This window comes from Bradyrhizobium sp. AZCC 2176 (assembly GCF_036924645.1).
In the GTDB taxonomy this organism is placed as follows: domain Bacteria; phylum Pseudomonadota; class Alphaproteobacteria; order Rhizobiales; family Xanthobacteraceae; genus Bradyrhizobium.
Map to the genome: position 1 here is coordinate 519,045 of NZ_JAZHRX010000001.1, position 227,904 is coordinate 746,948.

The 227,904-nt window shown below is 63.2% G+C and carries 209 protein-coding genes, 2 tRNA genes and 3 pseudogenes; 116 read left to right on the plus strand and 98 right to left on the minus strand.

All coding sequences use genetic code 11. The features are described 5' to 3' along the window. Window positions 1-25 precede the first annotated feature (25 nt). Window positions 26-628 (minus strand): TetR/AcrR family transcriptional regulator, encoded by a 603-nt coding sequence (locus V1288_RS02275; RefSeq protein ID WP_334361170.1) that lies wholly within the window; start codon window positions 626-628, stop codon window positions 26-28. A 203-nt stretch (window positions 629-831) separates the two neighbouring features. Here V1288_RS02275 and V1288_RS02280 point away from each other — a divergent pair, with 203 nt between their 5' ends. Beyond that, complete coding sequence (locus tag V1288_RS02280; RefSeq protein WP_334355535.1) at window positions 832-2,073, plus strand: efflux RND transporter periplasmic adaptor subunit; 1,242 nt, start codon at window positions 832-834, stop codon at window positions 2,071-2,073. 26 nt (window positions 2,074-2,099) lie between these two features. Beyond that, window positions 2,100-5,288 carry an efflux RND transporter permease subunit gene (locus tag V1288_RS02285; RefSeq protein ID WP_334355536.1) on the plus strand — a complete coding sequence of 1,063 codons (3,189 nt, stop codon included), beginning with the start codon at window positions 2,100-2,102 and terminating at the stop codon, window positions 5,286-5,288. 168 nt (window positions 5,289-5,456) lie between these two features. Here V1288_RS02285 and V1288_RS02290 read toward each other — a convergent pair whose 3' ends face one another. The 4 genes from V1288_RS02290 to V1288_RS02305 form a co-directional block, all read right to left on the minus strand. Beyond that, a complete protein-coding gene (locus V1288_RS02290) occupies window positions 5,457-6,071 on the minus strand; it encodes a TetR/AcrR family transcriptional regulator (RefSeq protein WP_334355537.1) in 615 nt (204 codons plus the stop codon). A 15-nt stretch (window positions 6,072-6,086) separates the two neighbouring features. Further along, window positions 6,087-9,197, minus strand: coding sequence for an efflux RND transporter permease subunit (locus V1288_RS02295; RefSeq protein ID WP_334361171.1), 3,111 nt, complete (start codon window positions 9,195-9,197; stop codon window positions 6,087-6,089). A gap of 85 nt (window positions 9,198-9,282) precedes the next feature. Next, window positions 9,283-9,771, minus strand: coding sequence for a nuclear transport factor 2 family protein (locus tag V1288_RS02300; RefSeq protein WP_334355538.1), 489 nt, complete (start codon window positions 9,769-9,771; stop codon window positions 9,283-9,285). A 41-nt stretch (window positions 9,772-9,812) separates the two neighbouring features. Further along, entirely contained in the window at window positions 9,813-10,925 is a 1,113-nt protein-coding gene (locus tag V1288_RS02305; RefSeq protein ID WP_334361172.1) for an efflux RND transporter periplasmic adaptor subunit, read from the minus strand. Window positions 10,926-11,140: 215 nt separating this feature from the next. Between V1288_RS02305 and V1288_RS02310 the strand changes: the two genes are divergently transcribed. From V1288_RS02310 to V1288_RS02330, 5 genes are all read left to right on the plus strand, one after another. Continuing rightward, a complete protein-coding gene (locus tag V1288_RS02310; RefSeq protein WP_334355539.1) occupies window positions 11,141-11,719 on the plus strand; it encodes a TetR/AcrR family transcriptional regulator in 579 nt (192 codons plus the stop codon). A 30-nt stretch (window positions 11,720-11,749) separates the two neighbouring features. Continuing rightward, window positions 11,750-12,610: an alpha/beta fold hydrolase gene (locus V1288_RS02315; protein ID WP_334355540.1), complete on the plus strand. Its 861-nt coding sequence runs from the start codon at window positions 11,750-11,752 to the stop codon at window positions 12,608-12,610. Window positions 12,611-13,176: 566 nt separating this feature from the next. After that, window positions 13,177-13,779, plus strand: coding sequence for a hypothetical protein (locus V1288_RS02320; RefSeq protein ID WP_334355541.1), 603 nt, complete (start codon window positions 13,177-13,179; stop codon window positions 13,777-13,779). Continuing rightward, the gene (locus V1288_RS02325) at window positions 13,760-14,359 is read left to right on the plus strand and encodes a hypothetical protein (RefSeq protein ID WP_334355542.1); all 600 of its coding nucleotides are present in this window, start codon (window positions 13,760-13,762) and stop codon (window positions 14,357-14,359) included. Before V1288_RS02320 ends, V1288_RS02325 begins: the two co-directional genes overlap by 20 nt. A gap of 465 nt (window positions 14,360-14,824) precedes the next feature. Then, complete coding sequence (locus V1288_RS02330; RefSeq protein ID WP_334355543.1) at window positions 14,825-17,908, plus strand: ATP-binding protein; 3,084 nt, start codon at window positions 14,825-14,827, stop codon at window positions 17,906-17,908. A 314-nt stretch (window positions 17,909-18,222) separates the two neighbouring features. Here the strand turns inward: V1288_RS02330 and V1288_RS02335 are convergent. Next, window positions 18,223-18,297: transfer RNA gene (locus V1288_RS02335), tRNA-Gln, on the minus strand. 279 nt (window positions 18,298-18,576) lie between these two features. Here V1288_RS02335 and V1288_RS02340 point away from each other — a divergent pair. Next, window positions 18,577-20,358, plus strand: coding sequence for an acyl-CoA dehydrogenase (locus V1288_RS02340; RefSeq protein ID WP_334355544.1), 1,782 nt, complete (start codon window positions 18,577-18,579; stop codon window positions 20,356-20,358). A gap of 769 nt (window positions 20,359-21,127) precedes the next feature. After that, entirely contained in the window at window positions 21,128-22,483 is a 1,356-nt protein-coding gene (locus tag V1288_RS02345; protein ID WP_334355545.1) for a hypothetical protein, read from the plus strand. Window positions 22,484-22,559: 76 nt separating this feature from the next. On the opposite strand, the gene V1288_RS02350 is transcribed toward V1288_RS02345, so the two are convergent. The 3 genes from V1288_RS02350 to V1288_RS02360 form a co-directional block, all read right to left on the minus strand. Beyond that, window positions 22,560-22,889: a GcrA family cell cycle regulator gene (locus V1288_RS02350; protein ID WP_334355546.1), complete on the minus strand. Its 330-nt coding sequence runs from the start codon at window positions 22,887-22,889 to the stop codon at window positions 22,560-22,562. A gap of 125 nt (window positions 22,890-23,014) precedes the next feature. Next, window positions 23,015-24,157 carry a hypothetical protein gene (locus V1288_RS02355; protein ID WP_334355547.1) on the minus strand — a complete coding sequence of 381 codons (1,143 nt, stop codon included), beginning with the start codon at window positions 24,155-24,157 and terminating at the stop codon, window positions 23,015-23,017. Then, window positions 24,154-24,345 (minus strand): hypothetical protein, encoded by a 192-nt coding sequence (locus V1288_RS02360; RefSeq protein WP_334355548.1) that lies wholly within the window; start codon window positions 24,343-24,345, stop codon window positions 24,154-24,156. The genes V1288_RS02355 and V1288_RS02360 overlap by 4 nt, the downstream gene beginning before the upstream one ends. A 483-nt stretch (window positions 24,346-24,828) precedes the next feature. Here V1288_RS02360 and V1288_RS02365 point away from each other — a divergent pair, with 483 nt between their 5' ends. The 3 genes from V1288_RS02365 (at window position 24,829) to V1288_RS02375 (ending at window position 27,362) form a co-directional block, all read left to right on the plus strand. After that, a complete protein-coding gene (locus V1288_RS02365; RefSeq protein WP_213289303.1) occupies window positions 24,829-25,044 on the plus strand; it encodes a hypothetical protein in 216 nt (71 codons plus the stop codon). A gap of 811 nt (window positions 25,045-25,855) precedes the next feature. Next, on the plus strand, window positions 25,856-26,659 hold the full coding sequence (locus V1288_RS02370; protein WP_334355549.1) for a hypothetical protein: 804 nt from the start codon (window positions 25,856-25,858) through the stop codon (window positions 26,657-26,659). A 265-nt stretch (window positions 26,660-26,924) separates the two neighbouring features. Next, window positions 26,925-27,362 (plus strand): hypothetical protein, encoded by a 438-nt coding sequence (locus V1288_RS02375; RefSeq protein ID WP_334355550.1) that lies wholly within the window; start codon window positions 26,925-26,927, stop codon window positions 27,360-27,362. 227 nt (window positions 27,363-27,589) lie between these two features. Here V1288_RS02375 and vapC read toward each other — a convergent pair whose 3' ends face one another. From vapC to V1288_RS02390, 3 genes are all read right to left on the minus strand, one after another. Further along, complete coding sequence (vapC, locus tag V1288_RS02380) at window positions 27,590-27,868, minus strand: type II toxin-antitoxin system VapC family toxin (protein ID WP_442893904.1); 279 nt, start codon at window positions 27,866-27,868, stop codon at window positions 27,590-27,592. Window positions 27,869-27,977: 109 nt separating this feature from the next. Then, window positions 27,978-28,181, minus strand: coding sequence for a type II toxin-antitoxin system VapB family antitoxin (locus V1288_RS02385; protein ID WP_334355552.1), 204 nt, complete (start codon window positions 28,179-28,181; stop codon window positions 27,978-27,980). Between the two features lie 198 nt (window positions 28,182-28,379). Further along, a complete protein-coding gene (locus V1288_RS02390) occupies window positions 28,380-29,333 on the minus strand; it encodes a ring-cleaving dioxygenase (protein ID WP_334355553.1) in 954 nt (317 codons plus the stop codon). Between the two features lie 128 nt (window positions 29,334-29,461). Between V1288_RS02390 and V1288_RS02395 the strand changes: the two genes are divergently transcribed. The 9 genes from V1288_RS02395 (at window position 29,462) to V1288_RS02435 (ending at window position 39,876) form a co-directional block, all read left to right on the plus strand. Next, a complete protein-coding gene (locus tag V1288_RS02395) occupies window positions 29,462-30,226 on the plus strand; it encodes a crotonase/enoyl-CoA hydratase family protein (protein WP_334355554.1) in 765 nt (254 codons plus the stop codon). A 131-nt stretch (window positions 30,227-30,357) separates the two neighbouring features. Then, window positions 30,358-32,025 (plus strand): bifunctional metallophosphatase/5'-nucleotidase, encoded by a 1,668-nt coding sequence (locus V1288_RS02400; RefSeq protein ID WP_334355555.1) that lies wholly within the window; start codon window positions 30,358-30,360, stop codon window positions 32,023-32,025. Between the two features lie 90 nt (window positions 32,026-32,115). Further along, window positions 32,116-33,042, plus strand: a complete 927-nt coding sequence (locus V1288_RS02405; RefSeq protein WP_334355556.1) for a histone deacetylase family protein — start codon at window positions 32,116-32,118, stop codon at window positions 33,040-33,042. A gap of 128 nt (window positions 33,043-33,170) precedes the next feature. Next, window positions 33,171-33,422 (plus strand): exodeoxyribonuclease VII small subunit, encoded by a 252-nt coding sequence (locus tag V1288_RS02410; RefSeq protein WP_334355557.1) that lies wholly within the window; start codon window positions 33,171-33,173, stop codon window positions 33,420-33,422. Window positions 33,423-33,571: 149 nt separating this feature from the next. Then, window positions 33,572-34,870 carry a hypothetical protein gene (locus tag V1288_RS02415; protein WP_334355558.1) on the plus strand — a complete coding sequence of 433 codons (1,299 nt, stop codon included), beginning with the start codon at window positions 33,572-33,574 and terminating at the stop codon, window positions 34,868-34,870. Between the two features lie 330 nt (window positions 34,871-35,200). Beyond that, window positions 35,201-37,147, plus strand: a complete 1,947-nt coding sequence (gene dxs / locus V1288_RS02420) for a 1-deoxy-D-xylulose-5-phosphate synthase (RefSeq protein WP_334355559.1) — start codon at window positions 35,201-35,203, stop codon at window positions 37,145-37,147. 149 nt (window positions 37,148-37,296) lie between these two features. Further along, the gene (locus V1288_RS02425) at window positions 37,297-37,863 is read left to right on the plus strand and encodes a nucleoside 2-deoxyribosyltransferase (RefSeq protein WP_334355560.1); all 567 of its coding nucleotides are present in this window, start codon (window positions 37,297-37,299) and stop codon (window positions 37,861-37,863) included. Window positions 37,864-37,904: 41 nt separating this feature from the next. After that, window positions 37,905-38,636, plus strand: a complete 732-nt coding sequence (locus V1288_RS02430; RefSeq protein ID WP_334361173.1) for a TlyA family RNA methyltransferase — start codon at window positions 37,905-37,907, stop codon at window positions 38,634-38,636. Further along, window positions 38,629-39,876 carry a class I SAM-dependent RNA methyltransferase gene (locus V1288_RS02435; protein ID WP_334355561.1) on the plus strand — a complete coding sequence of 416 codons (1,248 nt, stop codon included), beginning with the start codon at window positions 38,629-38,631 and terminating at the stop codon, window positions 39,874-39,876. The genes V1288_RS02430 and V1288_RS02435 overlap by 8 nt, the downstream gene beginning before the upstream one ends. Window positions 39,877-40,012: 136 nt before the next feature. Here V1288_RS02435 and V1288_RS02440 read toward each other — a convergent pair whose 3' ends face one another. After that, the gene (locus V1288_RS02440; RefSeq protein ID WP_334355562.1) at window positions 40,013-40,876 is read right to left on the minus strand and encodes a DUF1194 domain-containing protein; all 864 of its coding nucleotides are present in this window, start codon (window positions 40,874-40,876) and stop codon (window positions 40,013-40,015) included. A gap of 116 nt (window positions 40,877-40,992) precedes the next feature. On the opposite strand from V1288_RS02440, the gene V1288_RS02445 reads away from it, so the two are divergent. Together V1288_RS02445 and clpS are read left to right on the plus strand one after the other, a co-directional pair. Then, window positions 40,993-41,133: a hypothetical protein gene (locus V1288_RS02445; protein ID WP_334355563.1), complete on the plus strand. Its 141-nt coding sequence runs from the start codon at window positions 40,993-40,995 to the stop codon at window positions 41,131-41,133. A 47-nt stretch (window positions 41,134-41,180) separates the two neighbouring features. Continuing rightward, a complete protein-coding gene (gene clpS / locus V1288_RS02450; protein WP_057855122.1) occupies window positions 41,181-41,486 on the plus strand; it encodes an ATP-dependent Clp protease adapter ClpS in 306 nt (101 codons plus the stop codon). Window positions 41,487-41,540: 54 nt separating this feature from the next. Here the strand turns inward: clpS and V1288_RS02455 are convergent, their stop codons facing one another. Continuing rightward, window positions 41,541-42,725 carry an adenylate/guanylate cyclase domain-containing protein gene (locus tag V1288_RS02455; RefSeq protein WP_334355564.1) on the minus strand — a complete coding sequence of 395 codons (1,185 nt, stop codon included), beginning with the start codon at window positions 42,723-42,725 and terminating at the stop codon, window positions 41,541-41,543. 108 nt (window positions 42,726-42,833) lie between these two features. On the opposite strand from V1288_RS02455, the gene V1288_RS02460 reads away from it, so the two are divergent. Then, window positions 42,834-44,528: a GMC family oxidoreductase gene (locus tag V1288_RS02460; protein WP_334355565.1), complete on the plus strand. Its 1,695-nt coding sequence runs from the start codon at window positions 42,834-42,836 to the stop codon at window positions 44,526-44,528. Between the two features lie 13 nt (window positions 44,529-44,541). Here the strand turns inward: V1288_RS02460 and aroC are convergent, their stop codons facing one another. Then, the gene (aroC, locus tag V1288_RS02465) at window positions 44,542-45,630 is read right to left on the minus strand and encodes a chorismate synthase (RefSeq protein ID WP_334355566.1); all 1,089 of its coding nucleotides are present in this window, start codon (window positions 45,628-45,630) and stop codon (window positions 44,542-44,544) included. A gap of 147 nt (window positions 45,631-45,777) precedes the next feature. Next, window positions 45,778-46,377 carry a histidine phosphatase family protein gene (locus tag V1288_RS02470; RefSeq protein ID WP_334355567.1) on the minus strand — a complete coding sequence of 200 codons (600 nt, stop codon included), beginning with the start codon at window positions 46,375-46,377 and terminating at the stop codon, window positions 45,778-45,780. A gap of 286 nt (window positions 46,378-46,663) precedes the next feature. Here V1288_RS02470 and V1288_RS02475 point away from each other — a divergent pair, with 286 nt between their 5' ends. Together V1288_RS02475 and V1288_RS02480 are read left to right on the plus strand one after the other, a co-directional pair. Next, complete coding sequence (locus V1288_RS02475) at window positions 46,664-47,152, plus strand: RNA polymerase sigma factor (RefSeq protein ID WP_171577673.1); 489 nt, start codon at window positions 46,664-46,666, stop codon at window positions 47,150-47,152. Window positions 47,153-47,218: 66 nt separating this feature from the next. Next, the gene (locus V1288_RS02480; RefSeq protein WP_334355568.1) at window positions 47,219-47,989 is read left to right on the plus strand and encodes an anti-sigma factor family protein; all 771 of its coding nucleotides are present in this window, start codon (window positions 47,219-47,221) and stop codon (window positions 47,987-47,989) included. Window positions 47,990-48,339: 350 nt separating this feature from the next. On the opposite strand, the gene V1288_RS02485 is transcribed toward V1288_RS02480, so the two are convergent. Further along, window positions 48,340-49,302 (minus strand): J domain-containing protein, encoded by a 963-nt coding sequence (locus V1288_RS02485; RefSeq protein WP_334355569.1) that lies wholly within the window; start codon window positions 49,300-49,302, stop codon window positions 48,340-48,342. A gap of 131 nt (window positions 49,303-49,433) precedes the next feature. Beyond that, window positions 49,434-49,841, minus strand: coding sequence for an RT0821/Lpp0805 family surface protein (locus tag V1288_RS02490; protein ID WP_334355570.1), 408 nt, complete (start codon window positions 49,839-49,841; stop codon window positions 49,434-49,436). Window positions 49,842-49,963: 122 nt separating this feature from the next. Between V1288_RS02490 and pdxH the strand changes: the two genes are divergently transcribed. Continuing rightward, complete coding sequence (pdxH, locus tag V1288_RS02495; protein WP_334355571.1) at window positions 49,964-50,605, plus strand: pyridoxamine 5'-phosphate oxidase; 642 nt, start codon at window positions 49,964-49,966, stop codon at window positions 50,603-50,605. A gap of 113 nt (window positions 50,606-50,718) precedes the next feature. Further along, window positions 50,719-51,471: an SDR family NAD(P)-dependent oxidoreductase gene (locus tag V1288_RS02500; protein WP_334355572.1), complete on the plus strand. Its 753-nt coding sequence runs from the start codon at window positions 50,719-50,721 to the stop codon at window positions 51,469-51,471. Between the two features lie 123 nt (window positions 51,472-51,594). On the opposite strand, the gene V1288_RS02505 is transcribed toward V1288_RS02500, so the two are convergent. Both V1288_RS02505 and V1288_RS02510 read right to left on the minus strand, forming a co-directional pair. Further along, the gene (locus V1288_RS02505; protein ID WP_334355573.1) at window positions 51,595-51,813 is read right to left on the minus strand and encodes a hypothetical protein; all 219 of its coding nucleotides are present in this window, start codon (window positions 51,811-51,813) and stop codon (window positions 51,595-51,597) included. 128 nt (window positions 51,814-51,941) lie between these two features. Then, entirely contained in the window at window positions 51,942-52,919 is a 978-nt protein-coding gene (locus V1288_RS02510; RefSeq protein WP_334355574.1) for a magnesium transporter CorA family protein, read from the minus strand. A gap of 396 nt (window positions 52,920-53,315) precedes the next feature. Between V1288_RS02510 and V1288_RS02515 the strand changes: the two genes are divergently transcribed. Continuing rightward, a complete protein-coding gene (locus V1288_RS02515; RefSeq protein WP_334355575.1) occupies window positions 53,316-54,002 on the plus strand; it encodes a L,D-transpeptidase in 687 nt (228 codons plus the stop codon). A gap of 28 nt (window positions 54,003-54,030) precedes the next feature. Here V1288_RS02515 and V1288_RS02520 read toward each other — a convergent pair whose 3' ends face one another. Continuing rightward, window positions 54,031-55,170, minus strand: a complete 1,140-nt coding sequence (locus V1288_RS02520) for an extensin family protein (protein WP_334355576.1) — start codon at window positions 55,168-55,170, stop codon at window positions 54,031-54,033. Window positions 55,171-55,252: 82 nt separating this feature from the next. Here V1288_RS02520 and V1288_RS02525 point away from each other — a divergent pair, with 82 nt between their 5' ends. Beyond that, window positions 55,253-56,881, plus strand: a complete 1,629-nt coding sequence (locus V1288_RS02525; RefSeq protein WP_334355577.1) for a fatty-acid--CoA ligase — start codon at window positions 55,253-55,255, stop codon at window positions 56,879-56,881. A 518-nt stretch (window positions 56,882-57,399) separates the two neighbouring features. Beyond that, entirely contained in the window at window positions 57,400-58,263 is an 864-nt protein-coding gene (locus tag V1288_RS02530) for a LysR family transcriptional regulator (RefSeq protein ID WP_334355578.1), read from the plus strand. Window positions 58,264-58,514: 251 nt separating this feature from the next. Here the strand turns inward: V1288_RS02530 and V1288_RS02535 are convergent, their stop codons facing one another. Beyond that, entirely contained in the window at window positions 58,515-59,741 is a 1,227-nt protein-coding gene (locus tag V1288_RS02535; protein WP_334355579.1) for a hypothetical protein, read from the minus strand. A gap of 476 nt (window positions 59,742-60,217) precedes the next feature. On the opposite strand from V1288_RS02535, the gene V1288_RS02540 reads away from it, so the two are divergent. Next, window positions 60,218-61,066, plus strand: coding sequence for a DUF1499 domain-containing protein (locus V1288_RS02540; RefSeq protein WP_334355580.1), 849 nt, complete (start codon window positions 60,218-60,220; stop codon window positions 61,064-61,066). Window positions 61,067-61,157: 91 nt separating this feature from the next. Here V1288_RS02540 and V1288_RS02545 read toward each other — a convergent pair whose 3' ends face one another. The 3 genes from V1288_RS02545 to ribB all read right to left on the minus strand — a co-directional run bounded on the left by V1288_RS02545 (window position 61,158) and on the right by ribB (window position 64,711). Further along, complete coding sequence (locus V1288_RS02545; RefSeq protein WP_334355581.1) at window positions 61,158-62,078, minus strand: MBL fold metallo-hydrolase; 921 nt, start codon at window positions 62,076-62,078, stop codon at window positions 61,158-61,160. 131 nt (window positions 62,079-62,209) lie between these two features. Then, complete coding sequence (locus V1288_RS02550; protein ID WP_334355582.1) at window positions 62,210-63,424, minus strand: acyl-CoA dehydrogenase; 1,215 nt, start codon at window positions 63,422-63,424, stop codon at window positions 62,210-62,212. Window positions 63,425-63,634: 210 nt separating this feature from the next. Further along, window positions 63,635-64,711: a 3,4-dihydroxy-2-butanone-4-phosphate synthase gene (gene ribB / locus V1288_RS02555; protein WP_334355583.1), complete on the minus strand. Its 1,077-nt coding sequence runs from the start codon at window positions 64,709-64,711 to the stop codon at window positions 63,635-63,637. A 176-nt stretch (window positions 64,712-64,887) separates the two neighbouring features. On the opposite strand from ribB, the gene V1288_RS02560 reads away from it, so the two are divergent. Next, the gene (locus V1288_RS02560; RefSeq protein ID WP_334355584.1) at window positions 64,888-66,474 is read left to right on the plus strand and encodes an IS110 family transposase; all 1,587 of its coding nucleotides are present in this window, start codon (window positions 64,888-64,890) and stop codon (window positions 66,472-66,474) included. A gap of 89 nt (window positions 66,475-66,563) precedes the next feature. Here the strand turns inward: V1288_RS02560 and V1288_RS02565 are convergent, their stop codons facing one another. Beyond that, entirely contained in the window at window positions 66,564-68,291 is a 1,728-nt protein-coding gene (locus tag V1288_RS02565) for a cation:proton antiporter (protein ID WP_334355585.1), read from the minus strand. Window positions 68,292-68,349: 58 nt separating this feature from the next. Between V1288_RS02565 and V1288_RS02570 the strand changes: the two genes are divergently transcribed. Together V1288_RS02570 and V1288_RS02575 are read left to right on the plus strand one after the other, a co-directional pair. Continuing rightward, a complete protein-coding gene (locus tag V1288_RS02570) occupies window positions 68,350-68,886 on the plus strand; it encodes a DUF3124 domain-containing protein (RefSeq protein ID WP_334355586.1) in 537 nt (178 codons plus the stop codon). Window positions 68,887-68,943: 57 nt separating this feature from the next. Beyond that, on the plus strand, window positions 68,944-70,188 hold the full coding sequence (locus V1288_RS02575; RefSeq protein ID WP_334355587.1) for an aminotransferase-like domain-containing protein: 1,245 nt from the start codon (window positions 68,944-68,946) through the stop codon (window positions 70,186-70,188). A 118-nt stretch (window positions 70,189-70,306) separates the two neighbouring features. Here the strand turns inward: V1288_RS02575 and V1288_RS02580 are convergent, their stop codons facing one another. Continuing rightward, window positions 70,307-71,293: a Bug family tripartite tricarboxylate transporter substrate binding protein gene (locus V1288_RS02580; protein ID WP_334355588.1), complete on the minus strand. Its 987-nt coding sequence runs from the start codon at window positions 71,291-71,293 to the stop codon at window positions 70,307-70,309. A 36-nt stretch (window positions 71,294-71,329) separates the two neighbouring features. On the opposite strand from V1288_RS02580, the gene V1288_RS02585 reads away from it, so the two are divergent. From V1288_RS02585 to V1288_RS02595, 3 genes are read left to right on the plus strand one after another with little or no spacing between them, the layout of a single operon-like run. Continuing rightward, on the plus strand, window positions 71,330-73,015 hold the full coding sequence (locus tag V1288_RS02585) for an FAD-dependent oxidoreductase (RefSeq protein WP_334355589.1): 1,686 nt from the start codon (window positions 71,330-71,332) through the stop codon (window positions 73,013-73,015). A 7-nt stretch (window positions 73,016-73,022) separates the two neighbouring features. Continuing rightward, window positions 73,023-73,634: a DMT family transporter gene (locus V1288_RS02590; protein WP_334355590.1), complete on the plus strand. Its 612-nt coding sequence runs from the start codon at window positions 73,023-73,025 to the stop codon at window positions 73,632-73,634. A 26-nt stretch (window positions 73,635-73,660) separates the two neighbouring features. Further along, window positions 73,661-73,885: a hypothetical protein gene (locus V1288_RS02595; RefSeq protein ID WP_334355591.1), complete on the plus strand. Its 225-nt coding sequence runs from the start codon at window positions 73,661-73,663 to the stop codon at window positions 73,883-73,885. Window positions 73,886-74,044: 159 nt separating this feature from the next. Here the strand turns inward: V1288_RS02595 and V1288_RS02600 are convergent, their stop codons facing one another. Continuing rightward, entirely contained in the window at window positions 74,045-75,190 is a 1,146-nt protein-coding gene (locus tag V1288_RS02600; protein ID WP_334355592.1) for an FAD-dependent oxidoreductase, read from the minus strand. A gap of 78 nt (window positions 75,191-75,268) precedes the next feature. Next, a complete protein-coding gene (locus V1288_RS02605; RefSeq protein WP_334355593.1) occupies window positions 75,269-76,549 on the minus strand; it encodes an amidohydrolase/deacetylase family metallohydrolase in 1,281 nt (426 codons plus the stop codon). Window positions 76,550-76,814: 265 nt separating this feature from the next. On the opposite strand from V1288_RS02605, the gene V1288_RS02610 reads away from it, so the two are divergent. Continuing rightward, a complete protein-coding gene (locus V1288_RS02610) occupies window positions 76,815-77,042 on the plus strand; it encodes a hypothetical protein (RefSeq protein WP_334355594.1) in 228 nt (75 codons plus the stop codon). 131 nt (window positions 77,043-77,173) lie between these two features. On the opposite strand, the gene V1288_RS02615 is transcribed toward V1288_RS02610, so the two are convergent. Then, window positions 77,174-78,346 (minus strand): acetyl-CoA C-acyltransferase, encoded by a 1,173-nt coding sequence (locus V1288_RS02615; RefSeq protein ID WP_334355595.1) that lies wholly within the window; start codon window positions 78,344-78,346, stop codon window positions 77,174-77,176. A gap of 254 nt (window positions 78,347-78,600) precedes the next feature. Here V1288_RS02615 and V1288_RS02620 point away from each other — a divergent pair, with 254 nt between their 5' ends. Then, complete coding sequence (locus V1288_RS02620) at window positions 78,601-78,768, plus strand: hypothetical protein (RefSeq protein WP_334355596.1); 168 nt, start codon at window positions 78,601-78,603, stop codon at window positions 78,766-78,768. Window positions 78,769-78,778: 10 nt separating this feature from the next. On the opposite strand, the gene V1288_RS02625 is transcribed toward V1288_RS02620, so the two are convergent. The 3 genes from V1288_RS02625 to V1288_RS02635 all read right to left on the minus strand — a co-directional run bounded on the left by V1288_RS02625 (window position 78,779) and on the right by V1288_RS02635 (window position 84,615). Continuing rightward, window positions 78,779-80,368, minus strand: coding sequence for an alkaline phosphatase D family protein (locus tag V1288_RS02625; protein WP_334355597.1), 1,590 nt, complete (start codon window positions 80,366-80,368; stop codon window positions 78,779-78,781). 183 nt (window positions 80,369-80,551) lie between these two features. Continuing rightward, complete coding sequence (locus V1288_RS02630) at window positions 80,552-80,995, minus strand: hypothetical protein (RefSeq protein WP_442893905.1); 444 nt, start codon at window positions 80,993-80,995, stop codon at window positions 80,552-80,554. 146 nt (window positions 80,996-81,141) lie between these two features. Then, entirely contained in the window at window positions 81,142-84,615 is a 3,474-nt protein-coding gene (locus V1288_RS02635) for an indolepyruvate ferredoxin oxidoreductase family protein (RefSeq protein ID WP_334355598.1), read from the minus strand. Between the two features lie 194 nt (window positions 84,616-84,809). On the opposite strand from V1288_RS02635, the gene V1288_RS02640 reads away from it, so the two are divergent. The 3 genes from V1288_RS02640 to V1288_RS02650 are packed head-to-tail and all read left to right on the plus strand — an operon-like array spanning window position 84,810 to window position 87,148. Continuing rightward, window positions 84,810-85,751 (plus strand): hypothetical protein, encoded by a 942-nt coding sequence (locus tag V1288_RS02640; RefSeq protein ID WP_334355599.1) that lies wholly within the window; start codon window positions 84,810-84,812, stop codon window positions 85,749-85,751. Between the two features lie 40 nt (window positions 85,752-85,791). Next, window positions 85,792-86,346: a carboxymuconolactone decarboxylase family protein gene (locus tag V1288_RS02645; RefSeq protein ID WP_334355600.1), complete on the plus strand. Its 555-nt coding sequence runs from the start codon at window positions 85,792-85,794 to the stop codon at window positions 86,344-86,346. Window position 86,347: 1 nt separating this feature from the next. Beyond that, window positions 86,348-87,148, plus strand: coding sequence for an SDR family NAD(P)-dependent oxidoreductase (locus V1288_RS02650; protein ID WP_334355601.1), 801 nt, complete (start codon window positions 86,348-86,350; stop codon window positions 87,146-87,148). Between the two features lie 253 nt (window positions 87,149-87,401). Here the strand turns inward: V1288_RS02650 and V1288_RS02655 are convergent, their stop codons facing one another. Further along, window positions 87,402-87,944 carry a DUF2380 domain-containing protein gene (locus tag V1288_RS02655; protein ID WP_334355602.1) on the minus strand — a complete coding sequence of 181 codons (543 nt, stop codon included), beginning with the start codon at window positions 87,942-87,944 and terminating at the stop codon, window positions 87,402-87,404. Between the two features lie 669 nt (window positions 87,945-88,613). Between V1288_RS02655 and V1288_RS02660 the strand changes: the two genes are divergently transcribed. Together V1288_RS02660 and V1288_RS02665 are read left to right on the plus strand one after the other, a co-directional pair. Further along, on the plus strand, window positions 88,614-88,838 hold the full coding sequence (locus tag V1288_RS02660) for a hypothetical protein (RefSeq protein ID WP_334355603.1): 225 nt from the start codon (window positions 88,614-88,616) through the stop codon (window positions 88,836-88,838). 75 nt (window positions 88,839-88,913) lie between these two features. After that, on the plus strand, window positions 88,914-89,390 hold the full coding sequence (locus V1288_RS02665) for a Crp/Fnr family transcriptional regulator (RefSeq protein ID WP_334355604.1): 477 nt from the start codon (window positions 88,914-88,916) through the stop codon (window positions 89,388-89,390). On the opposite strand, the gene hemC is transcribed toward V1288_RS02665, so the two are convergent. The 4 genes from hemC to V1288_RS02685 all read right to left on the minus strand — a co-directional run bounded on the left by hemC (window position 89,375) and on the right by V1288_RS02685 (window position 94,590). Continuing rightward, complete coding sequence (gene hemC / locus V1288_RS02670) at window positions 89,375-90,367, minus strand: hydroxymethylbilane synthase (RefSeq protein ID WP_334361175.1); 993 nt, start codon at window positions 90,365-90,367, stop codon at window positions 89,375-89,377. The genes V1288_RS02665 and hemC overlap by 16 nt on opposite strands. Window positions 90,368-90,584: 217 nt before the next feature. Continuing rightward, window positions 90,585-92,690: an acetate--CoA ligase family protein gene (locus V1288_RS02675; protein ID WP_334355605.1), complete on the minus strand. Its 2,106-nt coding sequence runs from the start codon at window positions 92,688-92,690 to the stop codon at window positions 90,585-90,587. 10 nt (window positions 92,691-92,700) lie between these two features. Beyond that, a complete protein-coding gene (locus V1288_RS02680) occupies window positions 92,701-93,483 on the minus strand; it encodes an enoyl-CoA hydratase/isomerase family protein (protein WP_334355606.1) in 783 nt (260 codons plus the stop codon). Window positions 93,484-93,579: 96 nt separating this feature from the next. After that, on the minus strand, window positions 93,580-94,590 hold the full coding sequence (locus V1288_RS02685; protein ID WP_334355607.1) for a tripartite tricarboxylate transporter substrate binding protein: 1,011 nt from the start codon (window positions 94,588-94,590) through the stop codon (window positions 93,580-93,582). A gap of 238 nt (window positions 94,591-94,828) precedes the next feature. Between V1288_RS02685 and V1288_RS02690 the strand changes: the two are divergent. Beyond that, window positions 94,829-94,984 (plus strand): annotated as a pseudogene (locus V1288_RS02690) (helix-turn-helix domain-containing protein); the annotation flags it as partial. Between the two features lie 6 nt (window positions 94,985-94,990). Continuing rightward, window positions 94,991-95,584 carry an IclR family transcriptional regulator domain-containing protein gene (locus V1288_RS02695; protein WP_334361176.1) on the plus strand — a complete coding sequence of 198 codons (594 nt, stop codon included), beginning with the start codon at window positions 94,991-94,993 and terminating at the stop codon, window positions 95,582-95,584. Between the two features lie 146 nt (window positions 95,585-95,730). Here the strand turns inward: V1288_RS02695 and V1288_RS02700 are convergent, their stop codons facing one another. Next, complete coding sequence (locus V1288_RS02700; RefSeq protein WP_334361473.1) at window positions 95,731-95,928, minus strand: hypothetical protein; 198 nt, start codon at window positions 95,926-95,928, stop codon at window positions 95,731-95,733. Between V1288_RS02700 and V1288_RS02705 the strand changes: the two are divergent. The 7 genes and pseudogenes from V1288_RS02705 (at window position 95,843) to V1288_RS02735 (ending at window position 104,494) form a co-directional block, all read left to right on the plus strand. Further along, window positions 95,843-97,019, plus strand: a pseudogene (locus V1288_RS02705) (multidrug effflux MFS transporter). The gene V1288_RS02700 and the pseudogene V1288_RS02705 overlap by 86 nt on opposite strands. Before the next feature lie 149 nt (window positions 97,020-97,168). Beyond that, window positions 97,169-98,587: a M20 family metallopeptidase gene (locus V1288_RS02710; RefSeq protein WP_334355608.1), complete on the plus strand. Its 1,419-nt coding sequence runs from the start codon at window positions 97,169-97,171 to the stop codon at window positions 98,585-98,587. A 287-nt stretch (window positions 98,588-98,874) separates the two neighbouring features. After that, window positions 98,875-100,665, plus strand: a complete 1,791-nt coding sequence (locus V1288_RS02715) for a peptide ABC transporter substrate-binding protein (RefSeq protein WP_334355609.1) — start codon at window positions 98,875-98,877, stop codon at window positions 100,663-100,665. A gap of 26 nt (window positions 100,666-100,691) precedes the next feature. Next, on the plus strand, window positions 100,692-101,651 hold the full coding sequence (locus V1288_RS02720) for an ABC transporter permease (protein ID WP_334355610.1): 960 nt from the start codon (window positions 100,692-100,694) through the stop codon (window positions 101,649-101,651). After that, window positions 101,617-102,537: an ABC transporter permease gene (locus tag V1288_RS02725; RefSeq protein WP_334355611.1), complete on the plus strand. Its 921-nt coding sequence runs from the start codon at window positions 101,617-101,619 to the stop codon at window positions 102,535-102,537. Before V1288_RS02720 ends, V1288_RS02725 begins: the two co-directional genes overlap by 35 nt. Further along, window positions 102,537-103,529 carry an ABC transporter ATP-binding protein gene (locus tag V1288_RS02730; protein WP_334355612.1) on the plus strand — a complete coding sequence of 331 codons (993 nt, stop codon included), beginning with the start codon at window positions 102,537-102,539 and terminating at the stop codon, window positions 103,527-103,529. Before V1288_RS02725 ends, V1288_RS02730 begins: the two co-directional genes overlap by 1 nt. Then, on the plus strand, window positions 103,526-104,494 hold the full coding sequence (locus V1288_RS02735) for an ABC transporter ATP-binding protein (protein ID WP_334355613.1): 969 nt from the start codon (window positions 103,526-103,528) through the stop codon (window positions 104,492-104,494). Before V1288_RS02730 ends, V1288_RS02735 begins: the two co-directional genes overlap by 4 nt. Window positions 104,495-104,846: 352 nt before the next feature. Here the strand turns inward: V1288_RS02735 and V1288_RS02740 are convergent, their stop codons facing one another. Together V1288_RS02740 and V1288_RS02745 are read right to left on the minus strand one after the other, a co-directional pair. Next, entirely contained in the window at window positions 104,847-105,092 is a 246-nt protein-coding gene (locus V1288_RS02740; RefSeq protein WP_334355614.1) for a hypothetical protein, read from the minus strand. Window positions 105,093-106,026: 934 nt separating this feature from the next. Further along, window positions 106,027-106,227: a hypothetical protein gene (locus tag V1288_RS02745; protein WP_334355615.1), complete on the minus strand. Its 201-nt coding sequence runs from the start codon at window positions 106,225-106,227 to the stop codon at window positions 106,027-106,029. Window positions 106,228-106,456: 229 nt separating this feature from the next. On the opposite strand from V1288_RS02745, the gene V1288_RS02750 reads away from it, so the two are divergent. Then, entirely contained in the window at window positions 106,457-106,771 is a 315-nt protein-coding gene (locus V1288_RS02750) for a hypothetical protein (RefSeq protein WP_334355616.1), read from the plus strand. A gap of 93 nt (window positions 106,772-106,864) precedes the next feature. Here V1288_RS02750 and V1288_RS02755 read toward each other — a convergent pair whose 3' ends face one another. Beyond that, window positions 106,865-108,166: a hypothetical protein gene (locus tag V1288_RS02755; RefSeq protein WP_334355617.1), complete on the minus strand. Its 1,302-nt coding sequence runs from the start codon at window positions 108,164-108,166 to the stop codon at window positions 106,865-106,867. A gap of 187 nt (window positions 108,167-108,353) precedes the next feature. On the opposite strand from V1288_RS02755, the gene V1288_RS02760 reads away from it, so the two are divergent. From V1288_RS02760 to V1288_RS02780, 5 genes are all read left to right on the plus strand, one after another. After that, the gene (locus V1288_RS02760; protein WP_334355618.1) at window positions 108,354-109,442 is read left to right on the plus strand and encodes a mandelate racemase/muconate lactonizing enzyme family protein; all 1,089 of its coding nucleotides are present in this window, start codon (window positions 108,354-108,356) and stop codon (window positions 109,440-109,442) included. Window positions 109,443-109,603: 161 nt separating this feature from the next. Continuing rightward, window positions 109,604-109,906 (plus strand): hypothetical protein, encoded by a 303-nt coding sequence (locus V1288_RS02765; protein WP_334355619.1) that lies wholly within the window; start codon window positions 109,604-109,606, stop codon window positions 109,904-109,906. Window positions 109,907-110,344: 438 nt separating this feature from the next. Further along, window positions 110,345-110,698 (plus strand): DUF2200 domain-containing protein, encoded by a 354-nt coding sequence (locus tag V1288_RS02770; protein ID WP_334355620.1) that lies wholly within the window; start codon window positions 110,345-110,347, stop codon window positions 110,696-110,698. A 455-nt stretch (window positions 110,699-111,153) separates the two neighbouring features. Continuing rightward, window positions 111,154-112,263 carry an MBL fold metallo-hydrolase gene (locus V1288_RS02775; RefSeq protein WP_334355621.1) on the plus strand — a complete coding sequence of 370 codons (1,110 nt, stop codon included), beginning with the start codon at window positions 111,154-111,156 and terminating at the stop codon, window positions 112,261-112,263. After that, window positions 112,260-112,877, plus strand: a complete 618-nt coding sequence (locus V1288_RS02780) for an SCO family protein (protein WP_334355622.1) — start codon at window positions 112,260-112,262, stop codon at window positions 112,875-112,877. The genes V1288_RS02775 and V1288_RS02780 overlap by 4 nt, the downstream gene beginning before the upstream one ends. Before the next feature lie 231 nt (window positions 112,878-113,108). Here the strand turns inward: V1288_RS02780 and V1288_RS02785 are convergent. Next, a tRNA-Pro gene (locus tag V1288_RS02785) sits at window positions 113,109-113,185 on the minus strand. Between the two features lie 69 nt (window positions 113,186-113,254). On the opposite strand from V1288_RS02785, the gene V1288_RS02790 reads away from it, so the two are divergent. Genes V1288_RS02790 through V1288_RS02805 form a run of 4 tightly spaced genes read left to right on the plus strand, consistent with a single transcriptional unit; the run spans window position 113,255 to window position 116,769 of the window. After that, a complete protein-coding gene (locus V1288_RS02790; protein ID WP_334355623.1) occupies window positions 113,255-114,247 on the plus strand; it encodes an L-threonylcarbamoyladenylate synthase in 993 nt (330 codons plus the stop codon). Window positions 114,248-114,275: 28 nt separating this feature from the next. Beyond that, window positions 114,276-115,715: an FAD-binding oxidoreductase gene (locus V1288_RS02795; protein ID WP_334355624.1), complete on the plus strand. Its 1,440-nt coding sequence runs from the start codon at window positions 114,276-114,278 to the stop codon at window positions 115,713-115,715. Between the two features lie 20 nt (window positions 115,716-115,735). After that, a complete protein-coding gene (locus V1288_RS02800) occupies window positions 115,736-116,173 on the plus strand; it encodes a GNAT family acetyltransferase (RefSeq protein ID WP_334361177.1) in 438 nt (145 codons plus the stop codon). A gap of 14 nt (window positions 116,174-116,187) precedes the next feature. Beyond that, window positions 116,188-116,769 (plus strand): NUDIX domain-containing protein, encoded by a 582-nt coding sequence (locus V1288_RS02805; protein WP_334355625.1) that lies wholly within the window; start codon window positions 116,188-116,190, stop codon window positions 116,767-116,769. Between the two features lie 138 nt (window positions 116,770-116,907). On the opposite strand, the gene V1288_RS02810 is transcribed toward V1288_RS02805, so the two are convergent. After that, the gene (locus tag V1288_RS02810) at window positions 116,908-117,672 is read right to left on the minus strand and encodes an SOS response-associated peptidase (protein ID WP_334355626.1); all 765 of its coding nucleotides are present in this window, start codon (window positions 117,670-117,672) and stop codon (window positions 116,908-116,910) included. Between the two features lie 62 nt (window positions 117,673-117,734). On the opposite strand from V1288_RS02810, the gene V1288_RS02815 reads away from it, so the two are divergent. From V1288_RS02815 to V1288_RS02835, 5 genes are all read left to right on the plus strand, one after another. Further along, window positions 117,735-118,250 carry a hypothetical protein gene (locus tag V1288_RS02815; RefSeq protein WP_442893906.1) on the plus strand — a complete coding sequence of 172 codons (516 nt, stop codon included), beginning with the start codon at window positions 117,735-117,737 and terminating at the stop codon, window positions 118,248-118,250. Between the two features lie 99 nt (window positions 118,251-118,349). Further along, entirely contained in the window at window positions 118,350-118,769 is a 420-nt protein-coding gene (locus V1288_RS02820) for an NUDIX hydrolase (RefSeq protein WP_334355627.1), read from the plus strand. Window positions 118,770-118,832: 63 nt separating this feature from the next. After that, entirely contained in the window at window positions 118,833-119,210 is a 378-nt protein-coding gene (locus V1288_RS02825; protein ID WP_334355628.1) for a TIGR02301 family protein, read from the plus strand. A gap of 6 nt (window positions 119,211-119,216) precedes the next feature. Continuing rightward, entirely contained in the window at window positions 119,217-119,855 is a 639-nt protein-coding gene (locus tag V1288_RS02830) for an HAD family hydrolase (protein WP_334355629.1), read from the plus strand. A gap of 152 nt (window positions 119,856-120,007) precedes the next feature. Next, on the plus strand, window positions 120,008-120,274 hold the full coding sequence (locus tag V1288_RS02835) for a hypothetical protein (RefSeq protein ID WP_334355630.1): 267 nt from the start codon (window positions 120,008-120,010) through the stop codon (window positions 120,272-120,274). Between the two features lie 99 nt (window positions 120,275-120,373). On the opposite strand, the gene V1288_RS02840 is transcribed toward V1288_RS02835, so the two are convergent. Next, entirely contained in the window at window positions 120,374-121,708 is a 1,335-nt protein-coding gene (locus V1288_RS02840; protein WP_334355631.1) for a dihydroorotase, read from the minus strand. Between the two features lie 138 nt (window positions 121,709-121,846). Between V1288_RS02840 and ygfZ the strand changes: the two genes are divergently transcribed. The 5 genes from ygfZ (at window position 121,847) to V1288_RS02865 (ending at window position 127,362) form a co-directional block, all read left to right on the plus strand. Beyond that, window positions 121,847-122,728 (plus strand): CAF17-like 4Fe-4S cluster assembly/insertion protein YgfZ, encoded by an 882-nt coding sequence (gene ygfZ, locus V1288_RS02845; protein ID WP_334355632.1) that lies wholly within the window; start codon window positions 121,847-121,849, stop codon window positions 122,726-122,728. Next, window positions 122,725-123,351: a DNA-3-methyladenine glycosylase I gene (locus V1288_RS02850; protein ID WP_334355633.1), complete on the plus strand. Its 627-nt coding sequence runs from the start codon at window positions 122,725-122,727 to the stop codon at window positions 123,349-123,351. Before ygfZ ends, V1288_RS02850 begins: the two co-directional genes overlap by 4 nt. Then, a complete protein-coding gene (locus tag V1288_RS02855; protein WP_334355634.1) occupies window positions 123,348-123,959 on the plus strand; it encodes an HD family hydrolase in 612 nt (203 codons plus the stop codon). Before V1288_RS02850 ends, V1288_RS02855 begins: the two co-directional genes overlap by 4 nt. A gap of 91 nt (window positions 123,960-124,050) precedes the next feature. Then, entirely contained in the window at window positions 124,051-124,557 is a 507-nt protein-coding gene (locus V1288_RS02860; RefSeq protein WP_334355635.1) for a tyrosine phosphatase family protein, read from the plus strand. Between the two features lie 102 nt (window positions 124,558-124,659). Then, on the plus strand, window positions 124,660-127,362 hold the full coding sequence (locus tag V1288_RS02865; RefSeq protein WP_334355636.1) for a DUF2339 domain-containing protein: 2,703 nt from the start codon (window positions 124,660-124,662) through the stop codon (window positions 127,360-127,362). Between the two features lie 4 nt (window positions 127,363-127,366). Here the strand turns inward: V1288_RS02865 and V1288_RS02870 are convergent, their stop codons facing one another. The 8 genes and pseudogenes from V1288_RS02870 to V1288_RS02905 form a co-directional block, all read right to left on the minus strand. Next, on the minus strand, window positions 127,367-129,055 hold the full coding sequence (locus V1288_RS02870) for a methyl-accepting chemotaxis protein (protein ID WP_334355637.1): 1,689 nt from the start codon (window positions 129,053-129,055) through the stop codon (window positions 127,367-127,369). Between the two features lie 270 nt (window positions 129,056-129,325). Then, on the minus strand, window positions 129,326-129,559 hold the full coding sequence (locus V1288_RS02875) for a DUF6894 family protein (RefSeq protein ID WP_334355638.1): 234 nt from the start codon (window positions 129,557-129,559) through the stop codon (window positions 129,326-129,328). A 229-nt stretch (window positions 129,560-129,788) separates the two neighbouring features. Then, window positions 129,789-130,418, minus strand: coding sequence for a hypothetical protein (locus V1288_RS02880; protein WP_334355639.1), 630 nt, complete (start codon window positions 130,416-130,418; stop codon window positions 129,789-129,791). Window positions 130,419-130,525: 107 nt separating this feature from the next. Further along, window positions 130,526-131,512: an acrylyl-CoA reductase (NADPH) gene (gene acuI, locus V1288_RS02885; RefSeq protein WP_334355640.1), complete on the minus strand. Its 987-nt coding sequence runs from the start codon at window positions 131,510-131,512 to the stop codon at window positions 130,526-130,528. A gap of 44 nt (window positions 131,513-131,556) precedes the next feature. Beyond that, window positions 131,557-132,807 (minus strand): MFS transporter, encoded by a 1,251-nt coding sequence (locus V1288_RS02890; protein WP_334355641.1) that lies wholly within the window; start codon window positions 132,805-132,807, stop codon window positions 131,557-131,559. 192 nt (window positions 132,808-132,999) lie between these two features. After that, a complete protein-coding gene (locus V1288_RS02895; protein WP_334355642.1) occupies window positions 133,000-134,451 on the minus strand; it encodes a cell wall hydrolase in 1,452 nt (483 codons plus the stop codon). A 313-nt stretch (window positions 134,452-134,764) separates the two neighbouring features. Further along, a pseudogene (gene ppdK / locus V1288_RS02900) lies at window positions 134,765-137,636 on the minus strand (pyruvate, phosphate dikinase). Window positions 137,637-137,728: 92 nt separating this feature from the next. Continuing rightward, on the minus strand, window positions 137,729-137,884 hold the full coding sequence (locus V1288_RS02905; RefSeq protein ID WP_083519361.1) for a DUF3096 domain-containing protein: 156 nt from the start codon (window positions 137,882-137,884) through the stop codon (window positions 137,729-137,731). 235 nt (window positions 137,885-138,119) lie between these two features. Between V1288_RS02905 and V1288_RS02910 the strand changes: the two genes are divergently transcribed. Continuing rightward, entirely contained in the window at window positions 138,120-138,479 is a 360-nt protein-coding gene (locus tag V1288_RS02910; RefSeq protein WP_334355643.1) for a DUF1236 domain-containing protein, read from the plus strand. A 237-nt stretch (window positions 138,480-138,716) separates the two neighbouring features. Here the strand turns inward: V1288_RS02910 and V1288_RS02915 are convergent, their stop codons facing one another. The 7 genes from V1288_RS02915 to V1288_RS02945 form a co-directional block, all read right to left on the minus strand. After that, a complete protein-coding gene (locus V1288_RS02915) occupies window positions 138,717-139,319 on the minus strand; it encodes a class I SAM-dependent methyltransferase (protein ID WP_334355644.1) in 603 nt (200 codons plus the stop codon). A 3-nt stretch (window positions 139,320-139,322) separates the two neighbouring features. Continuing rightward, on the minus strand, window positions 139,323-141,422 hold the full coding sequence (glyS, locus tag V1288_RS02920) for a glycine--tRNA ligase subunit beta (RefSeq protein WP_334355645.1): 2,100 nt from the start codon (window positions 141,420-141,422) through the stop codon (window positions 139,323-139,325). After that, window positions 141,422-142,357, minus strand: a complete 936-nt coding sequence (locus tag V1288_RS02925; RefSeq protein ID WP_334355646.1) for a glycine--tRNA ligase subunit alpha — start codon at window positions 142,355-142,357, stop codon at window positions 141,422-141,424. Before V1288_RS02925 ends, glyS begins: the two co-directional genes overlap by 1 nt. 125 nt (window positions 142,358-142,482) lie before the next feature. Beyond that, window positions 142,483-142,674 (minus strand): hypothetical protein, encoded by a 192-nt coding sequence (locus V1288_RS02930; RefSeq protein ID WP_212420240.1) that lies wholly within the window; start codon window positions 142,672-142,674, stop codon window positions 142,483-142,485. Between the two features lie 120 nt (window positions 142,675-142,794). Next, window positions 142,795-143,706, minus strand: coding sequence for a S49 family peptidase (locus V1288_RS02935; protein ID WP_334355647.1), 912 nt, complete (start codon window positions 143,704-143,706; stop codon window positions 142,795-142,797). Between the two features lie 259 nt (window positions 143,707-143,965). Beyond that, on the minus strand, window positions 143,966-144,733 hold the full coding sequence (locus V1288_RS02940; protein WP_334355648.1) for a tRNA1(Val) (adenine(37)-N6)-methyltransferase: 768 nt from the start codon (window positions 144,731-144,733) through the stop codon (window positions 143,966-143,968). Beyond that, window positions 144,726-144,953 carry a putative signal transducing protein gene (locus V1288_RS02945; RefSeq protein ID WP_334355649.1) on the minus strand — a complete coding sequence of 76 codons (228 nt, stop codon included), beginning with the start codon at window positions 144,951-144,953 and terminating at the stop codon, window positions 144,726-144,728. The genes V1288_RS02940 and V1288_RS02945 overlap by 8 nt, the downstream gene beginning before the upstream one ends. 132 nt (window positions 144,954-145,085) lie before the next feature. On the opposite strand from V1288_RS02945, the gene V1288_RS02950 reads away from it, so the two are divergent. Beyond that, window positions 145,086-146,096, plus strand: a complete 1,011-nt coding sequence (locus tag V1288_RS02950) for a polyprenyl synthetase family protein (protein WP_247830764.1) — start codon at window positions 145,086-145,088, stop codon at window positions 146,094-146,096. Window positions 146,097-146,209: 113 nt separating this feature from the next. Next, the gene (locus tag V1288_RS02955) at window positions 146,210-146,839 is read left to right on the plus strand and encodes a LysE family translocator (protein WP_334355650.1); all 630 of its coding nucleotides are present in this window, start codon (window positions 146,210-146,212) and stop codon (window positions 146,837-146,839) included. A gap of 1 nt (window position 146,840) precedes the next feature. Here V1288_RS02955 and V1288_RS02960 read toward each other — a convergent pair whose 3' ends face one another. The 3 genes from V1288_RS02960 to V1288_RS02970 form a co-directional block, all read right to left on the minus strand. Continuing rightward, entirely contained in the window at window positions 146,841-147,725 is an 885-nt protein-coding gene (locus V1288_RS02960) for a 4-(cytidine 5'-diphospho)-2-C-methyl-D-erythritol kinase (RefSeq protein ID WP_334355651.1), read from the minus strand. Between the two features lie 27 nt (window positions 147,726-147,752). Continuing rightward, entirely contained in the window at window positions 147,753-149,534 is a 1,782-nt protein-coding gene (locus tag V1288_RS02965) for a tetratricopeptide repeat protein (protein ID WP_334355652.1), read from the minus strand. Window positions 149,535-149,799: 265 nt separating this feature from the next. Further along, window positions 149,800-151,458, minus strand: coding sequence for an electron transfer flavoprotein-ubiquinone oxidoreductase (locus tag V1288_RS02970; protein ID WP_334355653.1), 1,659 nt, complete (start codon window positions 151,456-151,458; stop codon window positions 149,800-149,802). A gap of 133 nt (window positions 151,459-151,591) precedes the next feature. Here V1288_RS02970 and V1288_RS02975 point away from each other — a divergent pair, with 133 nt between their 5' ends. Next, a complete protein-coding gene (locus tag V1288_RS02975; protein WP_334361179.1) occupies window positions 151,592-152,422 on the plus strand; it encodes a uracil-DNA glycosylase in 831 nt (276 codons plus the stop codon). A 3-nt stretch (window positions 152,423-152,425) separates the two neighbouring features. Here the strand turns inward: V1288_RS02975 and V1288_RS02980 are convergent, their stop codons facing one another. The 5 genes from V1288_RS02980 to V1288_RS03000 form a co-directional block, all read right to left on the minus strand. After that, complete coding sequence (locus V1288_RS02980) at window positions 152,426-153,934, minus strand: glycosyltransferase family 39 protein (protein ID WP_334355654.1); 1,509 nt, start codon at window positions 153,932-153,934, stop codon at window positions 152,426-152,428. Between the two features lie 81 nt (window positions 153,935-154,015). After that, a complete protein-coding gene (locus V1288_RS02985; RefSeq protein WP_334355655.1) occupies window positions 154,016-154,810 on the minus strand; it encodes a ribonuclease HII in 795 nt (264 codons plus the stop codon). Window positions 154,811-154,868: 58 nt separating this feature from the next. Then, window positions 154,869-155,444 (minus strand): GNAT family N-acetyltransferase, encoded by a 576-nt coding sequence (locus V1288_RS02990; RefSeq protein ID WP_334355656.1) that lies wholly within the window; start codon window positions 155,442-155,444, stop codon window positions 154,869-154,871. A 61-nt stretch (window positions 155,445-155,505) separates the two neighbouring features. Continuing rightward, entirely contained in the window at window positions 155,506-155,961 is a 456-nt protein-coding gene (locus V1288_RS02995) for a VOC family protein (protein ID WP_334355657.1), read from the minus strand. Window positions 155,962-156,152: 191 nt separating this feature from the next. Beyond that, a complete protein-coding gene (locus V1288_RS03000) occupies window positions 156,153-157,313 on the minus strand; it encodes a PA0069 family radical SAM protein (protein ID WP_334355658.1) in 1,161 nt (386 codons plus the stop codon). Window positions 157,314-157,501: 188 nt separating this feature from the next. Here V1288_RS03000 and V1288_RS03005 point away from each other — a divergent pair, with 188 nt between their 5' ends. The 3 genes from V1288_RS03005 (at window position 157,502) to V1288_RS03015 (ending at window position 159,319) form a co-directional block, all read left to right on the plus strand. Next, complete coding sequence (locus V1288_RS03005; protein WP_334355659.1) at window positions 157,502-158,074, plus strand: glycosyl transferase; 573 nt, start codon at window positions 157,502-157,504, stop codon at window positions 158,072-158,074. Window positions 158,075-158,237: 163 nt separating this feature from the next. Continuing rightward, window positions 158,238-159,167: a bifunctional helix-turn-helix transcriptional regulator/GNAT family N-acetyltransferase gene (locus V1288_RS03010; protein WP_334355660.1), complete on the plus strand. Its 930-nt coding sequence runs from the start codon at window positions 158,238-158,240 to the stop codon at window positions 159,165-159,167. Beyond that, a complete protein-coding gene (locus V1288_RS03015) occupies window positions 159,164-159,319 on the plus strand; it encodes a hypothetical protein (RefSeq protein ID WP_334355661.1) in 156 nt (51 codons plus the stop codon). The genes V1288_RS03010 and V1288_RS03015 overlap by 4 nt, the downstream gene beginning before the upstream one ends. Here V1288_RS03015 and moaB read toward each other — a convergent pair. Together moaB and ypfJ are read right to left on the minus strand one after the other, a co-directional pair. Continuing rightward, window positions 159,294-159,857 (minus strand): molybdenum cofactor biosynthesis protein B, encoded by a 564-nt coding sequence (gene moaB / locus V1288_RS03020; RefSeq protein ID WP_334355662.1) that lies wholly within the window; start codon window positions 159,855-159,857, stop codon window positions 159,294-159,296. The two genes, V1288_RS03015 and moaB, sit on opposite strands and share 26 nt — an antisense overlap. Before the next feature lie 169 nt (window positions 159,858-160,026). Further along, a complete protein-coding gene (gene ypfJ / locus V1288_RS03025) occupies window positions 160,027-160,965 on the minus strand; it encodes a KPN_02809 family neutral zinc metallopeptidase (protein ID WP_334355663.1) in 939 nt (312 codons plus the stop codon). 279 nt (window positions 160,966-161,244) lie between these two features. On the opposite strand from ypfJ, the gene V1288_RS03030 reads away from it, so the two are divergent. The 3 genes from V1288_RS03030 (at window position 161,245) to V1288_RS03040 (ending at window position 163,774) form a co-directional block, all read left to right on the plus strand. After that, entirely contained in the window at window positions 161,245-162,378 is a 1,134-nt protein-coding gene (locus V1288_RS03030) for a site-specific DNA-methyltransferase (RefSeq protein WP_334355664.1), read from the plus strand. A 247-nt stretch (window positions 162,379-162,625) separates the two neighbouring features. After that, window positions 162,626-162,952: a hypothetical protein gene (locus tag V1288_RS03035; RefSeq protein WP_334355665.1), complete on the plus strand. Its 327-nt coding sequence runs from the start codon at window positions 162,626-162,628 to the stop codon at window positions 162,950-162,952. Between the two features lie 135 nt (window positions 162,953-163,087). Then, a complete protein-coding gene (locus tag V1288_RS03040) occupies window positions 163,088-163,774 on the plus strand; it encodes a glutathione S-transferase family protein (RefSeq protein WP_334355666.1) in 687 nt (228 codons plus the stop codon). Between the two features lie 184 nt (window positions 163,775-163,958). Here the strand turns inward: V1288_RS03040 and V1288_RS03045 are convergent, their stop codons facing one another. Beyond that, window positions 163,959-164,393, minus strand: coding sequence for a nuclear transport factor 2 family protein (locus tag V1288_RS03045; RefSeq protein WP_334355667.1), 435 nt, complete (start codon window positions 164,391-164,393; stop codon window positions 163,959-163,961). Between the two features lie 89 nt (window positions 164,394-164,482). Here V1288_RS03045 and V1288_RS03050 point away from each other — a divergent pair, with 89 nt between their 5' ends. Next, on the plus strand, window positions 164,483-165,409 hold the full coding sequence (locus tag V1288_RS03050; RefSeq protein WP_334355668.1) for a LysR family transcriptional regulator: 927 nt from the start codon (window positions 164,483-164,485) through the stop codon (window positions 165,407-165,409). Between the two features lie 120 nt (window positions 165,410-165,529). On the opposite strand, the gene V1288_RS03055 is transcribed toward V1288_RS03050, so the two are convergent. Continuing rightward, complete coding sequence (locus tag V1288_RS03055; protein ID WP_334355669.1) at window positions 165,530-166,147, minus strand: glutathione S-transferase family protein; 618 nt, start codon at window positions 166,145-166,147, stop codon at window positions 165,530-165,532. Between the two features lie 152 nt (window positions 166,148-166,299). Here V1288_RS03055 and V1288_RS03060 point away from each other — a divergent pair, with 152 nt between their 5' ends. Beyond that, window positions 166,300-167,586: a flavin-dependent oxidoreductase gene (locus V1288_RS03060; RefSeq protein ID WP_334355670.1), complete on the plus strand. Its 1,287-nt coding sequence runs from the start codon at window positions 166,300-166,302 to the stop codon at window positions 167,584-167,586. Here V1288_RS03060 and V1288_RS03065 read toward each other — a convergent pair. Further along, the gene (locus V1288_RS03065) at window positions 167,555-168,010 is read right to left on the minus strand and encodes a PaaI family thioesterase (RefSeq protein WP_334355671.1); all 456 of its coding nucleotides are present in this window, start codon (window positions 168,008-168,010) and stop codon (window positions 167,555-167,557) included. The genes V1288_RS03060 and V1288_RS03065 overlap by 32 nt on opposite strands. Window positions 168,011-168,286: 276 nt before the next feature. Here V1288_RS03065 and V1288_RS03070 point away from each other — a divergent pair, with 276 nt between their 5' ends. Continuing rightward, complete coding sequence (locus V1288_RS03070) at window positions 168,287-168,556, plus strand: DUF2798 domain-containing protein (RefSeq protein ID WP_334355672.1); 270 nt, start codon at window positions 168,287-168,289, stop codon at window positions 168,554-168,556. Here V1288_RS03070 and V1288_RS03075 read toward each other — a convergent pair. Continuing rightward, window positions 168,553-169,713: an A/G-specific adenine glycosylase gene (locus V1288_RS03075; protein WP_334355673.1), complete on the minus strand. Its 1,161-nt coding sequence runs from the start codon at window positions 169,711-169,713 to the stop codon at window positions 168,553-168,555. The two genes, V1288_RS03070 and V1288_RS03075, sit on opposite strands and share 4 nt — an antisense overlap. 157 nt (window positions 169,714-169,870) lie before the next feature. Here V1288_RS03075 and V1288_RS03080 point away from each other — a divergent pair, with 157 nt between their 5' ends. The 9 genes from V1288_RS03080 to V1288_RS03120 all read left to right on the plus strand — a co-directional run bounded on the left by V1288_RS03080 (window position 169,871) and on the right by V1288_RS03120 (window position 180,204). Further along, window positions 169,871-170,350: a DUF721 domain-containing protein gene (locus V1288_RS03080; protein WP_334355674.1), complete on the plus strand. Its 480-nt coding sequence runs from the start codon at window positions 169,871-169,873 to the stop codon at window positions 170,348-170,350. A gap of 119 nt (window positions 170,351-170,469) precedes the next feature. Next, complete coding sequence (locus V1288_RS03085) at window positions 170,470-171,123, plus strand: DsbA family protein (RefSeq protein ID WP_334355675.1); 654 nt, start codon at window positions 170,470-170,472, stop codon at window positions 171,121-171,123. Window positions 171,124-171,361: 238 nt separating this feature from the next. Continuing rightward, window positions 171,362-174,826: a chromosome segregation protein SMC gene (gene smc, locus V1288_RS03090; protein ID WP_334355676.1), complete on the plus strand. Its 3,465-nt coding sequence runs from the start codon at window positions 171,362-171,364 to the stop codon at window positions 174,824-174,826. A 203-nt stretch (window positions 174,827-175,029) separates the two neighbouring features. Continuing rightward, window positions 175,030-175,998, plus strand: coding sequence for a small ribosomal subunit Rsm22 family protein (locus V1288_RS03095; RefSeq protein WP_334355677.1), 969 nt, complete (start codon window positions 175,030-175,032; stop codon window positions 175,996-175,998). Between the two features lie 230 nt (window positions 175,999-176,228). Then, window positions 176,229-176,789 (plus strand): LemA family protein, encoded by a 561-nt coding sequence (locus tag V1288_RS03100; RefSeq protein ID WP_334355678.1) that lies wholly within the window; start codon window positions 176,229-176,231, stop codon window positions 176,787-176,789. Window positions 176,790-176,929: 140 nt separating this feature from the next. Next, on the plus strand, window positions 176,930-178,123 hold the full coding sequence (locus V1288_RS03105) for a M48 family metallopeptidase (protein ID WP_334355679.1): 1,194 nt from the start codon (window positions 176,930-176,932) through the stop codon (window positions 178,121-178,123). Window positions 178,124-178,279: 156 nt separating this feature from the next. Further along, complete coding sequence (locus V1288_RS03110) at window positions 178,280-179,032, plus strand: hypothetical protein (RefSeq protein WP_334355680.1); 753 nt, start codon at window positions 178,280-178,282, stop codon at window positions 179,030-179,032. 59 nt (window positions 179,033-179,091) lie between these two features. Beyond that, on the plus strand, window positions 179,092-179,760 hold the full coding sequence (locus V1288_RS03115; RefSeq protein ID WP_334355681.1) for a hypothetical protein: 669 nt from the start codon (window positions 179,092-179,094) through the stop codon (window positions 179,758-179,760). Between the two features lie 111 nt (window positions 179,761-179,871). Further along, entirely contained in the window at window positions 179,872-180,204 is a 333-nt protein-coding gene (locus V1288_RS03120) for a GIY-YIG nuclease family protein (RefSeq protein ID WP_334355682.1), read from the plus strand. 65 nt (window positions 180,205-180,269) lie between these two features. Here V1288_RS03120 and V1288_RS03125 read toward each other — a convergent pair whose 3' ends face one another. Next, complete coding sequence (locus V1288_RS03125) at window positions 180,270-180,809, minus strand: adenine phosphoribosyltransferase (RefSeq protein ID WP_057841738.1); 540 nt, start codon at window positions 180,807-180,809, stop codon at window positions 180,270-180,272. Window positions 180,810-180,825: 16 nt separating this feature from the next. After that, entirely contained in the window at window positions 180,826-182,988 is a 2,163-nt protein-coding gene (locus V1288_RS03130; RefSeq protein WP_334355683.1) for an anthranilate synthase component I, read from the minus strand. A 330-nt stretch (window positions 182,989-183,318) separates the two neighbouring features. Here V1288_RS03130 and V1288_RS03135 point away from each other — a divergent pair, with 330 nt between their 5' ends. Beyond that, entirely contained in the window at window positions 183,319-184,314 is a 996-nt protein-coding gene (locus V1288_RS03135; RefSeq protein WP_334355684.1) for a VOC family protein, read from the plus strand. Window positions 184,315-184,390: 76 nt separating this feature from the next. On the opposite strand, the gene V1288_RS03140 is transcribed toward V1288_RS03135, so the two are convergent. The 4 genes from V1288_RS03140 to petA form a co-directional block, all read right to left on the minus strand. Further along, complete coding sequence (locus V1288_RS03140; protein ID WP_334355685.1) at window positions 184,391-185,290, minus strand: NAD-dependent epimerase/dehydratase family protein; 900 nt, start codon at window positions 185,288-185,290, stop codon at window positions 184,391-184,393. A gap of 58 nt (window positions 185,291-185,348) precedes the next feature. Beyond that, entirely contained in the window at window positions 185,349-186,023 is a 675-nt protein-coding gene (locus V1288_RS03145) for a dienelactone hydrolase family protein (RefSeq protein ID WP_334355686.1), read from the minus strand. Window positions 186,024-186,275: 252 nt separating this feature from the next. Beyond that, window positions 186,276-188,348 (minus strand): cytochrome c1, encoded by a 2,073-nt coding sequence (locus V1288_RS03150; RefSeq protein ID WP_334355687.1) that lies wholly within the window; start codon window positions 188,346-188,348, stop codon window positions 186,276-186,278. A 66-nt stretch (window positions 188,349-188,414) separates the two neighbouring features. Further along, window positions 188,415-188,945, minus strand: coding sequence for a ubiquinol-cytochrome c reductase iron-sulfur subunit (gene petA / locus V1288_RS03155; protein ID WP_334355688.1), 531 nt, complete (start codon window positions 188,943-188,945; stop codon window positions 188,415-188,417). 280 nt (window positions 188,946-189,225) lie between these two features. On the opposite strand from petA, the gene V1288_RS03160 reads away from it, so the two are divergent. The 6 genes from V1288_RS03160 to V1288_RS03185 all read left to right on the plus strand — a co-directional run bounded on the left by V1288_RS03160 (window position 189,226) and on the right by V1288_RS03185 (window position 192,845). Continuing rightward, window positions 189,226-189,696, plus strand: a complete 471-nt coding sequence (locus V1288_RS03160; RefSeq protein WP_334355689.1) for a tRNA (cytidine(34)-2'-O)-methyltransferase — start codon at window positions 189,226-189,228, stop codon at window positions 189,694-189,696. Window positions 189,697-189,715: 19 nt separating this feature from the next. Next, complete coding sequence (queE, locus tag V1288_RS03165) at window positions 189,716-190,348, plus strand: 7-carboxy-7-deazaguanine synthase (RefSeq protein ID WP_334355690.1); 633 nt, start codon at window positions 189,716-189,718, stop codon at window positions 190,346-190,348. 31 nt (window positions 190,349-190,379) lie between these two features. Further along, window positions 190,380-190,745 (plus strand): 6-carboxytetrahydropterin synthase, encoded by a 366-nt coding sequence (locus tag V1288_RS03170; protein WP_334361180.1) that lies wholly within the window; start codon window positions 190,380-190,382, stop codon window positions 190,743-190,745. A gap of 21 nt (window positions 190,746-190,766) precedes the next feature. Beyond that, the gene (hemF, locus tag V1288_RS03175; protein WP_334355691.1) at window positions 190,767-191,654 is read left to right on the plus strand and encodes an oxygen-dependent coproporphyrinogen oxidase; all 888 of its coding nucleotides are present in this window, start codon (window positions 190,767-190,769) and stop codon (window positions 191,652-191,654) included. 69 nt (window positions 191,655-191,723) lie between these two features. Next, window positions 191,724-191,972, plus strand: a complete 249-nt coding sequence (locus V1288_RS03180; protein WP_334355692.1) for a YodC family protein — start codon at window positions 191,724-191,726, stop codon at window positions 191,970-191,972. A gap of 144 nt (window positions 191,973-192,116) precedes the next feature. Further along, entirely contained in the window at window positions 192,117-192,845 is a 729-nt protein-coding gene (locus tag V1288_RS03185; RefSeq protein ID WP_334355693.1) for an HAD family hydrolase, read from the plus strand. A gap of 6 nt (window positions 192,846-192,851) precedes the next feature. Here V1288_RS03185 and V1288_RS03190 read toward each other — a convergent pair whose 3' ends face one another. The 5 genes from V1288_RS03190 to V1288_RS03210 are packed head-to-tail and all read right to left on the minus strand — an operon-like array spanning window position 192,852 to window position 196,420. Next, window positions 192,852-193,613, minus strand: a complete 762-nt coding sequence (locus V1288_RS03190; RefSeq protein WP_334355694.1) for a TSUP family transporter — start codon at window positions 193,611-193,613, stop codon at window positions 192,852-192,854. Then, on the minus strand, window positions 193,610-194,869 hold the full coding sequence (locus tag V1288_RS03195) for a CCA tRNA nucleotidyltransferase (RefSeq protein ID WP_334355695.1): 1,260 nt from the start codon (window positions 194,867-194,869) through the stop codon (window positions 193,610-193,612). The genes V1288_RS03190 and V1288_RS03195 overlap by 4 nt, the downstream gene beginning before the upstream one ends. Beyond that, window positions 194,866-195,129: a DUF6111 family protein gene (locus V1288_RS03200; protein ID WP_334355696.1), complete on the minus strand. Its 264-nt coding sequence runs from the start codon at window positions 195,127-195,129 to the stop codon at window positions 194,866-194,868. The genes V1288_RS03195 and V1288_RS03200 overlap by 4 nt, the downstream gene beginning before the upstream one ends. After that, entirely contained in the window at window positions 195,126-195,776 is a 651-nt protein-coding gene (locus V1288_RS03205) for a CoA pyrophosphatase (RefSeq protein WP_442894007.1), read from the minus strand. Before V1288_RS03205 ends, V1288_RS03200 begins: the two co-directional genes overlap by 4 nt. A 20-nt stretch (window positions 195,777-195,796) precedes the next feature. After that, the gene (locus V1288_RS03210) at window positions 195,797-196,420 is read right to left on the minus strand and encodes a DUF1285 domain-containing protein (RefSeq protein WP_334355698.1); all 624 of its coding nucleotides are present in this window, start codon (window positions 196,418-196,420) and stop codon (window positions 195,797-195,799) included. 260 nt (window positions 196,421-196,680) lie between these two features. On the opposite strand from V1288_RS03210, the gene V1288_RS03215 reads away from it, so the two are divergent. The 4 genes from V1288_RS03215 to V1288_RS03230 are packed head-to-tail and all read left to right on the plus strand — an operon-like array spanning window position 196,681 to window position 203,503. After that, window positions 196,681-197,682 (plus strand): AAA family ATPase, encoded by a 1,002-nt coding sequence (locus V1288_RS03215; RefSeq protein WP_334355699.1) that lies wholly within the window; start codon window positions 196,681-196,683, stop codon window positions 197,680-197,682. After that, entirely contained in the window at window positions 197,682-198,626 is a 945-nt protein-coding gene (locus tag V1288_RS03220) for a DUF58 domain-containing protein (protein WP_334355700.1), read from the plus strand. Before V1288_RS03215 ends, V1288_RS03220 begins: the two co-directional genes overlap by 1 nt. Then, complete coding sequence (locus V1288_RS03225; protein ID WP_334361181.1) at window positions 198,626-201,436, plus strand: DUF4159 domain-containing protein; 2,811 nt, start codon at window positions 198,626-198,628, stop codon at window positions 201,434-201,436. Before V1288_RS03220 ends, V1288_RS03225 begins: the two co-directional genes overlap by 1 nt. Before the next feature lie 3 nt (window positions 201,437-201,439). After that, on the plus strand, window positions 201,440-203,503 hold the full coding sequence (locus V1288_RS03230) for a hypothetical protein (protein ID WP_334355701.1): 2,064 nt from the start codon (window positions 201,440-201,442) through the stop codon (window positions 203,501-203,503). Window positions 203,504-203,539: 36 nt separating this feature from the next. Here V1288_RS03230 and zigA read toward each other — a convergent pair whose 3' ends face one another. After that, a complete protein-coding gene (zigA, locus tag V1288_RS03235; RefSeq protein WP_334355702.1) occupies window positions 203,540-204,748 on the minus strand; it encodes a zinc metallochaperone GTPase ZigA in 1,209 nt (402 codons plus the stop codon). A 355-nt stretch (window positions 204,749-205,103) separates the two neighbouring features. On the opposite strand from zigA, the gene V1288_RS03240 reads away from it, so the two are divergent. The 3 genes from V1288_RS03240 to V1288_RS03250 all read left to right on the plus strand — a co-directional run bounded on the left by V1288_RS03240 (window position 205,104) and on the right by V1288_RS03250 (window position 209,932). Further along, window positions 205,104-205,511 (plus strand): DUF2946 family protein, encoded by a 408-nt coding sequence (locus V1288_RS03240; protein WP_334355703.1) that lies wholly within the window; start codon window positions 205,104-205,106, stop codon window positions 205,509-205,511. A gap of 108 nt (window positions 205,512-205,619) precedes the next feature. Beyond that, the gene (locus V1288_RS03245; protein ID WP_334355704.1) at window positions 205,620-208,007 is read left to right on the plus strand and encodes a TonB-dependent receptor; all 2,388 of its coding nucleotides are present in this window, start codon (window positions 205,620-205,622) and stop codon (window positions 208,005-208,007) included. A gap of 131 nt (window positions 208,008-208,138) precedes the next feature. Further along, entirely contained in the window at window positions 208,139-209,932 is a 1,794-nt protein-coding gene (locus tag V1288_RS03250; RefSeq protein ID WP_334355705.1) for a cation:proton antiporter domain-containing protein, read from the plus strand. A gap of 48 nt (window positions 209,933-209,980) precedes the next feature. Here the strand turns inward: V1288_RS03250 and V1288_RS03255 are convergent, their stop codons facing one another. The 3 genes from V1288_RS03255 to V1288_RS03265 all read right to left on the minus strand — a co-directional run bounded on the left by V1288_RS03255 (window position 209,981) and on the right by V1288_RS03265 (window position 212,320). Next, window positions 209,981-210,493 carry a GNAT family N-acetyltransferase gene (locus V1288_RS03255; RefSeq protein ID WP_334355706.1) on the minus strand — a complete coding sequence of 171 codons (513 nt, stop codon included), beginning with the start codon at window positions 210,491-210,493 and terminating at the stop codon, window positions 209,981-209,983. Window positions 210,494-210,561: 68 nt separating this feature from the next. Beyond that, window positions 210,562-211,497: a glycosyltransferase family 2 protein gene (locus tag V1288_RS03260; RefSeq protein WP_334355707.1), complete on the minus strand. Its 936-nt coding sequence runs from the start codon at window positions 211,495-211,497 to the stop codon at window positions 210,562-210,564. 334 nt (window positions 211,498-211,831) lie between these two features. Then, window positions 211,832-212,320: an NUDIX domain-containing protein gene (locus V1288_RS03265; protein ID WP_334355708.1), complete on the minus strand. Its 489-nt coding sequence runs from the start codon at window positions 212,318-212,320 to the stop codon at window positions 211,832-211,834. Between the two features lie 95 nt (window positions 212,321-212,415). Here V1288_RS03265 and V1288_RS03270 point away from each other — a divergent pair, with 95 nt between their 5' ends. Beyond that, window positions 212,416-213,306: a metallophosphoesterase family protein gene (locus V1288_RS03270; protein ID WP_334355709.1), complete on the plus strand. Its 891-nt coding sequence runs from the start codon at window positions 212,416-212,418 to the stop codon at window positions 213,304-213,306. On the opposite strand, the gene V1288_RS03275 is transcribed toward V1288_RS03270, so the two are convergent. From V1288_RS03275 to V1288_RS03285, 3 genes are all read right to left on the minus strand, one after another. After that, entirely contained in the window at window positions 213,303-213,857 is a 555-nt protein-coding gene (locus tag V1288_RS03275; RefSeq protein ID WP_334355710.1) for a hypothetical protein, read from the minus strand. The genes V1288_RS03270 and V1288_RS03275 overlap by 4 nt on opposite strands. Before the next feature lie 264 nt (window positions 213,858-214,121). Beyond that, window positions 214,122-214,331 (minus strand): DUF4170 domain-containing protein, encoded by a 210-nt coding sequence (locus tag V1288_RS03280; RefSeq protein WP_108522535.1) that lies wholly within the window; start codon window positions 214,329-214,331, stop codon window positions 214,122-214,124. 19 nt (window positions 214,332-214,350) lie between these two features. Then, the gene (locus V1288_RS03285) at window positions 214,351-215,988 is read right to left on the minus strand and encodes an isocitrate lyase (RefSeq protein ID WP_334355711.1); all 1,638 of its coding nucleotides are present in this window, start codon (window positions 215,986-215,988) and stop codon (window positions 214,351-214,353) included. Window positions 215,989-216,202: 214 nt separating this feature from the next. On the opposite strand from V1288_RS03285, the gene V1288_RS03290 reads away from it, so the two are divergent. From V1288_RS03290 to V1288_RS03300, 3 genes are all read left to right on the plus strand, one after another. Next, window positions 216,203-217,648 carry a helix-turn-helix domain-containing protein gene (locus V1288_RS03290; protein WP_334355712.1) on the plus strand — a complete coding sequence of 482 codons (1,446 nt, stop codon included), beginning with the start codon at window positions 216,203-216,205 and terminating at the stop codon, window positions 217,646-217,648. A gap of 972 nt (window positions 217,649-218,620) precedes the next feature. Further along, complete coding sequence (locus V1288_RS03295; protein ID WP_334355713.1) at window positions 218,621-218,869, plus strand: hypothetical protein; 249 nt, start codon at window positions 218,621-218,623, stop codon at window positions 218,867-218,869. 263 nt (window positions 218,870-219,132) lie between these two features. Next, window positions 219,133-219,408, plus strand: coding sequence for a hypothetical protein (locus tag V1288_RS03300; RefSeq protein ID WP_334355714.1), 276 nt, complete (start codon window positions 219,133-219,135; stop codon window positions 219,406-219,408). 177 nt (window positions 219,409-219,585) lie between these two features. Here V1288_RS03300 and V1288_RS03305 read toward each other — a convergent pair whose 3' ends face one another. The 5 genes from V1288_RS03305 to V1288_RS03325 form a co-directional block, all read right to left on the minus strand. Then, window positions 219,586-219,999, minus strand: coding sequence for a VOC family protein (locus V1288_RS03305; protein ID WP_334355715.1), 414 nt, complete (start codon window positions 219,997-219,999; stop codon window positions 219,586-219,588). Between the two features lie 389 nt (window positions 220,000-220,388). After that, window positions 220,389-220,958: a DinB family protein gene (locus tag V1288_RS03310; protein WP_334355716.1), complete on the minus strand. Its 570-nt coding sequence runs from the start codon at window positions 220,956-220,958 to the stop codon at window positions 220,389-220,391. A 161-nt stretch (window positions 220,959-221,119) separates the two neighbouring features. After that, window positions 221,120-223,393 (minus strand): xanthine dehydrogenase family protein molybdopterin-binding subunit, encoded by a 2,274-nt coding sequence (locus V1288_RS03315; RefSeq protein ID WP_334355717.1) that lies wholly within the window; start codon window positions 223,391-223,393, stop codon window positions 221,120-221,122. A 17-nt stretch (window positions 223,394-223,410) separates the two neighbouring features. Continuing rightward, window positions 223,411-223,887 carry a (2Fe-2S)-binding protein gene (locus V1288_RS03320; protein ID WP_334355718.1) on the minus strand — a complete coding sequence of 159 codons (477 nt, stop codon included), beginning with the start codon at window positions 223,885-223,887 and terminating at the stop codon, window positions 223,411-223,413. Window positions 223,888-223,892: 5 nt separating this feature from the next. Beyond that, window positions 223,893-224,762 carry an FAD binding domain-containing protein gene (locus V1288_RS03325; protein WP_334355719.1) on the minus strand — a complete coding sequence of 290 codons (870 nt, stop codon included), beginning with the start codon at window positions 224,760-224,762 and terminating at the stop codon, window positions 223,893-223,895. A 333-nt stretch (window positions 224,763-225,095) separates the two neighbouring features. Between V1288_RS03325 and V1288_RS03330 the strand changes: the two genes are divergently transcribed. Next, window positions 225,096-226,448, plus strand: a complete 1,353-nt coding sequence (locus tag V1288_RS03330; protein ID WP_334355720.1) for a lytic murein transglycosylase — start codon at window positions 225,096-225,098, stop codon at window positions 226,446-226,448. Window positions 226,449-226,704: 256 nt separating this feature from the next. Next, entirely contained in the window at window positions 226,705-227,208 is a 504-nt protein-coding gene (locus V1288_RS03335; protein ID WP_334355721.1) for a DUF1993 domain-containing protein, read from the plus strand. Window positions 227,209-227,320: 112 nt separating this feature from the next. Here V1288_RS03335 and V1288_RS03340 read toward each other — a convergent pair whose 3' ends face one another. After that, window positions 227,321-227,761: a hypothetical protein gene (locus V1288_RS03340; RefSeq protein ID WP_334355722.1), complete on the minus strand. Its 441-nt coding sequence runs from the start codon at window positions 227,759-227,761 to the stop codon at window positions 227,321-227,323. Window positions 227,762-227,904: the final 143 nt, after the last annotated feature.

Genomic DNA, 227,904 nt, shown 5'->3' on the forward strand with positions numbered 1-227,904 from the left:
CCCAGAAGGCTGAACTGCGCCATCGTCAACGTTTCGTCGACTGTTCCTCGAAAACTTTGACGGATACGCTCGCCACTTGGCGCAGTGCTTCGCGATCGGCGCCCGACGATGCCATCACGCCCATGCCGGCGGATACCGCCGAGAGATAGCGCGCCAGCGCGGCAGCGTCGGCGGTCCGTTTCAGATCGCCCTCCTTCTTCGCTCTGGCGAAGCGTTCGCGGAGCTGATCTTCGGTCAATGCACGGCGCGCTGCGAGCTCGAAGGGAACGTTCTCCGAACCGGTACCGCAGGCAAGGCCGCCTTGCACGAGCAGGCAACCGGGCGGATTGTCGGGATCGGTTTGGATGTCCGCGGTCTCCATGAGCATCCGCTCCGCGACGTCGCGGGCGGTCGGCGCGCTCAAGACCCCCTCCATCCAGGCCGCACGTTTGGCGGTGTACCGGTCGAGGGCAGCCTTCAGGAGACCTTCCTTGTTTCCAAATGCCGCATAGAGACTGGGCGGGTTAATGCCCATCACCTCGGTCAACTGCGCAATGGTTGCGCCCTCATAGCCATGTCTCCAGAAGACTTCCATCGCCTGATCCAACGCGGCATCGGCGTCGAATTCTCTCGGGCGTCCCATGGCCATTCGCGTTACTCCCTTGAGGCGGACGCCGTTGTGCGTTTGGCGTTTCAAGCCTCTAACCTTCTGATTTATTGTGGTTCTTTTATTTGATTTCCAGTCTTGCGGCTTGCGACATAATATTTTCGTAGTGGATGGTACATAAGTATCTTGCAGACTGCCGTCCAGCTCCACATCTGTAGCGAACACTACATTTATGGAGCGCGCAAATGCCCCCATCTGCCAATACCTCCCGTTCCGGCCGATTCCGACGCGTTGTCGGCGGCGTTGCCGTGATCGGCGTCCTCGCGGCGGCCGGTTCGATCGCGAGCGGCCGCTATTTTCATGCGGCCCAGGCGACCACAGGCACCGCACCCGAGCAGGCCATCTCCGTCACGATCGCGGTGATCGAGCCGCGTCGGACCGCGCTGTGGGATGACTTCTCTGGACGTCTCGAAGCCGTCAACCGCGTCGAGCTTCGCCCACGCGTCGCTGGCGCGATCCTGTCGGCCAACTTTGCCGAGGGCGCGTTGGTGAAAGCTGGCGATGTCCTGTTCAAGATTGATCCCGCGCCCTACGCCGCCGAAGTGGATAAGGCGAGCGCGCAGCTCGAGGCAGCAAGAGCGCGTGCGATCTTCACTGCGGGCGAAGTCGAGCGTGGCGCACAGCTCGTCGGCAACGCCGTCGTCACGCGGCGAGATTTCGATCAGCGCGAGAACGCCAATCGCGAAGCGATCGCCAATGTGAAGGCGGCCGAGGCGACGCTGCAGACTGCAAAGCTCAATCTGGACTACACCGAGGTCCGCGCACCCGTCGATGGCCGCGTCGGCAAGGTCGAGGTGACCGTCGGAAATCTCGTGGCCGCAGGGACTGCCTCCCCGGTCCTGACCTCTCTGGTCTCTGTCAACCCGATCTATGTAAGTTTCGATGCGGACGAAGAGATCGTGCTGCGGGCGCTGAATTCCATTGCAGATAGTTCGGGCAAGCGCGGCAATCTTGATCAAATACCCGTCGAGATGACCACCTCTGGCGGCACATCGGCCAAAGGTCATATCCAGTTGATCGACAACCAGGTCAATGGCCAGAGCGGCACGATACGCGTCCGCGCGGTATTCCAGAACGAGGATGGACGCCTCATCCCCGGCCAGTTCGCGCGGGTGCGGATGGGCCAGCCTCAGCAACAGACACTGGTGATGATCGACGAGCGAGCCATCGGCACCGATCAGGATAAGAAGTTCGTTATGGTGGTCAGCGACGACAACCGCGCGGTCTATCGCGGAATAACGCTCGGCGGCGCCGTCGACGGGCTCCGCATCGTGACGGGTGGCCTAAAATCCGGTGACCGCATCGTCGTGAACGGCCTACAGCGGGTACGCCCGGGCGCGCTCCTGAAGACCGAAATTGCGGAGATGGGCTCGCGCGGACCGCAGCAAGCATCGAACGCCGGCAGCCGGCAAATCGTGCAGCGCTAACGACCGTCAGCGCTTGGGGCATAGCAATGAATCTCTCAAAGTTCTTCATCGATCGGCCGATTTTTGCCGGTGTGCTTTCGATCGTGATCTTCCTGGCCGGCCTGATCTCGCTCTTTGCCATGCCGATCTCGGAGTATCCGGACGTCGTGCCGCCCTCCGTAGTGGTACGGGCGACCTACCCCGGCGCCAATCCGAAGGTGATCGCGGAGACAGTGGCAACGCCGATCGAGGAGCAGATCAACGGCGTCGAGAACATGCTCTATATGAGCAGCCAGGCAACCACCGACGGGGCGATGACGCTGACAGTGACGTTCCGCCTCGGCACCGATCCCGACAAGGCGACGCAGCTTGTGCAGAACCGCGTGCAGCAGGCCGAGCCGCGCCTGCCGGCGGTAGTTCGCCAGCTCGGCATTATCACCAAGAAGAGTTCGCCCGACCTCACCATGGTCGTGCACCTGCTGTCGCCAAACAACCGCTATGACATGACGTATCTCCGCAACTACGCGGTGCTGAACGTCAAGGACCGCCTTGCGCGGATCGACGGCGTTGGTGATGTCCAGCTCTACGGTGCCGGCGACTACTCGATGCGCGTCTGGGTCGACCCGCAGAAGGCCGCCGAGCACGGCCTGACCGCAAGCGACATCGTGAGGGCGATCCAGGCGCAGAACGTCGAGGCGGCCGCCGGCGTGGTCGGCTCCTCGCCGAGCGTCAAGGGCATCGACCTTCAGATGTCGGTCAACGCCGAAGGTCGGCTCGCGAGTGAGGAACAGTTCGGCGACATCGTGGTCAAGACCGGTTCGCGCGGCGAGGTGGTGCGGCTGCGCGACGTCGCGCGCATCGAATTAGGTGCGTCCGCGTACGGCCTGCGCTCGCTGCTCGACAACAAACAGGCGGTGGCGATCCCGATCTTCCAGGCGCCGGGCTCCAACGCGCTCGAGATATCCGACCACGTCCGCGCCACCATGGCCGAGATCAGGAAGAACATGCCCGAGGGCGTATCCTACCAGATCGTCTACGACCCCACACAGTTCGTGCGCTCGTCGATCGAGGCGGTGATCCACACGTTGCTGGAAGCGATCGCGCTGGTGGTGCTGGTGGTCATCCTGTTCCTCCAAACCTGGCGGGCTTCCATCATTCCGCTCCTGGCCGTGCCGGTGTCGATCGTCGGCACATTCGCCGTGATGCACGTGTTCGGCTTCTCCATCAATGCGCTCAGCCTGTTCGGCCTGGTGCTCGCGATCGGCATCGTCGTCGACGACGCTATCGTCGTGGTCGAGAACGTCGAGCGCAACATCGAGGCCGGACTGTCGCCGCGAGACGCCACCTACCAGGCAATGCGGGAAGTTTCCGGCCCCATCATCGCGATCGCACTGGTCTTGATTGCGGTATTCGTTCCCCTCGCCTTCATCTCCGGCCTCACCGGGCAATTCTACAAGCAGTTCGCGCTAACGATCGCGATCTCGACCGTGATCTCCGCAGTCAACTCCCTCACGCTGTCACCGGCATTGTCGGCGTTGCTGCTCAAGGGCCACAATGAACCCAAGGACAGGCTGACCCTCATTCTGGAAAAAGGTTTCGGCTGGTTCTTCCGCGGCTTCAACCGAGCCTTCGCGCGCTCCTCGGAGAATTATAGCGGCAGCGTCTCCAAAGTGATCTCCGGCAAGGCGGCGGTAATGGGTCTCTATGTGCTCCTGGTCGGACTGACCGCCCTGCTGTTCCAGCAGGTGCCGAGCGGCTTCGTCCCCGGCCAGGACAAGCAGTACCTCGTCGGCTTCGCACGCCTGCCCGACGGCGCCACGCTCGACCGCACCGAAGAGGTCATCCGCAAGATGAGCGAAATTGCGCTGACGCAACCCGGCGTCGAGAGTTCGGTGGCGTTTCCCGGCCTGTCGATCTCCGGTTTCACCAATTCCTCGAGCGCCGGCATCGTGTTCTCTACGTTGAAGCCGTTCGACGATCGCAAGGATCCGGTGCTGAGCGGCTCTGCGATCGCGGCCGAGCTGAACAAGAAATATGCCGGGATTCAGGAAGCCTTCATCGCCATGTTTCCGCCGCCGCCCGTCAACGGACTAGGAACCATCGGCGGCTTCAAGCTCCAGATCGAGGATCGCGCCGGCCTTGGCTACGACGCGTTGAACGAGGCGACCAAGGCGTTCATGGCCGCGATGCAGAAGGCACCGGAAATCGCCGGCGTCTTCTCGAGCTTCCAGGTCAACGTGCCACAACTGTTCGCGGACATCGATCGCACCAAGGCCCTCCAGCTTGGCGTTCCGGTAACGGAGGTATTCAACACGCTGCAAATCTATCTGGGCTCATACTACGTCAACGACTTCAACAAGTTCGGGCGCACCTATTCGGTCTATGTCCAGGCTGACGCGCCGTTCCGTGCGCGGGCCGACGATATCAGGCAGTTGAAGGTGCGCTCTGCGTCCGGCGACATGATCCCGCTCTCGGCGCTCTTGAAGATTCGCCAGAGCGCCGGGCCCGAACGCGCGATCCGTTACAACGGTTTCTTGTCCTCCGACATCAACGCCGCGGCAGCGCCCGGCTACTCCTCCGGCCAGGCCCAGGAAGCGGCCACGCGCATCGCCGCCGAAGTGCTACCGCCTGGCTTCGCCTTTGAATGGACCGACCTGACCTATCAGGAGTTCATCGCCGGCAACTCCGGCATCTGGGTTTTTCCACTCGCGATCCTCCTCGTGTTCCTGGTGCTGGCTGCGCTCTATGAGAGCCTGACCCTGCCTCTGTCGATCATCATGATCGTGCCAATGGGGTTGCTTGCCGCGATGTTCGGCGTCTGGATCTCGAAGGGCGACAATAACGTCTTCACCCAGATCGGGTTGATCGTGCTGGTGGGATTATCTGCCAAGAACGCGATCCTTATCGTCGAATTCGCGCGCGAACTGGAGTTCGCAGGTCGTTCGCCGATTCGTGCCGCGATCGAGGCGAGCCGCCTGCGGCTGCGCCCGATCCTGATGACTTCGATGGCATTCATCATGGGGGTCTTGCCCCTGGTGCTCTCGACCGGTGCCGGTTCGGAGATGCGCCGAGCCATGGGTGTCGCTGTCTTCTCTGGCATGATCGGCGTCACGGTGTTTGGCCTGTTCCTGACACCCGTGTTCTACGTTCTATTGCGCACCGTCACGGGACTGAAGCCACTGACCAACCATTCCGCCAGTGTAGCGACCGGTCGCGCGCCGGAGCCGGGGCGCTAATGCTCGGCACGCTGATCGAACGACGTACAGTGGTTGGCCGCGGCCAAACCTCGAGCAGACCCGCCGTGTGTGCTCGCAGTAGACTTGCGACTGCGGCGAACTGCTTGCATCGACATTTCGGGGGCGCCAGCGGGCTGCAACCGTGACCGTCTGAATGCGGCAGACGACTTAGCCAGACTTGCCGAGAGCCTTCAGGATAAAGCGAATCTGGTCGCGCAAGTCTGCCTCCATATCTTCGCCTTGTTGAACGCAGTGCTCGATCAGAATCGGATGGAAGAATGGCATGAATGCGGACTTGACCGCTCGCGCGGCTTCCGCGGCATCTTCGACTTCGAACTCGTCCGCTTCGATGCCCTCGCGTATGATCGCCTCGAAGATCGTCACCATCCGCTCGACGTGCGCCTTGATGATCGCCCAGTTCTCCTGCATGGCGGCGACAATCAGGTCGTGCATGTGCTTTTCCTCGACCAGCCTCACCTTCTTGTGGTGGTAAACGGCGGTCAGCAACTGGTCGAGTTTCTCCATGGCCGGCGCGTTCGTGCGTGCGATCACAAACGCGATGTCAGCAACCTCGTTCAAAACCCGCCCGCAGATGGACTCGTTGATCGCATCCCTGGAGGGAAAGAAACGGTAGACATTCGCCGGGCTCATCCCGAGTTCGGAGGCGATGTCGGCCACCCGCGTCTTATGGTAACCGATGCGGCGAAAGTGCTCCTCCGCCACCTCGAGGATGCGCGCGCGCGTCTCATCTGGATCAGTTCCCGATCGAACCGGACGATTCATGGGTACAACAGAGCCCTACTCGGCAGCCATCGCTGTTCGCCATTCCGGCTCCTCCTTCGAATCCTCATGGATCTCATCTGTCGTCGGCTTGATCCGAAACCACGCGGCGTAAAGCGCGGGCAGGAACAGCAGTATCAGCACCGTGCCGACTGCCGTGCCGCCGATCAGCGTGTAGGCCATCGATCCCCAGAACACGGAATGCGTGAGCGGGATGAAAGCCAGCACGGCGGCAAGTGCGGTCAGGATCACCGGCCTCGTGCGCTGCACGGTTGCCTCGATGACGGCGTGATAGTCATCAAGGCCGGCAGCTCGGTTCTCCTTGATTTGTTCGGTCAGGATCAGCGTGTTGCGCATCAGGATGCCCGCCAGTCCTATCAGGCCCAGAATGGCGTTGAATCCGAAGGGCTGGTTAAAGGTGAGCAACATCGGCACGACGCCGACGAGGCCAAGCGGTCCCGTCAGCACGACCATGGCCATCGTCGAGAAGGATCGCACCTGCAGCATGATGACGATCAGCATGGCGGCGATCATGGCAGGAAAGACCGTCGCCAACGCGTCGTTGGCCTTGGTTGCCTCCTCGATCGATCCGCCCAGTTCGATGCGATAGCCGGCCGGAAGGGATGCGATCAGCGGCTGAAGGGCGGTCTTGATCTCCTTGGAGACCTCCGGAGGCTGGGTCGCCTCATTGATATCAGAGCGAACCGTGACGACAGGCGTGCGATCACGGCGCTTCAGAATCGGCTCTTCCAGACGGATTTCCGAATGGCCGACCTGATCGAGCGGGATCGGGCGGCCGTCCCGGCTCATCAGTGAGAAATCCGCCAGACGCGTCGGATCCAGCCGCTCGCCGCCGGCGCTGCGTGCGACGATGGGGACATTGCGGATGTCCTCGCGGACCTGCGTAACGGCGACGCCCGTAAGGAGGAACTGCAACTGCCGGCCCACCTCCGCTGGCGAGAGGCCGATGAGGTTCAGTCGATCCTGATCCGGGACGAAGCGAAGCACGGGTGTGCGATTACCCCAATCACGGTTCGCTTGCCGCACATCGGAAACGCCACGCATGATATCGAGCGCTTTTTCAGAGATAGCGTACAATTGCGCGGGGTCAGGCCCCATGACCCGGAACTCGACCGGAAACGGCGTGTAGGGTCCGAACACAAGCTGAGTGACGCGCACATTGGCCTCAGGTGCAAGCCCATCTGACACGGCCTGTCGGAGCCGGTGCTTCAAAGTTTCGCGCGCCTCCTCATCCGGCGTAAGCACGACGATCTTGGCGAAGGCCGGATCAGGCAGCTCCGGCGCCATCGCGAAGAAGAATCGGGGAGCGCCCTGACCGACATAGCTCGTGACGATCTTGGCCTCCGACTGCTGGTCCAGCCAGTGTTCGAGCTTCTCGACTGTGGCGGTCGTCGTCTCAATGCTGGTGCCTTCCGGCAGGCGAACCTCCACCAGCACTTCCGGGCGGTCGGACGTCGGGAAGAACTGCTGTTTGAGGGCGCCCATGCCGACGACGGAAAGCGCGAAGGCGATGGCGACGATGCTGCTGGTTACGAACTTGTGGCGCACGGCGAAGGTGATGAGCCCTCTCAGGCGCCGATAGTTCGGCGTGCCGTAAATCGCGTGGTGACCGCCTTCGATCGGCTTGATCGCCGGCAGCATCTTGACGCCAAGATAGGGCGTGAAGACCACCGCGACGATCCAGGAGACGATGAGGGCGAACCCCACGACCCAGAAAATGTTGCCGGCGTATTCACCGGCCGTCGAGCGCGCGAAGCCCACCGGCAGGAATCCGGCGACCGTCACGAGCGTGCCCGATAACATTGGCGCCGCCGTGTGGCTCCACGCGTAGGCCGCCGCCTTGATGCGGTCCATGCCCTCTTCCATTTTCACTACCATCACCTCGATGGCGATAATGGCGTCGTCCACGAGAAGACCAAGCGCCAGGATGAGGGCGCCGAGCGTGATGCGGTCGAAGAACCGACCGGTTTCCAGCATGATGAGGAACACGACGGCAAGCGTCAGAGGGACGGCAGCCGCCACGACGATGCCGACGCGCCAGCCGAGGCTGAGCAGGCTCACCAGCAGCACCACGCCGAGCGCCATCGCAAACTTCATCATGAATTCGTCAACCGCCGAGGTGATGTTGACGGCCTGGTCGCTGACCTTGGCCAGAGTCATCCCGAGTGGCAGCGTCCGAGCGATAGCGGCGGACCTCTCCTCCAGCGCCTTGCCGAGCGCGAGGCCATCCCAGCCCTCTTGCATAACCGCCGCGAGCATGACGGCGGGCTCACCCTGGTGTCGAATGAGGTAAGTGGGAGGGTCCTCGTAGCCGCGGCGGACTTCGGCGATGTCGGAGAGTTTCAGCGTCCGCCCCGCAGCGACGATCGGCGTGTCGGCGATCGCCTGGACGCTGTCATAAGCGCCGTCGACCCGGATGAAGACCTGCGGCCCCTTGGTGTCGATCGAGCCTGCCGGTGTGACCGTGTTCTGCCGCTGCAAGGCGGCAACGATATCCTGTGCCGACACGCCAAGCGTTGACAGTTTGGCATAGGAAAACTCGATGAATATCTGTTCGGGACGTTCACCGAGGATGTTGATCTTCTTGACGCCGGGCACGTGCAGGAGGTCCTGGCGAATGGTCTCGGCTTGCCTGGCGAGTTCCCGCATCGGCATGCCCTTCGCCTTGAGGGCATAAAGGGCAAAGCTCACGTCGGAGTATTCGTCGTTGACGAACGGGCCGAGCACACCAGAGGGCAGCTTGCGCGCTTCATCCCCAAGCTTCTTGCGGGCCTGGTAGAACTCCTCCTGCACGCTCGATGGCGGTGTGCTGTCCTTCAGCGTAACCGTCATGTACGCATAACCTGGCCGTGTGGTCGTCTCCACCCGGTCGTACCAGGTCAGCTCCTGAATCCGCTTCTCCAACGGTTCGGCGACCTGGTCCTGCATCTCGCGCGCCGTCGCGCCTGGCCATACGGTCGTGACCGTCAGGGTCTTGATGGTGAAGGAGGGGTCCTCCGCACGCCCGAGCATGAGGAAGGCGTAGGCGCCTGCGGCCGCCAGCAGGATGATGAAGAACAGGGTTACGGCCCGTTCGCGAACGGCGATCGCGGAAAGATTGAAATTCATCATTTGGCCACTCCTATTTCCTCGACGTTCGTCCTGACGCTCGCGCCGTCCTGCAGCAGGTGGGCGCCGAGTGAACCGCGCTTATCTAAAAAGCGCGGCCTCTGACTGCGCTTCTGCTACTTACAATTGGTTCGGCGACAGCTTCTTTGAGGCCAGCTGCCGCTTGGGCGGCAAGCCCACGGGCCGCTTCCTGCGAATCTTGAAATTCCTCGAGTGCATAGACTCTACCCCACCGCAGGGTGAACACGTGGAGACCACGGTTGACGTACGACGCGTCGCCGTTGAGCAGCGTTGCGGTGGCGTCCCATTGAGCAAACACGGTGGTGTTCCACGGCCAGCCCTTCACCCAGATGTTGTTGACCGTGAGATGGAGAGTGGGCAGGACGCGGCCGAGGCGCTCAAACCAGCGGCGCAGGGCTTCTTTGTCGTGGCGCTCACCACCAAGCGCGTGGGCGCCGGAAACGCGGTGGTGGACATTGGGCGCGACCGCTTTTACCGCGTCATCCCAGCGATGGTTGTTGACGTGGTCGAAGGTCTTTCGGATTTCTTTCTTGACGATGTAGCTGTATAGCATTTGCCGTCCTCCGACGGTGATCGCGGAAAGATTGAAGCTCGTTAGTTTCCGTTGTTTTCAGATGCAGTCCTGACGCGCGCACCCTCGTGCAGGAGGTGAGCGCCGAGGGAAACAATCGGATCACCGGAGCTCAACCCAGAGATCACGGCGGTTTCGCTGCTCACCCGAACAAGCTTGACCGGCTGAAAGCGAACGGTTGAGTTGGCGCTATCCAGGACCCACACACCGGTCTTCCGGCCGTCATCGAGCACGGCTCCCAGCGGCACCTGAACTTCCGGCTGACTCGCTTGGCTTGCCAGCCGAATGGTTACCGTGGCGCCAAGCGGTGCCGCCGCGGCCTCACCGTCGAGCACATAACGCGCCTCATAGGTACGGGTCTGAGCATCGGCGGAATCCGACAACTGCCGCAGATGCGCCGTGTAGCGCCGTCCATCGGCCGCCCCATACACGCTGGCCTCGGCCACGGAGCCGATCGCTGGCCGGATCGTTTCGGGAAGCGCGACCACCGCTTCGCGGGGGCCGGCCTTTGCGATCCGAATGACTGTCTGGCCGGCAGAGACGACCTGCCCGGGCTCGCCAAGCGTTTCGACCACCGTTCCGTCCGCATCCGCTAACAGGACCGAGTAGGTCGCCTCATTCTCGGCGACCCGCGCATCTGCTTCGGCGGTGGCGAGTTGCGCCTCGGCCGTATCCAACGCGGCCTTCGCTTGCTCGTAGCGCTGTCGGGAAGCCCATCCGTTGCTCACCAACTTTGCGTATCGCTGTTCATCCGCGTCGGTCTGCACGACAGATGCACGCGCTGCGGCAACGGCGTTGCGCTTTGCCGTGACCGCAAGGCGAAGGTCGGTTTCGTCGATCCGCATCAGCGGTTCACCGGCTTTGACCTGCTGACCGGTATTCACCAGCCGTTCCACGATCTTGCCGGCGACGCGAAAGCCGAGGTTGCTCTGCACCCTCGCCCCGATGACGCCCGTGAAGCCGCGTTCGGATCCGTTCACCCGCGCTGCCGTCGCCAGTCTGACCATCGGCGGTTCCTGCCTCGGGTCACGCGCCGCGGAAGCTTCTTGGGCGGGAATAGCAAGAGTAGCGAAGACGGCCGCTCCGGACGCCACGATCAGGACACCTGCCAAGACCAAAAGTCTGCTCTTTCTCATTGCCATCTCCAAGCCACTTAGATTTCATTCGAACTCTATAATCACATTAGAGTTCGATCGCAATCTAAATTGGAGCGTTGACGAAAACGTGATCCCGCGAAATAGGCCACTTCGACCCCCGGGAGCCTCAGATTCCGCCATACCCCACTTGATAGATTGCGTTCGCACTCTATCTGAGCTATAGAGTTCGACCGAAATCCAAATGGAGGTCCACGATGCGGGTGAGTCGCATTCAAGCCGCGGAGAACCGCCAAACCGTGATCAATGTGGCGAGTCGCCTCTTCAGGAAGCGCGGCTTTGACGGTATCGGGCTCAAGGATCTGATGGAGGGGGCCGGGCTAACCCAGGGCGCCTTCTACAAGCAATTCGCCTCAAAAGAGGATTTGGCGGTAGAGGCGTCCAGGCGGGCATTGGAGAGCGCCTCCGGCCGATGGTCGGACGCGGCCGCTCAGAATCCTGATGATCCGCTTGGCGCGGTGATCGCGTTTTACCTCAGCGGCGACCATCGTGAAGAAAAGATGGACGGCTGCCCGATCGTGGCACTCGGCTCAGATGCCGCCCGACAGGGCGCCGACGTGAAGGCGGAATTCGAAGCGGGAATCAAAGCGCATCTCGACGTGCTCGGCCGCTTCATCGCCGGGACCGGCGATGAGGCCTCCCGCGGCAAGGCTATGGCCATTCTCGCGACGATGGTCGGCGCGGTGACGCTATCGCGCGTCGTCAACGACCCTGATCTGGCTCAGGCGCTTTTGGATGCCGCGACCGAACAGGTCCGCGACGCCGCTGCCGCTTGAAAGCGCCCCCTCAAAACACGGAGAGACCGAATGCTCAGCATGACTGAAGCCAAACCAAGTTTGCTGAAGATATCGGATAAGCTAAGCGTACGTTTTCAAAAGATCGGCAGCGGGCCTCCGTTACTCCTCATACATACGATCCGGACGCAGCTCGAATATTTCCGCAGCCTGGCGCCCCTCCTCGCGACATCGCACACGGTGTACACCATTGACCTCCCAGGCCATGGACACTCACCAATAGATCCAAGCGCGAGCTTCGACGAACCCTACTTCAGGCAGGCCGTCATTCGCTTCATCGAGGAGCTCAATCTCTCGGACGTCACGATCGTCGGCGAGTCGATCGGCGGCGCATTGGCCCTCACCGTGGCGGCGGCGCTTCCGCAGCGGGTGGAGCGGGTCTATGCGATCAACCCCTACGACTACGAGACCCGCTACGGGGACGGTATTCGACGCGGCAACTGGTTCGCGAATTTTATCATCGGAAGTTTGCAGATCCCGGTACTCGGCGCGATGAATGCATCGCTCGAAAACAAGATGGTTCTCGGCAAGATCATGGGCGGCGGATATCACGACCCGCGCAAACTGCCGGCCGATTTGCTTGCTGAGTTCGATGAAGTAGCCCACCGCCCGGGATACAAGCGGATCGCACGCAAGGTGCTGGCAGGCTGGCGATCCTGGAGCAAGGCACGCGATTACTATCGGCAGATCTCGGCGCCTGTGACGCTCATTTATGGCGATAGCGATTGGTCTCGGCCAAATGAACGCGAACGCACACGGTCGCTGATTCCTGCCTCGCAGATGGTGACGCTCAAAAATACCGGCCACTTCTCAGCTGTTGAGAATCCGTCGGAGCTGGCTCGCGTGATAATGGGGACGGAATGGCCGCAATGATTAAACACAGGAGTGTGCAACTATGTTCAAGCGCTTCTGGCAGAGCTTGAATTACTGGGTTGGGTGCTAGGCGCGGCGAGTACATCTTTAGGCGGAAGAATCGCGCCGTTCAGAATGAAGCCCCGAGAAGGCGATTTAGGTAAGTAATATCAACTGGCTGACCACGAAGGGATCGAACTCCGACATTCCCGATTGGAAATGGGCCTTTGAAATGCCTTGAGAATTTCGCCTCATCCGCCCCGTTTCCAGCCCGGGAGACTTTTCGCGGTTCAAGCCGCGAATTTGGAGGCCGGGAGACGCTACAATTTCGAGAGCCGACATTCGAGACCAGTGGGAGCCACGCCACGCAGTCTGCTTCGCTCACCGGATTTGGCCGATCTAGATCGTGTAAAGTCCGCTACGGGTGCCATAACCGCCCTTAATGCGTCGGCCCTGGGAAGCCTGCCCTTCGAAGATCTGCCACCACCAAATGCACAACTACAAGGCGATGGTCGCGATATCTTGAAAGATTGAAATATCGGAGATTCTCCTTAAGCTGCCGATTCTGGTTCAGGAATTGGTTATCGATGATTTTCGATCAAGCGCAGTGCGTCGTCGAGAAGCAGGACCGGTCGGCTGAACGGCGTTCCGGCCTGGGCAGGCTTTTCGCCATATTCGAAGCAAGCTTTCCGTCGGTACATTACCGCCTCCTGGACTCGGTGACTGCTGTCAATGCACAGGCATCGTCGACCAACGACTCCCGCCTGGTGGATGTTTTCGGCGGACTGGCCTTTCATCCGGCGATTGGCCACGACGCTCTGGTCTTTATGCTGCTTCATGAAACCGGTCACCATTTGGGCAAGGGGTGCAAATTGCCCTTTGCCCAACTCGCGTGCGAATGCTCCGCTGACAGCTGGGCGACAGCCGAGGGACGCAGGAAGCTGCAGGCGGACGGCGTAGATTTTCGGCTGCCCGCGGCCGTGCAAGAGATTGAGCACGCCCTGCGTTTTCAGATGCGGGGGGTTTCGTCGACATCAGCATCACGGAAACGTTGCTGGGCAATGAATTGGCGAGAACGACGGCAGGCGTTGCTCGAAGGCCGGACGATGCGTTTGAAAACCTGTCAAATTTCGCGTGCTATCACTCATTCCCAATCGAGAGGTTTACTATATGGGCGGACTGATTCCTAACGGCAACGATGCCGAAGTCATTGACAAGCTGAACACGACATTTCAGGGAGCCAAGCTGGCGAATTTACGAAGGCACATCGCCGACAATGCTGACGATTTTTTCGCCAACACCCGACACCTGCACCGGATCTCCCATCGGCTGAGAATCTTTCCAACTTCGGGCCCGCGGCCGAAGGGCCGATGGTACGTCTTCCTGCGCGATCTCATCGGCGATGCGAACCGAATTCAAATCCTGCAAGCACTCAGGGATTCCGTCGGCGACCCCGATTGCGTTGGCATCCATTTCTGGGCTCGCTTCAATACGAAGCCCAATCCGCCCGATTATGAAGTGGAGATTTCCCCAAAACATCCTGACGCTAATGGCAAGTTCTGGATGACGATCACGCTGTTATGCGACCACGAAATTGACGCAGGCATTCCGGGCGACCCCAGCGATCCTCCTGCAGATGGCGGTGAGCACGGACCTGTGCACCCTAGGCTTCTTCGTCCCACGAAACGAAAGTCGGCGAAAAAGTACGCGAAGAAAGCCGTCAAAAAAGCGCCAAAGAAGGCCGTCCGGAAGGGCGCGAAAAAGAAATAGAAATAGGAGCACCAGGCAATAAATTTAAGTCAAAGTGCGCTGACGAAAACAGTGCAGTCGAATGCCGACGGCACTGTGCCATTGTGCTCGGGCCACCGGGGGCGCTGCCTGACCGGCCGTGACATCCCCCGATTGGGGGATTCCACGGGATAATCGGCAGCGGTCAACGATACTTCCTCGCCGCCGCCTCAAGACGACTTATTCGATCCGAAGATACTCGTCCTTAATACTGGCCGACATTGCAAAGCAGCATAGAATTGACCTGCTTATAGAGTTATAACCGCTTGCGGATGCAGTGTTTCCGCTTCCAAGGGGCGTTCGATGCAATGTTTGCGTTGCGGTTGCCAGAACAAGGCTACCAATGAATATTGCGAAGGATGCGGCGCTACCCTTGGATCAAGGTGCAGCGCCTGCGGCCATCTGAACGGACAGACGGCCCGTTTTTGCGGGCGATGCAGCGCTGCCTTGAAGCCGATCGCTTCAGAGACACCCAATCAGTCGTGGCAGCATGTTCTGAAATCGCTGAATGCCAAGGGCGGAGAGCGCAAGCGGGTCACGATCCTGTTTGCGGATATTCGAAATTCAACGAGCCTTATTGACAGTTTGGGTGATCCAGAGCTGGGCATGCGACGTTTGCAGCCTGTTCTTGACCTCATGAACGAAGCTGTTGTGCGCTACGATGGCGTTGTCAACAAATCCCAGGGCGACGGAATCATGGCGTTGTTTGGAGCGCCACAGCCTCATGAAGATCATGCGGTCCGTGGCTGCCTGGCGGCGCTGGCGATGCAGGATGGGGTGGAGCGCTTTGGGGATCCGGATTTGCAGATCCGTGTAGGCGTGCACACCGGTGAAGTTGTCGTTCAAGCGATCGAGCACGGAATTTACCAGACATATGATGCCGCTGGCGCAAATGTGCACCTCGCCAATCGCATGGAGCAACTGGCTGACGCAGGCACTATCCTCGTTTCAAAGGAAACCTACACGGCAGCCAGGCAGTTCGTGGAAGTCGAGACGCTTGGCCTGCAGACTGTTCGCGGCATCGCGGCACCCGTCGAGGTGTTCAGACTTAGGGGGCTTCAACATGCCCCTTCAAGCGGAGTCTTCCGAAGCGGGCGACGGCTAAGTCCGCTCACGGGAAGAACCGAGCAGTTCTCCGCTCTCTCGCAAGAACTCGAGAATACGATGAAAGGAGAAGGCCGCGTCGTCGGTGTCGTCGGCGAGGCCGGCATTGGCAAGAGCCGCCTGTGTTTCGAGTTTGCGGAAAGTTGCCGGGGAAAAGGCATCCGGGTTTTTGAAGCGCGCGTGCTGGCACATGGCAGGGCAACGCCGTTTCAGCCGGTATTGGAGCTGCTGCGCGATTATTTTGGCCTTCGCGTCAAGGAAGCGGCCGACGCTTCCCGGCGTCGTGTCCTCGATCGGTTGGCGGCTCTCTCTATCTCCGAGCAGACGTCCTTCGTTCTGCTGGAGTTTTTGGGCCTTGCTGATCCGCTGCAAGCAACGATCAAGCTCGATCCAAAGGCACGAAAGGCGCTACTGCTCGATTTTGTGAGAACGCTGCCCCGTTCAGGCACTCCGGATGCCACCACGATTGTAATCATCGAGGATTTGCATTGGATCGACGCAGCAAGCGAAGAGTTCGTGGAAGCCCTGACCGATGCCGTAGTTAGCACCACCACCCTTCTGGTCGTCAATTTCAGGCCGGGATTTGTTGCACCCCTGATGCAGCGAACACATTATCGGCAAATCAACATGCCGCCGCTGCCGGCAGCACAATCAGCCATCTTGCTGCAGGATCATTTTGGCAAAGACCCTTCGCTGGCGTTGCTGAGCAGGAACATCATTGAACGCGCGCAAGGAAATCCGTTCTTCCTCGAAGAACTTGTCAATGCCCTCGTGGAAAGGGGGGATTTTGAAGGCGAGAAAGGCGCATATCGGTTGAAGGGAGGCATCGAGGCAATTCCACTGCCCTCGACCGTGCAAGCCGTTATTGCCGCTCGTATCGACCGTCTGGAAGTGAATGCCAAGAAGGTTCTCGAGATTGCTTCGGTAGTTGGTCGCGAAATTTCGACATCAATTCTGGATTCAGTAGCCGGCTTGGATCCGGCCGAGGTGTCGGAAGCGACGCAGCATTTGCGGCAAGCTGAACTGCTTTACGATGTGCCCCCCTTCGAACAGCGTCTTCTTGCATTTCGTCACCCGCTTATCCAGGAGGTTGCCTATCGGTCGCTGCTGCACGAACGCCGCCGTGAGCTCCATTCAAAAGTGGCGCAAGCAATTGAGACCCTCTTCAAGGATCGCGCCGAAGAACGGGCATCTCTCCTAGCGTATCACTACGAGCAAGCCGGTGAAAATCTGAAAGCCGCCCAACAGAACATGCGTGCAGCGGTCTGGATCGGTACCAATGATCCAAGTCAGGCCCTGAGAAGCTGGAAGAAGGTCCGCGAGCTCCTGCAAGACGTGCCGGCGTCTCACCCGATCAATTACCTGAAGATGATGGCTTCCGGTCAGATCGTGAACTTTGCCTGGCGTGAAGGAATCTCGGCGCAAGAGGCCCTTCCCTACTTCGAGGAAGCCAAGCAACTGGCGCTGGAATTGAAGGACATCAGAGCCAATGCCCTTATTCACGCAGCTTACGGAAGGATGTTGGCAAACGGCGGCTCGGCAGACGAATATGTTGAAAAAATCCGGGAGGCCATTGCGATTGCCGATCAAGGCAACGATCCAAGCGTCGAAGTCACGCTAAAGGCTGTACTGTGTCATGCACTGCGGCTCTCGGGCCGCATGATCGAAGCACTGCAGATGAACATCGAGGCAATGGACCGGGCGCACGAGATCGGTAAATTTGACAGACAGACGCTCGGCTTCGACATTGACATATGGCTGACGGTGATGCGCGGCCAAACCCTGGTGATGCTTGGTCGTGGGGAGGAAGCGCGTCCCTATCTCGATCGAATTATCCAAATGGAAAGTAGCCAGGTTGATGCTATCAATTACGGCATTCCGAGTTGGGCGTATGTCGATCTCGCTTGGGCAGAGGGAGATATCGGACTAGCTCAGGAACATGCTGACCGAGCGTTCTCTATCGCGATAAAGGCCGGCAACCCGTACCTGCGAGTCTATGCCCAAGCCCTTCGTGGCGTTTCACATGTCGTTGCAGGCAGATTCGCTTCAGCCATAGAAGACTTGTCCGACGCCCTCAGCTTCGCCCGATCGCGAAAGGCCGGGCTGGAAAACGAATCGCGCATTCTGGCTGATTTGGCGAACGCCTACAGGCTAAAGGGCGATACTGCAGCAGCTCTCAGTATTGTTCACGAGGCGATAAAGGTTGCGACCGAGCGTCATGCCCGCGTCCCTGAATGCCTTGCTCGTATCGTTCGCGCTGATCTACTTCTCCGATCTGCAGCCAGCGATCAAAAAGCTGAAGGAAGGCAAGAGATGGAGCGCGCGAGAGCGCTGATGCGAGAGACCGGGGCCATGCTCTTTGAAGCCTTCATCGATGCATTAGATGTCGACCTTAGCAGTCGCCAGGTTTCGACCAAAGTTAGTTGACAAGACTAGTGGAAGCAGAGCGGGCGTCAGCGCGAGCGATCCTGCGGGAGCCAAACAGGAGGCCCGTGCGCGTCCTAGGATGGGCAAAGGTGATTTACCTGTCAGCCCTATCGCGCAGTGGGATCGAAATTTGTCTCCGCAACAAGTCTCCGACGAAACGGGAATTTCTGCGGTCGGGGCTGGAGACTTTCGGGAGATTCTCGCCAAAGTTGCTGACTTTGGATTTTTGGAGACCAGATGCGATATGCAAAATCCCCAGCAATTGCAGGTGTTTCGCGCATAAATTGGCCACAATCTTAGGTCGAGGGAGTGTCTGGCTGGGGCGGGAGGGATCGAACCTCCGAATGGCGGAATCAAAATCCGCTGCCTTACCGCTTGGCTACGCCCCAACAGTCCGGGCCGGAACATGGGATCGACCAGCGCGACCTTTTCCGACACCGCCGGTCTATAGAGGGAGCCACGCCATTTCAACAGGCTGGAATCTCGAATTTCACCCGAAATCCGCTCCCGGAAGCGTGAGCCTTTATATTAGGGATTAGGGCCGGCTACGCGAAGATCCGCGGCCGGTTTCGCGGCCCGGCGCGAATACCGCCGGTGGAGAGTTGAGAGAACCCCGGTTTCGTGGGAAGACGGCGGCAGTTTATTACCCCAGAAGCGAGATTATCGTCATGACTTACCGCGCGCCGATCTCCGACATCCTGCTCGCGCTCAACCACGGCGCAGGTCTGCAGGCGGCCGTGAAGGCCGGCCATTACGGCGACTTCGACGGCGACATCACCGCCGTCGTGCTGGAGGAAGCCGGCAAATTCGCCGGCGACGTGCTCGCCCCGCTGAACCGGGTGGGTGACGAACACGGCATCAAGCTCGCCGACAACAAGGTGACGACCGCGCCCGGCTGGCCCGATGCCTATCAGCGCTGGATCGCGGCCGGGTGGAACGCGGTGTCGGGCCCGGAAGCTTTTGGCGGCCAGGGCCTGCCGATGGCGATCAATGCGGCCTGCACCGAAATCTGGAGCGCGTCGAACATCGCCTTCGGCCTTTGCCCCCTGCTCACGCTCTCGGCGATCGAGGCGCTGGACGCCCACGGCAGTGACGAGCTGAAGAATATCTATCTGGAAAAACTCGTGTCCGGCGAATGGACCGGCACGATGCAGCTCACCGAGCCGCAGGCAGGCTCCGACGTCGGCGCGCTGCGCACCCGCGCCGAGCGCGCTGACGACGGCACCTATCGCATCAAGGGCACCAAAATCTTCATCACCTATGGCGACCACGACATGACCGACAACATCGTGCATTTCGTGCTGGCCCGGCTGCCCGACGCGCCTGCGGGCACCAAGGGGATTTCGCTGTTCCTGATTCCGAAATTCATGGTCAACGCCGACGGCTCGCTCGGCGCGCGCAACGACATCTTTCCATCCGGCGTCGAGCACAAGCTCGGCATGCACGCCTCCCCCACCTGCACCATGACGATGGGCGATCACGGCGGCGCGATCGGCTACCTGATCGGCGAGGAAAATCGCGGCATGCTCTGCATGTTCACGATGATGAACCAGGCTCGCCTCGGCGTCGGGCTGGAAGGCGTCGGCATTGCCGACCGCGCCTACCAGCAGGCGCTGGCCTTTGCCCAGGAACGCAAGCAGGGCCGCGCCGTCGGCAGACAAGGCGACGGGCTCGATCCCATCATCGTGCATCCCGACGTCAAGCGGATGCTGCTGCAGATGCGCGCCATGACGGCCGCGGCGCGCTCGATCTGCTATGCCACCGCGGTCGCGCTCGATGTTTCCATCCGCGCCAAGGATGCCAAGGTGCGGGCCGATGCCGCCGCGCGCGGCGCGCTGCTGACGCCGATTGCAAAGGCCTTCTCCACCGATATCGGCAACGAGGTGGCGTATCTCGGCGTGCAGATCCACGGCGGCATGGGCTTCATCGAGGAAACCGGCGCCGCGCAGCATTACCGCGACGCGCGCATCACCTCGATCTATGAGGGCACCAACGGCATCCAGTCGATCGACCTCGTGACGCGCAAGCTCGCGGCGAACGGCGGCGCGTCGGTGTGGGCGCTGCTCGATGAGCTGGGCGGCATCGTCAAGCAGGTCGAAGCCTCGAACGATCCCGCCTTTGGCACCACCGGCGCCAAGCTGCGCGACGCGCTCGGCTCGCTCGAACGCGCGAGCAAGTGGCTGCTGGAACGCGTGGCATCCGCGCCGAACGATGCGCTGGCGGGCGCCACGCCATATTTGCGACTGTTCGGCTCCACGCTCGGCGGCTGCATGCTGGCCGGCGAAGCGCTGGCCGCCAAAAGCAATGGGGAGGCCGGCGATCCGCAGCGCTACGTGACGGTGGCGCGGTTCTTTGCCGAGAACATCACCGTGCAGGCGGGATCGCTGGAGAAGACCGTGACCGACTCGGCCGATGCCGTGAACGGCGCGGATGCGGTGTTGCTGGGGTGACAGACCATGGCGGCGCATCTAGCGGTAGTGCAAACGCACTACGCCGCCCATCGGCATAGGTCGTGCAATTGGCTTCACCAACGGGAACAACAGTCCACAATTTGTCCAAATCGGACTCTGTCATTGCTAAGATTTTCCCAAATCCAAATCGGCGCATATCGACTTGGAAAAGCCCGTTCAGCTAAACGCCAGGGCGAGCAAGCCAGAACCGAGCAGGAAAAGGCCGGCGACGGTAACCGCAAGGAACGCATTGGAGGCAAACTCGTCACGCATTGTCTTATCCCACGCGAGCGCCATTACGCGTCACGCGGTCCTTCCGAAGTTGCATCTGCGGATTTCAGCCATCCGTGCCCGGCAATATTCGCGGTAAAGCACGCTGAGAAGTAACACATGATCGCACCCCGTTGTTTGATCGGGGGACTTCATATCAGGCCTCCGTTTCGCGCTGTCTTCGCGGGCTTCGAAAAACGGTTTCGCGCACATTGCAGCACCATTTCGTGCGGGACATGGTGACGCGCCTCACGCAATCGAAGCCACGGCTCCTGTCGAATGGCCCACCAGCCCGATCTTCTGTTGTCCAGCGCACACACGTCGCAGAATGGCACAGCAAGTTCCATGCATCGCCCGTGACATTGAAGCAACATCTTTAAAAAAATCGCCGATCCCGTAGTCTCCGGCCGTTGCGCATTCATTTCGCAGTGCGAACAATGAGCGTCGTCGCGTGCTTGGCTGTGTAATGGGCTCATGCGGAGCCTGGGGAGGCCTGATCATGGACCCATGGCGATTGGCGACCAAGGCGCAACGCCGAATCAACGCTTTCGCGAGCTTGGCTCTCGCAAGTTGTGTTCTCGCCTGGCTCGCAGGCTTCGGCTCGGCTTCGACCGAGCATATCGGCGCTTCCATCGAGAACGCCGGCGCGAAGTCAATCGTGGCACGCCACGAACCATCTCTCGTCGCAAGCACCGAGCCCACGGTCGTACCGCCGGCGACCGTCGTCGCGAGCGCCGCCATCGGCGATGTTGAGACGGCAACGGCCGCCGAAGCCACGCCACAGAAAGCCACCGACACGACGGCAAGCCTGGATGAGCCGAAACCTTTTGTCGTCGCCGCGCTGCCGGATTCGTCGCAGGTGTTCCCGCCCGAAGGACCATCCGCCGAAGGTGCGCAGGCGAGCACGCCTGATTCCGCGCCGGAGAAAGCCGCCGACACGACGGCTAGCCTGGATGAGCCGAAACCTCTTGTCGTCGCCTCGTTAACCGATTCCTCGCAGGTGATTCCACTCGAGGAAGTCACAACGGCGCCCGACACTGCCGTGCCGGCCGTGAGCATCATCGAAATCAACGAGGAATGCCTGGTCGCGGAGATCTGCATCGACCGGTACCTGTGGACGCTCTACGAACGGGCGCCCAAGATCGACGCCATCAAGGTGCATGAGCAGAGGAAAGTGACGATCAGGAGGAAGGGCAAGACGGTGACCGTCACCAGGACCTTCACCAGGCGTGTCGACGAGGAGTTTGGCTGGAAGGACCCGAAGGCGGCGGAAAAAGCCGGCATGACGATGATGGACTACGTGATCGGAGGCATGGATCGCACTTTCAAGCTAAAGCTCTTTCATACGCTCCACGCGGCGGAGCAGGCCGGGCTGTCGCCCGGCATCACCAGCGCGTTCCGCGATGACTACCGTCAGTCGATCGCAACCGGGCTGAAGGCTGCAACCGATAGGTCCTACCATGGCGGGAGTTCCCGTGGCGGATATGGCCGCGGGCTTGCGGCCGATATCGTGAGCGTCAAGGGCGCGACCCGGGCGCAGCGATGGGTCTCCACCGAAAAGCTCTGGAAATGGATCGACGAACGCGGCAAGGAGTTCGGAATCGGGCGCCCCTACCTCGATAGGGATCCGCCGCACGTCGCGCCGATCGATGGAAAGGAATACGCCTCTCGCCGCGGCGGAGCGAAAACGCAAGTGGCGGAAGCCAAAATCAAAACTCGCGTAGCGGAAGCGACTGTCAAGAAGGGCAAGCGGCTGGCTGCTCGAGGCGACCATAGCGCGGCCAAACGCGCGCGAACCGTAAAATTGTCCAAAGGCGCGAAAACCGCAAAACTGTCCAAAGGCAGGACCATGTAAGCGGTCCGAGCACGCCCTTCCCGCCCATGGCGGGATGGCTGCAACCGCAATCCTCTCGAGTGCGCAGCAGTCAGAGTCAGCCTGTATTCCTGACCGCATTGGCCAGCATGGCGTAAAGCTCACGCTTGGTGAATTCCCTGGTCTGCTTCGCGACCGGCTTCTGCGTAGACACCACCCGATCCACCGGCCGGGCGCAGGCTGCCGCGAGCGCCGGCTTTCGCGTCGGCGCGGCCACGATCCTGGGGTTGGCCGTTGGTGGCTTGTGACCCCGCTTGTGGCCCATGCGCTTCAGCTTGGCGCTCACAGCGTTGCGGCTATGGCCCAGCCGACTTGCGATCTGACCGGCACTGTAGCCCGCGGCCCAGAGTTCTTTGAGCAGTGCTACGTCTTTCGCATCCCAACTCATGGGAGACACTTATACGCCGAATATGCGCCACAGGCGAGTCGTTGCTGATGGTGCTTCGGCCGATGGTTCATCTCGTCGTTAATGCAGCCATCACCAGCTTGGAGGATGGCTACAGCGGTCGGCTCCTACCTCGAGTCTCTAGCTCGCGAACCAGCCGCCGCGACCGTCAAGGCGATCGCGGCGGGATCGCAGCAGAGCACCATCAACAATATCAGCCATCGAACGGCGGCCTCGGGCGCGGCGCCGACCATCATCGCAAGATACTGGATCGGGCCTGCGGACGCCTCGATGCGGGAACGTTCGCCGGCCAGCGCCGCGCGTTGCGCCTGCAGATCGACCAGCGTTGCGGTTGCCGCCTGCCGCTGCGTATCCAACCCGTCCCGCATCAGGCGCTGTTGCGTCGCGATGTTGATGGCCCGCGTCACCCGGCCGCGCCGCGTGGATTCGTCCACCGCCCGGTCGATTTGCGCAATGCGGCTGTCCAGGTCGGCAACGGCAGCCGATTGCGCGGCGACGCGGGCGTCGAGCGCCTCGATGCGCTCGGTGACGCCAGAACGCGACGAGGCCGCAACGCTGACATGCGCCTCGACCAGCTTGCCGAACACGCCGGCGGCGTTGATCAGCGCAAGGCCGGCAACCAGGGTCACCATAACGACGCGCATCTTCCAGTTGGTCCGGCGCCAATGCGCGGCCAGCCATCCGGCGATCACGAGCTTGCCGGCTTCCATCGTGGCGGCGAGCACCATGACGGCAACCGGCGCGCCGGGAAATATCTCGGCCATGCCCGCGACTGAAAAATAGGCAGCAACCGCCGCCAGCGCGAGCGCTGCCACAAGGGCAAAGGCCCTGCTGGTGCGTGCGCGTTCCGGCGCGGCGGGAGCAGCCTCCGGCACGGCGGGTGCCGTGGAAACCACCAGCGGTTCGAGCGACACGTCGGGCGCCTCTGGCTCGCTGTCGGCCCCGGTTGTCTTGGCTTCGATCGTCTTGGCCTCGATCGTCTTGGCCCTGGTTGTCTTGGCTGCCTTCCTGGGTCCCTTGGCTGCCTTGGTGCGACTGGATGCCGGCGAGGCGCGGCTGCGTTTCGTCGCCGGCAAGGGCGCCTCGCCAGATGATTCAACGCCGATGTCCACCGGTGTCGCCACCAATCGAGGCGTGCGATTTGAGGCATTGGCCCAGGCGTCAAGCTGATGCCTGATGCGCACAGCATCGCTGTCGCCTTCCGCCGGTTCGGTCGCGGAGATCGCTTGCGTGGTTGCGCGGCCTGTCATGTGGCCCCCTGCCTCGTAACGGCAAAAGCCAGCTTCTCCTCGGCGAAGAACTGGAGTGTGCCGTAACCTTCGGTGTCGACGGCATACCTGAAGCTTCCGTCAACGGTCGGAAACACCGCGACAACCGTGCCCGACTCGTGGTCGTTGGCCACGTTTTCGACTTGCTCGCCAATCGCAAACTTCGCCATCGAAAACTCCTTTTGGATTCGTCGACGCGATTATATCTGCACAAGCACGCGGTAGCTTCTTAACGATGCGCCTTCCGGAATTTCGGACGAAGGTTGTTGCACGAATGTCTCATCCTGCTGTCGGGAGGGAACCGCTCTGCACGGGGCGCGCGAAACCAACACGGCGCAATGTCCGGATTGAGTCTGAAATGCGCAAGCGTGGCAATCAGAAACTGTTGCAACGTTAAGACAGTCATGGCCATTCCGGCGCGGTCCCGTAGTTCTACGCTTTGCGAATCGTCCACGCCCGCCCCTACTCTCAGTGCAGTTCGCATTCCCCGGCGTTGCCGGTATCCGTCCCGCGCAAAAAAGCACGGCTACGGAAGAGTGTATTTTGCCGGGCAATTCGCCTAAGGGGCGTCCAAAAAAACGGCGTGCACCAATGTTGGCATGAACCCTGCATCGGCTGAACGAACTGGATATTCCTTATCAACGAAGGTCACCATGCTCGTCACTCTCGTCGCCGTTCTCTGCAATAGCCAGCTCTGTCTGGAGAAAGTCGTCACCACCAGTGACCAGTCCGGCATCACCATGAGCGCCTGCGCGGTCAACGCGCAGATCGGAATTGCCGACTGGCTCGCCAAGGGGCCGTATCGCGAATGGCGATTGCAGCGCTACAAATGCGTGCTCGGAAAATACGTTCCGAAGAACGAAGCCTGAGGCATCGCAAGCTACCTCACGCTGGCGCGGCTCTTTGCCGGGCATAGCGAATTCGTTTGCGTCAACGTTCGTAAACATGACCTCACCTTCTCGCGGCGCGATGCGCCCGAGGTTTGCATGAAGCTTTCCCCTCAAACAGAGGGAGCAGGGAATGCCGGGTGCTTGCTGCACCCGCGGTCTCGTGTGCAATGGTGTAGAGAGTTGCGCACACGAGCATACAGGTACAGCCGGAGCACTCCGGCATTCCCTGCGCAATGGTTTGACGGCTTATGCCGCGCTCTCCCTGGAGACGAATTCGTCTTGCCTCCATCGCTGCCGGCTTGATGGCGAAATCGATCCGGTTGGATCGAAGTCACCACCGGCAGCTTGGCATCAGCCACGGATGCCAGGACCACACGGTTTTGCCGTACGCTTCAGCGCCGTACGTCCTGCGCGCCGTGCTCGCTCACGGATAACCGCCCTGCGAACACCTTCACGCGCCCGACGCTGCTGCGTCCACCGCATCCCACCCCGCGTCCGTGACGATCGCGATCCGCCCCTCGTGAGGGATGAGACGGCGGGAGTCTTAGTGCTGATTTGGGGTGGCCGAGAAGCGAATTGTTTTTGCGCGAGGGGCTGGACGGGGCAAATCACGTTGAATTGGCGGGAGAAATTGCTGTTTGCAAGCAAGCCCCAAGGGCGCAGGAGAATGACTTTGCGCTGTCAAGGTAGCCGCAAAATTGCTTCCGCCTCTACTGGCATGAGCGGCACCAGTCGCTTGGCGGGACTCCGGGTACGAATGTTATGGAATACGTCGGTCAACTGATAAGCTTTGTGTAATTTTCTCATCAGTCCGCGGCAAATCCCTTTTGCCATTGCTTTGCCATCGCTTATCTCAACCAGGAGTATAACCCTGCTTTCGAAGGTTGGGAATCATGCGGCCCTGTTTGACGTAGATAAGCTGCCCCACGGCACGCCCATCCAATGGGCGCAGGCCGTCAATACCGCTGTCGTCAAACTTAAGGCCCGTAAGGTTACGGTTATCCCTACCGACGAACCGACACACATTGGCTTCTGTTGTCGTTGGGTCAGCATTTTTCTGCAAGGCCACATACGACGCGGATTGTCTTTGTTGGAGAGTGGCGCGCGCGAGATCAGGCAGGGTCGGCCGCTGGTCGCTGCGCTTTGTTCCCGGGCATTGCTGGAAGACGCTGCAGTGTTGTGGGGATTTAACCGGCAGATGCTGCCCCTGCTGGAAGCCCGCGATGTTGACGAGATCGACACGCTGGTTTTTCCGAAGGTATTCGCCTCACGCCGCCCGAAGGACATCGAAGAACTCGGCGAAGAAGTTCGAGCTCGCAATATCCTAACCGCGATCGACAAGATGAACGTGGACCATCCCAACATTCGCGCCGTGTACGATGAACTGTCGGAAGTCTGTCACCCAAACTCGCTGGGAGTGTTTTCTCATTTCGCAGACCTCTTCGACGACAAGCGTGCTGTGTTCGACGATGGTCAGGACATGTCCGATGCCGCGCTACATCACCTTATTTTTTGTGGTCTGATGTTCGGCGCCGAGGAAACAATAATCGGGCAAATGCACATCGCTATTGATGCGATCCTCAAACCCACCTGAGCACCATGCCGCACATCCGTGAACTAAAGCGCAAGCTTCGATTCAAGCTGCTTAAGCTCGAAGAGGCGAAATTCGATGCTTACGTCAAGGCTTTCCGGCTCATTCGAAACAAAATATTGGACGATTCAGACACTGACGACAAACCCGGCAAGAGAGCTCAGTTCGAGGCCGAGGACGCGGAGGCTGGCGCTAAGACCGCCGCAGACAGGCTCTTTTCACGCAAGTCGGCAGAGCGCTTTCGTCGTGGGCGGCGCTTGAGGAGATTATGGTCGCCGTAGCGTCCTTGCTCCTCTCAAACTCCATTCAAAAGGCCGGTGTAGTGATGTACTCGATCATCAACTTCGGTACTTGGTTGAATATCATCTCCGAGCTGTTTCCCCACGAGGACCTGTACGCTCATCTCAAGCCGAAATGGGATAAGCTCAACAGCAGGCTTCGCGCACTCAAGGACATTCGGGATAGGCTTGCATACCACAGCGCCTTCAAGTCTGATATTCCCGCTGCGATCTTCAAAGTCACGTCCATAGCGCCCAGCCCTTACGACGGGCGCGCCAAGTCTATAAAATATCAACCACTGACGTTGCTTGAAATAGCAGAATTTGGCAGCGCTGTGCTCGACATGATGAGAGATCTGACGGCTAGCGAACGAAATGGAGGCCATCAAGAAGGCACACATCGATTATCTAGATGCCGAAATCGATAAGCTGTCTGAGCCTGGAGCATACGATAAAGCTATTGCCGCGAACAAGGAGGGGTCAGCCAATGCCCCCTTCGACAACGCCGAAGTAGGACCGCTCATCACGCCCCACTGTGCGCACAACATTTGTTATGATTGCAACACGCATAATCGCCCAAGGTGAGCTTCACGTTTGCAGCATCAGAAATTGCAGTCCAGTCCACTTAACTAGCGTATCGCATCTTCACCGGCATTCACACCTGCGCCAGCATTTCGATCAGCCCCAAATACCGCGCCATGGGCCGGAAATCACCGTCGTTGTGGAGCAACGCCTTGCGGTTCTCGATGCACCAGGTACCGATCAAGAGATCCATGGTCTTGCGAACCGTGATGCCGCGCCGGCGCAAGGAGCGGAAATTGCGGGCGGCGGCGACGGCGATCGCGTCGCCGGCCATCGGCACGATCTCGAAGCGGCGCAGCAGACCCTCGACCTCCCCGCCCGCTCGCTGTCGAGGCCTTGCAGCACCTCGCAAAGCATCAGTCGCCCACGACGATCTCTTCCGAGTAGCGCACGGAGCCGCCGGACGTGCGGCTGGTTGCGGCCGTTGAGGAAGTCGATCCAGACGCTGCTGTCGACGACGATCACCCGGCCCCTCGTCCCCTGCGACTGCGGGCGAGGTTGCCGCGCCAGCGGTATTTGCCGAACGCCCCGCCGACCTCCTGCTGACCCCGCAGCCTGATCATCAAACGGAGTGCCTGCTCCACCGTCTTCTTCTTGGTTTGCTGTCCGGAGGCTTTCTGCGCTTCCGCCATCAGCGCGTCGTCGATCTCGATATTGGTGCGCACGGCCAGCGCTCCGTTGTGATGTGTATGGATTGATATTACGATACACATCCGGCGCTACAACAGGCGGCACGGATTCTTCGAAATCGGCTTTGGAAATCGTAGGGTGGGCAAAGGCGCACCGCGCCGTGCCCACAATTGACACTCCCGCCCGGGATGGTGGGCCCGCTGCGCTTTGCCCACTCTACGAGACTGCGCCTCCTACGTAATCGGCTTCAGCCCTGCCTCGATCGCCGCCCTTCGCGGCTCCAGGAACGGCGGCAGCGCCAACCTCTCACCCAGCGTCTCCATCGGTTCATCCGTCGCAAATCCTGGTCCATCGGTGGCGATCTCGAACAATATTCCGTTGGGCTCGCGGAAATAGAGGCTGCGGAAGTAGAAGCGGTCAATCTCGCCGCTGTTGGGGACGCGAAGCTCGTTCAGGCGCTGCGTCCAGGCGTGGTACTGCGCCTCGTCGGGGGTGCGGAACGCGACGTGGTGGACGCCGCCGGCGCCCTGCCGCGCCATTGGCGAATCCTTGTCTTCGAGCACGTGCAGTTCGGCGGCGGGGCTACTCTGTCCCTTTGCCTCGCCCATCTCGAACACATGAATCTGCGCGCCGTGGGCGGCATAGTCGCGCACGCGGTGCATGTTCATGACTTCGGTCAGCACGAAGGCGGTGCGCGACAGCTCCTGCACGGTCAGCACGATCGGACCGAGGCCGCGGATCTGGTGCTCTGCCGGCACCGGGCTGCGTTCCCACGGCGAGGCTGCGCCAGCGCCGCCGTCGTCGACCAGCACCAGCCGCTGGCCCTCGCCGTCCTCGAACGGCAGCGTCAGCCGGCCGTCGACTTCGACGATATCGCGGGCCGCGGTGCCGGCCTTCTTAAGGCGATCCCGCCAGTAGCCGAGGCTCTTCTCGCCCGCGACGCGCAGGCCGGTGCGCGAGATCGAATTGGTTCCGCGCCGCTCGGGCGCGGCGGGAAAATCGAAGAAGGTGAGATCGGTGCCGGGATTGGCTTTGCCGTCGGCGTAGAACAGGTGATAGGCGCTGACGTCGTCCTGGTTGACGGTCTTCTTGACCAGCCGCATGCCCAGCAGGCCGGTGTAAAAGGCCAAGTTCTCCCGCGGCTTCGCCGAGATCGCGGTCAAATGATGAATTCCGCCTAGCTGCATGCGTTATCCTCGTAGTCACATCCCCTGAAAAACCGCAGGGAGTTGTTGGGGCTTTTGCCGGATCATGTAGGATGTATGTGGATGATTGACCAGCGGCACCGTCGCCGCCCGCTTTTAGGGGCAAGTTCATGACCGAACACCTCATTGTGTCGGACGAAGATGCGACGCGCGTGATCAAGCTGCGGCGGCCGGAGAAAAAGAACGCGTTCACCCAGGAGATGTATCGCGGGATGAGCGATGCGATCGACAGGGCGCAGAACAACCCCGATATCCGCTGCATCATCATAACCGGCGGTTCGGGCGTGTTTACCGCCGGCAACGATCTCGAGGATTTTCTTAAAGAGAGCACCTCGAATACCGATGCGCCGCGCGGCGCCTCCAACGCCGTAAAACTGCTTTATTCGCTGGCGCACAACGTCAAGCCGATCATCGCCGCCGTCGACGGCGTCGCAATCGGCATCGGCACCACGATGCTGTTTCATTGCGACTATGTGCTCGCCAGCACGACCGCTACCTTTTCGACGCCGTTCATCAATCTCGGACTGGTGCCGGAAGGCGCCTCCAGCCTGTTGATGCCGCGCACCATGGGCCACCAGCGCGCCTTCGCCATGCTCGTGATGGGGCGCAAGTTTTCCGCCGACGAGGCGCGTGAAGCGGGCTTCGTCAACGTGGTGGTGGCGCCCGGACACACCGAAGCCGAGGCGCGCAAGGTGGCCCGCGAGATCTGCGCGTTGCCGGCCGAAGCGGTCGCGATCTCGCGAAAACTGCTGAAGCTGCCGCCGGAGGACATGACGCGGCGGATCGACCAGGAGAGCCATCTGTTCGGCGAACGGATGCACTCGAAGGAAGCGGTGGCGTCGTTCCAGGCGTTCTTTGCGCGGAAGAAGGGGTAAGGACGCATTCTCCTCACCGTCATTGCGAGCGAAGCGAAGCAATCCATCGCGCCGCATCAAGAAAGAATGGATTGCTTCGTCGCTGCGCTTCTCGCAATGACGCTGAAATAGTCATCTGCTATGTCAACGCCATGAGAATTCCCCTTCGCCCGATCCTTCCCGCATTCGCGATCATGATGGCGCTTGCCGCATCATCGCTCGCCCAAACCGCCGCCCCGATTGATCTGCGCATTCTCGCGATCAATGATTTTCACGGCTACCTGCGCCCGCCGCCGGGCGGGATCACGATCACCGATCCCGAGGAAAGGACGAAGAAAATCGCCATCCCTGCCGGCGGCGCCGAGCACATGGCGACGCTGGTCAGCCAGCTCCGCGAAGGCCACAAGAACACGATCTTCGTCGCGGCCGGCGATTTGATCGGCGCCAGCCCGTTTCTGTCGGCGATGTTCCATGACGAGCCGACGGTCGAGGCGCTGTCGATGATGGGACTGGATATTTCCTCGGTCGGCAATCACGAATTCGACGAGGGCAAGGAGGAATTGCTGCGCATGCAGCATGGCGGCTGCCATCCGCTCGACCAATGCCAGGGGCCGCACCCGTTTACGGGCGCGAGATTCCGCTATCTCGCCGCCAGCACGTTCGAGAAGAGCAGCGGCAAGACGGTGTTTCCCGCCTACGACATCAGGCAGTTCGACGGCGTCCCGGTCGCCTTCATCGGCCTGACCTTGAAGGGCACCCCTGGCCTCGTCTCGCCGGTTGGCATTGCCGACCTCGAATTCCGCGACGAAGCCGGTACGGTGAATGCGCTGATCCCGGAACTGAAGGCGCGCGGCGTCGAGGCCATCGTCGTCCTGATCCATGAAGGCGGATTGCCGACGGGCGACTACAACGAATGCCCTGGCGTTTCGGGCCCGATCGTCGACATCGTCAAGAAGTTCGATCGCGCGGTGGACGTCGTGGTCTCCGGCCACACCCACCGCGCCTATGTCTGCGAGATCGACGGCCGGCTCGTCACGTCAGGCGACAAATACGGCACGCTCGTCACTGCGATCGACCTCAAGCTTGATCCGACGACCCGCGATGTCGTCAGCGCCAAAGCCGACAACACCATCGTTCGATCAGCAACGCTCGCGAAGGACGTCCGGCAAACCGCGCTGATCGAATCCTACGACAGGCTGGCCGCGCCGATCGGGAGCCGCCCGGCCGGTTCGGTGACGGCAACGCTGTCGCGCGTGCCCAACACCGCCGGCGAAAGTCCGCTCGGCGACATCATCGCCGACGCGCAACTCGCCGCGACCAGCAGCGAGGCGAAAGGCGGCGCGGTCATCGCCTTCACCAATCCCGGCGGCGTGCGCGCCGACGTGGCGCACAAGGAGAACGGCGGGGTGACCTATGCCGACCTGTTCGCCAGCCAGCCGTTCCGCAACCAACTGGTGACGATCACGCTGACGGGAAAACAGATCAAGGACATGCTGGAGCAGCAATGGCTCGATCCGAAGCGGCCAAGGATCCTGCAGGTCTCCAAAGGCTTCAGCTATGCATGGGACGGATCGAAGCCGGACGGCGAACGCGTGCTAGCGGAACGCATGTCGCTGAACGGACAACCGGTCGATCCCGCCGCGAGCTATCGTGTCACCGTCAACAACTTCCTGTTTGTCGGCGGCGACGGTTTTACCGTGCTCGCCCAGGGAACCGCGCCGCAGACCGGCATCTACGACGTTGACGCGCTGAACAGCTATTTTCTGACCAACAGCCCGATCGGTCCAACCGCCGCCGATCGCATCGTCAGGGTCAACTGAACGGAAAGGCCGTAGGCCTTTCCGAGCGGCCCCTGACCGCCTAGATTAGCCGATCCCTTGCCGGCGCGCGCCTTAACGCCAGGATTTTGCATGACGCTCCTTCTGACGCACACCGCCTGTCTCGACCATGTCACGCCCCCCGGGCATCCGGAGCGTCCCGACCGGCTGCGCGCGGTCGCCGAGGTGCTTGGAGAAGACCGCTTCAAGCCGCTGACGCGCAGCGAGGCGCCGGAAGGCAGTCTGGATTCCGTCACGCTGTGCCATGGCGAGCATTATATCGGCGAGCTCCGGCACATCGCCCCGCAAAGCGGCATGATCTATATCGACGGCGACACCTCGATGTCGCCGGGCACCTGGGAAGCTGTCATGCGCGGCGTCGGCGGCGCGGTCGCCGCGACCGACGCGGTCATGTCCGGCGCCCATCCAAATGCGTTCGTTGCCGTCCGCCCGCCCGGCCATCATGCCGAGGTCTCGAAGCCGATGGGCTTCTGCTTCTTCGACAATGTCGCCATTGCCGCGCGTCACGCCCAGCGCACATACGGCATCGGCCGTGCGGCGATCGTCGATTTCGACGTCCATCACGGCAACGGCACCCAGGACATCTTCTGGCACGATCCGACCGTGATGTATTGCTCGACGCATCAGATGCCGCTGTTTCCGGGTACCGGCGCCAGCGGCGAGCGCGGCGAGCACGACACCATCGTCAATGCGCCGCTGGCTTCCGAAGACGGCAGCGCCAAGTTTCGCTCCGCGTTCGAAAACCTGATCCTGCCGCAATTGCAGAAATTCTCGCCGGAACTGATCATCGTCTCCGCCGGCTTCGACGCGCATTACCGCGATCCGCTGGCCTCAATCAATCTGAAGGCCGATGATTTCGGCTGGGTCACGCGCAAGCTGATGGAGCAGGCTGAAGCAAGCGCAGGTGGCCGCCTTGTCTCGGTGCTGGAGGGCGGCTACGACCTGCAGGGGTTGAAGGAGTCGGTTGCGGCGCATGTCACTGCATTGATGGGCGGGTAAATCCCCGCCACAATAGGCCCCTAAAACCTTTGTTTTGACGCGTTTTCTTCACGCGAACCGGTACCCACTTCGCTCGAAAACGCTATAGTTTTGATTCTGCGCTCTTAGGGCGCATTCGGGAACTCTATATGGCCGAAAATACCCAAATGGACGTCAAAAAACTCTCGTTCGAGCGTGCGATCGAGGAGCTCGAATCGATCGTGAAACGGCTGGAGGACGGCAAGGTGCCGCTCGAAGAATCGGTTGCGATCTATGAGCGCGGCGAGGCGCTGAAGCGCCGCTGCGAAGAACTGCTGCGGCAGGCCGAGGCCCGCGTCGACAAGATTACCACCGATGCCAACGGCCAGGTCACCGGGAACGAGCCGCTCGACGTGCAGTGATCCGGCCGGCGGGAATATCGGCCCCGCCCCACTCGAAACGCCGAATACCGCCCAATTTGGTGGCCTGATTAGTCGCCTTATTAGTCGCCTTATTAGTTCTTGGCGCCCTGCCCAGCCTGTTATAGTCGGCCATCATCCGGGGACAGTACGTGCGCGTTCAGCACCGCCATATCATCTATATACAGGGCTACGATCCGCGCGGGCTGGCGCAATATTACCGCATGTTCCGGACCGAGCTGCGCAAATTCAGCCGGCTTTACCAGCTCCAGGCCACCATCAGCCGGCCCAAGGTCGCATCCGACGACGAGATCGCGTCCTGGACCATCGATACCAAGGCAGAGGACTGGCAGACCCGCACCGCCTACGATTTCCTCCGGTTCGAGGACTTCATCCAGCAGGATCTGGCGTCGCCGATCTGGCGCACCGTCTTCAGCGCGGTGTGGATCTACTGGCGCCTGGTCTTCGCCGGCACCATCGGCCGTTTCGGCAAGGCGAACTGGCGTTTCGCGACCTTCATCACCTACCCGCATTTGATGCTGCTGCTCGAGGCCGCGTGTGCCGCCGCCATCGCCTTCGTTTTCGAGAAGGGCCTGAACGCCATCGGCATTTCCGACGCGTTCAGCATCGCGGCCGCAACCGCCATCTTCGTGGCGCTGCTCGGGACCGTGCTGAAATACACCGAGAATGCCACTTACGTGCTCTATCTCCTGTGCGACACGATCTGGACCTGGGAGTTCTCGCACCGCGAGCGCCCCGAATGGGATGAGCGCATCGACCGCTTCGCGCAGCATCTGGTCAAGACAGCCAAGAGCAGCGACGCCGAAGAAATCGTCATCGTCGGCCATAGCTCCGGATCGTTCCTGTCGACGGAAATGCTGGCGCGCGCGCTGAAGCTCGATCCTGCGCTCGGCCGTCACGGTCCGCGGATCGTGCTGCTGACGATCGGCGGCAATTTCCCGATCGTCGGCTATCACGCGGTATCGAAGCCATTCCGCGACCATCTGCGGCAGCTCGCGATCGAGCCGTCGATCGACTGGATCGACTGCCAGGCCCGCAAGGACGTGATGAACTTCTACCAATTCGATCCGATCACGAGCCACGGCATCGACGTCGGCGCCTTAAGGCGCAACCCGAAGATCGTGCCGGTCCGCTTCCGTGACATCATCCGGCCCGAACACTACGAAAAATTTCGCTGGCAGTTCTTTCGCGTGCATTTCCAGTTCGTGATGGCCAACGAACGGCCCAACGCCTACGACTTCTTCATGATCGTCTGCGGACCGGTCCCGCTCAGTGGGCGCATGGCCGCCCCCGACGCCGCGCTTGATGTCGCCACCGGCGATTCCGGCGTGCGCGATCGGGCCTGGAAACGCATCGAAGCAGCCACGACGGCGACCGCAAGTGCCGCCGATTTGAGCAAGCAGGAACCATCTGCGCGCCGCAGCGGTTGAAAAATCGAGTTCTTTCCGGCTCGCGCCACGGAACCGAATAGGCCCTCCGGGTTGGCTTTGGCGGCGGCTTTGGTGTAAAGGTTGCGGTTCTATGGGCTGGGAAGAGCAGCCTGCCGCCGAATTCTGACGGCTGCAAGCGCTTAAAATGACTGAGGAAACTGAACCGGGAAGGGTTTAGAAGCTACTAACGTGATGCATATCACATGGTTTAGGCCAGAGTGCATCTAGGCTTTCAAATCAGGTACCGGCCCGCCGCGATGGCACCGGGGTCTGGATTTTCGCGGCGCGGTTAACGCGCTTCCCGTCTCGCGTCAGGCCTTTGGCCCTGACATGCAAAATTGGAATATCGCTGTGACCACATTTAGTAAAACGCCGCTTCTGGATACCATTCGCACGCCCGACGACCTTCGCAAGCTCAAGATCGAGCAGGTGCGGCAGGTCGCCGACGAACTCCGCCAGGAAACCATCGACGCCGTGTCGGTGACCGGCGGCCACTTCGGCGCCGGCCTCGGCGTCGTGGAACTGACCACCGCGATCCACTACACCTTCGACACGCCGCGCGACCGCCTGATCTGGGATGTCGGCCACCAGGCCTACCCGCACAAGATCCTGACCGGCCGCCGCGACCGCATCCGCACGCTGCGCACTGGCGGCGGCCTCTCCGGCTTCACCAAGCGCACCGAGAGCGATTACGACCCGTTCGGCGCAGCGCATTCCTCGACCTCGATCTCCGCCGGTCTCGGCATGGCGGTGGCGCGCGACCTCTCCGGCGGCAAGAACAACGTTATCGCGGTGATCGGTGACGGCGCGATGTCAGCCGGCATGGCCTATGAGGCCATGAACAATGCGGGCGCCATGAACTCGCGCCTGATCGTCATCCTCAACGACAACGACATGTCGATTGCGCCGCCGGTCGGCGCGATGAGCGCCTACCTGTCCCGCCTCTACTCCGGCAAGACCTACCGCACGCTGCGCGACGCCGCCAAGCAGATCAACAAGCGCCTGCCGAAAATCCTCGCCAACCGCGCCAACCGCGTCGAAGAATATTCCCGCGGCTTCATGATGGACGGCGGCACGCTGTTCGAGGAACTCGGCTTCTACTATGTCGGCCCGATCGACGGCCATAACCTCGACCATCTGCTGCCCGTGCTGAAGAACGTCCGCGACATGGAAACCGGCCCGATCCTGGTCCACGTCGTGACGCAGAAGGGCAAGGGCTACGGCCCGGCGGAAGCTTCCGCCGACAAGTATCACGCCGTGGTCAAGTTCGACGTCGCCACTGGCGCCCAGGCGAAAGCAAAACCGAACGCCCCGGCCTACCAGAACGTGTTCGGCCAGAGCCTCGTCAAGGAAGCGGAGAAGGACGACAAGGTCGTTGCCATTACGGCCGCGATGCCGTCCGGCACCGGCGTCGACATCTTCAACAAGGCCTTCCCGGACCGCACCTTCGACGTCGGCATCGCCGAGCAGCATGCGGTGACGTTTGCGGCCGGCCTCGCCACCGAAGGCTACAAGCCGTTCTGCGCGATCTACTCGACCTTCCTGCAGCGCGGCTACGACCAGGTGGTCCACGACGTCGCGATCCAGAGCCTCCCGGTACGTTTTGCGATCGACCGTGCCGGCCTGGTCGGCGCTGACGGCGCGACCCATGCAGGCTCCTTCGACAACGCCTATCTCGGCTGTCTGCCGAACTTCGTCATCATGGCGGCGTCCGACGAGGCTGAACTGGTGCATATGGTTGCCACGCAAGTTGCGATCAATGACCGGCCGAGCGCGGTGCGTTATCCGCGCGGCGAAGGCCGCGGCGTCGAAATGCCCGAGGTCGGCATTCCCCTCGAAATCGGCAAGGGCCGCATCGTCCGCCAGGGCACCAAGATCGCCCTGCTCTCGTTCGGCACGCGGATGGCCGAATGCGAAAAGGCGGCCGACGAACTCGCTGCCCACGGCCTCTCCACCACCATCGCCGATGCACGCTTCATGAAGCCGCTCGACGTCGATCTGGTGCTGAAGCTGGCGCGCGACCATGAGGTGCTGCTTACCATCGAGGAAGGCTCGATCGGCGGCTTCGGCTCGCACGTGATGCAGACGCTGTCCGACCACGGCATGCTCGATGGCGGTTTGCGGATGCGCGCGATGATCCTGCCCGACGAGTTCATCGACCATGACTCGCCGACCGCGATGTATGCCCATGCCGGCCTCGACGCCAAGGGCATCGTCGCCAAGGTGTTCGACGCGCTCGGCAAGGACTACAAGACCGAGACGGTCAAGCTCGCCTGAGGCATAATCTTGCGTCATTCCGGGGCGGCGCGAAGCGACGAACCCGGAATCCATAACCACCATCGAGAGTATGGATTCCCTGATGTGCAATTGCACATCACGGCCTGTCGCCTCAGGTCGGCGACGGCCGACCGAGGACGCAACCCGGAATGACGAAAATTTACCTCGCAGGTCCCGATGTGTTCCTGCCGGACGCCATCGAGATTGGGCGCCGCAAGACCGCGATCTGCGCCCGCCATGGCGTGAGCGGGCTCTATCCGCTCGACAACGCGATCGATCTTTCGTCCGCCGATGCTTCGCTTGCGATCTTCAAGGGCAACGAGGCCATGATGGACGCGGCGGATGCGATCATTGCCAACCTTACGCCGTTTCGTGGCCCCAGTGCCGACGCCGGCACCGTCTATGAACTCGGCTACATGGCCGGGCGCGGCAAGCTCTGCTTCGCCTACAGCAACGATCCCGCCGACTATGCCGAGCGGGTTGCGCTATCCTTTGTGGTCACGAAAGCCAGTGACGGCCATCTGATCGACGATGACGGACTGACGGTCGAGGATTTCGGACTGCCCGACAATCTCATGATGATCCACACGCTCGATCTGCATGGTGCTAAACTGGTGACGCCGCAGCAGCGGCCTGCGGACATCTGGCACGATCTCACCTCGTTCGAGGCCTGCGTCGCGCTTGCGGCGGATCGCGCCACCCGCAAATCGGACTGAGGCAAATCGGACTGACCTTGGCGAAGAAGAGCAACAGCGAAATCTCTCCCCGCAAGCGCGCGGACGTGCTGCTGGTCGAGCGCGGCCTGTTCGAAAGCCGCGCCCGCGCCCGCGCCGCGGTCGACGCCGGCGGCGTGACGGCCGACGGGCGGCCAGTGTTGAAAGCGTCGGAGATGATCGCCGCCGACGCCGAATTGTCCGCGCAGCCGGCGCACCCCTACGTCTCGCGCGGCGGCGTCAAGCTCGCCGGCGCCCTGGAACTGTATCCGATCGAGATCGAGGGCCATGTCTGCCTCGACGTCGGCGCTTCCACCGGCGGCTTCACCGAGGTGCTGCTGGCGAACGGCGCCAGCCTGGTGTTCGCCATCGACGTCGGGCACGGCCAGTTGCATCCCTCGCTGCGCGACCATCCCCGTATCGTGTCGATGGAAGAAACCGACATCCGCAAATTCGAGGGCAAGCGCCTGCCCGCGCGGCCCGATATCGTCGTCATCGACGTCAGCTTCATTTCATTGAAGGCGGTGCTGCCGGTGGCGCTGTCGCTGGCGGCCGCGCCGATGCATCTGCTCGCGCTAATCAAGCCGCAATTCGAGGCGGAGCGGAAACATTCCAAGCACGGCATCATCCGCAATGCGATGGTGCATCAGGAAATCTGCGACGATATTTCGGCATTCGCCGCTTCGCTGGGCTGCACCGATATCCAGGTGTTTCCGTCGTCTATCAAAGGCGGCGACGGCAATATCGAATTCTTCATGGGCGCGCGCCGTGGCTGACGGCGAGCGCCTCGTCATCGACCATGTCGGCCATCACGGCGACGGCGTCGCCATCGCCGGCGGCGGCAACATCTATGTGCCGTACACGCTGGGCGGCGAGATAGTCGAGGTCGCGCCTGTTGCCGGCCACCATCCCGACCGCCGGCGATTGCTCAAGGTCGAGGCTGCAAGCGCGGAGCGGATCTCGCCGTTCTGTCCGCATTTCGGTGTCTGCGGCGGCTGCGCGATCCAGCACTGGGATGCCGCCCCCTATCGCGCCTGGAAGCGCGAGCTCGTGGTGACGACGCTGTCGCAGGCGGGAATCGATTGCGACGTGGCGCCTTTGGTCGATGCCCATGGCGCGGGCCGCCGGCGCATCACCCTGCATGCACGAATGGGAACGCACGATGTGCTCAAGGTCGGCTATGCGGCGGCCGGTTCGCACGACATCATTCCGATCGACCGCTGCCCGATCCTCGACCCGCAACTCGGCGGCGCGATCGAAGCAGCCTGGGCCGTCGCCGAGCCGCTGATCTCGATGAGCAAGCCGCTCGACATCCAGGTCACTGCGACCAATAGCGGGTTGGACATCGATGTACGCGGCTCCGGCCGGCTGTCGACCGCCTTGATCACAAACCTGTCGCGCATCGCCGAACAGCATCGGCTGGCGCGGCTGACGCGGCACGGCGAGCTGGTCTTGATGCGAACGCCGCCCACAATTTCGATCGGCGCCGCGCAGGTGGCGCTGCCGCCCGGCTCGTTCCTGCAGGCAACGGTCGCCGGTGAGGAGGCGCTGGCGGCGCTGGTGTCCGACCACTGCAAGCGCGGCAAACATATCGCCGATCTATTTTGCGGGGTCGGCCCGTTCACGCTGCGGCTTGCGGCGAAGTCGCGTATCGCCGCCTTCGACAGCGACGCCGGCGCGGTCGCCGCATTGCAGAAGGCCGCGACTTCGACGCCAGGACTGAAGCCGGTCAAGGCGGAGGCACGCGACCTGTTTCGCCGACCGCTGATGCCGCAGGAACTGCGGGACTACGACATGGTGGTGTTCGACCCGCCGCGCCAGGGCGCGCAGGCGCAGGCGATACAGCTCGCGGCCAGCAAGGTGCCGACGGTGGTTGCGGTATCGTGCAACGTCACGACATTCGCGCGCGACGCAAAAATCCTGATCGACGGCGGCTACAAGATCGACGGCGTCACCCCGGTCGACCAATTCCGCCACACGCCGCATGTCGAATTGGTGGCAAGGTTCAGGCGGTAGCAGACGCTCGTAGCCCAGATGGAGCGCAGCGCAATCCGGGGGCAACATTGTCGCTTGTGGAATCCCGGATTGCGCGGAGCCTGTCATCGGGCGCGCATTCGCGCGACCCGTTGGCTCCGTCCGGGCTACGAGGTAGCTACCTTCCCCACCGGTCCTGCCAGATCTTCTCGCCGATCATGCAGTTGACGCGCGGCTCACGGCCGGCGGCTGGTACGACCGGGCGTTCGGGGGTACGGCCCGCGATCTCGAGCAGCAACTTGGTGCGGATCGCTTCCTTGAACTTGTCGCGGTCCTTGATCGTGACGACGAAGGAGCCGGGGCCGCCGATGACGCAGTCCTCGTAATAGAGATCGAGGTTGTCGATATCCATGGTGGAATAGGACGGCTCCTTCACCATGATCGGCAGGCCGTTGATGACGATGCCCTTTTCCACCGCGGCATCGCGTGCGATGACGACGGGCGCACCGTTGTTGTTCGGGCCATCGCCGGAAATATCGATCACGCGCCGCAGGCCGCGGTGCGGGTTCTCGTCGAAAAGCGGCATCGCGAAGTTGATCGCACCCGAAATCGAGGTGCGCGACGCCCGGCGGATCGGGGTCTTGATGATTTCATTGGCGACGGCATCGGCCGTCTCGGGCCCGTCGATCAGGCGCCACGGGATGATGATCTTCTGGTCAGTGGAGGCTGCCCATTCGAAATAGGTTACCGCGATCCTGCCGTTCGGGCCGCTCTTCAGCGCCTGCAGGAACTCCTTGGAGACGATCGCCTGCGCATAGCCCTCGCGCTGCAGCGCGAGTTCGTCCATGTCCATCGAATAGGAGACGTCGACGGCGAGGACGAGTTCGACGTCGACGGTCGGATTGGCTTCCTTGTCGGCCAGTTGACGGCCATCGGCGCTGGGTTGGTGGCCCAGCCGGTTCGGCGCGGCAAAACCCGCCACATCGCCGCCGGCGAGTACGCCCGCTACAAGCACGACCCCGATCGAGACATACCAGCGCATTGCGGCCCTCCCGTCGAACGACAGTAATCGTGACATGCAAAGCGGCCGACGCAAAGCGCTGAAATCATTTGTCCTTCACATTCGGGTTAGGAGCGGAACTCGACGAACCCGGCGCGATGAAAGCCCTGATCGAGCTGAAACTCTCGGCAAACGCCCAGTTTCAGGACCGGCCCAGAGCCTGTAAACTGATCGAGACGGCCGCAAGCCGCGGCGATCAGACCATGGCGCAGCGCCTGGCGGACTGCCGCGCCAACTGAGCGCGGCGAGCCCGTCAAAAATTCGCTCGCCTCGGGACTGCATTGGAATGGCCGATACCACCGTCACACCAAAGACCAAGGTCAAAACCAAGACCGAGCGGCCGCGCCTGCACAAGGTCATCCTGATCAATGACGACTACACGCCGCGCGAATTCGTCGTCACGGTGCTGAAGGCCGAATTCCGCATGACCGAGGACCAGGCCCACAAGGTGATGATCACGGCGCACCGGCGTGGCGTCTGCGTGGTCGCCGTCTTCACCAAGGACGTCGCCGAGACCAAGGCGACGCGCGCCACCGACGCCGGCCGCGCCAAGGGCTATCCGCTGCTGTTCACGACCGAACCGGAGGAATAGCGGGCGCTCAACTCGTAGCCCGGACGGAGCGCAGCGCAATCCCGGCTACGGGTCTCAATTCGCCGACGCCTCATCGGCCAGTCCATAGACCCGGGCGGCTTTTGAAAAGCCGGCGACTGGAAACTCGCCGAGATCGCTCCACCCTCCCCGGCAGATGCCGGCAAATCCTTCCGACGCCACGATCGTGCGACGAGTTTGGCTGGCGATCTTTTCCAGCCGTGCCGCAAGGTTGACGGCGGGGCCGATGCAGGTGAAGTCGAGCCGGTTGCCGCCGCCGATATTGCCGTAGAGAATTCGGCCGACATGCAGCGCAAGCCCGAAGCGAAACCGCTCGACCGCGTCGCCTACCGGGTACTGCATGTCGGCGACGCTGGCGCGCGACTCGTGGGCGGCTTCCAGCACATGCGAGCAAACCTGCTTTTCGTCGCCGACATATTCGTCGATCGGAAAAACCGCGAGCAACCCGTCGCCCATGTATTTCAGCACTTCGCCGCCATGCTTCTTGATCGCGGCGACCTGGCAATCGAAATACTGATTCAGAATATCGACAACGGTCTCGGCTGGCAGCCGGTCCGACAGCGCCGTGAAGCCGCGCAGATCGGACAGCCAGATCGCGGCATTCATCGTCTCGGTGTGGCCGCGTCTGATCTGTCCACCCATGATCCGCTCGCCGGCGCTATTGCCGACATAGGTGTCGAGCAGGCTCGCCGCCATGCGCTTCAAACTGAGGATCTCGACCACCCGCGCCAGTGGCTTCGCGAGACTCCGTAGCGCCGCTAATTGTTCGTCCGTGAACCCGCCGGCTTGCTTAGTGGTCCAGCTCGATGCATTCACCGTGCCGCCGATGAAGGGCAGCGGCAGCGCGAGATAATCCGTGACGCCTTCGGCGCGAAAGTCGTCGATGATCGGAAAGCGCCGACTCGCGGGATCATCGACCCGGGCCCGAACTTCCACCCCCTGCTGGAACACGATGATCAGCGGGCTAGTGTGAAAATCCGGTGACTGCAGGATATTGTAGTCGACCGCGCCGAGCTCGACCTCGGCGCCCGGCTTCCAGATGAAACTGCGGCCGTAGATTTCGGGGTGCAGCGTGCGGACGAAGACGCCGATGCGCCACAGCGGCAGCCCTGCCGCGACCATCCGTTCGCAGCACTCGGCCATAAATCTCTTGGGGCTGGCCGCGGATCTCCCGCCATCCATCAGCCAGTCGGTCAACTCTCGCAGTCTTGATGCATCCATGGCGCCGGTATTTGCCGCGCAACCCCACGAAACGTCAAGCGCGCTCCCGGCGTGACCCGACGACGGAGCTGCGCTAGCTTTACGGTGCAAAACAAGAGGAAACGTCAAGTGTACGACACCATCATCGTCGGCGGCGGATCAGCGGGTTCGGTCATGGCCCACCGGCTCTCCGCCAGGAGCGCCAACAAGGTCCTGCTCTGCGAAGCAGGCCAGGACACCCCGCCCGGCAACGAGCCGCCCGAAATCCGCGACAGCTATTCCGGGCTGGCGTATTTCGACCCGCGCTTCCATTGGACCGAACTCAAGGTGACGACCCAAATCGTCAGCCACAACAACCCCGATGAGAGCCGCCCGCCATTGCGCAAGTACGAACAGGCGCGCGTGTTGGGTGGCGGGTCCTCCATCAACGGCCAGATGGCCAACCGCGGCGCGCCGACCGACTACGCGGAGTGGGAGGCCCGCGGCGCCACCGGCTGGAACTGGAAGGACGTGCTGCCCTACTTCAAGAAGGTCGAGCGCGATCTCGATTTCGACGGGCCATTCCACGGCAAGGACGGCCGCATCCCTGTCCGCCGCATTCCACACCAGCATTGGACGGGGCATTCGCAGGCGATGGCCGAGGCCTGCAAGCTCGCCGGCTATGCGTTCCTGCCCGACCAGAACGGCGAGTTCGTCGACGGCTACTTCCCGGTGACACACTCCAACCAAGACGAGCAACGCGTCTCGGCCGCGATGGGCTACCTCGATCGCGAGACACGCAAGCGCGCCAACCTGACCATATCGACCAACACAGAGGTCAAGGAGTTGCTGTTCGAGGGCACGCAATGCGTCGGCGTGAGGGCGCTGGTCGACGGCCGCGAACAGCAGTTCCGCGGTCGCGAGGTCATCCTGTCATGTGGCGCGATCCATTCGCCGGCGCATCTGCTGCGCGCCGGCATCGGGCCGGTCGGCCATCTGAAGGAGATGGGCATTCCAGTCCTGACGGGCCTTGCGGGTGTCGGCCAGGGGCTGATGGATCATCCCTCGATCGCATTGTCGTCTTTTGTCCGCCGTGGCGCGCGCATGAACGAGCACACCCGACGCCACATCCAGATGGGGCTGCGCTACTCCTCGGGGCTTCCGGGCACGCCGGCCGGCGACATGTTCGTCGCCGTCCTCACCAAGTCGGCCTGGCATTCGGTCGGCGAGCAGATCGCCTCGCTGCTCACCTTCGTCAACAAGACCTACTCGGAGACCGGGCAGGTAAAACTCGCCTCAACCGACCCGCGCGCAGAACCGATCGTCGAGTTCAACCTGCTGTCCGACCGGCGCGATCTCGACCGCCTGATGAGCGGCTTTCGCAAGATGGCGGCGCTGCAGATGAGCGCGCCGCTCAAGGCAGTCACCGACAAGCCGTTCCCGGCCTCGTACTCAGACCGCGTGCGGAAAATCGGCGTGGTCAACACCAAAAACAAGATCCTCACCGCCATTGCCGCAACGCTGATGGACGGGCCGGCTGCATTGCGTCACGCCATGATCGATAATTTCATCGTCGAAGGTTTTACGTTCGAGCAGGTCATGCGCGACGACGAGGCGCTCGAAGCCTTCGTGCGCAAGGCGGCGATCGGGGTGTGGCATGCCTCGTGCTCATGCCGGATGGGCCGGGCGGACGATCCGATGGCGGTCGTCGATCCGCAAGGCCGCGTCAAGGGCGTGCAGGGCTTGCGCGTGGTCGACGCCTCGATCTTCCCGGTGGTGCCGTGCGCCAACACCAATTTCCCGGTCCTGATGGCGGCGGAAAAGATCGCAGATGCCATGCAGTGAGCAAGGCTGGACGCTACCCGCCGACCTGGCCGCGGTGGCGCAGGAAGTGATCCGCCAGCACGCAGGCCATCATGGCCTCGCCCACCGGCACCGCGCGGATGCCGACGCAGGGGTCGTGGCGGCCCTTGGTCATGATCTCGGTGTCGGCGCCGGCGCGATCGACCGTCTTGCGCGGCGACAGAATCGACGACGTCGGCTTCACCGCAAAGCGAACCACCACCGGCTGGCCGGTCGAGATACCGCCGAGCACGCCGCCGGCATGGTTCGACAGGAATCGCGTGCCGTTGTTGCCGGTGCGCATCTCGTCGGCGTTTTGCTCGCCCGACAATTCGGCAGCACCAAAACCTGCGCCGATCTCGACGCCCTTTACCGCATTGATGCTCATCATCGCCGCCGCCAGCTCGCCGTCGAGCTTGGCATAGATCGGCGCACCGAGGCCCGGCGGGACGCCCTCGGCAACGACTTCGATGACCGCGCCGATCGAGGAGCCGCTCTTGCGGATGCCGTCGAGATATTGCTCGAAGAACGCAGCCTTGTCCTTGTCGGGACAGAAGAACGGATTGCGCGCGATCTCGTCCCAGTCCCATTTGTCGCGGTCGATCTTGTGCGGGCCCATCTGCACCAGCGCGCCACGCACCTTCACGTCGGGCAGGATTTTGCGCGCGATGGCGCCGGCGGCGACGCGAGTTGCGGTCTCGCGCGCCGACGAACGCCCGCCGCCGCGATAGTCGCGCAGGCCGTATTTGGCCTCATAGGTGAAGTCGGCGTGGCCGGGGCGAAACTTGTCCTTGATCTCGGAATAGTCCTTGGAGCGCTGATCGGTGTTCTCGATCAGCAGCGCGATCGGTGTTCCCGTCGTCACCTGCCCGCCGGACTCAGGATGGGGCATCACGCCGGACAGGATTTTGACCGCGTCCGGCTCCTGGCGCTGGGTAGTGAAGCGCGACTGGCCGGGACGGCGGCGGTCGAGATCGTGCTGGATGTCCTCATTGGTCAGCGGGATCAGCGGCGGGCAGCCGTCGACCACGCAGCCGATCGCGATCCCGTGGCTTTCGCCGAAGGTCGTGACCCGGAACATGTGGCCGAAGGTGTTGTGGGACATGGTGTGTCGTAACGTGGTGCCGGGCGGCGGTCAAACCCGTAACACCGTCATTCCGGGATGGTCCGAAGGACCAGACCCGGAATCTCGAGATTCCGGGTTCGGTCCTGCGGACCGCCCCGGAATGACGGCGCGTGTTAAGCGCCGCCCTTAACTATACTTCCGCAAACCGCCGTCGCGGAATACGTAAACGGCGCCCTGCTCGATCAGGAGGTCGGCGGCGCTTTGTGGCGTTTCGATGCCCAGCGCCACCATCAGCGCCCGCGCCGTGCCGCCATGGGCCACGGCGACGGTATGGGTCTTCACGGAATCGTACCAGCCGCGCATCCGGGCCTGCACTTCCGCGTAGGTCTCGCCGCCTTCCGGGGCCATCGTCCATTTCGCCGTCAGCCGCTTGGCATAGAGCACGGGGTCGGCGGCCTGCATCTCGGCCAGCGTCGAGCCCTCCCAGACGCCATAGCCGATCTCGCGCAGGCGATCGTCGAGCGCGTAATCTTCCAGTGGAAGTTTCAGGGCGCCCCGCACCAACTCCATCGTCGCCCGCGCCCGGCCCAACGGGCTTGCAACGAACGGCAGCGCGGCCTTGTCGCGGCCATCGCGCGCCAGCAGTTCGGCGAGGACATTGCCGGCCTGGGCCGCCTGCCTGCGGCCGAGATCGTTGAGCGGAACGTCCTGCGTGCCCTGCAGCCTGCCTTCCGCATTCCACGACGTCTCGCCGTGGCGGATGTAGTAGATCACGGGCGCTGGCATCGGACTGTCAGGCTATTCCTTGGCTACCGAATTGGAGAACGAAATGTCGGGCACGTCGGGGCGCTTTGCATCAGACCTGATTTTTGCGGCATGCGGTTTCCAATCGCGCTTCCCTGTCGAGCCTGGAGGTACATCAGCACTCCCGTGCGGTCGAGCCCAAATCCGCTTTCGCATTAACGCTGTTTGCGATGCGCCTCAATGGCTGGAATAGACACGTCGATCGGGTGTTATGTTGGGTAAGGCGTTCGCGCCTCATGACTGTTGCAACTCTTGCAATCTGGTGCCGATGAGCGCGTTTCGTCAAAGTGTCGAAGCCATGATTCCGGCGCTCCGCCGCTATGCACGGGCGCTCGCGCGCGATGCCGACATCGCCGACGATCTGGTGCAGGATACGCTGGTGCGCGCGTTGCGTTCGGAACGGCTGTTTCTCGGCGGCGACGTCAGGAGCTGGCTCTATACGATCCTGACCAATTTGAACAAGAACCGGCGGCGGTCGCTGGCGCGGCGTCCGCAATTCATGCCGTTGTTGGATAATAACCCGGACGCCAGCGGCACCGAGGCGGAGGGCCGCGACATTGCGCGGGCGCTTGCGACGCTGGTGGAAGAACAGCGCTCGGTGCTGCTGCTCGTGATGCTGGAAGGACTGAGCTACCGCGAGGTCGCCGACATCCAGGGCGTGCCGATCGGCACCGTAATGTCCCGGCTTGCCCGCGCCCGCGCGCATGTCAAAGCTTCGCTCGAGGGCGAGCGCACGGCGCTGCGGCGGGTGAAATGATGAAAGCGTGACGTACAGGCAGACCAGAGAGAATAGACGCAGGACCAGGAAGAGACAGAGACGACAATGACCGATCGCAACATTCCCGTCACCGAAGACGAGCTGCATGCTTACGTCGACAACGAGCTGCCGGCGGAACGCCGCGGCGATGTCGAGGCGTGGCTCGCTGCGCATCCCGACGATGCCGCGCGGGTGCAGTCGTGGCGCGCGATGGCGGAGGCGCTGCATGTGAGGTACGATTCGGTTATCGACGAGGCGGTGCCGAAGCGGCTCGAGATCGAGCGGCTGGCGCAACAGCCGCGCAAATGGGTGTACGCCGCCATCGCGGCCACGCTGGCGGCGTTCATCATCGGCGGCGGCGTCGGCTGGCTCGCGCGCGGCGCGACCGCTGCGCCCTCGGCTTTCCAAAATCTGACGGTCCACGCGATCGAGGCGCATCGGCTTTACGTGGTGGAGGTGCGGCATCCCGTCGAAGTGCCGGGCAGCGAACGCAGCCATCTGCAGCAATGGCTGACCAAGCGGTGCGGCTGGGTCGTCCGCGCGCCGGAGCTGGCAGGCGCCGGCTTGAAACTGGTCGGCGGGCGGCTGTTGCCGGGTTCCGCGGGTCCGGCGTCCTTCATGATGTATGAGAGCGCTTCGGGCGAACGTTTCACGATCTACACCGCAAAATCTGGCGCCGAGGCGACGCAGATGCGCTACGCGGCGGAAGGCAAGGAAAGCACGTTGTTCTGGGCCGATGACGGCGTCGTCTATGCCGTGGTGTCCACCGGCGTCGACCGGGGGCGGCTGACCCAGATCGCCCAAGCCGTCTACGACCAGATGGAGAAGAAGAGCTAACCCGTAGATCCTATGGGACGCAGCGCAATCCGGGCTACCGGCAAGAAGAGCGGCGGATAGGCAACACCGCGCCGCCTTGTCCCAATTCTGACATCGAAAATCTGGAATCAAAACACCGGTGCGTCTCATTAATGCACCGGGTGATCACGCGAAAATGAGTGGCGCTCGATCCGCCGATCGGCGCAAGCGGCCTCGATCGGGGTTTGGTACCGCGCTGGTCCCCCTTTCGAGGCCGCCCCTTTTCCGGAAAACCCCTTGTTTTCCAGAAGAAGTGCGCTTTTTTGGGAAACTCCTGCTCGGAACCCCGCTATCCAATTCCACGCAAAATCTGCGCCGCGAACCCGGCCGAATCAGCCGAAATCGCTGCGCGGATTGTACGGATGGCCATCGCGCCATTTCTGCATCAATGCCTCAAGTTCGCTATCGTTCCCATCGGGCAAAATAATTCGGGTGGTGACGAACAGGTCCCCGGTTCCCCCGGGCTTGGGCAGCCCCTTGCCCTTGAGGCGGAAAATGCGGCCGCTGGAGGTATTTCTCGGAATCGAGAGTTCCACTGCGCTGCCGAGGGTCGGCACGCGGACCTTGCCGCCCAGCACCGCCTCATACAGCGTAACGGGCAGATCCAGCCGCAAATCGCTGCCGTCGACCTTGAAGAAGGGATGCGGCGCGATGCTGATCGTAATCAGGAGATCACCCGGCGGATGGCCCGGCGCGGTGTCGCCCTGCCCCTTCAGCCGGATCTGCTGGCCGGCGGTGACGCCTGCGGGGATCTTGACGCTGAGCTCCTTGCCGGTCGGCAGGCGAACACGCTTTTCTCCACCTTTGACGGACTCTTCCAGCGATACCGTCATGGCGACGCTCAGATCGAGGTCAAGGCCGATCCCGCCAGTGTCGAATTCAAAGGTCCGGCCGCCGCCAGGACGTCCGCCCCGGGTCGCGCCGCCGAACATGCTGTTGAGGATATCCTCGAAGCCTGCACCACCGCTCATGCCACCGGGGCCGCCCCCGGTGCGGAAGGTGTAGGATTCAAAGCCGCCGGGTCCACCGGGGCGACCGCGCGGGTCGCCGCCGCCAAAGCCCTGAAAGCGCGGCTTGCCCTCGGCGTCGATCTCGCCGCGGTCGAACTGCTTGCGCTTGTCCTCGTCGCCGATGATCTCGTTGGCCGAATTGATCTCGGAAAAGCGTGCAGCCGCCTTCGGATCGTTCTTGTTGTTATCAGGGTGATGCTTCTTGGCGAGCTTGCGATAGGCACTCTTGATCGCCGCAGCGCTGGCGCCCCGCGGCACCCCCAAGACCTCATAGGGGTCGCGCATTCGTCACGTCTCCTTCACGGGAATCTGGTTCTTCGAAGCTTAGGGCAATTCGCCTGCTTTGGCTTTATCTGGGAAGCCAGTTGCATTTTTGCAACTACCCCGAAGGCTTCACTTCAAAATCCTTTGAGGCCTTATCCCCTCGTCCAGGGCTTGATCGTGTGGATTTCCCATCGGCCTTGGCCGGCCTTGCAGGCAGCACCCTGCAGCCAGCTTTCCGACTGGCCGTTGACGTAGCTCGCCAGGAAATCCCGGCAAGTGCGTCCGTCTTCCGCGGAATAGGCCTGCGACAGCGGCGTCACCGAGCCGCGCGCGCCGGTCTCCGGGTTTTCCCAGGGCTGGCTGGAATCCTTGTCGCCCTTGGTCAGCACATCGGAAGCGGCGGTGCGTGCAAAGGCGAGATCGCTCTCCGTCGGCGCCGGCGCCGTGCCCGGTTGCTTGCCGAGCGCCCCCGTGACATCGGGAGCGTTCATCTTGGCGTAGGCGTCGGGGCGCGACAGGCTGCAGCCGCCCGAGCCGAGACCGATCAAAATCAACGTCATCGCAGCACCCGTCGGCCCGATCGCCGATAGGCCAACGCGTCCCCATGCCCTATATAGAGCGAGCCCGTATCGGGGCTGTAACGCGCTCTGGGACGCGAGGGTACGCAACTGGGACTCCTGATATGACGGACACGACCTCCATCAAACACCCGACACCGTTAACATCGGGTGATTTTACCGCGGCCGAGGAACCGTTTGCGCTGTTCGCCGAGTGGTTTGCGGAAGCCGTGAAGTCCGAGCCGAACGATCCCAACGCGATGGCGCTGGCGACGGTCGACTCTGACGGGCTGCCGGATGTCCGGATGGTGCTGATGAAAGGCTATGATGTGGATGGTTTCGTGTTCTACAGCCACATCGCCAGCCAGAAGGGCCGCGAACTCGCCGCAAATCCTAAGGCGGCTTTACTATTTCACTGGAAGTCGTTGCGCCGTCAGGTCCGCATCCGCGGCAACGTGTCGCCGGTGACGGCTGAGGAAGCCGACGCCTATTTCGCCACGCGGCCGAAGCAGGCGCAGATCGGCGCCTGGGCCAGCAAGCAGTCGCAGCCGCTGGAAAGCCGCTTCGCCTTCGAGCAGGCGATCGCGCTAGTTGCCGCCAAATACGTCATCGGCGAAGTGCCGCGCCCGCCGGGCTGGAGCGGCTGGCGCATCCACCCCACACATTTCGAGTTCTGGCACGACCGCCCGTTCCGCCTGCACGACCGCATCGAATTCCGCCGCGATGCGCCGGACGGCGTGTGGTCTAAGGTGAGACTGTATCCCTGAATGATCGTCATGGCCGGGCTTGACCCGGCCATCCACGACTTCCTTCTATGCGACAAAGCAAGACCTAGATGCCCGGGACAAGCCCGGGCATGACGGAGAACCAGAGAACCCGCATGCCCTCTTCATCGAACGCGCCGCGGCGCACGCTGCTCCTGACCGGCGCCAGCCGCGGCATCGGCCACGCCACCGCGATCCGGTTCTCATCCGCCGGCTGGCGCGTCATCACCTGTTCGCGGCATGCCTTTCCGGAAATCTGCCCATGGGGCGCAGGCCCGGAGGATCACATCGAGGTCGACCTCGGCAGCCACGACGACACCGTGCGCGCGATCTCCGAGATCCGCAGGCGGCTGGAGAACGACGAGTTGCACGCGCTGGTCAACAACGCCGCGATCTCGCCCAAAGCCCCGGACGGCGGGCGGCTCGGCACCATGGACACCGACATCGAAACCTGGAGCCACGTCTTTCACGTCAACTTCTTCGCGCCGGTCATGATCGCGCGCGGGCTGATCGAGGAGTTGAAGCACGCCAGGGGCGCGGTGGTGAACGTCACCTCGATCGCGGGCTCGCGCGTGCACCCGTTCGCAGGCGTGGCCTACGCGACCTCGAAGGCGGCACTTGCTTCACTCACACGCGAAATGGCCTTCGATTTCGGCCGGGTCGGCGTCCGCGTCAACGCGATCGCGCCGGGCGAGATCGACACCTCGATCCTGTCGCCGGGCACCGACAAGATCGTCGAGCAGCAGATTCCGATGCACCGCCTCGGCACGCCGGACGAGGTCGCAAAGATCATCTATGTGCTGTGTACGGAAACCAGTTCGTATGTGAACGGCGCCGAGATCCACATCAACGGCGGCCAGCACGTTTAAGACAGTCTGGTAGGGTGGGCAAGGGAGCGCTAGCGATGTGCCCACCATCCATCACCGACAGCGCTGCTTGATGGTGGGCACGCTGCGCTTTGCCCACCCTACGCGAGCTCGCAAGCACGCCGTTCACTCCGCGCAAAACTTCCGCGTCGCGGTTCGCACCGCCGCAGCAGCAACGTTGAACGTGCTCGAACACTCGTCCTCGTTCTCGCCGTCCGCCAACACTGCACCGCAGTGCCGGCAAAGCCGCGTCGAGAACGCCTGCGCCTTGCCACCGCTGCGGCCCTGCTGATAGAGCGCCAGATCGATGACATTACGCGACGACATTATGAGTTTCTCAACCATGGGATCCTCGCGGCCTGAGACACACCTTATCGCAGAGAAGTTTCGACCATTCGTTCAGTCCACCGCTCAAATTTTAGCGGTGGAATTGAGTCCGCCTTCGCAGGTGTGGAACTGCGGGAACCGCCGTCCTACAGCCACTTCTTCCACTTGAAGAGAAAGTACGGCAGCACCGCTGCCATGAGCATCATGATGAGTGCCATCGGGTAGCCATGTGCCCATTCGAGTTCCGGCATCGCCTTGAAGTTCATGCCGTAGATCGAGGCGATCAGCGTCGGCGGCATCAGGACAACGGCCATCACCGAGAACAGCTTGATGATGTTGTTCTGCTCGAGATTGACGACGCCGAGCATGGCGTCGAGCGTAAAGGTGATCTTGTTGGAAAGATAGGAGGCGTGATCGGTCAGGGAACCGACGTCGCGCTGCATGGTCTTGAGTTGCTCGCGCATGTCCTTGGACCATTTGACGCCTTCCATCACCGCCGACAGGAAGGTGACGACGCGGCCGATCGAGACCAGGCTCTCGCGGATCTTGGAGACCAGGTCGCCCTTGCGGCCGATCGCGATCAGGATCTGCGAATATCGCTTGGCCTGGCCATGGCGCGCGCTTTCGGGCTCGAAGATGTCGTGGCTGACCTGGTCGACCTCGGCACCGGCGCGCTCCAGAATGTCGGCGCAGCGGTCGATCACCGCGTCGAGCAGTTCCATCAGCACCATCTCGCCCGATATCCCCGGCATGCAGGAACGCGCCAGCTTGTGCTCCACCAGGGCGAACGGCTTCGGCTCGTCGTAGCGCACCGTCACCAGCCGATGGCCGGCGAGGATGAAGGTGACGGCCGTGGTCCTCGGCATATCGGTGTCGGATTGGCACATCAGCGTCGCCGTCATGTAGCGGGCGCCGTTCTCGATATAGAGCCGGCTGGAAATCTCGATTTCCTGCATGTCCTCCCGGGTCGGCACCGCGATCCCGGCCAGCCGCTCGACCGCGCGGTCCTCCTCCATCGTCGGGTTCAACAGGTCGATCCAGACCGCTTTGTCCGGCAGCCGCGCCGGGTCCGCGGCCGGGAGCTTCTTCAGGGAAGATTCGGACGGCACAAACACCGAAAACATGGGCAACTCCGGAACGGGGCGGCAGTCTCTCGTCTTGACGCGTTTTGTTGACGCGAACCGGTACCCGCTTGAAAACGCGATGGCTACCCAGCGGTACTAAAGCCGATTCTGGCAAGCGCTTCATGACCTGCGCATTAACCGCCGATCCATATTTGTGGCGGTGCGGTGGCGCCCGCGCGGCCGCGATCCGGCCCCGGCAACACCCGTGCCCAGAAATCAACCGGAACTCGCAAAATTTGCGGCATAAAAGCCACAGCCGCGCTTCCGCAACGCCGAAGGGGCGCGCAATTGCTGGCATTAGTGCCGGTTTTTGCAGATAATGGGATTAATGGAATCGTCGCGTTTTTGGCGCAAGATTGTTGCTACGAACGCCGGAGTTTCGATTGGAAGTGTACCATGTCGTCGCTGAAAGTAATCGTGGGGCTTGTCGCCGCCGGCCTTGCGTTGTCCGGCTGCATGCCGGCAACCACCTATCAGGCCGCCCCTGAAGCCACCCTCAAGCCGAACGACAAGGCCCAGCTCGCCAAGGCGCGCTACGCCGCCGTGCCGCCGGCGGAGCCGTTCCGCCGTGCCATTGTGGACTATCACCGCAAGGAACTGCCCGGCACCATCGTCGTCGATTCCGACAACCACTACCTCTATCTGGTTCAGGACGGCGGCAAGGCGATCCGCTACGGCGTCACCGTCGGCGAGGAAGCCCTCGCCTTCTCCGGCATCGCCCGCGTCGGCAACATGGCCGAATGGCCGAAATGGACACCGACGGCTGACATTCACAAGCGAATCGAAGGCCTGCCTGCCTCGGTTCCTGGCGGCGTCGACAATCCGCTCGGCGCCCGCGCGCTCTATCTCTATCAGGGCAACAAGGACACGCTGTTCCGCATCCACGGCACCAACCAGCCGGAATATATCGGCGCCTCGATCTCGTCGGGCTGCATCCGCATGACCAACGAGGACGTCATCGACCTCTACAGCCGGGTGAAGCAGGGCACGGTCGTCGTCGTGCTCGAGCCCAAGCAGGGCGACTCGCCGTACAATTCCAAGATGGCGCTGCAGGGCGGCAGCAACGGCCCGATGCCCCAGTAATCGACGCCGGCTACAACGCAGTCGACGATCAGGAGCGCCGGTTTTTCCGGCGCTTTTTCTTTGCAGGCTTCTCCTCGCGCCGTGGCTCGGCCTCGTCCGGTTTCCCGGCATCCGATTTTTCTGCTTCCGGCCTGGCGGCATCGGACTTCACATCGGACGTCGCATCAGATTTGCCTTCGTCCGGCTTGCCGGCGACCTCGCGCGGCGGCGCTTCCTTGGGCCGCTCGGCCGGCAACAGCGGCGCTTTCTGCGGCAGCGGGTCCCACACGTCCCACTGGCAGATCCGGTAGTTGCCGCGCCGCTCCATCAGGTCGAGATGAATATGGTCCTCGTGGTGCCAGTCCGAGCCTGGACCCAACACCGTCGAGAACCGCGTGCAGGCAGAATGCAGCACACTCTCGCGCAATCCCCGCGGCACGGTGCGGTCGGTCAGCGAGATCGAACTGCCGTCGGCGAACTTGAAGGCGCGAACGTCAAGCGCGTTGGCACGGCCGTGCTCGGAGAGCCTGGCGCCAACGATGCGGTTGCGGCCGCGGCACTCGAACGAATCGAAATTGTCGAGATCGGAGACGGTGCTGCCGAGACGCTCCGCCAGCGGCGCGATATCGTTGCGGATCCACTCGGCCAGCGCAGACGCCATGGTACAGCGCAGGATCGCCGCCGGCTTCACCGACACCCGCCGCTGGTCCGGCAGCACGATCGCCTCCAGCCGCACCAAATCCTCGCCTCCGCAGCCGCCGGCACCCTTGATGTCGGGGATGCTGGGCGCGATGGCGACCTGGTCGGTCAGCGCCAGGCGGCAGGCCGATGGCTGTGGCGCGGGCGGCGGTTCGGGCGCGGCTGGCTCGCCGGGCTTGCCGTTCGCCTGTTGCTCCTTGTCCGGCTTGTCGCGCTCGGCTGATGGGGCCTCAGGCGGACGCGGCTTCGGCAGCGGCACCGCCACCGCCGCGCGGCGCGCCGCTGGCCGCGGCGCTCCCCGTTCCCTTGGCGCTACGTCCCTGAACAGGTCCGCCCATGGCGCCGCGCGGGATGCTTTCGCAGCGATCGCCGGCCCGCTTGGCATGCCAAGCAGGAGCGCCACCGCGGCAGCGGTAACCATTGCCGGTTCGATGCGACCAAAGGCGCCAGTAGCCCATTTTCGGCTTGCTTTCCGCACGGTAAAGTTCATGTCAATTCCATGAACCCCCACGATCCGCCCGTACAGTCGGCGGATCGTGCGGCAACGAACAAACCATCGGAGGGAAGCGCGTATGCTCGGATTGATGCAAGACTGGCCTTTGCTTTGCCATCGGATTATCGAACACGCGGCGAAGTATCACGGCACGCAAGAGGTCGTCACGCGGTCGGTCGAAGGTCCCATTCATCGCACCAATTACGCCGAAATTCATGCGCGCGCGCTGAAAGTATCGCAACGGCTCGACCGCGACGGCATCAAGCTCGGTGACCGCGTCGCCACCATCGCCTGGAATACCTGGCGCCATCTCGAGGCCTGGTACGGCATCATGGGAATCGGCGCGATCTGCCACACCGTCAATCCGCGGCTGTTCCCCGACCAGATCGCCTGGATCATCAACCACGCGCAGGACCGCGTGGTGATGGTCGACATCACCTTCGTGCCGATCGTGGAAAAAATCGCCGCCAGCCTGCCGAGCGTCGAACGCTACATCGTGCTGACCGACAAGGCCCACATGCCGCAGACCACGCTGAAGAACGCGGTCGCCTATGAGGACTGGATCGCGGAAGCCGACGGCAAGTTCAAGTGGAAGGACTTTGACGAAAACACCGCGGCCGCGATGTGCTACACCTCGGGCACCACGGGCGATCCGAAGGGCGTGTTGTATTCGCACCGTTCCAACGTGCTGCACGGGCTGATGGCCAACAATGTCGACGCTCTCGGCACCAGCGCCGCCGAGACAATGCTGCCGGTGGTGCCGTTGTTCCATGCAAATAGCTGGGGCATCGCATTCTCCGCGCCGTCGATGGGCACCAAGCTGGTGATGCCGGGCGCCAAGCTCGACGGTGCTTCGGTCTACGAACTTCTCGACACCGAGAAGGTCACGCACACCGCCGGCGTGCCGACGGTGTGGCTGATGCTGCTCAACCACATGGCGGCCGGCAATCTGAAGCTGCCCCACCTGAAGAGCGTGGTGTGCGGCGGCTCGGCGATGCCGCGCTCGATGATCAAGTCGTTCGTCGACATGGGCATTCGCGTGCGCCACGCCTGGGGCATGACCGAGATGAGCCCGATCGGCACCGTCGCCGCGCTGAAGCCGCCGTTCGCCGAACTCACCGGCGAGGGGCGGCTCGACATCCTGCAGACCCAGGGCTACCCGCCGTTCGGCGTCGAGATGAAGATCACCGACGATGCCGGCAAGGAACTGCCATGGGACGGCAAGACCTTCGGTCGCCTCAAGGTCGCCGGCCCTGCGGTCGCCAAGGCCTATTTCAAGGTTGACGCCGACATCCTCGACGGCGAAGGCTTCTTCGACACTGGCGACGTCGCGACCATCGACCAGCACGGCTATATGCGGATCACCGACCGCTCCAAGGACGTGATCAAGTCCGGCGGCGAATGGATCTCTTCGATCGATCTGGAAAATCTAGCGGTCGCCCATCCCGCGGTCGCGGAAGCCGCCGTGATCGGCGTCTATCATCCCAAATGGGACGAGCGCCCGCTCCTGATCGTGCAGCTCAAGCAAGGCCAGCAGGCGACGCGCGAGGACATTTTGAAATTCATGGATGGCAAGATCGCCAAATGGTGGATGCCCGACGACGTTGCGTTCGTCGACGGCATTCCCCATACCGCGACCGGCAAGATCCTGAAGACCGCATTGCGCGACCAGTTCAAGAGCTACCGCTTCCCGAACGCGGCGGCGTGAACCAAATCTGTCCCTCCCGTGCCTGAAGGGACAGTCCAAACAAGAGCCGGCGTGAATTAGATCGCATGCCGGCGCGCTTGGTTGGACGGTTGTAATTTTTCGGCAGCTTCACCGAGAAAATCCGTCGGAGCGCGCCGTCGATATTCCGATATCAAACGCAGCGTTTCCCCACGGCGGTATGCTGGAGAGATCGGCGTACCGCAATTGCCGCCCAAGCTTCGCGTATCATTCGAACTGCCGACAGCATTGAAGACGATATGGCTGCGGCCCGCTGACGGTGCGCGATCGCTGCGTAAACCCCGATATCGATACTGCCATTGGGATGGCGGAGGACAGCATCATCGCTGCCATGCTGCCTTGGACTCCCGCTCCAATTCTCTTCCGCTGACATTTGTCTGGGTCTCCACGAATTGACACCCTGAACTTATTCCTTTCTCATAAGTTGATAATCAGCTATCATGTCGTTTCACTCGTGAAGCCAGTTCATGAATAGCGCCTCGGCCGAGATGAATGCCTTTGTGCGTGTGATCGAGCGTGGCAGCTTCGCCGCGGCGGCCGGCGATCTCGGGATCACGCCTTCAGCGCTCTCCAAACTCGTGACCCGCATCGAGGACCGGCTGGGCGTTCGTCTGCTGACGCGAACCACGCGCCGTCTGGTTTTGACCGATGAAGGCGAGCTTTTTGTCGCCCGGAGCCGGGAGATACTTGCATCGATCGAGGCCGCGGAAGCCGAGATTACGGCGGGAAGCCAAGCTCCGCGCGGCCATTTGAGGATCAGTGTCGGAACAGCCTATGCCAAACAGACACTCGGTCCGTTGCTTCCGCTTTTCCTCGCGCGCTACCCGGAGATCACCGTCGAGCTTCTTGTTTCGGACCGGCAAATCGATCTTGTCGCCGAGCATGCGGACGTAGCCGTCCGCTCCGGATGGCTCGGTGACTCAACCCTCGTGGCACGCAAGATCACTGATGCCAGACGCCTCATCTGTGCCAGCCCGCTCTATCTGAAGAAATACGGCTCACCGCGCGTACCCGCCGATCTGTTGCAGCACAACTGCCTGACGCTGACTGGCTTTGGGCAGTTCAACCAATGGCCGTTCCACACCGATGAAGGCATAAACCGGCTCGCCATCTCAGGCACCCTTGCAAGCGACAATGCCGACCTGCTGCTGGATGCTGCGGTAGCAGGGCTCGGCATTGCGAGGCTCGCGGATTTCGTGGTCGCGCGCGCGTTCCGGGAGGGCGCGCTCGTCCCGCTGCTGATGGATGCCCATCTGAGCGAGCCGTTTCCGATTCATGTCGTGACCGTGCCCGGCCGTCACCGCACTCCACGCGTGAAGGCCTTCACCGAGTTTATGGTATCGCAGTTCGACAATGGGCGATGACAACACTGAGCACCGGCGTTTTGCGCGCAGCAACGCGACCACGATCCGATCGAACCTGGCCGCCTAACGCCTGGCTCCCGGCTGGCTTTCCTTCCACTTCAGGAATTGCTGGTAGAGCGCCGCGTCGTCGTCGGCCGCGCGCGTGTCCTGCCCGCCGGTGTCGCGGGCCTGTGCGGCCATGAACGCATCGAACTTCAGGCGCGTGTCGGAAGCAACTTTTGACCGGCGCGTGCGAACGCGCCGCGTCGAAATCAGCGCGAGAGCGCCAGCGCTTCCAGCTTTCGCTGCGCGTCGGGTTCGCCCCATTCCTTTGCCCGCTGATACCAAATGCGGGCCTGGGCGGCGTCCGCCATCGGACCGTCAGCGCCGATCTGCCTGAGCAGCGCCGGATCATAGGTCGTGCCGACGAGCAAGGCCGCCCGCGCGTCCCGCGCCTCGGCGCCGCGCATCAGCAACAGCCGCGCCGACTGGACGTCGCCGCTGGTGAGCAGATCTTGTCCACGCTTGATCAGGGTAGCGACTTCCCTCGGATCGAGACTGCGCACGACCTCCGCCTGCGGCGACGGCATCGCCGACGGCGCAGCCGCGGCCACAGTGACCGGCGGCGCCGCGGCAACCGGCGGCGCGGCGACAACCGCCGGTGCGGCGACCGGCGGCGCGGCGGCGACCGGCGGCGGCACAGCAGCTCTTGGTGCTGCCGCCCAGGTCAGCCGCGTGGAGGTGGCGGTCAGGGCCACGCCGTCACCGTCACGCAATTCGGCCGTCACCAGCATCTGGCCGGTGAATCCTTCCGGCGGAATGACCGAAACGCCGGAAATCTCCGTCGCCGGCACGCGCCACTCGGGACCGACGCGCTTTCCGGACGTCAGTCGGGCGCCGGCCGTCAGTCCGTTGATGGATACGAACGCGCCGGGCGGCGGAGCGCCGACGTGAATTCCGAGCGGCACGGGGTCATTGGCGAGGCCGCTGCCGTCCTGCACGGCCAGGGTCGCCGTACGCTTCGGTGGCGGCGATTGCTGCGGCGCCTGGGTAACCGACGATTTCACCGACTGCCAGGCGGCCGCAAGCGACGCGGTGTCCTGCCCGGCGGGGCGCTGCGAAGCCGGAATGGCCATGACGAGAAGCGTTGCGATACTCGCCGCAATCGCCACCGCGATCGAGAAGCGGATGACCTGCTGGAGCACTGCGCGCCGACCCGACAGGTCGCGGAGCACGGACGGTGCTTCGACCGGCGCCATTTCCCTCGCCTCCTGCATGGCCTGGGCAACGGCTTTGGTGAACATTTCATCCTGGCGGCGTGGGGGCTTGCCAAATGATTGCAAGGGCGGTCCTTCAGTCGACAATCGCGGACGCCACTCCTCGGTCTGGATGGGCATCGTGCCCGGCTGCTCGCTGGTCCCGCGTTCCCTCAACTCACGCGGCGCATAATATGCCGGATCGTTCGGACCGACATATCCTTCGTGCTTTGCATCACTCATACTGAACACTCGCCCCCATGAGGCTATCCACCAGCCCCGCGGACGTATGCCGATTGCGCCCTATGCGATGATCCCTGAAACTCCGGATGGGCGCAACCGCATCTTTGCGGCTCGGCCCGGTAACAAGGACCAGGAGTTGAGATCATCCTGCAGCGCTTCCGGCTGACACCCGCCGTTTCCCTTTTTGGTTGGCGGTTCGCCGTGTCCCGTGCAGGACAGTCCCGTGTTGCGGCAAATACGACAACCCGGCGGCAAGAGGTAGACGAAAGTTGGACCGACTTCAATCTACAACTAATAATCAATTTACAGGGATAGTTAACCGGCAGGTTGCCGCCATCCGCGCATTGCCCGATTAGTCCCGATTAGTATTGCGCAAACCTTGAAATTCGCGGCCCGCCGTGGTCTCAAGCTGCGAGTTTGCAAGGCAGGCCCGCCCGCCGGCCAGACAGACTCCAACCCGGCAGACAGATTTACCGATGGCCCGAAGGTTTTCCGCTCCCTACCAGTCGGAGCCCGTGTCCAGCCTCGCCACCTGGTCGCGCAACCTCGCCATTTTCGCCGTGGTCGCGGTGGTGGTTTCGATCCTCATCGTCCGCTTCGGCTTCCTGGAGATGAAGCCAGCGCTGGCGACCTTCTTCGGCGCGCTCGGTTGCGCCGTGCTTTCGATCCTGGTCGGCCTCGCCGCCTTTGCCGCGATCTGGCAGAACGGGTCGCGCGGCATGGGCCGGATCCTGCTGGCGTTCCTGATCAATGCCCTGCTGCTCGCCTACCCGGCCTACCTCGCTCTGCAATACCGCAAGCTGCCGCCGATCCACGACATCACCACCGATCCGATCGATCCGCCGCGCTTCGAGGCGCTGGCGCGGCTGCGCAGCGGCGAAGGCGCCAACTCCCCGGTCTATGCCGGGCTCTATTCGGCCGAACAGCAGCGGATCGCCTACCCCGATATCGAGACCGTGGAGCTCGAAGTGCCGCCGCAGCGGGCCTACGAGGTGACCCTGGCGCTTGTCACCAAGCGCAAATGGCTCGTCATCGACGAACGGCCGCCGCAGCCGCCGCGCCGCATCGGCCGCATCGAGGCGGTGGCGCGGACGCCGATCATGGGATTTCGCGAGGACATCTCGATCCGTATCACGCCCGACGGCGAGGAATCGCGCGTCGATATCCGCTCCTCCTCGCGCTATTTCGAAAGCGACCTCGGCAGCAACGCCGCGCGCGTGACGAAACTGATCGAGGACATCAATTCGGCCGTCGACAACGCCAAACCGGCGCAGAAGAAACCGCAGGCGCCGGCGAAAGCCCAGGCGAAGACGGTGAAGAAGTGAGAGGGCGAATGGCAAGTAGCGAATAGCGAACAGTAAGGGCACGTGGGCCGCTCACCTTCCCTATTCGCTACTCGCCATTCGCTATTCGCCCCTAACTTGCTAACCGGTACGTCCCGCCAATCACCGGATCGCCGTCCGTCGCCACGATCCCCCGCGCGACCAGGTCTTCCAGATGGGCCAGCACGGAATAGCCGGCGGCGTTGGTCAGCCGCGGGTCGATGCCGATATAGATCGCGCGCACCATGGTCGGGATGTCGGCCTCGCCCTTGGCGAGGCGATGCAGGATCGAGGCTTCGCGGGCCTGCCGGTGCCGGGTGAGGAAGCGGACGTAGCGCGGCCCTTCCGGAATTTCCGGCCCGTGCCCTGAGAAATACAGATCCTCCTCGCGGGCTTCCAGCCGCGCCAGCGAGGCCATGTAGTCGATCATCGATCCGTCCGGGGGTGCCACGATCGAGGTCGACCAACCCATGACGTGATCGCCGACGAAGTTGATTTTTCGCTCGGGCCACGCGAACGCCAGATGATTGGCGGTGTGGCCCGGGGTTGCCACCGCCTCCAGCGCCCAGCCCTGCCCTTCGATGACATCGCCGTTCTTGACCTCGATGTCGGGCCTGAAATCGCGGTCGGCGCCGGATTCCGGATTGTGCTTCTCGCTCTCGAACCGCGGCCGCGAGGCGCGATGCGGCCCCTCGGCATAGACGGGGGCGCCGGTGGCGGCCTTGATCCGCGCGGTATTCGGCGAGTGGTCGCGATGGGTATGGGTGACGAGAATATGCGTCACCGTCTCGCCGCGCACGGCGTCGAGCAGCGCCCTGGCGTGCGCCTCGTCGTCCGGCCCGGGATCGATGATCGCGACCTTGCCCTTGCCCACGATGTAGCTGACCGTGCCGGTGAAGGTGAACGGGCTCGGATTGTTGCAGAGGACACGCCGCACGCCGGGGCGGGCTTCGTCGACGACACCCGGCAGAAGCGGGAAGTCGCGGTTGAACGGGATGTCGTCGTTGTCGGTCATTTCGAATTTTCACTCCGACGTCATTCCGGGGCTGCCCGACAGGGCTGAACTATGGTGCGCAATTGCGCACCTGAGAATCTCGAGATTCCGGGTTCGCGCTTATGCGCGCCCCGGAATGACAGTGTGAGGATTTACGAAAACGCCTGAATGCCGGTGATCGCCCGGCCCAGGATCAGGGCGTGGACGTCGTGGGTGCCTTCATAGGTGTTCACGGTTTCCAAATTCGCGGTGTGGCGCATCACGTGGTATTCGATCTGGATGCCGTTGCCGCCGTGCATGTCGCGGGACACCCGCGCGATGTCGAGCGCCTTGCCGCAATTGTTGCGCTTGACGATCGAGATCATCTCCGGCGCCATCTTGCCCTCGTCCATCAGGCGGCCGACGCGCAAGCTGGCCTGCAAGCCTAGCGCGATTTCGGTCTCCATGTCGGCGAGCTTCTTCTGCACGAGCTGCGTTGCCGCCAAAGGCCGGTTGAACTGCTTGCGGTCGAGCGTGTATTGGCGCGCGCGATGCATGCAGTCCTCGGCAGCGCCCATCGCGCCCCAGGAGATGCCGTAGCGGGCGCGGTTGAGGCAGCCGAACGGGCCCTTGAGACCCGATACGTTGGGCAGCAGCGCGTCTTCCGGCACCACCACGCCGTCCATCACGATCTCGCCGGTGATCGAGGCGCGCAAGGACAGCTTGCCGCCGATCTTCGGCGCCGAAAGGCCCTTCATGCCCTTCTCGAGAATGAAACCGCGGATCTGGTTGTCATGCGCGGCGGATTTCGCCCAGACGACAAAGACGTCGGCGATCGGCGCGTTGGAAATCCACATCTTGCTGCCGCTGATGCGGTAGCCATCCGACACCTTTTCGACGCGGGTCTTCATGCCGCCGGGATCGGAGCCGGCGTCGGGCTCGGTCAGGCCGAAGCAGCCGACCCACTCGCCGGTCGCGAGCTTCGGCAGGTATTTCTTGCGCTGGTTCTCGTCGCCATAGGCGTAGATCGGATACATCACCAGCGATGACTGCACCGAGTTCATCGAGCGATAGCCGGAATCGACGCGCTCGATCTCGCGCGCCACGAGGCCGTAGGCGACGTAGCTCGCGTTCGCACAGCCATATTCCTCCGGCAACGTGATACCGATCAGGCCGAGTTCGCCCATCTCGTTGAAGATCTCGCGGTCGGTCTTTTCCTCGAGATAGGCCTTGACGATGCGCGGCAACAGCTTGTCCTGCGCATAGGCGCGCGCGGTGTCGCGGATCATGCGCTCGTCTTCGGTGAGCTGGTCGTCAAGCAGGAACGGATCGTCCCACTGGAAAGAAGCCGCCGCCGGCTTGTCCTTGGTTTGAGGGCGCACGCTCATGAAAATCCCTTTCGCATCACTGTCCTCATGGAAATTGCCGCCAAATTAGTGTGCTATCGGCAGAAGCGCAATGTTTCACCCCGTCATTCCGGGATGGTGCGCAAGCACCAGACCTCGGGGGTGCAATTGCACCCTGGGGAATCTCGAGATTCTCAGGTGCGCAATTGTGCACCGTAGTTCGAGCTATCGCGCGCCCCGGAATGACGAACGCTAGTCTTCCAGACGCTCGCTGGAGACGATCTCGATGCCGAAACCGGATAGTCCCTTGTAGTCGTGCACGGAGGACGTGAGGTTGACGATCGAGGTAATGCCGAGATCGCGCAGGATCTGGGCGCCGACGCCGACTTCACGCCATTGCCGGTTGCGATCGGCCTCCGCCGATTTCTGTTCGCCGACCGGTTCGACGGGAACCCCGGCCGCGCCGTCGCGCAGATAGACCAGCACGCCGCGGCCGGCTTTCTGGAAATGGTTGAGCACGATCTGCATGCGCGCCTGGCCGGTGAAGAGATCCTTGACGATGTTCGGCTTGTGCAGCCGCGTCAGCACGTTCTTGCCGTCGCCGATGCCGTTATAGACGAAGGCGGCATGCGCAATCTCGTCGAACGGCGAGCGATAGGCATAGCCCTGCAGCGGCCCGATCGGGCTGTCGGTGGTAAAGGTCGCGACCCGCTCGATCAGCTTCTCGCGTGCCTGACGGTAGGCGATCATGTCAGCGATCGTGACGTGCTTGAGCTTGTGGGCGGCGGCGAAGCGCGCAACCTGTTCACCCTTCATCACGGTGCCGTCGTCGTTCATCAACTCGGAGATGACGCCGACCGGCGGCAGCCCTGAGAGCTTGCAGAGATCGACGGCCGCCTCGGTATGGCCCGAGCGCAAGAGCACACCGCCGTCACGGGCGATCAGCGGGAAGATGTGGCCGGGCCGGGCGAAATCATTGGCGCCGGCATTGGGATTGGCAAGCGCGCGGCAGCAGGAGGCGCGTTCATCCGCTGATATGCCGGTGCCGCCGTCGGGCTTGTAGTCGATCGAGACCGTGAAGGCGGTGGTGTGGCTGGACTCGTTGTGCGCCACCATCGGATCGAGCCGCAGCCGGCGCGCATCGTCGGTGGTGATCGGCGCGCAGACGATGCCGGAGGTATGGCGGATGATGAATGCCATCTTCTCCGCGGTACACAGCGAGGCTGCGACGATCAGATCGCCCTCGCCCTCCCGGTCGTCGTCGTCGGTAACGACGACGAGTTCGCCCTTGGCAAAGGCTTGCAGGACTTCCTGGATGGTATCGGCCATTTTCCCAACATCTTGCTATCTACAGCCAGTGCTTAGCCGGACTCAATGGTCAGCGCTAGCGTCAATACGCAGGGCAACGTCGCCCACAGGCATACCAGCCTGTAGATCCTATGGGGTGGCAGGTGGTCAGGGGGTAAGTTGAGTTTGCGACCACCCACTCACCCAGAGGATCCACGATGTGCACAGATCACGCTGACACACCCGCCGGCTGCAAGTATGCCACAGTTTACGTTGTTTTCGAACTGAGCAAGGCGAAATGGCAGCTAGGCATCATGCTGCCCGGTACCGAGAAGATGAGCCGTTACCGGATTGACGGTGGCGACTTGGCGGCGTTGGCAGCTTTGCTGGTCAAGGCTCGATCGAAGGCGGAGCAGACGGGGAAGCTGGTTCGTATTCTGTCGTGCTATGAAGCCGGTCTCGACGGTCATTGGCTGCACCGCTGGCTGGCCGACAACGAGGTGCTCAATCACGAGATCGATGCGTCGAGCATCGAGGTGAACCGGCGGGCACGGCGGGCCAAGACCGATCGGATCGACTTGGCGCAGTTGATGCGCTCGTTTCTGGCTTACCTGCGCGGCGAACCGCGGGTTTGCAGCATGGTTCGGGTTCCCACGCCTGAGGACGAGGATCGCAAGCGGCGTACGCGCGAGCGCGAGCGGCTGCTGCAGGAGCGCACCGGGCACAGCAACCGGATCAAGGGGCTGCTGCATGGCCAGGGCATCCGCGATGTCATGCCCCTGAAGCCGGGCTTCTTGGCGAGTCTGGATGCGATGCGTACCGGCGATGGCCGCGTTCTGCCGCCACGGCTGAAGGACGAGATCCGTCGCGAGCATGAGCGGCTGGTATTGGTGCACAAGCAGATCAAGGGGCTCGAGGCAGCGAATGCGGCCGCGCATCGGACCCCGGCAAAGGACTCGGCAGAGGCGAAGGCGGTTCAGCTTGCCCAACTCAAGGCGATTGGCCCGCACATCGCCCAGCTCCTGGCCAACGAGGTCTTCTACCGTGACTTTAAGAACCGCCGTCAGCTCGGCAGCTGCGTCGGACTAACCGACGTGCCCTACGACAGCGGCGCCCGCCGTCGACAACAGGGCATCAGCAAAGCTGGCAACCGCCGTGCGCGAACCACCGCAATCGAGCTCGCCTGGCTGTGGCTGAGGCATCAGCCCGACACCGAGCTGAGCCGCTGGTTCCGCGAGCGGGTTGGTAACCTCAAGGGCCGCATCCGCAAGATGCGCCATCGTGGCGCTGGCGCGCAAGCTGATGGTGGCCCTCTGGCGCTATCTGGAGACCGGCCTCGTGCCGAGTGGCGCCGTCATGCGTCCGAGCTTTTAAGCAACGCCGGTGCGCCAATGACGACCGACGTGACCCAGGACAGACGTGTGACCGAACCCGGGCTTGGGTCTTCGGATTCCGCTTTCGTAGATGGGTCCCGTCTCTTCTGGGCCTTACCTTCACCCGTGCATGAAAGATCAGGGTTCGGGCCACCACACCCGACCGGATACAAGTTGATGCGGTGTTGGCCGCATAACGACGTCACGGCCCAGTCCCGGACATCACGTCAAGCCGTCAATCGCGCGCCTCGAAACGTCCCGATCCGAAAGCTTTGCTCCGGCCTCGCCACCGTCAAGGCCGCTCCGCGCCGCCTCCGGCGGTGGCCTGCGGCCAACCTTGACGGTGGCTGCGTCCGGCGCAGCGGCTATCCATCGGGATCAAAGGGCGCATCGCCCTCCACCGAACATGCCAAAGGCAAAGCCATGCCCTGATCGATCAATCCCCTTGACAACTACTACCCCATACAAGCCCGGATGGAGCGAAGTGCAATCCGGGCTACACACGCTGCGCAGCTCCCTTCTTACGGCAGCACCTCGCGGCGCTCGCTGAGCAGCGTGTCCGTCTCGGCGCGCTTGTCTTCCAGGAGCCCGGCCTCGGCGGCTTCGATTACCTTGTACAGCTCATGGGCATCGCTGAGCCGGGTCACGGTCACATAGTCGGCGCCGGCCTCGTAGAGATCGTTGACGTTGGCCAATATCTCCGCGGTCGCGACGATCTTGGCGGTCGGGTTGAGCGAGCGGACATGCCGGACCAGCTTTTCATTGTTGGCGCCCTTCAACAGCGAGTCCGGGATGCTGAGGATGATCAGCTCGGCCTTGCCGACGCCGGCATGCACCAGCGTATCGACGCTGCTGATGTCGCCGTAGACCACATGCATGCCGCGGTCGGTCAAGGTCCGGAACACCAGCGGATTGAAATCGATCACGGTGATCTGCTCGAGAACCGCCGGACTGCGCCGCTCGATCTCGCTCAACAAGGCGCTGGCAGCGCGGAAGAAACCGAGAATGACGATCCGGCGCGCCTCGCCGTGCCCGCCCCCGTGCCCGGCGTCGGCCTCATGCTTGTGATCGAGATCGCGCAAGCCGATCCGCTTCAGGGGGCCAATGAGACCGCGCGTGACCTGGTCGCTGCGGCCCATGACGAAGGTGCTCAGCACCGCCAGCACCACGAAGGCGAACGAGGCCGCGCTCGACGTCTCGGTGCTGATATGGCGCGCGGCGACGCCGGTCTGGATCACGACCAGCGAGAATTCGGAGATCTGCGCCAGGTTGATCGCCGGCAGCAGGCTCGCCCGCAGGCCCTGCTTCATCAGATAGAGCGGCGCGAACATCGTCACCACGCGGCTGACGACCGTGAAGGCGGCAATCATCAGCGCCAGCCCGATCACCGACGCGCCGGGGATCGGGATCGTCATGCCGAGCGAGACGAAGAACAGCGTGATGAAGAAGTCGCGCAGCGTGGTCACCTTGGCGGTGACGTCGAGCGCATAGGGGAATGTCGACAGCGAAACGCCCGCCACCAGCGAGCCCATCTCCCGCGACAGATGCAGCTTCTCCGCGATCTCCCCGATCAGGAAACACCAGGCCAGCGCGCCGAGCAGGACCAGTTCCGGCCGGCGCGCGATGTGGTGAAACAGCCACGGCAGCACGTAGCGGCTGAGCACCAGGGCGGTCGCCACCAGCACGCCGACCCGGCCGATCGAAATCAGGATCACGCTGACCTGCAGATTGTCGAGGCTCGGCTGCACCGCCAGGAACAGGATCGCGAAAATGTCCTGCAGCACCAGCACGCCGAGCGTGATCCGCCCCGGCAGCGTGTCGAGCTCGCGCTTCTCGTACAGCACCTTGACGATGATGACCGTGCTCGACAGCGCGCAGGCGATGCAGAGATACAGCGCGTCGAAATGGCCGTTGCCCATCGACAGCCCGATCCCGACAAAGAACAATATCCCGAGCAGCACGCCGCCGATCAATTGGCCGCCGGCGGCAAACAGGATGACCTTGCCGGCGCGCACGATCTTCTTCAGGTCGATTTCCAGCCCGATCATGAACAGCATGAAGATCAGGCCGAGTTCGGAGATGACGTTGATCGAATCCTTTGACTCGACCCAGCCCATGCCGAATGGACCAATGAAGAACCCGGCGATAAGGTAGGCCAGGATCAGCGGCTGCCGGGAGAAATGCGCCAACAGGCCGAGCACCCAGGCGAACAGGATGCATAAGGTGATATCGCGAATAAGCTCGTGCATAGGTCCAATCTTGCCCCTACCGCAACCTAGAGGTCCCGGCGCAGGGGTCAAACAAGCAATGTGTCACAGCCATGGAAAGGGGGCTTTTCTCGCGATTCTGGCCGCACTGTCGATACTATATTCCCCCGCGGCCTTCGCGCAGACCGGGGCCATCGAACAGAGCTTCGCCGCCTCCCTCACCGCGGTACCTGCGGAAAACCTCGCCGTCTCAGGCGCATTCTACGTCCCGGCCTATTCCAGCGTTTCGATGAGCCAGGGCAAGCTGAGGGCGGATTTTTCGGTCACGCTCAGCGTCCATAACGCGTCCGAAACCCGCCCCCTGGTGGTGAAGCGGATCGCCTATTTCGACACATCAGGCAAGCTGGTGGAGAGCTACCTCAAGTCACCGGTTGCGCTAAAACCCTTCGCAACCGTCGAAGTCTTCATCGCCGCGAATGATGTGCGCGGCGGAACGGGGGCCAATTTCGTGGTCGACTGGGCTGCCACCGGCGAAATCGCCGAACCCACGGTGGAGGCGTTGATGGTCGGCGGCATCGGCGCCGGGCACTATGCCTTCATCAGCCAGGGGCGGCCGATCACGGTCATCAAGAACTAGCAAGCCGGAAGGCCGCGCGCGGCCTTCTCAACGAAAACAAAACGGGAGTGAATATCCATGTCTGCCGCAACCACCTTCGATTTCGCGCCATTGCTGCCCGCCGGATTGCCGGCGCCGGCCGCGCGGTGGACCGGCCTTGCCAGGTACAGTTTCGTCGGCGGCAACAATGATCCCGAACAGGTTCCGGTCGACGGCCTGATCGAGGCGGTCAATGCCGTGCTCAGGCGCGAAGGCAAGACGCTGGCGACCTACGGGCTTGCCAGCGGTCCGCAAGGCTATCGCCCGTTGCGCGAATTCCTCACCGCAAAACTGAAGCGCGATGCCGGCATCGCCTGCATCGCCGACGACATCATGATCGTTTCGGGCTCGCTGCAGGCGCTCGACCTCGTCAATCAGACGCTGCTGGCGCGCGGCGACACCGTGCTGGTCGAGCAGGAAACTTATCAGGGCGCGCTGACCCGGCTGACGCGGCTCGGCGTCAAGGCGGTCGGCATTCCCCTGGATGACCAGGGCATGCGGATGGACGCGCTGGCGGCTGCGCTTGCCGACCACAAGAGCCGCGGCATCAGGCCGAAATACATCTACACCATCCCGACCGTGCAGAACCCGACCGGGTCGATCATGCCGCAGACGCGGCGCAAGGAGATGCTGAAACTGTCGCGGCAATACGGCGTGCCGATCTTCGAGGACGATTGCTACGCCGACCTGATCTGGACCGGCGAGCGACCGCCCGCGATCTACGCCATGAGCCAGCATGGCGGCGTCATCCACATCGGCTCGTTCTCGAAATCGATCGCCCCTGCCCTGCGGGTCGGCTTCATCGTCGCGCCCTGGGAAATGATGTCGCTGATGCTGGCGCTGAAGACCGACGCCGGAAGCGGCGCGCTGGAGCAGATGGTGCTGGCGGAATATTGCGCGCCGCATTTTTCAACCCACGTGCCGAAGCTGACGCGCGGCCTGCGCGCCAAGCTCGACACGCTGATGGAAGCGCTGAACGAGCAGTTCGGCACCGCGGCCGAATTCGAAGATCCAAAGGGCGGCATCTTCCTGTGGGTGAAGCTGCCCGACAATGTCGATACGCTAAAGCTCTATCAGGCCGCGCTTGCCGCGGGCGTCGCGATCAATCCCGGTCCGGAATGGTCGACCGACAAGGCCTATGCCGGCAGCCGGCTGCGGCTGTGCTTCGCCAGCCCCTCGCATGAGCAGATCCGCGAGGGCGTCGCCGTGCTCGCCGAAGTCTGCCGCAAGGAGTTCGGCGTGCCGGAACGAATTGCCAATGTGGAGAAGCGCGCGCGGAGCTGAGCGCGCAGACCCAACCTGCGCACGAAACGCTATGCGCAGCGAAGCACCCAGCGCGAATCCGCAGCAGCCGCGCGATCGAGACGTTGCCTTTGCCCGCCTCGATCTGGACCATGGGGTGTTATTCGCTTTTGATCCCGGCCTCGGCGATCAACTTGCCCCATTTCATGCTTTCGCTCTGGATGAATTTCGCAAAGCCTGCGGCTGACGTGGGCGCGGGGTCGGCGCCGAGAGCGCGGATTTTCTCGATCGCGGCGGGATCGCTCAATGCCTTCACGAAGGCGGCATTCAGCGTGTTGATGATGTCGGGCGGCGTGCCGGCGGGCGCGACGATACCAAACCAGCCGACGGATTCGAATTCACTCAGGCCCTGCTCGGCCAGCGTCGGCACGTCGGGCAGGAAGACGACACGCTTGGCGGCGGAGACCCCGAGCGCCTTCAACTTGCCGTCGCTGATCAATTGCCTGGATGCGGGGATATCCAGCACCGCGAGCGGGATATGGCCCGCGAGAACGTCCGTCGTCGCCGGCGCGGTGCCGCGATAGGCGATCAGTTGAATTCCGATACCGGCCTTTTGCGCGAACAGGGCCGAGGTCAGGTGCATCGCGGTGCCGTTGCCGCCATGGCCGATCGACAGGCCGTGCGGTTGCGCCTTGGCCTTGGCAATGAGGTCTGCGACCGACGCAATGGCCGATTGTTGCGAGGACACCAGCACGAACGGGATTTCCGCCAGCAGCGTGACCGGCGCCAGATCCTTGATCGGATCGAACGACATCGCCGCGCGATTGAGGTGGGGATTGACGGTCAGCACACCGGCCGCGGCCACGCCGAGCGTGTAACCATCCGGCGCGGCCTGTGCCACGGCCCCGATCCCGATATTGCCGCCCGCGCCCGCCCTGTTCTCGATGACGATCGGCTGGCGCAGCGCTTCCGATAATGCCGGCTGCAGGGCGCGGATCACGATGTCGGCACTGCCGCCGGGCGGAAACGTTACGATGATCTTGATCGGCTGATCAGGATATGCGTTTGCTGTTTCAATCGCTGATGACGACAACGACAAGGCGGCAACAAGAGCCCCGACTAAGGCTCGCCGGATCGACGGAAACATGCAGGTCCCCCGATGATTTTTTTGTGGCTATCAGTTATGCATGATCGTCCCAGCGCAGCAAGCGACAAGGCCGCGAGCCAGATGGTGAAGACTCGCGTTCTCGTGGTGGGGGCCGGTCCGGTCGGACTGACGCTCGCAATGGACCTCGCGCAGCGGGGAATATCCGTCACCGTGGTGGAGACGCGCTCCGCCGCGGAACCGCCGAGCGTGAAGTGCAACCATGTCTCGTCGCGTTCGATGGAGATTTTCCGCAGGCTCGGGCTGGCGCAGAAGCTGCGCGACACCGGACTGCCGGCCGACTATCCCAACGATTGCTCCTACCGCACCACAGCAACGGGCATCGAGCTCTCGCGCATCCTGATCCCTTGCCGGCGCGATCGCTATACCGCAGCGAGCGGACCCGACACCGACTGGCCGACAGCCGAGCCGCCGCACCGCATCAACCAGATCTACATGGAACCGGTCCTGTTCGCGCACGCCGCTTCCATCGACCGGCTTACCGTCCTGAACCGCATCGCCTTCGAGGATTTCAGCGAAGGCCATGACGGCGTCGTCGCGACCGTCCGGAACCTCGACGCCGGGACCACCTCGGAGATTCATGCCGATTTCATTGTGGGCTGTGACGGGGCGCGTTCGCTCGTTCGCAAGGCCATCGACGCCAACCTGCAGGGAACGCCGATCATCCAGCGGGTGCAATCGACCTATATACAGGCGCCCGGCCTGCTCGCCCTGATGGATCAGCCCGCCTGGATGACGCTGTCGCTCAATCCGCGGCGCTGCGGCACGGTGGTCGCGATCGACGGCCGGGAGAAATGGCTGATCCATAACCACCTCAACCGCGAAGACGAGACCTTCGAGTCGGTCGATCGCGACGCCTCGATCCGCGCCATCCTCGGCGTCGGCCCCGATTTCGAATATGAGGTGCTGAGCAAGGAGGACTGGGTCGGCCGCCGTCTTGTCGCCGACCGGTTTCGCAAGGGGCGCGCCTTCATCTGCGGGGACGCCGCGCATTTGTGGATGCCCTATGCCGGCTACGGCATGAATGCCGGGATCGCGGATGCGACCAACCTCGCATGGCTGCTTGCGGCCTATCTGGAAGGATGGGCCGACATCGCCATCCTCGATGCCTATGAGGCCGAGCGCCTTCCCATCACCGAACAGGTGTCGCGCTTTGCCATGGACATGGCAGGCAAGGTTTTGAGCCAGCGCCGCACCGTTCCCGAGGAAATCGAGCAGCCGGGGCCGGAGGGCGACGCCGTCCGCAAGCAGGTGGGACAAGCCGCCTATGATCTAAACGTGCAGCAATATTGCTGCGCCGGCCTCAACTTCGGCTATTTCTACGATCGCTCCCCGATCATCGCCTATGACGGCGCCGAGCAGCCGGGCTTTACGATGGCGGATTTCACGCCGTCGTCGACGCCGGGCTGCAGGCTTCCGTTCGCGAAATTATCCGACGGACGGCCGGTTTATGATGCGCTCGGAACGGGCTACACGCTTTTGCGCTACGATCAGGATGTAGCGGTTGCGCCACTGACGGACGCGATGCACGCCAATGGCGTCCCGTTCCAGATCGTCGACGTCCCAGCCTCTGATCCCGATCACAAACTCATCCTTGCGCGCACCGATCAGCACGTCGCCTGGCGGGGCGATGCCGTCCCAGACGATCCCGCACACCTCGTCGGCAAGCTGCTCGGCCGAAGCTTAAATCTCAGTCCGGGCTGATTCCCGTATGGCGGAGGTACGTTCCCAGCATCGCATAGGCATCGCCCTCGTCGTCGCCGCCGCCATCGCCTGGAGCACGGCGCCGTTCTTCACGCGGCTGCTGCCCTACGACTCCTGGACCATCCTGTTCTGGCGCGGATTGTTCGGCGGTGGCCTGATCATGGTCTTGATGGTGCTGCTGCAAGGGCGTGCCGGCCTGCGGGATCTGACCAGGATGGACAGAGACGGCTGGCTTGTCGCGTCGTTTTCGACATTGGCGATGATCGCCTTCATCCCTTCGCTGCAGCTCACGAATGTATCAAATGTAGCCATCATCATCGCGACCGGTCCCTTCCTCGCGGCGGCGCTTGCCTGGATATGGCTGCGGGAAATCCCCCACCTGCGAACCATGCTGGCGAGCGTCGTCGCGCTCTGCGGCGTCATGATCATCGTCGGTAACGCACGCGCCGGTTCCGACATTCTCGGGATCGCCCTCGCCTGCTTCATGGCGCTGGCGATCGCTGCGATGACAGTCATGGTACGGCGGCACAAGAATACATCGATGGTCGCCGCGGCGGCGATGTCGAACATGCTGGGCAGCGTTGTCAGCATTCCCTTTGCCCACGGAATAGTGCGATAACCGGGTTCGACCTGCTCATTCTGGCAATGTTCGGATGCTTTCAGGTTGCCCTCGGCCTCACGCTGTTCTTCCTCGGCTCGCGCCTGCTGCCGTCAGGCCAGGCCGCCCTGATCTCGACGCTGGAGACGCCGCTGATGCCGTTCTGGATCTGGGTGGGATTTGGCGAGGTCCCGACGCTGCGGGTTCTCGTCGGCGGCGTCCTGGTAATGGGCGCCGTCATCGCCGACATCATCGGCGATAGCCGGACGTAGCGGCGGTCAAGGTGACCAGGGGACGAAGGTGAACTCGTGGCTCTTTTCCACCACGGCGAACTTGTCGCTGACGTGTTCGCTGTCCGCGTTTGGCGTGTCTTTGGCCCTGAGCACTCTTGGGCGCGCAATATCTTGCAGAAAACCGCTCACAAAACTCAGTCAGGGTGCGAGCTCTGCTCTAACCTCACCGAGCAGCGCCATGCCACCTAACCGACCCAATTCGTCCGAACATTTCGCGCTCTTGCCGTAGCAGCCGAATGCAACCGCTACGCGCTCCGAAAGCGGTCCGATGCAGGGCAGTCCCGTGTCGCCAAAGGTAGTCATGCACGGCACGACGCGGCGTTCTTCGAAATTGAGGTCGCGAATACGGTCAAGGATCTGCTTTTGAAGCCCATCAGCAACGGGGATCGATCCGCCCGATCGAAACCAGTCCTTGATATCCGCCTCGCTTTCGAGCGGAAGATCGACCGGATCACCACCGAGCTTTAACCAAGTTTGACCGTCCGGATAGGGGATTGGCGGCAGAATATAGGGATTCTCGCCCTTGGGCCCGAGACAACGCATCGACGGCATTCCGGCTAAGCGTTGAACCTCCGCCGCACCAAGCCGAAACAGCGCCACGGTACGCCCATAGACCGTAAAACCCAATGATCGACCGAGCAGTGATTGGGTATGCCCGCCGGCCGCAACGAGAACACGCTCGGCCTCGACACTGCCCGATCTCGTCCGGATCGTCACACCAAAGCCGCTTTCCGAAATCCCCAGAGCAGGTTCGTCGATGATCCGAGCCCCGGCGCGCTCCGCCGCGATCGTCTGCGCCCGGACCAAGCGGCGCGGGCTGATGTATCCGGCGTCCCGCGGCTCGAAATACCCCTGCATTCCCGCTGTTGATCTCAGAAACGGAAATCGATCCGCGAGCCCCGCGTCATCATATGCTTCACAAAAGATCCCGGCTTCAGCGGTGATTCTGCCAACAGATGCGACGTTCGGGCTTTCGCCAGAGCCAACGTGCAGCACCCCAACTTCCCGATAGAACTCCACACCGCTTTCCGCTGAAATCTCGCCATAGCGTGAAATTGCGGCGCAGTTCATTTGCACCCAAAATGGCTTCGGATCGAACCTCCGCGTGATACGTCCCTCATCGTAGTGGCTTCCAAAGACGCCACTGTGGCGCAAATAATCTACCGGCTCATCGGGTCCGATCAGTGCAACATCATGGCCCATTTTGGACAAATGTCGCGCAGCCGCCGACCCGATCAGACCACGTCCGATCACCGCGAGTTTGATTGCCTTCTTGGCGCTCACGATTAACTTCCACGCCCCGCCCGCATAACCAGCAAGAAATCCACCATGTCAGAACCGCTCCCCTTGCTGGCCAAGGCACTACCGCGCCGCGAACGGCGCCTGGTAGGGCCGGCCGAACGGCACGCCGTTGATTACGGTCTGCACGGGTTTCAGCAACAGCTTGCCCTCGCGCTTGTTGTTGCGGGTGTCGACGAACGAGGTCTGCGCCTCCACCAGCTCCATGATCGCGACGTCGCCGGGCGCGCCGATCTGCAGCGTACCGATTTTTGGCGCACGGTTGATGATTTTTGCGGGCGTCACGGTCGCCGCCGCCACCACCTGCTCCAGCGAGAGGCCGAGCGGGATGAACTTGCTCATGACGTTCGGCAAGTAAGGCATGCCCGGCGAATTGCCCGAGAAGACGTGAATGTCGGAGGAGATCGTGTCCGGTGTGCAGCCGCCGGGGATCGCCACCTCCGCCACCGTAAAGTCAAAACTGCCGCCGCCATGGCCGACATCGAACATCACGCCGCGCTGCTTGGCGGACAGCGCCGCCGGCAACAGTTTTCCGTCCTGCACGATGTTGGTGAAGACGCCGGCGATGTTCGGCGCACCGGAATAGCAATGGGTCAGCACGTCGCCCGGCCGCAGCAGATCGAGAATCTCCGACATCAGTTCTCTGGTCTCGACGCCGCCGATATGCACCATCATCTTGGCCGGCCAGCCGCACATCTCGCAGGCCTTGATCGCGCGCTTCAGCGGCTCGAGGCCGTGCTTGGCGATGACGTTCTCCGACATTCTGACTTTCACGCCGAGCAGGAAATCCGGATTTTCGGCCAGCGCCATCGCGCAGGCTTCCACCTGCGCGTAGTCGATGTTGTAGAGCTCGGCGACCGGGAAGCCGGACAGGCCGTTATTGGCGATATGGACGAAGGCGTAAATCCGCGCCCGCGACTGCGCCACGATGTAGCGGCGCAGCGCGGCGAGATTGTTGACGCCGGCATCACCCGCCGAAACCACCGTGGTGGTGGCCTGTGCCTGCACCAATTCATCGGCGGGAATGCCGATCGCCGAGCCGTAAGGGTAGACGTGGGAATGCAGATCGATCAGGCCGGGCGTCACCAGTTTGCCCGCGGCGTCGATGGTCTTGGCGGCACGGGCGGCCGGAATCTCGTTCTCAACCGCCTCGATCACGCCCCAGCGGATGCCGATGTCGCGCTTGCCCCGGAGCGACTGGCTGGGATCCAGCACGTCGCCACCCTTGATCACGAGGTCGAACTTGTCGTTCGGCCCCATCGCGGCGTTGGCGCGGCCCGATATGGCTGCGACCGCGGCCGAGCCGGTCAGACCCAGAAAATGACGGCGTGAAACCCCGCTCATGGCAACGCTCCCCCTGTGATTTTTATGGCGCGATGATGCGCCCGGCACCGGCGTTCCGCAAGCAGGGCGTGCATTGTCCCACGCAAAGCCAATCGTGGTGCCGACGACCCATGAGTGGGCAGACCAGCCCGCTTGCGCCAGAACGAACCGACGATCCGACGCGCGACGCACGCATCTGAACAAGCGTTCAGAATTCTCTTGAAGTTCCGCGGGAACGTTCCCTGCAATCTCATGTTCAATCTTCGCTCAATTGAGGAGGATTGAAATGAAGAAGCTTGGATACATTATCGCCGCGCTTGGCGCGCTCGTCATCGCAGCGCCGTCGATCGCGAGCGCCGAGACTGTCGTGATCAAGCGCGGCGGCTATCACGGCCATCACCACGGCTATGGCGCGCGTGCCGAATTCCGCGGACATCGCGACCGCGGCTACCATCGCGGATGGCGGCATGGTCATCGCGACAAGGTCGTGATCATCAAGAAGCATCGCTACTGAGTTTGCAGTGCGTTGGAGCCCTGTTCTGATCCGATCGGAACAGGGCTCACGTCGTTTGTTGACGCCTAACGGAAAATGGCTCCTCGCGGAGCCATTCTCTTTGTTCGTGTCGGTGATGTGAGCTTGTCTGCTCAGCTATAGATCTCGAACAGGCCCGCGCCGCCCTGGCCGCCGCCGATGCACATCGTGACGACGCCCCACTTCGCCTTGCGCCGGCGGCCTTCCTGCAGGATGTGGCCGGTGAGACGCGCGCCGGTCATGCCGAACGGATGGCCGATCGCGATCGAGCCGCCATTGACGTTGTACTTCTCGGGATCGATGCCGAGCTTGTCGCGCGAATACAGGCACTGGCTGGCGAAGGCTTCGTTGAGCTCCCAAAGATCGATGTCGTCGATCTTCAGGCCGTGGCGCTTCAACAGCTTCGGCACGGCGTAGATCGGGCCGATGCCCATCTCGTCCGGCTCGCAGCCCGCCGCCGCCCAGGCGACGAAACGGCCCAGCGGGTTGAGGCCACGCTTCTCGGCGTCCTTGGCTTCCATCAAAACCACCGCCGCCGCGCCGTCCGAGAGCTGGCTGGCGTTGCCGGCGGTGACGTATTTGCCGGGACCCTTGACGGGTTCGAGCTTGGTCAGGCCTTCCATGGTGGTCTCGGGCCGGTTGCACTCGTCGCGATCGACGGTGTAGTCGACGATGCTCTCCGCTTTCGTCGCCTTGTCCACCACCTTCATCTTGGTCTTCATCGGGACGATTTCGTCGTTGAACTTGTTGGCCTGCTGAGCTGCCGCCATGCGGCGCTGCGATTCCAGCGAGTACTCGTCCTGGTATTCGCGGCTGAGCTTGTAGCGCTCGGCGACGATATCGGCGGTGTCGATCATCGCCATGAAGATATCGGGCGCGGCCTTGAGCAAATCAGGATCGATCGATTCCTTCGGCGAGCCGCCGCCGGGGATCGAGATGCTCTCGACGCCGCCGGCGACGATGCAATCGGCGCCGTCAGAGCGGATCGAGTTGGCGGCCATCGCAATCGTCTGCAGTCCCGACGAACAGAAGCGGTTGACGGAAACGCCGGCGGTCGACTTCGGCATGCCCGCGAGCAGCGCGGCCTGACGGCCGATATTCGGCGCGCCATGCGCGCAATTGCCGAGATAGCAGTCTTCGACATAGTCCTTGTCGACGCCGGCGCGCTCGACGGCGTGCTTGATGGCGTGGGCCGCCATCGACATCGGCGGGGTGATGTTGAACCCGCCGCGGCCGGACTTTGCCAGCCCGGTACGTGCATAGGAAACGATAACAGCTTCACGCATTTGAAAGACCTCCCTTTGATGCGGCCAGTATGGACTGGCGCCCAGCCCGTGTGTAGCGAAAACCCGAATTCCGGCGGACGGAAAAGAATTACCCCGCGAAACCGGCTCGGCGCCGGGATTTGCACAACGCAGGTCCTTCGGCAAGGCCGCGGCTGGCGTGCTCGCTTCTGACCGGGCGCGCCCGATGCACGACGAAAGGCGCATGAGCCGGCTGTTTCACTGAGCGAAATTGCCCGCTATTGAGATCGCGCGCTATGCAAGGCACAGGCAATCAGGATCAGGTCAGGGGTGCGATGGTAAGGGCGCTGCGACAATGGCTGGACACCCATGAACTGCCCGCGATCATCGCCGCCGTGCTCGGCGTGGTCTTCGCGCTCTCCACGCTGATGGTGGTCGGCGGCTATCTGCTGGTAGCGCCCTGAGGCAACCGCCTCAGATGTGCTGCGCCATGATCTGACCGGGCCGCGCATCCAGGCGGGGTTCGATATCGACAGACCACAGGTCGCGGTTGTCGACGTCCTTCAGCGTCACGGTCATCACTTCGGTCTTGCCGTCGATATCGACGAGGCCGAAAAACTGCAGGCCGAAACACGGGGCGAGATTCTCGCCCTGCTGCGCGCTGCAGCCCTTCTGGAATATCGCTTTCGGCCCGAATGTATTGTCGAGCGGCGCCGGCGCCCAGGTGCCCGCATGCAGCGGACCGGAGACGAATTCCCAGAACGGTTCGAAATCCTGGAACGCCGCGCGGTTCGGATCGTAATGATGTGCCGCCGTGTAATGCATGTCGGCGGTCAGCCACACCGTGTTGCGGATGCCGGCGCGCTTCATGAACGACAGCAGATCGGCGATCTCGTGTTCGCGCCGCTCCGGCGGACCATCGCCGAGCGCGATGGCGTCCTCGCTGACCAGGCCGATCGGCATGTCCGCGGCGATTACTTTCCAGGTTGCGTCGGAAGCCACCAGCTCGCGCTTCAGCCAGGCCAGTTGCGCTGCACCAAAGATACAGGTGTCGCTGCGGTCGTCGCGCTTGTTGAAGGTGGAATCGCGGTAGCTGCGCATATCCACCATGAAGACGTCGAGCAGCGGGCCGTAGGCGATCTTCCGATAGATGCGGCCATCCGCCTGCGCGGGCACGGCGCGCATCGGCATGAATTCATGGAACGCGCGGCGCGCCCGCGCCACGAGAAGCGAGCTGCCGTCCTCGGCATAGCCGGTTTCGTCGGCCGTTCCGATCGGCGCCCAGTCGTTGGTGACCTCATGATCGTCCCATTGCGCGAACAAGGGAACGGCAGCATGGAAGGCGCGAAAGTTTTGGTCGAGCCAGTTGTATTTGTAGTTGCCGCGGAACTCGGCGAGGGTTTGGGCGACGACGGATTTTTCCTCGGTGAGGACATTCCGCCAGACCGCGCCACCGGGCAGCTTCAACTCCCGCTCCACCGGGCAATCCGCATAGATGTGGTCACCGGAATGGATGAAGAAGTCCGGACGGTTGTCGAGCATAGTGCGGTAAGTCCGCATCCCGCCACGGTTTTCGTCGATGCCCCAGCCCTGCCCCGTCGTATCGCCCGACCAGGCGAACGACACCGAGCTTCGCGCCGCGGGCGCGGTCCGGAAATGCCCAAGCTGCGTCTCGCCTTCGATGCCGCTCCCGCTGATATCGTCGAAGCGCACGCGATAGAAAATGTCCTGCCCTGCCGGCAGGCCATCGACCAGAACTTTCGAGACGAAGTCGCTGTCCGGCAATGCGTCGGCGGTTACCTTGCAAATGACGGTCTTGAAGCTCTCCACCGTCGAACATTCGACCTGCATCCGCGCCCGGCGATCGGCGCGGGCCCAGATCACAGCGGAATCGGCCGAGACGTCGCCCGATTGAATGCCGCTGGTGATGAGCGGCCGGTCCGCGGCGCGGCTGAGGTAAGGTCTGGCGAGATTGCCGAGACCGGCGATGGCGCATGTTGCCGCGGAGCGGACCAGCAATTGACGCCGGTTCAAGATTTGTCCCGCGCGTATCGCAATCTGCATCGAAGCACCCTCGTCGAATCACGACGAAGGTGTGCCTGAGCAATTTGAATGTGGGCCGAAGGTTTTACGACAGGTGGATGACGTGGAATCGTGGAATGGGTGGAGCGCAGCGATACCCATCAATCCCCGGACAGAGGCATGATGGGTTTCGCTTCGCTCTACCCATCGAGCGACGAAGCAACACTACCGCTGCCAGTCGCAGATGCCGCCGGACTTGCACGGCCAGGTCTGGATGCGCGTATCGCGCGCCTGCGCGTCGAGCGGATTGGTATGGCGGCGCGCCAGTTTGGCGCGGGCCGCGCCGCGCGGTTTCGCGACGCGCTCATGCGCCACGCGAGTCGGCTTCTCAACGCGCGCATGCGCGACGTGAGTCTTGGGCTGAGTCTTGGGCGCGGCCGCCTTCGGCACAACCACGCGCTCCGTCTTCACCGGCCGGGCATCATTTCTGGCCTCGACCCGGACCGGGGCGAAATGCGTCTCCGGGCCGAGCCGCTTCGGCGAGAGCAACGCTCGGGAAGGATCCAGACCGAAGAGCTCGCCGGCGCGGTACTCGTCCGCCAGCGTCGCGCTGCCTGACATCAGCAAGCCCGTGCAAAGTGCTGCCGCAATAGCGCTTTTCAGGACCATCACAGGCCTCCTGAAATCAACCAAAGACTGTATGAACCGCCATCATGTAGGGAGCGGGCCGGACAATTCCAGCCGTTCCCGCCCGCAGGGTTACCGGTGAATATGATCCGGGCCGCGAAAAAGTTCACGTGCCGGATTAACGGCCCCTACTCGGCTGCCTGCGCCACCGGCTGGCCGATCGCGGCTTCCAGCCGCGCGCACTCTCCGCGGAACTTCGCGACATTGGCTTCCTTGACGTGGCCGTAGCCGCGAACGAGTTCCGCGGACTTCGCCAGCGCCACGAGACGCGGCCAATCATGCGGCTTCGCCTTGTCGAGATGGCGGAAGATCATCGCGGAATACTCGTCGGGCAATGCGCGCTCCATCCGCCGTTCGGCCGTGTAGCCGAACGGATCGAGTGCGGTTCCGCGCAGGAACTTGAACCGGGTCAGGAGTTCGAAGGCGCGGAAGATCCACGCGCCGAACTCGCGCTTGCGCAAGTGCCCGGTCACCTTGTCGCGCGACGCCAGCAGCGGCGGCGCTAGGCTGACCTTGACGCCAGTGTCGCCGTCGAACTGTTCCTTCAGCGCCCTGGTAAACTCGCCGTCCGAGTAAAGCCTGGCGACTTCATACTCATCCTTGTAGGCCATCAACTTGAACAGGCCCTTGGCAAAGGCCTCGGTGAGGTCATGCGAACCGGGCGAGCCTTTTGCCTCGGCCGCGCGAACGCGATCGACTTCCGCCAGGTAGCGCTTCGAATAGGCCTCGTTCTGATACTCGGTCAGGAATTTGGCGCGGAACGCGATGCTCTCGTCGAGAGTGCGCTTTACCGGCGCCGCGCCCGAACTCTTGAAGCGCGCCGCGCTGACGACGCGCTGCAGGTCGTGCGCGGCGAGCCGGCCCCAGGAGAACGCCAGCTTGTTCATCTCGATCGCCGCACCATTGAGGTCGATCGCCTTCATGATCGCCTCCAGCGAAAGCGGAATCGCGCCGCGCTGAAATGCGAAACCGAGCATGAAGGCGTTGGTGGCGATGCTGTCGCCCATCAGCGCGGTGGCAAGCCCGGTCGCGTCCAGAATGTCGAGATCGGAGCCGCTGACGGCTTCATTGAGCGACTCCCGCATCGTCCCGGCCTCGAAATCGATGTCGGGATTGATGACGAAGCTCGCGGTCGGCAGCAGGTCGGCGTTGACGATTGCCCGTGTCACGCCGCGCTCGGCCCGGCTCAATGCCGGGACGCTGGTGGCGACCACGATGTCGCAGCCCAGAATGAGGTTGGCGCCGCCGGGCGCGATGCGGACGGTGGCGAGGTCGTCCGCCTTCGGCGCGATACGGACGTGACTCATGACCGCGCCGTTCTTCTGCGAAAGCCCCGTGAAGTCGAGCGTCGAGCACGCCAGGCCCTCGACATGGGCGGCCATGCCGAGCAGCGCGCCGATGGTGATGACGCCGGTGCCGCCGATCCCGGTGACGAGGATGTTGTAGGCGCCATCGAGCGCAGGCGTGGCCGGCAGCGGCAGATCGGCGAACAGCGCGGACGGATCGGCCGCGGTGCGATCGGCCTTCCTCAGTCTGCCGCCATGCACGGTAACAAAACTCGGGCAAAAGCCCTCGATGCAGGAAAAGTCCTTGTTGCAGTTCGACTGGTCGATCCGCCGCTTGCGGCCGAATTCGGTCTCCAGCGGCTGCACCGAGACGCAGTTGGAGACAGAAGAGCAATCGCCGCAGCCTTCGCAGACGCGCTCGTTGATGAAGACGCGCTTCGGCGGATCCGGGTAGAGCCCGCGCTTGCGGCGGCGGCGCTTTTCCGCCGCACAGGTCTGGTCGTAGATCAGGACCGTGAGGCCCTTGACCTCGCGCAGCTCCCTCTGCACCGCGTCAAGTTCGCGGCGGTGATGAACGGTTGCGCCTGACGGGAAGGAATTGCTGGGGTATTTCTCCGGATCGTCGGAGACGATAACGAGGCGCTTGGCGCCTTCGGCTGATACCTGGTGCGCGATCTGCGACACCGTCAGCCCGCCCTCGGCCGGCTGGCCGCCGGTCATCGCCACCGCGTCGTTATAGAGGATCTTGTAGGTGATGTTGACGCCGGCAGCCGCCGCGGCGCGGATCGCCAGCAGGCCGGAATGGGTGTAGGTGCCGTCGCCCAAATTCTGGAACACGTGCGGCTCGCTGGTGAACGGCGCCTGCCCGATCCAGGTCACGCCTTCCGCGCCCATATGCGAGATCGTCTGCGTGCGGCGGTTCGGCACCGACAGCGCCATGCCGTGACAGCCGATGCCGGCCATGGCGCGGCTGCCCTCGGGGATCTTGGTCGAGGTGTTGTGCGGACAGCCCGAACAGAAATACGGCGTCCGCTGCAGTTTTGCGGCGCCGACGCCTTCCGCCGGCCGGTCGAACGCTTCGAGCTTTGCCAGACGCTGCTCCAGCGCCGGGCTGCGATGCCCGAGTTTTCGCAACCGCGCCACGACGGCCGCCGCCACCATGGTCGGCGTCAATTCGCCTTCGCTCGGCAGCAGCATCGCGCCGGTCTCGTCGCGCTTGCCGACCACAGACGGCCGCTTCGACGCGTCGACATTATAGAGAATGCGCAGAAGCTGATCCTCGATAAAGCCGCGCTTCTCCTCGACGACAAGCACATCCTGCAGACCTTCGGCAAACGCTTTTGCGCCGGATTCCTCCAGCGGCCAGGTCAGCGCGACCTTGTAGATGCGCAATCCCAGCGCCTGCGCCTCGGCGTCGGTAATGCCGAGATCAGCCAGCGCCTGCCGGAGATCGAGATAGGCCTTGCCGGTCGCCATGATGCCGAGCCGCGCCGGCTTCGAATCCAGCACGATGCGGTCAAAACGGTTGACGCGCGTGAACGCCGCCACCGCCTGCATCTTTGGACCATGCAGCCGCCGCTCCTGCTCCATCGGCGCATCCGGCCAGCGGATGGAAAGCCCGCCCGGCGGCATTTCGAAATCATCGGGCAAAATGATCTTGATGCGATCGGGATCGCTGACGATCGAGGCCGAGCTTTCAACGGTCTCCGAAATCGCCTTGAAGCCGACCCAGCAACTTGAGTAGCGCGACAGCGCAAAGCCCAGGATGCCGAGATCGAGATAGTCCTGCAGGGTCGCCGGATTGACCACCGGCATCAGCGCGGCGGCGAACACCTGCTCGCTCTGATGCGCCAGCGTTGAGGACTGGCAGCCATGGTCGTCGCCGGCGAGCGCAATCACGCCGCCATTCGGCGAGGTGCCGGCCGAGTTGGCGTGCTTGAGCGCATCCATCGAGCGGTCGACGCCGGGGCCTTTGCCGTACCAGATACCGAACACGCCATCGACCTTGGCGCCCGGGAACATGCCGACTTGCTGGCTGCCCCACACGGCGGTCGCCGCCAGATCCTCGTTGAGACCGGGCGCGAACTCGATGTCGTGCTGCTTGAGGAAGGTTTTCGCGCGCCACAGCGCGTGGTCGTACATGCCGAGCGGCGAGCCGCGGTATCCGGAGATGAAGCCGGCGGTGTTGAGCCCCGCGGCGCGGTCGCGTTCGCGCTGCAACATCGGAAGGCGGACCAGCGCCTGCGTACCGGAGAGGAATATGCGCTTCGCATCCAGCCGGTACTTGTCGTCCAGCCCAACTTCCATCAACGCCATTCGTCCGCTCCCCGTCGCACGTTCCGCCGGTTATTTGAACCGGTCTAATTGCGAACAGAATGCACCGGTTTTGCTATGCGTGCCCAGCGTGAATTCATGGCCGCAGGACATATCTCGCCTGTCTTGTGGATCAGGCCGCCTCTTGCCGAAATCCGCCTTCTTTGAAACGCTGCGGCGCAAAGGGAGACACCAGGATGACAGAAGCGGCGTTCACCACCGAGATATTGGAAAGCGGCAATCTGCTGGTGGGGCCGTGGCGCAGCCCGAAGCAGATGCTTCACGCGCAGGTCTACGACTCCCACGCCTCGATCCACGACGATGCGACCGCGCAGAAGCTCGGATTTCAGGGCGGCACCATCGAGGGCCCGACCCATTTCAGCCAGTTCGCGCCGCTGTGCGAACGGATCTGGGGCCAGGCCTGGTTCGAAACCGGGTGCCTGTCGGCCCATTACCGCAACCCCGCCTTCGAGGGCGAGGAGGTCCAGGCCAATATCGAAAAGCCGAAGCCGGGCCAGGCGATCTGCGCGATCGGCATGACCAAGCGCGACGGCACCGAGATCCTGCGCGGCACCGCTTCGGTCGGCGACGTGACCGAGACCGCGTTAAGCCGGCGGCTTGGCGAACTGAAGCCGCTCGCCGATCCCGTCATTCTCGCCGACCTCAAGGTCGGCATGACGACGCCCCGCCAGACCGTGAAGATGGATTTCGACCAGCACATGGGCGATCTCTACCCGTTTTCGCTTGAACAGAAGCTCAAAGTGATCACCGAGCCTTCGGCGTATTATTCGCAGGAGCTCAATCCCTGGGGACGGGCGATCATTCCCATGGAGATGCTGAGCGTGCTGTTTCAATACCGCGCCCGCGAGGACCGGCTGCCGGTCCGTGGGCCGGCGGTCGGGCTGTTCGCCGACCAGGAAATCCGCCTGCTGCGCGGGCCATTGTTTGTCGGCGACAGCTACACCACCGAACGCGAGGTCGTTGCGCTAAGTGGTAGCCGCCGCACCGAAAGCGTGTGGGTACGCACGACCGTGTTCGGAGTTGAAGACGTGCCGGTCGCGACAATGCTGTTGAACATGGCCAGCATCAAAGACTCCTATGCCAGCTATGAGCAGGAGCACAAAACGCTCTACGGCTAGGTCAGCGTCATCCGCTATCGCCAACAAGGACAACAACAAAATGGCCCGCTTGCCCTATCTCGAAGCCGACCAGGTCGCCCCCGAATACCGCGACATGCTCAAGCGCAACACCAACTTGCACAAGCTGTTGGTGAACTCGCCCGATATGGCGCGCGCCTTCAACGGCGTCGGCGGATTCATCCGCTTCAACAGCAAGCTCGATCCGCGCCTGCGTGAGCTGGCGATCCTTCAAGTCGGCTGGATCGAGAAATCCGAATACGAGTTCACCCATCACGTAAAGATCGGCAGGGAATTCGGCGTCACCGACGACGACATCGGCGGGCTGATGGCCGAGACCGAAGACAAGCCCTCAAAACTCGAACCGTTGGCAAGAGCGATTTTGCGCGGCGCCCGCGAGATGGTGCGGGAGCTTGCGATGTCGGAGACGACGTTTGCCGAGATCAAGAAAGAACTCTCCGACGAGCAGATGGTCGACCTTGTGCTCACCATCGCTTTCTATTGCGCCGTGGTCCGCGTGCTGGCGACCATGAAGATCGACAACGAACCCTATTACAAAGAGGTACTGCAACAGTACCCGATCCCGGGAGTGGAATGAGATGCGCCTGAAAGATCGTGTCGCCATCGTCGTCGGCGCCGGCCAGAGCCCCGGCGAGGGCATCGGCAACGGCCGCGCCACCGCGCTGACTTTTGCGCGCGAGGGCGCAAAAGTGTTGTGCGTCGATCACAATCTGGCCTCTGCCCAGGAGACGGTCGATATGATCGCCGACAGCGGTGGCACCGCGGCGGCGTTCAAGGCCGATGTCACCAAAAATGCCGACCTCAAGGCGATGGTGGCGGATGCGCAAGGACGCTGGGGCCGCATCGATATCCTGCACAACAATGTCGGCGTCAGCCTGTCCGGCGGCGACGCCGAACTGCTCGACATATCGGAGGAAGCGTTCGACCGCTGCGTCGCGATCAATCTGAAGAGCTGCGTGTGGGCCGCCAAGCACGTGATCCCGATCATGCGTCAGCAAAAGAGCGGCGCGATCATCAACATTTCCTCAATGGCCGCGATCACCACCTATCCGTATGTGGCCTACAAGGCGACCAAGTCAGCGATGATCGCCTTCACCGAACAGCTCGCCTACCAGAACGCGCAATACGGCATCCGCGCCAACGTCATCCTGCCCGGCCTGATGAACACGCCGATGGCGGTCGACACCCGCGCGCGCGAATTCAGGAAGAGCCGTGCCGAGGTCGAGGCCGAGCGCGATGCCAAGGTGCCGCTGCGCCAGAAGATGGGCACCGGCTGGGACGTCGCCAACGCCGCGCTGTTTCTTGCATCCGAAGAAGCGAGTTTTATCACCGGCGTGACACTGCCGGTCGATGGCGGCGCGAGCGTACGACGCGGATAGAATCGTAGACTCGCTGGTACAGGGTGGGCAAAGGCGCACTTCGCGCCGTGCCCACCATCGAATACTGAGCTCGCAAATGGTGGGCACGTGTGCCCTAAGAGCAGAAACGAGCCGGTTGAAGCCAATAACGAGTCCGCCAGAACGTCGCGGCGCGGGCGATCAACCGCCCCGCTCGCCTCCAGCGTCCGGTCCTGCCCAGGAAGCCGACGTAGAGCGCGAGTCGCGTTTTGGACCCATTGCAGACGCGCGCGGCCTATTGCTTCGATCTACTTTCAAGCAGCCGGTCGCGGACCTCCTCCGATACAAAGCGCTCCGCCCGCTGCCATGCCTCGTCATTGTCACCGCGGAACTGGAAGTACTTTCTGAACACGACGCGCTGGGCTGTCGTATCGACGGCCGCAATCCGCACCACCTGCACCAGCGTGCTTAGCTTGTGAACGATGCCGATGATCAGGATCTGCGTGCCGGCCTGTGACGCCGCGCGCAGCCGATCGCGCAACGCCGGTCCGTCGGTCGGACAGTTTGATGCGCAGGAGGAGGGCAGGAGCTCAAAGCGCCGGTCCGCCGTGACGTCGTCCCGCAGCGCGGTCACGAAAGCCCGCAATCGCTTTTCATGCGCGGCCGTCTGATCGGTGGGCTCGTTCGACGTGTCGATGTAATTGAAATCGTCGACGGAGACGGCCAAGGCGTGGCCGGCGGTCGCGGCGGATGCATCTGAGATGAGGCTGGATCCGAGGAACAAACCGGTGAACAGGCCGGCTGTGACAAGAGCGTGCAACAGGGAGGCGCGGCGCATGGCGATGGCTCGATCTCCGTGGCTGAATTGCGGTCCGACTAAAACCCTTTCCAAGCATCAATTGCTGCATTCCCTACCGCTATCCGGCACCGCCGTTCAGACCAAGTCGCGCCATTGTCCAAAGCGGATTTGACCAGAACATTAGAGGTCGCCAGCGGAAAGTCAGCTTACAAGTTAGTCATTCAAGGCTGTTCGCATTGCAAGCGCCGACCAAATACGAGCTGGTCGTCAACCTCAAGACCGCTAAAATGCTCGGCCTCGATCTTCCCGCGGCGCGGCTCGCCCGCGCGGACGAGGTGATCGACTAAAAGACGCAGTTTGCTGCAACGCTCAGCTTTAGTGCGAAACATTGTCGGGCGTTCCGCCAACGCAAAGAAACCGTGCTCCATACAGGCCAACCGTTTACCTTTGATTAGTAACTTTCTCGTAAGGGTTGCGGCGATTGGGCGGTCTTTTTTGACGCGCCGTACTCACGCAACTTTGCGCCAGCGTTTTTGTCCGGCCATCTGTGTGATTCGACACATTCAATCGATTCCAGTGACACGATGATGTGACAGCGCATCGTCGCTTGTCGAAATCCCGTCTCGTTGCGGTCGCACGAATTTCATGTGCGCTCGCTATGAGGCGCCACAAGAATTGTGGCACGCACTGCAAGAATGCCGAGGCACCATGAACGAAGAATTCGATTACGACCTGACGCCGTCCCAATGGGAAACGTTGAAGGCCTTGCGGACGCCAGCATCAAAGCTGCCCCGCATGAGCCGCTACACGATCGACGGGCTGATCGCGCTCGGACTCGCCGCCATGAACGGCGGCACACCGTTCATCACCGCGCAAGGACGCAAGGTGCTGATTCGCGGCTCATCGCTTCTGTTGCAGGATCTGGCAGCGTGATTCGCGGTTCCGTGGCCCGGACGCGAAAGCAGGTTCCGAACTTGCCGCTGCCGCGAGCGAGGGTATATTGGATCGATGGCTGTCAGCTCGCCCGATCTGAAAGCATTTTTGCTCGCCACGCCTTTCTTCGGCGGCCTCTCGGACGCAAGCCTCGATCTCCTGGCCTCAATGCTGGTCGAGCGCCGCTTCGACGCCGGCGCCACGATCGTCGCGGAAGGAGAACCGGGACGCTCGATGTTCATAGTTCACTCGGGCCAGCTCGTGGTGAGCAAGCTCGGTGATTTCGGGCACGCAATCCGGATGTCGGGTCTCGAGCCCGGCGATTTCTTCGGCGAAATGACGCTCATCGAAATGCAGAACCGATCGGCCACCGTCGTCGCGGAAAGCGCAACGGTGCTGTACGAGCTCACGGCCCGAAACCTCTACACGTACTACAAGGCCGACATCCACGCCTATGTGATCGTGATGCAGAATATCAACCGCGAACTTTGCCGGCGGCTTCGCCGCGCCGACAGCCGCATTGCGGAATTGACCGTTCAGGCGAATAGATAACCCTCATGCTCGTCCGGCCGTGTGCGCGCGATGATTTCGGCGGCGCCCTTGTCGAGCAAATCGAGGCCGACGGCGCGGCCGAGCTCGCGCGGCCGGTCCGCAGCGCCCTGCCGCGACACCTCGATGAAGCGGTCGCCGGTTTCGTCCAGCACGGCGGCCGTCAGTGTCATCGCGTTGCCCGCCAGCGTGGCGTGGCCGGCGATCGGCGAGTTGCAATGGCCGTTCAGCACCCACAGCACCTCGCGCTCGGCCTCGGCGCACAGGCGCGAAGCGGCGTCCTCGACCTTCGCCAGCCGCCCGCGCGTGACCCAATCCTTCTCGACGCATTCCACCGCGACGATGCCCTGCCCCACCGCCGGCAGCATCTCGCGAACCGAAAAGTCATAAGCGATCCGCGAGGTCATTCCGATCCGCTCGAGTCCCGACCGCGCCATGACGAGCGCATCCGCCGGACCGACCTCGCCGCCATCGGGCAGCCGCTGCTTGTCGCCGCGATCGAGTTTGGCCACGCGGGTATCGGCCGCGCCGCGGAAATGGATCACGGTGGCCTCCGGAAACAGCCGGCGCAAATAGGCCGTACGGCGCACCGCATTGGTGCCGATCTTGAGACCCTTGCCTTTCGATGCGCGAAATTCATCGAGCGAAAGGCCGGGACGCAGCACCAGCGCATCGTTGGCGGCGTCGCGCGGCAGCGTCGCGGCGATGATCAGGCCAGGGGTTTCCTCGTTGCCGGGCACATCCTTCAGCGAATGCATCGCCGCCTGTAGTTCGCCTGCGCGCATGGCTTCGCGAATTTCGGCGACGAAGGCGCCGCCCTTGCCGCCATGGCGCAATAACTTGCTGGTCTGGTCCTGGTCGCCGCGGGTTTCGAACTTGACGATCTCGACGTCGAGCGCGGAATCGGCCGTGCGCAACAGCCGCGCGATCGCTTCCGTCTGCGCCAGCGCCATCGCGCTCTTGCGCGTACCGATCTTCAAGGTCTGTCCCGACACGAGGTCTCCGTTCGAACGCGATCAGGCTGTTGCTTCGTGCGTTACGGGATAGAGCAAGCCGCCCATCAGAACAACGCCTTTGGCTCACGGCGGGACAACTGCGGCTTGCCTGAACACGCTCCGTCTTTCTACCCGGCCGGCAAACAAGCGGTTCATATTGGGGGTGCCATTGTGCACCGCAACAATCCGTTTCGCCAGATTTTTAACCACCGATATCGGCTTTGTCCGCCACCACCGCGACGCCGTCCGCCGCCTTCACCCCGCCGCCCCGCGGCAAGACAAACAAGGGATTGATTTCCGCCTCCAGCAGGCTTGTCCCGATCGAGGATACCATGCTCGAAAATGCAAGCATGGCGTCGATCAGGGCCTCGACATCCGCAACGGGGCGGCCACGAAAGCCGTCCAGCAGCGGGGCGGACTTCAACTCGCCGATCATTTCCTCCGCATCCTTCCGCGAAAGCGGCGCCAGCCTCACGACGGTGTCTTTGTAAAGTTCAGCGGCGATCCCGCCCATGCCCAACAGGATCGAAGGTCCAAGCTGACTGTCATGTTTGAGGCCCAGGATCAGTTCGATCGCACCGCTCACCAGTTCCTGGACCAGAAATCCTTCCGGCTTACGATTCGTCGCCAACGAGAATGTTTCCGCCATCCGCGTGCAAGTGGCCGCGACATCGCTGGAAGAGATGTTGACGGCAACTCCGCCGACATCGGATTTATGAAGCACGTCGCGTGAAAGAGCCTTGATGACGACATTGCCCTGGAAGCTTGCCGCTGCAGACGCCGCTTCCTCGGGCGTGGCGGCACAGATCTCACGGGTGACCGGAACGCCGAATTTCGCAAATAGCGCCTTGCTCTCATACTCATTGAGAGGACCGGAACGCAGCATGCGCCGGACGTCAGCCCCGACGGCCACAGGCATGGCCGGATCGCCGGTTTGCGGAGAGGTCTTTCGGTGAATGCGCCACATTGCGGAAAATGCCGCAGCGCAGGCCTCAGGCGCGGCAAAGGTTGGTATGCCTGCGAGATTGAGATGCCTGACCGCGTGCGGCGCGTGGGGGCTGGCAAATACCACAACGGGCTTGTCGGTCCGGGCGAAGCAATCCCGCAACGGCGCGCCGACGGTCTCCGGTTCCGTGATCGAAGACGATCCCAAAATGACGGCAACTGCATCGTAGGATGGACTTTCGAGCACGCTGTCGAGCACATCTCGAAAGTACTCGGATTTCACGCCCGCGAGCGTAACGTCGATCGGATTTCGATCCAGCACGGCATCGGGAATATTCAGCGCCTTCAGGCGGCCAGCCGTCACCGGGTCTGGCGCCGGGGTTTCGAATCCCGCCAAGCCGGCCGCATCAGCGACCAAGCTCGCCGCGCCGCCAGTTGATGTTACCACGGCGACGCGGCGGCCTTTCAACCGGCGCCCAGAACTCAGCGCGAGCGGGATATCGAGCAGATCGGAGAAGTGTAGTGCTCTGACGATGCCGAGTTGCCTGAACAATGCATCGTAGACGACATCCGATCCCGCCAACGCCCCGGTATGCGAACTTGCTGACTGGATACCAGACTCCGATCGCCCGACTTTGAAAGCGACAATTGGCTTGCCGGCTTCCGCTGCCCGCAGTGCCGCCTGCCGAAACTGCACCGGCTTGCGAAGGCCCTCCAGATAGAGCGCAATCACCTTCGTGGCGGGATCATCGACCAGGTAGTTGATCAGATCGGATACGTCGATGTCTGACTCGTTGCCCGTCGCGACCAGTTTGGAAAACCCGATCCCCTGCGCCTCGGCGCGCGACAGTAGCGATCCGAGGATTCCGCCGCTTTGGGAAACGAGCGCGATGGAGCCGGGCACCAGTTGGTTGATCTGGAGGGCCGCGCTCGCGGAGAGGGCGATGCCGTCGGTGACATTGACGAGGCCGATCGTATTCGGCCCGAGCAGCCGCATAGTGCCGGCAGCGCTTCGCAGTCGCTGCTGTCGCAGCATTCCTTCCGCGCCGCTCTCGCCAAATCCGCCGGCGAGAACGATCGCTGCGCCCGTTCCGATGGCTCCCAGATCCTTGATCGCGTCCTGAACACGGCTGGAGCCGACCAGGACGATGGCGACGTCCGGGGCATGCGGCAGCGACCGGATATCCGGAAAGCACGGGTAACGTCCGATCGATTGGTAGCGCGGATTGACCGGGAAGACTTCATGCCCGTAGCCATATTTTTCCAGAAAGGCGAGCGGACGGCCGGTCAATTTTCCCGCATCGGCCGAAGCGCCGATAATTGCCACGCTCTTCGGTCGGATCAAACGTTCCAGCGCATCCATATCGGTCCTCCTAGCGCGTGGACTTGTCGAGGAACGCCGCGACGGATTCCCGGTGTTCGGAGGTCGTGTAACAGATGGCCTGGGCTTCCCGGCCGAGCGCAAAGACCTGCTCTTCCGCAGTCTCAAATGTGCGGTCCATGATGCTCTTGGTGAGAGCGATCGCCGCGATAGAACCCCGGCTGAGATCGCGCGCCCATGCTGCGGCGTCATGCACCAGCGTCGCCGCCGGACGCACACGATCCGCCAGTCCGATCGCGAGAGCTTCTGTTGAACCCACCGGACGGCCGGTGAACATCATCTCTTTCGCGCGCGACAAACCTATCCGACGCGGCAAGAAGTACATTCCTCCGCCATCGGAAACCAGTCCGCGACGAACAAAACTCATGCTGAACACGGCATCTTCCGAGGCCACGATGAAATCGCACGCGAGCGCGATATCGCATCCCAGACCCGCCGCGGCGCCGTTCACGGCAGCGACCGTCACCTTTCCCATGCCATGAAGCGCCGCAACGCTCCTGTGAGTCTGCTGCTGCCTGCGCCAGCCGTTGAACGCCACCGTTCCCGACGGCGCCTGCAACCGATCGCGCATGCCGGAAATGTCGCCGCCTGAGCAGAACGACTTGCCAGTTCCGGTCAGAACCACTGCCCGCACAGCCTCGTCGTTACCCGCTCGATCGAGCGCGGCGACGAACTGGGCGCGCATCTCGTCATTGATGGCGTTGCGCACGTCCGGCCTGTTCAACCTCACGATCGCAACTGAATCTTCAACTGACAACTCGACCAGGCTCGTCATCGGTACCTCTCAAACCGGTGAAGGAAATCTGTTGCGGCCCGCGGCACGGCGTGACTTCGTCAAAGCGTAACGACGTTGGCGCAATGTTGCGGAGCGCTATTCCGCCTTGATATTCGCGTCCTTGATCAGCCGGCGCCATCGGGCTTCCTCGTCCTGAACATAGCGATCGAGCGCTTCGGGAGAACTGCCGACCATGATCAGGCCTTCGTTGCTCTCGAGCCGGTTGAAAGCGGCGGACTGAACGGCCTTTGCGACCGCCTTGTTCAGGCGCTCGATGATCGGCCCAGGCGTCTTGGCTGGCGCGTACAATCCGTACCAACTCTCTGCGGCGTAGCCTGGCACCCCACCCTCGGCGACGGTCGGCAAATCAGGGAATGCGGGCGAACGCTCGGCCGACGTGACAGCCAATGCCCGGAGTTGCCCAGCTCCGATAAGCGAGGCTGCGCTTGCTACCGTGGTAAAAATGACATCGATCTGGCCGCCCAGCAGATCGGTGATCGCTGGCGCAGCGCCCCTGTAAGCCACCGTCGTCATGTTCACGTTCGCCACGGATTTGAACAGTTCTCCCGCCAGATGGGCCGAAGTTCCCGTCCCGAACGTGCCGTAGTTGAGCTTCTCGGGTTTGGCCTTGGCTTCCGCGATCAGGTCGGGGATCGATTTGATCTTCGATGCCGGATTTACGACGACGATGTTGATGGATCGCGCGATCAGCGAGACCGCCGCGAAATCCTTGTGCGGATCAAACGGCAGCTTGCTGTTCAAGCTCGGATTGACCGCATGGGCGAAGCTTGCCAGCAGCAGCGTGTAGCCATCAGGCTCGCTGGTGGCGACAGTCTGCGTTCCTATGATGGTGCCGGCTCCCGGCTTGTTTTCGATGATGACCGACTTGCCCAGATCCGACGAGATTTCCTGAGCCAGCGTTCGCGCGATGATGTCGGTGCCACCGCCCGATGCAAAGGGAACCACGATCTTGATGATCTTGTCGGGGTATTCGGCTCGAACCGGGGTGGCGGCCAATGCCGCTACCAGCGATAAAGCGGCAAGACTGATCTGCAGGGCCCGGCGCGCTGCGGGTCCTGAAGGACGGGTGACATTGCTCTTCTGCATGCGTACCTCCCTTTGGCTGTCGTTCGACCGTTTTTGAAAACGCCTCCTGTCACGGTGGCTTCCTGCTGTCCGGGTAGCACACGCAAATTCGCATTCCCTCGGCCCATTTCCATCTAGTGGAATTAGCGCCGGGCGGTTTAGCGTCCGCGACGCGGCTGAGTGGGTCCAAATGCGGTGGCCGCTTGCGTCCCACCGGATTTCCCGCTTATCCCTTGGACGAGCCGAGGAGGAAGCGCGGATGAGCTCTGCTGGCGGCAATCGTTCATTGCAGAGGGGCATCGAGATCTTGCGGGCTTTCCGGCAGGGAATCGATGTTCTCGGAAATGGAGAGATCGCAGAGCGAACCGGGATTCCGCGAGCGACGGTCAGCCGGCTCACTCGCACACTTGTCCAGACCGGCATGCTGGACGATGTTCGCAGCGAACGCGCCTACAGGCTGGCCGCAGCGGTGATCAGCTTCGGGCACGCGATGCGCATGAGTTCGCCAATCCTCAACGCCTTGGGCCCGATGATGCGCGCTGAATCCATGCGGCGGAAGATGAATGTCGGATTGGCCACGGCGGACCGCTCAATGATGGTCTATCTGGAATCGGTCCGCTTCAACCCGCGCGTTGCTCTACGCAATGTCGTTGCAGGGCAACAGGTGCCGATGGAATCGACCTCGCTCGGGCGCGCCTATCTGGCGGGCATAACCGAACAAGAACGAGCCAAACTATTTGCAACCTTCAAGCGGCGCGGTGCCGGCGCCACGCAGAAGTTGCTCGCCGAGGTGCAAAGATCGATCCGATCCGTCAAGCGCGATGGTTATTGCGCCGCCTCGTGGCAGCGCGGCGTCCTGGCTGTTGCGACACCAATCATCGTCAAGGGTCTGCCGGTGTACGCGCTCAATATGAGCACGCAGAATGTGCAGCCAACCTCAGGGCTGTCCGCCGAGATGGGGGCCTATCTCCTGGCGTTCGCAAACAGGTGCAATGACGCACTCGCCGGCAAGTGAGCCTGCTCACGTGCGCCTGCCATCACCGATAAATCCCGATCATCAGGTCGCCTCGCCAGCGGACGGGCAACACCACCTGTCCAATCAACTGCGTTCAAGCGCTGGCCGATGGTCTGCCATGTCGAAAACGTTATTTGTGCAACGCATCAAAATCCATAAGGTGCCGCCTGAAAAGGGATTTTTTCGTTGACCGATACCAGTGCCGATGCCTTGGCCGCTTCAGGCCACCGCCCGATGGGCTTCCCCGAATTCGTCATCGTGATCGCGTCCATCATGGCGCTCAATCCGCTCGCGATGGACATGATGCTGCCGGCGCTGCCGAACATCGCATCCGCCTTCGACATCACCTCAGTCAACCGGCCGCAGATGGTGCTGTCGATCTTCCTGGTCGGCTTCGGCGTCGGCCAGTTCGTGATGGGCCCGCTGTCCGATCGCTTCGGGCGGCGTCCGGTCCTGCTCGGCGGCATGGCCGTCTATTGTATCGCCAGCCTGCTTGCGATCGCAGCCCCCTCCTTCGAGACGCTGCTGCTGGCGCGCGCGCTGCAGGGCCTCTGCACTTCGGCCACCCGCGTGATTGCGACCTCGATCGTCCGCGACTGCTACGCCGGCCGGCGCATGGCGAGCGTGATGTCGCTGGCGATGATGGTGTTCATTGCCGTGCCCGTCCTCGCCCCGGCATTCGGCCAGGCCGTGCTGCTGCTGACGCAATGGCGCGGCATCTTCATCGTGCTGATGCTGTATGGCGTGGTGGCGCTGATCTGGAGCGCGCTGCGCATGCCGGAGACGCTGCCTGTCGCCAAACGCAGGTCGCTCGCGGTTCGCGCGGTGTTCGATGCGTTCCGGCAGACCGTGACCAATCGCCAGACCCTGGGTTATGCCGCTGGCGGCCGGCGGCGTATTGGGTTCGCTGTTCGCCTTCGTATTCATCTCGCAGCAGGTATTCACCGGCATCTACCGGCTCGGGCACTATTTTCCCGTTGCGTTTGCCGGCGTGGCCGTCGGAACCGCGATCGCCGGGTTCGTCAATTCCCGCCTCGTCGGCCGCCTCGGCATGCGCGTGCTTTCCCACGGCGCGCTGATCGGCTTCGTGGTCATCGCCGCAACCATGCTTGTGGCGGCGAAAATGCAGATGCTGCCTTTGCCGCTGTTCATGGTGCTCTCGGTATCGATGATGTTTGCGTTCGGGTTGATGATCGCCAATTTCACCGCACTCGCCATGGAGCCGCAGGGCCATATCGCCGGCACCGCTGCCTCGCTGTACGGCTCGATCACCACGCTGCTCGCCATCGGCATCGGCGCCACCATCGGCCAGGATTACGACGGCACGCTGGTGCCGTTCGCGACCGGCTTCCTGCTCTGCACGCTGGCCGCGCTTGCCGTGGTGCTGGTGGTGGAGAAAGGCCGGCTGTTCCAGCCGCATGGCATTAAGGTGTGATCGCCCCATCTGCGTTTGGGTGGAGGTAGCGACGCAATTTGCGCCCCGACCCGGCCGCATGGCTGAATGTCCACCCGGCGCTGGCGTCGTTTTGCGAAGCTGACTACAATTCCTCCGCTCACATCGCCTTCAGAATTGGAAATCGGAAGATGGATAACCGCAGTAACATCTGGCGTGGCGTCGACACCATCAAGCCGCGCTTCGTCGACTTGAGCGACCGGGTCTGGGCGATGCCCGAGGTCTGCTACACCGAAGCGCGCTCGTCCGCCGAACATCTGGCCGAGCTGCGCCATCAAGGTTTCCGCATCACCGAGAAGGTCGCAGGGATTCCGACCGCCGTGATGGGCGAATGGGGCGAAGGCGGGCCCGTGATCGCCTTCCTTGGCGAATATGATGCGCTGCCCGGTCTCAGCCAGGAAGCCGGCGTGGCCGAACCTCGCCCGCTGCAGGCCGGCGGCCATGGCCATGGTTGCGGCCACAATCTGCTCGGTTCGGCGGCGCTCCTTGCAGCCACCGCCGTGAAGGACTGGCTCGCCGAACACAAGGTGCCGGGGCGCGTGCGCTATTACGGCTGCCCCGCGGAAGAAGGCGGCGCGGCAAAGGCCTTCATGGTGCGATCGGGCGTCTTCGGCGATGCCGACATCGCGATCACCTGGCACCCGTCGAGCTTCTGGGAAGTGGTGGTGACGCCTTCGCTCGCCAACACGCGCGCCGATTTCATCTTCACCGGACGCACCTCGCATGCCGCGGCCTCGCCGCATCTCGGCCGCAGCGCGCTGGATGCGGTCGAGCTGATGAATGTCGGCGTCAACTACATGCGCGAGCACATGCCGAGCGACGCCCGCGTCCATTATGCCCTGCTCGACACCGGCGGCATTGCCCCCAACGTGGTGCAGGCCCATGCGCGCGTGCGCTATTCGATCCGCGCCCGCGACCTGCCCGGCATGAATGAGCTGGTCGAGCGCGTCCATAAGATCGCGCAGGGCGCGGCATTGATGACCGAAACCAAGGTGGAGATGAAGATCATTTCCGCCGTCTCCAATCTGTTGCCGAACACCCCGCTCGAGGCAGCGCTCCATGGCATCATGGAGGAACTCGGTCCGCCGCACTTCGACGAAGCGGACAAGGATTTCGCGCAGCAGATCCGCTCCACGCTGACGCAGAAGGATATCGAGACCGTCTACCACTCGATCGGCATGGATCCGACCGACCGGCCGCTGGCCGATTTCATCGTCCCGCTGGACGCCAAACGTAATCCGCAGATCGGCTCGACCGATGTGGGCGACGTGAGCTGGGTCGTGCCGACCGTTCAGGTTCATGCCCCGACGGTCGCGATCGGCACGCCGTTCCACACCTGGCAGGTGGTGGCGCAGGGCAAGAGCCCGCACGCTCACAAGGCCATGGTGCAGGCGGCCAAGGCCATGGCGGGGCTCGGCGTCAGGGCGCTGACGGAACCGGACCTGATCGCCGCCGCCAAGGCCGACCTGAAGAAGCGCACCACCCGCGCGCCTTACATCAGCCCGCTGCCGGACAGCGTCGCGCCGCCGCTGGACATGTCGGTGATCTGACCTGATCGATCTGATCTGCCCGGCCTGACAGACCTGGCGAAATTTTTTGCAGTGCAGAGCGCGATTCAGCGCGCTTTTGACGCGCTGGGGCCACCGGGCTGCCAAAGCAATGTGCGCCGCAGCGCGTTTCTGCCCAAGCAAAAATCACCGGCCCTGTCCATCCTGCTGATTGTCGACAGCCAGCCGTTGACCTTCGGGGCATTTGATGTGCCATCTTACCCGCGAACTCCGGCGCTGCCGCCCTCCGGCGCGCCTCAACGACACCAGAACCAGACACGGGGACAACGATGCTGGACAATGAACTGCGAACCATGATCGATGAAGTGAAGGACGGGCGCATGGATCGCCGCGGCTTCGTTCAGCGCATGCTGGCTGTCGGTCTCACCGCGCCCATGGCGACGCAGCTTCTGGCCATCGGCGGCGTGGCGATGGCGCAGAGTCCCGCTCCTTACAAGCCGACCAAGCGCGGCGGCGGCGGGCCGCTTAAATTGCTGTGGTGGCAGGGGCCGACCCTGCTCAACCCGCATTTCGCCACCGGCACCAAGGACCAGGACGGCTCGCGCATCTTCTATGAGCCGCTGGCGAGCTGGGATTCCGCCGGCAATCTCTGTCCGATCCTGGCGGCGGAAATTCCGTCTACTCAGAACGGCGGTCTTGCTGCCGACGGCAAGTCGGTGACCTGGAAGCTCAAGCCGGGCGTCAAGTGGCATGACGGCAAGCCATTCACCGCCGACGACGTCGTGTTCAACTGGGAATACGCCCGCGATCCCGCCACCGCAGCGTTGACCATCGGTGTTTACCAGGACATCACCGTCGAAAAGGTGGACGATCTCACCGTCCGCATCCTGTTCAAGAATCCCACCCCGTTCTGGGCCGATGCCTTTGTTGCGGTGGTCGGCTGCATCCTGCCCAAGCATCTGTTTGCGGATTACAAGGGCGCCAAATCCCGCGAGGCTCCGAACAATCTCAAGCCGGTCGGCACCGGCCCCTACAAGTTCGTCGAGTTCAAGCCAGGCGACCTCGTGCGCGGCGAAATCAATACTGACTACCACATGCCGAACCGGCCCTACTTCGATACGATCGAGATCAAGGGCGGCGGCGATGCCGTCTCGGCGGCGCGCGCGGTGATTCAGACCGGCGAGTATGACTATGCCTGGAACATGCAGGTGGAGGACGATGTCCTGCTGCGTCTGGAGAAGGGCGGCAAGGGCAAGACTGTTTACTCGACCGGCGGCGATATCGAATTCATTGCGCTGAACTTCAGCGATCCCAACACCGAGGTCGACGGCGAACGTTCCTCGATCAAGACCAAGCATCCCCTGCTCTCCAATCCGGCCGTTCGCAAGGCGCTGGCGCTCCTCGTCGACCGCGATGCCATTCAAAAGCACATCTACGGTCGCGCCGGACGTACCACGGCCAGCTTCCTCAACGGTCCCGAACAGTTCGTCTCCAAGAACACGAAATGGGAGTTCAGCATCGAGAAGGCGACCCAACTCTTGGAGGAGGCCGGATGGAAAGTCGGGGCCGACGGCATCCGGGAGAAGGACGGAAAGAAACTGAAACTGTTGTACCAGACCTCGATCAACGGCCCACGCCAGAAGACCCAGGCGATCATCAAACAGGCCTGCCAGAAGGCCGGCATCGACGTCGAATTGAAATCGGTCGTGGCCTCGGTCTTTTTCTCTTCGGATGTCGCCAATCCAGACACCTATTCCAGGTTCTATGCCGACATCGAAATGTTCCAGATTCCGATGACCCAGCCCGACCCGGCCCAGCATATGCGGCGCTTTCATTCGCGCTTTGTGGCCACCAAGGAAAACAAGTGGCAGGGCAGGAATTTCCCGCGCTGGGTTAACCAGGAGTTTGACGCTGCGATCGACGCGGCCGAGGCTGAAGTCGATCCGGTCAAGCGGGCCGCGTTCTACATCAAGGCCAACGACATCATGTGGCACGACACGGTGGTCATCCCGGTAATGCACCGCCTGAAGGTCGGCGCGGCAACCAACTCGCTGCGCCCGGCGCTTAGCGGCTGGACCAACGATACAGACAATATCCAGGACTGGTATCGAGAGATCTGATAGCCGGCACAGGCGGATCGTTTCTCATGCGTCAGTACATCCTGCGTCGCCTCCTGATAGCGATTCCGAGCCTGCTCGGCATTTCGCTCGTGCTGTTCATCGTGCTGGCGCTGGCGCCCGGCGATCCCTTCAGTGAACTGGCGACCAACCCGAACGTGCCGCCGGAAGTCGCCGCCGCGCTTCGGACGAAGTTCGGCCTCGACGACCCGATCTATCTTCGTTACCTGCACTGGATCACGGCCATGCTGCAGGGCGACTGGGGCTTTTCGTTCGTCAGCCGGATGAACGTCGACACGCTGATCCTGCAGCGCCTGCCGGCAACGCTCTATGTGATCGGCTCGGCGCAGCTCCTCGCCCTCACGATCGCGATACCGGTCGGGGTCTATGCCGCGACCAGGCCCTACTCGATCTTCGACCAGATCGCCAACACGCTCGCCTTCATCGGCTTTTCGCTGCCGACCTTCTTCACCGGCCTCTTGTTCATCCTGGTGTTTTCGATCACGCTGGACTGGCTGCCTTTCGTCTACACCACCGACATCAGGGCAACCGGCATCCGCTGGGTGATCGAACAAATACGGCAGGCGATCATGCCGGTGATGGTGCTCGCGCTGTTTCAGGCGGCCTCCATGACGCGCTTCGTGCGCTCGGCCATGCTGGACGTGATCCGCCTTGACTATGTCACCACCGCCCGCGCCAAGGGCCTCGGTCAGGCCCGGGTGATCGTCAAGCACGCGATGCGCAACGCCCTGATCCCGGTCGTCACGCTGGTCGCGCTGCAGATGCCGGCGGTGTTCGGCGGCGCCATCGTCACCGAGCAGATTTTTCGCATTCCAGGCATCGGCTCGCTCCTGATCTCCTCCATTCTCTCCAACGACACGCCGGTCGTGATGGCCGTGACGTTCGTGTTCGCCTGTCTCGTGGTGCTCTTCAACCTGATCGCGGATGTGCTTTATGGCTGGCTTGACCCTCGCATCTCCCTCCGCTGAACGGCGGCCGGCCTGGTCGCCCTGGCGCGAGACCTGGCGGCGCTATCGCCGCCACAAGCTCGCCGTGGTCAGCGCGGTCCTGCTGCTCGTCCTGATCCTGGCGGTGGCGTTCGGCCCCTTCGTCTGGCGCGTCAGCATCAACGACATCGATTTCAACGCGCGCCTCGAAGGCCCCTCGCTCGCCCATCCCTTCGGCACCGACGATCTCGGACAGGATATCCTCGCCCGCATGATCTACGGCGGACGCATCTCGCTTGCGGTTGGCCTGGCGGCGATGGCGGTCGCCGTCATCATCGGCACGCTGATCGGCGCGCTCGCGGGCATGTCGCGCGGCGCGCTCGGGCATGCGCTGATGTGGCTCACCGACCTGTTCCTTTCGCTGCCGCAACTGCCGCTGCTCTTGCTGCTCATCTATCTGTTCCGTGACGGGCTCAAGGCAGCATTCGGCCCCGAGGGCGGCATCTTCATTCTCATCGTGATGGTCATTGGCGGCCTGCGCTGGATGCCGGTCGCCCGCCTGGTTCGCGCGCAGTTCCTGTCGCTGCGCGAAAAGGATTTCGTCGAAGCCGCCCGCGCGCTCGGCGCCAGCCCGCTGCGGCAGGTGGTGCGCCACATCCTGCCCAATGCGCTCGGACCGGTGATCATCGCCGGCACCATCGACGTCGCCGCCGCGATCATCGCGGAATCGACCTTGTCGTTTCTCGGCCTCGGCTTCCCGCCCGACGTTCCGACCTGGGGCCGGCTGCTGTTCGACGCCAAGGACTTTCTTGACATCGCCGCCCACTGGGCGCTGTTTCCCGGCGGCGCGATCTTCGTTGCCGTAGTCGCCATCAACTTCATCGGCGACGGCATGCGCGACGCGCTCGATGCAAGGCGGGTGATCTGATGGCGCCGCTGCTCGAAATCAGGGGCCTCAAAACCCACTTCGCCACCGACGACGGCATGCTACAGGCGGTCGACGGCGTCGACATCGCGCTCAACAAGGGCGAGACGCTCTGCGTGGTCGGCGAATCCGGCTGCGGCAAGACCGTCACGGCAATGTCGATCCTGAAACTGATCGCGATGCCGCCGGGCCGCATCGTCGAAGGCCAGATCCTGTTCGAGGGCCGCGATCTCGTGCCGCTCACCAGTAACGAAATGGACGACATCCGGGCCAGGGAGATCGGCTTCATCTTCCAGGAGCCGATGACCTCGCTCAACCCGGTGCTGTCGGTCGGCGAGCAGATCGCCGAAAGCCTGCGCCGCCACGAGGGCCTGTCGCGGAAGGACGCGCTGGCCCGCACGATCGAGATGCTGAAGCTGGTGCAGATTCCCAACGCGGAAGGCCGCGTGCACGATTACCCGCACCAGTTTTCGGGCGGCATGCGCCAGCGCGTCATGATCGCGATGGCGCTGGCCTGCAAGCCAAAACTCGTCATCGCCGACGAGCCGACCACCGCGCTCGACGTCACCATCCAGGCGCAGATCCTCGACCTCCTGCAGGACATGAAGGAGCGCTTCGGCATGGCGGTGATGCTGATCACCCATGCGATGGGCGTCGTGGCCGAGACCGCGCAACGCGTCGTCGTCATGTATGCCGGCAAGGTGGTCGAAGAGGCCGATGTCGACAGCCTGTTCGAAAGCCCGCGCCATCCGTACACGCAAGGATTAATCCGATCGATCCCGCGCATCGATCTCGACAGCGCGCACAAGACCCGGCTGGAAGCCATCGGCGGCTCGGTGCCGATCCTGATCAATCCCGCTCCCGGCTGCCGCTTTGCGCCGCGCTGCCGCTACGCCTTCGGTCGTTGCTCCGAAGAGGAGCCGGTGCTGCGCGAGGTCGCGCCGGGCCATCGCATGGCCTGCCATCTCGGCGAAACACGGGGAGCGAGCGCATGAGCGAACCCCTGCTGCGCGTCACCGGCCTGAAGAAGCATTTTGCCGTCAAGGGCGGACTCCTTTCGCGCGAGGTCGGGCGCGTGCACGCGGTGGACGGCGTATCGTTTGCGGTCAATCGCGGTGAAACGCTCGGGCTGGTCGGCGAGTCCGGTTGCGGCAAATCGACGACGGCGCGCTGCGTGCTGCGCCTCCTCGAACCGAGCGAAGGCGAGATCGTCTTTGACGGACGCGACGTGTGCAGCCTTTCCGGCGGCGACCTGCGCGCCATGCGGCGCAACATGCAGATCGTGTTCCAGGACCCGTTTGCCTCGCTCAATCCGCGCATGACCGTCGCTGCGATCCTTGGCGAAGCCTTCACCATCCACGAGCTCGCCTCCTCGGCCAGCGAGCGGGACGACCGCGTGGCGAGCCTGCTCGTCAAGGTCGGACTAAAGGCCGAGCACATGCGGCGCTACCCGCACGAATTCTCCGGCGGCCAGCGCCAGCGCATCGGGATCGCGCGCGCGCTCGCGGTGGAGCCGAAGTTCATCGTGTGCGACGAGCCGGTTTCCGCGCTCGACGTCTCGATTCAGGCGCAGGTGATCAACCTGCTGGAAGATCTGCAGGCCGAATTCAACCTCACCTATCTGTTCGTCGCCCACGACCTCTCGGTGGTGGAGCATATTTCCGACCGTGTGGCGGTGATGTATCTCGGCCGCATCGTCGAGCTGGCGAGCGCGCGCGACCTCTACCGCAATCCCCGGCATCCCTATACCCAGGCGTTGCTGTCCGCCGTGCCGGTGCCGGACCCGAAGGTCAAGCGCAAGCGGATCCGCCTGCAGGGCGACGTGCCGAGTCCGATGAATCCGCCGCGGGGCTGTCATTTTCACACCCGCTGCCCGATCGCCGAGCCGCGTTGCCGGGAAAGCGCGCCCGAACTGAAGCAAGGCAGCGACGGGCATTTCGTGGCCTGCCATCTGGCCTGACGGGTACTGGCCGAAACAGGCACACCGTTTTTTGAAATTAGTTACTGTCGGGTTCCCTACAGACAGCGGCTGGAATCAGATTTTAGCTTGGCTACATGCCGGGACGGCATGGGGATCGGCGCGCCCCGGCATAGAACGACCCCAGTGGACCTCAGCCCCCAAGCTGGGGTCGTTTCTTTTGAACGGCCGCCTTTTGAGACAGGCCGGTACCAGACGGCGCCGCTTCCCGTGCGGGCGGCGTTGGCGTGAAATCAATTTTCGATAAATGAAGCGGCACTGAAAAATGAAGCGGCCCCGCCCCGGCGTGGTTGAACCACTCTTGGCGGGGCGGGGCCGAGATCAGGTCGTGGCGTTACCTCGGGTGAACGCCGTTTTTGCGAATGATGTCCGAGAGCTGAGCCAAAAGCTCCCGAAGCCTGGCATTCTCCTCGATCAGCGAGTGAGCTTCGTCGGCCTGTTCGTCACGACGAAGGCCGGGCTCGTCCCCGCGCAGGGCATTCTCAAGCAATGAAAGAGCGTCGTCGGTCGGTTCTTCAACCCAAAATGAGGGTTCTGCGCGTCGGTCTCGCTTATTGAGCTGCGGATGGTCTACTCGCATGATTGATACTCCAATTTTAAAATGCGGAACGAGCCCCCAGTCTCTTTGTCGCGCGCGGAGAATGAGGTGAGTCGGCAGGCAATTTTGCGACTAAAATTGGAATCGCCCGGAGCCGACCCCGGCGCTAAAGCGGCGTGATTGCGGCGAATCTTGCAGCGCGCGCGGCGCGGCACCGCAGCCTGCGCGTGCGATGCTTAGCGTCTTCGAGCAGAGCATGTCCTCGGACCAGGACCGGCTCGCGTCAGGAAGACGCATCAAAACAACAAATTAGAGCGGGCTCCGACTCAATCAGAACCGAAAAGTTCTCTCAAAGAAACGTGGCCAATTGATAGAGCGCGTAAAGAACTTCCAGCCCCATGAGAACGAGCGCTGCGATCATTAGATAATAACCAAAATGCATAGGGGACTTGAAACCAATGCTTCTCGCGGCCCGTGCGAATCTCGCGCCAGACCGTGGACCAAACTCGATACGCGTCGGAAGGGACAAGCCTCCGGCGAACTATTCGTCGGCAATCAAAAATAAAAAGGCCTCCGCCGCCGCGGAAGTGACGCCTTTGAACGCCTTTGTCGCGAGCCTCTTCTTGACCGGAGGTCTCTTGTTCGACGCCAGCTCGCCTGTTCACACACCGTGGAAAATCTTGATTCCCCACAGCACGATGACGATGGCCAATACCAGCGTAGCCGCCGTCAGTACACTTTCTAAGGAAGCGACTCTCATACTAACTCTCCGCTTCCCAGCCCCGCTAAACGGTCTAGGTGATTCGTAGATTCCCCTGCAATCGCATGATCACAATGCTTTGAACGTTGCCCCGCAGTTGTGTTTTACAGGTCACACATCTGGGTACGGCGATGCACACCTTCGCCGCTACGCGATCGCCATGCGCTCGTGGTGCGGGAAATGCCGCTTCCGACAACTTTTTCGATTGAAGCCGATTTATTCGGGCTGGCTTGAAGGGGCGTAGGACGCGGCCGGGACCGGAGCACTTCGCCGCCGTTCGGCGTGAGCTGCCAGGCGATCGTATTCCTCCGCAACCTTGAGCAGGCGCCCCTGGTCCTTGACGGCATTCGCGGCCAACGCCCTTGTCAGTTCCGCACGCTTGCGCCAGTGATCCGCATTGGTCAGGAAATCGGTCATCGATACGCCCCAAAACAAGATGATGTGCTCCCCAGCCGCGCAGACGTCAGAAAGGCCCGCGATACGTCAAAAATTTGGCCTAATCCGATCTGCCGTGTGACTCCAGCGACCTGTGACCTTTCCGCCGAGCCTCATCGTCGTTCCCTTTCCGACGCAAATTTGCCCTCGACTCAATGGAAAGCTCGTCGTCGAACCGACGACCGGGCCACCTTGTGATCAGGAATGTGTCATGAGTATCGAACATCCGCCGCATGACGAACCGGCCCGCCGCGCTGCATTTCGAAATGTCGAACGTTCCGGCAACGTCGTGCCGCTGCGTGAAAACAAGGACGTGCGCCAGGCAAATGAAGCACCGCATCAGGACGGCGAACTTCTTGCCGCCCTGTCGCCCCTGCTCGACGAAGTCGACGGACTTCGGGGCGATGAGGCGCGGCCTCAGGGAATCGACAACGTTACAGTGCTGCTTGAAGAAAACGCCCGGCTTCGAAAGCTTGCGGTCAAGCTGTCAAATCTCCTTGGCGATCTTCCCAGGCAGGACACGTGAGATCGAGGGGGCCGCGATAAGCGTACGCGGCGGTTGGATGGGTTGAAGATTTCGAAATCACCTTCCTCGGCGTCGGATTGCCGTCTTGATCGATCACGGCGCGCACGGCGATCGGCTCGAAGCGGCCACCTGTTGCTGGTGCGCCGACCACCACTGGGCGATCGCCGCCACAAGGCCGTCCCAGATCGCCGTGGCAAGATCGGGCACCGCAATGCGCACGCTATAGCGATCAGTTGTGGGATTGTGGAACCATTCTGTCGCGGCGAAATCAAATCCGAAACTTCCCGCGTGCTGGATCGGCAAACCCGCTCGGGCCAGATCGTTACTCATTTCCGCAGCCGCCTGTCTCGCTGTCGCCTCATCAAGTGCCTGTTCGCTGCGAACCGTGACATAGAGGCCGTGAACGAAATGGAGTTCGGCCGTCAGGCCCGAGAGCGCATTTGCAAAATGCCGGCTGGCGCGGCGGCTGTTGCGCAGCATGGCCGCGATCCGCTTGTTCGTCAGTTCGCGATACAACGGTGTGCCGATGTAGGGAGGGAAATGCGCTGGCAGCGCCGCGCCACCCAGTAATCGAACCGCATTTCGCGTTTCAGCCGGGAGCTCCTTGAATTTCGATCGCCTGGAAACGTTCTCCTCCCAACCAACGAAGGCCACCGAGCCAAGTCGACCGTACTCTGCCCCGAGCGAATCCAGCTTCGTATGGCTACGCACCATGACAAGCGGGATCGCCAATTCACGGGCACGTCCCAAGACCCGTCGGATACGGCCCGACCCGCTGGAGAAGCAGGTGGTGTCGAAGATCAAGAGATCAGGCGCCGCGTTCGTGCAGCGAAGTCCGGCATCAAACGCGGAAGCGGATGCGGAGGAATCCAGCAACATTATCCGTGATGAAGCTGATCTCGGACCAGCGTCCTCTTCCTGGGGGTGGTTCAACGTAATCAGCCGTAACCGATCGGCATAGCCTTCGACGAACTCCTGCGTCTCACCATAGGCGCCAGGCAGGACAAGAATGTCCGCCTTTCCGATCAACCGCGCCGACGCCAACAGCAGAGCCGAGATCGCAGCCATGCCGGAAGCCGTATAGATGGTATCGATTGCCCTGCCCTCGACGCCGTAAAAGGAAGGGCCACGCACATCGAGATCGGCGCGTTGGTAGTCGTACCTGAATTCGAAGGGGCCGATGCGCTGTTGGCCGGGATGTGCCCAAGCCGTCTCGGTGACGTTCCAGTCATGCAGCGCGTGCTCTGCCTTAAGGGCAGCGGTGAGCTGAAACTTGTGCCTGATAACTTCGCTGACCGACCGTGGACACGTCAACGGCAACGGGTGTCTCAGGCAATCATTTATCAGCCTGAGTTCCCTGTGCTTCCGATCTAGGTATGCCTGGACGCTCTCCACGGAAGTCTTCGCTGATTGGACATCTGATCTAACGTTTCAAGGCAGCGTCGGGTCCAATTCGATTGGAGGTGGCAAATGTAAGATCGGCGACGCCGACGGCACCATCGCATGTCGCGGTACCGACGTAGTGCATTAAGCGAGACCGCGGTAAAGTGGACATGCACAAAGAAAACCCGGGTGGAAACCAATGGTACTCATCAAAACGGTCGAGACCGGCCTCTATCGGATCCCGCTGACGGTTACCCTCTCCGACAGCACACATGGCGAAATCGCAGCCTTCGAATTGGTGACATGCCGCATTCGCGATTCAGACGGGGCTGAAGGCACAGGCTACACCTACACCGTCGGCCGTAATGGCGGCGCGATTGCCGACATCCTCAGGCGGGAGATCCCCGAACTGATCGAGGGCCGGCAAGCCGACGACACCGAGGCCATCTGGCATCACGTCTGGTGGGCCCTGCATTATGGCGGGCGCGGCGGACCGCCCGTGCTGGCGCTCTCGGCGCTCGATATCGCCCTGTGGGACCTGAAGGCGCGCCGCGCCAATCTGCCGCTGTTTCGTCTGCTCGGTGGCTTCGACGCCCGCGTGCCCTGTTACGCCGGCGGCATCGACCTCGATCTTTCCGTCGAAGCGCTTCTCAAGCAAACCGACGATAATCTTGCCAAGGGCTTTCGCGCCATCAAGATGAAGGTGGGGCGCCCGGATCTCGCATCCGACGTCACGCGCGTGCAGGCGATGCGCCAACATCTCGGTGACGGCTTTCCCCTGATGGCGGATGCCAACATGAAATGGACGGTCGAGGAAGCCATTCGCGCCGCACGCGCACTGCAGCCCTACGACCTCACCTGGCTCGAAGAGCCGATCATTCCCGATGATATTGCCGGTCATGCCCGCATCATGGCTGCCGGCGGCGTGCCGATTGCGGCCGGCGAAAACCTGCGCTCGCTCTGGGAGTTCAAGAACTATATCGCGGCTGGCGCGGTGTCCTATCCCGAGCCCGACGTCACCAATTGCGGCGGCGTCACCGCCTTCATGAAAGTTGCGCGGCTTGCAGAAGCGTTCAATCTTCCGGTCACCAGCCACGGCGCACACGACGTCACAGTCCACCTTCTCGCGGCCTGTCCAAATCGTTCCTATCTCGAAGCGCACGGATTTGGGTTAGATCGCTATATCGAGCACCCGCTGGTGCTCGACCAAGGCATGGCATTGGCGCCAACGCGGCCCGGCCACGGAGTAAGCTTCGACTGGAAGGGATTGGCGCAACTCGCGCGATGATCGCAGCGGCTGCGTGGGCACCTCAGCAGGGCCGCCAAGCTCAATAAAGCGAGCAGTGAAACTTTCGTTCGCTGTCCCCTGTGCTTTCTCCAAAACTCTTTCGGGAAACGATCGCTGCCTCGCGCGTTCTGTGCGGAGAGGAAGCGATAGGAGGATAGCTCATGCGAACCTCAATTCTCGCCACGACGGCCGCCTTTGGCATTGCCATCGTCGTGCCGGCACAGGCTCAGCAGTCGACGGCGCCTGGCCAGCAACAGATGCAATCCGAGAAGCAGATGCAGGAGGAAGCGAATAAAGGCATCAAGACCCGCGACTCCGGAGAATCCGGCTTTGTGGGGCAACAGGAAACCCCAGGTGCTTCCGCCCATCCGCCCGGACGTCCCGACTCGAGCAGCAGCCAGACGACGGGTTCGGGCGCTGCGAGTGGCGGTCAAGGTTCCGAGACTAGCCGCACTCCACGCTAGTGCTGAGTTCAGCACGAGACTGCACGAAGAGGTCCGGCTTCGCCGTTTCCCTTGTGGTGCGGGCGCAGCGGCATCGAAGGCTAGCGCTGTGCGCCGTCGTGCTTTGAACTAGGCGCGTAACCCATAAATCGAGCTTGATTGCCACTCGATATCCGATATGCGACCCGAAGCAGACGTCGTCCATTATCGTCAGTCCCATCTGAATATCGGCGTCCAAACGCCAGCGCACATAGGCAGTCACTTCGTGACGAAAGCGGTGCACGGTCCATGCTGTACCGTTGCTTTTCGTCGCCACGGAATTTGAGCACGTTGCCTCAACAGCGCTTAAGGCGATACTTTGCGCTGAGCCAGCGAATAGTGAGGCACGTCTTTTTTGTGCCTGGGCGGCCCGATGGTTTCCGGCCTTACATGCTTTATATGGAACTCCTTGGAGCACTCATGGCAAAACACCGTATCTATGAAACGAGCTTCGCAAGCATTTACCCGCTTTACGTTGCGAAAGCGGAGAAAAAAGGACGCACAAAATCAGAGGTCGATCAGGTCATCTCTTGGTTGACAGGCTATTGTCAGAAAGAGCTAGAAGCTCAACTGGAAAAACAGACTGACTTTGAAACATTCTTTGCAAATGCCCCTAAAATCAATCCTTCGCGAGCCTTGATTAAAGGCGTGGTTTGCGGCGTCCGAGTGGAGGATATCGAAGAACCAACTATGCGAGAAATTCGCTACTTGGATAAACTAATCGATGAACTGGCGCAGGGAAAAACAATGGATAAAATTCTGCGGAAAAAATGATCCTGAGCAACCAACCTCCGTCCATTGGGAACTTCGTGACGTACTTTGTTTATCAACGGCAGCAGCGCGACCGAACGCGCGGTTGAAGGGGCGGCCTCTTTCATTTGTTCAAGCGCCCTCGATGTCTGTTCTTGGCGCCGATAGCGGACCAAATTCCGCGTCGCAGCGAAACGACGCCAAGTGCGATAAATAACAAGTGCGATAAACGGAAGTGAACCTGCTCTTTTGGCTGCACCGAAAGTGGCGTATTCTTCGATGAGCTGCCAATGGGACGTGCCGGAGTTCTGTAGTTGAGCGCAGCACCAGTGCCTTCGGCGGGCAAGCACTACTCATTCATTGATATTGGATTTCATTGATATTGGATTTGAGGGCGCGATTTCGCGCCCGCTATACTTCGCCAGTTTTGGAGTCATCCAGCCAAGGATAACGCTTGGCCCCATTGCAGGGAGGAATCGATGATCGAGCAGTTCAAACGCCGCGATTTTCTGAGGGGTTGTGCGGCCATTGGGGGAGCCGTCGCCGCCGGCAGCTTTACCTGCATCGAAATCGCCAAAGCAGCCGCGATCGACATTCCCGTGGTGGACAAACTGTCGATCCGGGTGCTGGTCGATGGAAGCCAGAATATTTTCGAGCGCCCGGGCAAGGTGGGGAACGTCTCGATCGAGCCGGCACCACGGCAGCAGGATTATCGTCGCGCACTACACAATCAATGGGGTTTGTCTCTGTACCTGCAGTCACAGCGCGGCAACGAGCAGCGCACTATCATGCTCGACTTCGGCTATACGCCGGAAGCTCTGCTCAACAATATTGAACTGACCGGCGCTGATCCCGGCAAGATCAATGCAATGGTCGTGAGCCATGGCCACTTCGATCACTACGGCGGCCTCATCGGCTTTCTGCAGAAGTACCGCAGCGCGTTGCCCGCCGATGTGAAACTCTATGCCGGCGGGGAGGACAATTTCTGCCAGCGCTATAGCGGCGCGCCCGGCGCACTTGCCGAATTTGGCGCGCTCGATCGCCGCGAGCTGGCTGCGAACAAGGTCTCAGTCGTTCTGGCGGAAAACCCGACGGTTGTCGCCGACCACGCTTTCACGACGGGTAAGATCAAGAGGTCGGGCATCGAAAGAGTGTTGCCGAACACGCACGTCGAATTTGCGGTGAAGGACGGTCTCGGCTGTAACGCGAGCCACTACCTGCCGGCGGAGATGCTGGGCAAGATCGTTCCGGACGAGCACATCCACGAGCACGCGACCTGTTTCAATGTAAAAGGCCGCGGGCTGGTGGTGATCAGCTCCTGCGGTCACGTCGGCATCGTCAATTCGGTCCGGCAGGCACAGGAAGTCTCCGGCGTGCAGAAGATCCATGCTATCGTCGGTGGCTTCCATCTCGGGCCGGCACCTGAGGACTATCTCAATCAAGTTGTCGCCGAGATCAAGAAGCTCGAACCGGACGTGATTATCCCGATGCATTGTAGCGGCGACAACTTCGCTCGCGCCGTGCGCGCGCAGCTACCGGACAAGCTCCTGGTTTCGACGACCGGCGTACGTATGACTATGGGCGCATGAGGAACAGTCGAGTGCTTGTCGGCTCGGTCCTGGCCGCGGGACTGCTCGGTGCAGTGCCCATGATGCACGCGCAGAGCGAACGCAGCGCCGGCGAACTGATGGACGCAGTGATGTGGGGCAAGGAGCCGATCGGCGGCCCCTTCACTCTCATCGATCACACCGGCAAGCCTCGTACGGACGCCGATTTCCGCGGCAAGCTGATGCTTGTCTATTTCGGGTTCAGCTTCTGTCCGGACGTCTGCCCGACCGACCTGATGGCGATCGGGCAGGCCGTCGATAAACTTGGCCCCGACGGCGACGCGGTGCAGCCGTTGTTCGTCACTGTCGATCCCGGCCGCGACACGCCTGCGCATCTCGCCGACTACGTGCCGTCCTTTCACCCGCGCCTGCTCGGCCTAACAGGCGATGCTGCGCAGATTCGCGACGCCGCGCGCTTGTATCGGGTCTTTTACGCCAAGCTCGCGATCGAAGGCGCCGCAGAATACACCATTGATCATTCGGGTTTCATCTATCTGATGGATCGCGACGGCAAGTATCTCGGGTTCTTCCCGCCGGGCACCCCCTCGGATCGGATGGCCGCGGTCATCAAGGCTCATCTCTCAGCCAAACGCTGAAGGGTCTATTGCGAAAAACCTAATTTGCTGGACAGATTCACGAGACCGCGGGTGCAGCAAGCACCCGGCATTCCCTGCTCCCTCCTCGGGAGGGACAAGGTTCATGCAAACCTCGGCGCTTGGCGCCGCGAGAACGCATGTTTATGTTTCGTTTCAGGCAGGGAATCCGCGGTTGACTCGGGAACCGCCAGCAATCAGAAAAAGCCCTGTAAAATGAATGGCAAAAATAATTGGTCGGAGTGGCAGGATTCGAACCTGCGACCCCTGCGTCCCGAACGCAGTGCTCTACCGGGCTGAGCCACACTCCGACTTGGAACGCGGCTTATAGCCTTGGGTTTCAGCGACCGCAAGCAGCCGGATTAAGGAAATTAATCACAGTGAATGTTGGCCTGAAGACCCAGATTTTGCCCGCCGGCGAGGCCGCCGTGGCGGCGGCCGCGCGTATCCTGGCCGAAGGCGGTCTGGTCGCGTTCCCGACCGAGACCGTCTATGGCCTCGGCGCCGATGCCACCAATCCGGCCGCGATCGCCCACCTCTACCAGGCCAAGGGCCGGCCGGCGTTCAATCCCCTGATCGCCCATGTCGGCGATGTCACTGCTGCCCGCAAAATCGCGCACTTTGATGCGCCGGCGACCGCGCTGGCCGAGGCATTCTGGCCGGGCCCGCTGACGCTGGTGCTGCCGAAAACGGAAAACTGCGCGGTGGCCGACCTCGCCACCGCCGGCCTCGACACGGTCGCGATCCGGATACCGGCCCACCCGGTGGCGCGCGACATCCTGCGAGCTTTCGGCGGTCCCGTGGTGGCGCCATCGGCCAATCTCTCCGGTCACGTCTCCCCGACCACGGCCGCGCATGTGCAGAGCGACCTTGCCGGGCGGATCGACCTGATTGTCGATGGCGGCCCGGTCGCCGTCGGCGTCGAATCCACCATCGTCGGTTGCTTCGACGCGCCGATGCTGCTGCGCCCCGGCGGGCTGCCGCGCGCGGAGATCGAGCGCGTGCTGGGCCGCGCGCTGGTGCAGCCGCCGGCGGACACTGAGAGCGACCGCGGGCAACCGCTGGCGCCGGGCATGCTGGCGTCGCATTACGCGCCGCGCGCGCGCGTGCGCCTCAACGCACTAGTGCTGGAGCCCGGCGAGGCATTGCTGGCGTTCGGCCTCGGAGCAATTTCGGGAATTGACGGCGCCTCCGCAGTGATGAATCTGTCGGAGCGCGGCGATCTCGACGAGGCCGCCGCCAATCTGTTCGGCCATCTTCGTGCACTCGACGGCAAAGGCGTGCACACCATTGCGGTGATGTCGATTCCACACGAGGGGTTGGGCGAAGCCATCAACGACCGGCTGCGCCGCGCAGCCATGGGGCGAGAATGAACGGGCGGGAATGAAAGAGAACAAGAAAATGAATATCGTCCAAGGCTCCAAGCAAGTTTCCGTGCCGCCGCTTCCTCCCGAGTTGATCGCGAAATTTCGCGCGGTTGTCGGCGACAAATATGCGGTGACCGATGCGGCCGATATTGCGCCCTACGTCACCGAGGAACGCGACCTGTTTCACGGCCGCTCGCCATTGGTGTTGCGGCCCGGCTCCACGGCGGAAGTGTCTGAGATCTGCAAGCTCGCCAGCGAGCGCAAAATCGCGCTGGTGCCGCAGGGCGGCAATACCGGTCTCGTCGGCGGACAGACTCCGCATCATGGCGAAGTGGTCGTCTCGCTGCGGCGGCTGGACAAGATCCGCGAGATCGATCCCGCGTCCAACACCATGACCTGCGAGGCCGGCGTGGTGTTGCAGATCGCGCAGCAGCGCGCGGCCGAAGTCGACCGCCTGTTCCCGCTGTCGCTCGGCGCGGAAGGAAGCTGCACCATCGGCGGCAATCTCTCCACCAACGCCGGCGGCACGACGGCGCTGGCCTATGGCGTGGCGCGCGAGATGGCGCTCGGGCTGGAGGTGGTGTTGGCCGATGGCCGGATCCTGAACGGGCTGTCGAAGCTGAAGAAAGACAATACCGGTTACGATTTGCGCAACCTCTTCATCGGCGCCGAGGGCACGCTCGGCATCATCACCGCGGCGACGCTAAAGCTGTTTCCGAAGCCGCATGCGGTGGAGACCGCCTATGTCGGCCTCAAATCGCCGGCGCAGGCGCTGAAGCTGCTGTCGATCGCGCAGAACGAGGCGGCCGGCAGCCTCACCAGCTTCGAACTGCTCGCCGACATCGCGGTCGATTTCAGCCTGCGCCACGGCATCGACATCCGCGATCCGCTGACATCAAAGCACCCCTGGTACGTGCTGATGGAATTGTCGTCCTCACGCGACGACGCCAGCGCCGCGCTGGAATCCATCCTCGCCAAGGGCATGGAGGAAGGCATTGTCGACGACGCGGTGATCGCGGCGAACCTCTCGCAGCGTGCCGGATTCTGGAAACTGCGCGACGAAATGTCGGCGGCACAGAAGCCGGAAGGCGGATCGATCAAGCACGATATCTCGGTGCCGGTTGCCGCCGTGCCCGCCTTCATCGAGGAAGCCAATGCCGCGGTGGTAAAACTCATTCCAGGCTCGCGGCCGGTGCCGTTCGGCCATCTCGGCGACGGCAACATCCACTACAATGTCAGCCAGCCGATCGGCGGCAACACCGCCGACTTCATGTCGCGCTGGCATGAGGTCAACGAAGTCGTGTTCGCGATCGTGCTGCGGATGGGCGGATCGATTTCGGCCGAGCACGGCATCGGCGTGCTCAAGCGCGACGAACTGCCCGACGTCAAGGACAAGGTGGCGATCGAACTGATGCGCGGCATCAAGGCGATGCTCGATCCGCTCGGCATCATGAATCCGGGCAAGGTGCTGTGACCGTGACGAATGCGAAGACAATTCCCGCGCTCGCCATCGCCGACATTGCGGATGCCGATGTCGCCATCGTGATCGCGCTGTGGCAGGCCTGCGGCCTGACGCGGCCGTGGAACGATCCCGCCAGTGACATCGCGCTCGCCCGCCGCGAGCCGAATTCAACGATCCTGATCGGCCGCGACGGTGACGCGATCGTGGCGACCGCGATGGTCGGCCATGACGGCCATCGCGGCTGGGTCTATTACGTCGCCACCGATCCCGATCGTCGCGCCAAAGGCTATGGCCGCGCGATCATGAACGCGGCCGAGGACTGGCTGCGCGCGGCAGGCATTCCCAAACTGCAGTTGCTGGTACGGCCGGAAAACTCAGGCGTCGCCGCGTTCTATAAATCGATCGGCTTCGGCGAGCAGCAGATTCTGTTCTTCACCAAATGGCTCGACGGCCGCGAGCCGCCGCGGTGAGCTGAAGGAGTTTCATGACCGTCTCCGATCGTGTCCGCGTCAAGAATGTCGAGATCCTATCCGACCGGCATTATCGGCTGAACGAAGTCGAGTTCGACTATCGCCGCGGCAACGGCGAATGGCAGACGCAGAAGCGGGAAGTTTTCGACCGCGGCCATGCCGCGACGCTGCTGCCGTACAATGTCGCAAGCCGCACCGTCGTGCTGACGCGGCAATTCCGCCTGCCGCCCTACCTTGCCGGTCATGACGATCTCCTGATCGAAGCCGCCGCCGGCATGCTCGACGACGCCTCGCCCGAGGAGCGGATTCGTGCGGAGGCGGAAGAGGAAATCGGCTACCGGCTGCACGACGTGCGCAAGGTGTTCGAGGCCTTCATGAGCCCCGGTTCGGTCACCGAGAAGCTGCACTTCTTCATCGCCGAATACGACGCTGCGATGCGGGTCGGCGACGGCGGCGGCCTCGCCGAGGAAGGCGAAGACATCGAGGTGCTGGAAGTGCCGATCGATCAGGCGCTCGCGATGATCGCAGATGGCCGCATCGTCGATGCCAAGACCATCATGCTGCTGCAATACGCCGCGCTGCATGTTTTCAGGTGAGGTTGGCTCCATCAACCTGTCGTCCCTGCGAACATAGCCGTAGGGTGGGCAAAGCGCAGCGTGCCCACCATTCTTAAACAGTGTTCGAGGAGGCGTGGTGGGCACGCTTCGCTTTGCCCACCCTACAAATATGACACCTCAAAACAACGAGCCCTGCCCGTCGTCCTCCGGCGCTACCGCCGCCTTGCGCGGCGCGGCCCGCTTCGCGGGCTTCGGCTCCTCCGCCGCCCGCTCCTCGTCGGTGATCGGCAACAGCAATTGCGCGTCGTCATTGACGACGCGGTTGACGCGCGTGGAAATCTCATGCCAGGCGAACGCGCCCTCAGTCGGCCCGCGCAGCAGCGGCAGCACATCCTCTGCGTCGTGGATGCGGCCGTCGAGCCAGCGCTCGAATTCCTCCGGCGCGATCGTCACGGGCACACGGTCATGCAGCATGGCGAGGTCGCGGCTGGCCGGTGCGGTGACGATGGCGACGCTGTCGGTCTCCTCGCCGTTCGGCCCCATCCAGGTTTCCGCCAGCGCGGCAAAGCCGACTGGCCGGCCGTCGCGGCGATGGACGAAGAACGGCCGCTTGCGGCCGCTCGCATCCTGCCATTCGTAATAGCCGTCCGCCGGGATCAGGCAGCGCCGCCGCTTGATGGCATTCTTGAACGCCGGCTTCTCGAGCACCGTCTCGGAACGCGCATTGATCAGCAGCGTAAATTTACGTGGATCCTTCACCCAGGCAGGCACCAGCCCCCAGCGCATCAGCCGAAAATGGCGGCCGCCATTTTCCAGGATAACAACCGGAACTGGCTGCGTCGGCGCAATATTATACCGCGGCGGGAAATTGGGCTGCTCGAGATAGCCGAAGATCTGCCGGAGCGCCTCCGGCGGCGAGGTAATGACGAAACGTCCACACATTATCTGACCAACATAAGCCTCTGTTTAATGGGTGTTAACCCCAGATGTTAACAGTGAGACCGATGACCTCCACGGCCGCCACAGAAGTGCGATCCGATCGCCCGATGCCGCCACCGACGACGGGCCCTGTAGACGAGGCCCGCGCGGCGCAATTGCGCGCCGCCAACATCAATCCCCGCACCGGGCTCGCCACCGACTACCTGAACCATTTCAACGAAGCCGTCATGCTGCTCGAAATGGTTCCGGACATGCCGGAATGCGCGGAAGATTTTCTGACCTGGACGCCACTGTCCTACGCGGAGCATTTCTGGGCCTCCAACTTCAAGGCCCGCGACCTCGCGATCGAGGCCTATGAATGCGCCGACCCCAAGGTCCGGGCCGATTTCGACAATCTCACCGCGACCATGACCTCGATCCTGACCGCGGTCGGCAAGGCGATGCGCGAGGCGCAGCAGGACAAGACCCGCGCCACGCTGGCCGAGCAGGCCACCGCGTGGGTCAAGCCGCTAGTGGCGCTGGCCGGTGGCGTCATCAACGGCAGCGCCGAGACCAGCCTCGAAGCGGCCATGTCGAACTAGCCGCGCCACGGTTCGCTGCCATCAGCCGCATTAGACCTGCGCGAGCCGATCGGGCATGATCGTTTGCACAGCAAGTTCCCCAGCGTACCGGATCACGCCTTGGCTTCCCCCGTCCAGCCGACCCGCCCCCAACTCGCCGTCAGCGGCGCGATCTTCCGTGACGGCAAGGTCCTCCTGGTCCGCCGCGCCCGCTCGCCGGGCAAGGGTTTTTACTCGCTCCCCGGCGGCCGGGTTGAATTCGGCGAATCGCTGCACACCGCGCTCCACCGCGAGGTGGATGAGGAAACCGGCTTGAGAATCGAGATTTTGGGCCTGGCCGGCTGGCGCGAGGTGCTGCCCGGGGCCGGCGGCGGCGGGCACTATCTGATCATGTCGTTCGCGGCGCGCTGGACGGCCCGGGAGCCGGTCCTGAATGACGAGCACGACGATTTCAAATGGCTGGCGCCGGATGGGCTCGGCGATCTCAAGGTTACCGGCGGCCTCCTGGAAGTCATTGAGGCCGCCCGGAAGCTGGTCTAGGCGGCCCCTTGCAGGGCCTCACGCCTTGCCTCGGGCGTCTTGAGGGGGCATATCGGCCCTCAAATGCTCAAGCACGCCCTCGCCGCCCTCATCCTCATCTCGGCCTGCCATGCGGCCCCCGTGCGGGCCCAGGATGCTGCCGCGCCGTTTGACGGCGATCTGCAGCGGCTAGCCGAGATTCTCGGCACCCTGCACTATCTCCGGGGCATTTGCGGCGCCAATGAAGGGGCGAAATGGCGCAACGAAATGCAGGCGCTGATCGACGCCGAAACCCCCTCCGGCGACCGCCGCGCCCGCATGATCGCCGGCTTCAACCGCGGCTATAACGGGTTTCAGCAGACCTACCGGACCTGCACGCCCGCGGCGTCGGTTGCGATCCGCAGATATATCGAGGAAGGTTCAAAGATCTCGCGCGATCTCACCGCGCGCTACGCGAACTAGGCAACCATGGACGCGATATTCTTCGACCTTGACGGAACGCTGACGGACCCCAAGCTGGGCATCACCCGTTCGATCCAGTACGCGCTGCAAAGGCTCGATCATCCTACGATCCCGACCGCGGACGAACTGACCTGGTGCATCGGCCCGCCGCTGCGCACGAGTTTCGTGCGATTGCTTGGCGGCGACCATTCGGCCGATCGCGCGGTGTCGCTCTACCGCGAGCGATTTTCCGACATCGGCCTGTATGAGAACGGCGTCTACGATGGCATCAGCGAGGTGCTGACGTCGCTATGCGCATCGGGCCATCGGCTGTTCGTCGCCACCAGCAAGGCGCACGTGTTCGCTGACCGCATCGTCGACCATTTCGGCCTGCGCAGCCATTTCGAGCGCGTGTTCGGTGCCGAGCTCGACGGCACGCGCACGGACAAGTCGCATCTGCTGGAACACGCGCTGAAGGAGACGTCGGTCGATCCGGCGAAAACCCTGATGATCGGCGACCGCAGCCACGACATGGTCGGCGCGAAAAACAACGGCATGAAGGGCATCGGCGTGTTGTACGGCTATGGCAGCCGCGACGAGCTGCTGCAGGCCGGCGCGCAGCATATTTGCGCCACGCCGGGAGCGATTTTGGATTGCATTCCCTGAAATATTTGGAACCCGCGGCGGCCGCCGGAAATTCCGGCGGCGCCGTTAACCTTTCCTAAAGATGTGGCCTAGGCGAGCCCGCACCGCGTGCTAGAGCTTGTCGCATCAAGATGCGTTCCGCCCTGGTTCGCGCGCAGATTTCGTTGAGCTTCATGAGCCGCCCAGCCGCTTTCCCGATCGCCCACGACCCGCTTCCCGACCTCGAGCAGAAGCAGACTGCGCTGAGCTATTTGAGCGAGGCCTGGGCGGAAGCGCGGCATGAAGGCGTCGATGGCGACTGCCTCGCGCAGGCGAGCCTGTTCACGGCGCTGGCCGAACTGGTCTCGACCTATGGCGAGGACGCGGTGGCGAAGTTCGTCGAGGGCCTGTCGGCTCGTGTGAAGAACGGCGAGTTTTCGCTGTCGCTGGCGAAGCAGTAACGGCTGCACCGTCATTGCGAGGAGCGCAGCGACGAAGCAATCCACCTATCTGTTATGCCGCGCTACGGATTGCTTCGCTGCGCTCGCAATGACGGAGAACTACGCCTTCAACGTCTCCAGGAACCGTACCGGCTCGCCGGTCGACGGCGTCGTCACCTCACCCTGCCACATCACGCGCCTGCCGCGCACGAAGGTGCCGACCGGCCAGCCGGTGACGCGGACGCCGTCATAGGGCGTCCAGCCGGCGCGCGAGGCTACCCATTGGTTGGTGATGGTCTCCGTGCGCTTCAGATCGACGATGGTGAAATCGGCGTCGTAACCCGCCGCGATACGGCCCTTGCAGGCGATGTTGTAGAGCCGCGAGGGACCTGCGCTGGTCAGATCGACGAAACGCGCCAGCGACAAGCGTCCGGCATTGACGTGATCGAGCATCAGCGGCACCAGCGTCTGCACCCCTGTCATGCCCGAGGGCGAAGCTGGATAGGTCTTGACCTTTTCCTCCAGCGTATGCGGGGCGTGATCGGAGCCGAGCACGTCGATGATGCCCTGCTCGATGCCATACCAGATCGCTTCGCGGTGATCGGCCGAGCGCACCGGCGGGTTCATCTGTGCAAGCGTGCCGAGCCGCTCGTAGCACTCGGGCGCGGCCATCGTCAGATGATGCGGCGTCGCCTCGCAGGACGCGAAATCCTTGTGATCGCGCAGATACCCGATCTCCTGCTTGGTCGAGATGTGCAGGACGTGGATGCGCTTGCCTGTCTCGCGCGCGAGACTGACCAGCCGCTGGGTCGCCATCAGCGCCGCAGTCTCGTCCCGCCACACCGGATGCGAGCGCGGATCGCCCTCGATGCGGAGCGGCTTGCGGTCGTTGAGGCGGTATTCGTCCTCGGCGTGAAACGCGGCGCGGCGACGGATCACCTGAAAGATGCGCCGCAGGCTTTCATCGTCCTCGACCAATAGCGCGCCGGTGGAGGAGCCGATGAACACTTTCACGCCGGCACAACCTTCCGCGCGCTCCAGCTCAGGCAGATGGTTCACGTTCTCGCGCGTGCCGCCGATAAAGAACGCAAAATCGCAATGCATACGATGGTGGCCAGCCTTGATCTTGGCGGTGAACGCCTCCTCGGTGACCGTGAGCGGATTAGTGTTCGGCATCTCGAACACCGCGGTAACCCCGCCCATCACGGCGCTGCGCGAGCCGGTCTCGAGGTCCTCCTTGTGCGTCAGCCCGGGCTCGCGGAAATGAACTTGCGTGTCAATCACGCCAGGCAGGATGTGCAGACCCTTGCAGTCGATCGTCTCGCCGGCGGAAGCCTGTCCCAGCCCGCCGATCGCGGCGATCCGGCCATTGGAAATCCCGATGTCGCGGATGCCCTCGCCGTCCTGATTGACCACGGTGCCGGATTTTAGAATGGTGTCAAATCGTTGATTCATGGGTCCTCGACGCCCGCTTCAAGCTTTCGCACAGGCCTTGTTGGGGGCACCTTAGCGCCTTAACTTCGCATGGGATATCCGCCACCTGCGTTTCCCCAGGAACTTCAAAAAGAACGTCAAAAGAGGCTGATTTAGCTTATGAAAGCAGCGTTTCTTCCGGACCGGGGCGTGGTCAAGGTCAGCGGCGCGGATGCCCGCGACTTCCTCAATGGCCTCGTCACCACAGACGTCACGCTGCTGCAGCCCGGCATTGGCCGGTTCGGCGCGCTGCTGACGCCGCAGGGCAAGATCACGGCCGATTTCCTGATCACCGAAGCCCCGGCCGGCCATGGCGGCGGCTTCCTGATCGATGCGCCCCGCGCGCTGGCGCAGAACCTCGCCGACAAGCTCGGTTTCTACAAGCTGCGCGCCAAGGTCGCGGTCGAGAACATTTCCGACAGCATGGGTGCGCTGGCGGTGTGGGACGGTGAGCCCACCATGAAGCCGGATCTGGCTTTTGCCGATCCGCGACATGAAGCGCTGGGCTGGCGCATTCTCGTGCCCGAAGATCTCAAGCAGAAGATCGCCGATCTGGTCGGCGCCGATCTCGTCGACAACGACGCCTACGAGGCCCATCGCATCGCCTTGGGCGTGCCGCGCGGCGGGCTCGATTTCATGTACAGCGACGCGTTTCCGCATGAGGCCAATATGGACCGCCTGCACGGCGTCGATTTCGACAAAGGCTGCTATGTCGGCCAGGAAGTGGTGTCGCGGATGCAGCATCGCGGGACCGCGCGCACGCGGATCGTGCGGGTCACGCTGGAAGACTTTTCGCCCGAGACCGGCATACCGGTTGTCGCCGGTGACAAGCAAGTCGGCACCATGGGCTCGACCGCTGGTGGCAAGGGCCTGGCCCTGCTCCGGATCGATCGCGTAGCGGACGCGCTGGATGCCGGTGCGTCGCTTAGCTCCGGTGGCCTTGCGATCCGCCTGACCGACCCGAACGACGTTCGCATTCCACCGAAGCAGACCGTCGCATGAGCCGATCTGCGCGCCTGCACGCCGACGGCAAAACACGGTGCCCATGGCCCGGCGAAGATCCGTTCTACATGGCCTATCACGACACCGAATGGGGTGTGCCGGAGTATGACGACCGCGCGCTGTATGAAAAGCTGATCCTCGACGGTTTCCAGGCCGGGCTGTCGTGGATCACGATCCTGCGCAAGCGCGAAAACTTCCGCAAAGCGTTCGACGATTTCCAGCCGGAGAAGATCGCGCGCTACAATGCCAAGAAAGTCCACGAGCTGATGAACGATGCCGGCATCGTCCGCAACCGCGCCAAGATCGAAGGCGCGGTCAACAGCGCCAAGGCTTATCTCAAGATCATGGAAGAAGGCGCCGGCTTCTCCAAATTCCTGTGGGACTTCGTCGACGGCAAACCCATCGTCAACCAGTTCAAGACCACCGCCAGCGTGCCAGCCTCGACGCCGGTCTCGATCAAGATTTCAAAGGAGCTCGGCGCGCGCGGCTTCAAATTCGTCGGGCCGACCATCGTGTATGCCTTCATGCAGGCCACCGGCATGGTCAACGACCACCTGGTCACCTGCTTCTGCCACGAGAGCTGCAGCGGCAAACTTCGCAAGCCCCGCCTCAAGGCCAAATGACGGCGCGGAAATCGACCAGCATCGCCACCCGCGCCTGGCAGCGGATGCTGTCGGGGCGGCGGCTCGACCTGCTCGATCCCTCCCCGCTCGATATCGAGATCGCCGATATCGCCCATGGCCTGGCGCGCGTCGCACGCTGGAACGGGCAAACCAGCGGCGCGCATATTTTCTCGGTGGCGCAGCACACGCTGCTGGTGGAAACCGTCATGCGCGAGCAGATGCCGCGCGTCGACGTCCGCTTCCGGCTCGCAGCGCTGCTGCACGACGCGCCGGAATATGTCATCGGCGACATGATCTCGCCGTTCAAGGCGGTGCTCGGCGGCGACTACAAGGTGGTGGAGAACCGTCTGCTCGCGGCGATCCATATTCGCTTCGGATTGCCGCCAATTCTCGCCGATGAAATCACCAAAGCGATCAAGGCAGCCGATCGTGGTGCGGCCTATCTCGAAGCCACCCGTCTGGCCGGATTTTCACAGGCCGAGGCCAAGCGCCTGTTCGGCAGGGATCCGGGCCTGCCCGAGGCCACGGTGCGCGATTATCTGACGCCGTGGACCGCGGCCCGGGCCGAGAAGCAGTTTTTGGCGCGATTCAAGCTGCTGCTCGGTTGATCGCCCGCGCAAACCTGCTTTCGCCGCCCCACTCGCGCGCCTATAATCGTGGCAAAACAGGACCTTCCAGGGAACGCCTCGCAGGATCACCATGCTTCACATCTGTTCGCTTGCTGCCCTTCCCGAGACCGTAAGAGCCACCGGCGCCAGCCACATCCTCACCGTGATGGCCAATGTCGATCAGGTGCTGCGGCCGGCTTCGGTGCTCGAGGCCAACCATCTGAAAGTGTCGATGGACGACATCACCGAGCAGTTGGACGGCTTTGTCGCGCCGGCAGATCATCATATCGAAAGAGTGCTGAACTTCGTCCGTGGCTGGGACCGCAGCGCGCCAATGGTGGTGCACTGCTATGCCGGCATCAGCCGCTCCACCGCGAGCGCCTTTGCGGCCGCCTGCGCGCTCAATCCGCACCGCGACGAGATCGAGATCGCGAGGCAAATTCGCGCCCGGTCCCCGATTGCCTCTCCCAACCGGCTGATCGTCAGCCTCGCCGACAAGGCGCTGGGACGCGAGGGCCGAATGCTGCGCGCACTCGACGAGATGGGCCCGGGCAGCATGACGGTCGAGGGCCGGCCATTCCAGCTCGATCTGGAATAGCGCCAGATTTGAACTTTTAGCGGGTAAAGCTGCACTCACAGGATTGCAACCGGGCTGCCGACGTGGCCGGTTAACGGTATGACGCGCCCGCCTGGAGGCCTGATGTTCGACGCCCCCTTCGTTTTCTTCGCGCTCGTGATCGCGATCGTCGCGCTGATCTTCGCGCGAAAGGCCATGAACCAGGTGGCGGAGTTGCGACAGCGCCTGGAGGCGATCCAAGCGCCGGCGGCCGCCGCGGCGCACGCGCCTCCGCCGCTCACGCCATTTGAAGCATTCGAGCAGACCCTGCCGCCGGCCTCGGCCGCATCGATACCACCGCCGATCGCACCCGACGTCGAATCCGTCACGCCCGCCGAGGCGTCAGACCAGCCCGCAGGCAGCGCGCCACCACCGCCGCCACCGCCGTTGCCACAACCCGATCGTGGCTTCGAGGAAACCGTCGGCACCCGCTGGGTGGTATGGATCGGCGGGCTGACGCTGGCGCTTGGCGGGTTCTTCATGGTGCGCTATTCGATCGAGGCCGGCCTGCTCGGCCCGGGCGTCCGCACCATGCTGGGCGGCCTGTTCGCGCTTGCCCTGCTGCTTGCAGGCGAATGGACCCGCCGCAAGGAAAGCATCTCCGCCATCGAAGCAACGCCGATCGCCAACATTCCGGCCATTCTGACCGCCGCCGGAACGGCCGTGGCGTTTGCCACGGTGTACGCCGCCTATGCGCTGTACGGCTTCCTGGTGCCCGCCACCGCGTTCATCCTGCTCGGGCTGGTGGCGATGGGCACGCTGGCCGCAGCGCTGCTGCACGGGCCGGCGCTCGCCGGCCTCGGCGTCGTCGGCGCCTTCGTGACGCCGGTCCTGGTCTCGTCCGGCAAGCCGGACTTCTGGGCGCTCTACATCTATCTCGCGATCGTCACCGCGGCCGCCTTCGGTCTGGCGCGCGTCAGGCTGTGGCGCTGGCTCGCGGTCACCACGATCGCGTTCGCACTGCTGTGGACGTTCCCCTGCCTGCAATGCGGTCCATCGATGGTCGGCCCGCATGCGTTCCATGTGCTCGCCGGCTTCATTCTCGCCGCGCTGCTCGTGGTGTGCGGTTTCATGTTCGGCCCGCCCGCCGACGAGGGCCAGGTCGAGCCGATCTCATCCGGCGCGCTTGCGGCCTATCTGCTCGGGGCCACGTTGATCGTGCTGAACAGTTTTCATGACGACGCCGCGATGATCGTGTTCGGCCTGCTGGTAGCGGGCAGCCTGTTCGTCGCCTGGCGCAGCGATGCTGCCGCCGGCGTGGTCGGGGCTGCGGCTGCGCTGGTCTTCGTCGTGTTTGCCGAATGGGCCGTTCGAGCCAATCCCGACATGCTGGTGCTGCCCGGCGGCCCATTGCCCGGCATCGGGCCGAGCGCCACGGACGGATCGGTGTCGCTGCACCTGATATCGGCCGCGATCTTCGCCGCGGGTTTTGGCGTGGCGGGGTTCCTGGCACAGGGCCGCTTCGCCGGGCCCGTCATACCGGTGATCTGGTCGGCCGCGGCGGTCTTCACGCCGCTGGCGCTGCTGGTCGCGCTCTATGCCCGCATCGCGCATCTCGACCGCTCGATCCCGTTTGCGATTCTCGCAGTGATGCTGGCCGCAGCGCATGCCGCTGCGACTGAGATCCTCAGCAAGCGCGAGGACCGTCCAGGCTTGCAGGCCTCGATCGCGCTGTTTGCGACCGGTACGCTCGCAGCACTGGCGCTGGCGCTGACCTTTGCACTGGAAAAGGGCTGGCTGACGATCGCGCTGGCGCTGATGTCGGCAGGCACCGCCTGGATCTCGACGCAGCGGCCGATCCCGTTCCTGCGCGCACTCGCGGCCATCCTCGCCGGCATCGTGGTGCTGCGTATCGGCTATGAGCCGCGCATTGTTGGCAGCGCCGTCGGCACCACGCCGATCTTCAACTGGCTATTGTGGGGCTACGGTATTCCGGCGGCGTCGTTCTGGGCCGGCAGCATCTTGCTGCGCCGTGGCGGAGATGATGCGCCGCTGCGAACAGTGGAATCGGCGGCGATCCTGTTCACGGTGCTGCTGGCGTTCATGGAAATCCGCCACGCCGTCAATCAGGGCGACGTCTATCGCCAAAGCGCCGGCCTCACCGAGGTCGCGCTGCAGGTCTGCGTCGCGCTGGCGATGGCGATCGGGCTGGAGCGCCTGCGCATCCGCACCGGCAGCGTCATTCACAATGCCGGCGCGATCCTGCTGACCGCGTTTGCCGGTCTTGCAGCGGTGTTCGGGCTGATGGTGCTTGAGAACCCGATTCTCTGGTTGATCGATGTCGGCGGCATCGTCATCAACCTGTTGCTGCTCGGCTACGCCCTGCCCGCGGTTCTCGCGCTGCTATTGTCCTATGCCGTGGCAGGCCGCCGCCCCGTGGCCTACGCCAATACGATCGCGGCGGGAGCGCTCATTGTCGCGCTGGCCTATGTGACGTTCGAGATCAGGCGAATCTATCATGGACCGGCGATCTCGGTCGGTCCGACCACCGGCGCCGAGCAATACACCTACTCGATCGCGTACCTGGCGTTCGGCGTCGTACTGCTCGGCATCGGCATTCTCTTCAACTCACAGCGCGCGCGGCTGGCGTCAGCGGTCGTCATCGGACTGACGATCCTGAAAGCCTTCCTGATCGACATGTCGACGCTCACGGGCGTCTATCGCGCGCTGTCGTTCATGTGCCTCGGGCTGGTGCTGGTGGCGATCGGCTGGCTGTACCAGCGGATCCTGTTCCGCAGGCAAGCAGCATCGCCGCCGCCTGCACCGGCTGCTTCCTCGGGAAGCTGATCCGTCAGGCGGCGCGCATCGACTCGAGGAATTTGGCGACCTCGATCTTGAGACGGTTGCTGTCGCCCGACAGCAACTGCGCCGCGGAGAGAACGTGCGACGAAGCGGTCTCGGTCTCGGTCGCGCCGCGCTGCACGTCGGTGATGTTGGCGGAGACCATCTGCGTTCCCATCGCCGCCTGCTGCACGTTGCGGGAGATTTCCTGCGTCGCCGCGCCCTGCTCTTCCACCGCGGCTGCGATCGCCGAGGAGATTTCGGAAAGCTTTCCGATCGTGCCCGAGATCTCCTGGATGGCTCCGACCGAATCCCGGGTCGCTGCCTGGATGCCGGTGATCTGCTGCCCAATCTCTCCGGTGGCCTTGGCGGTCTGTTCGGCCAGCGCCTTCACTTCGGACGCAACGACCGCAAAACCACGGCCGGCTTCGCCGGCCCGCGCCGCCTCGATGGTGGCGTTGAGCGCAAGCAGATTGGTCTGGCCCGCAATGTTATTGATGAGTTCGATCACGTCGCCGATGCGGGCGGCGGCTTTCGACAATTCGCCGACCCGATCATTGGTCCTTGAAGCCTGATCCACGGCCTCGCTCGCCATCCGCGCGGATTCCTGTACCTGCCGGCTGATCTCATTGACCGAGGACGCCATTTCCTCCGTGGCGGATGCGACCGACTGCACGTTGGTGGAGGCCTCCTCCGAGGCTGCTGAGACAGTGGTCGCAAGTTCCTGCGCACGCTCCGCGGTCGAAGTCAGCGTATCTGCCGAAGCCTCGAGTTCGATCGAGGCCGACGACACGGTTTCAACGATCTCGCCGATCATGGCTTCGAACTCCCGCGTGATGCTGTCGACACGGCGGCCGCGCTCGATCTTGGCTTCGGCATCGTGTGCGGCGGCTTCATCGGCAGCCTTCTTGGCGATCAGCGCATCCTTGAATACCTGCAGGGCGTCGGCCATCGCGCCGATTTCGGTCCTCTCACCGCGGCGCCTCACTTCGGCAGACAGGTCCCCGTTTCCCAGCGCCTGCATCGGCTTCACGATGGAGGCAATCCCTCTCGAGATGTCGCCGACCAAATAGAGTCCCACGCCGATGCCGCAAATGATGACGGCAGCGACAATGCCCAGTACGATCCAGAATGCAAAATTATAGCCTTCCGCGGCCTGCCGGGTCGCAGCGTCCGCGCCCGCGTTGTTGAGGTTGATGGATTTTTCCAGGAACGCATCGGATTCGGCGGCGATGACCGCAACCTTCTTGGAGATGGCCTCGCTCGCTTCATGGGGGATCCGCCCGATGCTCTGGCGCGACAACTCGATCACTTCCTGGACGCCCGTCATGTATCTGTCCCAGGCGCGCGCCCAGTTCTCATGGATCGAGCGCTCTTCGGGCGTAGAAATCATCGGCGCGTATGCCTTGCGATCTTTCGCGATCCTTTCGAGGATGCCGGCCAGTCGCTTGTCGTTGGCGGCCTTCGCCTCCAGCGTTTCCGCCATCACATGGGCACGGAGCGCAATGCGGAACAGGTTGATGTCCGCGCGCAATTCGCCGAGCACCCGAACGCTCGGAAGCCAGCTCGAGGAGATTTCCACCGTGTGGGCGTTGATCACCTGCATGCTGCGGATAGCCAGCAGGCCCATGCCGGACATCGCGATCAGCATGAATGCGATCACGGCGATGACCTTGGCGCGGATGGAAAGTGCGGACATGACTGGCTCTCAAGCGTTGGAGACAGGCGCCGCTGAATTATGAGGAACTGCCGTCAATCTTCGATGCGCCGGGAATATTCGGCAACAGTACGCATCAGGTCGCAAGCGAAGGTTAATGCGGCGCTCCGTAAAATTACCCGCTTGCGGGGAGGCACACGGGATGGAGCCCTGGAGCCTTTTCCGTTCCGATGGAATCGGAACGCGGCTCTAGATTTTTGATTTGACGCGTTTTGTTAGCGCGAACCGGTCTCCACTTCGCTGAAAAACGCTCTAACCAACGGATTCCGCGACAAGGCGAATCCTGAACACCGGCTTCTTGGCTTCGTCCAGAAGCTCCATCCGCCATTCGGCGTTCTGTTTCAGGCCGCGCGAAAGGCTGCCGAGGAGATTGCCGCAGACGCTCGTCATCTCGGTCCACGCGGCCTCGCGGCTTTCGAATTCGGATCCCTGATCGGACGCGCCGGCGTAGTGGCCGTGGCTGATCCGAAAAAAATATAGCGGCATGATTGATCTCACGTGTTGGGCCGCCTCCCGGCCTTCTCTGCCGGTCACCAGTTGGAATGAGATTCGCTACCAGGACATGAATGCGCCAGCCCGTATGACTACGGGTTCGTGCATCACCAATGATGCGGGATGGCGGCCCAGTGACCGGCCGCGCGCCGGTGCCCGGACCCGTTGCGCGGCCATTCAATCCCGAGGCAGCTTGTTGCGGTCGCGAACGTGGTTTCTGTGATCAATCGGTCGAGCGGCGCAGCTCTGGGGCGCCCTCGGCGTTGGCCGGCTCAGACTTGGCCGCTTCCTTGGCCGCTTCGGCCTTCGGCTCGGATTTCACCGGCTCGAGCTTGGCGCTCTCGACCGCCGGCGTTTCGACCCGCGCCGTTACCTCGGCACGTGCATCAGCCGCCGCGCGCGACGGCTCCTCCCGACGATGCAGCGAGCGCGGCCGCGCCACAGACCGCGCCATCAGCATCTGCGAGGCGCCCTGATGGCGGAAATCGCAATAGGCGAAGCCCATGCCGGAAACCGATCCGCGGAACGAACGATCGTCGCGCTTGTCGAGATTGAAGCACGGCTCGAACGGAAGACCCTTGATGGAAGCGCAGACGGCCTGTCCGCGAATCTGCAGCGTGTTGCCGGGCAGGCGTACATGGCGGATCGGTCCTGAGCCGCTGAATTGCACGGAGCCGGTTGCACCGAGATCGTCGAGGATACGGCCGGCGCCGCGGGTGCCGTCAAAACAGGTAAAGGCGAAGACCTTGCCGCTCACAAACCTGCGCGCCTCGTCGGCATTCATGCTCCCGGCCAGCGCAGGAACGATCATCGCACCGGCCGTGACGGCCCCCAGAACCAAACGCGCAAGCATGCAGCTACTCCAACCTAACAAGAGCGCGGGCGCCCGCCTTTACCCCGTGCTTACCATATCAACCGTGGCAACATTGGAGCAGGTTCGTTGGTAAAGTCTGAACACCGTTAGAGAATCTTTACCACGATTCGACCGCGGACCTGACCGGCCAGGATTTTAGCGCCGGTTCCGATGACTTGGTCGAGGGTGATTTCCTGAGTAATATCAGCAAGTTTTCCCTTATCCAAATCGCCGACGAGACGGTTCCAGGCAAGCTTGCGCTGTCCGATCGGGCACATCACGGAATCGATGCCGAGAAGGCACACCCCGCGCAAAATAAACGGCGCGACCGAGGACGGCAGGTCCATGCCGGCGGCAAGGCCGCAAGCGGCAATGGCGCCGCCATATTTCGTCATCGAGAGCAAGTTGGCGAGCGTGGTCGAGCCGACGCTGTCGACGCCGCCCGCCCAGCGCTCCTTCGCCAGCGCCTTGGCGGGGCCTGCGAGCTCGGCACGGTCGATCACCTCGGCCGCACCGAGGCCCTTGAGATAGTCGGCCTCCGACATCCGCCCGGTGGATGCGATGACGTGATAGCCGAGTTTCGAGAACACGGCGGTGGCGACCGAACCGACGCCGCCGGCGGCGCCGGTCACCACGACAGGGCCGCTTGCAGGCGTCAGGCCGTGCTTCTCCAGCGCCAGCACCGACAGCATTGCGGTGTAGCCGGCGGTGCCGATCGCCATCGCCTCGCGCGTCGACATCCCGTCGGGCAGCCGCACCAGCCAGTCGCCCTTGACGCGCGCTTTTTCGGCATAGGCGCCGAGATGGGTCTCACCCATGCCCCAGCCGTTACAGACGACCTTGTCGCCGGCCTTCCAGTCCGGATGCGAGGATTGTTCGACGGTGCCTGCGAAATCGATGCCGGCAATCATCGGGAAACGCCGCACCACGGGGGCCTTGCCGGTGACGGCCAGACCATCCTTGTAGTTCAACGTCGACCACTCGACCGCGACCGTGACGTCGCCTTCCATCAATTCGGCTTCGTCGAACTGCGTCAGCGCGGCGGTGGTGGCCTTGTCCGCCCTGTCGATCCTGATGGCCTTGAACGTTCCCACGGCAAACTCCCCGGACTTTTCTCTGCCCGAGAGTGTTTACCGCATCAGGCGGGTTGTGCAACCGGGCGCGCGACCGGCTGTTCGACGATCGGCAGGTTGATCAGCGCCGACAGGACGCCGAAGAAGATCGAGAGCCACCAGATCGGCGCGTAGGAGCCGAACTGCTCGAACACCACGCCGCCGAGCCAGACACCGAGGAAGCCGCCGACCTGATGGCTGACGAAGGCGAAGCCGTACAGCGTGGCGAACCAGCGGGTGCCGAACATCAGCGCCACCAGCGCCGAAGTCGGCGGCACCGTCGAGAGCCAGGTCAGGCCGGTGGCGGCACCGAACACGATCGCCGAGAAGGTGGTGATCGGAAACGAGATGAACGCCATGATCGACAGCGCGCGGGCGAAGTAGATCAGCGAGAGAATATAGCGCTTCGGATATTTGTTCTGCAGCCAGCCGACGCTGAGCGAGCCGATGATGTTGAACAAACCGATGGCCGCGACCACCCAGCCGCCGGTCTGCGCCGAGACGCCGCGATCGGCCAGATAGGCCGGCAGATGCACGGTGATGAAGGCGAGCTGGAAGCCGCAGGTGAAGAAGCCGAGCACCAGCAGCACGTAGGAGCGATGGCCGAACGCCTCCGCCAGCGCGGTCTTGAACGATTGCTGGTCGCCAGCAGGCTCGTTCGATGACGTCGAAGGCGGCGTCGCGATCGCCAGCGACAGCGGCACGATCAGCAGCATCAGGAGAGCGAACACCGTCAACGCCGCCTGCCAGCCGAAATTGTCGATCATCGCGACGCCGAACGGCGCGAACAGGAATTGACCGAACGAGCCGGCCGCGGTGCCGGCGCCGAGTGCAAAGCCGCGCCTCTCGGGCGGCAGCAGCTTGCTGAACGCCGACAGCACCAGGTTGAACGAACAGCCTGACAGCCCGAAGCCGATCAGCACGCCGGCGCCGAGAGCGAGCGACAACGGCGCCGTGGAATAACGCATCAGGAGCAGGCCACCGGCATAGAGCAGCGCGCCGACGATCATCACGCGCAGGATGCCGAAGCGATCGGCGATGGCGCCCGCGATCGGCTGGCCCAGGCCCCACAACAGGTTCTGCAGCGCCAGCGCGAGGCCGAAGACGTCGCGTCCCCAGGCGAATTCGCGGCTCATCGGCTGGACAAAAAAGCCGAGGCTCGAGCGCGGCCCGAAGCTCAACAGCGCGATCAGGCATCCGCAGATGATGATGACGAGCGGTGTCCGCCAGGTGCCGAGGCCGGAAGATGGACTGATGTCGCCGGTCGTTACAGCCATGTCAAAACCCCTGGAGGCCAATCGAATGCGCCATGGGGACTTAATGCATTTGCATGAAAACCCCAAGAGGAGCGATGCAAAAATTCCCGCTGCAGGGCAGCCCTGCAAAATCGGCGAGTGCAATCAGCAGATGGCGAGAACAATTTTGCCCTAACGAGATGTCGTCCGGGCGAACGCAGGGATGACCGTTGGTTACCGCTTCGCGCTGGTCTGCTCTGCCGAGCTTTGTGCGGCTTCGGCGAGCTTGGCGGAGATCGCCGCGGTCTCGGCGGCCGTGCCCCAGCTCGGCGCGTCGCTGCCGTTGCCCCAGGCGCGCGGCCGGTAGAAGGTGTGTACGCCGAACTTGTACGTCTTCTTCATTTCATTGACCCAGGACGGGCGCACCCAATAGGCGTGGTAGTGCGTCGACTTGTCGACTTCCGGCAACCAGAGCTGGCCGTCGAGCATCGCCTTCGCGATCTTTTGCGCGCGCTCCCACATGTCGGGTTCGCGAATGACGTCCTTGTTGTTGTCGCAGGCAAAGGTGAACTGGCACGCCAGATGACGGTGCTTGTTCTGGTAGACCACACCGCACACGGTTTCGGGATATTTGCCCGAGAAGGCGCGGTTCAGCACGACCTGCGCCACCGCGATCTGGCCCCGCACCGCTTCGCCGCGGGCTTCGAAATAGACCGCTTCCGCCAGGCACTTCTCCGACTTGGCGCGCGACTTGTCGTCGAACAGGCCGAGACGTTCGGCGGGCGTCTTGGCGCGCTGGTTGTCGGAATTGACCTCGCCCTTCGGCGCAACGCTCTCGCCCATCTCGCCGGCCCGCACCGGACCGTCGGCATCGACCGGCAGCGAGGCCATCACCTTCATGTCGGGATCGGCAACAGCGCCCGGCATCACGATGACGGGCTCTTCGCCGGGTCGCCAGCGCTCGATGCTTTCGGGCGAGCCGAGCGACGAACCAAAGAACAGGCTCGAGGTCTTGACGGCGAAGCCGTCGCGCGGCGACGCAGCAGCGCGCGCGACCTCGCGCGTTTCCGGAACCGTCTTGAGATCGTCCCGGGATCTGGTTTCGAGCGACAGCGACATGTCGTATTGCGCCAGCGGCGGCGCGCTCAGCGCGGCCTGCAGCTCGGGATCGAGCGGCGCGCGATCGATCGACGGCGCCGTCTCCACGGTCTTGGCGCCCTTGACCAATGTATTCGATGTCGCGGGATCCTCGGCCGCCGGCGCGCGCTCGGCAGGGCCTGCGGTTTCCGCAGGCGGCGGCGTCACGACGAGGCGATCGCCCTTCAGCGTGCGGTCGACCTTGGGGAAATCGGCGGCGTGATAGCGCGGCGGCGGCGCTACCAGCGGATTGCGCGTCACTGAACCCGTGATGTCGATGCCCTGATTGTCGAGGCTTGCCAGCCGGTAGGTCGCGGTTTGCGGCGACGAGGTTCCGATCGGACGGCCGAAAGAGAAGGTTGCGACCTGGATGGTGCCGGCGGAAGAGAATACCCGCTTCTGCCAACGCTCGGCGACGCCGGGCTGGCGCGCCAGCAGCGAAGCAATATCCTGATATCCGATCTCGGTCGGCATCAATGCGAAGACGCAAAGACCGAGGCCGAAGGACGCGAACCGCACGCCCTTCGGCTGGTTACGCAACACAAACATCGATACGCTCACGCAACGCTTACACGATCGAACCTCAGTACATCCGTGCAATTCGACCCTTTTTGTTGGTATCGAATTTAGGTTGCCGGGGAGTTAATCGGCGTGGCGTGCGTGCTACACGCAAGACATCGCGACATTTTCGCAGGCCGCATCAGAAACGTTGGTAAACAGCCACTCGATGAAAGTGGTAAATATCTCGTCAACGAAAATGATGAAGGAACTCGGGCGCGTCATGTCCCGGCACTACGTGTCGCACAAATGAAAATGGCCGAGAAAGCATCTCGGCCATTTCAATTTCACTATCGGCTACGACCTACGCCTGGCTCACCACCGTCTTGCCGAGTGCGGCTTGCGCCGCCGCGAGGCGGGCGATCGGCACGCGGTAGGGCGAGCACGACACGTAGTCGAGACCGATCTCGTGGCAGAACGCCACCGACGCGGGATCGCCACCATGCTCGCCGCAAATGCCGACCTTGAGACTGGGCCGGACCTTGCGGCCGCGGGTGACGCCGATCTTCACCAGTTCGCCGACGCCGTCGCGGTCGACCGAGATGAACGGATCGATTTCCAAAATCCCCTTGCTGACATAGGTGCCGAGGAAGCTTGCAGCGTCGTCGCGGCTGATGCCGTAGGTGGTCTGGGTCAGGTCGTTGGTGCCGAACGAGAAGAACTCCGCGGTCTGCGCCACGTCGCCGGCCATCAGGCACGCGCGCGGAAGCTCGATCATCGTACCAACTTGATACGCGAGCTTCTTCCCGGTCTCCTTCATCACCGACTGCGCGGTGGCGTCGATCCGGGCTTTCACCAGGTCGAACTCGGCCTTGGTCGCGATCAGCGGCACCATCACCTCGAGGCCGACGGCCTTGCCGGTGCGCTTCTCGGCTTCGACCGCCGCTTCAAAGATCGCGCGGGCCTGCATCTCGGCGATTTCAGGATAGGCGATCGCGAGCCGGCAGCCGCGGAAGCCGAGCATCGGATTGAACTCGGCAAGATCGCGGGCGCGATCGGCGAGCCGGCGCGGATCGGTGTTCATCGCACGCGCGACTTCCTCGATCTCGGCCTGGGTGTGCGGCAGGAACTCGTGCAGCGGCGGATCGAGCAGGCGGATCGTGACGGGCAAGCCCTTCATGATCTCGAACAGTTCGACGAAATCAGCGCGCTGCATCGGCAGCAGCTTCGACAGTGCGGCACGGCGCGACTGCTCGTCTTCGGAAAGAATCATCTCGCGCACGGTGCGGATGCGGGTTTCCTCGAAGAACATGTGCTCGGTGCGGCACAGTCCGATGCCCTCACCGCCGAATTTGATCGCGGTGCGCGCATCTTCCGGCGTGTCGGCGTTGACGCGGACGCCGAGCTTGCGAACCTGATCGGCCCAGCCCATCAGGGTGCCGAATTCGCCCGACAGTTTCGGTTCGATCATCGGCATCCGGCCGGCCAGCACCTGACCCAGCGAACCGTCGATGGTGATGACATCGCCTGTCTTGAAGGTGCGCGAGCCGATGCTCATCGTGCCCCGGCCGTAGTCGACGCGGATCGCGCCGCAGCCGGAGACGCAGGGCTTACCCATGCCGCGCGCGACCACGGCGGCGTGCGAGGTCATGCCGCCGCGGGTGGTGAGAATGCCTTCAGCGGCGTGCATGCCGTGAATGTCTTCCGGGCTGGTTTCGATACGCACCAGGATGACGTTGCGGCCGTCGGCCTGCAGCTTGGCGGCTTCGTCGGACGAGAACACGATCTCGCCCGATGCGGCGCCGGGCGAGGCCGGCAGGCCGGTCGCGATCACGTCGCGCTTGGCGTTGGGATCGATGGTCGGATGCAGCAATTGATCCAGCGACGCCGGATCGATCCGCATCACCGCATCCTTTTTCGAGATCAGCCCTTCATTGGCGAGCTCGACCGCGATGCGCAGCGCAGCTTTCGCCGTGCGCTTGCCGCCGCGGGTCTGCAGCATCCACAACTTGCCCTGCTCGACCGTGAACTCCATGTCCTGCATGTCGCGGTAGTGCTTTTCGAGCAGTGTGTAGAACCGCGTCAGTTCCTTGAACGCCTCCGGCATCGCGCTTTCCATCGACGGCTTGTCGGAGCCGGATTCCTGGCGCGCTTCCTCGGTAATGTCCTGCGGCGTGCGAATGCCCGCCACCACGTCCTCACCCTGCGCGTTGATCAGGAATTCGCCGTAGAGCTTGCTCTCGCCGGTGGAGGGATTGCGCGTGAACGCGACACCGGTCGCGGACGTCTCGCCCATGTTGCCGAACACCATGGCCTGCACGTTGACGGCGGTGCCCCAGGATTCCGGGATGTCGTGCAGGCGGCGGTAGGTGACCGCACGCGCATTCATCCAGGATGAGAACACCGCGCCGATCGCGCCCCACAATTGCTCGTGCGGATCCTGCGGGAAATCCTTGCCGGTTTCGCGCGCCACCGCTTCCTTGTACTTGCCGACCAGTTCGACCCAGTCGTCGCCCGAGAGATCGGTATCGAGCGTATAGCCCTGGCCGTCCTTGAAAGTGTCGAGGATGTCCTCGAAGTGATGATGCTCGAAGCCGAGCACCACGTCCGAATACATCGTGATGAAGCGGCGATAGCTGTCATAAGCGAAGCGGCGATCGCCGGAGAGTTCGGCGAGCGCTTCGACGGTCTTGTCGTTGAGGCCGAGGTTCAGCACGGTGTCCATCATGCCCGGCATCGAGGCGCGGCCGCCGGAGCGGACCGACACCAGAAGCGGATTCTTCGAGTCACCGAACGCCTTGCCGGTCAGCTTGCCGACGTGATCGAGCGCCTTCTCGACCTGCGTCTTCAGGGCGGCGGGATAGGATTTGTCGTGCGCATAGAAATAGGTGCAGACCGAGGTTGGAATGGTGAAGCCCGGAGGCACCGGCAGGCCGAGATTGGCCATCTCGGCGAGGTTGGCGCCCTTGCCGCCAAGCAGGTCGCGCAGGCCCGCTTTGCCCTCCGCCTTGCCGTCGCCGAACGTGTAGACCCACTTGCCGGATTTTACCGCCTCGCTGGCCGGGCTTGCCGACCACAGCCTTCTTGGCGGGCTTGGCCTTGGCGACCGGCTTGGCCGGCGCCTTGTTCAGCGCCTTGCGGGCGGCTGGAGCGGCAGCGGCCTTTCGGGCCGAAGATTTTGATTTCGCTGCAGATTTCGCTGCAGCCTTCTTGGACTTCGCGACGGCTTTGGCCATGGATTCCAACTATCCGAAAAAGGGGAGAAAGATGCGCGCCTTACACCATTTTGAGGGGTTCCGCGCAAGCCGCGAAACCCCGCTTTCCTGCGCTAGAACCGAAACATCTTGAGCACGCCGAGACCGACCAGGCCGACGAAGATCAGGTAGATGGCGACGATGTAATTGAGCAGCCGCGGCATGATCAGGATAAAAATCCCCGCGAGAAGGGCAACGATCGCGGGAACGTGCGCAGCGGTGATGGTCATTGAAATCTCCGGCTGATGGGTGGGGAATCGAATCGAGGGCCGCAACTTAACCGCTGGCGCGGTTTCGGAATAGCAAGACGCCCACCACTTCAATGGGTTCCAGCCTCCGCAACAATTCCCCAGAAATGCCGCGAATGCGGCTGCGTTTTCGCCGGAACAATGCCGCACGGGATGAATTGGCCCGCATAGTGTGTGCTGGCGAAAGCCGGCGCCTCTTCTCGCGAAGGAGTTGACTATGCGGAACAGAGTACTTGCCATTGCAGCGATCGCCGGCGCGATGGCTGCCCCGATCGCAGCTCAGGCGCAAAGCACGATCACCACAGGCACCGGCGGCAGCACGGTCGTCATCGGCGAACATGAAGGCATCGCTGCCGACCAGCGCCCGGCCTTCCGCGAATACATCGCGCGTGAGCGCGTGCCGAACTACACGATTTCTGAGCGTGTGACGGTTGGCGCCGTGCTGCCGGAAACCGGCGTGACCTATTACGACGTGCCGCAATCGTTCGGCATGACGCCCTATCGCTACACCGTGGTGAACGGCCAGACGATATTGGTCGAACCGCGCTCGCGTCGCATCGTTCAGGTGGTCGATTGACCTCAGTAGCCTGAACGATTGGTCCGGGCGCCGCGCAAGCGGATGTGCGCGAGATACGACCGGACACGAAGCCCCGTCCGGCGTCCCCTCCGGGCGGGGTTTTCTTTTTGCGCAATTCCTTCCCGGACACGGTGCCGTAGGGTGGGCAAAGGCGCTCTTCGCGCCGTGCCCACCATTCTCTATCGGTTTGCTTGCTGGAGCGTTGGTGGGCACGCTTCGCTTTGCCCACCCTACAATTTATTCCCTGATTTCCAGTCCCGGCTTCTTCACCACGAGCCGGTGAATCTTCTTCCCCGATGAGGCGCTGACCACCTCTTCATCGAGCAACACCGTCGTCGTCTTCAATTCCGCCAGCACGACCGCCGGATCGAACGCCGCGTAAAGCCGTCCCTGCGCGTCGCGCTGATCGGCGCCCTCGGTGACGCGCCAGCTCAGATAGAGAATGCCGCTCGGCTTGACGATATCGAGCAGGCGGCGAACCGACGCCGCAATCTGCTTGCGGTCGAGATGCATGATCACGGTTTCGCACAGGACGTTGTCGAACGTGCCGACGCCGCGCAGTTCGGGCAATTCGGCGTGCGCGAACTTGAACGAGGGATATCGCCGGCGCGCCTCGTTGAGCAGGCCTTCCGAGGCATCGAAACCGACAGCCGAAAAACCGTTCGCGTGGAGCCAGGCGACCTCGCGGCCGCAGCCGCAGCCGATATCGGCCGAGGTGCCGCCGCGCACAAAAAACCGTTCGACGATTTCCTGCAGGTCGACGGGCGCCGGCTGACCGAGCCAGTCCTTAGCGAACGCCGCCGCACCCAGTTCGTAAGCGGCGAGCGTCTGACGGTCCATGATCTAGCCTTCGATCTTCGAAAAATCCGCAACTGCGCGGGTCGCCGCGCGGATCTCGTTCAGGAGCTTTAGTCGGTTCTCGCGCACCTTGGGTTCATCGTCATTGACCTTGACCTTGTCGAAGAAGGCATCGACCGCCGGACGCAGCTTTGCCATCGCGCTCATCGCGGTGGCGAAATCTTCCCTCTGCACCGCAGCTCCGGCCTCGCTCTTGACCTGATCGATCGCGCCGGCGAGCGCCTTTTCCTCAGGCAAACTGTAAAGCCCGGCATCCGGGGCGCCGTCAAACGTGCGCTTGTCCTTTTTCTCCTCGATCGCAAGGATGTTACTCGCACGCTTGGTCCCTGCAAGCAGGTTCTTGCCGTCGTCGGTGTCGAGGAACTTGCCGAGCGCCTCGACGCGGCGCACCACCAGGAGCAGATCGTCCTGGCCGCCGAGCGAAAACACGGCATCGACGAGATCGTGACGCGCGCCCTGATCGCGAAGCTGGACCTTCAGGCGGTCGGCGAAGAAAGTAAGCAGATCGCCCGGAAGTGTTTCGGCGTCGCTCTTTTCCCGGAAACCAGCCATGGCCGACTTCGCTATGTTCGTGATCGGCAGCCGGAGCGTATTGTCAACGATCAGCCTGATGACGCCCAGCGCAGCTCGGCGCAGCGCATAGGGATCCTTGCTGCCGGTCGGCTTTTCGTCGATCGCCCAGAAGCCAACCAGCGTGTCGATCTTGTCGGCCAGCGCGACCGCCACGCTCACCGGATCGGTGGGAACGCGATCGGCGGGGCCTTGCGGCTTGTAATGCTCCTCGCTCGCGGCGGCGACCGAGGCATCCTCGCTCTGGGCCTGCGCATAATACTTGCCCATCAAGCCCTGCAGCTCGGGGAATTCACCGACAACTTCGGTTAGCAAATCCGCCTTTGCCAGATGAGCCGCTCGCTTTGCCTTTTCGACGTCGGCGCCGACCAGCGGCGCGATCTCGGCAGCCAACCGCTCGATCCGCTTGATCCGCGCCGCCTGCGTGCCAAGCTTCTCATGAAACACGATCTGCTCGAACTTCGGCAGGCGCGCTTCGAGCTTCGTCTTCAGGTCGGTCTCGTAGAAGAATTTTGCATCGCTCAGCCGCGCGCGGATCACGCGCTCGTTGCCGCCGATGATGGTCTTGCCGCCATCGGTAGCCTCGATGTTGGCGGTCAGAATGAACTTGTTGGTCAGCTTGCCCGTCTTGGGATCGCTGACCACAAAGCATTTCTGGTTGTTGCGGATGGTAGCGCGGATCACTTCATCCGGGATCGACAGGAATTCCTGGTCGAACGACCCCATCAGCGCGACCGGCCACTCCACGAGGCCCGCCACTTCGTCCGCCAGCGCCTGGTCCTCGACCAGCTCAAAGCCCTGCGCGAATGCCAGCTCCTTCGCATCGGCGAGGATGATGTCCTTGCGCGCCTGTGCGTCGAGCACGACTTTTGCGGCCTTCAGCTTGGCTTCGTAGTCCTCAAAACGGCGTACGGAGATCGCAGTAGGCGCCATGAAGCGGTGACCGAACGTGGTCTGCCCGGTCTCGATGCCGTCGACGGAAAACTTCACGACGTCGGGCTCTTCGGTTTCCGGCCCGAAGGTCGCGATGATCGAATGCAGCGGCCGCACCCAGGAGAGCGAGCCTGATTTGACTGAGCGTTCGCCCCAGCGCATCGATTTCGGCCACGGGAAGGTTCTGATGATGACAGGCAGAATCTCGGCGAGCACATCGATCGTGGCGCGTCCCGGCTTTTCGATCAGCGCGATGTAGAAATCGCCCTTCTTCGGGTCGGTCTGGATCCTGGCGTCTTCGATCCGGGCGAGACCCGTGGCCTTCAGGAATCCCTGGATCGCGGCATCAGGCCCGCCAACGCGCGGGCCGCGGCGTTCTTCCTTCAGGTCGGATTGCCGCGCCGGAATGCCGTGCACGGTGAGCGCCAGCCGCCGCGGCGTCGCGAACGCCTTGGCACCTTCGTAAACCAGCCCCTCGGCGACGAGCTTGTCGGTGACCATGCGGCGCAGATCGTCCGCCGCCTTCGCCTGCATGCGCGCGGGGATTTCCTCGGAAAAAAGCTCCAGCAGAAGATCAGGCATCAGACCGCCCTGCCCGCTTCGGTGTGAACCCAGGCATCGCCGCAGGCTTTTGCCAGTTCGCGCACGCGCATGATGTAGCTCTGCCGCTCGGTCACCGAGATCACGCCGCGGGCATCGAGCAGGTTGAAGACGTGGCTCGCCTTGATGCACTGGTCATAGGCCGGCAGCGCCATCAGATGTTCTTTCTGGTTGCCGCCCTCGCGCCACCCGGCGGCGAGATACTTTTTGCAGGCGTCTTCCGCCATCTTGAATTGCTCGAACAGCATCGTGGTGTCGGCATATTCGAAATTGTGCCGGGAATATTCCTGCTCGGCCTGCAGGAAGACGTCGCCATAGGTAACCTTGTCGGTGCCGTCGCGGCCGTTGAAGTTGAGATCGTAGACGCGGTCGACGCCCTGCACATACATCGCCAACCGCTCGAGCCCATAGGTGAGTTCGCCGGCAACCGGCGCGCATTCGACACCCGCGACCTGCTGGAAATAGGTGAACTGGCTGACTTCCATGCCGTCGCACCAGCACTCCCAACCCAGTCCCCAGGCGCCGAGCGTCGGGCTCTCCCAATCGTCCTCGACAAAGCGGATGTCGTGCAGGCTTGAATCGATACCGATGGCGGCCAGCGACTTCAGGTACAGGTCCTGAAGGTTCGGCGGCGACGGCTTCATGATCACCTGAAACTGATAATAGTGCTGCAGCCGGTTCGGGTTTTCGCCGTAGCGGCCGTCCTTCGGCCGCCGCGAGGGCTGCACATAGGCGGCGTTCCAGCGTTTCGGGCCGAGCGCACGCAGCGTCGTCGCTGGATGGAAGGTGCCCGCGCCCATTTCCATGTCGTAGGGCTGCAGGATCACGCAGCCCTGCTCCGCCCAAAACCGTTGCAGGGCAAGGATGAAGCCCTGGAACGAACGTTCCGGGCGCATGTGGGCAGGAAGTGCGTCCATCGGCAGAATCGGTCTCGCGAGGGGGGTTTAAGAGCGCGGGACCGTATCGACGCGGAAGCGGGGAATCAAGGCGATGGGTGATTGGAGTCATTCCGGGCTGGTGCGCCAGCCCGGAATGACGAAAGTCAGCCCGGCCGATAAGCGCCGGTGACGGGGTCGCGGCGCAGCGTTGGAATATCGGCAGTCTGGGCGGCCTCGGCGACGCGTGCCAGGCGCGCCTCTTCCAGTTCCCTGTTGATGCGGACGGCGGTCTTGTAGGCCCATCGGACCACGGCAAGCCCACCCAGGGCACCCGCGAATGCGACTAGCGGCGGCATCGGTCGATCCTTGTCGTTCACGTGTCAGCCCCCAATAGGTGCATTGTCGCCCAAGCCGGCCCGCACCGCAATTCCGCTTTTGGGACTAAATGGCGCGGCTCGTTGACCTCCAGTTGATTTCTAGAACCCGAATTTAGCCCAAATTGCCCGGGTCTCGAGTGCCGAAATCAGTTCGTCCGGCAATCCCCCAATACCGTCCAAGGAGGCCAGCGAGCCCGCCCCCGGCGATCTCCGGCCCAACAGCCCGGCCAGCATCCCGCTTGCGGGCGCAATGACAGGCGTCAGCACCTTCTCGCCATAGCGCTCGCGCAGCGTCGACCTGATATCACCGATCTTGTCCGCAAGGCCCAGCGACACGGACTTCTCGCCTGCCCAGTACTCGCCGGTGAACAGGACGTCCTCGGTTCCCTTAAGCCGCGCACCGCGGCTGCCTTTAACCAGTGCGATGAAGATGGCGTGGATCTCGCGCTGGAGCGCCTTCAGGCGCGCCACGTCATCAGGATCTTCAGGCAGGAACGGGTCGAGCATCGCCTTGTGTTCGCCTGCCGTATAAAGCCGCCGCTCGACGCCGATCCGCTTGATCAGGTCCTGAAAACCGAAACTGCCGCCGACCACGCCGATCGAGCCGAGGATCGAGGACGGATCGCAGAAGATCTCGTCGCCGGCGCATGCGATCATGTAGCCGCCGGATGCCGCGACGTCCTCGACGAACACCAGCACCGGCAGCTTCTTTTCCGCGGCAAGCTGCCTGATCCGCAAGTAGATCTGCCGCGACTGCACCGGCGAGCCGCCGGGCGAATTGATCACCAGCGCCACCGCCTTGGCGTGTCTGGTGGCGAACGCGCGTTCGAGCGTCCTGGCGATGCCCGCCAGCGTCAGGCCCGGCCGCAACGGCGTCACCGCACCGATGACACCCGACAGGCGCACCACCGGAACGACAGGGACGTCGCGCCGGAATTTTGCCGGAATGAGTTGCTTCACCCTGTCAACGACGTTCAGCAATCCCGCGCGATCACTTATTTGTTCACTCATGCCGTTACCTCGAATTAACCATTTTTTATCGCACGACTGTCATTGCAAAGGCCGAAACGCCTTTTTGGCCGGAACGCCTTTTGCATTGCAGACGTTAAAGCTGCAATGGCGCAGCGGAGACTGACATGAAAATCTACCTGCTGATCATGCTCATCGGCAGCCTTCTGGCCGCGATCCACTTTACATCGGCGCCCAAACAACAGTCAGAGACGCTTCCGCAATAGCGTCCTGTTTGAGGAATTGAGCGTGCGAGCCACTTTTACGGGTTCGCCAGCGGCAAGCTCCCGTTCCCGGCCAGAATCTCCTGCACCCTTTTGTTTGGAACGCCTTGCTCGTCGTTGAGCATCAGGCCGGGAAGGATTTGCGTCGGCGCCCGCCCACCCTTGGCGGCACGAACCAGAATGCGGTTGGCAGGCCCCTGCGCGTCGCCATGGACCGGCAGCACCTGCAAGCTCCCGAAACCGTGATCGAGCGCCGAGAGCACCTCGGCAATTCCGTCGGCTCGCCAGATCAGCGTCAGCGCGCCCCTCGACTTGAGAATGCGCCGCGCCGCGTGAACCCATTTCGTGAGCGTCGTTGCGGTCGCCATATGCGCAATCCCGCGCGCCGTGTCCGGCGAGACGCGATGCCGCGCGGGATCGTTGAAGGGCGGATTCATCAGCACCGCATCGACGCTGTCGGGAGCTAGTCCGGCCGCGGCAAAGGCTGCGGCATCGGCTTCCACGTCGAGCACGACTACGTCGGCTTGAATCGCATTGGCATCCGCATTGGCGCGCGCAAGTCTTGCCAGCACCGCATCGATCTCCACCAGGACGAGATCGATGCCGGTCACGCGCCTGGCCACCGCCAGCCCCGCGGCTCCGACGCCGGCGCCGAGATCGGCGATGCGCTCGCCCGAACGGGCTGAGGTCGCCGCCGCCAGCAGTACCGCATCGTGACCGACGCGATGTCCCGATTTCAGTTGCATCAAACGCAATTGCCCGCCGAGAAACGCATCCTCGGTGAGTTCGAGAACGGGGTCAGTCATCGGGGCGCAATTCATGGGCCAGGCCCGCCTCGGATAGCAACTGGCGGGCTGCGCGATTGTCGTCCTCATGAACCAGGATTCGCCGCGGCAGGATACCGAGCGATCCCTCGATGACGCTCATGTTCTGGTCCAGCACCAGATGATGGATATTGGCGCCGTCGAGCAGTGCGCCGACTGCGGAAACCAGCACGATATCGTTGGTCCTGACCAATTCCCGCAAGTGACGCACTCCTTTTCACCCGGGTGCGGCAACGGCACGGCCCTGTCAACCGCTTCGTGCCCTTGCCGCCTTAGCCGGCACTTTCTATTGTAGAACAAGGATAGTGCGATTTGGCCAAAATTGGAGACCCGCGTGGCGGTTATTGTACCCTTCGAAAGCCCGTCGAACGCTTCGATAGATGCGCTGGTCGGGCTGGTCGCCGCCGACATGGAGCGGGTCAACGCCACGATCCTGTCGCGCACGGGATCGGAAGTCACCATGATCCCCGAGGTCGCCAACCACCTGATCTCATCCGGCGGCAAGCGTCTCCGCCCGATGCTGACGCTGGCGATGGCAAGCCTCACCGGCTATTCCGGCGACGGCCATATCAAACTCGCGGCTTCCGTCGAATTCATGCACACCGCAACGCTGCTGCATGACGACGTGGTCGACGAGAGCGAACTGCGCCGCGGCAAGCTGTCGGCGCGGATGCTGTGGGGCAATGAGGCCAGCGTGCTGGTCGGCGACTTCCTGCTCGGCCAGGCCTTTCGCATGATGGTCGAAGTCGGCTCGCTGCGCGCGCTGGATATTCTCTCCTCGGCTGCGGCCACCATCGCCGAAGGCGAAGTGATGCAGCTTGCGGCCGCCAAGAACACCGCGACCACCGAGGACGAATACCTCGCGGTCATCCGGGGCAAGACGGCCGAACTGTTCGCCGCGGCTTGCGAGGTCGGCCCCGTGATCGCCAACCGGCCGAAGGCCGAGCAGACCGCATGCCGCTCGGTCGGCATGAATCTCGGCATCGCATTCCAGCTCGTCGACGACGTGCTGGATTATGGCGGCAAGGCCGCGAAACTCGGCAAGAACATCGGCGACGATTTCCGCGAGGGCAAGATCACGCTGCCGGTGGTGCTGGCGTTCCGCCGCGGCAATGACAGCGAGCGCAAGTTCTGGATCAAGGCGCTCGAGCGCGGCGAGATCGGCGACAGCGACCTCGATCATGCCATCGGCCTGATGACCAAGCACCGCGCGCTGGAAGACACGATCAGCCGCGCCCAGCATTACGGCGCGATGGCCGTCGACGCGCTGGCGCTGTTCCCGGCCTCGCCCATGAAGACCGCGCTCGAGCAGGTCGTGGCGTTCTGTTTGGCAAGGTCACATTGAGCGTAAGTCAGTAGGATGGGTGGAGCGAAGCGATACCCATCACGTCACGCGATTGGTTGCCGATTGATGGGTTTCGCTTCGCTCTACCCATCCTACGAGGAAAGAGCGCGTTGATGAACGGCACCAATTTCACATTGTTCCTCCTGGCCGCGCTGGTCATCGCCGCCGTGCCCGGTCCCGGAATCTTGTACGTCGCCGCGAGGACGCTGTCGGGTGGCAAGCGAGCTGGCATCGCGTCAACGTTCGGGACTGCGCTCGGCGGGCTCGTGCATGTGATCGCGGGCGGGCTTGGCGTCTCGGCGATCATCCTTGCCAGTGCCGAACTGTTCACCGTGCTCAAATTTGCCGGCGCGCTCTATCTGGTCTGGCTTGGCCTCAAGACATTTCGCGAGGCGCGCGATCTCTTGCCGCAACAGGCCATCGCTGTCGGTACGCAACGCGTGTTTCGGGAAGGCGTGCTGGTTGAGGCTTTGAACCCGAAGACCGCAGCCTTCTTTCTGGCCTTCATTCCGCAATTCATCGATCCGGCCGGCGGCTACGTCGCCCTTCAGTTCATGACGCTCGGCCTGATTTCGGTGGCGCTTAACACGCTGGCCGATGTCGTCGTGGTGATGATGGCCGCCACCGCGCGCGCCGGTCTCACGCGCAAGCCGAATCTGCTTCAACGATTGCGACAGGGCTCGGGGCTGTTCATTGCCGGGCTCGGTATTTCGCTGGCGCTGGCGCGGCGGCCTGCAAGCTAGCCTAGCTCAACGTTCCCGCGTGCACCCACCAGCCGGGGTGATCGCGCCGGAGCTTCTCCGCCGCGCGGCCGGCTTCGGCGGTGTTCTCGTAGATCGCAAAACAGGTGGCGCCCGATCCGGACATCCGCGCCAGCCAGGCGCCGTTGGTCGCATTGAGCGCCGAGATGACCTCACCGATCACGGGCTGGACGCGCATGGCGGGTGCTTCCAGATCGTTGGAACTGGCGGCGAGCGCTTCGACCCAGTCTTCGAGCGAAGCCTTCTCGTCGGGCCAGCGATCCTGCAGCAGCACGTCGGTGGCGCCGACCAGCAATTCGCCATTACGCAGGCCGAGTGCATTGAAGACGTCTTTGGTCGCGACGGGAACGCCGGGATTGACCATCACACAGGGCATTTTCGGCAGGCTGAGCGGCTGCAGCGTTTCGCCGACACCGGTCATCACGCAGCCGCGTGAATTGACGCAGACCGGCACGTCGGCGCCGGTCAGTTGCGCGACCTCGATGATGCGAGGATCGTCGAGCGCGAGCCCGTTCAATTGCGACAGCAGCCGCAGCGCCGACGCGGCATCGGCCGAACCTCCACCGATTCCGGCCGCGACCGGCAAGGCCTTGTCGAGCGAAAAGCTGCCGGCCTTCATATCCGGTACGCGCTCGGCCAGGAGACGTGCGGCCTTGAGCACCAGATTGTCCGACGTATCGCCGCACGCCTCCGCCAGCGGTCCCGACATCTTCAAATCCAGATCCGAACCCGGCGTCAGCGTCAGCCGATCGGCGCAATCGGCGAACGCCACCACGCTTTCGAGATCGTGATAGCCGTCCACACGGCGGCCATTGACCCGCAAGGTCAGGTTGACCTTGGCGCGAGCCTCGTCACTCAATACCGGCATTGCGGAACAGCCCCCAGAGTCCTCGCCTCAGCCACCCTTGCCGTCTTCCTTCTTCTTGTCGGCGGACGCCGCAGAAGAGGTGTCTTCGGACAGACCGTTGGCAATCTTGGCTTCGATCTTCGGCAATTCCTCCGCCTCGGGCTTCAGATCGCGGGCATGGGCCCACTGGAATTTGGCTTCCAGCGTCCGCCCGACACGCCAATAGGCATCGCCGAGATGGTCGTTGATGGTCGGATCCTCGGGCTTGAGATCGATCGCGCGCTCGAGATTCTTCACCGCGTCTTCAAAATTGCCGATCCGGTAAAACGCCCAGCCCAGCGAATCCACGATGTAGCCGTCGTCGGGACGCTGATCGACGGCGCGCCGGATCATCTTCATGCCTTCGTCGAGATTGATGCCCTGGTCGATCCAGGAATAGCCGAGATAGTTGAGGACATGCGGCTGCTCGGGCTGCAGCTCCAGTGCCTTGCGCATGTCGGCCTCGGCCTTGCTCCACTGCTTGGAGCGCTCCTCGCAAATACCGCGATAGTAGTAGGTGACCCAGGTGTTCTTGTCGGTGATCGAGGCCATCGCATCGATCGCCTGCGAGTAGGTCGCGGCGCAATCGTTGAACTTCTTGCGGCCGCGCTCGATGTTGCCGAGCGCCATGATGGCCTCGATGTCCTTTGGCGCTTCCGCGGTGACACCCTTCAGGATCTTGATCGCCTCGTCGCTGCGGTCGGCGGCGTCCAGATTGGTGGCAAGCTGGATCTGCGCATTGCGCTTGAGCGGCGAACTGGCCGGCATGCGCTCGTAGACCTTGATCGCCATCTGAGGCTTCTTCACGGACTCATAGAGATCGGCGAGCGACAGCAGCGCCAGCGGATGATTGGGCTGCAGGTAGAGCGCAAGCTGCAGATAGACCAGCGCCAGATCCTCGCCGCCGCGACGGGTCAGCGTGGCGCCGATGCCGTACAGCGCCTCGGCCGCGCCGGCCTGCGCCGAATCGACCAGCGGCGACATCTTCTTGCCGGCCCGGGTCTCGCGCAACCCTTCCTGCACCAGCGGATGTCGCGGCAGCTTTTTGTCGAACGCCTCGTAAATGCCGGCCGCCGCCGCGCCGTCCTTGTTGCGCGACAGCCAGCGCGCATAGGCGTCGGACACCCGCAGCATCGAATCGTCGAGCTTGTAGGCGCGCTCGAACCGCGCGCCGGCATCCTTGTCCTTGCCCGAGATCTCGAGGACCATGCCGGTGTGCAGATCCTTGAAGATCGGATACCATTCGGGGCCGGTCAGCTTGTCGATATTGGCGACCGCTGCCTTGGCATCGCCCGCGCCATAGCTCGCCCAGCCCGACAGCAGCGTCGCCACCAGGTCGGTGATCGGTCCGCGGATCGACTGGTTGATGTTGACCTGGGCGGCCGCATATTTCTTCTGCTTGAGGTCACGCACGCCAACGACCAGCCGCGCGACGCGGTTGGCCTTGTCCATCGTCAGGATGCGATCAGCAAGCTTGACCGCTTCATCGATGTCGCCATCGGCGAGCGAGGAGATGAAGGCACGGTCCAGAAGTTCGTTGTTCTTCGGATCGGTGCGCAGCGCGGAGCGATAGAAAGCTGCAGCGGATGCGGCGTCGCGCTCGACGCTGGCATGCCGCGCGGCGAGATAGCTGCCCGCCGTCGTCAGCGATTTCAGATCGGACTTGGTGGGGAATTGCGCGGCGCTGTCGGCCGGATGTTCGGGCGTCTGGGCCCAGGCCACGCCAGGCGCGGTCAGGCTGGCAGCGGTAATTGCAGCGATGGTCCAACGATTCATACGAGTGGAAAGCATCACGTTCGCCTAGCTCCAGGATGTATGGCGGGATCGTTACGATCGGTCTCGAATGCAAACCCAAGCGGCGGCATCTCGGGCAGCGACAATGCCGCTTTTGGCCCTCAACCGCAAGGATACGGGCTGGCGAATCGATTGGCAGATTAGGCTCTTAGGGCTCCGATTTAGCCAGCCCAACCCGGAAACGCTTTTACTATGGCGGTATCGTGGCCGGAGGCGGTATCAGCCTCCTCCAACTCACGCAATCGTGGTCCATACGGGCTCTCTACATACCCTGGTAGTTGGGACCGCCGCCGCCCTCCGGCGGAACCCAGGTGATATTGCCGTTCGGGTCCTTCACGTCGCAGGTTTTGCAGTGAACGCAGTTCTGGGCGTTGATCTGGAAGCGTGGACCGGAGGTTTCCTCGACCCATTCATAGACGCCGGCCGGGCAATAGCGGTTCGACGGTCCGGCGTAGACATCGTGCTCGGACGTCTTCTGCAGGTTCATGTCGGTGACCTTGAGATGAACCGGCTGGTCCTCTTCATGGTTGGTATTGGAGAGGAACACCGAGGACAGCTTGTCGAAGGTCAGCTTGCCGTCCGGCTTGGGATAGGCGATCGGGGTGTGTGCCTTCGCCGCATCCAGCGTCGAGCGATCGAGCTTGGCGTGCGACTGGGTTCCGAACAGCGAGAAGCCCAGCGTGTTGCACCACATGTCGAAACCGCCGAGCGCCACGCCGATGATGGTGCCGAACTTCGACCATAGCGGCTTGACGTTGCGGACCCGGTGCAAGTCCCGGCCGACGGCAGAATCGCGCCAGGCGTTTTCATATTCGACCAGTTCGTCGTTGGCGCGGCCGGCGCCGAGTGCGGCCGCGACGTGCTCAGCGGCAAGCATGCCGCTGCCCATCGCGTTGTGCACGCCCTTGATGCGCGGCACGTTGACGAAGCCCGCCGCGCAGCCGATCAGCGCGCCGCCCGGGAAGCTCAGGCGCGGCACCGACTGGTAGCCGCCCTCGGTGATGGCGCGTGCGCCATAGCAAAGCCGCTTGCCGCCTTCGAACACGGTACGGATCGCAGGGTGGGTCTTGAAGCGCTGGAATTCGTCGAACGGCGACAGATACGGATCGTCGTAATTGAGATGCACGACGAATCCGACCGCCACCTTGTTGTCGTCGTAGTGGTAGAGGAACGAGCCGCCACCAGTCGAATTGTTGAGCGGCCAGCCGAACGAATGCTGGATCAGGCCCTTCTGGTGCTTGGCGGGATCGATCTCCCAGACTTCCTTCAACCCGATGCCGAATTTCGCCGGCTCGCTCTTGGCGTCGAGGGAAAATTTCGCGATCAGCTGCTTGCTCAGGCTGCCGCGCGCACCTTCGGCGAACAGCGTATACTTGCCCAGCAGTTCCATGCCGCGCGTGAAAGAATCCTTGAGGCTGCCATCCCTGGCGATGCCCATGTCGCCGGTCGCGATACCCCGCACCGCGCCGTTGTCGTCGTACAGCACTTCGGCCGCAGCAAAGCCGGGATAGATTTCGACGCCAAGCGCCTCCGCCTTCGGCCCCAGCCAGCGGCAGACATCGCCGAGCGAGCCGATATAGCAGTGATGGTTGTACATCAGCGGCGGCATGGCGAAGTTGGGCAGCCGGATCGCGCTGGTTGCGGTGGTCCAGTAGAAGCGGTCGTCCTTGACCTGGGTCTTTAGCGGACAATCGGCATCCTCGCGCCAATCGGGGATCAATTTGTCGAGGGACACCGGATCGATCACGGCGCCTGAGAGGATATGCGCGCCGACTTCGGAACCCTTCTCCACCACCACGATGCTGAGATCGGCATTGAGCTGCTTCAGCCGGATCGCTGCCGCCAAGCCAGACGGCCCGGCGCCGACGATTACGACGTCGAATTCCATGGATTCGCGAGGAGGAAGTTCTTCTGCACTCATGATCTGGTCTCAGCCCGATTGAGAACGGCTCTAAAGGCTCGTTGTTTCCGATTTTTGCGCCGATAACAACCATGGAAATGCAATGCGAGACGTTTCACGCCGGCGCGATCCATACTAGATTGGCATAATGGATTTGATCCCCGAACCCGCGCCTAATCTTCGGCAATTGCTGGCTTTTTATCTGGAAGCCGGGGTCGATTGCGCGTTGACGGAGGAGCCGGTCGATCGGCTGAGCGAGCTAGAGGCCCCGATAGCCCCCGTCCCGGTTCGCGAGGCTGCGCCAGTCCGCCCGGTGAGGGAAATGCCCGCTACGATACCGGGAGTTCCGCGGAGCGAAATCGCGCCTCCGCCGGAAGCGGCCATCGCCCTTGCGCGCGAGGCGGCGCGAACGGCGCCGACGCTGGAAGCGCTGCGCGCGCTCCTGGAAAATTTCGAGGGCTGCGCGCTGAAAAACACCGCGACGCGGCTGGTGTTTGCCGACGGCAATCCGCAGGCGCGCATCATGTTCGTCGGCGAAGCGCCCGGGCGCGACGAGGACATCGAGGGCCTGCCGTTCGTCGGCCGTTCCGGCAAATTGCTCGACCGGATGATCGCGGCGATCGGGCTCGACCGCAGCAAGGCCTACATCGCCAATGTGATCCCCTGGCGACCGCCCGGCAACCGGACGCCAACGCCGCAGGAGACGCAAATCTGCCTGCCGTTCATCCAGCGGCAGATCGAACTGGTGAACCCGGACGTGCTGGTGACGCTCGGCAATCCCTCGACGCAAAACCTGCTGTCGACCCGCGAGGGCATCATGAGGACCCGCGGCAAGTGGCTCGACTACGATACCGGCACGCGCACTATCCGCGCCATGGCGACGTTCCATCCGGCGTATCTGCTGCGGTCGCCCTCCTACAAGCGGATGTCGTGGCAGGATCTGCGCGCCATCGCGAAGGCGCTGGAGCAGGCGCCCCCGGCTTGAGGCTTACGGCGCCTTCGGCCGCACGATGGCCCAGCCGACGCGCAATAGCGGCTGGCGGCCGTTCACCATCCATTCGAAGGCGCGCGGCACCTCCGGCACAAGGCCCGGAAAGCGTTGCGCGATGTCGGGAGGTGGCGTGCCCGACGTGTCAGAGGCGCGCCAGACCACGACGCCGCCGGTCTGATTGAATTTCGCGGCCGACAGCCACGGCGTTCGTTCCGGCGTGGCGTCAAGCAACAGATGCGGGCGCCCGGTGCTCATCGCGATGAAACTCGCCAGTTGCGGATCGCCGGCCACGGCGCGCAGCCGCTGATTGGTTCGCCGTTCGAAATTGTCGCCGAAGAATGCGGCAATCGCTTTCGCCGGCAGCGAGGTCGGCACTTCGGCAGCTCCGGTCCAGGGCAGAACAAGCGTGGTCACGATCACCGCCAGGGCGGGAGCAACGACTGCTGCGGCCCAAACCGTCCGCAACACACGCTGACGCCGCAGGTGAATCAGATCGCCGGTTGCCACGATCACCGCGAGCCCCGACATCAAGAGCGCAACGCCCGCGCCGCCCACGACGTGATCAAGATTGAACAGCCCGGCCAGGAAACTTCCGAGCAGCCCTGGGGCGACGGCGAAGAAATAGACGAAGTCGCGCGCCAGCGAATCGACCGGCGGCCGGTAGATGATCGGCGCCTCCTCCGCGTGACGGGCGAACCAGCCCGAATTGAGGATGGCCAGCAGCACGATGGCGGACATCGCGAGCACGAGGCCGACAAGCAGCCCGCCCCATTGCAGCGCGCGCGTGCCGAGATCGGAGATTGCGGGCCACGGCGGCATGGCGAGTGCGTCGGCGCGGAGCAGCCAGACCAGATAGGGCAGGACCAGGACGGCGATCACGAGCAGCGCATAAAGCGGATCGAGCGACATCAGCACACGCCGCCCCCGCGCGGTGGCAACGGCAAATCCGGCGAGCAGCAACAATATTCCAGGCGCGGCCGACGTCGTCAGCAGCAAGAGCCCGGCCTCGATCGACCAGGCGAACCACGCGTAGCGCCGGTTCTGGCCAATCAACTGCCAGGAATGCAGCAAAAGCAGCGCCCACAGCGGGCGGGCCAGCACCAATGGTCCGAACTCGACGCCGGGCGAGCTGAACGCCACCACCGTCATTGAGAGCAGGACCGCGAGCACCGCCTGCTGCCCGCCGACGATCGCGCGGGCCAGTTGATAGTAGATCCAGAAGGTAACGACGGCGCAGACTTGCGCCAGCAGATAGACGCCGAACATGTGGTTGCCGGCGGCACGAAAGGCGATGTCGGCGAGCCAGAACGCCAGCGGCGGGCCGAGCCAGGTTCCGACCTGGTATTCGCGGCCGAAGGCCAGCGCGGTCGCAAGGTCGCCGGGCGGGCTGCGGTAGAGCAGCATCGGCAGCATCAGCCAAAGTCCGGCCTGCGCCAACACCACGAGCCAGACTACCAGCCGCGGCCGGGCGCGGATCAGTTCGACAACGAGCGAGGTGAAGCGCATGAAACGTCCGAATGCCGGGCCGAGCAGCCCTGTCCTTAAGGGACGTTTGATAGAGCGCACGAGCCGCCGAGGCAACCGGCCTCAGATCGCCACTGAAATTTCGGAATCAATCTCCCCATCCACGGCAAAGAGATCGGGCTCGACCGTCTCTTCGATTGTCTCGGGGAAGTGTTTCAGCCGCGCGGCAATGACCGGGGCGAAAAACCGGCGGTGATGGATGCTCGGGCCTAACCGGTCCAGCGCCTCGCGATGTTCCGGGACCGCGTAGCCCTTGTGGGTTTCGAAGCCGTAGCCCGGGCAATCCAGCGCCAATGCGCACATCAGGCGATCGCGCGTCACCTTGGCGATGATCGAGGCGGCTGCGATCGACACGACCAGGCCGTCGCCGCCGATTACTGCATCGCAGTCGCAGGGCGCGTCGATCTTGTCGCGGCCGTCGACAAACACATGTTTCGGCATCTCGGGCAGCGCACGGACCGCGCGCGCCAGCGCCCAGAGCGAGGCACGCAAAATATTGTCGCGATCGATCCGCGCCGGCGAGGCAAAGGCGACCGCAAAGGACGATGTCGCGCAGATCTCCTCGAACAGTTCCTCGCGGCGCTCGGCCGTCAGCCGCTTGGAATCGTCAATCCCCTTCGGGACTCGCTTCGGGTCCAGCACCACGGCCGCCGCCACCACAGGCCCCGCCAGCGGACCACGGCCGGCTTCGTCGCAGCCGGCCACCGGCCAGACGCCGCGCTTGATCAGCGCCCGCTCGCGGCGAAAGCTCGGCGGTGCGACCGCGATGACGCCCTTCAGCGGCTCGGCCTGTTCCTTGCCGACCTTGTTGTCGGCGGTTTTCTTATCATTTTTCTTGGCGGACTTGTCCCGAATCATGGCGGGATCCTGCGAAAGTGCGTGCCCCGGCGCAACCGGGAACCCGGCACAATTCCCGTTATTCAGCGCGCCGCTGGCGCCACTCCTCGGCCTCAATCACATAAACGCGCCGGCTTCCGCGCCTGGGGTCCGCAATGGTCGTCAGATAGCGCATTCCGAGCTTCTCGAGCGCGTGAATGGACGGTGCATTTTGCGGATCGACAAGCCCGAGCAATCTGCCGCAGTTGAGTTGCTCGAACCCCAAGGCAAGCTGCGCCTTGCCGATTTCGGTTGCAATCCCCTTGCCCCATACCCGGCGCGCAAGGACAAACCCGATCTCAAAATCGTCGGCTCCAAGCGCATCGCATGGCGATAAGCCGGCAAAGCCGATGATTTCGCCCGCGGGCTTTTCGGTCAGAACCGCCATCCCCGTGAGGCTGCCACCGAAGGTGAAGAATCTCCGGATGAAATCTTCGGCGGCGTCCGTTGCCATCGGCGCTCCGGAAAATGCAAAGCGCATCACATCACTGTCGCCGAAGATCAGATTGTGCAGAGTGGATATATCCGCTTCGGCCGCAGCGCGCAGAATCAAGCGCGGCGTCGCCAAGATGACGAGTGGCTGCTTTTCCGATACCGGCGCGGGCTGCTGGTTCATCCAGCCGCAATACGCCAATTCGCCGGCAGAGAGAAGCGGTGCGGCCACACCATCGTGGGTTCTAATCCGGCAGGTGAACCCGCCGGTCGTCGCCGACCTCGATCCCGGGCGCGACCACAACTTCCCAGGGATGGTTGTCGGGATCGCCGAAATAGCCGGAGTAACCGCCGTAGTCGGTCTTGTGCGCGGATTTCAATAGCGACGCGCCGCAGGAAATGGCGAAATCCAGCACCGCGTCGACCTCCTCGACGGAGCCGCAATTCCAGGCGAGCGTCGATCCTCGAAAGGTTTTCGGCCGTGGCTCGTCCGGCAGCGTGGCGTCGCGGGCGAGTTGATCCCACGGGAAAAGCGCGATCACCGTGCCGCCAGTATCGAAGAAAGCAACCGCCTCACCGGTTGCCCGCATTCTTCGGGCAAAGCCGAGCGCTTCGTAAAACGCGATACTGGCGCGCATGTCGGTTACGCCGAGCGTAATGACCGTGAACCGCGGGGTTGGTTTCGAAGATTTTTCGCTCATCTTACTCTCCACATTGCCTGCGACAAACGCGAAGCGTTTGCGCAAGGGAGCCTAAGCGATGAAGCAATCCACACTTCTTGCTCGGATAAATGGATTGCCTCGCGGAGCCTGTCATCACTATGCGAGCGCAATTGCGCTCGTCGCGGGGCGCGCATTCGCGCGACCCGGTGGCTCGCAATAACGATAACTACCTAGAACAGACTCAGTTGCTGTCCGCTGCGCTTCGGCCTGACGAAATGATCGATCGTCAGTTTCGAGCGGCGCTTGTTGAGGCCGAGCTTTTCGCAGGCGATTTCGAACCGCCGCCCGATCATCCAGGCCATCGGGCCGGTACCCTTCATCCGTGCTCCCCATTGCGAGTCGTAGTCGCGTCCGCCGCGCATGTCGCGGATCAGGGTGAAGACGTGACGGTAGCGGTCGGGATAGTTCGCCATCAGCCACTCGCGAAACAGGTCGCGCACTTCCAGAGGCAGCCGCAGCAGCACATAGCTTGCTTCCTTGACGCCGGCGTGGGCCGCGGCATCGAGAATGCGTTCGATCTCGGAATCGTTCAGCGCAGGAATCACCGGGGCGACCATGACGGTCGCGGGAATGCCGGCCTCAGACAATTGCCGCAGCGCCTCCAGCCGCTTCGGCGGCGTCGAGGCGCGTGGCTCCATGGTGCGCGCCAGCTTGGGATCCAGCGTGGTCACGGAAATGGCGACCTTGGCCAGATTGCGCTTCGCCATCCGTTGGAGAATATCGATGTCGCGCGTCACCAGCGCCGATTTGGTGACGATGCCGACGGGATGACCGGCTTTATCCAGCACTTCGAGGATGCCGCGCATGATTTTGTGTTCGCGCTCGATCGGCTGATAGGGATCGGTATTGGTGCCGATCGCGATCATGCGCGGCTCGTAACCCGAGGCGGCCAGTTCCTTCTCGAGCAGTTCGGGCGCGTCCGGCTTGGCCAGCAGCTTGGATTCGAAATCGAGCCCGGGCGACAGGCCGAGAAAGGCGTGGGTCGGCCGCGCGAAGCAATAGACGCAGCCATGCTCGCAGCCGCGATAGGGATTGATCGAACGGTCGAACCCGATGTCGGGCGAGTCGTTGCGGGTGATGACCTTGCGCGAGGTATCCAGCGATACCGTCGTCTTGAACGGCGGCAGGTCGTCAAGGCTCTGCCAGCCATCGTCGAACGCAACCCGCGCCTCGGCTTCGAACCGGCCGCTCTCGTTCGATTGCGCGCCGCGGCCACGCCGTCGCTGCTGTTCGATGGCAACCGCAAGCTCAGGGAAAGGTGTCGCACCCGCCGGCTCGGAGGGCGCCGTGACCGGCGGGTGCTTGAGGGCATGAGAGGATGCTCGGCTCATGGAGCGAACATAGCACGCCAAAAGAACAAATCAAGAACATCATCAACAACAATTCACGACGAAGCATAAACCTTGGAAAAGGGCTGGCGCCAGTGCCGCAAAAAACTGCACGCAAACGGCTGCTTTGATTATGACAAGGTGATAACAGTGCGGCGTTTTTCCTCGTTTGAGCCACCGAAGCCTCATCCATGTTGAGCGTGATCATTCCGACCGAAGGTGTCGAGCAGCCCGCCGTCGCAACGCTGGCGGCGCTGGTGCCGGGCGCCGCAGCCGGCGTCATCCGCGAGGTACTGTTGGTCGACAGGGCCGGCAACGGCGTGATCGAACGGGTGGCGGACGTGGCCGGCTGCCGCTTCCTCGAGTTTGAAGGAACGCGCGCCGCAGCGCTGGCCGCGGGTGCTCGGGCGGCGCGCTCGCCATGGCTGATGTTCCTGCACGCCGGCGCGGTGCTCGACAGCGGCTGGATCGAAGAGACCACGCAATTCATCCAAAACGTATCGAGCAGCGGCCGGCCGCGCGCCGGAGTGTTTCGCTATGCCCGCTCGCCGTATGCCGACACCCGGCTGCGCGATGGCTTCAAATTTGTCGCCCGCATGATTACCGGGCCGTCGGCGGAACAGGGGCTCTTGATCGCGCGCGATCATTATGAGCGGCTCGGCGGCTACCGGCCGGATTCCCGCCGTTCCGAGACGCGGCTGTTGCGCCAGCTCGGCCGCTCGGCGCGCACCCAGTTGCGCAGCCGGATCATGGTGGTCGCCTAGCTCGGGCAGTGCGGCGGTATATCGCAGCGCCGACACCCAAAATATCGAAAACAACCCCATGCAAAGTAGAACGGGCCTTGGCGCGCCTCGTCGGAGGCCTGCCAAATATATACTTGCCAAAAGCAAATATATATTTGACAATAGCAATTATCGAGGGTTGCTAATGTCCCAACTGGATTCCGAACAAGAAATCGCAGCGGTACGCGCCTTCAACCGCTTCTACACCCGCAAGCTCGGCGTGCTGGATCAGCAGCTCCTGAAGACTCCGTTCTCGCTGAGCGAGGCGCGGGTGCTGTACGAACTCGCCCACCGCCAGGATCTCTCGGCAAAGGAGATCGGCGCCGAACTGGGTCTCGATGCCGGCTATCTCAGCCGCATCATGCAGAATTTCGATGAAGCCGGGTTGATCACTCGCGAACCGCTGCCGTCCGATCGCCGGCAATATCGGCTCGGATTGACGGCCAAGGGACGGCAGGCGTTCGCAGAACTCGAGCGCACTACAAAGGACGACGTCGCGGCGATGCTTGGGGCGCTACCGCGCGGCGGCAGGGAGCGCCTGATCGGGGCAATGGCCGATATCGAGCGACTGCTCGGCGATGCGCCTGCCGCACCACGACCGGCGACGCTGCGCGAGCCACGCCCCGGCGACATGGGATGGGTGGTGCAGAGCCACGGCGCACTCTATGCCCGCGAATACGGATGGGATTCCTCGTTCGAGGGGCTCGTCGCCGAAATCGCGGCCAAATTCCTCAGTTCGTTCGATGCGTCGCGCGAGCGTTGCTGGATCGCCGATATCGATGGCGCGCAGGTCGGCTCGATATTTCTGGTGCGGCACACCGACGATGTCGCCAAGCTGCGGCTATTGCTGGTCGACCCGGCCGGGCGTGGCCAGGGGCTCGGCCATCGGCTGGTCGCCGAATGCATCGCGTTCGCGAAGGCCTGCGGCTATCGCAAGATCACGCTGTGGACCCAGAGCATCCTCGTCGCTGCCCGCAAAATCTATCAGGAAGCCGGATTCAAGCTGGTCGCCACCGAGCCGCACCGCAGCTTCGGTCAGGACCTGGTCGGCGAAACCTGGGAACTGGAACTGTGAAGCCCGCGCGTCGCGACAGCTCGCGGCGCGTGACGCCTGAACTCATCGACTTCCATATCAAGCACGCGCATCAGTTGCGCGTCGAAGCCTGGCGCAACATGTGGCGCGGGCTATGGAGCTTGCTGGTCAGGCTGAAGCGCCTTGCGCTTTAGGCCGCCGCAGGTGCTCGTCGAGCCGCGGCATGATCTCGACGAAATTGCAGGGCCGCGTGCGGTAATCGAGCTGGGCGGCGAGGATGCCGTCCCATGCATCGCGGCAGGCGCCCGGCGATCCCGGCAGGCAGAAGATGAAGGTCGCGCCCGCAACGCCGGCGGTGGCGCGGCTCTGCACCGTCGAGGCGCCGATCTTGGCGTGGCTCAGCATGTGGAAGGCGATGGAAAAGCCATCCATCCGCTTCTCGAACAGCGGCTCGACCGCCTCCGGCGTCACATCGCGGCCGGTGAAACCGGTACCGCCGGTGGTGATGATCGCATCGACGCCGGCGTCGGCGATCCACCGTTTGATGATGACGCGGATCGCATCGACATCGTCGACGATGATCTCGCGCGCGGCAAGAAGATGACCGGCCGCGGTCAGCCGCTCCGCCAGCGTGGCGCCGGATTTGTCATCGGCCAGCGTGCGGGTGTCCGAGACCGTCAGCACCGCGATGTTGAGCGGGACGAATTGTTTGGTTTCATCGATGGAGGACATTTCGCTCGATCCCTCGTGTCCCGGACGCGGTGCAGCGTCTTCACGCTGCTCCGCAGAGCCGGGACCTAACTCAAAGAAGGACCCCGGACCAGCAGCGCATCACCATAGCGCGTCGAAGACGCGCGTGAACGCGCTTTCGGTGCTGCGCAGCATCCGGGGCACGAGACCGTTATAGAGCACCTTGGGCAAACGTGTTGCACGCCTGCACCGTGCCCTGCTGGTAGCCGGTCATGAACCATTGCTTGCGCTGCGCCGCCGAGCCGTGGGTGAAGCTATCGGGCACCACCCTGCCCGTTGACTGCCGCTGCAGCGTGTCGTCGCCGATCGCGGTTGCCGTTTTCAATGCCGCGTCGATGTCGCCGGCTTCTATGAAGCCCGGACGCTTCTTCTCTTCGCGGTTGACCCAGACGCCGGAAAGACAATCCGCCTGCAGTTCGACCTTGACCTGCAGCGCATTGGCTTCGGCCTTGCTGCCGGCCTGCTGTTGCAACCGCTGCACGCGCGGCAGGATGCCGAGCAGGTTCTGGATGTGATGTCCCGCTTCATGCGCGATAATGTAGGCGGTCGTGAATTTGCAGGCATTGCCCGAGCAGCCGCGAAAGCGCGTTTCGACTTCGCGGAAGAAGCTGGTGTCGAGGAATATCTGCTTGTCCGGCGGGCAGTAGAACGGTCCCATCGCCGACTGCGCCATGCCGCAGCGGCCGCCATTGGTGGCGTTGCGGAACAGCACGATGCGCGGTCCGGTATAATTCTGTCCGCTGGACTGGAATATCTCGCTCCAGCGGTCGTCGATCTCGCCGAGAACGCCTGATATCATGCTGCCGACTTCGTCCTTCGGGGCACCGGTCTTGGCCGGCCCCGATCTGCGATCGGTTTGGTAGGTCGGCGCTTGTCCCCCGCCGGTCAGGATTTCGGCACCGCCGATCAGGATGCGTGGATCGATTCCGAAAGCATAGCCGACCAGGCCGAGCACGATGATGGTGCCGATGCCGAGCCCGCCGCCACCCATCGGCAGGCCAAAACCGCCGCCACCGCCACCCATTCCGCCGCCGCTATCGTCGCGACGGTCTTCAATGTCGTCGCTACGGCGGAAATCATCGTAACGCATGGCGGTATTTCCTCATCCCCGGCTGCCTGCTCGAATACCCAACGCGACAATCACGTAGAATTTCCATTCCATTAATCAATAACCCGCCCGGCAAAAATTGCCTAGTGCACAAGCCGACGCAATCTCTGCTGGCAACGTGGCCGGCAGACTCTCTTCCGCATTCTCTGTCGGCAACCAGTTTGGTTAAGTCGATTTTTACTTTGCCCGGTCAATGTATCGCCAGTCGGTTGTTTAGTCCCGCGTCGCCGACAGCGTCGCCTGAGTCAGAGTAATTGAGTCATGGTTGTGTCGCGTCGCGGGGCGTCTGTAAGGGCGCCCCGCACCAAATTTGAGTCTGAGTCCAGCGCTCGCATCGTCATCGGCGATTGCGTCGCCGAGATGTCGAAGCTTCCGGCGGGTTCCGTCGATCTGGTGTTCGCAGACCCACCGTACAACCTGCAGCTCAAGGGCGACCTCAAGCGCCCCGATGAATCCCATGTCGATGCCGTCAACGACGACTGGGACAAGTTCTCATCGTTCGCGGCATACGACGATTTCACCCGCGCCTGGCTGCTCGCCTGCCGCCGCGTCATGAAACCGTCAGCCACGCTGTGGGTGATCGGCTCCTACCACAACATTTTCCGCGTCGGCGCGATCATGCAGGACCTCGGCTTCTGGGTCCTCAACGATATCGTCTGGCGCAAGACCAATCCGATGCCGAATTTTCGTGGCCGCCGCTTCACCAATGCGCATGAGACCATGATCTGGGCCGCGCGGGACGAGAAGGCCAAGGGCTATACGTTCAACTACGAAGCCCTGAAGGCCGCCAACGAGGATGTGCAGGCGCGTTCCGACTGGCTGATCCCGCTCTGCACCGGCGAAGAACGCCTCAAGGGCGCCGACGGCAAGAAAGTACACCCGACCCAGAAGCCCGAGGGTCTTTTGGCGCGCGTGCTGCTGTCATCGTCGAAGCCTGGCGATCTCGTGATCGATCCCTTCAACGGCACCGGCACGACCGGCGCCGTGGCAAAACGTCTCGGCCGCCGCTACATCGGTTTCGAGCGCGACAAGAACTATGCGAAAGCGGCCGAAGAACGTATCGCGGCGATCGAACCGCTGCCCGAGGCGACGCTGGCGCCGTTCATGACCGCGCGCGATGCCCCCCGCGTGGCGTTCTCCGAACTGATCGAACGCGGCATGATTCCGCCCGGCACCAGGCTGGTCGACTCCAAGAAGCGCCACGGCGCCCTGGTCCGCGCCGACGGCGCCATCATGCTCGGCGACAAGGTCGGCTCGATCCACCGCATCGGCGCGGTTGCCCAGGGCTCCGGCGCCTGCAACGGCTGGACCTTCTGGCATGTCGAGACCAAGAACGGCCTGAAGCTGATCGACGAGCTGCGCGCCGAAATCCGCTCCGGGATGGCGGCGGGTTAAGCCTCGTTTCACATCATCGCGCCACGCCCAGACCCGGCCTACGGCACGGCCGCGCCAAAGCACCACAGCATGCGTATGGCTCGCCCGGGCCGGAGATGGCGCGAAATTCGGCTTTGCCCATACACCGCGCAGCCGGCGCGGTCCGCCGGCATGGCAGCCGTGCCATGTGCGCGGGTGGCGATGCGCCTTTTCGCACCTATTTCGGGGCATACGTGCTACATTCATTTTTGCATAAGAGATTGCTCCCATGCGCACCCGAGGCTCCGAGTCGCTCATTGTGCTGCCGCTGCTACCGATCTTCCTGATCGGCTTGTTTCCAATGCTGCTGTTGAGTTTGCTGGGCCCCGCCGGACTGATCATCCTCGGCATCCTGGTCGCCAGCGCGGGCTTGACCGACATTCTGGACGCCAGCGGCGCCTTCAGTGAGCAAATCATCGTCCATGGTTATGCGCGAGGATCGGAGCGCACGGGGCAACGAACGGCGCTCCGTTCGGAAATGCGCTTTGCGTCGGTGATGATCGCTTCCGGCGCCGCCCTTGCGGTCTTCGGCATAGGCGGCCTGGTCCTATCGTAGGGCCCGGCCTTTCACGAACTCGTCGCTTGCGCGCCCCGCAAAAATTTGAGCATGGACGTGCTGTCCGGTGGCCTTTCCGCCGTGTCCGGATTCAGCACAAGCCAGCCTGCAAGAAGCAATCGGGGAAAATTCCAAATGCTCAAATTCTACTTCAACGGATCGCCCAACCCGACCAAGGTCGCCCTCTTCCTCGAGGAAGCCGGCATCGCCTACCAGCCGGTCGCCGTTGACACCCGCAAGGGCGACCAGTTCAAGCCGGAATACCTTGCCATCAATCCGAACGCCAAGGTGCCGGCGATCGACGATGATGGCGTCAAGGTGTTCGACAGCAACGCCATCCTGCTCTACCTCGCGGAAAAGACCGGCAAGTTCCTGCCTGCGAACACGCCCGCCAACCGCGGCGAATTGCTGTCCTGGCTGATGTTCGCCGCCACTGGCGTTGGCCCGTTTTCAGGCCAGGCCGTGCACTTCAAGCATTTCGCACCGGAAAAGATCGACTACGCCCATAACCGCTACCAGTTCGAGGCGCAGCGGCACTTTGGCATTCTCAACGACCATCTCGCCAGCCGCCGCTATATGGTCGGCGACACCTATACCATCGTCGACATGGACGTCTGGGGCTGGGCCCGCATGCTCCCCTTCGTTCTCGGCGAGGACGCGGTTGCGAAATATCCCAACGTCAAGCGGCTGGTCGACGAGATCTCGGCCCGTCCTGCGGCAGCCAAGGCGATCGCGCTGAAGGATAACTTCAAGTTCAAGGCCGAGATGGACGACGAGGCCCGCAGCAACATGTTCAAGCATCTTTCGGTGAAGGCGGCCTGAGCAACGCCGAGAAAATCGTAGAGAACCTGTAGGGTGGGCAAAGGCGCGCTTGCGCCGTGCCCACCTTTTTTGAAGCATCTGCGTGAGGAATGGTGGGCACGCGGAGCCTGTCATCGGGCGCGCATTCGCGCGACCCGGTGGCTTTGCCCACCCTACGAGCTCAGCTCCGCAACGACTCTATGTCTCAAACCGCAGCAGCGAGCTTTTGCTCCGCGGGGAAAGGGCCGAGCACACGCTCAACCAGCGCAGAGTCGCAATACTCCTTGATCTCCTTGATCTTGCCGTTCTCGATCCGCCAGACCATGCAATACTGATTGTCGTAGCGCTCCCCGGACTTGGTGACATTGTCCCCGCGGGCTTCGACGACGACGTAATCGCCTTCCGCGATGAAGTTGAACGCCAGCGTGCGCGGCCGCCCGGCGGCGAGCAGCGACCGCAGATGACCCATCAAGCCGTCGTTGATAGCCTCACGGCCCTTGAATTTGCCCGACCAGGAATACTGGCCGGTGACGACCCAGGTGACATCCTCGGCGATATTGTCAACGAAGGTCGTTCCGCTGCGGTTCGCTGAATCTGCGTAGACTTGTTGCACCAGCTTCTTGTTTTCTGCTGCGCCCATGGCGGCTTCTCCTTTGATCTGATGTCCGATCATTGCGCGCCCTGTGGTCATTCTTCCAATCGATACTGAGTATGATATATATTCATTCCATGAATTTGAATTCGCTTGACCTCAATCTGCTGGTCGCACTCGACGCGCTGCTCAGGGAAGCCAATGTCAGCCGCGCCGCGATGCGGATCGGGTTGTCGCAGCCGGCCGCCAGCCACGCGTTGCAGCGGCTGCGCGACCTGATTGGCGATCCCCTCCTGGTTCGCACCGGCGCGCGGATGGAGCTGACGCCGCGCGCGCAGGCGTTGCGTGCGCCCCTGGCGCAGGCGCTCGACCAGGTGCGATCCCTGTTTATCTCCGACGATTTCGACGCCGCCAGAAGCGAGCGCCAGTTTCGCCTGATGATGCCGGATCTGGCCGTCGAGCTTCTGATGCCGCCGCTGATGGAGAAGATCACGAAGATAGCGCCGAACGTTCGGGTCGACGTGGTGCCGTGGCGGGGACCGGCGATCTTCACGGCGGAATTCGCCCGCACGATCGACATGGTGATCTCGATCGGCAACGCCTTCAGCGGATTTCACCGGCAACGGCTCTACACCGACAGCGATGCGCTGGCCGTCCGGCGCGGCCACCCCGCCGGCGCGCGGCTGAAGCGGATCGAAACCTTTCTCAACGCGCGGCATGTCGCGGTCGTGATCCGCGGCCAGAGCGAGGACCTGATCGACATCTGGTTACGCGCCAAGGGCATCGAGCGACGGATCGCGCTGGTCGTGCCCGGCTATATCGAGGCGCTGCATGTGGCCGCGCGCACCGATCTCGTCGCTTTCGTGCCGCGCCGCCTGATCGGCGCGCTGTCGAAGCAGTTATCGCTTGCAGCCATCACGCCGCCGCTCGATCCCGGGATCGACGAGCAGTTCATGTTCTATCCGACCCGGGCCCAGATGGACCCCGGCTCGATCTGGCTGCGCAACCTCATGCTCGGCATCGGTCGCGAGATGGAGCGGGACCGGAGGAAAGCCACATCGTAACCATCAGACCCTCATGGTGAGGAGGCGCATTAGCGCCGTCTCGAACCATGTGGTCCGGCTCTGCCATCATCCTTCGAGACGCAGCTAACGCGGCTCCTCAGGATGAGGTCTGACATACGATCAGGCTTTCTCTTCCGCCAACACCTTCTGCACTGCCGGCCGTTCCGACACCCGCTTGCGGTGAGCGACAACCTTCGGCAGCGTCGCAAGATCGACGCCGTCGGCTTCGAGCCAAAGCGCGATCGTAAACAGATAGGGATCGCAGATCGTATACTGCTCGCCCATCACCCACGGTCCCTTCAGCATGTCGCGCTCGATCAGCGCAAAGCCTGCGGCCATGGTTTCCGGCACCTTGCGCTTCATGTCGGCGAACGAGGACTCCTCGACGGCCCAGCGATAGCCGCGCATCTTGTGGGCGTGGGAAACATGCACCGTCGAGCAGAGATAGCTGTTGAAGGACTGCGCCTGCGCAAAAGCGAACGGGTCGTCCGGCACCAGCTTCGCCTGCGGAAAGCTCTGCGCAATGTAGGTGAGGATTGCGGGCGTTTCGGTCAAGGTGCCGCGGTCCGTCACCAGCGCCGGCACCCGCCCCTTCGGATTGATCGCAAGATATTGCGGGGTGGTCTGCTGGCTGTTCTTGAAGTCGAGCCGCTCCGCCGCATAGGAGGCGCCAGCCTCCTCCAGAGCGATATGCGAAGCCAGCGCGCAGGTACCGGGGGCGTAGTAGAGCTTGAACATGTTAATCCTCCCAGTGGGAAAGCTGAGGTTAACGGCCCCGCGTTCCGCCGTCCACCCGAGTGCTGCAGCAGCGATACTGGGTTTTTCGCGGTTGCCCACGGCCGCGCTGCCATGTCATGACCATGTAAATTAGGGTTATCGGGGGGCTCATCATGACCGTACTTATCGCGGGCGGCGGCATCGGCGGGTTGACGCTGGCGCTCAGCCTGCACCAGATTGGCGTTCCCGCCATGGTCTTTGAAAGCGTGCCCGAGCTGCGGCCGCTCGGCGTCGGCATCAACGTGCTGCCGCATGCGGTGCGCGAATTGATCGAGCTCGGCCTGTACGACAAACTCGATGCGCATGCTGTCCGCACCAAGGAGCTCGCGTATTTCTCCAAGCACGGCAAGCCGATCTGGAGCGAGCCGCGCGGCATCGAGGCCGGTTACAAATGGCCGCAGTTCTCGATCCATCGCGGCACGCTGCAGCAGATTTTGCTCGATGCCGCGATCGAGCGGCTGGGAAAAGAGAACATTCTCACCAGCCATCACCTCTCCGGCTGGAGCGAGACGGAGAACGGCATCCGCGCCGAATTCATCGACAAGGCAACCGGCAAACCAAAAGGCTATCATGACGGCGCGCTATTGATCGCAGCCGACGGCATCCATTCGGCGATCCGCGAAAGACTCTATCCCGATGAAGGCCCACCGATCTGGAACGGGCGCATCCTGTGGCGCGGCATCACCGACAGCGACGCGTTTCTGTCCGGCCGCACCATGATCATGGCCGGGCACGAGATCCTGAAATTCGTCTGCTATCCGATTTCGAAGCAGGCAGACAGCGCCGGCAAATTCAGGATCAACTGGGTGGCCGAGCGGCACATGCCGCCGACCTATCGGTGGCGGCGTGAGGATTATAACCGGACGGCAAAACTCGAAGAGTTTCTGCCGTGGTTCAAGGACTGGAAGTTCGACTGGCTCGACGTACCCGGCCTGATCGAGAATTGCCCGCACGCCTATGAATATCCGCTCGTCGATCGCGATCCGATCGCGCAGTGGACGTTCGGCCGGGTCACGCTGATGGGGGATGCCGCGCATCCGATGTACCCGATCGGCTCCAACGGCGCGTCGCAGGCGATATTGGACGCCCGTGTCATCACCCGCGAAATCCTCGCAAAAGGAACGACGAACGCAGCGCTCGCGGCTTATGAAGCGGAACGCCGCCCGGCGACCACCGATCTCGTGATGCTCAACCGCCGCAACGGTCCCGAACAAGTCATGCAGATGGTCGAGGAGCGCGCCCCCAACGGCTACAACGTCGTCACCGACGTGCTCTCGCTGCAGGAGCTGGAAGACATCGCCGCCAACTACAAGCGCGTCGCCGGCTTCCAGGTCGAGGGGCTCAACGCCAAGCCGCCGATCGTCCAGATCACGCGGGAAGCGCCGCGGGCCGCGAGCTAGCGGCAGAGGCGATAGCCTTCGCGGTCTCGACCAGCCGCGCACTGGTCGTGGCGGTCGCCAGCAGCGTGCCATCCGCAGCCGTCAGCCGTCCCTCCACAAAGGCAACGGTCTTGCCGAGCTGGGTGACTTTGGCCTCGCCGCTGATCGGCCCCGGTCTGGCGGGGCTGAGAAAATTCACCGTCATGGTGATGGTCGCCGTGTAGAGTTTACCCTCGGTCATGACAAACACCGCGGGTCCCATGGTGTCGTCGAGCATCGCCGAGAGAAAGCCGCCCTGCACGAAGCCGGCCGGGTTGCAGAAATCCCGCTTGCCATCGAAGCCGATGCGGATCCAGCCATCCCGCGGACGCGCGTCGAGCACGTGCCAGCCGAGCAGTCTGGAAGACGGTGGCGCGGGAAAATTATCGAGGGCAGTGGCGATCATGGGAACCTCCGTGAGGCCCCTTCCTACAGCACGTCTGCTGCCAGCATGGTGTCAGCAGGTTGCGGGGCGTTGGCCACCGGGCGCCGGCCGATTTTGACAGCTTCCAGATTAGAGGGCTGGCGCCAGCCCTGCACCTTCGTTACGAAACGGCTGCTGCGCCAAGGCGCACCGTAAGCGTCTCACGTCAGGCAACGCATTCAACCGGTCGGCTCGACCTAGGGGGAATGCGTCATGCGCCGTTCGTGATCGACCGACCGAAATCCAAAGAGTGATATCATGACTACGCTTCATGCTCCGCGCCCGCGCGGAAAATTGCCCGCGCGCTACGCGGCGATCGTCATGCCGCTGGTGCTGTCGGTGCTGATGACTTTCGTCGTATCCGCGATCTCGACCTTGCGGAGTCTGGGTCCAACGCCTGCTTTCATTGCGACCTGGCCCGCCGCATGGGGGATTTCGTGGCTGGTGGCATTTCCGACCTTGCTGATGGTACTGCCGCTGGTGCGAAAGATCGTGGCATTCGCCGTCGAGACGCCGCCGTCAAACTAACCCGACACAGGGGCGCGCCATCGAGAGGTGGCGCGCGCTTCATTCCCCAGCCCGTGCGCGATCGCCTTGCGCATCACATTGGGCAGCGCCTCATCGGCTAGCGTCGCGATCGGCACCCACCGCATGCCTTCCGGCGCCCGTGTGCGCGCGACGACCTCGGCGGTGTAGATCACAAGCTCGAGCGGAAAATGCGTGAACACGTGCGTCACGACGCCGGCCTTGCGATGCCAGCGCTCAACGCTTTTGACCGCGGGCGCCTGCTTCAGCGCCGCCTCGTCGTCCTGCTCGGCCAGCCACTCCGAGCCCGGTACTTCGGTCATGCCGCCGAGCAGGCCTTTTTCCGCCCGCGTTCGAACGAGGAGTTCATCGCCGCGCGTAACGATGAAGGCAGCCCCGCGGCGCAGCGTACCCGCCTTCTTCGGCGCCTTACGCGGAAAAGTCTCCTGGTCGCCGCGCAGGCGGGCAGCGCAATCATCGTTCATCGGGCACAGCGCACAGGCCGGCTTCTTCGGCGTGCAGATCGAGGAGCCGAGGTCCATTAAGGCTTGCGCGCTATCGCCGGCGCGAGACTTCTCGTCGCCAGCGCCGGACGGACCCAGCAGCGTCGCCGCCAACTCCCCAATCAGCGGCTTGGCCTGCGGCAGCGGGTCTTCCACCGCAAACAGCCGCGACACCACCCGCTCGATATTGCCGTCCACCGGCATGGTCCTGACGTCGAAGGCGATCGCGCCGATTGCCGCCGCCGTATAAGGGCCGATCCCCGGCAATTTGCGCAGGCCTTCCTCGGTATCGGGAAACACCCCGCCATGGTCGCGCAGCACGGCGACCGCACAGGCATGGAGGTTGCGCGCACGCGAATAATAGCCGAGCCCGGCCCACATCCGCAGCACGTCATCCTGCGAGGCGCGGCCGAGCGAGCCGACATCCGGCCAGCGCGCCAGAAACTTCTCGAAATACGGCCCGACCGTTTTGACGCCGGTCTGCTGCAGCATGATTTCAGACAGCCAGACCCGGTACGGATCGGGCCGCTCGCCCGCCAGCGGCCGCCAGGGCAAGCGACGGCGATGGCGGTCGTACCAGTCAAGCAGCAGCGCAGGGCGCGAAGCGCCCGCAACGGGCGCTTCTCGCTGTCTGATTTTGGCGGCCGCAGGACTCATGAAAATACTGTAATCGGATATCTCCACGTCATGCCCGGCTTGTTCCGGGCATCCACGTCTTTCTTACTCGTTCATTCAAGACGTGGATGGCCGGGTCAAGCCCGGCCAAAGCGATCTGATAGTTCCTGCGATAACTTGCGGCGTGTTATAAAGCCCCATGTCCAAACCCGGCCCGTTCTCGGCAAAACCGCTTTCCGTCCTGCTCAGCGATGTGTTTTCTGACGCCTACGCCAAGCAGGGATTTGCCGCGCGCGAACTGGTGACGCGCTGGGCCGAGATCGCGGGACCTCAAATCGCGGCCCATTCTGAGCCGTTGAAAATGCAGTGGCCGCGGCCGGTCGAGGGGCAGCCGCAGGAACCGGCCACGCTCGTGCTGCGGGTTGAAGGCCCCATGGCGCTGGAGATCCAGCATTCCTCGGATGTCATCCTGCAACGGGTCAACCGCTTCTTCGGCTGGAGCGCGGTCGGCCGGCTGGCGTTGCGGCAGGCGCCGCTGTCGCGGCGGCATCGCCCCGCGCCACCCCGCGCGCCGGACCCGAAATCGGTGGCAAAGGTCGCCGAAACCCTGTCGGCGGTGGAGGACGAGGAACTGCGTGCCGCACTGGCGCGGCTCGGCGCCGCGATCAAGCGAAATTGAGCCCGCGGCATGGCGCGGCCGCCGCGACCCGCCATTGCCACAACTGGCGTTTCAAGCTAGCGAAGGCTTCTTTTCGTACTTCTTTCGGGCGTGAACGCGCCATTCGGGAGCAGACTTCGATGATCACGCGCCGCGCCTTCACCGCCGTCCTGTCGCTGACCGGGCTTAGCCTGCTCGCCGGGTTCTCGCCGCTGCGGCTGATCACGGACGCCGCCGCCCAAGGCGCCGCCGACGTCGCCAAGCCGCAGTCCCTGCCCGACATGGCGCTTGGCCCCGCCAACGCCACGGTGACCATCACCGAATACGCCTCGATGACGTGCCCGCATTGCGCGGCGTTCACCGAAAAAGTGTTTCCGAAGATCAAGTCGGAATTCATCGATACCGGCAAGATCCGCTTCGTGTTCCGTGAATTTCCGCTCGACATCAAGGCCGCCGCCGGCTCGATGCTGGCGCGCTGCATTGCCAGGGACGACGCGCCGAAATATTTCGCCGTTATCGATTTGCTGTTCAAACAGCAGAACGACTGGGTGATGAAGAACACCACGGAGACGCTGATCCGCATCGGCAAGCAGGCCGGCCTCACCCAGGCGCAGGTCGAGGATTGCCTGAAGGATCAGGCGCTGCTCGACAAGATCGCGGCCGACCAGAAGTTCGCGGCCGAGGTGCTGAAGGTGCAGTCGACACCGACCTTCTTCATCAACGGCGAGATGGTCAAGGGCGAGCAGAGCTTCGAGGAATTCTCGAAGCGCATCAACTCGATGTTGAAGAGCTGATTCGCTGCGCCGGATTCATATCCGGCCATAAGTCCAGCAAAAGGCTCGACAAAAGCGCCCCAAAAGGCTCTCTAAAACTCTTGGGAAAAGCCGCGCGGGGCCGTTGCCCTTCGGCCCCGGCCTCGCCATTGTCGCGGCTCATAAGAGCCGCAAAGGGCGACTCGTCCACCCCGACATTGCCTTCTATGGTATTGTCACGGCAGGGAGATTCGCGCCCGGCCAACAGAGATTTGTGTTCATGAAACTCACGCGCCTCCGCCTTCACGGTTTCAAGTCGTTCGTCGAAGCCACTGATTTCATGATCGAACCCGGCCTCACCGGCGTGGTCGGTCCGAACGGCTGCGGCAAGTCGAACCTGGTCGAGGCGCTGCGCTGGGCGATGGGCGAAACCTCGCACAAATCGCTGCGCGCCGCCGACATGGACGCTGTGATCTTCGCCGGTTCGGGTAACCGCCCGGCGCGCAACCACGCCGAAGTCACCATGACGATCGACAATTCCGATCGCTCGGCACCAGCGGCTGTCAATGACAGCCAGGTGCTGGAAATCTCCCGCCGCATCGAGCGTGAAGCCGGTTCCGTCTATCGCATCAACGGCCGCGACGTCCGCGCCCGTGACGTGCAGATCCTGTTTGCCGACGCCGCCACCGGCGCGCGTTCGCCGGCGCTGGTTCACCAGGGCAAGATCGGCGAGATCATTCAGGCCAAGCCCGAACAGCGCCGCCGCGTGCTGGAAGACGCCGCCGGCGTCGCCGGCCTGCACGCCCGCCGCCACGAGGCCGAGTTGCGGCTGAAGGCGGCCGAAACCAACCTCACCCGCGTCGAGGACGTGATCGGGCAATTGTCCGGCCAGATGGACGGCCTGAAGAAGCAGGCCCGCCAGGCCATTCGCTTCCGCGAAGTCGCCGCCAAGGTGCGCAAGGCCGAAGCCACGCTGTTCCATCTGCGCTGGCTCGAGGCCAATGCCGATGTCGCCGAAGCCGGGCATACCCACGACATCAACGTGCGCGAAATGGCCGAACGTACCCGCGAGCAGGCCGAAGCCGCGCGTATCCAGGCGATCCGCGCCTCCGAACTTCCTGCCCTGCGCGAGGGCGAGGCCCGCGCCGCCGCGGGCCTGCAACGGCTCACCAATGCGCGCGAACAGCTCGACCGCGAGGAAGAGCGCGCCAAGGAGCGCGTCGCCGAACTCGACCGGCGGCTGACGCAGTTCGCCGCCGACATCGCGCGCGAACAGCAGCAGACCTCGGATGCCGAGATCGCGCTGCAGCGGCTCGACACCGAGGACGCCGAGTTAAAGGAAGAGATCAAGTCGCGCGTCGAAAAGCGCTCCGGCGTTGATGAACGCGTTTCTGAAGCGGAATCGACGCTGGCCGCCGCCGAGCGCATGTTCGGCGAGCTGACCACCGCGCTCGCCGACCTCACCGCCAAGCGCAACCAGCTTGAAGCCGGCGTACGCACCCATCGCGACCGGCTGGCCCGGCTCGATCAGGAAATCGCCAGCGTTCAGGCCGACGAGGAGAAGCTCGCGCAGGAAACCGGCAATCTCGGCGACATCGACGCGCTCGCCGCCGCCTTGGAGACCGCGCAGGAAACGCTGGCGGTATCTGAGGCCGCCGCACAGGCCAGCGAGACCGGCCACGTCGCCGCGCGACAAAAGCTCGAAGCCTCCCGCGGCCCGCTCACCGAGGCCGACAAGCGCGTGCAGCGGCTCGAGACCGAAGCGCGCACCATTTCAAAGCTCGTCAACGGCGAGACCAAGAACCTGTGGCCGCCGATCATCGACGGCGTCACCGTCACCAAGGGCTATGAAAAGGCGCTTGGCGCCGTGCTCGGCGACGACCTCGATGCACCTGTCGATCCCTCCGCACCGATGCGCTGGACCAACGCCGGGGCGAGCTTTGACGATCCATCGCTGCCCGACGGTGTCGAGGCCCTCGCCGCCCACGTCGAGGCGCCGTCCGAACTGGCGCGCCGCCTGGCGCAGATCGGCGTCGTGCCGAAGGAGCGCGGCGCGGAACTGGTGTCGCAATTGAAAACCGGTCAGCGGCTGGTGTCGCTGGAAGGCGATGTCTGGCGCTGGGACGGTTTTGTCACAGCCGCGCATGCACCGACCGGCGCGGCGCGGCGTCTCGCCGAACGTGCGCGTCTGGTCGATATCGAACACGAGCTGGAGCAGGCCCGTGCCGACGCCGTCAACAAGCGGCAGGCGCTGGAAGATGCCGAGGCCGAACTGAAGGCGGCGTCCGCCGCCGAGTCCGCCGGCCGCGAGGCCTGGCGGGCCGCGCAGCGCGAGGCCGATGCTGCGCGCGAACGCCATGCCGCGACCGAGCGCGAGATCAATCGCCACGCCACGCGCAAATCCGCGCTGACCGAAGCCCATACCCGTCTTGCCGCCGACCGCAGCGAGGCCGAGGCGGCGCACGAGAGCGCCGACGCCGCACTGGCCGAGTTGCCGCCGACCCTCGACACCGAGACGAGGCTCACCGCCGTTCGCAGCGAGATTGACGGGCACCGCCGCTTTGCCGCGCAGGTGCGGGCCGAAGCCCAGGCGCTGGCGCGCGAGGCCGAATTGGCCGACAAGCGCGTGCAGGCGATCACGGCCGAACGCACCGAATGGCAGAACCGCAGGCAAAGCTCGGCCTCGCAGGTCGCCACCGTCGAGGCGCGTATCACCGAGGTGACGGCCGAGCGCGCCGAGCTCGAAAATGCACCGGCGCTATTTGCCGAAAAGCGCCGCGCGCTGATCAACGAAATCGAGTCCGCTGAAAGTGCCCGCCGCGTCGCCGCCGATGCGCTGGCCGCTGCCGAAAGCCTGATGGCGGAAACCGACCGCGCGGCCAAGGTCTCGCTCGAAGCGCTCTCCTCTGCCCGCGAAGCCTGCGCCCGCGCCGAGGAACGCATGGAGGGCACCAAGCGCCGGCTTTCCGATATCGAGCGCGAAATCCACGACATGCTCGAAGTCGAGCCACATGCGGTAGCGGCGCTCGCCGAGATCGAGCCGGGCGCGGAACTGCCGCCGCTTTCCGAGATCGAGGAAAACCTCGAAAAGCTGCGCCGCGACCGCGAACGTCTTGGCGCCGTCAACCTGCGCGCCGAGGAAGAGCTGCGCGAGGTCGAGACCCAGCACACCGCGCTGACCACCGAGCGCGACGACCTCGTCGAAGCCATCAAGCGGTTGCGCCAGGGCATCCAGAGCCTCAACAAGGAAGCCCGCGAGCGGCTGTTGACTTCCTTCGAGACCGTCAACGAGCACTTCAAGCGGCTGTTCACCGAGCTGTTCGGCGGCGGCGAAGCCGCGCTTCATCTGATCGAAAGCGACGATCCGCTGGAAGCAGGCCTGGAAATCATCGCAAAACCGCCCGGCAAGAAGCCGCAGACGCTATCGCTGCTCTCAGGCGGCGAGCAGGCGCTGACGGCGCTGGCGCTGATCTTCGCGGTGTTCCTCACCAACCCGTCGCCGATCTGCGTGCTGGACGAAGTCGACGCGCCGCTCGACGACCATAACGTCGAGCGGTTCTGCAATTTGCTGCACGAAATGACGTCGTCCACGGAAACCCGCTTCATCATCATCACGCATAATCCGATCACGATGGCGCGGATGAACCGGCTGTTCGGCGTCACCATGGCCGAACGCGGCGTCTCGCAACTGGTCTCGGTCGGCCTCGACGATGCGGTTAAGATCCTGGATCAGAACGTGGCTTGAGGCAGCGACGGCGCCACAGTTCTTGATGTCATCATCCGCCAACGGGTCGCGCGAATGCGCGCCCGATGAGAGGCTCCGGCGGATGATCCAGTGCGCCGCGCTGTCCGTGATCGTCACAGCCGCCTCGGCGTACTGGATGCCCGCCTGAGCCCGTCATCGGGCCCGCCGAAGGCGAGACCCGGTGGCGGGCATGACAGGAAACCATGACCTCACCCGACGTCCCCGCCGAATTGAAAGCCGCCCTCGACCGCAAGTTACGTGGCTTCTCGCGCAGCGAAGCCGCCGGCCGCGCAGCGGCGATCTCGAAAACCTACCGCAGCGGCGGCAGCTCCGGCGCCATCCGCTCGGAGGCCGATGCGCTCGCCTATGCGTTGGCGCGGATGCCCGCGACCTATGCCGCGGTCACCGCCAGCCTGAACGCCCTCGTCGAGATCAGGCCGGACTTCGCGCCGAACACCCTGATCGACGTCGGCGCCGGGCCGGGCACCGCCACCTGGGCTGCGGCCCAAGCCTTCCCATCGCTGCAGAACTTCAAGCTGCTGGACTCCAACGTCGCGCTGCACACGCTGGCGCTCGACCTCGCGCGGGACAGCACACGGCTGCGCAACCTCGTTTACGAACGCGGCGAAGCGCGCGCCGCGCTGGCGAAAGCGGATGCAGCCGATCTTGTCATGGCAAGCTACATGATCGGCGAGATCGGCGAAGCCGAACAACGTGCATTGGCCGAACTGATGTGGGAAAAGGCCCGGGATACACTGCTGGTGGTCGAACCGGGTACCCCGGCAGGCTATGCGCGGATCATTGCGCTACGCGCACACCTGATCGCTCTCGGGGCACATGTCGTGGCCCCCTGCCCGCATGACGACAAATGTCCCCTGCTCGCGCCCGACTGGTGCCATTTCAGCCAGCGTCTGCAGCGCTCGCGCGCGCATAAGCAAGTCAAGGGCGCCGAACTGCCGTTCGAAGATGAGAGGTTCTCTTACGTCGCGCTGACGCGCGCGCCGGTCGTTCAGCACCCGTCCCGGGTGCTGGCGCAACCGATTGTCAACAAGGTCGAGATAACGGCCAAGCTCTGCACCCCGGAACGTCTCGCTTTCACAAAGGTGCCTCGTCGCGCCAAGGCGGATTATGCCCGCGCACGTCGCTGGCGGTGGGGCGATGCGGTGAATTGATCTCGTCATTCCGGGATGGTCCGCAAGGACCAGACCCGGAATCTCGAGATTCCGGGTTCGATGCTTCGCATCGCCCCGGAATGACTGCCGAGCGGCGGCCTTGAACTTATCCCGCCCCACTTCCGACTAAAGCCAAGCCCCAAGTCGCCTCCCACCTCACGGGCGGGCTGCCGCGCGCCCGGTTTTTCGTCTAGTTTCCCTGCCTCTTCGTCCCACAGGAGTAGTCCGTCATGTCGACCGGCTGGATCGTTCTCGGCGTCATCGTCATCATCGTGCTGTTTGCCTTCGCTGCGTATAACCGCCTCGTCGCGCTCAGCCAGCGCGTCAGCCAGGCCTTTGCCGACATCGACGTGCAGCTCAAGCAGCGCCACGATCTGATCCCGAACCTCGTGGAGACGGTGAAGGGCTACGCCCAGCACGAGCGCGGCACGCTCGATGACGTCATCAAGGCGCGCAATTCCGCGATGTCGGCACAGGGACCAGCGCAGGTGTCCGCCGCCGAAAACCAGCTCAGCGGCGCGCTCGGCCGCCTGATCGCGCTGTCGGAGGCCTATCCGGACCTCAAGGCCAACGCCAATTTCCAGCAGTTGGCGGGTGAGCTGTCCGATCTCGAAAACAAGATCGCCGCCAGCCGCCGCTTCTTCAACAACGCGGTCCAGGAATACAACACCGGCATCCAGCAGCTTCCCGCGGCGCTGTTTGCCGGCATGTTCGGCTTCACCCGCAAGGAATTCTTCGACCTCGGCGCCAGCCGCACCGAAGTCGAGGTCGCGCCGACCGTGAAGTTCTGAGCATGACGCTCGACCACACCCGTCATTCCGGGGCGTCGCAAAGCGACGAACCCGGAATCTCATCCCAACCGAACATCTCGAGATTCCGGGTTCACGCCGTTGGCGTGCCCCGGAATGACGGTGGTTAGCGGAAGCCCATCATGGCCGCGTACGGTCTCTACACGCATATCGCGTCGAACAAATTTCGCTCGATGCTGCTGCTCGCCGGCCTGTTTCTCCTGATCTACGTGCTGGTTTTTGCCGGCGCGTTGGTCGCCGAAGCGCTGCTGCACAGCGACCAATCGGTCAACTATTACCTGATGCATGCATCGCGCGACCTGATCGCGGCCTTCCCCTACGCCACGATTGCCGCCGCGCTGTGGATCGTGATCGCCTATTTCTTCCACCAGAACATGATCGATGCCGTGACCGGCGGCGAGAGCGTGACGCGGCAACAGCAGCCCCGCCTCTATAATCTCCTGGAAAATCTCTGCATCTCGCGCGGCATCCCGATGCCGAAGCTGAAGATGATGGACAGCCCGGCGCTGAACGCCTTCGCCGCTGGCCTCAACCGGCGGCAATATTCCATCACGGTGACATCGGGTCTTCTGCAGGCGCTCAACGATCAGGAGATCGAGGCCGTGCTCGGCCACGAGCTCACACATATACGCAATGGCGACGTGCAGTTGATGGTGGTCGCCATGATCATCGCCGGCGTGGTCGGCTTTTTCGGCGAATTGTTCTTTCGCACGTTCACCAACCTGTCGTGGAATTCGAGCGGCAGCGGCTGGTCGTCGTCATCTTCCTCATCGTCGTCTTCTTCATCGTCGTCCGACCGCGACAAAAAGGGGGGTGGCGGCGCGATCATCGCTGTTATCATCGCGGTCGTGCTGATCCTGCTGGCTTGGCTGCTGTCGCAAGTCGTCAAGCTGGCGCTGTCGCGGTCGCGCGAATTGCTGGCCGACGCCGGCTCAGTCGAACTGACCAAGAATCCCGATGCCATGATCACGGCGCTGCGCAAGATCGAGAACCGCGGCGAACTTCCCGGCGCAACGTCCGCGATCATGGAACTCTGCGTCGATAATCCGCGCGAGGGATTTGCCGACCTGTTCGCGACCCATCCGTCGGTGGACAATCGCGTCAAGGCGCTGGTGCAGTTCGCCGGCGGTCATGATCCCGGCCCGATGGCCTTGCCGCCGGATACGGCGGACGAACCCGATGCGCCGGACGAATCGGCCACCGGCCAACTCCAACCGCCGGTTCCCCGCGGCCCGGGGAGCGACGCCAGCGAACCGGCCAGCGTTCCGGGCACACGTCCCGGCCCCTCAGAGGGTCCTTGGGGCCCGCATCGCTAAGCAACCGCCTCCGGATTAACGAATTCCGTATGAATAATGGCGACAGCCGTCTAAGGAATTGAATTATCCCTTGTTTCTGCCATGTTCGCGCCCAAAGCAGGGAATGGGGCCTGCCGACCGCTCCCCGCGGTCGGAGCTGCAGTTCAAGGGAATTCCATGGCAAAGCCAGTCGTGATTGTGGTGGGCGCGGACAAGGGCGGGGTCGGCAAGACGACCGTGTCGCGTACGCTCCTGGATTACTTCAGCGCCAACAACGTGCCGACCCGGGCATTCGACACCGAATCGCCGCGCGGCACGCTGAAGCGCTTCCACCCCGACATCACCGAGATCGTCGACATGACGACGACCTCGGACCAGATGAAGATCTTCGATACGCTGAATGCGGTCAGCCCCTCGGTCACGGTAATCGACGTCCGCGCCGGACTGCTGTCGCCGGCCTTGGCCTCGCTGCGCGACATCGGCTTTCTCGACGCCGCGAAGGCGGGCCAGATCACCTTCGCCGTGTTTCATATCCTGGGCCCCTCGATCGCTTCGCTGGACGAAATCGCCGAGACCGCAGGCTTCATGCACGGCGCCAAATATTTCCTGGTGAAGAACTTCATCAACGACACCCAGTTCTTCCAGTGGGACCAGTCCACCTACAACTCCTACTTTCACCGCATCAAGGACGCCACCGACCTCGTCATCCCCAAGCTCAACGAAATGGCCTATGAGCAGGTCGAGGTTTCCTCGGTGCCGTTCCTCAAATTCGTCGCCAACAAGGGCAAGGAGGACGAAGCCGCGAACTATTCGTTCGTGCTGCGCGGCTATGTCCGGCACTGGCTCGCCAACGTCTGGAGCGAGTTCGACCGCATCAAGCTGACCGATCTGGTCGGCGCCAAGCCTGGCGTGCGCGGCGGTGAAAAATAGTCGCGCACCCGCCGCGATGGGGCTGGAATAGGCGAAAAATTCCTTTGATATAGCGGGTGATGAGCGCCACCCCTGTTTACATCATCTGCTCGCCTCGACCGCTGGTCGGCAAGACGCTGCTCGCGCGGCTCTTGAGCGAATTCCTGCTGCTGAAAGACGGCACGGTGTCCTCCTTCGACATCAACCTGAAGGAACCGTCGCTGCTCGAATATCTGCCGCGCCTGACCGAGACGGCCGACGTCATGGATACCTATGGCAAGATGCAGCTCATGGACCGCCTGATCGTCAATGACGGCATCGCCAAGGTGATCGACCTTGGCTTTCATGCGTTCGACGAGTTCTTCAAGATGACCAACGAGATCGGCTTCCTGAAAGAGGCCGCACGGCGCAGCGTCGCGCCGATCATCCTGTTCGTGGCCGATACCGATCGCGTTTCCGCGCGCAGCTATCCGATGTTGCGCGAGCAGATCCCGCTGAAAGCGCTGATTACGGTCGACAATGAGTACGTCGTGCGGGGCGAACTGCCTGAGATGATGGGCCTGGGGCGGGTGCTGCGGATAACAGCCCTGCCCTCGTTCCTGAAGACCTATGTCGACCGGCTGACCTTCTCCTTCACCGACTACCTGCGCAATGAGCGGGATTCGTCGACCGAGCTGCACCAGTGGATCCGCAGGAACTACACCAGCTTTCGCGAGCTCGAGTTCAGCTTGCTCCCGGAGCGGACGTGAAACTCCTCTTGGCCGGCTCAGCGCGCCGTAAATATTACCCGGGTAATATTGACGTAACGCGCCTCGTCTGATATTGCCTCCGGCCTGCCTGCAACCGGCGAGACCATCCCCGTGACATCAGACAGAAAGGCGGCCATCGCTGCCTACAAGGAGCGAAAAACCTTCGCAGGAGTTTTCGTCATCCGCTGCAAGGCCTCGCCCCAGGCATGGGTCGGCCAGACGCCCAACCTCGAGAAGATCCAGAACCGCATCTGGTTCTCGTTGCGCCAAGGCAGCCACACCTGCCGCAGCCTGCAGGCGGCATGGACCACGTACGGGCCGGACAGCTTGACGTTCGAGGAATGCGAACGGCTGGAAGAGGAAGAAACGCCCTATTTCCGTGACGCGCTGCTGAAGGAGCGCGCGCTGCACTGGCGAGCGCAGCTTAATGCGGAGGCGGTCTGATGTTGTTGTCGTCTTGGTGAACGCCGAGACCCACACCCATAGGAAGAGTCTCAGGCGAAGAAAGCTTAGTGCCCCTCGAATGCCATCAGCGTGCGCACCGGCACTTCCATCGCGCGCAGCTTGGCGGCACCGCCCAAATCTGGGAGGTCGATGATGAAGCAGGCCGCGACGACGTTGGCGCCGATCTGGCGCAGCAGCTTCACCGCGCCTTCCGCGGTGCCGCCGGTGGCGATGAGATCATCGACCAGGATGACGCGTTCGCCGGGATGGACCGCGTCGGCATGCATTTCCATTTCATCGAGGCCGTATTCCAGCGAATAGGCGATCCGCACGGTGGTGTGCGGCAGCTTGCCTTTTTTCCGGATCGGCACGAAGCCCGCGGATACCTGATGCGCCACCGCGCCACCTAGGATGAATCCCCTCGCCTCGATGCCGGCGACCTTATCGATCTTCAATCCCGCCCAGGGCTGCACCAGTTCATCGACAGCACGACGAAAGGCGCGCGCATCCGCCAGCAGAGTGGTGATGTCACGAAACAGTATGCCCTTTTTCGGGTAATCCGGAATGGTGCGGACGGTGGCCTTGATGTCATGATCGAATGTCATCGGTCTCTCGCAATCCTCAATTGACTGGTACGTTCAGACGAAACGCGTTTTCGACGATACGCAGTCCCACCTCGCCGCCAAGAGACATCAGCGATTCCGGGTGAAACTGCACGCCGCCGACCGGCAGCGTCTTGTGTTCGATCGCCATTGCGACGCCGTCCTCGGTGGTCGCAGTGACCTCGAGCACTTCCGGCACGCTGTCGCGCTCGACATAGAGCGAATGATAGCGGCCGATCACGATCTCGTTCGGCAGGTTCTGCATCAGCCGTCCGCCGCGCACCTGAATCCGCGACGGCCGTCCGTGCGCGGGCTGGGTGAGCTGGCCGAGTTGGCCGCCGAAATATTCGCCGATCGCCTGCACGCCGAGGCAGACCCCAAAGATCGGCAGTTTTCGGTCGAGCGCCGCGCCGATGGTTTTCGAAATCCCAAAGTCCTCAGGACGTCCCGGGCCGGGCGACAGCACCAGCAAATCCCAGTTCTTCTTCAGCATCTCCTGGGCATGGACGTGCCGGACCACCGTGACGCTGGCACCGACCTGGCGGAAATAATCCGCCAGCATGTGCACAAAACTGTCGTCGTGATCGATCAGGAGCACCTTGCGGCCCGATCCTGTGGCATCGGGCGCAAACGTCGACAGCGGTTTCGGCGCGTCACCGCGCAGCGCCTGGAACAGCGCCGCCGCCTTGACCTGGCACTCGCGATCTTCCGCCGCGGGATCGGAATCGAACAGGCAGGTGGCGCCGACGCGCACTTCGGCGAGGCCGTCCTTCATCCGGATGGTGCGGATGGTGAGCCCGGTATTGATGCTGCCGTCGAAATTCACAGCACCAATCGCGCCGGCGTACCAGCGCCGCGACGAGCGCTCGTTGTCCTCGACGAACTGCATTGCCCACAATTTCGGCGCACCGGTCACGGTGACCGCCCAGGCATGGGTCAGGAAAGCATCGAGCGCATCGAAGCCCGGGCGCAACATGCCTTCGACGTGGTCGACGGTATGAAACAGCTTTGAGTAGGTCTCGATCTGCCGCCGCGCAAGAACCTTGATCGTCCCTGGCACGCACACCCGCGCCTTGTCGTTGCGGTCGACGTCGGTGCACATGTTGAGTTCGAACTCGTCCTTCTCCGAGTTCAGCAACTGCCGGATTTGCTCGGCATCGCCGATCGCATCGACGCCGCGTGCGATCGTGCCCGAGATCGGGCAGGTCTCGACCCGGCGACCGTCGGAGCGGACGAACATTTCCGGCGAGGCCGACACCAGAAATTCGCCGTCGCCGAGATTCATCAGCGCGCCATAGGGCGACGGGTTGATGCGGCACAGCCGCTGGAACACTTCGGCCGGCGAACGCTCACAGGGTTCGGCGAACAATTGTCCGGGCACTGCCTCGAACAGGTCGCCGCGCGCGAACGCCGCGCGCGCGACCTCGACGGTTGCCTGATATTCGCCGGGCGCGTGGTCGGCAAATCCCTGGCGCGGCGTTTTGGCGTAGAAGCTCTCGGCGGTGTCGCGCGGCAGACCCTTGGTGGATTTTCCTTTCCAGGAAAAATCGTAGCTCAGCACGACACCGCGGCCGGTGGCGCGGTCATAGGCCAACAGACGATCCGGTACATACAGCACGATGTCGCGCTGGTCGGCCTCGCGGGCCCGTTTCTGTACGAGGTCCTCGATCTGGAACACGAGGTCGTAGGCGAAGGCGCCGAACAGGCCGAGCAGCGGATCGTCATTGGCTGACAAGGCGGCGACGAGATCGCGTACCAGCGACATCACGCTGGCGCGGCGCGTGCGCTGGTCTTCCTCGACCGGCGCCGCGCCGCGGATGATGTGGCCGGCCAGCCGCGTCGGACTTTTTTCAGAAATGACCACGCAGGGCTCGCGCAGCACATCGCCCAGAAACGCGATCAGCACCTCGCCCCGCGCATTCAGCGCAGAAAGCGAAAAGTTGGATCCGGCGGTTTCCAGCACCAGCGGCGGATCGGCAAAGCCGAGGTCGAAACTCTCGTAGCGCCCCGGCACCGTGGTGCCCGAGGACAGCACCACCCCGCGGCGGCGGTCGAGCAATTCGATCAGGTCGTCGAGGCGCTTGGCATTGCCGGTGAACTGCTCGACGGAACGCGAAATCGCAAGGCCGCCGCTGGTCCGGTAGTCGCTGTGCTCCGGCAGGGAGAAGGCTGTCCTGTTCATGTGATCCTCTTACGAAACTTCGGGAGGGAGCGCCACACAGGACAAACGAAGGGACCGTCGCACTGCGATGGCGACCTTCGACGATTGAAAAAATGAAATCGCACCGGCCACCTCTTTAAGAGGTGCGCCACCAAAGACGGGATGGGCTGATAACGGTGTTCATGGAACCCTAAACACCATCCGCCGGTGATGATGTCAAGAGAGGCGGTGGCCGGGATGCCCCATCCGGCCCGATCTTTGGGTGTCGGCGGGCCGAAAACTTGCGTAGGATTTGGAGCAAGCAGCGGCGCTTTCTGGGGGCGTAAGGAATGCAAACAAGGGAGGCTGGCGGTGGCATTGCTGGGTCTGGGATATGCCGGCTTCGGATCGGCCAACCTCGAGGACTGGCGACAGTTCGGGACCGGCCTCGTCGGGCTGCAGGCGGTCGAGCGCGGCAACTCGCTGCTGGCGTTCCGGATGGACGACCGCAAGCAGCGCATCGTGATCGACCGCGCTATGGGCGAGGAGACGCGCTTCTTCGGCTGGGAGGTCGCCGACAGCGCAGCGCTGGACGCACTGGCGGCGCGGCTGGAAAAGGCCGGCGTGCCTGTCACGGCCGAGCTTCAGACGCTGGCTGATGCCCGGCGCGTCCGCAGCCTGATTTCATTTCGTGATCCCGCCGGTAACCGCCTGGAAGCCTTTTACGGCCCCGAGATCGACGATACGCCCTTTACGCCGGGACGATCGATTTCGGGATTCCGCACCGGCCCGCTCGGGCTCGGGCATGCCGTGCTGACGGTCGAGAATATCGAGCCGGTGATGGCATTCTATGTCGATGTGCTCGGCTTCGGGCTTTCCGACTACATCTCAAAACCGTTCCGTGCCTATTTCTTCCACGTCAACGCGCGGCATCACAGCCTCGCGCTGATCGAGAGCGGCAGGAACGGCATGCACCACCTGATGGTGGAGATGTTCTCGCTCGACGATGTCGGCCAGTGCTACGACATCGCGCAAACTCAGGAAGACCGCGTCGGCGTCACGCTCGGCCGGCATACCAACGATTTCATGACTTCGTTCTACGCCAAGACGCCGTCGTCCTTCATGATCGAATGCGGCTGGGGCGGCCGCGAAATCGATCCCGCAACGTGGCAGCCGGTCGAGATGCATGACGGCCCCAGCCTGTGGGGCCACGAGCGCGTCTGGCTGCCACCCGAGGACCGCGAAGTCGCCCGCGAAATGCGCCTGCGCGCCGCAGCCTCCGGCCTGCGCGCGCCGGTGCAGGTGATGGAAGGCAATTACAAGCTGATGTCAGGGACGTGCGCGTGGTGGGACGGGGTGAAGGGCTAGTAGCGCCTCATAACAGACGTCGTCCCTGCGAACGCATGCGTTCGCAGGGACGACGGATGCGCTACGACTCGTGCGCCTACTCCCGGTAACACCCCTGCTCGATCTCCTCGATCAATCCGCGCGCGTTCGGCCTCCAGCCAAGCTGCCGCGCGCGCTTGGCCCGCACCCGGCTGTTGGACGCCATCGTATCCTCTGTCGTGCCTTCGCCCCATTCGGCGGCGGCTTCGGCCATCGACATCGCCGTGGGCGATCCCACAAAACCCAGCATGCGATTGATGGCCTCGCAGGTTTCGCGCATCGAATTCTCGCCGTTCTCGGCAAAATAAAAGCTGCCTGCCGGAGCCTTGTCGATCGCAACGGCGTAGAGCGTCACGAGATCGTCGATATGCACATTCGACCAGATGTTCTCGCCGGGTCCGGCATGCGCGGCGTTGCCGCGCTTTTTTGCCAGCCTGATCAGCAGAGGAACTTGCACGCTGTCAGGTCCGCAGCCAAGGCCGCGGCCGTAGATCAGGCTCGGGCAGATAATGACCGGACGGCAACCTTTGTCGCGATGGGAGAGAATGAACTCGTTCAGCGCGACCCGCGCCGCGCGCGCGGGTGACGGCGTGACGGGGGTATCTTCGTCGAAGACTGCGTCGGTCCGGTGGCCCGTGGCGCGCGTGCCGACAATGCTCGATCCCGATGTATGGATGAACGGCTTGCCGCTGCCAGCAAGCGCGCGGAGCAGGTTCTCGACCGCGCCTCTGTGATCGGCGCTCGCCGCGTTGACGACGACGTCGGCAGCTTGCGCCGCTTGCGCAAGAGTTTCCCCGTCATCGAGCGTTCCCAGCACCGGCTGGATGCCCCGCGCGCGAACCGCCTCGGCTTTCTCCGGCGAACGAACAAGGCCCGTTACCTGGTGTCCGGCAGCAACGAGATGCGCCGCAACCGATCCGCCGATATAGCCCGATGCGCCCGTGCAGAAGATTTTCATTCCTGAACCTCACGCGGGCCGTATTGAGTTCGGCGACGGCCGGCGCGTCCGACCGGCATCATCCGAGATGCTTCTTGAAAAACTCCGTCGCCCTGCCCCAGGCAAGTTCGGCGGCCTGACGGTCATGCACGGATTGCCGCTGCTCGTTGACGAAGGCGTGCTCGGCATCATAGCGGAACAGCTCGAGCGACTTGCCGGCGGCCTTCATGCCCTGCTCAAAGGCATCGACCACCTGCGGCGTGCACCAGTCGTCCTTGTTGGCGAAATGGGCCTGCAGCGGAATCTTCACATCCGCGGGCTTTGCCGCCTGCTCCGGCGGAATGCCGTAAAACACCACGCCGGCCGCAAGCTCCGGAATTTTGGTGGCGCCGATGATGGTCACGGCACCACCGAGGCAGAAGCCGGTCAACCCGACCTTGGCGCCATTGCGCGACAGATATTGCGCGGCGCCGCGCACGGTCTGCGTGGTGGCGTCCATGAAATCCAGCGAGTTCATCTCTTTGCCGGCCGCATCCGTGTCGTGATACGGCACCACCGTGCCCTTGTAGAGATCGGGCGCCAGCGCATCGAAGCCCGCCACCGCGAACCGGTCGCACAGGCCCTTGATCTGGTCCTGCAGGCCCCACCATTCCTGGATCACGACCACGCCCGGCGCATTGCCGCGCGCGGCATTGGCGAGATAGCCGCTGGCATCCTTGCCGTCCGGCCGCTTGAACGTGATGCTGGTACCCATGGGTTCCTCCGCGCTGATTTCTGGATGATTGATCGGTATTTTGTCCGCAGTGCGTTCCGGAAGCAATCGCTCGATCCGCGCGCCTAGAGCATTATCGGTTCTGATTGAATCAGAACCGAAGCTCTAGCTTCTTGTTTTGACGCGTTTTCTTCACGCGAACCGGTACCCACTTCGCTCGAAAACGCCACGGGTCGGGTCAGGGCAACAAAAAAGCCCCCGCAGGGGCTTTTCCGAAAATCGCGTGCACCTTGGTCAGTGGGCGTTGGCCCAGACCTTCTTCTTGGTGAAGTACAACAGGATGGTAAGCAGGATCAGGAATACGAACACCTGCAGACCAAGCGCCTTGCGCGCCTCCATATGCGGCTCCGCGGTCCACATCAGGAACGTGGTGACGTCCTTGGCGTATTGCGCGACCGTCGCCGGCGAGCCGTCGTCATAGGTGACCTGGCCGTCGTTCAGCGGCTTCGGCATCTTGATGGCGTGGCCGGGAAAATACCTGTTGTAGTTGGACCCTTCCGGCAGTGTGAAGCCGGCCGGCGCCTTGTCCTCATAGCCCTGCAGCACCGCGGCAACGTAATCCGGGCCCTGCTCCTGATACTGGGTGAAGAAGTCGATCACGAACATCGGGAAGCCGCGCTTGTAGGAACGCGCCTTGGTGATCAGCGACAGGTCCGGCGGCGCCGCGCCGCCATTGGCCGCTCGGGCGGCCTGCTCGTTCGGGAACGGCGACGGGAAATAATCCGCCGGCCGGCCCGGCCGCTCGAACATCTCGCCCTGATCGTTCGGGCCGTCCTTGATCTTGTAGTCGGAGGCGAACGCCTGAGCCTGGGCTACCGAATAGCCGGGCCCGCCGGCTTCGGCGAGGTTGCGGAAGGCAACGTAGGACAGGCCGTGGCAGGAGGAACAGACTTCCTTGTAGACCTTGAGGCCGCGCTGCAATGCGCCGCGGTCGAACTTGCCGAACGGACCGGAGAACGACCACTTCAGTCCGGGCGGCTTGTCACCATGATCGTCGGCGCGCGCGTTCTGCGCGCCGCTCATGAGCAGCCCGCCTGCAACCATCAGCGCGATCACCGTCGACACCATCGGCGCAGCTTTGCCGCCGGACTTGGCCAACACGTCATCGGCGATCGAATTCGGCACCGGACGCGGTTTCTCGATCCGGGCGAGCAACGGCAGCAGGATCAGGAAGTAGGCGAAGTAGGCCGCCGTCAGAATACGGCCGACGATCACATAGATGCCTTCCGGCGGCTGGGCGCCGAGATAGCCGAGCCCGATGCAGACGACGACGAACATCCAGAAGAACTGCTTGGCCAGCGGACGATATTTCGACGAGCGCGTTTTGGCGCTGTCCAGCCAGGGCAGGAACGCCAGGATGATGATCGCGCCGAACATCGCGACGACGCCCGCGAGCTTGTTCGGGATCGAGCGCAGGATCGCGTAGAACGGCAGGTAGTACCATTCGGGCACGATATGCGCGGGAGTTACGCCGGGGTTCGCCGGGATGTAGTTGTCGGCGTCGCCGAGGTAGTTCGGCATGTAGAAGATGAACCAGGCGAAGAACAGCAGGAAGCAGGAAACGCCGAACATGTCCTTGATGGTCGCGTAGGGCGTGAACGCTACCGTGTCCTTTTCGGTCTTCGGCTCGATACCGGCCGGGTTGTTCTGGCCAGCCACATGCAGCGCCCAGATATGCAGCACGACGACGCCGGCGATCACGAACGGCAGCAGGTAGTGCAGCGAGAAGAAGCGATTCAGCGTCGGATTGCCGACGGCATAGCCACCCCACAGCAAGGTCACGATGCTCTCGCCGAAATAAGGCACGGCAGAGAACAAATTGGTGATGACGGTGGCGCCCCAGAAGCTCATCTGGCCCCACGGCAGCACGTAGCCCATGAAGCCGGTGGCCATCATCAGCAGATAGATGATGACGCCGAGGATCCACAGCACTTCGCGCGGCTCCTTGTACGACCCGTAATAGAGGCCGCGGAACATGTGGATGTAGACGGCGAAGAAGAACATCGAGGCGCCGGAGGCGTGGATGTTGCGCAGCAGCCAGCCGTAATTGACGTCGCGGACGATCAGCTCGACCGATTTGAAGGCGAGATCGGCATGCGGCGTGTAGTGCATCGCCAGGATCACGCCGGTCAGGATCTGCACGCCCAGCATCAGCGAAAGGATGGCGCCGAACGTCCACCAGTAGTTCAGGTTACGCGGCGTCGGATACGCCACGAACGAGGAGTGCATGAGTCCCATGATCGGGAGGCGCCGTTCGATCCACTTCAAGGCGGGATTGGTCGGCTGGAAATCGGATGGTCCGCTCATTGATGCGATCCTGAGGAAGTAAAACGACGCGACGGGTTAACGGGTCCCGGACAGGTGTCCGAGCCCTTACCCGATCTGGATTTTGGTATCGGAAACGAAGCTGTAGGGCGGCACCGGCAGGTTGGCCGGCGCGGGTCCCTGACGGATGCGGCCCGAGGTGTCGTAGACCGAACCGTGGCACGGGCAGAAGAAGCCGTCGTAAGCGCCCTCATGGGCGATCGGGATACAGCCGAGATGCGTGCAGATGCCGACCACGACCAGCCACTGGTCATGGCCCGGCTTGACGCGCTGCTCGTCGCTCTGCGGATCGGGCAGGCTCGATACCGGTACCTTGCGGGCCTCGTCGATCTGCTTCTTGGTCCGGTGACTGATGTAGATCGGCTTGCCGCGCCAGAACACCTTGATGTCCTGTCCCTCGGCGATCGGGGTCAAGTCGACCTCGATTGGCGCGCCGGCCGCGACCGTCGCGGCATCCGGGTTCATCTGGGCAACCAGCGGCCAGACCGTGGCAGCCGCGCCTACGGCGGCGACGGCTCCCGTTGCAACAAAAAGGAAATCACGGCGTGTCGGATGGTCCGCCGAAGACGCTGTCGTCACGATTCCAAGCCCTTTCTTATCTGCAGCCAGCGGAACCGCCCCGGAGGCGCCAAAAGCGCGACCCCGAAGAGGCTGCCGGCGCCCGCGGCCCCCGCGGCGGCAGAAAAACCGCTTTTCCTCCCCCAATCCGGCGGAACAAGCAGTCCAGAATCGTTCTATTGGCACCCTTGCCGTGAGAGCGCAAGCCCGCTATCGGCTGGCAAGCGTGCAATGCACTAAATCCGCGCCCGAGCGTGATTTATTCAATACATTTCATCCGCACGTCCGAAGCCTCGACACCATGCACATCGCGCTTTTCCAGCCGGACATCCCCCAGAACACGGGAACGATTCTGCGCCTGTGTGCGTGCCTGGGCGCGGCTGCCCATATCATCGAGCCGGCCGGCTTTCCGATCTCCGACCGGCATTTCCGCCGGGCGGGAATGGACTACCTTGATCATGTCGCCCTTACCCGCCATGACTCATGGCCAAAATTCGAGCAATGGCGTAACGAGGCACGTTTCCGGCTGCTGCTGTTTACGACCAAGGGGGCCGGTTCCTATCTGGATTTCAGCTACCGGCGGGACGATGTCCTGCTGTTCGGGCGCGAATCCGCAGGGGTACCCGATGAGGTCGCCTCCGCTGCCGATGCACGGCTGGTGATCCCGATCAGGCCGGGCTTGCGCTCGCTCAATGTGGCCATGGCAGCGGCCATGGCATTGGGCGAGGCGCTGCGGCAGACCGGTTCCGCGATCCGGGCAGATTCAGTCTGATGCGGTCTAAGGAGAGATGGTGAGCTACGCGGTCAAAGAAATATTCCTGACCTTGCAGGGCGAAGGCGCGCATGCCGGCCGCGCAGCGGTGTTTTGCCGTTTTTCCGGCTGCAACCTCTGGAGCGGCCGCGAGCAGGACCGCGCCACCGCCACCTGCAAGTTCTGCGATACCGACTTTGTCGGCACCGACGGCACGCTGGGCGGCCGCTACGCCACGGCGGACGAACTCGCCGACGTCATTGCCGGGCAATGGACCGGCGAGAATATCAACCGCTATGTGGTCCTGACCGGCGGCGAGCCCCTGCTGCAGGTCGATACCCCCTTCATCGATGCGCTGCATGCGCGCGGCTTCGCCATCGGCATCGAAACCAACGGAACGATCGAACCGCCCGGCGGGATGGACTGGGTCTGCGTCAGCCCGAAAGCCGGCGCCGGGCTTGTGGTGCGCCGCGGCCACGAATTGAAGCTGGTCTATCCGCAGGCCGGAGCGGCGCCGGAAGATTTTGCGGGACTCGATTTCGAACGTTTTTCGCTGCAGCCGATGGACGGACCCGACGTGATCGAAAACACCGCGCGCACGGTCGACTACTGTCTGCGCCATCCGCAATGGCGGCTCAGCCTGCAGACACACAAGACACTTGGCATCAGATAACTTGGCATCAGATAGGAACCAGATTTTCAAGATGTGGGAATTGACCAAATCATTTCGCTTCGAAGCCGCGCATTCGCTGAAGGGAACGACCTTCGGCGCGGCCAGCGAGGAAATTCACGGCCACTCGTTTCGCGCCGAGGTGAGCGTGCGCGGCACGCCCGATCCGGAAACCGGCATGGTGCTCGATCTCGGCCTGCTCGAACGCAGCATGGAGGAAGTCCGCAAGACCCTCGACCACAAGTTCCTGAACAAGGTCGAGGCGCTGGGAACGCCGACACTGGAAAATATTTCGCGCTATATCTTCGAGCGCGTCCAGCACGCCGGCAAGATCACCCGCGTCAGCGTTCATCGCGACAGCTGCAACGAGAGCTGCACCTATTTCGGGCCGCAGGGCTAGGACAACGTCAGGAAATTCCGCATGGACATGTCGGTCATCGAGGATCGCAAGACACGGGCGCGGCGCTGGTTCGAAGCGTTGCGCAACGACATCTGCGCGGCCTTCGAACGGCTGGAAGACGATGCGCCCGCCTCGCTTTATCCCGGCGACGCGGGACGCTTCGTGCGCACGCCCTGGGACCGCACCGACCACACCGGCAAGCCCGGCGGCGGCGGCGTGATGTCGATCATGCGCGGACGGCTGTTCGAGAAGGTCGGCGTGCACTGTTCGACTGTGCACGGCGAGTTCGCGCCGGAATTCCGCGCGCAGATTCCGGGCGCGGCCGACGATCCGAGGTTCTGGGCGTCGGGCATTTCGCTGATCGCGCACATGCACAACCCGCATGTACCGACGGTGCACATGAACACCCGTTTCGTCGTGACCACCAAGGCGTGGTTCGGCGGCGGGGCTGACTTGACGCCGGTACTCGACCGCCGACGCACCCAGGAAGACCCGGACACGATAGCCTTCCATCAGGCTATGAAGGAAGCCTGCGGGCGATCGAACGGCGTCGCCGACTACGACAAATACAAGAAGTGGTGCGACGAATATTTCTACCTGCCGCATCGCAAGGAAGCGCGCGGCATCGGCGGCATATTCTACGACTGGCACGATTCCGGCGACTGGGAGGCCGACCTCGTCTTCACGCAGGATGTCGGCCGCGCCTTCCTGAAAATCTATCCCGAACTCGTCCGGCGCAATTTCGCCCTGCCGTGGAACGCCGCCGAGCGCGAGGAGCAGTTGATCCGGCGCGGACGCTATGTCGAGTTCAACCTGCTCTACGACCGCGGCACGATCTTCGGGCTGAAAACCGGCGGCAATGTGGATTCCATTCTCTCGTCGATGCCGCCGGAGGTAAAGTGGCCATGATCGCATGATCAGCTTGTCATGACCGATCGCTAGAATGCGATTCGTGTCATGCATTCCAAGGAGCAGATCATGGATTTGAAACCAGGTGATGTCGTCATTCTGAAGTCCGGCGGCCATCCGCTCAGCGTAGCGGAAGTCAGCGACGGCAATGTTGCGTGCGTGTGGATGGGCAATGAAGGCGATCTCTTTCGCGAGACGCTGCCGTTAGCCGTCCTTGAACTCGCCGAAACCGATACGTCGGATGACGAAGAGGAAGATGAGGAAGACGAAGAAGACGATGAAGAGGAAGAGGACGAGCACGCCAGCAAAGTCGCTTAAGCGAATCTTCGGCGTCGCCCGGCATCCACAGCCCGGCGACGTCGTTTCCCGGAATTGGACCCCGTGCAGGGGATCTGATATTCGCGGCAAATCGGCCGCGATGGTTCGCGGTCGACAGCGCTGAAGCGAAATGGCCGTGAAACAATGACCCACCTGCCCCGCGCCATGCTGATCGACATGGACGACACCATCCTGTCGGCCTATGGCCGCCCCGAGATCGCCTGGCACAATGTCGCGGCGGAATTCGCCGCCGAGTTCGGGCCGTTGACCTCGCAGCAGGTTGCCGCCGCAGTTCTGGATTCCGCCCGCAAATTCTGGGCTGTTGCCGGGGCCGAATGGCGGTTGAAGCTGAATGAGGCGCGGCGCATCACCGTCAGCAACGGATTTGCCGCCCTTGCCGCCGGCGGCCACGCACTGCCGGAAGAGCTGGCGATACGGCTTGCCGACCGCTTCACCGCCTACCGCGAAGAGGAAATGTTTGTCTTCCCCGGCGCGCATGACGCTATCGACGAACTGAAGGTGCGCGGCGTCAAGCTGGCGCTGGTGACCAACGGCGCCGCCGGGGCCCAGCGCGCCAAGGTCGAACGCTTTGCGCTGTCGCACCGCTTCGATCACATCCAGATCGAGGGCGAGCATGGTTTCGGCAAGCCGGACGAGCGCGCCTATCTGCACGCCATGCAGACGCTCGGCGTCACTGCATCCGAGACCTGGATGATCGGCGACAATCTGGAATGGGAAGTCGTGGCGCCGCAGCGGCTTGGCATCTACGCCATCTGGATCGACGTGCATGGCGACGGCCTGCCGGCGGATTCCACCGTGAAGCCCGATCGCATCATCCGCTCGCTGACGGAACTGCTGCCCCGCGAGCGCTGACAGAGATCAGTGCCGCAGCGCCGCTGTGATCATGACGACGCCACCGACCATCACGGCGGCGTCGAGGATCGCGGTGTGGAAATGCACCGGCATGCGCTCGACGAAAGCCTTGGCGAGGAATGCGCCGGGAATCGCAATGGCGCCGATCAGCAGCGCAAAGGCCAGCACCTGCGCGGTGACGACGCCGGCCAGACCGAACACCGAAATCTTGATAAGGCTGGTCACGACCGAGATCACGGCGTCGGTGGCGATCACCGCCGCGCCTTCGAGGCCCGAGGCCATCAGCAGCGACAGCAGAATCACGCCGGAGCCTGATGTGCCGCCGACCACCACGCCATAGCCCACCGCGCTCACACCAAGGCCTGTGTTGCCAATCCTGATGTCGCGCCGCTTGGCCAACCGGCGCAGCGGCACGCTCAGGATCAGCATGCTGCCGATCACCAACGCCGCGCCGGCACTGGTGAGCCGCGTATAGCCATAGGCGCCGAGCGCCGTTGTCAGCGCGGCGGCCCCGATCACGATCAGGGCGCGGCGCCGGTCGGCGTAACGGAAATAGGCCGCGAAGCGGCTGATATTGGTGATGATCGCCGATATCGCGATGATCGGTACCACGGGTTCGGCGCCGATCAGCGGCACCAGCACCAGCGGCATCAGCGCGCCGGTGCCGTAGCCGGCAAGACCGCCGATGATGGACGCAAACAGCGCGACGCCTCCAACCACCACGAGCTGGCTTGCGGAAATGTCGGCGAAGCCAGCCAGAATATTCACAGCCGGTGATCGCGGGTGAAACGGGCGGCGGCCTGGTCGGCGATCGCCGCAAGCGCAGATGCATCCAGCGGAAAATCCGCGGCCAACCAGGCGTCTTCCGCAAGCGTCAGCACGTGACCGAGCGCGGGTCCTTCAGCAATGCCGCGAGAGATGAAATCGGCCGCCCTCAGCGGAAATTTCGGCGGGCTCCAGCGCTGCGGCAAGGTTGCGAGCTCGAGCCAGCGCGCGGCGCCATTGCGGATGCCGCCTGCGCGCGCCCATGCCAGCATCAGCCGGTTGCGGTAGGGATCCTCGCCGAGGCGATAGAGAAGCTGTCGCGCTCGCGCCTCATCCTTGCTGGCGAACCGCCACCAGCGATGGCCCATCGAGTCCAGCGCCTTGGCTTCTGCGTTGGAAAGCCGAAGCCGCGCCGAGATGCGCCTGGCGTCCTCGGTGACGGCAACCGTGAGCGCGGCGAGCCGGCGCACGGCGTTCGGCGGCAGCTCCAGCGCGCGTTCGGCCGCGATCATCGCGGCGAGCGTCCCGGTGTAGGTAACGCCGCCGAATATCGGCAGCAGCAGGCCGGCATCCGCCATCGCCTGCACCGCGACCGTGGCGCCTTCCGCGATCAACAGCTTCAACATCTCCATGCGCACGCGTTCGGCGGAAAGGTTCGAAAGTCCCGCGCGCCCGTCGATACAGGCGAGATATCCGGCACGGTCCGGCTCGCCCGCCCCGTAGGCGGCGTGCATGCGGAAGAAGCGCAGGATGCGCAGATAGTCCTCGGCGATGCGCAGGCTGGCATCGCCGATGAAGCGCACGCGTTTGGCTTCGATATCGGCAAGCCCTCCGACATGGTCATGCACGACGCCGTCGGCATCGACGGAAAGCCCGTTGATGGTGAAGTCGCGCCGTTCCGCATCGCGGATCCAGTCGCGCCCGAACACAACCTTGGCCTTGCGGCCAAAGGTTTCGGTATCCTCGCGCAAGGTCGTGACTTCGAATGGATGCGATTCGATGACCAGCGTGACGGTGCCGTGGTCGATGCCGGTCGGCACGCATTTGATACCGGCCGCCTTGGCGCGGCGGACCACCTCTTCGGGCAGCGCCGTGGTCGCGATGTCGATATCGCCCAAGGGAATTTTCAGAAGCGCGTTGCGCACGGCGCCGCCGATCACGCGGGCTTCCTCGCCATCGCCATTGAGCAACGCGAGCACGCGCGCCGCCGGACCGGATCTGAGCCAGGGCGCATCCGACAGCACGCGTGCCTCGCTCATTTTTCGACTCCGGGAACCAGCTTGCCGTCTTCCAAATGCGCGGGAATGTAGGTCGAATTCGGCGGCGCGCCGGAGAACTGCGCGAGCAGGACGAAGCTGATCACGACCAGCAGCAGCGATCCCAGCAGCAGTTTGGCGACAAGATGCGCCGGCCAGGAGGAGGACGCCAGCACGCCGGAACGGGTGGCGATCAGAAACAGCGCATAGACCGCGAACGGGATCAGGAAAATTCCGATTTCGGTCAGAACCGGACGGATCATGCGAGATAAATCCGCTCATACAGCACGCGCAGAATTCCTGCGGTCGCGCCCCAGATGTAACGCTCCGCGAACGGCATGGCGTAATAGGAGCGCTCCATGCCGCGGAATTCCTTGGAATGGATCTGGTGGTTCTCGGGATTCATCAGGAACGCCAGCGGCACCTCGAAGGCGTCAACCACCTCGCCTTCGTTGATCGTCAGCTTGAAGCCGGGCTTCACGCGCGCCACCGTCGGCAGGATACGAAACCCGAACGCGGTTCCGTAAAGATCGAGATAGCCGATCGGCTCGATGAAGTCGCGCTCGAGACCGACTTCCTCCTCCGCCTCGCGCAACGCGGCGTCGCACGGGGAAGCATCGGTGGCGTCGATCTTGCCGCCGGGAAAGGAAATCTGGCCGGCGTGGCTGGACAGATGCGGCGAACGCTGGGTCAGCAGCACGGTCGGCTCGCGGTGATCGACCACCGGGATCAGCACCGCCGCCGGGCGCACCGGCTGCTCGCGCGCCACGATCTCGAGCATGCGGTCGTTGCCCGCGTCACCGGTTTTCGGAATGATATCGGGATCGACCAGGCCGGCAGGCACGTCGAAATTCAGCCTGGCCCGGCTCCGCATGAAAAACTCCGCCGAGCTGATCGGAGCCGCTTCCATCTTTTTCAGTATCGGCTCGTTCAAACCGCGTCCCTCACCTGCTTCGCGTCCGCCATCGTAAAAAACTCGCCGCCGGACTCGATGCCGAACATCGGCTGACCATCGACCACCCGCTCTTCCCCCATGTCAACCAGATCGTAATAGAGCGCGCGCGTCACTTTCGCCCACAGATCGGAGCGGACGTGCAAATAGGGCGTCAGCCCGCCGTCGCCGGCCATCTCGAATCGCAGGCGATGGGCGGAATCGCATGGCACCCAGTCGTCGACGTTGGTGCGAAAGCGCAGCAGCCGGCCGCGGTCGCCGGCCTCGTTTTGCATCTCCACTTGCATCTCCACCGCCATGAACGGCGCATCGTCCACGCGGATGCCGACCTTCTCGACCGGGGTCACGAGAAAGTGCTTGCCGTCCTCGCGCTTGAGAATAGTCGAAAACAGCCGCACCAGCGCCGGCCGCCCGATCGGCGTACCCATGTAGAACCACGTACCATCGCCGGCGATTCGCATGTCGAGATCGCCGCAGAACGGCGGATTCCACAGGTGGACCGGAGGCAGTCCCTTCGCGGCGGAGGGAGCGTTGGCGGCTTCCCTCGCAGCGATAGTTAGTCCTTCGAGGCCCTGAGTGCCGGTTTGCCCTTGCTTCGCCATTGTTTGCCCTGAGTCTCGGCGTCTCATCTGGCACGATTGGTGCACATATACCGAGATATGTGTTCCCGACGATTTGCGTCCGTACTATTGCGGATCAAGTCGCCACATCGTGATGCCGTTCATACCCCGAAATACCGATAAGGTGGGGATAGTTTAATTCAACGAATACATGGCCTTTGCACAAGTTTAGCATGAGGTTCGTGGCATGACGACGCAACCAGCGGTGTCATCAAGCCGTTAGACGGTTGAAGGAGAAAGTCATGGCGGGTGCAGACGGTGTCGAGAAACTCGAGGACGCGGTCGTTCGGTCGGCGGAGCAGGTCGCCGGCCAGATTCGCGCCGCAAAGGAAGCGATCTCCACCGTCATCTTCGGCCAGGACCGGGTGATCGAAAACACCTTGGTGACCATCCTGTCCGGCGGCCACGCGCTGTTGATCGGGGTTCCCGGCCTCGCCAAGACCAAGCTGGTGGAAACGCTCGGCGTCACGCTCGGGCTTGACGCCAAGCGCATCCAATTCACGCCGGACCTGATGCCGTCGGATATTCTGGGCGCCGAGGTGCTGGACGAGAGCAATACCGGCAAGCGGTCGTTCCGCTTCATCTCCGGACCGGTGTTCGCGCAGCTCCTGATGGCCGACGAAATCAACCGCGCCAGCCCGCGTACGCAATCGGCGCTGCTGCAAGCCATGCAGGAACAGCACATCACCGTTGCAGGCGCGCGACATGACCTCCCGAAACCGTTCCACGTGCTTGCCACGCAAAACCCGCTGGAGCAGGAAGGCACCTACCCGCTGCCCGAAGCGCAGCTCGACCGCTTCCTGATGGAGATCGACGTCGATTATCCCGATCGCGACGCCGAACGCCGCATCCTGTTCGAAACAACCGGCGCGGAAGAAACGCTCGCCAAGGCCTCGATGGATGCGGAAATCCTGATCACGGCGCAGCGGCTGGTGCGGCGCCTGCCGGTCGGCGACAGCGTCGTCGAGGCGATCCTGTCGCTGGTGCGCGCGGCGCGTCCGAGTTCCGAAGACGGCGGCGACAAGCTGATCGCCTGGGGGCCGGGCCCGCGCGCCAGCCAGTCGCTGATGCTGGCGGTCCGCGCCCGCGCGTTGCTCGACGGCCGCCTCGCGCCCTCGATCGACGACGTGCTGGATCTCGCTGAGCCCATTCTCAAGCACCGCATGGCGCTGACTTTCTCGGCGCGCGCGGAAGGCCGCACCATTCCCGACGTAATCAGACAACTGAAGACGCGGATCGGTTGATGGCCGCAGAGACCAGCCACGAGACCAGGGAGATTGTTGCGATACGACGTGCCGATGGCGAAAGCCGAACGCTCGCCGCTTCGCTTCCCCGACTCGTGCTCGAAGCCCGTCGCATCGCCGCCAACGTCATCCATGGCCTGCATGGCAGGCGCCGCGCCGGCGCCGGCGAGAGCTTCTGGCAATACCGCCGCTTCGTCTCCGGCGAGCCGTCGCAGAATGTCGACTGGCGGCGCTCGGCGCGCGACGATCATCTCTATGTCCGGGAGCAGGAATGGGAGGCCGCCCATACCGTGTGGCTGTGGCCCGATCGCTCGGCCTCGATGACGTTTGCTTCCAAGGGCGCGCGCGATTCCAAGCTGGAGCGCGGCCTGATCGTTACGTTTGCGCTCGCCGAACTCCTGGTTTCGGGTGGCGAACGCGTCGGCATTCCCGGCCTGATGAACCCGACCGCAAGCCGCAACGTGATCGACAAGATGGCGCAGGCGATGCTGCACGACGACGCGGTGCGCGCGAGCTTGCCGCCGTCCTTTGTCCCGTCGGCGCTGGCCGAAATCGTCGTGCTGTCCGACTTCTGGTCGCCGATGAGCGAAATCAGGACGATGCTCGCAGGGCTCTCGGCCTCCGGCGCCCACGGTTCGCTGATCCAGGTCGTCGATCCCGCCGAAGAAACCTTTCCCTATGCCGGGCGCGTCGAGTTCGTCGAGCCGGAAGGTTTTGGCGTCATCACCGCCGGCCGCGCCGAGAGCTGGGTCAGCGACTACGTCGCGCGCGTCGCACTGCATCGCGACGAGATCCGCAGCGAGACCAACCGGCTCGACTGGTTGTTCTCGACCCACACTACCAGCCGTTCCGCCGCCGAACTCCTGCTGTTCCTGCATTCGGGCATGATGGCAGCCAAGGGAAGCGCGCGCGGCTCGACCGTCAAGGCGGGGCGTAGCGCATGATCGCGGGGCTCCCCCTAACCTTTGCGCAACCGCTGCTACTGCTGGGCTTGTTGAGCCTGCCGGTATTGTGGTGGCTGTTGCGCGTGATGCCACCGCGGCCGAGGCGGATCGAGTTTCCGCCGACGCGGCTGTTGTTCGACATCAGGCCGAGGGAAGAAACCCCGTCGCGGACGCCGTGGTGGCTGACGGCGCTGCGGCTGGCCGCGGCCGCACTTGTCATCCTTGCCGCTGCAGGTCCGATCTGGAATCCGCAGACCGGGGTCGGCGGCAGCAACGCGCCATTGGTGATCCTGCTCGACGACGGCTGGAGCGCGGCGGCAAGCTGGGACACGCGGGTCAAGGCCGCTGACGAACTGATTGCCAACGCCGACAACGATCGCCGCGGCGTTGCACTGGTTCCGCTCTCCGAGACCGCGCGCGACATCACGCTAATGCCGGCCGGCACCGCGCGGGTCGCGCTGCGTCAGATCGCACCAAAGCCCTATTCGGTGGACCGCGTCGACACGCTTGGCGCGCTCGACCGCTTCCTGAAGGCGACTGGGGATGCCGAAATCGCCTGGCTGTCCGACGGCGTCGACACCGGGCGCGGCGCTGAATTTGTCGAAAATCTCGGCAAGACGATCGGCGAGCGCAAGCTGATGCTGTTCGAGGGCGGCGCGGCCCCGGCGCAGGCACTGGTCGGCGCGGAAAACGCCGCGGCCAAGATGACGGTCAAGGTGCTGCGCACCACCGGCGGCGTCGCAGCCGGCGTGGTTCGCGCGATCGACGCCAAGGGCTCGCCGATCGGCGAGGCCCGCTACGCATTCGGCATGCAGGATCGCGAGAGCGAAGCAGCGTTCGATCTGCCGGTCGAACTGCGCAACGACATTTCGCGGCTGGAAATATCGGGCGAGCGATCGGCCGGCGCGGTGCAATTGCTCGACAAGCGATGGCGGCGGCGCGCCGTCGGCGTCGTCACCGGCGCGACCAGCGATACCGCCCAGCCGCTTCTCGCCTCGACCTTTTATCTCACCCGCGCGTTGTCGCCATTTGCCGACGTGCGGCTCGGCGACCGCGGGGCGCCGCAACAGGTGATCGCGCAATTCCTCGATCAGAGGCTGCCGATGATCGTGCTCGCCGATGTCGGCACGCTGTCGCCGGAAATCCGCGAGCGGCTGAACGCATGGATCGATCAGGGCGGCGTGCTGGTGCGTTTCGCCGGCCCCCGCCTGGCGCAGGCCGATGACGATCTGGTGCCGGTGAAGCTGCGGCGAGGAGGCCGCATTCTGGGCGGTAGCCTGACCTGGGAAAAGCCGCAGCATCTCGCGTCCTTCGCCGCCGACGGACCGTTCGCGGGCCTCGCCGTGCCGAAGGACATCACCGTGAACCGGCAGGTTCTGGCCGAGCCGGATGCAGTGCTCGCCACCAAGACCTGGGCGTCGCTGGAAGACGGCACGCCGCTGGTGACCGGCGAGCATCGCGGCAAGGGCATTGTCAGCCTGTTCCATGTCGGCGCCGACTCGCGCTGGTCGGACCTGCCGATGTCCGGCAGTTTCGTCGAGATGCTGCGGCGGCTGGTCGACATGTCCGGCTACACCGCAAAGCCCGGTGCGGGCGTCGCGAGCGAGGCGACCAATGTCGAGACCGTGGCGCCGCTGCGCACCCTCGACGGTTTCGGCGCATTTGGACCGCCGCCCTCGACCGCCAAGCCGATGCCGGCGGACTATCGCGACCGCGCCACACCAGATCATCCACCGGGTTTCTACGGCCCGGCCGATGGTCCGATCGCGGTCAACACGCTGGCCTCGGCCGATCGCATCGCGCCGCTCGACACAGCTTCCTTGCGCGCGCAGCGCGCCAGCTACACCAACGCCGAACCGCGCGATTTGCGCGGCATCCTGCTATCGTCATCGCTGGCGCTGTTCCTGATCGATGCGATCGTGGTCGCGATGCTGGGCGCGGGCCTTGCCGCCTTGTGGCGGCGGCGCACGGCGGCTGCCAGTATTGTGCTGGGCCTGATCCTGTCCGCGGCGCCGATCGCGCCGTCGCCGACGCATGCCCAGAGCAACGATGATTTCGCCATCAAGTCGGTATCGCAGACGCGCCTTGCCTATGTCGTCACGGGAAATGCCGACGTCGATTCCATCGTCAAGGCTGGCATGGCCGGGCTGACGCTGTTCCTGGCGCAGCGCACGGCGCTAGAGGCCGGCGATCCCGTCGGCGTCGATCCCGCGCGGGACGAGCTGGCGTTCTTTCCGCTGATCTACTGGCCGGTGGTGCCGGGCGCGCCGAAGCCGCCGCAGGATGCCATCAACCGTATCGACGCCTACATGAAGCAGGGCGGCACGGTTCTGTTCGATACCCGCGACGCCGTCGAGGCGCCGCCCGGCGAGAACGGCGCGTCGCAGACGCCGGGCATGCGCACCTTGCGCGAAATTCTCTCCTCCCTCGACGTGCCTGAATTGGAGCCGGTGCCGCGCGAGCACGTGCTCACCAAAACGTTTTATCTGCTGCGCGATTTCCCCGGCCGCTTCAACTCGGGCCAGACCTGGGTCGAGACCTTGCCGCGCGAGGATGATGACGACGTGGCATCGCGGCCTGCGCGCGGCGGCGACGGCGTCTCGCCCATCATCATCACCTCGAACGACCTGGCCGGCGCCTGGGCGCACCGCCCGGACGGGCAGCCGATGCTGCCACTGACGCCGGGTGAGCCGCGCCAGCGCGAATTCGCGTTCCGCTCCGGCGTCAACATCGTGATGTACACCCTGACCGGCAACTACAAGGCCGACCAGGTCCACGCGCCGGCTCTGATCGAGCGGTTGGGGCAATAGGCCATGAGTTACGGCATCGCCTTCACCCCTCTCGTTCCGACACTCGTGCTGTGGATCGCGCTGGCTGCGATCGTCGCGATCGCAGCGGTATTGCTGCTCGGGCGCTCGCGTGGTGCCGCCGTGCGCGTCGCGGCGCTGGCGCTAATCCTGCTGGCGCTCGCCAACCCCTCCTTCACCCGCGAGGACCGCGAGCCGCTATCGTCGGTCGCCGCCGTCGTGATCGACAAGAGCCCGAGCCAGAATTTCGGCACCCGCAATCAAGAGGCGGCCAAGGCGCAGGAGGCCCTGGTCGATACGCTGAAAAAGATCAAGGGGCTGGAAGTCCGCGTCGTCGAGGCCGGACAGGCCGACGGTGAAACCGACGGCACCAAACTGTTCGGCGCGCTGTCCTCGGCGCTGTCGGACGTTCCAGTCGACCGCGTCGCCGGCGCGTTCCTGATCACGGATGGCCGGGTGCATGACATTCCCCCCAACGCCGCCGCCCTCGGCTTCCAGGCACCGGTGCACGCGCTCGTCACCGGGGCTAAGGACGAGCGCGACCGCCGTATCGCGATCTCGGCCGCGCCGCGTTTCGGCATCGTCGGACAGCCCCAGACCATCACCTACCGGCTCGACGACCAGGGCGTCTCCGGCCAGCGCGCCAGGATCGTGGTCCGCCGCGACGGTGAGGTGATCAGCGAGCGCACGCTCGTGAGCGGCCAGACCTCCAATGTCGAGGTCGACATCAAGCATGCCGGGGCGAACATCGTCGAGATCGAGGCCTCGCCGCTCGACAACGAGCTCACGCTGGTCAACAACCGCGCCGTGGTCGCGATCGAAGGCGTGCGCGACAGGCTGCGCGTGCTGCTGGTCTCCGGCGAGCCGCATTCCGGCGAACGCACGTGGCGTAACCTGCTGAAGTCCGACGCCAGCATCGACCTCGTGCATTTCACGATTCTGCGCCCGCCTGAGAAGCAGGACGGCACGCCGATCAACGAATTGTCGCTGATCGCGTTTCCGACCCGCGAGCTGTTCCAGCAGAGGATCAACGATTTCCAGTTGATCATCTTCGACCGCTATGCCCGCCAGGGCGTGCTGCCGATCGCCTATTTCGACAACATCGCGCGCTATGTCCGCGCCGGCGGCGCTGTGCTGGTGTCGGCCGGCCCCGATTACGCCTCCACCACCAGCATCTGGCGCACGCCGCTGGACACGGTGCTGCCGGCCGAGCCCGTCGGCGTCAGCGAAAAACCGTTCTATGCGCACTTAAGCGACGCCGGTAAGCGCCATCCGGTGACACGCGGCCTCGAAGGCTCCGCCAGCGAGCCGCCGCGCTGGAGCCGCTTCTTCCGCACGGTGGAAACGCGCAACGCGATCGGCGCGCCCGTGATGACCGGCGCCGACGGCAAGCCGCTGCTGCTACTGTCGCGCTTCGGCGAAGGCCGGGTCGCGCTCTTGCTCACGGACCACATCTGGCTGTGGGCACGCGGCTATGAAGGCGGCGGCCCGCATCTGGATCTGCTGCGGCGGATGTCGCACTGGCTGATGAAGCAGCCTGATCTCGACGAAGAAGCGCTGCGCCTGCAGATCCAGGGCAAGGACCTCGTGGTGCTGCGCCAGACCATGGCCGACAACGTGCCGCCCGTAACAGTGACGTCGCCGAGCGGCGCCACCAAAGAACTCACGCTGACCGCAAGCGAGCCCGGCACCTGGCGCTCCACCCTTCCCGCCAACGAACTGGGACTCTGGCAGGCAACGGATGGCGCGCTGAAAGCCCTGATCAATGTCGGGCCGACCAACCCGAAGGAATTTTCGGAAGTCACCTCCACCACCGAGATGCTGAAACCGCTGGCGCAAGCGACCGGCGGCGATGCTCGCCGCGTGGCCGACGGCGGCAGCATCGATCTCCCGCGTGTGGTCCCGGTGCGCGCCTCCGGCATCTTCCACGGCGACGGCTGGATGGGCGTCAAGATGCGCGACGCCAGCGTCGTCAAGGGTGTCGGCGTGCTGCCGATGTTCGCCGGCCTGGTCGGGCTCCTGCTGCTGCTCGGTGCCTTCGCGGCGACCTGGGTGCGCGAGGGGCGTTGAGCTGAACGTCGGTGATCCGGCGGCGTGGTGCGGGGTCTATGCTGCCTCGTCGGCACGCAGCCATCTCGGGAACGGATCGGCGAGCGCCGCCCATTCCTTGAGATGCATTCCCGGTTTGCCTGAGACCAGGCATGCGTCGAGGCGCGCCTTGATAGCTTTTTCGTCCATGCCGGTGCCGATGAAGACGATCTCCTGTCGACGGTCGCCGTAGAGTTCGTTCCAGTTCTTCTTCAGCGATTTCTGCCAGAACGGATCGTCGGGCCACCGGTCAGCAGGCACGTTGGCCCACCAAAACCCGAGACCTTCAGTACGGACGATCGCACCTGCTTGACTCAACTCACCGAGCCATTGTGGACGTGTAGCGATCCAGAAATGTCCCTTCGCCCGAATCACTCCGGCCCAGCTTTCCCGCAGGAACTGATGGAATTTCGTCGGCTCGAACGGTCGGCGCGCACGGTAGACGAAGCTGCCGACACCGTACTGCTCGGTCTCCGGCGTGTGATCGCCGAAGCCATACAGTTCCTTGAACCAGAGCGGATGCTGCTGCGCCCGCGCGAAGTCGAAGCGGCCGGTGTTGAGGATGCGCTCGAACGGAGCTTTGGCGAAATCAGTCTCCACGATATCGGCGGCCGGGTTGAGCGCGCGGATGATCTTGCGCGCGGCGTCCAATTGGCTGGTGGACGCATCGTTGATCTTGTTCAGCACGATGACGTCGGCGAACTCGATCTGCTCCACCAACAGATCAACCATGGTCCGCTTGTCGTCGGCGCCAAGGGATTCGCCACGATCCCTGATGAAGTCGGCCGAGGAATAGTCCCGCAGCAGGTTTACGGCATCGACAACTGTCACCATGGTGTCCAGTATTGCCACGTCGGAAAGACTATCGCCCTCCTCGGTGCGGAAATCGAACGTCGCGGCAACGGGAAGCGGCTCCGAAATGCCCGTCGATTCAATCAGGAGGTAGTCGAACCGATCGCTCTCGGCGAGGGTGCGGACTTCCTTCAACAGGTCGTCACGCAGCGTGCAGCAGATGCACCCGTTCGTCATCTCGACCAGTTTTTCATCAGTCCGCGAAAGATTCGCACCGCCATCGCGCACCAGGTCGGCGTCGATGTTCACCTCGCTCATGTCGTTCACAATCACCGCCACCTTCAGACCGTGACGGTTGTTCAGCACGTGATTCAGCAAAGTTGTCTTTCCAGCCCCGAGGAAGCCGGACAAGACGGTGACGGGAAGTTTTCGCATGGAGATCAAACAACCTGTGCAGTGCGCGGAATCCCGATCGAGAGCGGGGAAGCATCGGGAGGCTCCGAATGATGTTATGTTATAACATAACATCTTGGATGACACGCGTTGTCAATCGGAAAATCCGAGGGCCGGAAACGTCCATGGCTGATGTCTTTTTGCCAGAGTCACGCGCACGACGTCGCCTGACCGCGGATGCCCACATATCAGCGCCACCGTTGCCGCAATCACACACACTGGCGCGGATTGCGCCGCGGTTCACGAGCACCGGTTGACAGCATAATCCCCCTCCGATGTTATAATGTAACAGTGGGTGGTCGATGGACTCGGCCGCCGGGGCAAGGCGTACGTCATTGTGAAATGGTTTCGGAACAACGTCAGAACTGGCGCGCGACTGGCGCTGTTCGCGCTTGTTGTCCAGTTCGCGCTGTCGTTCGGGCATTGCCACGGGGCGGCCGCGCAGAACATTCAGATCGGCCTCTCAGATGCCGGTCTTGCCTACGCCGCGGATCACGCCGCGCTTGATGCGGCCAGCGACACGTTTCAGCAGCAGTCCTCCAATCACGACAACGACCGGCACCCGGTCGACGCCTGCGCGATCTGCGCCGTCGTTTCGCTCGCCAACAATTTCCTGTTCGCCACGCCGCCGCTCCTGGAGCTGCCGCAGGCGGTCGAGCTTCTGCGCCTGACCACCGGCGCCGAGTTCGCGCATCTCGGCTCGCTTCATGCCGCGTTCCAGTCCCGCGCACCTCCCGTCTCCTGACATCGATTGATTGATGCATTCCTGGGGAGAATCGCCGCACTATACGGTGTCTCCCGAGGAGAAATCGGAATCGATCCGTCGCACATCGACGGAATCAGGATCGGGACAATGACATTCAAGAAGAAACGAGCGTTCTACATCGGTGGAACAAGCTGGCTATTGCTATGCGCGGTGGGCAACCAAGCAATGGCCCAGGGTGCGGCCGCGCCGCCGTCCTCGACACAGTTGCCTGAGATCACCGTGACGGCGCCGAGCCCAATCGTGCGCCGCCGCGCCGTTGTTCCGGCGCGTACGCCGGTGCGCATCGCCCGCACAGCGCCCGGCCGTGAGCGTGCGCCGGAAGCCACGCCTGCGCCGGCCGCTCCAGCGCCTCAACAGGGCGTGCTGCCCATCGTGACCGACCAGTTTGCAACTGTCACAGTGGTGCCGAACGAGGAAATTCGCCGCCAGGGCACAGCCCAGCTCGGCGATCTCCTGTTCTCAAAACCCGGCATTACTGGATCGACCTTTGCGCCGGGCGCCGCGAGCCGACCGATTATCCGGGGTCTCGACGTCAATCGCGTCGGCATCCTCGAGAACGGCACCAACGCTGGCGGCGCGTCCGATCTCGGCGAAGACCATTTCGTGCCGGTCGATCCACTGGCGACAAACCAGGTGGAAGTTATCCGCGGTCCAGCCGCGATGCGCTACGGATCGACATCGATCGGCGGCGTCGTCAGCGCAACCAACAATCGCATCCCGGACGCCCTGCCTTCATGCGCGGCCACACCGTTCCAGACCTACGGACTGCCGGCGAAAGCGCCGCTCGCAAACGTGGGATCACCTTCCTGCGTCACGGTCGAAACCCGAACGGCCGTCAGTTCCGTCGACCGCGGTGTCGATGGCGGCATCCTGATCGATGCCGGCGGTGGCAATTTCGCTGTTCATGCCGACGCCTATGGCCGCAAGGCCAGCGATTACAGCATTCCGGGCTATCCGTATTTGTTCGACCAGACCCGCCCGGTCAACGGCCGGCAGCCGAATTCGGCGATGCAGGCGGCTGGTGCGTCGATCGGCGGCTCTTACATCTTCCACGGCGGCTTCATCGGCGCGGCGATCACGCAGAACGACACGCTTTATCGCATTCCCGGCATCGACGGCGCCGATCACCAGACCCGCATCGACGCGCGCCAGACCAAGTTCACGGCCAAGGGCGAATACAGGCCGGACGCGGCGGCGATCGACGCGGTGCGTTTCTGGGCCGGCGCGACCGACTACAAGCACAACGAGATCGGACTGGCCGACCCCGCCGACTTCTCGTCCCTCGGCGTGCGGCAGACCTTTACCAACAAGGAGCAGGAAGGGCGCGTGGAGGTGCAGATGGCACCGTTCAACGCGCGGTTTGCTGCCGTCACGACCGCCTTCGGCCTGCAGGCCGGGCATCAGGAACTGACAGCATCAAGTCCGGACGATCCAGGCAGCCCGCTCAACGGATTGTGGGATCCTAACAAGAACAACAGGGTCGCCGGCTATGTCTTCAACGAGTTGAAGTTCACTGACTCAACCAAGGCGCAGATCGCCGGCCGTATCGAGCATGTCAGTCTCAGCGGAACAACGCCGGCATTCATTCCGGAGCTGTTCGACCTCAACGTCGACCCTGCCGCCATTGGTCCTGCCACACCGCGCAACCTGAACTTCACGCCGAAAAGTGCGAGCGTCGGTCTGCTCCAGGATTTGCCATGGGGTCTTGTCGCAAGTATTACCGCCCAATACGTCGAGCGCGCGCCCAAGCCGGCCGAACTGTTTTCACGCGGCGCGCACGATGCGACCGCCACGTTCGATATAGGCAATCCCAATCTCGGCATCGAAACCGCCAAATCGATCGAGATCGGATTACGACGCGCGACTGGCCCCTTCCGATTCGAAGCAACCGCTTACTACACCAAGTTCAATGGCTTTATTTTCCGTCGTCTCACTGGCAACACCTGCGAGGATGTCGCTTGCGTTGGCCCCGCCGACCCGGCTTTTCCCCTTGAGCTGAACCAGGCGATCTATTCGCAGCGCGACGCCACCTTCCGTGGCGGCGAGTTCCAAAGCCAGTTGGACGTCGGGCCGCTCTACGGCGGCATCTGGGGCATCGAGAACCAGTTCGATGTGGTGCGCGCGACCTTTAACGATGGCACCAATGTTCCGCGAATTCCGCCGGTGCGAGTCGGCGGCGGCCTGTTCTGGCGCGATGCCAACTGGCTGACGCGGATCAACCTGCTGCACGCCTTCGCTCAGAACGATATCGCCCCGATCGGCGAGACGCCAACCGCGGGCTATAATCTGTTGAAGGCGGAGATCAGCTACAAGACGAAGCTCGATCCGTCCTGGTTCGGTGCACGCGAGATGCTGATCGGCCTCGTCGGCAACAACCTCTTGAACGAGAACATCCGCAATTCGGCGTCCTTCAACAAGGACGAGGTCTTGCTGCCGGGCATCGGCGTGCGGGCGTTTGCCAATCTGAAGTTCTAGAGCAGGTGCTGATGGGTGGCGTTAGCTGGTGCTACCAGCTAACGTCGGCAAGGACGACGGTGGATGCCGGATTTGGATGTCGCATCGTTCCGGATATGCCTTGCCCGACACGAGCTCACGAACACGGATAGATGACTTCGCCGATCAATATTCCCGTCTACAGCGATGCCCTTGTCTTGCTCGGCACTGCGGGCATCGTCATTCCATTGGTACGCCGGTTCGGCATCAATCCCGTCCTCGGCTATCTCGTAGCGGGCGCGATCCTCGGTCCCCTGGGGCTCGGTTCGTTTATCGGCGAATTCCCCTACTTGTACTGGTTCACCGTCGTTGACGCCAAGAACGTCGCCGGTATCGCCGAACTCGGCATCGTGTTCCTGCTGTTCCTGATCGGCATGGAGCTGTCCTATGAGCGGTTGAAGACGATGCGCCGCCTGGTCTTCGGACTGGGCAGCCTGCAGATCGTCCTCTCTGCAGCCGCCATCGGCGCAGCCGTATTCCTTGCGGGCGGCAAGCCGCCGGTGCCGCTCATCGTCGGCGCCTGCCTGGCGCTGTCGTCGACCGCCATCGTCGTTGACGTGCTTTCCAGGCAGGGACGGCTGAAGACAAGTGCGGGCCGCGCCAGTTTCGCGATCCTGCTGGCGCAGGATCTGGCGGTGGCGCCGCTCCTGCTGTTCATCACCATTCTCGGCGCCGGCGAATCCGGTTCGGTTGCCGGCACTCTCATGCTGGCGCTCGTCAACGCCGCGATCGCGCTCGGCGTGATAGTCATCGCCGGCCGCGTGGTGATGCGGCCGCTGTTCCGTCTGGTCGCATCCGTCGGCATGAGCGACCTGTTCGTGGCCACCACGCTGTTCGTGATCGTCGCAACCGGCGTGGCCGCCGCCGTGGCAGGTTTTTCGATGGCGCTTGGCGCCTTCGTCGCCGGCCTGCTGCTCGCCGAAACCGAATTCCGCAAGGCGATCGAGACCGCGATCGACCCTTTCAAGGGTCTCCTGCTGGGCCTGTTCTTTTTTACGGTCGGCATGAACATCGACTTCCGCGAGCTTGCCCGCGATCCCGTTTGGCTGCTTGGAAGCGTCGTCGGGCTCATCGCCGTCAAATCCATCATCCTCATCCCCCTCGCCCGGCTGTTTCGCCTTTCCTGGCGAGCGTCCATCGAAACGGGCCTCCTGCTCGGCCCGGGCGGCGAATTCGCCTTCGTCGGCATCGGCATGGCGACGACGCTTGGTCTGATCGATGCCAAGATGTCGAGCTTCACGGTCGCACTGACGTCGCTGACCATGGTGCTCATTCCCGCGCTTTCCCATGTCGCGCGGCGGTTGGCGCCAATGGTGCGCGAAGACAGGCCACTCGACCCCGAACTTTCCGTTGCCCCGAGCGGCGGCACCAACCATGCCATTGTCATCGGACATGGCCGGGTGGGACAGGTCGTCTGCACCATGCTCGATCGGCACCAATTCCAGTACGTTGCCATCGATAATGATGCCGCAGCCGTTCCGGAGCAGCGAAGGCAGGGGCGCACCGTTTATTATGGTGACGCGACAAACCCGGAGTTTTTGAAGAGCTGCGGCCTCATGGACGCCGCAGCCGTCATCGTCACGATCGGCGAAGCCAAAGGCATCGACGAAATCGTCGCGCAAGTTCGCGCGCTCAGGCAGGATATGCTGGTGGTGTCGCGCGCCCGCGACGCGGAGCATGCGCGGCATCTTTATCAGATCGGCGTTACCGACGCCGTGCCCGAGACCATCGAGGCAAGCTTGTTGTTGTCAGAAGCAGCCCTGATCGGCCTCGGCGTGGCCATGGGGCAGGTCGTCGCGTCCATCCATGAAAAGCGCGAGGAATTCCGGCACGAATTGCAGCAGGCTGCCGGTGGTACCCGGCCTGCCGAAGAGACGACTGGCGTCAGAAGGAAACCGTTATTCTGACATGAGAGCGACGCCGCGCGGCTCGATCATCCCGGCCGATGCGCTACGCTACCGCGCCTTGCTCCAGTCCGGCCGGATATCGCCGGAGACACCGTCGAAGGCGCCCTCGACCAGTTCCGCGATCAGGAGGCGGCTGTAGTCGACGGGACCCGGCATGATCACCCGCCCCTTCGGGATGACCTTGAAGCCGACGCGGCTGTAGTAGGGTTCGTCGCCGACCAGAATGATGAGCCGATGGCCCTTGGCCTTGGCGTCCTGCAGCGACCGATCGAGCAGCATGCGCCCGACGCCGCGCTTTCGGAACGGCGGCTCGACCGTCAACGGCCCCAGCATCAGGGCCGGCGTGTCGCCGATGCAGATCGGCAACTGCCGCACCGAGCCGACCAGCAATGTGCCGATCCGCGCCGTGAACGAGAGGTCGAGCAGGTGATCGACATGCTCGCGCAGGCGGTAGGCGCTCAGCACGAAACGGCCGGGACCGAATGTGCGCTCGTGCAGGCGCTCGATCGACTGCGCGTCTTTTGGTGTTTCGGCCAGGATGGTGACGTCGAGTTCGCTCATGATGGGGCGCGGGATAGCATCTGGCGGCGGCGCGGTCCATCGCTGGAAGCGGCAATCCCGGTATTGCCTCAATCCCTGCTAATGGTGGGCTGGGACAAATAGGCCAAAAGCTTCATTTCGCGGCGGCCGCGCGTCACCGTATCCAGCACCAGCCCCGAAGATGCCGACAGCACCGCCACGATCATCAGGCCCATCGACAGCACCGCGGTCGGTAGCCGCGGAACGAGGCCTTCCTCGAGATAGGTGACGATCACGGGGATCGCGAGGCCGATCGAAACCAGCATCAGGAAGATGCCGATCACCGTGAAGAACCGCAGCGGCTTTTCCGACCGGTACAGTTTCAGGATGGTGCCGAGAATTCGAAAACCGTCGCGCCAGGTGTTCAGCTTGCTGAACGATCCCTCGGGGCGGGCATAGTAAGGCGTCTCGACTTCCAACACCGGCAGCGCCAGTTCAAGCGCGTGCACGCTTAGCTCGGTTTCGATCTCGAATCCATCGGACAGCACCGGAAAGGATTTGACGAAGCGGCGCGAGAACACGCGGTAGCCGGAAAGGATATCCTTGAATTCCTGGCCGAACACCGAGGAAAGGAAACTCGTCAGCATCCAGTTGCCGGTGCGATGGCCGGGTCGGTAGGCAGTGACCGATTGGTCGACGCGAAATCCCACCACCATATCGAGGTGGTCGTTGACCAGCGTATCGATCATGCGCGGCGCGCTTGGCGCGTCATAGGTCGCGTCGCCGTCGACCAGTACATAGACGTCGGCATCGACATCGGCGAACATGCGCCGGACCACATGCCCCTTGCCCTGGCGGCGCTCCCTACGCACGATGGCGCCGGCCGCGCGCGCTACCTCGACGGTGCGGTCCTTGGAATTGTTGTCGTAGACGTAGATCTTCGCCGTCGGCAATGCCTTGCGGAAGTCGGAGACCACGGTAGCGACCGCGGCTTCCTCATTGAAGCACGGCACGAGAACCGCAATCCGTAGCGCAGGTCCGGTCATCGCACGCTCACCGAATTAAGTCCGTCCATGGCGCGTCATACCGCAATCAGGCGTTGGCCGGTTGGGGGAAGCCGCACTGTCTGCGGCCCGTTCGCCGCGCAGATCGAGCGTTGCGAACAGCAGAGTCCAGAGCGAGAGCATGTCGATCGGAAGGATATAATATGGCGTAAATATCGGATGGGCCGTGAGAATCAGGTTTAGCGCAAGGTTTACGGCGACCAGGAGGGCGATCTGTCTGGCGCGGCCCCTGATCGAAGCGCCAGAGCCAGGCTGTCCAGGCGACCGAGAACGCCAGCAAGGTGAATTTAACAGCACGTACTGGCATGAGCGACCACTAGCGCCAGGTCGCGACCGGCGCCACGCGATCGAGCACTTCGGCGATCCGCAGCCGCGTGCCCCGGGTCGTCTCCGCCGGCAGCGCCCCTGCCGCATAGAACCCGCACTCGACGATCTCGTGGTTGGGCGCCGGCAGGCGGTCCTGCCGGAACTGCCTGATGACGTAAACCGCGACATGGTCGCGGCGGGAGACGTGACCGTTGAAGAACAGGCCGTGCAGCACCGGCTCCCCGGTCAGTTCGATCCGCCCCTCTTCCACCAATTCCCGCCGCAGGGCTTCGAGAAAGGTTTCGCCGACCTCGACCCCGCCGCCCGGCAGGTGCCAGCCGGCGACGTAGCTGTGCCTGACCAGAAACACCTTGTCGTCGCCATCGAGCACGACACCGCGAACCCCGAGCGTCATGCCGCGGGCCATCCGCCAGTAGAGGTGGAAGGCCCGCCGCAATTGCGGTTCGAGACGTTTTCGCAAGTGCTGCAGCGCCGTCACGCAAACCTCCGATGGACAGCTATCACCTTTGATCCTTATATCGCCGACATGATCGTGCGACGGCTCTATATCACAGGGAATGCGGCGGAGCGCGAATGAGCGATACCTTCACGCTGGCGCACCTGTCCGATCCGCATCTGCCGCCCCTGCCCGCGGCGCGGCTCCGTGATCTCGCGGGCAAGCGTGCGCTCGGCTATCTCAACTGGACCCGCAACCGCCACAAATATCACCGCCGCGAGGTGCTGGACGCGCTGGTCGCCGACATGCAGGCGCAGCGACCGGACCACATCGCGGTGACCGGCGATCTCGTCAACCTGGCGCTGGAGGCGGAGTTCACCCCGGCCCAGGCCTGGCTCGAAAGCGTCGGCACGCCGCAACGGGTCACGGTCGTTCCCGGCAATCACGACGCCTATGTGCGAGCGACGCGGCATCGTTTCGCCGGCGCGTTCGAGCAATACCTGCGCGGCGATGCCGCGGCGGATGGCATGCCGTTTCCGTTTGTGCGCCGGCGCGGGCCGCTCGCGCTGATCGGGGTGTCCTCGGCGGTGCCGACGCTGCCATTGATGGCTACGGGCCGGCTTGGCCGCGCGCAGCTCGATGCGCTCGAGCGCCATCTGGCGCAGATGTCCGCCGATGACGCCTTCCGGGTGCTGCTGGTGCATCATCCCCTGCACTCGAGTTCACGGATGAAGCGGCTGACCGATTCGAAGGCGCTCCGCGCCGTGCTGAAGCGGCGCGGCGTGGAACTGGTGCTGCACGGCCATGACCATATCCATTCGACGATGTGGCTCGAAGGCGCCGACCGTCAGATCCCCGTGGTCGGCGTGCCGTCGGCGTCGGCGCTGGCGCACCGGCATTATCCGGCCGCGGCGTATAATCTGTTTTCGATCACGCGCGACAGCGGCAAATGGCACTGCGTGCACACCGTGCGCGCCATCGACGCCGACTTCCGCGTCAAGCAGATCAAGCACGCGACGCTGCTCTAGAAGTTCTTCAAGCTCGCATACAGCGCCACGCCGAACAGCGCCACCGCGCCCAGCACGAAGCCGAGCACGAACATGCCGAAGCCACGGCGGCGCGGCTTTTTTTCCACGGCCGGCTCGGCCACCGGCGTTGCCACCATCGCATGCTCGCGCTCGATCATGCGGCGCGCGACATAACCGGTGACGGCGTCGACGATAACAGGCACGTCATGCGACTCGGCGATCACGATGCGGCCGAACCGCGTATCCTGCACGAAGCGGTAAATGCGCTTGTCGCGCCCCATCACCACATGCGCCACCACATCGATCCACAGCCGCGGCGTCTCGCCCTGGCTGACGCCGCGATCGAACAGGTCGATCTGCGCCGGCACCTCGGCGAACAGCGGATCGAGTGCCTCGTTCAGGATCTCGAGCCGGGCGACCTCGGCATCGCGCAGTTCGACCACGACGCCGGTGCGGTCGGCGGCCTCGATGCGGGCCTGGCGGAGCGCGTCGCGCAGCCGCGTCGGTCGCATGTCGCGGGCCTCGTTGCCGGTGTTTTGCGCGTTTGACATCGTAAGCCGCCTTTATCCTGAAGGGGTGGGCCCGGTTAACCTAGCAGTAACTATGTTGCGCGCAATGGCTGTTTGTTTGCAATAGCTTAGCGGTCCACCGGGTTTCGAGCCGGCGGCGACGCCCACCCCGGCCCTCCCGGAGCGAGCTCGGCTCGTCTCCCGGAGCGAGCTCGGCTCGTCTTCCCACCGCTTCGAGAACGCAAACGGCCCCACCCGGAGATCCGGATGGGGCCGCCTGTCCTTGGGCCGTTTCCTTAAGTTTTATCAGGCCGAGACGCGCGAGGGCTCTTCCACGATGGAGAAGCGTACGCCGGCCTTGTGGCGGTTCTCTTCCGACACGACGCGCCAGGCGTCCTCGGCTTCCTTGCGGGTCTTGAACGGACCCTGAACCTGGGCCGAGCCTTCCACCAGCTTGTGGAAGTTCATCGATCCGAATTCGCCGCCAATCACCCAGAAATTGCTGCCTTTGGTCATTGTCAGTCTCCTTCCAGCGTTAGCCGAACTGGTTCATCGTGTTGTGGGCGCCGCCCGCCTTCAGAGCGGCTTCACCGGCGAAATATTCCTTGTGATCGTCACCGATATCGGAGCCGGCCATGTTCTGATGCTTTGCACAGGCGATGCCCTGACGGATCTCCTGACGCTGAACATTCTTCACATAGCCCAGCATGCCCTGCTCGCCGAAATACTCCTTCGCGAGATTGTCAGTCGACAGGGCTGCCGTGTGATAGGTCGGCAACGTGATCAGATGGTGGAAGATGCCAGCACGCTTTGCTGAATCGGCCTGGAAGGTGCGGATGCGCTCGTCGGCTTCAATGGCCAGCGGCGTATCGTCGTATTCCGGCTTCATCAGTTCGGCCCGATTGTACTTGCTGACATCCTTGCCGGCTTCCTTCATCGCGTCATACACCTGCCAACGGAAGTTGAGCGTCCAGTTGAACGAGGGCGAGTTGTTGTAGGCCAGCTTCGCGTTCGGAATGACCTCGCGAATGCGGTCGACCATCTTGGCGATCTGCTCGATATGCGGCTTCTCGGTCTCGATCCAAAGCAGATCGGCACCGTTCTGCAGTGAGGTGATGCAGTCGAGCACGCAGCGATCTTCGCCAGTACCGGTACGGAACTGGTAGAGGTTGCTGGCAAGCCGCTTCGGACGCATCATCTTGCCGTTGCGGTTGATGATGACATCGCCATTCCGGGCCGTGGCGGCTGTCACTTCCTCGCAATCCAGGAAGCTGTTGTACTGATCGCCGAGGTCGCCGGGCTTGTGGCTCACAGCGATTTGCTGAGTGAGACCGGCACCCAGCGAGTCGGTGCGGGTCACGATGATGCCGTCTTCGACGCCCAGTTCGAGGAAGGCATGGCGGCAGGCCCGGATCTTCGCCAGGAACACCTCGTGCGGCACAGTCACCTTGCCGTCCTGGTGGCCGCACTGCTTTTCGTCGGAGACCTGATTTTCGATCTGCAAAGCGCACGCACCTGCTTCAATCATCTTCTTTGCGAGCAGATAGGTCGCCTCTGCATTACCAAAACCAGCGTCGATGTCGGCGATGACGGGCACGACATGCGTCTGGAAGTTGTCGATCTTTTCGATCAATGCCTTTTCCTTCGCCTGGTCGCCCGCCTTGCGAGCGGCGTCGAGGGCGCGGAAGATATCGTTGAGCTCACGGGAGTCCGCCTGGCGGAGGAAGGTGTAGAGCTCTTCGATCAGCGCCGGCACCGAGGTCTTCTCGTGCATCGACTGATCAGGAAGCGGTCCGAACTCGGAGCGAAGCGCGGCGATCATCCAGCCGGAAAGATACAGATAGCGGCGATCGGTCGTACCGAAATGCTTCTTGACCGAAATCAGCTTCTGCTGCGCGATGAAGCCATGCCAGCACCCGAGCGACTGGGTGTACTTGGTGGGATCGGCGTCATACGCCGCCATATCGCTGCGCATCAGCGCCGCGGTGTACCGGGCGACGTCCAGGCCGGTCTTGAAGCGGTTCTGCAGACGCATGCGCGCCACGGCTTCGGCGGTGACGCCGTCCCAGGTCGGCTTGGTCTTGAGGAGCGCCTCGGCAGCTCCAATCTCGCTCAGATAGGAAGCCGGTCCCTGGATAGTCCGGTCACTGATCCCGCGTGGCTGGTAATTCATGGCATGATCCTTTCGGTGACGACAAATCTGCAGCGCTTGTCTCGCCATCGACATTCGTGACAGTGCGTTGCGAAACGTGCCTGAGAGCTAAACGCGAAACTTTCCAATTGGTATAGGTGGCTTGATTTTGAATGGTGATGTCATGTAACATATGAACTTGTCACAAGTGTCATTTTGTAAATTTTGTCGCAAAATCGGGTCAAGGAACCCTGCCATGGCCACCGACTCCGGAAAGAAACTTTTCGTCGGCCCCCGGTTCCGGCGGATCCGTCAGCAGCTTGGGCTGTCGCAGACCCAGATCGCCGAGGGGCTCGGGATTTCGCCGAGCTACATCAATCTGATCGAGCGGAACCAGCGGCCGGTGACGGCGCAGATCCTGCTGCGGCTGGCCGAAACCTATGACCTCGACCTGCGCGACCTCGCCACCGCCGACGAAGACCGCTTTTTCGCCGAGCTGAACGAGATTTTTTCCGATCCGCTGTTCCGCCAGATCGACCTGCCCAAGCAGGAATTGCGAGACCTCGCGGAGCTCTGCCCCGGCGTGACGCATTCGCTGCAACGCCTCTACGCGGCCTATACCGAGGCCCGCCGCGGCGAAACTCTCGTGGCGGCGCAAATGGCCGACCGCGACGAGGGCGCGCGGTTCGAGGCCAACCCGATCGAGCGCGTGCGCGACCTGATCGAGGCCAACCGCAACTATTTTCCGGAACTCGAACAGGCCGCGGAAAACCTGCGCGACGAGCTGAACGTCTCTGCGGAAGAATTGTTCGCGGCGCTTTCGGCGCGGTTGCGCGAAAAGCATTCGATCGTCACCCGCATCATGCCGGTTGACGTGATGCGCGAGACGCTGCGGCGGTTCGACCGCCATCGCCGGCAATTGCTGATCTCCGAACTGATCGACGGCTCCGGCCGCGCCTTCCAGTTGGCGCTGCAGATCGGCCTGGCCGAATGCGGCGCTGCCATCGACGCCATCGCCAACCGCGCCGGTCCGCTCGACGACACGCCGCGGCGGCTTTATCGGATTACGCTTGCGAACTACTTCGCTGCCGCCGTGATGATGCCCTATCAGCCGTTCCATAGCGCAGCCGAGACGTTGAACTATGACGTGCACGTGCTGGCGCAGCGTTTCAATGCCGGCTTCGAGCAGGTGTGTCATCGCCTCACCACGCTGCAGCGGCCGAACGCGCGCGGCGTGCCGTTCTTCCTGCTGCGCGTCGACAATGCCGGCAACGTCTCGAAACGGTTTTCTTCCGGCACGTTCCCGTTCTCGAAATTCGGCGGCACCTGCCCGCTGTGGAACGTGCATTCGACCTTCGACACGCCGGACCGCCTGCTCAAGCAGGTCATCGAACTGCCCGACGGCACGCGCTATTTTTCGATCGCGCAGATGGTACGCCGCCCGATCGCCCCGCACCCGCAGCCGCAGCCGCGTTTTGCCATTGGATTGGGTTGCGAAATCCGCCATGCGGCAAAGCTCGTCTACGCCGCCGGGATGGATCTGGAGAAGGCGGAAGGCACGCCGATCGGCGTCAATTGCCGGCTCTGCGAACGCGAAAACTGCAGCCAGCGCGCCGAGCCGCCGATCACGCGGACGCTGATTTTGGATGAGAACACGCGGCGGGTGAGCTCGTTCGCGTTTTCGAATGCACGGGAGTTGTGAGGGTTTCATCGTCATTGCGAGCGCAGCGAAGCAATCCATCTCGCGGCACGAAGGAAGAATGGATTGCTTCGGTTCGCTCGCAATGACGGGGATAGACATGGTTTCTCGATCTCGCGGCGCATTGCGCCCGAGTTGTGCTTGAATTCTTGCCCCCAAACAATCAGGGCGCAGGGAAGGCCGGGTGCTGGCTGGCACCCGCGGTCTCGTGTGCAATAAGCGCAACGAAAGGCGCACACGAGCATACAGGTATCAGCCGGGGCATCCGGCCTTCCCTGCGCAATGGTTTGACGGCTTATGCCGAGCTCTCCCCGGAGACGAATTCCTTTTGCCTCCGTCGCCGGCGAATTGGCGGCTCGCATCGCCCGGTTGAGCTTTGCAAACCTCCGCCGACTTGACACCAGCAACGGGTGCCAGGACCACACGGTTTTGCCGTACGCAAATGCGCCGTTCGTCTGGCGCGCGCCGATCGCTCACGGGAAGCCCGCCCTGCGATATCAATCACGCGCCCGGCGCTCTCGCGTCCACCGCAGCCCGGCCCAACGTTCGTGACGATCGCGATACGCCCCTCTTGCGGGCCGGGATGGCGGGAGTTGTAGGACTGATTTGGGTCGCGCGAAAACAGGATTCTTTTTTCGCGCAGGACTGGACCGGGCAAATCAGCTTGAAATGATTGAGAAACTTTTTGTTTGCGCGCAGCCGCTGGGCTCTAAACCCTCATGGTGAGGAGGCGCTCTGCGCCGTCTTGAGCCATGCAGGCCCATGCTGCTGCATCTGGGCTTCCACCCTTCGAGACGGCGCTTTCGCGCCTCCCCAGGATGAGGTCTGGCAGAAGTTTCCGGCGCGAAGATGAAGAACTGTTCATCAGCATTACATCTCATCGGCATCACATCGCGCCGCACCCGCAATCGGGAAAAAGCGGAACATCGTCGCGGGCGCGACGTTTGCTTGGTTGCCTTACAACAGGAGAGACCAATGCTGAAAATGTTGCTTACCGTTTCGACCGTGCTGCTCACGACGGCCGCGTTTGCGCAGACGAGCACGAAGTCTCCGGGCTCCTCGGAAGTCAGCCCGGGACACAAGATGCAGAAGAGCAAGACTTCGACCGCGCCGGGCGCGTCTGAATACGCCCCGGGACACCAGAAGAAAACGGCCAAGGGCCATTCGAAAAGCGCGCCTGGCCACCAGACGACAACCGGATCGGCCGCGAAGAAGACGTACTAATTCTCCTACAGAACGGCCCGGCATCGATGCCGGGCCGTTTTGCATGCGTTTGTCCAGATTCGATCTTTCTACAGCTCTCTCACGTCACTGGCGCGGGTGCGATGCATCCAAGGATCGCCTTCTCCTCGCCGGCAAACCGACTCTGTGTCCCGCTGGTGACGATCACATTTAAAACGTGGGTATTCCGCAATTTTGCGATGGAACGGCCAAGCCGATTCGCTAGTTTGAAAGCAGCGATTCTACTCGCGGATGGATCAGGACCGATGTTGCGACGCGTTATGCTGTTGAACCCGTTCGAAATCACCCAGGACCGCGCCCCCCAGGACCGGCCGCAGCCGGTCGAGCGGAAGGTGACGAGCAGGGCTGCCCGTTCGACGCCGGTCTGCGCCGCCTGCGGTTCCGACGACATCATCTGCCACGCCACGGCGCAATGGAGCAACGAAGCGCAGGAATGGCAGCTCGCCAACACCTTCAACCAGCCAGCGCACTGCAATACCTGTCAGCACGACGGCAATTTGGTGTGGCTGACGCTGAACTGAGCGTGACTGCTCGGCGGCAAAACTCCTGGATCGCCGCAAATCTTCTTAAACCCTCATGGTGAGGAGGCGCTTTAGCGCCGTCTCGAACCACGAGGCCCCGGTGGTGCCATTCATCCTTCGAGACGCCGCTTCGCGGCTCCTCAGGATGAGGTCTGAGACCTCGCAGAGTGGTCTACATCAAATCTCCGCATACACCTCCAGCAGATTCCCATCGGGATCCCTGAAGAACAGCGTGCGATGGCCGAACGGCTGGTTGGTCGGCGGCTCCAGCAGATCGACGCCGTGCCGCACCAGTTCGTCGGCGCAGCGATCGACATCGGGCGCCTCGACCTTGAACGCAAGTTGCAGCGAAGCGCTGCCCGCGGGCGTCGGCGCATCCTTTGCCGTCCGGCCGGGCCGCGACAGCGCAAGCGTGTTGCCGCCGATCTGGTATTCGAGCCATCCCGCCGACAGCTCCCGCGTCAGGGATAAGCGGAGGATGCCCTCATAGAACCGGCGCATCGCCGCCATGTCGCGCACGAGGATGACGGTGTAGTCGATGGCGCGGATGGACTGGAAGGGTGAGGTGGAAGGGGGACTTTGATCGCTCACGGCTGCATCTCCCCTTGGCCTGCTGACGCCCTTGTCGCGATGTTAATCGCACCTAAAAATCGCATGAGGACAGAGAGATCCGCAGTGGATTCGCTTGAAGGCATCTTACGTCTCATCGGCCTGATCTTTGGTTGGCTATTCGGTTGGCCCCTAGGCGTCTTCCGCCGCTGGCTGGATCGCCAGCCGGATCGCGATCCCTCGCAGATTTCATGCTTGGAGAGATTCGGGCGGCTCGCGCTCGGGGTTTCCTTGACGCTTTGTATTCTGATCCCGCTAGGTTGGTTGATCTTCAGGTGAAGACGGCATAGTAGCCCGCATGAGCGCATGCGATGTGCGGGAATCGGGACAAAGCCCCCGGATATCGCTCCGCGCATCCGGGCTACGCTTACTCAAGTGCCAGCGTCTGAACCCCAGACTTTCTCCTCCGTCCAGCCCAACTCCGCGAACTCCTCCGCCCGCAACGGCGCCTCCCCCGCCGAGAAAAACTCGTCGAGTTGCGGCGGGCTCACCGACGTGCCACTGAGCATCGCGTGGGCCTGGCCGCGATGATGCACCTGATGCTGGAACAGATGCAGCAGCAAGCGGTCCATCCGCTCGCGCTGGATGGAGGTGCCGCGATGCACGGAGACGATGCGCTGCAAGCCGGCGCTATCGAGCGCTTCGACGACGTTGAGCAAGCGTTGGTCGACTGCGGCCTGCGCTTCTTTCAGCGCGGCAACGGTCTCACAAGGCTCTTCGTCCGCCCAGGCGGCAGGCCCCAGCGTGCCGCCTTCCATCGCATCGACATAGAAGTGGTCGATGATCAGGATGTGGTTGAGCGTGGCGCGCAGGCTTGGAAAGAAGCCGGTTCGTTTTGCGGTGAATTCTTCCGGCGACAGCCGCGCGCAGGCGGTGAGCAGCCGGTGGTTTGCCCAGGCGTTGTTGTATGCCATGGTACGATAGGGAAGCACGTCATTCATGTTGAGGGGCGCTCATCGTAGCGTCATTGCGCGCGAAGCGAAGAAGTCCATAGTGCCGCTTGGGGACGGATGGATTGCTTCGTCGCTTTCGCTCCCTTGCGCAAACGCTCCGCGTTTGTCGCAGGCAATGACGGGTTAGACCGACCAACCCACCTAGACTCCTACTCCGCCGCCTCTCGCGTCGGCGCTTCCAAAACCTCCAGCACCTTCGGCGGCGACATCGGCAGGGCGTAGAAGCGTTTGCCGAGCGCGTTGTAGATGGCATTCGCTACCGCCGCCATCACGGGCACCAGCGGCACTTCGCCAACGCCCTTGACGCCTTGCGGGTGTTTCGGGTTCGGGATCTCGACCATGATGCAGTCGATCATCGGCAGGTCCGAACAGACCGGCATGCGATAGTCGAGGAAGCCGGGATTATCGACCTTGCCTTCCCGCGTGTAGATGTATTCCTCGTTCAGCGCCCAGCCGATGCCTTGCGCGACGCCGCCCTGGAGCTGGCCCTCGACATAGCCGGGGTGAATGGCGCGGCCGACATCCTGCACGGCGGTGTAGCGGATCACGCGCGCGATGCCGAGATCGACGTCGACCTCGACGTCGCAGACATGGGTGCCGAAACCGCCATCGGCGCCTTGGGTATTGAGCTGCACTCCGGCCCCAATAGGCCCGCCCATCGCGGGCGCCTTCTCGGCGAGCTCTTGCAGCGTCAGCGGCTCGAACTGGCCGGCGTTCGGGCTGACCGGATGCGCCGCGCCGTTCTCCCACTTCACCGCTTCCGGATCGATCTCCCAGATCTTGGCCGCGCGCTCGCGCAGCGTCTGGATGATCTTTTCGGTCGACTGCGTCACCACCATCGACGAGGCGAACAGCACGCGGCTGCCGCCGGTCAGGTTGGAGAAGCCGACCGTCTGCGTGTCGCCGATGATGACGGAGACGCGGCGGTAATCAATCCCAAGGAGTTCGGCGCAGATGTTGGCGATGCCCGCGCGCGATCCCCCAATGTCAGGATGGCCTGTCGTGACGACGACGTTGCCATCCTCGGTGATGTTGACTTGCGCGGAGGATTCGCCGCCGGCGTTGAACCAGAAGCCGGAAGCGACGCCCCTACCCCTCGGCCTGCCGTGGCCGTCGCCGAGCGGCGCGGCATAATGCGGCGAGTTCTTGGCGGCTTCCACCGTCTCGATATAGCCGATGCGCGGGAAGACCGGGCCGTGCGCGGCTTTGGTTCCTTCCTTGGCGGCGTTCTTCAGGCGGAAGTCGAGCGGATCCATCTTCAGGCGTTCTGCGACTTCATCCATCACGCATTCGACGGCATAGGCGCCGATCGGCGCGCCGGGTGCGCGATAGGCCGCGACTTTGGAGCGGTTGGAGCAGACGTCGAAACCCTCTGAGAGCAGGTTCGGGATGTCGTAGGGCGTGAAGCTGCAGCCCGCGGCGCCCCGGATCGGCGAGCCCGGGAAGGCGCCGGCCTGCAGATAGAAGGTGCCGTGCGCGGCGACGATCTTGCCGTCTTTCGTGGCGCCGATTTTCACCGTGCTCTTCGAGCCTGAGGTGGGGCCGGTCGCGCGCATCACTTCCTCGCGCGTCATCACCATCTTCACCGGGCGGCCGGACTTTTTCGCAAGCAATGTCGCGAGCGGTTCGAGATAGACGATGGTCTTGCCGCCAAAGCCGCCGCCGATCTCGGCGGGGATGGCGCGGATGTCGCTCTGCGGGATGCCGGTGAGATAGGCCGTCATCGCGCGCACCATGAACTGGCCCTGGCTGGAGCTCCAGATCGTGGTCTTGCCGTCAGGCGCCACCGAGATCAGGCAGGCATGCGGCTCGATATAGCCCTGGTGAACGGGACGCGTGGTGAAGGTGCGCTCGATGACGATGTCGGCCTTCTTGAAACCTTCCGCGATATCGCCCTTCTTGTGCTCGAGGCGGCCGGCGATGTTGGAGGGCTTGCCGTCGAATTTGTTGAACTCGTGCAGGATCGGCGCGTCGGGTTTGATCGCGTCGTCGATCTCGATCGACCACGGCAGCACCTCGTAATCGACCTCGATCAGCTTGCAGGCCTCGGCCGCGATCGCCTCCGTGGTGGCGGCCACGGCAGCGACGGGGTGGCCGGGGAACAGCGCCTTGTCGCGCGCCATCACGTTGCGGCACATCCAGCGCATGTCCTGGATGCCCAGCATGACCGCGCCCTTCTCGATCGGGAAATCGACGATGTCCTTGGAGGTGACGACGGCTTTTACGCCCGGCAGTTTCTCCGCCTTCGAGGTGTCGATGCCCCTGATGCGCGCATGCGGATGCGGGCTGCGCAAAACCTTGCCCCAGATCTGGCCTGGCATAGTGGTGTCGGCAGCGAACTGGGCGCGGCCGGTAACCTTGTCCATGCCATCAGGACGTATCGTGCGCTGGCCGATCCACTTGTTGTTGGTGACGAGGTTCATTGAGCTGTCTCCCGCAATTATTGCGCGCGCATTTCGGCAGCGGTTTCCATCACCGCGCGGACGATCTTGTCATAGCCGGTGCACCGGCAGAGGTTGCCGGCGAGCCAGAAGCGGACTTCCTCCTCGCTCGGATCAGGGTTTTTCCTCAGCAGTGCGTCGGAGGCGACCAGCATGCCCGACGTGCAGATGCCGCATTGCAGGGCGGCCATTTCCAGAAACTTCTGCTGCAGCGGATGCAGATGTTCGCCGTTCGCGAGGCCCTCGATGGTCCTGATCTCATGGTCCTGCGATTCGACCGCAAGCATCAGGCAGGAGCAGACCAGGCGGTCATCGACCGTGATCGAGCAGGCGCCGCAATCGCCGGAGGCGCAGCCTTCCTTGGACCCGGTGAGCGCCAGCGGTCCACGCAGCGCGTCGAGCATGGTGTCTGATGGCTCGCACAGAAATTCCATCGGCTCGCCGTTGATGGTGGTGGTGACGTGAACTTTGGCCATGAAGTCTATTTCCCTTGAGCGCGTTCGGCGGCGATCGCGGCGGTGCGCTTGAGCAGCACGCCGGCCACCCTGGTGCGATAGGCGATGGTGCCGCGCTTGTCGTCGATCGGGCGGCAGGCGGCGGAACAGGCGCTGGCTGCTTTCGCCAGCGCCGCGGCGTCGAGCTTTGAGCCGATCAGCGCTTTCGCGGCGTCCTCGACCAGCAGCACGGTCGGCGCCACGGCGCCGAGGCCGACGCGGGCGGCGGTGACGGCGCCGTCCTTGATCGTCAGGCTGACGCCGACGCCGACGACGGCGATATCCATTTCGGTGCGCGGGATCATGCGCAGGTAGGCATCGCTCGATCCCCGCGGACGCGGCGGTAGCGTAAAGCTCACAAGTATCTCGCCGGGTTTTAAGTTGGTGCGGCCGGGACCGGCGGGCACGTCTTCCACCTTCAGCTCGCGGCGGCCCTCCGGGCCCTGCACGGTGACGATGGCGCCGGCGGCAACCATCGCCGGCACGCTGTCGCCGGCGGGCGAGCCGTTGCAGAGATTGCCGCCCGCGGATGCCCGGCCCTGCACCTGCTTGGAACCGATCAGGTTGACGGCCTCGAGCACGCCGGGCCAGACCTTGCCAAAGCTCCTGTGTTCCGCGAGCGCCATGCCGGAGACGGCGGCGCCGATGCGAAAGCTGCCGTCGGCCGCCTGCTCGATCGCGGTCATCTCCGGGATTTTCTTGATGTCGACGATCACGGCGGGCTTGAGCACGCCGGATCGCATCTGCACCAGCAAATCGGTGCCGCCGGCCAGGATGCGCGCGGCGCTGCCGGCTTTCGCAAATGCGCCGACCGCTTCGTCAAGCGTGCCAGGCGCCAGATATCGGAGTTCCGTCATGGTCTTTCCGCCATCTCCCTCGTTCCGCCCGCCCCAGTGATTGTCGGCTCACCTTCAAAAGACGCGCAGACGGCAAGCCTACACGGGGACGGGCGATTGGAACAGCCTGCGAGATCAGGCTCATACGGCAGGCTCCTATGCGCGCGGCGGGGCTTGCGGCCCGGATTGCTCCGAGGCGGAAGTCTGTAGGGTGAGGCAAAGGCGCCCTTGCGCCGTGCCCACCATCTTGATTGAACTGCCTGGATTGCTTTGAAATGGTGGGCATCCGCCTTCGCTCTCCGAGCTGCGGCGGACAGGCGCTTCTATCCTCCCTCTCCCGAACCGGTGACATTGATGCCGCTTTACAGATTCCTGCTTGCTGCCGCGGCGTCCCTGTCCCTATCATCTCTCGCCATCGCCCAACCCGCCCCCGCACCGATCCGGCCTGCGGCGGTGCAACCGAGGCCGCCAGGCGCGGGCGTTCCCGGCCAGCCGGTCGCAAGGGCCCCATTGCCCCGCGCCGCCGCCTGTCACAACGGCATGTCGTTCGACCGTTTCCTCGCTGACCTCAAGCAGCAGGCAGTGGCGGAAGGCGTCTCGCAGCGCGCGCTGGCGGAAGCCGCACCCTACCTCGTCTATGACCAAAGCATCGTCAACCGCGACCGCGGCCAGCGCGTATTCGGCCAGGTGTTCACCGAGTTCGCACGAAACAGGGCGTCCGACGGCGCGGCAAAAAATGCGCAGGCGCGAATCCGGATGCATGCGGCGGCGTTCGCGCGCGCCGAAAAGGAATATGGCGTGCCGCCCGCCGTGATCGCCGCATTCTGGGGGCTGGAGAGCAGTTTTGGCGCCGAGTTGGGCAAGCTGCATACGCTGCCGTCGCTGGTTTCGCTGGCTTATGATTGCCGCCGCTCGGAGATGTTCAGCAAGGAAACCATCGCCGCCTTGAAGATCATCGACCGCGGCGATCTCACGGCTGGCGAGATGATCGGCTCATGGGCCGGCGAACTCGGCCAGACGCAATTTCTGCCGACGCATTATTTCAACTATGCGGTGGACTATGACGGCGACGGCCACCGCAACATGCTGCGCAGCGTGCCCGACGTGATCGGCTCGACCGCCAACTACATCGCCAACGGATTGAAGTGGCGGCGCGGCGAGCCATGGCTGCAGGAAGTGCGCGCGCCGCAGAATTTCCCGTGGGACCAGGCCGACCTCACCGTCAAACTGCCGCGCGCAAAGTTCGCGCAGCTTGGCGTCACCTATCCCGACGGCCGCGCGCTGCCGAACGACGACCTGCCGGCGTCGCTGCTCTTGCCGATGGGCCGCACCGGACCGGCGTTTCTCGCCTACGCAAATTTCGCCGCCTATACCGAGTGGAACAACTCGCTGATCTATTCAACCACCGCGGGCTATCTCGCCAGCCGAATCGCCGGCGCAGCGCCGATGCGGCAGCCATCCACGCCTGTCGCGCAATTGCCACTCAACGAGCTCAAGGAGCTGCAGCAGCTCTTGGTGCGCGCGGGCTTCAATGTCGGCAAGGTCGATGGCGTGATGGGGCAGTTGAGCCGCACGGCTGTGAAGGCGATGCAAGTGAAGTACGGCTTGCCGGCGGATTCCTGGCCGACGGCGGAGCTGTTGGCGCGGATGCGCGGGCCGGGCGTGCAGGCGCAGCCGGCGGGCATGGTGATGCCGGCGGCGCGGTGAACGAACTGCTCGTAGCCCGGATCGAGCGCAGCGAAATCCGGGACGGTGCCGCGTGCGCAGAACCCCGGATTGCGCGGAGCCTGTCATCGGGCGCGCATTCGCGCGACCCGTTGGCTCCATCTGGACTACAGGCCGTGAAATAATTGACCGCAATCGCCACACCGCAAGTGTTGTATTTTCCCGCGCGCCGCCCCATCTCGCAAAAACACCTCACCCTCCTTGAGGCAGTTAATCCCCATCACGAAAAGAGCATCACATGTCTTTCCATGACTTGACCGTGCCCGCCTTCCTGCAGATTCTCGGCAGCCTTTCCAGCCTGCTCACCAAGGCGGAAGCGCATTGCAAGGCGAAGAACATCCAGCCCGAGGTGCTGCTCAATGCCCGGCTTTACCCGGACATGTATCCGCTGACGCGGCAGGTGCAGACGGCCTGCGACTTCGCCGCAAAGACCTGCGCGCGCCTCACCGGCAGCGAGGTGCCACAGACGCCGGACACGGAAAAGAGTTTTGAAGAGCTGCAGCAGCGGATCGGGAAAGCGATCGACTATGTGAAGTCGTTCAAGCCGGCGCAGTTCGACGGCGGCGACACGCGGGAGGTGACGTTTCCCATTGGCCCGAGCAACACCATGACGATGAAGGGCCGGCAATATCTCGTCAGCTTCGCCTTCCCGAACTTCTATTTCCATGCCGCCACCGCCCACGGCATTTTGCGCCACAACGGCGTCGAGATCGGCAAGCGGGATTTTCTCGGGGTGAGGTAACCCTTAGCTCAGGAACCGTAGGATGGGCAAAGCGAAGCCGTGCCCACCAGTCCGCGCGAGGAGCTAGATGGTGGGCACGGCGCCTGTGTGCCTTTGCCCACCCTACAAAACCTTACCGCATCGTGATCGCCAGGCCGCTGAGGTCGGCGTTCGCCATCAATCCCACCTGGTGGCCGGTCAACTCCAGCACCGCGCCCTTCTGGTTGGTCAGCACGATCGCGCGCGCGCCGCGGCCTATCGCAAGGCCCGCGCCGGCCGCGCCATAGACGCCGGCAACGTCGGAGGGGCGATAGATGTTGCTGACGCGGCCGCGCAGTATCGTCTTCGAGCCGCCGAACACGAAGCCGTAATCCAGCCCGCCGGTCGACAGCGGGTATCGCCGTCCGCGGAAATCCAGCACGCCGCTGCCGCCGGAGCCGCCGATCACCCACCCCGCCTTGTAGATCGTGAGTTGCACGAAACCTTCGTCGGCACGCGCGGCGGAGGACAGCGTGACGCCGGCAATGGCCGCAAGCGCGAGCACGGCGGCACGAAGGGCGGATGGCATCTTCATCGATATCTTCTCCAGGGGAATTGGCGGGCCAGCGTACGGCGCCGATTGAGTCGTGATCGGCGGATTGTACCCTATCGGCCGGATGGGAAAAGTGCATTGATGCCACGAGCATCGGCGCACCGCGGCGGCCCCGACACAATTTC

What these genes read in the sequence shown, in the direction of transcription:
- V1288_RS02815 (WP_442893906.1), top strand. Translation starts at nt 117,735, where the DNA reads ATGACCTCCACGGCCGCCACAGAAGTGCGATCCGATCGCCCGATGCCG.
- V1288_RS02875 (WP_334355638.1), bottom strand. Translation starts at nt 129,559, where the DNA reads ATGCCGCTATATTTTTTTCGGATCAGCCACGGCCACTACGCCGGCGCG.
- V1288_RS02915 (WP_334355644.1), bottom strand. Translation starts at nt 139,319, where the DNA reads ATGGACCGTCAGACGCTCGCCGCTTACGAACTGGGTGCGGCGGCGTTC.
- V1288_RS03210 (WP_334355698.1), bottom strand. Translation starts at nt 196,420, where the DNA reads ATGGCGAAGCAAGGGCAAACCGGCACTCAGGGCCTCGAAGGACTAACT.
- V1288_RS02835 (WP_334355630.1), top strand. Translation starts at nt 120,008, where the DNA reads ATGAGCCGCCCAGCCGCTTTCCCGATCGCCCACGACCCGCTTCCCGAC.
- V1288_RS03105 (WP_334355679.1), top strand. Translation starts at nt 176,930, where the DNA reads ATGGCCGCGTACGGTCTCTACACGCATATCGCGTCGAACAAATTTCGC.
- V1288_RS02730 (WP_334355612.1), top strand. Translation starts at nt 102,537, where the DNA reads ATGGCGCCGCTGCTCGAAATCAGGGGCCTCAAAACCCACTTCGCCACC.
- ypfJ (WP_334355663.1), bottom strand. Translation starts at nt 160,965, where the DNA reads ATGCGTTACGATGATTTCCGCCGTAGCGACGACATTGAAGACCGTCGC.
- V1288_RS03250 (WP_334355705.1), top strand. Translation starts at nt 208,139, where the DNA reads ATGACTTCGCCGATCAATATTCCCGTCTACAGCGATGCCCTTGTCTTG.
- V1288_RS03035 (WP_334355665.1), top strand. Translation starts at nt 162,626, where the DNA reads ATGCGCACCCGAGGCTCCGAGTCGCTCATTGTGCTGCCGCTGCTACCG.
- V1288_RS03170 (WP_334361180.1), top strand. Translation starts at nt 190,380, where the DNA reads ATGTGGGAATTGACCAAATCATTTCGCTTCGAAGCCGCGCATTCGCTG.
- V1288_RS02665 (WP_334355604.1), top strand. Translation starts at nt 88,914, where the DNA reads ATGGCTGTCAGCTCGCCCGATCTGAAAGCATTTTTGCTCGCCACGCCT.
- dxs (WP_334355559.1), top strand. Translation starts at nt 35,201, where the DNA reads ATGCAAAATTGGAATATCGCTGTGACCACATTTAGTAAAACGCCGCTT.
- V1288_RS03205 (WP_442894007.1), bottom strand. Translation starts at nt 195,776, where the DNA reads ATGGAAGCGGCTCCGATCAGCTCGGCGGAGTTTTTCATGCGGAGCCGG.
- V1288_RS03075 (WP_334355673.1), bottom strand. Translation starts at nt 169,713, where the DNA reads ATGAGTCCTGCGGCCGCCAAAATCAGACAGCGAGAAGCGCCCGTTGCG.
- V1288_RS03145 (WP_334355686.1), bottom strand. Translation starts at nt 186,023, where the DNA reads ATGGGTACCAGCATCACGTTCAAGCGGCCGGACGGCAAGGATGCCAGC.
- V1288_RS02375 (WP_334355550.1), top strand. Translation starts at nt 26,925, where the DNA reads ATGGTCGCCGTAGCGTCCTTGCTCCTCTCAAACTCCATTCAAAAGGCC.
- V1288_RS03330 (WP_334355720.1), top strand. Translation starts at nt 225,096, where the DNA reads ATGCCGCTTTACAGATTCCTGCTTGCTGCCGCGGCGTCCCTGTCCCTA.
- pdxH (WP_334355571.1), top strand. Translation starts at nt 49,964, where the DNA reads ATGACGGACACGACCTCCATCAAACACCCGACACCGTTAACATCGGGT.
- V1288_RS02965 (WP_334355652.1), bottom strand. Translation starts at nt 149,534, where the DNA reads ATGCTTTCCACTCGTATGAATCGTTGGACCATCGCTGCAATTACCGCT.
- V1288_RS02275 (WP_334361170.1), bottom strand. Translation starts at nt 628, where the DNA reads ATGGCCATGGGACGCCCGAGAGAATTCGACGCCGATGCCGCGTTGGAT.
- V1288_RS03320 (WP_334355718.1), bottom strand. Translation starts at nt 223,887, where the DNA reads ATGGCCAAAGTTCACGTCACCACCACCATCAACGGCGAGCCGATGGAA.
- V1288_RS02970 (WP_334355653.1), bottom strand. Translation starts at nt 151,458, where the DNA reads ATGAGTGCAGAAGAACTTCCTCCTCGCGAATCCATGGAATTCGACGTC.
- V1288_RS03290 (WP_334355712.1), top strand. Translation starts at nt 216,203, where the DNA reads ATGGCCACCGACTCCGGAAAGAAACTTTTCGTCGGCCCCCGGTTCCGG.
- V1288_RS03040 (WP_334355666.1), top strand. Translation starts at nt 163,088, where the DNA reads ATGCTCAAATTCTACTTCAACGGATCGCCCAACCCGACCAAGGTCGCC.
- V1288_RS02545 (WP_334355581.1), bottom strand. Translation starts at nt 62,078, where the DNA reads ATGACCGACAACGACGACATCCCGTTCAACCGCGACTTCCCGCTTCTG.
- V1288_RS02735 (WP_334355613.1), top strand. Translation starts at nt 103,526, where the DNA reads ATGAGCGAACCCCTGCTGCGCGTCACCGGCCTGAAGAAGCATTTTGCC.
- V1288_RS02560 (WP_334355584.1), top strand. Translation starts at nt 64,888, where the DNA reads ATGTGCACAGATCACGCTGACACACCCGCCGGCTGCAAGTATGCCACA.
- V1288_RS02355 (WP_334355547.1), bottom strand. Translation starts at nt 24,157, where the DNA reads ATGACAGGCCGCGCAACCACGCAAGCGATCTCCGCGACCGAACCGGCG.
- V1288_RS02605 (WP_334355593.1), bottom strand. Translation starts at nt 76,549, where the DNA reads ATGAGCGGGGTTTCACGCCGTCATTTTCTGGGTCTGACCGGCTCGGCC.
- V1288_RS02520 (WP_334355576.1), bottom strand. Translation starts at nt 55,170, where the DNA reads ATGAACTTTACCGTGCGGAAAGCAAGCCGAAAATGGGCTACTGGCGCC.
- V1288_RS02795 (WP_334355624.1), top strand. Translation starts at nt 114,276, where the DNA reads ATGAATATCGTCCAAGGCTCCAAGCAAGTTTCCGTGCCGCCGCTTCCT.
- V1288_RS02725 (WP_334355611.1), top strand. Translation starts at nt 101,617, where the DNA reads ATGGCTGGCTTGACCCTCGCATCTCCCTCCGCTGAACGGCGGCCGGCC.
- V1288_RS02765 (WP_334355619.1), top strand. Translation starts at nt 109,604, where the DNA reads ATGCGAACCTCAATTCTCGCCACGACGGCCGCCTTTGGCATTGCCATC.
- V1288_RS03125 (WP_057841738.1), bottom strand. Translation starts at nt 180,809, where the DNA reads ATGACATTCGATCATGACATCAAGGCCACCGTCCGCACCATTCCGGAT.
- smc (WP_334355676.1), top strand. Translation starts at nt 171,362, where the DNA reads ATGAAACTCACGCGCCTCCGCCTTCACGGTTTCAAGTCGTTCGTCGAA.
- V1288_RS02525 (WP_334355577.1), top strand. Translation starts at nt 55,253, where the DNA reads ATGCTCGGATTGATGCAAGACTGGCCTTTGCTTTGCCATCGGATTATC.
- ygfZ (WP_334355632.1), top strand. Translation starts at nt 121,847, where the DNA reads ATGAAAGCAGCGTTTCTTCCGGACCGGGGCGTGGTCAAGGTCAGCGGC.
- V1288_RS02285 (WP_334355536.1), top strand. Translation starts at nt 2,100, where the DNA reads ATGAATCTCTCAAAGTTCTTCATCGATCGGCCGATTTTTGCCGGTGTG.
- V1288_RS02825 (WP_334355628.1), top strand. Translation starts at nt 118,833, where the DNA reads ATGCTCAAGCACGCCCTCGCCGCCCTCATCCTCATCTCGGCCTGCCAT.
- V1288_RS02710 (WP_334355608.1), top strand. Translation starts at nt 97,169, where the DNA reads ATGGATAACCGCAGTAACATCTGGCGTGGCGTCGACACCATCAAGCCG.
- V1288_RS03340 (WP_334355722.1), bottom strand. Translation starts at nt 227,761, where the DNA reads ATGAAGATGCCATCCGCCCTTCGTGCCGCCGTGCTCGCGCTTGCGGCC.
- V1288_RS02480 (WP_334355568.1), top strand. Translation starts at nt 47,219, where the DNA reads ATGACCGATCGCAACATTCCCGTCACCGAAGACGAGCTGCATGCTTAC.
- V1288_RS02510 (WP_334355574.1), bottom strand. Translation starts at nt 52,919, where the DNA reads ATGTTTTCGGTGTTTGTGCCGTCCGAATCTTCCCTGAAGAAGCTCCCG.
- V1288_RS02700 (WP_334361473.1), bottom strand. Translation starts at nt 95,928, where the DNA reads ATGTCGAAGGCGGATGCGATGTTCGGCAGCGCCGGCAGCATCATGTCC.
- V1288_RS03100 (WP_334355678.1), top strand. Translation starts at nt 176,229, where the DNA reads ATGTCGACCGGCTGGATCGTTCTCGGCGTCATCGTCATCATCGTGCTG.
- ribB (WP_334355583.1), bottom strand. Translation starts at nt 64,711, where the DNA reads ATGGCCGATACCATCCAGGAAGTCCTGCAAGCCTTTGCCAAGGGCGAA.
- V1288_RS02305 (WP_334361172.1), bottom strand. Translation starts at nt 10,925, where the DNA reads ATGAGAAAGAGCAGACTTTTGGTCTTGGCAGGTGTCCTGATCGTGGCG.
- V1288_RS03270 (WP_334355709.1), top strand. Translation starts at nt 212,416, where the DNA reads ATGAGCGATACCTTCACGCTGGCGCACCTGTCCGATCCGCATCTGCCG.
- hemF (WP_334355691.1), top strand. Translation starts at nt 190,767, where the DNA reads ATGGACATGTCGGTCATCGAGGATCGCAAGACACGGGCGCGGCGCTGG.
- V1288_RS02345 (WP_334355545.1), top strand. Translation starts at nt 21,128, where the DNA reads ATGGACCCATGGCGATTGGCGACCAAGGCGCAACGCCGAATCAACGCT.
- V1288_RS02940 (WP_334355648.1), bottom strand. Translation starts at nt 144,733, where the DNA reads ATGACTGACCCCGTTCTCGAACTCACCGAGGATGCGTTTCTCGGCGGG.
- V1288_RS02490 (WP_334355570.1), bottom strand. Translation starts at nt 49,841, where the DNA reads ATGACGTTGATTTTGATCGGTCTCGGCTCGGGCGGCTGCAGCCTGTCG.
- V1288_RS02620 (WP_334355596.1), top strand. Translation starts at nt 78,601, where the DNA reads ATGCAAGGCACAGGCAATCAGGATCAGGTCAGGGGTGCGATGGTAAGG.
- V1288_RS03195 (WP_334355695.1), bottom strand. Translation starts at nt 194,869, where the DNA reads ATGAGCGAGGCACGCGTGCTGTCGGATGCGCCCTGGCTCAGATCCGGT.
- V1288_RS03095 (WP_334355677.1), top strand. Translation starts at nt 175,030, where the DNA reads ATGACCTCACCCGACGTCCCCGCCGAATTGAAAGCCGCCCTCGACCGC.
- V1288_RS02505 (WP_334355573.1), bottom strand. Translation starts at nt 51,813, where the DNA reads ATGGTTGAGAAACTCATAATGTCGTCGCGTAATGTCATCGATCTGGCG.
- V1288_RS02870 (WP_334355637.1), bottom strand. Translation starts at nt 129,055, where the DNA reads ATGTCCGCACTTTCCATCCGCGCCAAGGTCATCGCCGTGATCGCATTC.
- V1288_RS03300 (WP_334355714.1), top strand. Translation starts at nt 219,133, where the DNA reads ATGTTGCGACGCGTTATGCTGTTGAACCCGTTCGAAATCACCCAGGAC.
- V1288_RS02325 (WP_334355542.1), top strand. Translation starts at nt 13,760, where the DNA reads ATGGGCGGACTGATTCCTAACGGCAACGATGCCGAAGTCATTGACAAG.
- V1288_RS02300 (WP_334355538.1), bottom strand. Translation starts at nt 9,771, where the DNA reads ATGCTATACAGCTACATCGTCAAGAAAGAAATCCGAAAGACCTTCGAC.
- V1288_RS03230 (WP_334355701.1), top strand. Translation starts at nt 201,440, where the DNA reads ATGAGTTACGGCATCGCCTTCACCCCTCTCGTTCCGACACTCGTGCTG.
- moaB (WP_334355662.1), bottom strand. Translation starts at nt 159,857, where the DNA reads ATGTCCTCCATCGATGAAACCAAACAATTCGTCCCGCTCAACATCGCG.
- V1288_RS02360 (WP_334355548.1), bottom strand. Translation starts at nt 24,345, where the DNA reads ATGGCGAAGTTTGCGATTGGCGAGCAAGTCGAAAACGTGGCCAACGAC.
- V1288_RS02645 (WP_334355600.1), top strand. Translation starts at nt 85,792, where the DNA reads ATGGCCCGCTTGCCCTATCTCGAAGCCGACCAGGTCGCCCCCGAATAC.
- V1288_RS02935 (WP_334355647.1), bottom strand. Translation starts at nt 143,706, where the DNA reads ATGAGTGAACAAATAAGTGATCGCGCGGGATTGCTGAACGTCGTTGAC.
- V1288_RS02750 (WP_334355616.1), top strand. Translation starts at nt 106,457, where the DNA reads ATGAGTATCGAACATCCGCCGCATGACGAACCGGCCCGCCGCGCTGCA.
- V1288_RS03130 (WP_334355683.1), bottom strand. Translation starts at nt 182,988, where the DNA reads ATGAACAGGACAGCCTTCTCCCTGCCGGAGCACAGCGACTACCGGACC.
- V1288_RS02475 (WP_171577673.1), top strand. Translation starts at nt 46,664, where the DNA reads ATGAGCGCGTTTCGTCAAAGTGTCGAAGCCATGATTCCGGCGCTCCGC.
- V1288_RS02535 (WP_334355579.1), bottom strand. Translation starts at nt 59,741, where the DNA reads ATGAGTGATGCAAAGCACGAAGGATATGTCGGTCCGAACGATCCGGCA.
- V1288_RS02440 (WP_334355562.1), bottom strand. Translation starts at nt 40,876, where the DNA reads ATGCGCTGGTATGTCTCGATCGGGGTCGTGCTTGTAGCGGGCGTACTC.
- V1288_RS02650 (WP_334355601.1), top strand. Translation starts at nt 86,348, where the DNA reads ATGCGCCTGAAAGATCGTGTCGCCATCGTCGTCGGCGCCGGCCAGAGC.
- V1288_RS03280 (WP_108522535.1), bottom strand. Translation starts at nt 214,331, where the DNA reads ATGACCAAAGGCAGCAATTTCTGGGTGATTGGCGGCGAATTCGGATCG.
- V1288_RS02455 (WP_334355564.1), bottom strand. Translation starts at nt 42,725, where the DNA reads ATGGATGCATCAAGACTGCGAGAGTTGACCGACTGGCTGATGGATGGC.
- V1288_RS03215 (WP_334355699.1), top strand. Translation starts at nt 196,681, where the DNA reads ATGGCGGGTGCAGACGGTGTCGAGAAACTCGAGGACGCGGTCGTTCGG.
- V1288_RS02390 (WP_334355553.1), bottom strand. Translation starts at nt 29,333, where the DNA reads ATGCAGCTAGGCGGAATTCATCATTTGACCGCGATCTCGGCGAAGCCG.
- V1288_RS02660 (WP_334355603.1), top strand. Translation starts at nt 88,614, where the DNA reads ATGAACGAAGAATTCGATTACGACCTGACGCCGTCCCAATGGGAAACG.
- V1288_RS02630 (WP_442893905.1), bottom strand. Translation starts at nt 80,995, where the DNA reads ATGGTCCTGAAAAGCGCTATTGCGGCAGCACTTTGCACGGGCTTGCTG.
- V1288_RS03310 (WP_334355716.1), bottom strand. Translation starts at nt 220,958, where the DNA reads ATGAATGACGTGCTTCCCTATCGTACCATGGCATACAACAACGCCTGG.
- zigA (WP_334355702.1), bottom strand. Translation starts at nt 204,748, where the DNA reads ATGCGAAAACTTCCCGTCACCGTCTTGTCCGGCTTCCTCGGGGCTGGA.
- V1288_RS02980 (WP_334355654.1), bottom strand. Translation starts at nt 153,934, where the DNA reads ATGCGCTTCACCTCGCTCGTTGTCGAACTGATCCGCGCCCGGCCGCGG.
- V1288_RS02550 (WP_334355582.1), bottom strand. Translation starts at nt 63,424, where the DNA reads ATGAGCGTGCGCCCTCAAACCAAGGACAAGCCGGCGGCGGCTTCTTTC.
- V1288_RS02350 (WP_334355546.1), bottom strand. Translation starts at nt 22,889, where the DNA reads ATGAGTTGGGATGCGAAAGACGTAGCACTGCTCAAAGAACTCTGGGCC.
- V1288_RS02930 (WP_212420240.1), bottom strand. Translation starts at nt 142,674, where the DNA reads ATGCCGCCGCTAGTCGCATTCGCGGGTGCCCTGGGTGGGCTTGCCGTG.
- V1288_RS03000 (WP_334355658.1), bottom strand. Translation starts at nt 157,313, where the DNA reads ATGAGCCGAGCATCCTCTCATGCCCTCAAGCACCCGCCGGTCACGGCG.
- V1288_RS02990 (WP_334355656.1), bottom strand. Translation starts at nt 155,444, where the DNA reads ATGAACCAGCAGCCCGCGCCGGTATCGGAAAAGCAGCCACTCGTCATC.
- V1288_RS02610 (WP_334355594.1), top strand. Translation starts at nt 76,815, where the DNA reads ATGAAGAAGCTTGGATACATTATCGCCGCGCTTGGCGCGCTCGTCATC.
- V1288_RS03255 (WP_334355706.1), bottom strand. Translation starts at nt 210,493, where the DNA reads ATGAGCGAACTCGACGTCACCATCCTGGCCGAAACACCAAAAGACGCG.
- V1288_RS03220 (WP_334355700.1), top strand. Translation starts at nt 197,682, where the DNA reads ATGGCCGCAGAGACCAGCCACGAGACCAGGGAGATTGTTGCGATACGA.
- V1288_RS02320 (WP_334355541.1), top strand. Translation starts at nt 13,177, where the DNA reads ATGATTTTCGATCAAGCGCAGTGCGTCGTCGAGAAGCAGGACCGGTCG.
- V1288_RS03050 (WP_334355668.1), top strand. Translation starts at nt 164,483, where the DNA reads ATGAATTTGAATTCGCTTGACCTCAATCTGCTGGTCGCACTCGACGCG.
- V1288_RS02855 (WP_334355634.1), top strand. Translation starts at nt 123,348, where the DNA reads ATGACGGCGCGGAAATCGACCAGCATCGCCACCCGCGCCTGGCAGCGG.
- V1288_RS03245 (WP_334355704.1), top strand. Translation starts at nt 205,620, where the DNA reads ATGACATTCAAGAAGAAACGAGCGTTCTACATCGGTGGAACAAGCTGG.
- V1288_RS02805 (WP_334355625.1), top strand. Translation starts at nt 116,188, where the DNA reads ATGACCGTCTCCGATCGTGTCCGCGTCAAGAATGTCGAGATCCTATCC.
- V1288_RS02680 (WP_334355606.1), bottom strand. Translation starts at nt 93,483, where the DNA reads ATGACGAGCCTGGTCGAGTTGTCAGTTGAAGATTCAGTTGCGATCGTG.
- V1288_RS02810 (WP_334355626.1), bottom strand. Translation starts at nt 117,672, where the DNA reads ATGTGTGGACGTTTCGTCATTACCTCGCCGCCGGAGGCGCTCCGGCAG.
- V1288_RS03335 (WP_334355721.1), top strand. Translation starts at nt 226,705, where the DNA reads ATGTCTTTCCATGACTTGACCGTGCCCGCCTTCCTGCAGATTCTCGGC.
- V1288_RS02775 (WP_334355621.1), top strand. Translation starts at nt 111,154, where the DNA reads ATGATCGAGCAGTTCAAACGCCGCGATTTTCTGAGGGGTTGTGCGGCC.
- V1288_RS02295 (WP_334361171.1), bottom strand. Translation starts at nt 9,197, where the DNA reads ATGAATTTCAATCTTTCCGCGATCGCCGTTCGCGAACGGGCCGTAACC.
- V1288_RS02985 (WP_334355655.1), bottom strand. Translation starts at nt 154,810, where the DNA reads ATGATTCGGGACAAGTCCGCCAAGAAAAATGATAAGAAAACCGCCGAC.
- V1288_RS02590 (WP_334355590.1), top strand. Translation starts at nt 73,023, where the DNA reads ATGGCGGAGGTACGTTCCCAGCATCGCATAGGCATCGCCCTCGTCGTC.
- V1288_RS03070 (WP_334355672.1), top strand. Translation starts at nt 168,287, where the DNA reads ATGACTACGCTTCATGCTCCGCGCCCGCGCGGAAAATTGCCCGCGCGC.
- V1288_RS03325 (WP_334355719.1), bottom strand. Translation starts at nt 224,762, where the DNA reads ATGACGGAACTCCGATATCTGGCGCCTGGCACGCTTGACGAAGCGGTC.
- V1288_RS02685 (WP_334355607.1), bottom strand. Translation starts at nt 94,590, where the DNA reads ATGCAGAAGAGCAATGTCACCCGTCCTTCAGGACCCGCAGCGCGCCGG.
- V1288_RS03285 (WP_334355711.1), bottom strand. Translation starts at nt 215,988, where the DNA reads ATGAATTACCAGCCACGCGGGATCAGTGACCGGACTATCCAGGGACCG.
- V1288_RS02760 (WP_334355618.1), top strand. Translation starts at nt 108,354, where the DNA reads ATGGTACTCATCAAAACGGTCGAGACCGGCCTCTATCGGATCCCGCTG.
- V1288_RS02865 (WP_334355636.1), top strand. Translation starts at nt 124,660, where the DNA reads ATGTTCGACGCCCCCTTCGTTTTCTTCGCGCTCGTGATCGCGATCGTC.
- V1288_RS02280 (WP_334355535.1), top strand. Translation starts at nt 832, where the DNA reads ATGCCCCCATCTGCCAATACCTCCCGTTCCGGCCGATTCCGACGCGTT.
- V1288_RS02405 (WP_334355556.1), top strand. Translation starts at nt 32,116, where the DNA reads ATGACGCTCCTTCTGACGCACACCGCCTGTCTCGACCATGTCACGCCC.
- V1288_RS02955 (WP_334355650.1), top strand. Translation starts at nt 146,210, where the DNA reads ATGAACGGCACCAATTTCACATTGTTCCTCCTGGCCGCGCTGGTCATC.
- V1288_RS03055 (WP_334355669.1), bottom strand. Translation starts at nt 166,147, where the DNA reads ATGTTCAAGCTCTACTACGCCCCCGGTACCTGCGCGCTGGCTTCGCAT.
- V1288_RS02840 (WP_334355631.1), bottom strand. Translation starts at nt 121,708, where the DNA reads ATGAATCAACGATTTGACACCATTCTAAAATCCGGCACCGTGGTCAAT.
- V1288_RS02770 (WP_334355620.1), top strand. Translation starts at nt 110,345, where the DNA reads ATGGCAAAACACCGTATCTATGAAACGAGCTTCGCAAGCATTTACCCG.
- V1288_RS02500 (WP_334355572.1), top strand. Translation starts at nt 50,719, where the DNA reads ATGCCCTCTTCATCGAACGCGCCGCGGCGCACGCTGCTCCTGACCGGC.
- V1288_RS03085 (WP_334355675.1), top strand. Translation starts at nt 170,470, where the DNA reads ATGATCACGCGCCGCGCCTTCACCGCCGTCCTGTCGCTGACCGGGCTT.
- V1288_RS02340 (WP_334355544.1), top strand. Translation starts at nt 18,577, where the DNA reads ATGACTTACCGCGCGCCGATCTCCGACATCCTGCTCGCGCTCAACCAC.
- V1288_RS02780 (WP_334355622.1), top strand. Translation starts at nt 112,260, where the DNA reads ATGAGGAACAGTCGAGTGCTTGTCGGCTCGGTCCTGGCCGCGGGACTG.
- V1288_RS02925 (WP_334355646.1), bottom strand. Translation starts at nt 142,357, where the DNA reads ATGGACGCACTTCCTGCCCACATGCGCCCGGAACGTTCGTTCCAGGGC.
- V1288_RS03080 (WP_334355674.1), top strand. Translation starts at nt 169,871, where the DNA reads ATGTCCAAACCCGGCCCGTTCTCGGCAAAACCGCTTTCCGTCCTGCTC.
- V1288_RS02625 (WP_334355597.1), bottom strand. Translation starts at nt 80,368, where the DNA reads ATGCAGATTGCGATACGCGCGGGACAAATCTTGAACCGGCGTCAATTG.
- V1288_RS02910 (WP_334355643.1), top strand. Translation starts at nt 138,120, where the DNA reads ATGCGGAACAGAGTACTTGCCATTGCAGCGATCGCCGGCGCGATGGCT.
- clpS (WP_057855122.1), top strand. Translation starts at nt 41,181, where the DNA reads ATGGCCGATACCACCGTCACACCAAAGACCAAGGTCAAAACCAAGACC.
- V1288_RS02565 (WP_334355585.1), bottom strand. Translation starts at nt 68,291, where the DNA reads ATGCACGAGCTTATTCGCGATATCACCTTATGCATCCTGTTCGCCTGG.
- V1288_RS03200 (WP_334355696.1), bottom strand. Translation starts at nt 195,129, where the DNA reads ATGATCCGTCCGGTTCTGACCGAAATCGGAATTTTCCTGATCCCGTTC.
- V1288_RS03150 (WP_334355687.1), bottom strand. Translation starts at nt 188,348, where the DNA reads ATGAGCGGACCATCCGATTTCCAGCCGACCAATCCCGCCTTGAAGTGG.
- V1288_RS02410 (WP_334355557.1), top strand. Translation starts at nt 33,171, where the DNA reads ATGGCCGAAAATACCCAAATGGACGTCAAAAAACTCTCGTTCGAGCGT.
- V1288_RS03010 (WP_334355660.1), top strand. Translation starts at nt 158,238, where the DNA reads ATGTCCCAACTGGATTCCGAACAAGAAATCGCAGCGGTACGCGCCTTC.
- V1288_RS03185 (WP_334355693.1), top strand. Translation starts at nt 192,117, where the DNA reads ATGACCCACCTGCCCCGCGCCATGCTGATCGACATGGACGACACCATC.
- V1288_RS02740 (WP_334355614.1), bottom strand. Translation starts at nt 105,092, where the DNA reads ATGCGAGTAGACCATCCGCAGCTCAATAAGCGAGACCGACGCGCAGAA.
- V1288_RS02860 (WP_334355635.1), top strand. Translation starts at nt 124,051, where the DNA reads ATGCTTCACATCTGTTCGCTTGCTGCCCTTCCCGAGACCGTAAGAGCC.
- V1288_RS02695 (WP_334361176.1), top strand. Translation starts at nt 94,991, where the DNA reads ATGCTGGACGATGTTCGCAGCGAACGCGCCTACAGGCTGGCCGCAGCG.
- V1288_RS02575 (WP_334355587.1), top strand. Translation starts at nt 68,944, where the DNA reads ATGTCTGCCGCAACCACCTTCGATTTCGCGCCATTGCTGCCCGCCGGA.
- V1288_RS03005 (WP_334355659.1), top strand. Translation starts at nt 157,502, where the DNA reads ATGTTGAGCGTGATCATTCCGACCGAAGGTGTCGAGCAGCCCGCCGTC.
- V1288_RS02395 (WP_334355554.1), top strand. Translation starts at nt 29,462, where the DNA reads ATGACCGAACACCTCATTGTGTCGGACGAAGATGCGACGCGCGTGATC.
- V1288_RS02445 (WP_334355563.1), top strand. Translation starts at nt 40,993, where the DNA reads ATGAAAGCCCTGATCGAGCTGAAACTCTCGGCAAACGCCCAGTTTCAG.
- V1288_RS02580 (WP_334355588.1), bottom strand. Translation starts at nt 71,293, where the DNA reads ATGTTTCCGTCGATCCGGCGAGCCTTAGTCGGGGCTCTTGTTGCCGCC.
- V1288_RS03045 (WP_334355667.1), bottom strand. Translation starts at nt 164,393, where the DNA reads ATGGGCGCAGCAGAAAACAAGAAGCTGGTGCAACAAGTCTACGCAGAT.
- V1288_RS02675 (WP_334355605.1), bottom strand. Translation starts at nt 92,690, where the DNA reads ATGGATGCGCTGGAACGTTTGATCCGACCGAAGAGCGTGGCAATTATC.
- V1288_RS02290 (WP_334355537.1), bottom strand. Translation starts at nt 6,071, where the DNA reads ATGAATCGTCCGGTTCGATCGGGAACTGATCCAGATGAGACGCGCGCG.
- V1288_RS03295 (WP_334355713.1), top strand. Translation starts at nt 218,621, where the DNA reads ATGCTGAAAATGTTGCTTACCGTTTCGACCGTGCTGCTCACGACGGCC.
- V1288_RS02595 (WP_334355591.1), top strand. Translation starts at nt 73,661, where the DNA reads ATGTTCGGATGCTTTCAGGTTGCCCTCGGCCTCACGCTGTTCTTCCTC.
- V1288_RS02720 (WP_334355610.1), top strand. Translation starts at nt 100,692, where the DNA reads ATGCGTCAGTACATCCTGCGTCGCCTCCTGATAGCGATTCCGAGCCTG.
- V1288_RS03115 (WP_334355681.1), top strand. Translation starts at nt 179,092, where the DNA reads ATGAGCGCCACCCCTGTTTACATCATCTGCTCGCCTCGACCGCTGGTC.
- V1288_RS02880 (WP_334355639.1), bottom strand. Translation starts at nt 130,418, where the DNA reads ATGCTTGCGCGTTTGGTTCTGGGGGCCGTCACGGCCGGTGCGATGATC.
- V1288_RS02640 (WP_334355599.1), top strand. Translation starts at nt 84,810, where the DNA reads ATGACAGAAGCGGCGTTCACCACCGAGATATTGGAAAGCGGCAATCTG.
- V1288_RS02960 (WP_334355651.1), bottom strand. Translation starts at nt 147,725, where the DNA reads ATGCCGGTATTGAGTGACGAGGCTCGCGCCAAGGTCAACCTGACCTTG.
- V1288_RS02995 (WP_334355657.1), bottom strand. Translation starts at nt 155,961, where the DNA reads ATGAGCGAAAAATCTTCGAAACCAACCCCGCGGTTCACGGTCATTACG.
- V1288_RS02635 (WP_334355598.1), bottom strand. Translation starts at nt 84,615, where the DNA reads ATGGCGTTGATGGAAGTTGGGCTGGACGACAAGTACCGGCTGGATGCG.
- V1288_RS02850 (WP_334355633.1), top strand. Translation starts at nt 122,725, where the DNA reads ATGAGCCGATCTGCGCGCCTGCACGCCGACGGCAAAACACGGTGCCCA.
- V1288_RS02905 (WP_083519361.1), bottom strand. Translation starts at nt 137,884, where the DNA reads ATGACCATCACCGCTGCGCACGTTCCCGCGATCGTTGCCCTTCTCGCG.
- V1288_RS03315 (WP_334355717.1), bottom strand. Translation starts at nt 223,393, where the DNA reads ATGAACCTCGTCACCAACAACAAGTGGATCGGCCAGCGCACGATACGT.
- V1288_RS02895 (WP_334355642.1), bottom strand. Translation starts at nt 134,451, where the DNA reads ATGTTTGTGTTGCGTAACCAGCCGAAGGGCGTGCGGTTCGCGTCCTTC.
- V1288_RS02540 (WP_334355580.1), top strand. Translation starts at nt 60,218, where the DNA reads ATGGCCCGAAGGTTTTCCGCTCCCTACCAGTCGGAGCCCGTGTCCAGC.
- V1288_RS03060 (WP_334355670.1), top strand. Translation starts at nt 166,300, where the DNA reads ATGACCGTACTTATCGCGGGCGGCGGCATCGGCGGGTTGACGCTGGCG.
- V1288_RS02890 (WP_334355641.1), bottom strand. Translation starts at nt 132,807, where the DNA reads ATGGCTGTAACGACCGGCGACATCAGTCCATCTTCCGGCCTCGGCACC.
- V1288_RS02485 (WP_334355569.1), bottom strand. Translation starts at nt 49,302, where the DNA reads ATGCGCGACCCCTATGAGGTCTTGGGGGTGCCGCGGGGCGCCAGCGCT.
- V1288_RS02745 (WP_334355615.1), bottom strand. Translation starts at nt 106,227, where the DNA reads ATGACCGATTTCCTGACCAATGCGGATCACTGGCGCAAGCGTGCGGAA.
- V1288_RS02400 (WP_334355555.1), top strand. Translation starts at nt 30,358, where the DNA reads ATGAGAATTCCCCTTCGCCCGATCCTTCCCGCATTCGCGATCATGATG.
- V1288_RS02585 (WP_334355589.1), top strand. Translation starts at nt 71,330, where the DNA reads ATGCATGATCGTCCCAGCGCAGCAAGCGACAAGGCCGCGAGCCAGATG.
- V1288_RS02615 (WP_334355595.1), bottom strand. Translation starts at nt 78,346, where the DNA reads ATGCGTGAAGCTGTTATCGTTTCCTATGCACGTACCGGGCTGGCAAAG.
- V1288_RS02365 (WP_213289303.1), top strand. Translation starts at nt 24,829, where the DNA reads ATGCTCGTCACTCTCGTCGCCGTTCTCTGCAATAGCCAGCTCTGTCTG.
- V1288_RS02715 (WP_334355609.1), top strand. Translation starts at nt 98,875, where the DNA reads ATGCTGGACAATGAACTGCGAACCATGATCGATGAAGTGAAGGACGGG.
- V1288_RS02830 (WP_334355629.1), top strand. Translation starts at nt 119,217, where the DNA reads ATGGACGCGATATTCTTCGACCTTGACGGAACGCTGACGGACCCCAAG.
- V1288_RS02315 (WP_334355540.1), top strand. Translation starts at nt 11,750, where the DNA reads ATGCTCAGCATGACTGAAGCCAAACCAAGTTTGCTGAAGATATCGGAT.
- V1288_RS03180 (WP_334355692.1), top strand. Translation starts at nt 191,724, where the DNA reads ATGGATTTGAAACCAGGTGATGTCGTCATTCTGAAGTCCGGCGGCCAT.
- V1288_RS03065 (WP_334355671.1), bottom strand. Translation starts at nt 168,010, where the DNA reads ATGATCGCCACTGCCCTCGATAATTTTCCCGCGCCACCGTCTTCCAGA.
- V1288_RS03275 (WP_334355710.1), bottom strand. Translation starts at nt 213,857, where the DNA reads ATGTCAAACGCGCAAAACACCGGCAACGAGGCCCGCGACATGCGACCG.
- V1288_RS02310 (WP_334355539.1), top strand. Translation starts at nt 11,141, where the DNA reads ATGCGGGTGAGTCGCATTCAAGCCGCGGAGAACCGCCAAACCGTGATC.
- V1288_RS03160 (WP_334355689.1), top strand. Translation starts at nt 189,226, where the DNA reads ATGCACATCGCGCTTTTCCAGCCGGACATCCCCCAGAACACGGGAACG.
- V1288_RS03260 (WP_334355707.1), bottom strand. Translation starts at nt 211,497, where the DNA reads ATGACCGGACCTGCGCTACGGATTGCGGTTCTCGTGCCGTGCTTCAAT.
- V1288_RS03110 (WP_334355680.1), top strand. Translation starts at nt 178,280, where the DNA reads ATGGCAAAGCCAGTCGTGATTGTGGTGGGCGCGGACAAGGGCGGGGTC.
- V1288_RS02515 (WP_334355575.1), top strand. Translation starts at nt 53,316, where the DNA reads ATGTCGTCGCTGAAAGTAATCGTGGGGCTTGTCGCCGCCGGCCTTGCG.
- V1288_RS02470 (WP_334355567.1), bottom strand. Translation starts at nt 46,377, where the DNA reads ATGCCAGCGCCCGTGATCTACTACATCCGCCACGGCGAGACGTCGTGG.
- V1288_RS03030 (WP_334355664.1), top strand. Translation starts at nt 161,245, where the DNA reads ATGGTTGTGTCGCGTCGCGGGGCGTCTGTAAGGGCGCCCCGCACCAAA.
- V1288_RS02655 (WP_334355602.1), bottom strand. Translation starts at nt 87,944, where the DNA reads ATGCGCCGCGCCTCCCTGTTGCACGCTCTTGTCACAGCCGGCCTGTTC.
- V1288_RS02570 (WP_334355586.1), top strand. Translation starts at nt 68,350, where the DNA reads ATGTGTCACAGCCATGGAAAGGGGGCTTTTCTCGCGATTCTGGCCGCA.
- V1288_RS02425 (WP_334355560.1), top strand. Translation starts at nt 37,297, where the DNA reads ATGACGAAAATTTACCTCGCAGGTCCCGATGTGTTCCTGCCGGACGCC.
- V1288_RS03140 (WP_334355685.1), bottom strand. Translation starts at nt 185,290, where the DNA reads ATGAAAATCTTCTGCACGGGCGCATCGGGCTATATCGGCGGATCGGTT.
- glyS (WP_334355645.1), bottom strand. Translation starts at nt 141,422, where the DNA reads ATGCCTGATCTTCTGCTGGAGCTTTTTTCCGAGGAAATCCCCGCGCGC.
- aroC (WP_334355566.1), bottom strand. Translation starts at nt 45,630, where the DNA reads ATGTCCCACAACACCTTCGGCCACATGTTCCGGGTCACGACCTTCGGC.